Source organism: Pandoraea sp. PE-S2T-3 (assembly GCF_002179965.1).
Classification (GTDB): Bacteria; Pseudomonadota; Gammaproteobacteria; order Burkholderiales; family Burkholderiaceae; genus Pandoraea.
The window spans coordinates 170,734-401,419 of the sequence record NZ_NGUQ01000018.1 but is presented as its reverse complement, the minus strand read 5'-3'; the positions used below and the strand labels follow the sequence as shown (position 1 = coordinate 401,419).

At 63.1% G+C, this 230,686-nt stretch carries 194 protein-coding genes and 1 pseudogene (2 of these 195 running past the window's edge); 104 read left to right on the top strand and 91 right to left on the bottom strand.

The window, feature by feature from the left end; translation table 11 throughout:
• Both CDV46_RS17200 and CDV46_RS17195 read left to right on the top strand, forming a co-directional pair.
• Window positions 1-404, top strand: the end of a protein-coding gene (locus CDV46_RS17200) for a LysR substrate-binding domain-containing protein (RefSeq protein ID WP_087723834.1). It extends 505 nt beyond the left edge of the window; 404 of the gene's 909 nt are visible here — the last part of the coding sequence; its start codon lies beyond the left edge, outside the window; the stop codon is at window positions 402-404.
• Between the two features lie 74 nt (window positions 405-478).
• Window positions 479-940, top strand: coding sequence for a GNAT family N-acetyltransferase (locus tag CDV46_RS17195; protein ID WP_087689660.1), 462 nt, complete (start codon window positions 479-481; stop codon window positions 938-940).
• Between the two features lie 9 nt (window positions 941-949).
• Here CDV46_RS17195 and CDV46_RS17190 read toward each other — a convergent pair whose 3' ends face one another.
• Window positions 950-1,822, bottom strand: coding sequence for a LysR family transcriptional regulator (locus tag CDV46_RS17190; protein ID WP_087689658.1), 873 nt, complete (start codon window positions 1,820-1,822; stop codon window positions 950-952).
• Window positions 1,823-1,989: 167 nt separating this feature from the next.
• Between CDV46_RS17190 and CDV46_RS17185 the strand changes: the two genes are divergently transcribed.
• From CDV46_RS17185 to CDV46_RS17155, 7 genes are all read left to right on the top strand, one after another.
• Complete coding sequence (locus CDV46_RS17185; protein WP_087723824.1) at window positions 1,990-2,841, top strand: transporter substrate-binding domain-containing protein; 852 nt, start codon at window positions 1,990-1,992, stop codon at window positions 2,839-2,841.
• A gap of 11 nt (window positions 2,842-2,852) precedes the next feature.
• Window positions 2,853-3,533: an amino acid ABC transporter permease gene (locus CDV46_RS17180; RefSeq protein ID WP_087689655.1), complete on the top strand. Its 681-nt coding sequence runs from the start codon at window positions 2,853-2,855 to the stop codon at window positions 3,531-3,533.
• A complete protein-coding gene (locus tag CDV46_RS17175; protein ID WP_087723821.1) occupies window positions 3,523-4,185 on the top strand; it encodes an amino acid ABC transporter permease in 663 nt (220 codons plus the stop codon). The genes CDV46_RS17180 and CDV46_RS17175 overlap by 11 nt, the downstream gene beginning before the upstream one ends.
• 44 nt (window positions 4,186-4,229) lie before the next feature.
• On the top strand, window positions 4,230-5,213 hold the full coding sequence (locus CDV46_RS17170; protein WP_087723820.1) for an agmatinase: 984 nt from the start codon (window positions 4,230-4,232) through the stop codon (window positions 5,211-5,213).
• Window positions 5,210-5,968: an amino acid ABC transporter ATP-binding protein gene (locus CDV46_RS17165; RefSeq protein ID WP_087689649.1), complete on the top strand. Its 759-nt coding sequence runs from the start codon at window positions 5,210-5,212 to the stop codon at window positions 5,966-5,968. Before CDV46_RS17170 ends, CDV46_RS17165 begins: the two co-directional genes overlap by 4 nt.
• A 6-nt stretch (window positions 5,969-5,974) precedes the next feature.
• The gene (locus CDV46_RS17160; protein ID WP_087689647.1) at window positions 5,975-6,388 is read left to right on the top strand and encodes a RidA family protein; all 414 of its coding nucleotides are present in this window, start codon (window positions 5,975-5,977) and stop codon (window positions 6,386-6,388) included.
• Window positions 6,389-6,668: 280 nt separating this feature from the next.
• The gene (locus CDV46_RS17155) at window positions 6,669-7,823 is read left to right on the top strand and encodes a hypothetical protein (protein WP_087723817.1); all 1,155 of its coding nucleotides are present in this window, start codon (window positions 6,669-6,671) and stop codon (window positions 7,821-7,823) included.
• Window positions 7,824-7,827: 4 nt separating this feature from the next.
• Here the strand turns inward: CDV46_RS17155 and CDV46_RS17150 are convergent, their stop codons facing one another.
• From CDV46_RS17150 to CDV46_RS17140, 3 genes are read right to left on the bottom strand one after another with little or no spacing between them, the layout of a single operon-like run.
• Entirely contained in the window at window positions 7,828-8,169 is a 342-nt protein-coding gene (locus tag CDV46_RS17150; RefSeq protein WP_087723815.1) for an AtuA-related protein, read from the bottom strand.
• 1 nt (window position 8,170) lies between these two features.
• A complete protein-coding gene (locus tag CDV46_RS17145; RefSeq protein WP_087723813.1) occupies window positions 8,171-9,529 on the bottom strand; it encodes an acyclic terpene utilization AtuA family protein in 1,359 nt (452 codons plus the stop codon).
• A 25-nt stretch (window positions 9,530-9,554) separates the two neighbouring features.
• On the bottom strand, window positions 9,555-10,859 hold the full coding sequence (locus CDV46_RS17140; protein ID WP_087689639.1) for a CitMHS family transporter: 1,305 nt from the start codon (window positions 10,857-10,859) through the stop codon (window positions 9,555-9,557).
• Window positions 10,860-10,959: 100 nt separating this feature from the next.
• On the opposite strand from CDV46_RS17140, the gene CDV46_RS17135 reads away from it, so the two are divergent.
• A complete protein-coding gene (locus tag CDV46_RS17135) occupies window positions 10,960-11,853 on the top strand; it encodes a LysR family transcriptional regulator (RefSeq protein WP_087723811.1) in 894 nt (297 codons plus the stop codon).
• A 27-nt stretch (window positions 11,854-11,880) separates the two neighbouring features.
• On the opposite strand, the gene CDV46_RS17130 is transcribed toward CDV46_RS17135, so the two are convergent.
• Both CDV46_RS17130 and CDV46_RS17125 read right to left on the bottom strand, forming a co-directional pair.
• The gene (locus CDV46_RS17130) at window positions 11,881-12,471 is read right to left on the bottom strand and encodes a hypothetical protein (RefSeq protein ID WP_087723808.1); all 591 of its coding nucleotides are present in this window, start codon (window positions 12,469-12,471) and stop codon (window positions 11,881-11,883) included.
• 259 nt (window positions 12,472-12,730) lie between these two features.
• On the bottom strand, window positions 12,731-15,061 hold the full coding sequence (locus CDV46_RS17125) for a mechanosensitive ion channel family protein (protein WP_087724161.1): 2,331 nt from the start codon (window positions 15,059-15,061) through the stop codon (window positions 12,731-12,733).
• 160 nt (window positions 15,062-15,221) lie between these two features.
• Between CDV46_RS17125 and CDV46_RS17120 the strand changes: the two genes are divergently transcribed.
• Entirely contained in the window at window positions 15,222-15,530 is a 309-nt protein-coding gene (locus tag CDV46_RS17120) for a hypothetical protein (RefSeq protein ID WP_140413406.1), read from the top strand.
• A 170-nt stretch (window positions 15,531-15,700) separates the two neighbouring features.
• Here the strand turns inward: CDV46_RS17120 and CDV46_RS17115 are convergent, their stop codons facing one another.
• Together CDV46_RS17115 and CDV46_RS17110 are read right to left on the bottom strand one after the other, a co-directional pair.
• Window positions 15,701-16,192, bottom strand: coding sequence for a Spy/CpxP family protein refolding chaperone (locus tag CDV46_RS17115; RefSeq protein ID WP_249277624.1), 492 nt, complete (start codon window positions 16,190-16,192; stop codon window positions 15,701-15,703).
• 75 nt (window positions 16,193-16,267) lie between these two features.
• The gene (locus tag CDV46_RS17110) at window positions 16,268-17,257 is read right to left on the bottom strand and encodes a LysR substrate-binding domain-containing protein (RefSeq protein WP_087723804.1); all 990 of its coding nucleotides are present in this window, start codon (window positions 17,255-17,257) and stop codon (window positions 16,268-16,270) included.
• Between the two features lie 219 nt (window positions 17,258-17,476).
• Between CDV46_RS17110 and CDV46_RS17105 the strand changes: the two genes are divergently transcribed.
• Genes CDV46_RS17105 through CDV46_RS17095 form a run of 3 tightly spaced genes read left to right on the top strand, consistent with a single transcriptional unit; the run spans window position 17,477 to window position 20,905 of the window.
• Window positions 17,477-18,847 carry a 2-hydroxycarboxylate transporter family protein gene (locus CDV46_RS17105; protein ID WP_254916098.1) on the top strand — a complete coding sequence of 457 codons (1,371 nt, stop codon included), beginning with the start codon at window positions 17,477-17,479 and terminating at the stop codon, window positions 18,845-18,847.
• Between the two features lie 40 nt (window positions 18,848-18,887).
• Window positions 18,888-20,066 carry a CaiB/BaiF CoA transferase family protein gene (locus CDV46_RS17100; RefSeq protein ID WP_087689627.1) on the top strand — a complete coding sequence of 393 codons (1,179 nt, stop codon included), beginning with the start codon at window positions 18,888-18,890 and terminating at the stop codon, window positions 20,064-20,066.
• Between the two features lie 20 nt (window positions 20,067-20,086).
• A complete protein-coding gene (locus tag CDV46_RS17095; protein ID WP_176399099.1) occupies window positions 20,087-20,905 on the top strand; it encodes an HpcH/HpaI aldolase/citrate lyase family protein in 819 nt (272 codons plus the stop codon).
• 9 nt (window positions 20,906-20,914) lie between these two features.
• Here CDV46_RS17095 and CDV46_RS17090 read toward each other — a convergent pair whose 3' ends face one another.
• Together CDV46_RS17090 and CDV46_RS17085 are read right to left on the bottom strand one after the other, a co-directional pair.
• Window positions 20,915-21,502 carry a BPSL1445 family SYLF domain-containing lipoprotein gene (locus CDV46_RS17090; protein ID WP_087723802.1) on the bottom strand — a complete coding sequence of 196 codons (588 nt, stop codon included), beginning with the start codon at window positions 21,500-21,502 and terminating at the stop codon, window positions 20,915-20,917.
• A 195-nt stretch (window positions 21,503-21,697) separates the two neighbouring features.
• Window positions 21,698-23,428 carry a mechanosensitive ion channel family protein gene (locus CDV46_RS17085; protein WP_087723800.1) on the bottom strand — a complete coding sequence of 577 codons (1,731 nt, stop codon included), beginning with the start codon at window positions 23,426-23,428 and terminating at the stop codon, window positions 21,698-21,700.
• A 163-nt stretch (window positions 23,429-23,591) separates the two neighbouring features.
• Here CDV46_RS17085 and CDV46_RS17080 point away from each other — a divergent pair, with 163 nt between their 5' ends.
• Window positions 23,592-24,806 (top strand): hypothetical protein, encoded by a 1,215-nt coding sequence (locus tag CDV46_RS17080; RefSeq protein ID WP_087723798.1) that lies wholly within the window; start codon window positions 23,592-23,594, stop codon window positions 24,804-24,806.
• A 22-nt stretch (window positions 24,807-24,828) separates the two neighbouring features.
• Here the strand turns inward: CDV46_RS17080 and CDV46_RS17075 are convergent, their stop codons facing one another.
• Window positions 24,829-25,746, bottom strand: coding sequence for a hypothetical protein (locus CDV46_RS17075; RefSeq protein ID WP_087724155.1), 918 nt, complete (start codon window positions 25,744-25,746; stop codon window positions 24,829-24,831).
• A 285-nt stretch (window positions 25,747-26,031) separates the two neighbouring features.
• On the opposite strand from CDV46_RS17075, the gene CDV46_RS17070 reads away from it, so the two are divergent.
• Window positions 26,032-27,531: a sensor domain-containing diguanylate cyclase gene (locus CDV46_RS17070; protein WP_087723796.1), complete on the top strand. Its 1,500-nt coding sequence runs from the start codon at window positions 26,032-26,034 to the stop codon at window positions 27,529-27,531.
• On the top strand, window positions 27,516-28,928 hold the full coding sequence (locus tag CDV46_RS17065; RefSeq protein ID WP_087689620.1) for a DUF2252 domain-containing protein: 1,413 nt from the start codon (window positions 27,516-27,518) through the stop codon (window positions 28,926-28,928). Before CDV46_RS17070 ends, CDV46_RS17065 begins: the two co-directional genes overlap by 16 nt.
• Before the next feature lie 29 nt (window positions 28,929-28,957).
• On the opposite strand, the gene CDV46_RS17060 is transcribed toward CDV46_RS17065, so the two are convergent.
• Entirely contained in the window at window positions 28,958-29,329 is a 372-nt protein-coding gene (locus CDV46_RS17060; RefSeq protein ID WP_087689618.1) for a response regulator, read from the bottom strand.
• A gap of 257 nt (window positions 29,330-29,586) precedes the next feature.
• Between CDV46_RS17060 and CDV46_RS17055 the strand changes: the two genes are divergently transcribed.
• Both CDV46_RS17055 and CDV46_RS17050 read left to right on the top strand, forming a co-directional pair.
• Window positions 29,587-30,336 (top strand): DUF2092 domain-containing protein, encoded by a 750-nt coding sequence (locus CDV46_RS17055; RefSeq protein ID WP_249277622.1) that lies wholly within the window; start codon window positions 29,587-29,589, stop codon window positions 30,334-30,336.
• A gap of 4 nt (window positions 30,337-30,340) precedes the next feature.
• Window positions 30,341-30,859 (top strand): hypothetical protein, encoded by a 519-nt coding sequence (locus tag CDV46_RS17050; RefSeq protein ID WP_087689614.1) that lies wholly within the window; start codon window positions 30,341-30,343, stop codon window positions 30,857-30,859.
• Between the two features lie 27 nt (window positions 30,860-30,886).
• Here CDV46_RS17050 and CDV46_RS17045 read toward each other — a convergent pair whose 3' ends face one another.
• Both CDV46_RS17045 and CDV46_RS17040 read right to left on the bottom strand, forming a co-directional pair.
• Complete coding sequence (locus CDV46_RS17045; protein WP_087723794.1) at window positions 30,887-32,803, bottom strand: sensor histidine kinase; 1,917 nt, start codon at window positions 32,801-32,803, stop codon at window positions 30,887-30,889.
• The gene (locus CDV46_RS17040; RefSeq protein WP_087689610.1) at window positions 32,800-33,423 is read right to left on the bottom strand and encodes a response regulator transcription factor; all 624 of its coding nucleotides are present in this window, start codon (window positions 33,421-33,423) and stop codon (window positions 32,800-32,802) included. The genes CDV46_RS17045 and CDV46_RS17040 overlap by 4 nt, the downstream gene beginning before the upstream one ends.
• 468 nt (window positions 33,424-33,891) lie before the next feature.
• Here CDV46_RS17040 and CDV46_RS17035 point away from each other — a divergent pair, with 468 nt between their 5' ends.
• The 3 genes from CDV46_RS17035 (at window position 33,892) to CDV46_RS17025 (ending at window position 38,589) form a co-directional block, all read left to right on the top strand.
• Complete coding sequence (locus CDV46_RS17035) at window positions 33,892-35,877, top strand: alkyl/aryl-sulfatase (protein ID WP_087723792.1); 1,986 nt, start codon at window positions 33,892-33,894, stop codon at window positions 35,875-35,877.
• A gap of 266 nt (window positions 35,878-36,143) precedes the next feature.
• Window positions 36,144-37,481 carry an MFS transporter gene (locus tag CDV46_RS17030; protein WP_058377298.1) on the top strand — a complete coding sequence of 446 codons (1,338 nt, stop codon included), beginning with the start codon at window positions 36,144-36,146 and terminating at the stop codon, window positions 37,479-37,481.
• A 124-nt stretch (window positions 37,482-37,605) separates the two neighbouring features.
• Window positions 37,606-38,589, top strand: coding sequence for a M14 family metallopeptidase (locus CDV46_RS17025; RefSeq protein ID WP_058377299.1), 984 nt, complete (start codon window positions 37,606-37,608; stop codon window positions 38,587-38,589).
• Between the two features lie 115 nt (window positions 38,590-38,704).
• Here the strand turns inward: CDV46_RS17025 and CDV46_RS17020 are convergent, their stop codons facing one another.
• The 3 genes from CDV46_RS17020 to CDV46_RS17010 all read right to left on the bottom strand — a co-directional run bounded on the left by CDV46_RS17020 (window position 38,705) and on the right by CDV46_RS17010 (window position 41,775).
• Window positions 38,705-40,153, bottom strand: coding sequence for a GntP family permease (locus tag CDV46_RS17020; protein WP_087689604.1), 1,449 nt, complete (start codon window positions 40,151-40,153; stop codon window positions 38,705-38,707).
• A complete protein-coding gene (locus CDV46_RS17015; RefSeq protein WP_087723790.1) occupies window positions 40,154-41,224 on the bottom strand; it encodes a patatin-like phospholipase family protein in 1,071 nt (356 codons plus the stop codon).
• Window positions 41,225-41,394: 170 nt separating this feature from the next.
• Window positions 41,395-41,775 carry a winged helix-turn-helix transcriptional regulator gene (locus CDV46_RS17010; RefSeq protein WP_058377302.1) on the bottom strand — a complete coding sequence of 127 codons (381 nt, stop codon included), beginning with the start codon at window positions 41,773-41,775 and terminating at the stop codon, window positions 41,395-41,397.
• Window positions 41,776-41,944: 169 nt separating this feature from the next.
• Between CDV46_RS17010 and CDV46_RS17005 the strand changes: the two genes are divergently transcribed.
• Entirely contained in the window at window positions 41,945-42,946 is a 1,002-nt protein-coding gene (locus tag CDV46_RS17005) for an LLM class flavin-dependent oxidoreductase (RefSeq protein ID WP_058377303.1), read from the top strand.
• Window positions 42,947-43,045: 99 nt separating this feature from the next.
• Here the strand turns inward: CDV46_RS17005 and CDV46_RS17000 are convergent, their stop codons facing one another.
• Window positions 43,046-44,314: an NAD(P)/FAD-dependent oxidoreductase gene (locus tag CDV46_RS17000; RefSeq protein WP_087723788.1), complete on the bottom strand. Its 1,269-nt coding sequence runs from the start codon at window positions 44,312-44,314 to the stop codon at window positions 43,046-43,048.
• Between the two features lie 119 nt (window positions 44,315-44,433).
• Window positions 44,434-45,267 (bottom strand): aldo/keto reductase, encoded by an 834-nt coding sequence (locus CDV46_RS16995; RefSeq protein WP_087689598.1) that lies wholly within the window; start codon window positions 45,265-45,267, stop codon window positions 44,434-44,436.
• Between the two features lie 612 nt (window positions 45,268-45,879).
• Here CDV46_RS16995 and CDV46_RS16990 point away from each other — a divergent pair.
• Window positions 45,880-46,461 carry a cytochrome b gene (locus CDV46_RS16990; protein ID WP_087723786.1) on the top strand — a complete coding sequence of 194 codons (582 nt, stop codon included), beginning with the start codon at window positions 45,880-45,882 and terminating at the stop codon, window positions 46,459-46,461.
• Between the two features lie 43 nt (window positions 46,462-46,504).
• On the opposite strand, the gene CDV46_RS16985 is transcribed toward CDV46_RS16990, so the two are convergent.
• Window positions 46,505-48,598 carry a TonB-dependent receptor family protein gene (locus CDV46_RS16985; RefSeq protein ID WP_087723784.1) on the bottom strand — a complete coding sequence of 698 codons (2,094 nt, stop codon included), beginning with the start codon at window positions 48,596-48,598 and terminating at the stop codon, window positions 46,505-46,507.
• 73 nt (window positions 48,599-48,671) lie between these two features.
• On the opposite strand from CDV46_RS16985, the gene CDV46_RS27435 reads away from it, so the two are divergent.
• A complete protein-coding gene (locus CDV46_RS27435; RefSeq protein WP_254916097.1) occupies window positions 48,672-48,800 on the top strand; it encodes a hypothetical protein in 129 nt (42 codons plus the stop codon).
• Window positions 48,801-48,893: 93 nt separating this feature from the next.
• On the opposite strand, the gene CDV46_RS16980 is transcribed toward CDV46_RS27435, so the two are convergent.
• Window positions 48,894-49,391, bottom strand: a complete 498-nt coding sequence (locus CDV46_RS16980) for a DUF2946 family protein (RefSeq protein ID WP_087723782.1) — start codon at window positions 49,389-49,391, stop codon at window positions 48,894-48,896.
• A gap of 275 nt (window positions 49,392-49,666) precedes the next feature.
• A complete protein-coding gene (locus CDV46_RS16975; RefSeq protein ID WP_087723780.1) occupies window positions 49,667-50,380 on the bottom strand; it encodes an OmpW/AlkL family protein in 714 nt (237 codons plus the stop codon).
• A gap of 274 nt (window positions 50,381-50,654) precedes the next feature.
• Here CDV46_RS16975 and CDV46_RS16970 point away from each other — a divergent pair, with 274 nt between their 5' ends.
• Window positions 50,655-53,186: a penicillin-binding protein 1A gene (locus CDV46_RS16970; protein ID WP_441339341.1), complete on the top strand. Its 2,532-nt coding sequence runs from the start codon at window positions 50,655-50,657 to the stop codon at window positions 53,184-53,186.
• A 223-nt stretch (window positions 53,187-53,409) separates the two neighbouring features.
• Window positions 53,410-54,333, top strand: coding sequence for a LysR family transcriptional regulator (locus tag CDV46_RS16965; RefSeq protein WP_058377310.1), 924 nt, complete (start codon window positions 53,410-53,412; stop codon window positions 54,331-54,333).
• 13 nt (window positions 54,334-54,346) lie between these two features.
• Here the strand turns inward: CDV46_RS16965 and CDV46_RS16960 are convergent, their stop codons facing one another.
• Complete coding sequence (locus tag CDV46_RS16960) at window positions 54,347-55,330, bottom strand: quinone oxidoreductase family protein (protein WP_087723778.1); 984 nt, start codon at window positions 55,328-55,330, stop codon at window positions 54,347-54,349.
• Between the two features lie 101 nt (window positions 55,331-55,431).
• Here CDV46_RS16960 and CDV46_RS16955 point away from each other — a divergent pair, with 101 nt between their 5' ends.
• The 3 genes from CDV46_RS16955 (at window position 55,432) to CDV46_RS16945 (ending at window position 58,188) form a co-directional block, all read left to right on the top strand.
• Window positions 55,432-56,280, top strand: coding sequence for an AraC family transcriptional regulator (locus CDV46_RS16955; RefSeq protein ID WP_087723776.1), 849 nt, complete (start codon window positions 55,432-55,434; stop codon window positions 56,278-56,280).
• Window positions 56,277-56,783, top strand: coding sequence for a GNAT family N-acetyltransferase (locus CDV46_RS16950; protein WP_087723774.1), 507 nt, complete (start codon window positions 56,277-56,279; stop codon window positions 56,781-56,783). Before CDV46_RS16955 ends, CDV46_RS16950 begins: the two co-directional genes overlap by 4 nt.
• Before the next feature lie 199 nt (window positions 56,784-56,982).
• The gene (locus CDV46_RS16945) at window positions 56,983-58,188 is read left to right on the top strand and encodes an NAD-dependent formate dehydrogenase (RefSeq protein WP_058377313.1); all 1,206 of its coding nucleotides are present in this window, start codon (window positions 56,983-56,985) and stop codon (window positions 58,186-58,188) included.
• Window positions 58,189-58,354: 166 nt separating this feature from the next.
• Here CDV46_RS16945 and CDV46_RS16940 read toward each other — a convergent pair whose 3' ends face one another.
• Window positions 58,355-59,074 (bottom strand): glutathione binding-like protein, encoded by a 720-nt coding sequence (locus CDV46_RS16940; protein ID WP_087723772.1) that lies wholly within the window; start codon window positions 59,072-59,074, stop codon window positions 58,355-58,357.
• A gap of 327 nt (window positions 59,075-59,401) precedes the next feature.
• Here CDV46_RS16940 and CDV46_RS16935 point away from each other — a divergent pair, with 327 nt between their 5' ends.
• On the top strand, window positions 59,402-60,223 hold the full coding sequence (locus CDV46_RS16935) for an alpha/beta fold hydrolase (RefSeq protein ID WP_087723770.1): 822 nt from the start codon (window positions 59,402-59,404) through the stop codon (window positions 60,221-60,223).
• Window positions 60,224-60,327: 104 nt separating this feature from the next.
• Here CDV46_RS16935 and CDV46_RS16930 read toward each other — a convergent pair whose 3' ends face one another.
• The 3 genes from CDV46_RS16930 to hppD all read right to left on the bottom strand — a co-directional run bounded on the left by CDV46_RS16930 (window position 60,328) and on the right by hppD (window position 64,358).
• Entirely contained in the window at window positions 60,328-61,527 is a 1,200-nt protein-coding gene (locus CDV46_RS16930) for an amino acid aminotransferase (protein ID WP_087723768.1), read from the bottom strand.
• A gap of 184 nt (window positions 61,528-61,711) precedes the next feature.
• Window positions 61,712-63,097, bottom strand: a complete 1,386-nt coding sequence (locus tag CDV46_RS16925; RefSeq protein WP_087723766.1) for an amino acid permease — start codon at window positions 63,095-63,097, stop codon at window positions 61,712-61,714.
• A 187-nt stretch (window positions 63,098-63,284) separates the two neighbouring features.
• The gene (hppD, locus tag CDV46_RS16920; protein WP_058377317.1) at window positions 63,285-64,358 is read right to left on the bottom strand and encodes a 4-hydroxyphenylpyruvate dioxygenase; all 1,074 of its coding nucleotides are present in this window, start codon (window positions 64,356-64,358) and stop codon (window positions 63,285-63,287) included.
• A gap of 331 nt (window positions 64,359-64,689) precedes the next feature.
• Between hppD and CDV46_RS16915 the strand changes: the two genes are divergently transcribed.
• Entirely contained in the window at window positions 64,690-65,163 is a 474-nt protein-coding gene (locus CDV46_RS16915) for an Lrp/AsnC family transcriptional regulator (protein ID WP_058377318.1), read from the top strand.
• 16 nt (window positions 65,164-65,179) lie between these two features.
• Here the strand turns inward: CDV46_RS16915 and CDV46_RS16910 are convergent, their stop codons facing one another.
• Entirely contained in the window at window positions 65,180-66,388 is a 1,209-nt protein-coding gene (locus CDV46_RS16910) for an MFS transporter (protein ID WP_254916114.1), read from the bottom strand.
• Between the two features lie 525 nt (window positions 66,389-66,913).
• On the opposite strand from CDV46_RS16910, the gene leuA reads away from it, so the two are divergent.
• On the top strand, window positions 66,914-68,626 hold the full coding sequence (gene leuA / locus CDV46_RS16905) for a 2-isopropylmalate synthase (protein WP_087723762.1): 1,713 nt from the start codon (window positions 66,914-66,916) through the stop codon (window positions 68,624-68,626).
• 203 nt (window positions 68,627-68,829) lie between these two features.
• Here leuA and pcaF read toward each other — a convergent pair whose 3' ends face one another.
• From pcaF to CDV46_RS16890, 3 genes are all read right to left on the bottom strand, one after another.
• Window positions 68,830-70,032 (bottom strand): 3-oxoadipyl-CoA thiolase, encoded by a 1,203-nt coding sequence (pcaF, locus tag CDV46_RS16900; RefSeq protein WP_058377320.1) that lies wholly within the window; start codon window positions 70,030-70,032, stop codon window positions 68,830-68,832.
• A gap of 99 nt (window positions 70,033-70,131) precedes the next feature.
• A complete protein-coding gene (locus CDV46_RS16895) occupies window positions 70,132-70,782 on the bottom strand; it encodes a 3-oxoacid CoA-transferase subunit B (RefSeq protein WP_058377321.1) in 651 nt (216 codons plus the stop codon).
• A 24-nt stretch (window positions 70,783-70,806) separates the two neighbouring features.
• Entirely contained in the window at window positions 70,807-71,484 is a 678-nt protein-coding gene (locus CDV46_RS16890; RefSeq protein WP_058377322.1) for a 3-oxoacid CoA-transferase subunit A, read from the bottom strand.
• Window positions 71,485-71,874: 390 nt separating this feature from the next.
• On the opposite strand from CDV46_RS16890, the gene CDV46_RS16885 reads away from it, so the two are divergent.
• The gene (locus tag CDV46_RS16885) at window positions 71,875-72,675 is read left to right on the top strand and encodes an IclR family transcriptional regulator (RefSeq protein ID WP_087689566.1); all 801 of its coding nucleotides are present in this window, start codon (window positions 71,875-71,877) and stop codon (window positions 72,673-72,675) included.
• Window positions 72,676-72,747: 72 nt separating this feature from the next.
• Here CDV46_RS16885 and CDV46_RS16880 read toward each other — a convergent pair whose 3' ends face one another.
• From CDV46_RS16880 to CDV46_RS16870, 3 genes are all read right to left on the bottom strand, one after another.
• The gene (locus tag CDV46_RS16880) at window positions 72,748-72,960 is read right to left on the bottom strand and encodes a DUF2783 domain-containing protein (RefSeq protein ID WP_087723760.1); all 213 of its coding nucleotides are present in this window, start codon (window positions 72,958-72,960) and stop codon (window positions 72,748-72,750) included.
• Between the two features lie 57 nt (window positions 72,961-73,017).
• Window positions 73,018-74,775, bottom strand: a complete 1,758-nt coding sequence (locus CDV46_RS16875) for an FAD-dependent oxidoreductase (RefSeq protein WP_087723758.1) — start codon at window positions 74,773-74,775, stop codon at window positions 73,018-73,020.
• Window positions 74,776-74,872: 97 nt separating this feature from the next.
• Window positions 74,873-75,832, bottom strand: a complete 960-nt coding sequence (locus tag CDV46_RS16870) for an MBL fold metallo-hydrolase (protein ID WP_087723756.1) — start codon at window positions 75,830-75,832, stop codon at window positions 74,873-74,875.
• Between the two features lie 293 nt (window positions 75,833-76,125).
• Here CDV46_RS16870 and CDV46_RS16865 point away from each other — a divergent pair, with 293 nt between their 5' ends.
• The 8 genes from CDV46_RS16865 to CDV46_RS16830 all read left to right on the top strand — a co-directional run bounded on the left by CDV46_RS16865 (window position 76,126) and on the right by CDV46_RS16830 (window position 83,351).
• Complete coding sequence (locus tag CDV46_RS16865; RefSeq protein ID WP_369597115.1) at window positions 76,126-76,950, top strand: IclR family transcriptional regulator; 825 nt, start codon at window positions 76,126-76,128, stop codon at window positions 76,948-76,950.
• Window positions 76,947-77,771 (top strand): IclR family transcriptional regulator, encoded by an 825-nt coding sequence (locus CDV46_RS16860; protein ID WP_087723752.1) that lies wholly within the window; start codon window positions 76,947-76,949, stop codon window positions 77,769-77,771. Before CDV46_RS16865 ends, CDV46_RS16860 begins: the two co-directional genes overlap by 4 nt.
• A gap of 207 nt (window positions 77,772-77,978) precedes the next feature.
• Window positions 77,979-79,400 carry a histidine-type phosphatase gene (locus tag CDV46_RS16855; protein WP_140413403.1) on the top strand — a complete coding sequence of 474 codons (1,422 nt, stop codon included), beginning with the start codon at window positions 77,979-77,981 and terminating at the stop codon, window positions 79,398-79,400.
• A gap of 74 nt (window positions 79,401-79,474) precedes the next feature.
• Window positions 79,475-79,900 (top strand): T3SS (YopN, CesT) and YbjN peptide-binding chaperone 1, encoded by a 426-nt coding sequence (locus CDV46_RS16850; RefSeq protein WP_087723748.1) that lies wholly within the window; start codon window positions 79,475-79,477, stop codon window positions 79,898-79,900.
• Window positions 79,901-80,007: 107 nt separating this feature from the next.
• Window positions 80,008-80,757 carry an RNA polymerase sigma factor gene (locus CDV46_RS16845; RefSeq protein ID WP_087723746.1) on the top strand — a complete coding sequence of 250 codons (750 nt, stop codon included), beginning with the start codon at window positions 80,008-80,010 and terminating at the stop codon, window positions 80,755-80,757.
• Window positions 80,754-81,443 (top strand): hypothetical protein, encoded by a 690-nt coding sequence (locus CDV46_RS16840; protein WP_087723744.1) that lies wholly within the window; start codon window positions 80,754-80,756, stop codon window positions 81,441-81,443. Before CDV46_RS16845 ends, CDV46_RS16840 begins: the two co-directional genes overlap by 4 nt.
• Before the next feature lie 238 nt (window positions 81,444-81,681).
• Window positions 81,682-82,467, top strand: a complete 786-nt coding sequence (locus tag CDV46_RS16835) for a hypothetical protein (protein WP_087723742.1) — start codon at window positions 81,682-81,684, stop codon at window positions 82,465-82,467.
• A gap of 56 nt (window positions 82,468-82,523) precedes the next feature.
• Entirely contained in the window at window positions 82,524-83,351 is an 828-nt protein-coding gene (locus tag CDV46_RS16830) for a DUF4852 domain-containing protein (protein WP_087723740.1), read from the top strand.
• Here CDV46_RS16830 and CDV46_RS16825 read toward each other — a convergent pair whose 3' ends face one another.
• Complete coding sequence (locus CDV46_RS16825) at window positions 83,352-83,828, bottom strand: GNAT family N-acetyltransferase (RefSeq protein WP_087689544.1); 477 nt, start codon at window positions 83,826-83,828, stop codon at window positions 83,352-83,354.
• Between the two features lie 238 nt (window positions 83,829-84,066).
• On the opposite strand from CDV46_RS16825, the gene CDV46_RS16820 reads away from it, so the two are divergent.
• Both CDV46_RS16820 and CDV46_RS16815 read left to right on the top strand, forming a co-directional pair.
• Window positions 84,067-85,029 carry an alpha/beta hydrolase family protein gene (locus CDV46_RS16820; protein WP_140413402.1) on the top strand — a complete coding sequence of 321 codons (963 nt, stop codon included), beginning with the start codon at window positions 84,067-84,069 and terminating at the stop codon, window positions 85,027-85,029.
• 174 nt (window positions 85,030-85,203) lie between these two features.
• The gene (locus CDV46_RS16815) at window positions 85,204-85,566 is read left to right on the top strand and encodes a MarR family winged helix-turn-helix transcriptional regulator (protein ID WP_249277660.1); all 363 of its coding nucleotides are present in this window, start codon (window positions 85,204-85,206) and stop codon (window positions 85,564-85,566) included.
• Window positions 85,567-85,584: 18 nt separating this feature from the next.
• Here CDV46_RS16815 and CDV46_RS16810 read toward each other — a convergent pair whose 3' ends face one another.
• The 3 genes from CDV46_RS16810 to CDV46_RS16800 form a co-directional block, all read right to left on the bottom strand.
• Window positions 85,585-86,055 carry a hypothetical protein gene (locus tag CDV46_RS16810; RefSeq protein ID WP_087723738.1) on the bottom strand — a complete coding sequence of 157 codons (471 nt, stop codon included), beginning with the start codon at window positions 86,053-86,055 and terminating at the stop codon, window positions 85,585-85,587.
• A gap of 262 nt (window positions 86,056-86,317) precedes the next feature.
• Complete coding sequence (locus CDV46_RS16805) at window positions 86,318-87,697, bottom strand: MFS transporter (RefSeq protein ID WP_087689529.1); 1,380 nt, start codon at window positions 87,695-87,697, stop codon at window positions 86,318-86,320.
• Between the two features lie 369 nt (window positions 87,698-88,066).
• Window positions 88,067-89,611, bottom strand: a complete 1,545-nt coding sequence (locus tag CDV46_RS16800; protein ID WP_441339340.1) for a glucan biosynthesis protein G — start codon at window positions 89,609-89,611, stop codon at window positions 88,067-88,069.
• A gap of 282 nt (window positions 89,612-89,893) precedes the next feature.
• On the opposite strand from CDV46_RS16800, the gene bglX reads away from it, so the two are divergent.
• Window positions 89,894-92,215: a beta-glucosidase BglX gene (bglX, locus tag CDV46_RS16795; RefSeq protein ID WP_087724150.1), complete on the top strand. Its 2,322-nt coding sequence runs from the start codon at window positions 89,894-89,896 to the stop codon at window positions 92,213-92,215.
• 11 nt (window positions 92,216-92,226) lie between these two features.
• Here bglX and CDV46_RS16790 read toward each other — a convergent pair whose 3' ends face one another.
• Complete coding sequence (locus tag CDV46_RS16790; RefSeq protein WP_087723734.1) at window positions 92,227-93,195, bottom strand: LysR substrate-binding domain-containing protein; 969 nt, start codon at window positions 93,193-93,195, stop codon at window positions 92,227-92,229.
• A 112-nt stretch (window positions 93,196-93,307) separates the two neighbouring features.
• On the opposite strand from CDV46_RS16790, the gene CDV46_RS16785 reads away from it, so the two are divergent.
• Window positions 93,308-94,408 carry a tartrate dehydrogenase gene (locus CDV46_RS16785; protein WP_087689523.1) on the top strand — a complete coding sequence of 367 codons (1,101 nt, stop codon included), beginning with the start codon at window positions 93,308-93,310 and terminating at the stop codon, window positions 94,406-94,408.
• On the opposite strand, the gene CDV46_RS16780 is transcribed toward CDV46_RS16785, so the two are convergent.
• Entirely contained in the window at window positions 94,375-95,766 is a 1,392-nt protein-coding gene (locus CDV46_RS16780) for an LLM class flavin-dependent oxidoreductase (protein WP_087723732.1), read from the bottom strand. The two genes, CDV46_RS16785 and CDV46_RS16780, sit on opposite strands and share 34 nt — an antisense overlap.
• A 219-nt stretch (window positions 95,767-95,985) precedes the next feature.
• Between CDV46_RS16780 and CDV46_RS16775 the strand changes: the two genes are divergently transcribed.
• Entirely contained in the window at window positions 95,986-97,140 is a 1,155-nt protein-coding gene (locus CDV46_RS16775; RefSeq protein WP_087723730.1) for an ABC transporter substrate-binding protein, read from the top strand.
• 80 nt (window positions 97,141-97,220) lie between these two features.
• Window positions 97,221-98,240, top strand: a complete 1,020-nt coding sequence (locus tag CDV46_RS16770) for a GlxA family transcriptional regulator (RefSeq protein WP_249277619.1) — start codon at window positions 97,221-97,223, stop codon at window positions 98,238-98,240.
• Between the two features lie 9 nt (window positions 98,241-98,249).
• Here CDV46_RS16770 and CDV46_RS16765 read toward each other — a convergent pair whose 3' ends face one another.
• Both CDV46_RS16765 and CDV46_RS16760 read right to left on the bottom strand, forming a co-directional pair.
• Window positions 98,250-99,368, bottom strand: coding sequence for a DJ-1/PfpI family protein (locus CDV46_RS16765; protein ID WP_087723728.1), 1,119 nt, complete (start codon window positions 99,366-99,368; stop codon window positions 98,250-98,252).
• A 90-nt stretch (window positions 99,369-99,458) separates the two neighbouring features.
• Window positions 99,459-100,382, bottom strand: coding sequence for a LysR family transcriptional regulator (locus CDV46_RS16760; RefSeq protein WP_087689513.1), 924 nt, complete (start codon window positions 100,380-100,382; stop codon window positions 99,459-99,461).
• A 171-nt stretch (window positions 100,383-100,553) separates the two neighbouring features.
• Between CDV46_RS16760 and CDV46_RS16755 the strand changes: the two genes are divergently transcribed.
• The gene (locus CDV46_RS16755; RefSeq protein ID WP_087723726.1) at window positions 100,554-101,660 is read left to right on the top strand and encodes an NADH:flavin oxidoreductase/NADH oxidase; all 1,107 of its coding nucleotides are present in this window, start codon (window positions 100,554-100,556) and stop codon (window positions 101,658-101,660) included.
• A 77-nt stretch (window positions 101,661-101,737) separates the two neighbouring features.
• Here the strand turns inward: CDV46_RS16755 and CDV46_RS16750 are convergent, their stop codons facing one another.
• The 3 genes and pseudogenes from CDV46_RS16750 to CDV46_RS27715 form a co-directional block, all read right to left on the bottom strand.
• Window positions 101,738-103,165: a M20 family metallopeptidase gene (locus CDV46_RS16750; protein WP_058377343.1), complete on the bottom strand. Its 1,428-nt coding sequence runs from the start codon at window positions 103,163-103,165 to the stop codon at window positions 101,738-101,740.
• 33 nt (window positions 103,166-103,198) lie between these two features.
• Window positions 103,199-104,263 (bottom strand): porin, encoded by a 1,065-nt coding sequence (locus CDV46_RS16745; protein ID WP_140413401.1) that lies wholly within the window; start codon window positions 104,261-104,263, stop codon window positions 103,199-103,201.
• A 188-nt stretch (window positions 104,264-104,451) separates the two neighbouring features.
• Window positions 104,452-105,682, bottom strand: a pseudogene (locus tag CDV46_RS27715) (MFS transporter).
• Between the two features lie 343 nt (window positions 105,683-106,025).
• Between CDV46_RS27715 and CDV46_RS16735 the strand changes: the two are divergent.
• Window positions 106,026-106,955 carry a LysR family transcriptional regulator gene (locus tag CDV46_RS16735; RefSeq protein WP_087689507.1) on the top strand — a complete coding sequence of 310 codons (930 nt, stop codon included), beginning with the start codon at window positions 106,026-106,028 and terminating at the stop codon, window positions 106,953-106,955.
• A gap of 40 nt (window positions 106,956-106,995) precedes the next feature.
• Here CDV46_RS16735 and CDV46_RS16730 read toward each other — a convergent pair whose 3' ends face one another.
• The 4 genes from CDV46_RS16730 to CDV46_RS16715 form a co-directional block, all read right to left on the bottom strand.
• Complete coding sequence (locus CDV46_RS16730; protein WP_058380091.1) at window positions 106,996-108,246, bottom strand: sensor domain-containing phosphodiesterase; 1,251 nt, start codon at window positions 108,244-108,246, stop codon at window positions 106,996-106,998.
• Between the two features lie 225 nt (window positions 108,247-108,471).
• Window positions 108,472-109,767 (bottom strand): MFS transporter, encoded by a 1,296-nt coding sequence (locus CDV46_RS16725; protein WP_087723722.1) that lies wholly within the window; start codon window positions 109,765-109,767, stop codon window positions 108,472-108,474.
• A 141-nt stretch (window positions 109,768-109,908) separates the two neighbouring features.
• Window positions 109,909-111,237 carry an MFS transporter gene (locus tag CDV46_RS16720; RefSeq protein WP_058377348.1) on the bottom strand — a complete coding sequence of 443 codons (1,329 nt, stop codon included), beginning with the start codon at window positions 111,235-111,237 and terminating at the stop codon, window positions 109,909-109,911.
• A 52-nt stretch (window positions 111,238-111,289) separates the two neighbouring features.
• Window positions 111,290-112,963, bottom strand: coding sequence for a GMC family oxidoreductase (locus CDV46_RS16715; RefSeq protein WP_087723720.1), 1,674 nt, complete (start codon window positions 112,961-112,963; stop codon window positions 111,290-111,292).
• A 351-nt stretch (window positions 112,964-113,314) separates the two neighbouring features.
• Here CDV46_RS16715 and CDV46_RS16710 point away from each other — a divergent pair, with 351 nt between their 5' ends.
• Window positions 113,315-114,175 (top strand): IclR family transcriptional regulator, encoded by an 861-nt coding sequence (locus CDV46_RS16710; RefSeq protein WP_087689498.1) that lies wholly within the window; start codon window positions 113,315-113,317, stop codon window positions 114,173-114,175.
• A gap of 59 nt (window positions 114,176-114,234) precedes the next feature.
• Here CDV46_RS16710 and CDV46_RS16705 read toward each other — a convergent pair whose 3' ends face one another.
• Entirely contained in the window at window positions 114,235-115,023 is a 789-nt protein-coding gene (locus tag CDV46_RS16705; RefSeq protein WP_087690720.1) for an IclR family transcriptional regulator, read from the bottom strand.
• Between the two features lie 252 nt (window positions 115,024-115,275).
• Here CDV46_RS16705 and CDV46_RS16700 point away from each other — a divergent pair, with 252 nt between their 5' ends.
• Both CDV46_RS16700 and CDV46_RS16695 read left to right on the top strand, forming a co-directional pair.
• Window positions 115,276-116,253: an AAA family ATPase gene (locus CDV46_RS16700; RefSeq protein ID WP_217896751.1), complete on the top strand. Its 978-nt coding sequence runs from the start codon at window positions 115,276-115,278 to the stop codon at window positions 116,251-116,253.
• On the top strand, window positions 116,250-117,989 hold the full coding sequence (locus tag CDV46_RS16695) for a cobaltochelatase CobT-related protein (protein WP_087723717.1): 1,740 nt from the start codon (window positions 116,250-116,252) through the stop codon (window positions 117,987-117,989). The genes CDV46_RS16700 and CDV46_RS16695 overlap by 4 nt, the downstream gene beginning before the upstream one ends.
• Here CDV46_RS16695 and CDV46_RS16690 read toward each other — a convergent pair whose 3' ends face one another.
• The 5 genes from CDV46_RS16690 to CDV46_RS16670 all read right to left on the bottom strand — a co-directional run bounded on the left by CDV46_RS16690 (window position 117,990) and on the right by CDV46_RS16670 (window position 124,048).
• Complete coding sequence (locus tag CDV46_RS16690; RefSeq protein ID WP_087723714.1) at window positions 117,990-118,775, bottom strand: sulfite exporter TauE/SafE family protein; 786 nt, start codon at window positions 118,773-118,775, stop codon at window positions 117,990-117,992. It abuts the gene before it with no gap.
• 4 nt (window positions 118,776-118,779) lie between these two features.
• Window positions 118,780-119,817 carry a phosphate acetyltransferase gene (gene pta, locus CDV46_RS16685; protein ID WP_087689491.1) on the bottom strand — a complete coding sequence of 346 codons (1,038 nt, stop codon included), beginning with the start codon at window positions 119,815-119,817 and terminating at the stop codon, window positions 118,780-118,782.
• Window positions 119,818-119,955: 138 nt separating this feature from the next.
• Window positions 119,956-121,788: a sulfoacetaldehyde acetyltransferase gene (xsc, locus tag CDV46_RS16680; RefSeq protein ID WP_170936039.1), complete on the bottom strand. Its 1,833-nt coding sequence runs from the start codon at window positions 121,786-121,788 to the stop codon at window positions 119,956-119,958.
• Window positions 121,789-122,121: 333 nt separating this feature from the next.
• Window positions 122,122-122,511, bottom strand: a complete 390-nt coding sequence (locus CDV46_RS16675; protein ID WP_087689489.1) for a nuclear transport factor 2 family protein — start codon at window positions 122,509-122,511, stop codon at window positions 122,122-122,124.
• Window positions 122,512-122,587: 76 nt separating this feature from the next.
• Window positions 122,588-124,048, bottom strand: coding sequence for an NAD(P)/FAD-dependent oxidoreductase (locus tag CDV46_RS16670; protein ID WP_058377357.1), 1,461 nt, complete (start codon window positions 124,046-124,048; stop codon window positions 122,588-122,590).
• Between the two features lie 247 nt (window positions 124,049-124,295).
• On the opposite strand from CDV46_RS16670, the gene CDV46_RS16665 reads away from it, so the two are divergent.
• The 4 genes from CDV46_RS16665 to CDV46_RS16650 all read left to right on the top strand — a co-directional run bounded on the left by CDV46_RS16665 (window position 124,296) and on the right by CDV46_RS16650 (window position 128,649).
• Window positions 124,296-124,496, top strand: coding sequence for a DUF3311 domain-containing protein (locus CDV46_RS16665; protein WP_087689487.1), 201 nt, complete (start codon window positions 124,296-124,298; stop codon window positions 124,494-124,496).
• Between the two features lie 99 nt (window positions 124,497-124,595).
• Complete coding sequence (locus CDV46_RS16660) at window positions 124,596-126,014, top strand: sodium:solute symporter family protein (protein WP_058377359.1); 1,419 nt, start codon at window positions 124,596-124,598, stop codon at window positions 126,012-126,014.
• 2 nt (window positions 126,015-126,016) lie between these two features.
• A complete protein-coding gene (locus CDV46_RS16655; protein WP_087723713.1) occupies window positions 126,017-127,684 on the top strand; it encodes an amidohydrolase in 1,668 nt (555 codons plus the stop codon).
• A complete protein-coding gene (locus tag CDV46_RS16650; RefSeq protein ID WP_254916096.1) occupies window positions 127,684-128,649 on the top strand; it encodes a CobW family GTP-binding protein in 966 nt (321 codons plus the stop codon). Before CDV46_RS16655 ends, CDV46_RS16650 begins: the two co-directional genes overlap by 1 nt.
• 115 nt (window positions 128,650-128,764) lie before the next feature.
• On the opposite strand, the gene CDV46_RS16645 is transcribed toward CDV46_RS16650, so the two are convergent.
• The 4 genes from CDV46_RS16645 to tauA all read right to left on the bottom strand — a co-directional run bounded on the left by CDV46_RS16645 (window position 128,765) and on the right by tauA (window position 133,337).
• On the bottom strand, window positions 128,765-130,168 hold the full coding sequence (locus CDV46_RS16645) for an amino acid permease (protein ID WP_058377361.1): 1,404 nt from the start codon (window positions 130,166-130,168) through the stop codon (window positions 128,765-128,767).
• Window positions 130,169-130,432: 264 nt separating this feature from the next.
• Window positions 130,433-131,356 (bottom strand): ABC transporter permease subunit, encoded by a 924-nt coding sequence (locus tag CDV46_RS16640; RefSeq protein WP_087723709.1) that lies wholly within the window; start codon window positions 131,354-131,356, stop codon window positions 130,433-130,435.
• Between the two features lie 24 nt (window positions 131,357-131,380).
• Window positions 131,381-132,205: a taurine ABC transporter ATP-binding protein gene (locus CDV46_RS16635; RefSeq protein ID WP_087723707.1), complete on the bottom strand. Its 825-nt coding sequence runs from the start codon at window positions 132,203-132,205 to the stop codon at window positions 131,381-131,383.
• Window positions 132,206-132,278: 73 nt separating this feature from the next.
• Window positions 132,279-133,337 carry a taurine ABC transporter substrate-binding protein gene (tauA, locus tag CDV46_RS16630; protein ID WP_087689475.1) on the bottom strand — a complete coding sequence of 353 codons (1,059 nt, stop codon included), beginning with the start codon at window positions 133,335-133,337 and terminating at the stop codon, window positions 132,279-132,281.
• Window positions 133,338-133,636: 299 nt separating this feature from the next.
• Between tauA and pdxR the strand changes: the two genes are divergently transcribed.
• Window positions 133,637-135,223, top strand: a complete 1,587-nt coding sequence (gene pdxR, locus CDV46_RS16625; RefSeq protein ID WP_087723705.1) for a MocR-like pyridoxine biosynthesis transcription factor PdxR — start codon at window positions 133,637-133,639, stop codon at window positions 135,221-135,223.
• 15 nt (window positions 135,224-135,238) lie between these two features.
• On the opposite strand, the gene CDV46_RS16620 is transcribed toward pdxR, so the two are convergent.
• The 6 genes from CDV46_RS16620 to CDV46_RS16595 form a co-directional block, all read right to left on the bottom strand.
• The gene (locus CDV46_RS16620; protein ID WP_254916095.1) at window positions 135,239-136,648 is read right to left on the bottom strand and encodes a heavy metal sensor histidine kinase; all 1,410 of its coding nucleotides are present in this window, start codon (window positions 136,646-136,648) and stop codon (window positions 135,239-135,241) included.
• Window positions 136,649-136,659: 11 nt separating this feature from the next.
• Window positions 136,660-137,334, bottom strand: a complete 675-nt coding sequence (locus tag CDV46_RS16615) for a heavy metal response regulator transcription factor (RefSeq protein WP_087723704.1) — start codon at window positions 137,332-137,334, stop codon at window positions 136,660-136,662.
• Window positions 137,335-137,455: 121 nt separating this feature from the next.
• Complete coding sequence (locus tag CDV46_RS16610; protein WP_087723702.1) at window positions 137,456-138,247, bottom strand: alpha/beta hydrolase; 792 nt, start codon at window positions 138,245-138,247, stop codon at window positions 137,456-137,458.
• 167 nt (window positions 138,248-138,414) lie between these two features.
• Window positions 138,415-138,888: a hypothetical protein gene (locus CDV46_RS16605; RefSeq protein ID WP_087689465.1), complete on the bottom strand. Its 474-nt coding sequence runs from the start codon at window positions 138,886-138,888 to the stop codon at window positions 138,415-138,417.
• A 145-nt stretch (window positions 138,889-139,033) separates the two neighbouring features.
• Complete coding sequence (locus CDV46_RS16600) at window positions 139,034-139,663, bottom strand: glutathione S-transferase family protein (protein ID WP_087689463.1); 630 nt, start codon at window positions 139,661-139,663, stop codon at window positions 139,034-139,036.
• A 105-nt stretch (window positions 139,664-139,768) separates the two neighbouring features.
• A complete protein-coding gene (locus CDV46_RS16595; protein WP_087723700.1) occupies window positions 139,769-140,551 on the bottom strand; it encodes a 4'-phosphopantetheinyl transferase family protein in 783 nt (260 codons plus the stop codon).
• Between the two features lie 408 nt (window positions 140,552-140,959).
• On the opposite strand from CDV46_RS16595, the gene CDV46_RS16590 reads away from it, so the two are divergent.
• The gene (locus tag CDV46_RS16590) at window positions 140,960-141,958 is read left to right on the top strand and encodes an aldo/keto reductase (protein ID WP_087689450.1); all 999 of its coding nucleotides are present in this window, start codon (window positions 140,960-140,962) and stop codon (window positions 141,956-141,958) included.
• A gap of 175 nt (window positions 141,959-142,133) precedes the next feature.
• On the opposite strand, the gene CDV46_RS16585 is transcribed toward CDV46_RS16590, so the two are convergent.
• Complete coding sequence (locus CDV46_RS16585; protein WP_087689448.1) at window positions 142,134-143,216, bottom strand: sigma-54-dependent Fis family transcriptional regulator; 1,083 nt, start codon at window positions 143,214-143,216, stop codon at window positions 142,134-142,136.
• 205 nt (window positions 143,217-143,421) lie between these two features.
• Between CDV46_RS16585 and CDV46_RS16580 the strand changes: the two genes are divergently transcribed.
• Window positions 143,422-144,336, top strand: a complete 915-nt coding sequence (locus CDV46_RS16580) for a LysR family transcriptional regulator (RefSeq protein ID WP_087723698.1) — start codon at window positions 143,422-143,424, stop codon at window positions 144,334-144,336.
• Between the two features lie 60 nt (window positions 144,337-144,396).
• Here CDV46_RS16580 and CDV46_RS16575 read toward each other — a convergent pair whose 3' ends face one another.
• From CDV46_RS16575 to CDV46_RS16535, 9 genes are all read right to left on the bottom strand, one after another.
• Window positions 144,397-145,623 carry an aminotransferase-like domain-containing protein gene (locus CDV46_RS16575; protein WP_087723696.1) on the bottom strand — a complete coding sequence of 409 codons (1,227 nt, stop codon included), beginning with the start codon at window positions 145,621-145,623 and terminating at the stop codon, window positions 144,397-144,399.
• Window positions 145,624-145,713: 90 nt separating this feature from the next.
• Complete coding sequence (locus CDV46_RS16570) at window positions 145,714-146,205, bottom strand: SRPBCC family protein (protein ID WP_058377374.1); 492 nt, start codon at window positions 146,203-146,205, stop codon at window positions 145,714-145,716.
• Between the two features lie 54 nt (window positions 146,206-146,259).
• Window positions 146,260-149,844 carry an amino acid adenylation domain-containing protein gene (locus CDV46_RS16565; RefSeq protein ID WP_087723695.1) on the bottom strand — a complete coding sequence of 1,195 codons (3,585 nt, stop codon included), beginning with the start codon at window positions 149,842-149,844 and terminating at the stop codon, window positions 146,260-146,262.
• A 10-nt stretch (window positions 149,845-149,854) separates the two neighbouring features.
• Window positions 149,855-150,778, bottom strand: a complete 924-nt coding sequence (locus tag CDV46_RS16560; RefSeq protein WP_087689440.1) for a diiron oxygenase — start codon at window positions 150,776-150,778, stop codon at window positions 149,855-149,857.
• 102 nt (window positions 150,779-150,880) lie between these two features.
• Window positions 150,881-151,666, bottom strand: coding sequence for a DUF3050 domain-containing protein (locus CDV46_RS16555; RefSeq protein ID WP_087690714.1), 786 nt, complete (start codon window positions 151,664-151,666; stop codon window positions 150,881-150,883).
• 257 nt (window positions 151,667-151,923) lie between these two features.
• On the bottom strand, window positions 151,924-152,283 hold the full coding sequence (ndhC, locus tag CDV46_RS16550; protein ID WP_212677131.1) for an NADH-quinone oxidoreductase subunit A: 360 nt from the start codon (window positions 152,281-152,283) through the stop codon (window positions 151,924-151,926).
• 186 nt (window positions 152,284-152,469) lie between these two features.
• A complete protein-coding gene (locus tag CDV46_RS16545) occupies window positions 152,470-152,784 on the bottom strand; it encodes a DMT family transporter (protein WP_058377377.1) in 315 nt (104 codons plus the stop codon).
• Window positions 152,785-152,938: 154 nt separating this feature from the next.
• The gene (locus CDV46_RS16540) at window positions 152,939-154,171 is read right to left on the bottom strand and encodes a glycosyltransferase (RefSeq protein WP_087723693.1); all 1,233 of its coding nucleotides are present in this window, start codon (window positions 154,169-154,171) and stop codon (window positions 152,939-152,941) included.
• Window positions 154,168-155,088 (bottom strand): LysR family transcriptional regulator, encoded by a 921-nt coding sequence (locus CDV46_RS16535; protein ID WP_087689436.1) that lies wholly within the window; start codon window positions 155,086-155,088, stop codon window positions 154,168-154,170. The genes CDV46_RS16540 and CDV46_RS16535 overlap by 4 nt, the downstream gene beginning before the upstream one ends.
• A 92-nt stretch (window positions 155,089-155,180) precedes the next feature.
• Here CDV46_RS16535 and CDV46_RS16530 point away from each other — a divergent pair, with 92 nt between their 5' ends.
• Window positions 155,181-156,485: an MFS transporter gene (locus tag CDV46_RS16530; protein ID WP_087723691.1), complete on the top strand. Its 1,305-nt coding sequence runs from the start codon at window positions 155,181-155,183 to the stop codon at window positions 156,483-156,485.
• Here CDV46_RS16530 and CDV46_RS16525 read toward each other — a convergent pair.
• A complete protein-coding gene (locus CDV46_RS16525; protein ID WP_087723689.1) occupies window positions 156,441-157,370 on the bottom strand; it encodes a helix-turn-helix domain-containing protein in 930 nt (309 codons plus the stop codon). The genes CDV46_RS16530 and CDV46_RS16525 overlap by 45 nt on opposite strands.
• Before the next feature lie 191 nt (window positions 157,371-157,561).
• On the opposite strand from CDV46_RS16525, the gene CDV46_RS16520 reads away from it, so the two are divergent.
• Window positions 157,562-158,455, top strand: a complete 894-nt coding sequence (locus CDV46_RS16520; RefSeq protein ID WP_087723687.1) for an NmrA family NAD(P)-binding protein — start codon at window positions 157,562-157,564, stop codon at window positions 158,453-158,455.
• Window positions 158,456-158,689: 234 nt separating this feature from the next.
• Here the strand turns inward: CDV46_RS16520 and CDV46_RS16515 are convergent, their stop codons facing one another.
• The 3 genes from CDV46_RS16515 to CDV46_RS16505 are packed head-to-tail and all read right to left on the bottom strand — an operon-like array spanning window position 158,690 to window position 160,614.
• Window positions 158,690-159,667, bottom strand: coding sequence for an Ldh family oxidoreductase (locus CDV46_RS16515; protein ID WP_087689426.1), 978 nt, complete (start codon window positions 159,665-159,667; stop codon window positions 158,690-158,692).
• 39 nt (window positions 159,668-159,706) lie between these two features.
• Complete coding sequence (locus tag CDV46_RS16510; protein WP_087723685.1) at window positions 159,707-160,153, bottom strand: GNAT family N-acetyltransferase; 447 nt, start codon at window positions 160,151-160,153, stop codon at window positions 159,707-159,709.
• Window positions 160,150-160,614: a CreA family protein gene (locus CDV46_RS16505; RefSeq protein WP_087724143.1), complete on the bottom strand. Its 465-nt coding sequence runs from the start codon at window positions 160,612-160,614 to the stop codon at window positions 160,150-160,152. Before CDV46_RS16505 ends, CDV46_RS16510 begins: the two co-directional genes overlap by 4 nt.
• Window positions 160,615-160,916: 302 nt before the next feature.
• Here CDV46_RS16505 and CDV46_RS16500 point away from each other — a divergent pair, with 302 nt between their 5' ends.
• The 16 genes from CDV46_RS16500 to CDV46_RS16425 all read left to right on the top strand — a co-directional run bounded on the left by CDV46_RS16500 (window position 160,917) and on the right by CDV46_RS16425 (window position 189,351).
• Entirely contained in the window at window positions 160,917-161,777 is an 861-nt protein-coding gene (locus CDV46_RS16500; RefSeq protein WP_087689420.1) for a MurR/RpiR family transcriptional regulator, read from the top strand.
• 75 nt (window positions 161,778-161,852) lie between these two features.
• Window positions 161,853-163,115, top strand: coding sequence for a diaminopropionate ammonia-lyase (locus CDV46_RS16495; protein ID WP_087723683.1), 1,263 nt, complete (start codon window positions 161,853-161,855; stop codon window positions 163,113-163,115).
• Between the two features lie 14 nt (window positions 163,116-163,129).
• Window positions 163,130-164,404, top strand: coding sequence for a Zn-dependent hydrolase (locus CDV46_RS16490; protein ID WP_087724141.1), 1,275 nt, complete (start codon window positions 163,130-163,132; stop codon window positions 164,402-164,404).
• Window positions 164,405-164,528: 124 nt separating this feature from the next.
• Window positions 164,529-165,467 carry an N-carbamoyl-D-amino-acid hydrolase gene (locus CDV46_RS16485; protein ID WP_087723681.1) on the top strand — a complete coding sequence of 313 codons (939 nt, stop codon included), beginning with the start codon at window positions 164,529-164,531 and terminating at the stop codon, window positions 165,465-165,467.
• Between the two features lie 199 nt (window positions 165,468-165,666).
• Window positions 165,667-167,010, top strand: a complete 1,344-nt coding sequence (locus CDV46_RS16480) for an MFS transporter (protein WP_170936036.1) — start codon at window positions 165,667-165,669, stop codon at window positions 167,008-167,010.
• A gap of 37 nt (window positions 167,011-167,047) precedes the next feature.
• The gene (locus CDV46_RS16475; protein ID WP_087723679.1) at window positions 167,048-168,193 is read left to right on the top strand and encodes a YgeY family selenium metabolism-linked hydrolase; all 1,146 of its coding nucleotides are present in this window, start codon (window positions 167,048-167,050) and stop codon (window positions 168,191-168,193) included.
• Window positions 168,194-168,352: 159 nt separating this feature from the next.
• Window positions 168,353-169,249 (top strand): hypothetical protein, encoded by an 897-nt coding sequence (locus CDV46_RS16470; protein WP_140413400.1) that lies wholly within the window; start codon window positions 168,353-168,355, stop codon window positions 169,247-169,249.
• Between the two features lie 148 nt (window positions 169,250-169,397).
• Complete coding sequence (locus CDV46_RS16465; RefSeq protein ID WP_087723674.1) at window positions 169,398-170,288, top strand: LysR family transcriptional regulator; 891 nt, start codon at window positions 169,398-169,400, stop codon at window positions 170,286-170,288.
• Between the two features lie 136 nt (window positions 170,289-170,424).
• On the top strand, window positions 170,425-171,096 hold the full coding sequence (locus CDV46_RS16460) for an epoxyqueuosine reductase QueH (RefSeq protein WP_087723672.1): 672 nt from the start codon (window positions 170,425-170,427) through the stop codon (window positions 171,094-171,096).
• Between the two features lie 86 nt (window positions 171,097-171,182).
• Window positions 171,183-172,166, top strand: coding sequence for a DUF1852 domain-containing protein (locus CDV46_RS16455; RefSeq protein ID WP_087723670.1), 984 nt, complete (start codon window positions 171,183-171,185; stop codon window positions 172,164-172,166).
• A 27-nt stretch (window positions 172,167-172,193) separates the two neighbouring features.
• On the top strand, window positions 172,194-173,222 hold the full coding sequence (locus CDV46_RS16450) for a methionine synthase (protein WP_058377389.1): 1,029 nt from the start codon (window positions 172,194-172,196) through the stop codon (window positions 173,220-173,222).
• 136 nt (window positions 173,223-173,358) lie between these two features.
• Window positions 173,359-173,868, top strand: coding sequence for a flavin reductase family protein (locus CDV46_RS16445; protein ID WP_087723668.1), 510 nt, complete (start codon window positions 173,359-173,361; stop codon window positions 173,866-173,868).
• 181 nt (window positions 173,869-174,049) lie between these two features.
• Window positions 174,050-174,778: a TonB family protein gene (locus tag CDV46_RS16440; RefSeq protein ID WP_087723666.1), complete on the top strand. Its 729-nt coding sequence runs from the start codon at window positions 174,050-174,052 to the stop codon at window positions 174,776-174,778.
• Window positions 174,775-175,281, top strand: a complete 507-nt coding sequence (locus CDV46_RS16435; RefSeq protein WP_087689401.1) for an RNA polymerase sigma factor — start codon at window positions 174,775-174,777, stop codon at window positions 175,279-175,281. Before CDV46_RS16440 ends, CDV46_RS16435 begins: the two co-directional genes overlap by 4 nt.
• A gap of 127 nt (window positions 175,282-175,408) precedes the next feature.
• On the top strand, window positions 175,409-176,401 hold the full coding sequence (locus tag CDV46_RS16430; RefSeq protein WP_087723664.1) for a FecR family protein: 993 nt from the start codon (window positions 175,409-175,411) through the stop codon (window positions 176,399-176,401).
• Between the two features lie 227 nt (window positions 176,402-176,628).
• The gene (locus CDV46_RS16425) at window positions 176,629-189,351 is read left to right on the top strand and encodes a filamentous haemagglutinin family protein (RefSeq protein ID WP_087723662.1); all 12,723 of its coding nucleotides are present in this window, start codon (window positions 176,629-176,631) and stop codon (window positions 189,349-189,351) included.
• Between the two features lie 800 nt (window positions 189,352-190,151).
• On the opposite strand, the gene CDV46_RS16420 is transcribed toward CDV46_RS16425, so the two are convergent.
• From CDV46_RS16420 to CDV46_RS16390, 5 genes are all read right to left on the bottom strand, one after another.
• A complete protein-coding gene (locus CDV46_RS16420; protein ID WP_087723661.1) occupies window positions 190,152-190,550 on the bottom strand; it encodes an Imm39 family immunity protein in 399 nt (132 codons plus the stop codon).
• A 789-nt stretch (window positions 190,551-191,339) separates the two neighbouring features.
• A complete protein-coding gene (locus CDV46_RS16410; protein ID WP_087723659.1) occupies window positions 191,340-191,783 on the bottom strand; it encodes a hypothetical protein in 444 nt (147 codons plus the stop codon).
• Window positions 191,784-192,106: 323 nt separating this feature from the next.
• A complete protein-coding gene (locus tag CDV46_RS16405; RefSeq protein ID WP_254916091.1) occupies window positions 192,107-192,679 on the bottom strand; it encodes a CbrC family protein in 573 nt (190 codons plus the stop codon).
• A gap of 551 nt (window positions 192,680-193,230) precedes the next feature.
• Window positions 193,231-193,659 (bottom strand): SMI1/KNR4 family protein, encoded by a 429-nt coding sequence (locus CDV46_RS16395; RefSeq protein ID WP_174996949.1) that lies wholly within the window; start codon window positions 193,657-193,659, stop codon window positions 193,231-193,233.
• Window positions 193,660-193,785: 126 nt separating this feature from the next.
• A complete protein-coding gene (locus CDV46_RS16390; protein ID WP_087724136.1) occupies window positions 193,786-194,295 on the bottom strand; it encodes an AAA family ATPase in 510 nt (169 codons plus the stop codon).
• A 269-nt stretch (window positions 194,296-194,564) separates the two neighbouring features.
• On the opposite strand from CDV46_RS16390, the gene CDV46_RS16385 reads away from it, so the two are divergent.
• Window positions 194,565-196,160, top strand: coding sequence for an MDR family MFS transporter (locus CDV46_RS16385; RefSeq protein WP_087723652.1), 1,596 nt, complete (start codon window positions 194,565-194,567; stop codon window positions 196,158-196,160).
• 4 nt (window positions 196,161-196,164) lie between these two features.
• A complete protein-coding gene (locus CDV46_RS16380; RefSeq protein ID WP_087723650.1) occupies window positions 196,165-196,707 on the top strand; it encodes a MarR family winged helix-turn-helix transcriptional regulator in 543 nt (180 codons plus the stop codon).
• A 145-nt stretch (window positions 196,708-196,852) separates the two neighbouring features.
• On the opposite strand, the gene CDV46_RS16375 is transcribed toward CDV46_RS16380, so the two are convergent.
• Window positions 196,853-198,124: an amino acid deaminase gene (locus CDV46_RS16375; protein WP_087723648.1), complete on the bottom strand. Its 1,272-nt coding sequence runs from the start codon at window positions 198,122-198,124 to the stop codon at window positions 196,853-196,855.
• A 198-nt stretch (window positions 198,125-198,322) separates the two neighbouring features.
• Between CDV46_RS16375 and CDV46_RS16370 the strand changes: the two genes are divergently transcribed.
• From CDV46_RS16370 to CDV46_RS16350, 5 genes are all read left to right on the top strand, one after another.
• Window positions 198,323-199,204, top strand: coding sequence for a MurR/RpiR family transcriptional regulator (locus CDV46_RS16370; protein ID WP_087689381.1), 882 nt, complete (start codon window positions 198,323-198,325; stop codon window positions 199,202-199,204).
• 1 nt (window position 199,205) lies between these two features.
• Entirely contained in the window at window positions 199,206-200,699 is a 1,494-nt protein-coding gene (locus CDV46_RS16365) for an N-acyl-D-amino-acid deacylase family protein (protein WP_087723646.1), read from the top strand.
• Between the two features lie 41 nt (window positions 200,700-200,740).
• Window positions 200,741-201,127 (top strand): RidA family protein, encoded by a 387-nt coding sequence (locus CDV46_RS16360; RefSeq protein WP_044457733.1) that lies wholly within the window; start codon window positions 200,741-200,743, stop codon window positions 201,125-201,127.
• Between the two features lie 195 nt (window positions 201,128-201,322).
• Entirely contained in the window at window positions 201,323-201,814 is a 492-nt protein-coding gene (locus CDV46_RS16355; protein ID WP_140413399.1) for a hypothetical protein, read from the top strand.
• A gap of 4 nt (window positions 201,815-201,818) precedes the next feature.
• Window positions 201,819-202,331: a hypothetical protein gene (locus tag CDV46_RS16350; RefSeq protein ID WP_087689373.1), complete on the top strand. Its 513-nt coding sequence runs from the start codon at window positions 201,819-201,821 to the stop codon at window positions 202,329-202,331.
• A 42-nt stretch (window positions 202,332-202,373) separates the two neighbouring features.
• Here the strand turns inward: CDV46_RS16350 and queF are convergent, their stop codons facing one another.
• The 4 genes from queF to CDV46_RS16330 all read right to left on the bottom strand — a co-directional run bounded on the left by queF (window position 202,374) and on the right by CDV46_RS16330 (window position 206,433).
• Entirely contained in the window at window positions 202,374-203,201 is an 828-nt protein-coding gene (gene queF, locus CDV46_RS16345; RefSeq protein ID WP_087723642.1) for an NADPH-dependent 7-cyano-7-deazaguanine reductase QueF, read from the bottom strand.
• Complete coding sequence (locus tag CDV46_RS16340; protein WP_058377403.1) at window positions 203,188-204,111, bottom strand: 5'-nucleotidase; 924 nt, start codon at window positions 204,109-204,111, stop codon at window positions 203,188-203,190. The genes queF and CDV46_RS16340 overlap by 14 nt, the downstream gene beginning before the upstream one ends.
• 51 nt (window positions 204,112-204,162) lie before the next feature.
• On the bottom strand, window positions 204,163-205,692 hold the full coding sequence (gene ilvA, locus CDV46_RS16335; RefSeq protein WP_087723641.1) for a threonine ammonia-lyase, biosynthetic: 1,530 nt from the start codon (window positions 205,690-205,692) through the stop codon (window positions 204,163-204,165).
• A 120-nt stretch (window positions 205,693-205,812) separates the two neighbouring features.
• The gene (locus tag CDV46_RS16330) at window positions 205,813-206,433 is read right to left on the bottom strand and encodes a nucleotidyltransferase family protein (protein ID WP_087723639.1); all 621 of its coding nucleotides are present in this window, start codon (window positions 206,431-206,433) and stop codon (window positions 205,813-205,815) included.
• Window positions 206,434-206,553: 120 nt separating this feature from the next.
• Between CDV46_RS16330 and CDV46_RS16325 the strand changes: the two genes are divergently transcribed.
• Complete coding sequence (locus tag CDV46_RS16325; RefSeq protein WP_087723637.1) at window positions 206,554-207,183, top strand: YqaA family protein; 630 nt, start codon at window positions 206,554-206,556, stop codon at window positions 207,181-207,183.
• Window positions 207,184-207,236: 53 nt separating this feature from the next.
• On the opposite strand, the gene CDV46_RS16320 is transcribed toward CDV46_RS16325, so the two are convergent.
• A complete protein-coding gene (locus CDV46_RS16320) occupies window positions 207,237-209,351 on the bottom strand; it encodes a xanthine dehydrogenase family protein molybdopterin-binding subunit (RefSeq protein ID WP_254916112.1) in 2,115 nt (704 codons plus the stop codon).
• Between the two features lie 140 nt (window positions 209,352-209,491).
• Window positions 209,492-209,950 (bottom strand): (2Fe-2S)-binding protein, encoded by a 459-nt coding sequence (locus tag CDV46_RS16315; RefSeq protein WP_058377407.1) that lies wholly within the window; start codon window positions 209,948-209,950, stop codon window positions 209,492-209,494.
• Window positions 209,951-210,442: 492 nt separating this feature from the next.
• Here CDV46_RS16315 and CDV46_RS16310 point away from each other — a divergent pair, with 492 nt between their 5' ends.
• The 18 genes from CDV46_RS16310 to CDV46_RS16225 all read left to right on the top strand — a co-directional run.
• On the top strand, window positions 210,443-214,438 hold the full coding sequence (locus tag CDV46_RS16310; RefSeq protein ID WP_087690703.1) for a DUF3683 domain-containing protein: 3,996 nt from the start codon (window positions 210,443-210,445) through the stop codon (window positions 214,436-214,438).
• A gap of 52 nt (window positions 214,439-214,490) precedes the next feature.
• Window positions 214,491-216,179: a Na+/H+ antiporter gene (locus CDV46_RS16305; RefSeq protein ID WP_058377408.1), complete on the top strand. Its 1,689-nt coding sequence runs from the start codon at window positions 214,491-214,493 to the stop codon at window positions 216,177-216,179.
• A 27-nt stretch (window positions 216,180-216,206) separates the two neighbouring features.
• Window positions 216,207-216,650: an HIT family protein gene (locus CDV46_RS16300; RefSeq protein WP_058377409.1), complete on the top strand. Its 444-nt coding sequence runs from the start codon at window positions 216,207-216,209 to the stop codon at window positions 216,648-216,650.
• 82 nt (window positions 216,651-216,732) lie between these two features.
• Complete coding sequence (locus tag CDV46_RS16295; RefSeq protein ID WP_058377410.1) at window positions 216,733-217,149, top strand: gamma-butyrobetaine hydroxylase-like domain-containing protein; 417 nt, start codon at window positions 216,733-216,735, stop codon at window positions 217,147-217,149.
• Window positions 217,150-217,196: 47 nt separating this feature from the next.
• Entirely contained in the window at window positions 217,197-217,931 is a 735-nt protein-coding gene (ubiE, locus tag CDV46_RS16290) for a bifunctional demethylmenaquinone methyltransferase/2-methoxy-6-polyprenyl-1,4-benzoquinol methylase UbiE (RefSeq protein WP_058377411.1), read from the top strand.
• A gap of 243 nt (window positions 217,932-218,174) precedes the next feature.
• Window positions 218,175-219,161 carry a Tim44 domain-containing protein gene (locus CDV46_RS16285; RefSeq protein WP_087690701.1) on the top strand — a complete coding sequence of 329 codons (987 nt, stop codon included), beginning with the start codon at window positions 218,175-218,177 and terminating at the stop codon, window positions 219,159-219,161.
• Between the two features lie 167 nt (window positions 219,162-219,328).
• Window positions 219,329-219,940 carry a ubiquinone biosynthesis accessory factor UbiJ gene (locus tag CDV46_RS16280; RefSeq protein WP_087690699.1) on the top strand — a complete coding sequence of 204 codons (612 nt, stop codon included), beginning with the start codon at window positions 219,329-219,331 and terminating at the stop codon, window positions 219,938-219,940.
• A 3-nt stretch (window positions 219,941-219,943) separates the two neighbouring features.
• The gene (gene ubiB / locus CDV46_RS16275) at window positions 219,944-221,506 is read left to right on the top strand and encodes a ubiquinone biosynthesis regulatory protein kinase UbiB (protein WP_058377412.1); all 1,563 of its coding nucleotides are present in this window, start codon (window positions 219,944-219,946) and stop codon (window positions 221,504-221,506) included.
• Window positions 221,496-222,191, top strand: coding sequence for a methyltransferase domain-containing protein (locus CDV46_RS16270; RefSeq protein ID WP_087723635.1), 696 nt, complete (start codon window positions 221,496-221,498; stop codon window positions 222,189-222,191). The genes ubiB and CDV46_RS16270 overlap by 11 nt, the downstream gene beginning before the upstream one ends.
• A 387-nt stretch (window positions 222,192-222,578) precedes the next feature.
• A complete protein-coding gene (locus tag CDV46_RS16265) occupies window positions 222,579-224,024 on the top strand; it encodes a sodium:solute symporter family protein (RefSeq protein WP_087723633.1) in 1,446 nt (481 codons plus the stop codon).
• 213 nt (window positions 224,025-224,237) lie between these two features.
• Complete coding sequence (locus tag CDV46_RS16260) at window positions 224,238-224,618, top strand: FmdB family zinc ribbon protein (protein ID WP_087723631.1); 381 nt, start codon at window positions 224,238-224,240, stop codon at window positions 224,616-224,618.
• A 143-nt stretch (window positions 224,619-224,761) separates the two neighbouring features.
• A complete protein-coding gene (locus tag CDV46_RS16255; RefSeq protein ID WP_058377416.1) occupies window positions 224,762-225,406 on the top strand; it encodes a DUF502 domain-containing protein in 645 nt (214 codons plus the stop codon).
• A gap of 47 nt (window positions 225,407-225,453) precedes the next feature.
• The gene (gene aspS / locus CDV46_RS16250) at window positions 225,454-227,256 is read left to right on the top strand and encodes an aspartate--tRNA ligase (protein ID WP_058377417.1); all 1,803 of its coding nucleotides are present in this window, start codon (window positions 225,454-225,456) and stop codon (window positions 227,254-227,256) included.
• A 106-nt stretch (window positions 227,257-227,362) separates the two neighbouring features.
• Window positions 227,363-227,734: an NUDIX domain-containing protein gene (locus tag CDV46_RS16245; protein ID WP_087723629.1), complete on the top strand. Its 372-nt coding sequence runs from the start codon at window positions 227,363-227,365 to the stop codon at window positions 227,732-227,734.
• A 138-nt stretch (window positions 227,735-227,872) separates the two neighbouring features.
• Window positions 227,873-228,334 carry a dihydroneopterin triphosphate diphosphatase gene (nudB, locus tag CDV46_RS16240; protein ID WP_087723627.1) on the top strand — a complete coding sequence of 154 codons (462 nt, stop codon included), beginning with the start codon at window positions 227,873-227,875 and terminating at the stop codon, window positions 228,332-228,334.
• A 15-nt stretch (window positions 228,335-228,349) separates the two neighbouring features.
• Complete coding sequence (clsB, locus tag CDV46_RS16235) at window positions 228,350-229,507, top strand: cardiolipin synthase ClsB (protein ID WP_087723625.1); 1,158 nt, start codon at window positions 228,350-228,352, stop codon at window positions 229,505-229,507.
• A 174-nt stretch (window positions 229,508-229,681) separates the two neighbouring features.
• On the top strand, window positions 229,682-230,275 hold the full coding sequence (locus CDV46_RS16230; protein WP_058377421.1) for a TetR/AcrR family transcriptional regulator: 594 nt from the start codon (window positions 229,682-229,684) through the stop codon (window positions 230,273-230,275).
• A gap of 39 nt (window positions 230,276-230,314) precedes the next feature.
• Window positions 230,315-230,686, top strand: partial view of an acyl-CoA dehydrogenase C-terminal domain-containing protein gene (locus CDV46_RS16225; protein WP_087689341.1) — the 5' portion only. 1,416 nt of this gene lie beyond the right edge of the window; only the first 372 of its 1,788 coding nucleotides appear in the window; its start codon is at window positions 230,315-230,317; its stop codon lies off the right edge, out of view.

The window sequence follows — 230,686 nt, the reverse complement described above, 5'->3', positions numbered from 1 at the left end:
TGGCGTTGCCCGCCGGTCATGCACTGGCCGCGCCGCCCGGTGCCGTCGATGCCGATGCGTTGGAGAACGAGCGCTTCATCGTGCCCGAGCAACCGCTGGGCACCTACGAAGTGGCGCGACGGGGTGGCTTTACGCCCGTCGGCACGACGACCCCCGGCTCGCTGGTAGCGGTGCTCTCGCAAGTGGCGCTGGGCGAGGGCGTGGCGATCGTGCCGGACGTGCTGGTCGGTGCGACGGCGATTCCGGGCGTGGTCTTCAAGCCGTTGGCCGGACCGCCGATTCATTCTGAAATTTCTGCCGTTTTCCGCACCTTCGAGCCGTCGCTCGCGGTGTCGCGCCTGATTGCCCAAATCACCCGGACACCGGCTATTACGTCATACGCGCTGTTCGATCGGGCAGAGTGAGTGGCGATTGTCACATCGGGTCGGTATCGTCTCTGCTCTCGCTATTCGTGTTGCCGTTCACGTATTGATCCGTCATGCCTTCCGCGCCGCTCGTTCGTATTGCCACACCCGCCGATCGCGGTGCCCTTCAGACGCTCTATCGCCAATTGGTCGACGACGACAGGGTGAACGTCACGACGTCGCAAATCGAGGCGCTTGCACAAGACACGCGCACGCGGCTCTTCGTCGCTGACGTGGATGGCATGGTGCGCGGCACGGTGATCGTCACCGTCTGCCCGGACGCGATGTATGCCGATCAACCGTTTGCCGTCATCGAGAACATCGTGGTCGATACGCAGTGCCGTGGCAGTGGTGTCGGCCGTGCGCTGCTCTGTGAAGTCGAACGATTCTGTCTCGCGCAGCACTGCTCGAAGATGATGCTGCTCAGCTCCGTCGCCCGGGCCGAGGCGCACCGGTTCTTCGAGCGCTCAGGGTTTGCCGGTGATATCAAACGCGGGTTCGTGAAGTACCGCCGCCAATTCGCGCCGACGGTCTGACGCCTGCCGTCATTCGTCCGGATGAAAGCGGGCGAGCAGTTCCAGAAACAAGTCCAGCGCGCGTGTGTGCGGCCGTGAGGTTTCGGTGATGGCGCTGATCGTGTTCTCGTACTCCGGCCCCGAGGGCACCCGCACGAGCGCGTGCCGCTTCGAAAACAGTGACGCGTAATACTGCGGCAACAGCCCGACGTAATGCCCGGATAGCACCAGCATTGCGACGGCTTCCAGCCCCGACGCCGCCGGGCCGCGTGTGAGCCCCAGTGTGTTGAGTGCCTCGTGCACGAACGGCTGCGAGCGATAGACAAGCGGTAAGGTGCTCGCATCGCGCAAGCGATGGCGTGCCACGAATAGCTGATGGCGTTCGATAAAGAGCCGCTGGTAGTTGAAGCCGGCTTCGCGCCGGTACATCCCCCGAATGGCGATCTGCACCCGGCGCTCGCGCAAGGCGAGGTCGAGTTCGTTGAAGGTCATCACCGTGAGCTCGACCTTGACGTCCGGCGCCTGCGCCTTGAATTCGGCCAATGCCTCGGGGATATGGCACCCCACATCCGACACGATGTGCTCGACCATGCCAATCGACAACGTGCCCGACAGCACGCCACGCACCGCGTCGATCTCGGGGCGAATCCGCTCCAGCGACTTGAGCGCATCACGCGCCAGTTCCAGCGCCACCTTGCCCGCGTGGGTGAGCACGAACCCCGATGGGCCGCGCTCGCAAAGCCGCGCGCCCAGCGTCTCTTCCACGTCGCGGATGTGACGGCTGATCGACGCCTTCGACATATTCAACTGCTTTTCCGCCGCCGCGAAGCCGTTGGCCTGCGCCACGGCACAGAAGATGCGCAGGGAGCGCAAGTCCCGTTCGTTGAAGTCCCGTCCTGCCATGAATCGGTTCCTGGAAAGGTTACGTTTTTTGCAACCATACCAATAAAAAAATCATTTTTCATGATCTTTTTGCCCGCATACAGTGAATTGCAAGGCCCCTGACATGAGGTCGTCATGACCCGTACGGCCGGACAGATTCAACAACACCCCACAACGCGAGGCACGCTATGAAGACCTGGTCCAGAAGATCCTTTGTGAAGGCGACGCTTGCCTCGGGCGCGGTGTTCGCGCTGCCGACGCTGGCGTTTGCCGAGGGCGGCACGCTGGCCGACATCAAGAAGCGCGGCAAGCTCACCGTCGGCACGGAAGCGGCGTATGAGCCGTTCGAATATGTCGAAAACGGGCAGGTGGTCGGCTACGGTCACGACGTGCTCGAGTTGATGGCCGCCAAACTCGGCGTGAAGCTCGAACAGATGAATCTGCCGTTCCAAGGCTTGCTGCCGGGCCTGATGTCGCACAAGTTCGACTTCGTCGCGACGAGCGTGGGCATCACGCCCGAGCGCGCCAAGCGCTTTGCGTTCAGCCAGCCGGTGGGTGTCGTGCGCTCGGTGCTGATGGTGCGCGCCGACGACACGTCGATCAAACGCGACATGGACATCGGCGGCAAGACCGTGGGCACGCAGATGGGCTCATCGTCCCAGCCGGTCGCCGACGAGTTCGAGAAAGAACTGAAAGAAAAGACCGGCAAGGGCTACGCGGGGACCAAGCTGTTTCAGGCGTACCCGGATGTCTCGAATGCGCTGTCGAACAAGAACGTGGACGTCGCGCTGATGCCCTCGAACATCGCCGCCGTGCAGATGCGCAAGCAACCCAACGTGTTTCGCATCGCCGGTGAAATCGGTCAGCCCAAGTTGCTCGCATGGGTCGCCAACCCCAACGATCTCGAAATCCGCAAGTTCATCAACGACTCGCTCGACGAGTTCCGGGCGAGCGGCAAACTGGCCGTCTTGCAGAAGAAGTGGTTTGGCGCGCCGATGGAAACGCCGCGCGAAAACTATCTGCCTGCTGGCGCGATCTGACGGCCGCCGCCATGCTGGACTGGATCGATAAAAGCGGCGTCATCGCCCCGTTTCTCGAGGGTGTGGTCTCGGGCACGGCCGTGACCATCGGCGCGTCGGCGGTGGCGTTCGTGATCGGGATGGCGCTCGGCATCGTGCTGCTGATTGCGCGCATCGCGCCCTTCGCGCCCGTGCGCTCGTTCGTGGTGTTGTGGGTGAGTCTGATTCGTGGCACGCCAGCGCTGATTCACATGCTGATCGCGTACTACATGGTGCCGGCGATGCTCGATATCTCGATCTCGCCGATCACCGCAGGCATCGCCGCGCTGGCGTGCAACACGAGCGCCTACATCGTGGAGATTCTGCGCGGTGCGCTCGGCACGATCTCGCCGGGGCAGCGTGCCGCCGCGTATGCGCTGGGCATGCGCGCGCCGTACGTCTGGCGTCACGTGCTGCTGCCGCAGGTGATCTACCGGGCGATTCCGCCGCTCACGAGCGAGTTCACGATTCTGCTCAAGGCGTCGTCGCTGATGTCGATCATCGCCGTGCCCGAGCTGGCCACCGTGGCGCGCAACGCGACATTGCAAACCGATCTGCCGTTGCAAGTGTTCGCGGTCACCGCAGCGGTGTACTTCGTCATTCTGTTCTGCATCTCGGCAGCGTCGCGCATGTGCGAACGCCGGGTGTCGAGGATGCTGCCCCATGGTCATTGATTTCACCATCGTCAGAGACGCTGTCCCGGTCTTGCTGGAAGGGCTGCGCGTCAGCGCGCTGGTCAGCGTGATCGGCATTCCGATGGGCATTCTGATCGGCATCGTGGCCGCGTATGCCACGCAATCCCGCACGTTGCTCAAGCCCGTGGCGCTCGCCTACGTGGAACTGGTGCGCAACATTCCTTACCTGATTCTCGTCTACCTGTCGTTCTTCGGGCTGCCCAAGCTCGGCATCGGCGCATCGGCAATGACGGTCGCAGTGGGGTGCACGGCGTTCTACACCGGCGGTTATTTCTGCGAAATCCTGCGCGCCGCATTGCGCAGTGTGGCGCGTGGCCAGACCCATGCGGCGCTCTCTCTCGGCATGACGTACTGGCAGACGCAGCGCCACATCGTCGCGCCGCAGTTGTTCGGCTTTCTCGTGCCGCCGACGACCAGCCTCGTGATCATGATGTTCAAGGACTCGGCCATTTTCTCGGTGATGAGCCTGCCGGAGATGACCTACCAGAGCAATCTGCTCACCGCCAATACCTTTGCTTACGTCGAAGTGCTCGGCACCACGGCGTTGCTCTACTGGGTCAGCAGTGTGGTGCTGGCCAGCGTGGGGCGGCGTCTGGAGACCGTGATCGGACGACGCGCCCGCCACGTCTGACGGCACTGCGACCTCTCTCGAACGCCACCACCAAGGACAACACGATGACTACCTATACCGTTGCGCCGCGAATCGGCCACCCGACGTTGCTGTATTCGGAACTCGATCTCGACATCGACAACCTGAAGGCCGATATTGCCGTGCTCGGCATGCCGTACGGCGCGCCGTATGCAGCGTCGGACTTCAGCAACGACCAGACCAATGCGCCCTCCGCAATTCGTCAGGCGACGGATCGCGTGGCGCGCAAGCCCGATCACTACGACTTCGACATCGATGGCCCGTTGTTGCAGGGGCGCACCGACGTGCGGTTTGTCGATTGCGGCGACATCATTCCCGACCTGACGAAGCCGGGTGAGCACTATGCACGTGCCGAAGCGGCCGTTCGCAAGATCGCGGCGGGCGGTGCCATGCCCATCGTGCTCGGTGGCGACCACGGCATCACCACGCCGGTGCTGCGCGGGCTCGATCAGAAGGGGCCGATTACGCTCGTGCATATCGATGCGCATCTGGACTGGCGCGACGAAGTGAACGGCGTGCGTGAAGGGCTGTCGAGCCCGATTCGCCGTGCTTCGGAAATGGCGCACGTGGATCGCATCATTCAGATTGGCCTGCGCGCTCAGGGCAGCGGGCGCGAAGCCGAACTGGTGGCCGCACGCGCCTATGGTGCCGAGCTGGTCACGGCTTACGAGTTGCACGATATCGGGATGGATGCGGTGCTCGACCGGATTCCCGATGGCGGCAATTACTACCTGACGATCGATGCGGATGGACTGGACCCGTCGACGATGCCCGCCGTGGCAGGACCGGCACCGGGCGGTGTGACCTTCGTACAGGCGCGCAAGCTGATTCACGGGCTGGTGCGCAAGGGGCGCGTCGTGGGCATGGACATCGTGGAGATTCAGCCCGAGAAGGACGACGCGAATCTGATCTCGTGCGTGACGGCCGGCCGGTTGATTCTCAACCTGATCGGCGCTTCGATTCGTGCCGGGTATTTTGACAAGCCCGCCGACAAGCAGGCCGGCAAATGAACCCGCAAGCGAGTTCGGCCGAGCCGGTCATCGATATCCGGGGCATCGACAAGTGGTACGGCACGCACCACGTGTTGAAGGCGTGTTCGACGCAAGTGAACAAGGGCGAGATTGTCGTGGTCTGCGGGCCGTCGGGCTCGGGCAAGTCGACGTTGATCAAGACCGTCAATGCGCTGGAACCGATTCAAAAGGGCGACATCGTGGTCGATGGCGTGTCGCTCATGGCGAAGACGACACGCCTGCCGAACCTGCGCAGCAAGGTCGGCATGGTGTTTCAGCACTTCGAGTTGTTCCCGCATCTGGACCTGACGCGCAACCTCACGCTGGCCCAGCAGATCGTGCTGGGACGCGACGCCGATACCGCGCGCACCAAAGCGCGCGCGTTACTCGATCGTGTGGGGCTGTCGGCGCACGCGCACAAGTATCCGGGCCAGTTGTCGGGCGGTCAGCAACAGCGCGTGGCGATTGCGCGCGCGTTGTCGATGGACCCCAAGGCGATGCTGTTCGATGAACCGACTTCGGCGCTCGACCCCGAAATGGTCAACGAAGTGCTCGACGTGATGGTGGAGCTCGCCCGCGACGGCATGACGATGATGGTGGTCACGCACGAGATGGGCTTCGCCCGGCGCGTGGCCCATCGCGTGGTCTTCATGGAAGACGGCGCCATCGTCGAAGACTGCCCGACCGGCGCGTTCTTTCAGGACACCGCCAACCCGGCCGTCAAACGCTTCCTTTCGAAAATTCTGACGCACTGAACGCTCATGACGCACACCCGAATCCGCAAATTCAACACCCGCGAAACGTATCCGGAGCAGAAGCTCGACAACGATCTCTGTCAGGCGGTAGTCGCGGGCAACACCATTTATCTGCGCGGCCAGATCGGTCAGGATCTGGACACACGCGAGTCCGTCGGCATTGGTGACGTCACGGCGCAGACCGAGAAGGCGATGGCCAACGTGGCAATGCTGCTCGAAGAATGCGGCAGCAAGCTTGAGGACATCTGCAAAGTCACCGTCTACATCATCGACCCGCGCTATCGCGAGGCCGTCTATCTGGTGATGGGGCGGTGGCTCAAAGGCGTATTCCCCGTGTCGACCGGCATCGTGGTGCAGGCGCTGGCGCGCCCGGAATGGCTGGTCGAGATCGATGTGACGGCGGTGAAGCCGGGCGCATAAGCCTGTGGGCGGCGCGGTGGAGCAAACCATTCAAACAGTGGTTTGCCTCGCTGGTTTATCGGTAAGCCGGGGTATTGTCGCGGGGAGCCGGCTCTGGCGCGATGCACCGGGTGCGGGCAGATAACCACGAGGACACCGTCGAATGAAAAGGGCAACCGAGTCCGAGCGTGACGCACGCCATGGGATGGGACGGCCGGCCGACAGACCGGCGGGCGGTCGTGCCTCCTTTCAGTCTGATCTTCGCCCTGAGAGTCAATCCCAAGGCCGGATTCGGCAATTGATGGATCGCAGTGCGCGCGGTGAAGCTGGCCGGGCGTTGGCCAGTTTGATCGAGGGCAGCCCCCGTACGACCGCGCAGCGAAGCGTTGTCGGCGGTCCTCAGGCTGGCGCGGTGAGTCGTATGCCGGTGATTCAGCGCGTCATCAAGATTGGCGAGGACGAATTCACGAAGCCGGGGGGTAATACCACGAGGGAGTTGATCGAAGAGATCGACAGCGATGAGCGTTCCGAATTGTGGCGGCGCGGTTGGCGCTCACACATCAAGGACATGGCGGGCGAGGGCGGGGCGCCGTACGAATACGACGACCTCGATGAATTCATCACAACCCTCGCCAAGGAGTATGAAAAGGAAGATGACGACGGCGAGCTCTCGCGCCCTTCGTTTCCCAAGAAGGCCTATGAGCTTGCCAAGGGCACGGCGTCGGTACAAAGCGGCAAGGACAAAAGCGATATCAGTCTCAGCGATTTCGACCTCGCCATGCCGCATCGTATGCCGTTCTCCGACATTCGCTCCAGCGTGCTGCTGTTCGGGACCGGAAAGGAGACGGCATTGGATCTGGTCCGCTGGACGGACCGGCTCGTTGATGCGACCGAGCAGCGCAAGCGGCTCAATCTGAAAGGCGACGTCAAGGGCCTTTTGCCATCAGGTTACAAGCAGATGGTCGAAGAGCAAATCGAGGACTTCCGCGACGAACGGGATCGTGTCGTCAAGATATGGTCATCGTCCAAGTCGACGAAGGATGTCTCGTTGTTGCGCCCGTTCCTGTCAAAGGTGAACGCGTTGCACGGCAATATTCCGGATCTCGGCAGCCACTCGACCAACAATATACGCGTCAGTGACCGCCTTCATTCCCACTTTCTCGGCGGCGGTCCCATGACCCCGGGGACGAAGGCGGCCTACAGCATGTCACCACACCGCATCAGCAAGGGCATCGCCACGACGAGCGACGGCAGGTACATCGTAACCACCGACGATCATCGCGTTCCAGTGGGGCACGTGAAGACGCACCACGGGTTCTCTTCCACCAAGATACCGTCGAAAGACCTCCGCCCGCTGAAGCTGAACTTCGGCGACGATTCCGAGGACGATACCAGCGATACCTCCGACGACCAGCGAGATATCTCGGAAGATGACATGGACGAAGACGACTACTGAGGCCTCATGCCGGTGCTGCCGGTGCTGCCGGTACCGCTGGCACGTCCGGGATTTCAATATCCATCAGTGCCGAACTCAGCGACTTGCCGTGGGCGTCCAGCGCGAGTGAGCGCGTGACGCCTCCGCCCAGCGCGTTGCCCAACACGAAGTTGAAGGCGGCCAGACGGGGCAGCTCGTAGCGAACCACGTCGCCATGCACGACATCGCGCAGGAAGGCTTTCACGTAGGCAGGGGTGAGCGCGGCGCGCAAGTGCTCGTAGTGCTGCGCGTCGTAGCAGATGACGGAGACGTTCAGCGTATTGCCCTTGTCGCCGGTGCGCGAGTGCGCCAGTTCACGTAGTTTCATCTCAGGCCTCGACAAAGGAGAACGCCGGTGTCGCGTGTTCGCGCGGCAACAGCACCGATTGCACGGCGAGGACTTCGCGCGTCGACTTGGTCACGCCACCGCCCCCTGCCGGGCCATTCGTGTACAGCGTTTCCACTTCATTGCCGATGCGTACGGCCTGTTCTGCCGACGCCGTGCGTCCCGTCACGCGCACCCGCACTTCGTAGGGTTGCGCATGGTGTGAACCTGCTGTTTCGCCATGCAGGGCGTTCACGCCAATCAGGTCGAAGCGGAGTTCGCTCGTCTGCACGCCGGTCAACGTCAGTCGTTCACGAACGATATCGAGGGCGAGCCTCGCCCGTGCCACGGCACCGGGGCCGGCATACGAAATTTGGCCTTCGCCGATGAAACCATCGACATAGCCGACAGACACCTTCAGCGTTCCGGTGCGCGGCGTGCCTTGCCCGCCAGTGACTCGCACGCGGTCTGTGGCTTCTTCCCTCACGACGACTTCAGAGAAATCGGCAACGACGTCGGGTTGCAGATACCGGCGCGGATCGTGAATCTCGTACAGCAGTTGTTCCTTGCAAGTCGCGGGCGTCACATGGCCCCCCGATCCCGGCACCTTGGTGATGACCACGGAGCCGTCGGCCGACACCTCGCCAATCGGGAAACCGAGACGCGCCAGATTCGGCACGTCCTTGACGCCCGGATCGGCGAAGTAGCCGCCGGTCACTTGCCCAGCGCATTCCAGCAGATGGCCCACAACGGTCGCCTGACCCAGCGTGTGCCAGTCATCCATGCGCCAGCCGAACGCGTGAATCAGCGGGGCGGCAAAGAGCGACGGGTCGGCGACGCGGCCGGTCAGCACGATGTCGGCACCCGCGGCGAGCGCGTCGACGATACCCGCCGCGCCCAGATACGCGTTGGCCGACACGATGCGATCACGGTAGGCCGCGACGGGCTCACCGGACTCTTCAAAGTTCAGGTCGCTGCGCATGACCACGTCGAGCACGTCGTCGCCGGTGACGGCAGCGACCTTCACGTTATCGAGTCCGAGCGAGCGGGCGATTTGTGCCGTCTTTTGCGCAGCCGCCAACGGATTGGCTGCGCCCATGTTCGAGATGATCCGCACGCCGTTGCGCATTGCGGCGGGCAGCACTGCGCGCATGCGCGCTTCGAGCAGCGGGTCGTAACCTTGTTGCGGGTCCCGGCGCCGCGCCTGTTGCGCGATGGCAATCGTGCGTTCGGCGAGGCATTCGAAGACGAGATAGTCGAGGGCGCCATGTTCCGCGAGTTCGACGGCCGGTTCGATGCGGTCGCCGGAATATCCCGCGCCCGCGCCGATCCGGATGCGGCCAGTGTCTTGATGGGCTGTCATGCGAATAGCATCCGGTGATGACTGCTTAGATAGGGAAAACGCCGAGGACGACGGCCGCGATCGTCATGACGATCGACGCACCGAACAACAACGGGAACGTAAATTTCTGATGATCGGCGAGGTCGATGCCGCATAGGCCCACGACGAGGAAAGTGGCCGGCGTGAGCGGGCTGACCGGGAAACCGGTCGTCATCTGACCCAGCAAGGCGGCCTGACCGACGTGCACCGCCGGTACACCCAGTTGACCAGCCACTTCGGCAATCACCGGCAACACGCCGAAGTAGAACGAGTCGGGGTCGAACAGCATGCTCAGCGGCATCGACATCAGCCCGAGCGCCACTGGAATGTGTCCGGCCATCTCCGGCGGCACAAAGCCGACGGCGGCCTGCGCCATCGCCTTGAGCATGCCGCTGCCCTGCATCACACCGGTAAAGACGCCGGCAGCGAGCAACACGCCCGCCATCATCAGGGCGGCACGCGCATGGGCGTCGATGCGCTTGCGCTGCATGTCGACGTTCGGATAGTTCACCATCAGTGCGATACACAGGCCGACCATGAACATGATCGCCGGCGGAATCTTCTCGCCCATGACGACCATGGTGCCGAGCACGATCAGGGTGAGCACGATGTTGAACCAGAAGTTCTTGGGTCGGCGCAGTGCCTGTTCTTCCGGGGTGAGTTCGCGCTTGGGTACCGGCACCGAAGCACTGCCGCCAGTCAGACCCAGACGCTTCTCCTCGCGACGGCCCAGCCAGTACGCCATGCCGAACACGAACACCAGTCCGACCGCCTGCACGGGAATCAACGGATTGAACAGGCTCGACACGGGCAGATGCAGCGATGCCGACGCACGAATCATCGGCCCCGTCCAAGGCAGGAAGTTGATGCCTGCGGCCATCGACACGGCGGCGGCCAGCACGCGCCGGTCCATCCCGAGGCGATCGTAGAGCGGCAGCATCGCGGGGATGGTGACAAGGAAGCAGACCGCACCCGAACCGTCGAGGTGAATCAGCAGCGCCAGCAACGTCGTACCCACCACGATGCGGCTGGGGCGTGTACCCACGGCGCGCAGAATGCGGTCGATGATCGGGTCGAGCGTGCCCGCGTCGGTGATCGTGCCGAAATAAAGAATGGCGAAGACAAACATGCCCACGACCGGTGCCAGGCTCTTGAGCCCGTCGATCACGAACTTGCTGGTCTGAAAGCCGAACCCGCCGATGAGCGACGCGACGATCGGCACGATGATGAGTGCTACGAGCGGCGACATCCGCTTCGAGAGAATCGCGCCGAGCAGCACGACGATGGTCGCCAGCCCCAGTAATGGCAGCATGTGCTTGTCTCCAAATATTGTCTTTTAATGCGATGGAGCGTAAGTTCGGGGCTGTGATAAATCAATTGAAATGATTTGATTGCAGTCATTACAAACCATAATGGATCTGAACCTTCGGGACATTCGTGCTTTTATCGCGGTTGCACAGACCGGCAGCTTCACGCGGGCGGCCACACGGCTGCACTTGTCGCAACCGGCACTGACCGTGCAGATCCGTCGGCTGGAGGAGACGGTGGGTGTGCGGCTCTTCGATCGCAATAGTCGCAATGTGGCGCTCACGCCGACGGGACGCGATCTGTTGCCGCTATTGCAAAAGTCACTGCAAGACATGGAGCAGGTGCTGGTCGACGCGCGCTCGCTGGGCGATGGATCAACCGGTACGGTGCGCATCGCGTGCTTGCCCACGTTCGCGGCGAGCGTGTTGCCCGAGCTGATTCAGGAAGTGAAGGCCGTCGTGCCGCGCGCCGGGTTTCATGTGCGCGACGCGGTCGCCGGTGTGGTGAATACGCTGGTGCGTAATGAAGAAGTCGATATTGGCCTGACAGGCGGTGAGTTGAACGACCCCGCGTTTGAAGTGTTGCATGCGGGCGGCGATCGGCTGGTGGCCGTGTTGCCGCAACAGCATTCGCTGGCACGCCGCAGACGCATCACGTTGGCCGATCTTGCGGGCGAACCGCTTGTCCTGACATCGCAAGGCACGAGCGTGCGGGCGGTAGTCGACAGTGCTTTCGCCGACGCGGGTCACACGCCGGAGATTGCCTGCGAAGCGACTTACATGATGACGGCCGTCGCGATGGTGCGCGCCGGACTCGGTGTGACGATTCTGCCCGCGTCGGCACGTGAGGTGAGGGCCGAGCCTGAGTTGCGCGTGAAGACGATTGACGATCCCGCGTTCCTGCGTCCCATTGCTTTGATCAAGAAGCGTGGACGCACGCTGCCGCCAGTGGCGGATACCTTCGTCGCGATGATGATCGACCGGCTCTCGTCAAACTGAGCCGTGATGCTGACCGGTGCGACGCGTTCAGAAGCGTCGTCGCACGTAGATGGTGGCGCCGGTGTCGTGGGAGCGGAACAGGGCAACCCGTGCGCTCGCCGAGACGACCCAGTCGTCAGTGCGCACTTGCAAGCCGCGCTGGGGCGATGAGCCGAGCTTCGAGTCTTCGTTGTTCCACTGAACGATGGAGACTTGCGCAACCGATGACGGCAGCCCGCGAAGCGCGCTGGTCCCGGTGGATCCCGTCGCCTGCCCGGGAGGTTGTCCCGGCGATGCAGTGGCGTTCCCTGTGAGGTGGCGCACGTCGTAACCCGGCGGCACGACATACGCACTGTCGACAGTGTCGTCGATGCGCGCGACTGAGGGCGTGAAGGGGAAGAGTGCAGGACCCTCGTTCGAGGCAGTGGGCGCCGGTGGTTGTGGCGTCGTCTCGAAGCGGTGGAGGAAGTGGCGAGGCTCGGGAGCCAACGCAGCGGTCTCCGGCGGCATCGAGGCGATAGGGGCAATGTTTGCCACCATCATCCCTTCGGATGAGTCTGTGCCGGGTCCGCCAGCGAACGCGAATCCGCCGAGCGAAAAGAGCATTGCGCCGACAATCGTTTCGTTTAGGCACGTCATGGACATGCCTCCCCTGGAGCGGTTGAAACGTCACGTGAGGGCCCCTGCTTCCTGACTGATCGCCCTTGCGAGCGAGCGTCCGGATGTTTTGCTTCGTATCAGTGCTTATCTTGTGGACTGCACGTACAAATTGTAGTCAGCCAATCGCGCTTCGCCACCCCAATTTGTGCTGATGCGTCGGTGCTCGAACCGAACGCCGGGCCGGCAGGCCCGTGGTGCCTGCCTCCGGCGTGATGCGCGGGATTAGGAGTGCGGGAATTTACTGATGCGGCGCACCGTCCTCGAACGCCACCATGCTGCGCTGCGGGTTGGCGATACGGATGCCTTGCTCGCGGAAGCGCTCGGCAATGCGACGGTTGAATTCGCGTTGCACGCCCCAGCGCGTTGTGTCGGTGCACTGCATTTGTCCGCTGAGCGCGATGGCCGCGCCATCGACCTGATCGACACCCCAGTAGCTGAAGTCCGACTTGATGCCGTCGCGGTACGCGGGATCCTCTCGCAGTGCAGCACCAATTTCCTTGAGCGTGGCGACCGCACGGTCGATGTCTTCTCCGTAGGCAATGCTAACTTTCACCGCTGCGTTGCCCAGCCCGCGATTCGTATTGTTGACGGTGGTCACCGAACTGAACGGTACGGTGTACAGCGAACCGTCGCTCGCGCGCAACCGGACCGTGCGGATCGACAGGTATTCCACGGTGCCCGAGACGCCCGCGAGGGTGACCCAGTCGCCGACTTGCAATGCGTTCTCCATCAGCAGGAAGATGCCGGTGATGAAGTCCTGCACCAGCTTCTGCGAGCCGAAGCCGAGCGCGACGCCGAAGATGCTGGCACCGGCGAGCAGGGGGCCGATGTTCACACCGATTTCGCTCATGCCTGTGAGGATGACCACGAGCGCAATGCACGAGAAGAGCAACGCGCGCAGCATCGGCAACAACGTGCGCAGGCGGGCGGCGCGCATCACGTCGCCCTGGTGTGTCCATTGCTGAAGACGCCGCTCGATGGCGATGTTCGCGGCTTCCCACACGACGAGTGCGATGGCGGCGGCCACCGCGATGGTGATCAGGGCCGAGGCCAGACGATGGCCGATGGTGCTCGATTCAAAGGTCTGCCAGACCGGCACGCCCCACACCTGCAACAACAGCGCCACACTGATGATGCCGACGATGACCGAGATGACGCCCCGGACCAGCGGGTAATAACGGTAGGCGTGGCGGTGGACGAGCGTGCGGTCTTCGTCGCGCCGCTCGAACGCGCGGGAGAGTGCGCCGAACAGGACGATGGACAGCAGGCGCATGCCGATGATGACGGCAAGCGTGCGTCCGCCCAGCGTAATCAACACGCGATAGCCGTTGTGCACATCGAGCGCCCAGATGAACCAAAGCGCCATCACGACGAAGATCGATGCGGGTGCCCATGCGCTCGCCAGCGTGCCACCGACCATGGCGAGTGACGGATGCTTCGCGCAATAGGTTCGGATGCGTGTCGCGACGGGGCGCGCGCATTGAATGATGAGCACTGACACGAGCAGGTGGCCGATCAGGGCGACGGTCTTGAGCAACGCCACATGGCCCGCATCGCTGAGACCGAAGTTGGCGGCGATTTCCACCAAGGCCGTGCAGACACCGACAACCAACGCGATACGCATGATCCAGCGTTGGGCGAACGCGGCCCCGGTGTCGCCCATGTGCAGCAGCCGGAGTTGCGGCGCGTCGGGCTGGAAGAACAACCGGCTGACGAGCGTGATCAGCCGGCAGATCACATAGATATCGATGAGCGAACCGAGCGCTGCTTCCACCGGCGTACCGTCGACGACGAGCAACGACATCATCAGGCTGGCAACGCCCGCGAAGACGAGCAGGGGTAACAGGCGTAGCACCAGCGTGACGAACGCGCGCGGCATGCGCCCCAGCAGGTTCTTGTGTTGCTGCGCGTGGCCTTGGCCTCGTGACTCCGGGCTCTCGGTCGCAGATGATGTGTCCGATGGTGTCGCGGAATCGTGGCGTGCAGCGAGTTCGTTCAGCAAACGGCGTAACAGCCGCCTTGCGACCCATTCGATCGCGAACGCGGGCATCAGCACCGCGAGAATGATCAGCACCGCATGCAGCAGGTCGGCACGCGCGTCGGCATGACCCACGGTGTCGCGCCACCAGCCGTTGACGGAACCGACGTCGAGCAGCGAGTGCAGCGACTCACGCAAGCCGGCGCCGATTTGCGTCGCCCAGCGAGACCCTTGATGCACCAGCATCGACGCCAGTCCATTCGACTGCAAGGCGATTGGCGCAGCGGTGGCTGGTGCTGCCGCCGAAGACGATGCAGCGGCGGGGGCGCTCGCCACTGCGGGCGGTGCGCTCAAGGCGCCGACGGCGGCAATGGCCCGCAGCGTCGTTTCCACTCGCGCACGATCTTGCGGATTCTCCAGCACGGAGAGCGCCTGTTGGGCCTGTTGCGGGGTCAGCGCGGGTGCCGTGTTGGCCTGCGCTGCCGATGCTGGCTGGAGCGCCGCGGGCGCGCTTGCAGGTGTGACAGGCGTGGCCGCATGTGCAGCCGTGACGAAGAAAGTAAGCAGCCAGCCGAAAAAGACGTGTCGCATTGGTTTGACAGAACGGGGCACGCCGAAGCGCAAGCCCGTCATAGGGGGCGATGGGCACAACTTAACATGACCACGACTTCTGCCAAATAGTTCGACGCTTAGCGCACGGTGGCGTACAGACGCCGCCTGCCAAGCCGGTCAGTATCGACGACATCAACGGTTGTCGATCTCGGTGGCCGTCACGCTGGAGAGCACTATGGACAAATCAGGCAAACAACGCACCGGGCAGAAAAGGGACAAGCGAATGCTTGCGCCTCCCGGGCAAAAGAACAAGTTCCCCGAAAAGATGTGGTCGAATCAACATCCCCCGGAAATTACCCATTCGAAACTCGCCGGGAAGTCACCCGCGACGCCGCCCGTGCATGCCCACGACACACCGCCTCTGGACGCCGCTGGCGATCAGGCGGCACATGTCGACGACGGCAAGACGCGCTCACAGGATCATCACAAGCAAAACCGTAAGCACTGACAACGAACGGTTGCCTTTGCAGGTATCGTTCGGCGAGGTCGTCATGTCTTACGAAACGCTGTTGTTCATCACACTCATGCTGATTACCGTATCAGCGCAATTCATCTGACGTTCGCAGGCTCAAGCAGGTTGTCCACCCGCACGGGGAGTCATGCCCGTGCGTTGGCATGTCATTTCGCCGGCGATGCGTGATGTTCTGCGGATCTGAAGACGGCGTCCGCATTCGCCTTCTGCGCGTCGGTCATGCTGTTGTACAGCGCCTCGAACGGCGGCACTAGTTTGGTGACCCCGTCGGCATGCATCTGCGCGAGATCGCGGTACGACTTCATGTCGTCGAGCGCAGTCATCCGGTTCTGATTGTCCTTTCTCGATTGCGCCAGCGTCGTCATGGCGTCTGCGTTGGCACGCATGACGTCTGCAAACTCCTTCCACGGACCTTCCTGAGTGCGCGTGATATGCAACTTCGTGTGGAGATCGGCAATACGAGTTTCGATACGTGAGCGCGCGGCCATGTTCATGAGGTGCGGCTGTCCCGGTGTGCCCGCGCCCGCTTGCATCGGGGCCGCTTGTGCGAAGGGGGTAGCCATCGCGAGCGTGAGACACGTAGTCGTGGCAATCCAACGGGTGGTATTCGGTGAATCGGGGGATGACGGTTGTTCCATGACGGGGCTCCGTGTGACTTTACAGACCCACGATGCCCGCAATATCGCTGCCGGTCCGTTCGGTAACCGACGAAGTTACGCCGGTGCACGCAGGGTAATCCCTGTCCAATGACCGTCGGCTTGTAATTCCCGGATCAGGTCGGCAATGCATTGCCGCACGGCCAGCGTGGCTGAGCCTACCGGCAGCGAGTTCGACCAGCACACGCTGGCCGGTCGTACCATCTGCGGCGACACAATGCGCAGCGCCTTCGGCCTTAGCGCGGGGTCGCGTGGGGCGAGTGCCGACGCAGGCAAGATCGCACACGCGTCGCCGGCGCGCGCGATATCGATCAGCGTGGGCAGCGAATCGATGTCGGCAACGATGTTCAACTCGACGTTGGCCTGCGAGAAGCTGCGCTCGATGAGCAGACGCAAGCCGTTCGACGCGCTCGGGACTACCAGAGGCACATTCGCCAGCCGCGCCAGTTCACAGGTGCCGCTCGCGACATCGTTGCTATGTTCGCGGGCACCGGGGGCGGTGTCTGTGTCAGCGTCTGTCTCCGGGCAGACCAGATGTCCGCCCATCACATACAGTTCCTCGTCGAACAACGGCATGACCGAGATGCCGCGCGTTTCCGAATCGCGAAACAGCATCGCGAGATCCAGCCGGCCATTGGCGAGCAACTCGCTGATGTAGCCGCTCATGCTCTCGAAAATCTGCAAACGAATGCCGGGATATTGCGTGCGCACGCGTTGGAACAACGGCACCGCGAGAATCGCGGCAATCGTCGTCGGGAAGCCCACCGCCACCGGCCCCGCTTCGCTGCCGCCCCCCTCGCGAACCTCTTCGCGAATCTGCTCCATCTGCCGCAGAACGACGCGTGCATGGCGATACAGCGTCTTGCCCGCATCGGTCGGCACGACGCCTTGCGCGCTGCGAATCAGCAACTGCGTCTGCAATTCCTCTTCGAGCGTGCGCAACTGCTGACTCAGCGACGGTTGAGCGATCAGCAGCCGTTCGGCCGCCTTCGAGAGGCTGCCGCTATCGACGATGGCCACGAAGTTGCGCAGTTGCCGGACATCCATGAGCTTTGGGGGCAAGGAGTAGGGGGAGTGGGTCATAGCGTACCCCTATATGCGTTCCGATGAAATGGCGATCGAAGTCGAAATTCTTAGTTCGCGAGAACCATTTTGGCGTTTGGCCATAGGTTGAACCTATGCCCGTATCCGAATTCAGTATTTCCTCTCCGGCTTTTCGCGCGCCTATAGTGCGGCAGGAAAACGCATAAATCGGAGACAGAACAAATGCAGATGCGTGAACGCACCCCCCTTGGCACGGCCGAGCATGCGCCCTCGGACGGCCTTTCCCCGACCGGCACGGCTCATCGGTTTCGCGACGCCTGGTGGCGCCTCATGGATATGCGTATCGGCATCGTGCCGCTACCCGTGCATATCGTGCTGGCGCTCGCGCTGATCGCGACCGCCGCCACCGGCAAACTCTCGGCAGAGCTCTCGCCGATCATTGCATTGCTCGCCGTGTGCAGTTTCACGTGCATGGAAATCGGCCAACGCATCCCGATTTTCCGCAGCATCGGCGGCCCGGTGATTCTGGTCACGTTCCTGCCGTCGTATCTGGTTTTCACGCACGCGCTGCCGCCTGCCGTGGTCAAGCCGATCGTCGACTTCTGGAAGGCCGGCAACTTCCTGTATCTGTTCATTCCCGCGATCATCGTCGGCAGCATTCTGAGCATGGACCGCAAGGTGCTGATCGGCGGCTTCCTGCGCATCTTCGTGCCGCTGGTTGCCGGATCGTTGCTCGCAGGTGCGGTCGGGACGGCCGTGGGCACGTTGCTCGGCATGGGCGTGTTCCACACCGTGTTCTTCGTCGTGATTCCGGTCATGTCCGGTGGTCTGGGCGAGGGTGTCATTCCGCTCACGCTCGGCTACTCCGAAGTGCTGCACCAACCGGCGGGTGAGTTGCTCGCGCAAGCGTTGCCGGCCGTGATGCTCGGCAACGTGACGGCGATTGTGTTCTCCGGCGTGCTCAATGCGATCGGCAAGCGCTATCCGTCGCTGACGGGTAACGGCCAACTGATGCGCTCGGGGGACGACGACCTGCCGGAAACCGCCAAGTCCACCGCGCCAATCGACGCCACCGACATTGCCGCCGCCGGCATGATCGCCGTGTGTCTGTACTTCGTCGGCATGCTCGCGCAGAACACGCTGGGCCTCCCGGGGCCGGTGATGATGCTGGTGCTCGCGGTCGCAGCCAAAGTGTTCTTCGTGTTCTCGCCGCGTCTGGAGCGGGGCGCGGGCGTGGTCTACAAATTCTTCGCGACGGCAGTCACCTATCCGCTGCTGTTCGCCATCGGCGTGGTTATTACCCCGTGGCAGAAGATCATCGATTCGTTCAACGTGCCGACGCTCGTGACCATTGTCGCGACCGTGGCCACGCTGATGGTGACTGCGTTCGTGGTGGCGCGCCGCATGAACATGCACCCGATCGACGCCGCGATTGTCGTGGGCACGCACAGCGGCCTCGGCGGCACCGGCGACGTCGCGATTCTCACCGCCGCGAACCGCATGCGCCTGATGCCGTTTGCGCAGATTGCCACCCGTATCGGCGGCGCGATCACGATCACGCTGAGCCTGATCGTGCTCGCCAAGATCGTCTGACGCGCTACCTGTTTTTCACTTTCCTCCGGAGATCGTTGTCATGAGGCCACTCGACGGCATCAAGGTCATCGCGCTCGAACACGCCATAGCGGCGCCGTTCTGCACCCGTCAACTGGCCGACCTCGGCGCCCGCGTCATCAAGATCGAGCGCCCTGGCGTCGGCGACTTCGCCCGTGCTTATGACGCACGCGTCGAAGGCATGTCGTCGCACTTCGTGTGGACCAACCGCTCGAAAGAGAGTCTGTCGCTCGACCTCAAGCAGCCCGCCGCGCAGGACGTGTTGCACCGCCTGCTGGCCGACGCCGACGTGCTGGTGCAGAACCTTGCACCGGGCGCGGCGGACCGGCTCGGCCTGTCCTATGAGGCGCTGGCAGAGAAGTATCCGCAGATCATCGTGTGCGGCATTTCGGGCTACGGCCCGGATGGCCCGTATCGCGACAAAAAAGCTTACGACCTGCTGATCCAGAGCGAATCGGGCTTCCTGTCGGTGACGGGCTCGCCGGAGGCCTCGGCAAAAGCCGGTTGTTCGATCGCCGATATTGCGGCGGGGATGTACGCGTACACGAACATTCTGTCGGCGCTGCTGCAACGCCAGAAGACGGGACGCGGCTGCCGCATCGACGTATCGATGCTGGAGTGCATGGTCGAGTGGATGGGCTTTCCGCTGTATTACGCGATCGATGACCAGAACCCGCCGCCGCGTGCCGGTGCCGCGCACGCCACGATCTTCCCGTACGGGCCGTTCGCGGCCGGCGACGGCAAGACGGTGATGCTCGGATTGCAGAACGAGCGCGAGTGGAAGGTTTTCTGCGAGAAGGTGCTCGAAAAGCCCGAACTGACCGACGATGACCGTTTCCGCTCGAACCCGCTGCGGCTTGAGAATCGCGAGGTCTTGCGCGCCATCATCAATGACGTGTTCATGCAGTTGAGCGCGGCGCAGCTGGTCGCGCGCCTTGATGCGGTCGGCATTGCCAATGCCAACCTGAATTCGATGCACGACGTGTGGAATCACCCGCAACTGGCGGCACGCGGTCGCTGGACACAAGTGCAGACGCCGAACGGTCCGGTGACAGCACCGCTGCCGCCGGGTGTGCCGGCGTCGTTTGCGCCGCGCATGGACCCGATTCCCGCGCTGGGGCAACACACCGACGCGATTCTCGCCGAGCTGGGTCTCACGGCCGCGCAGATCGCCGAGATGCACGCCGGGCACGCGGTCTGACGCGCAAGGAGATACCGATCATGTCATTGCGTTCGTGGTTGTTTGTGCCGGGCAATCGTCCCGAGCGATTCGAAAAGGCGCTTGCTGCGGGCGCCGACGCCGTCATCGTCGATCTCGAGGACGCCGTGCCGCTTGCCGGCAAAATCACTGCCCGTGCGCAGGTGCATGAGTGGCTGGCGGGCGAGGCAGCCGCGGGGAACATCCCCATCTATGTGCGCATCAATGCGGTGACGACCGACTGGTTCGCCGACGACGTGCGCGCGCTCGCGGCGTTGCCGCGTGTGGCCGGTCTGGTGGTGCCGAAGGCGGAAGACGCCGCCACGTTGATCGCAGCAGCCACGGGTGCTCACGACGCGTTGCGCATCGTACCGTTGATCGAGAGCGCCCGCGCGTTTGGCGGGCTCGATGCCATCGCGGCGTCGCCCCGAGTCGAACGGCTGATGTTCGGCACAATCGACTTTCAACTCGATATCGGCATCGAAGGCGACGGCGACGAGTTGCTCTACTTCCGCTCGCAACTGACGCTGGCGTCGCGGCTGGCAGGCATTGGCGCTCCGGTGGACGGCGTGACCACGGTGTTTGATGACGCGGACGTGATCGAGCAGGAAGCTCGCCGCGCGAGACGTCTCGGCTTTCGCGGCAAGCTGTGCATTCATCCGAAACAGATTGCTGCCGTGCACGCCGCGTTTGCGTGGCGCGACGACGACATCGCATGGGCCCGGCGCGTGGTCGCGGCGGCCGAGGCGAGCGGCGGGGCGGCCGTCGCGCTCGACGGGAAGATGGTGGATGCGCCCGTACTGGCGAAGGCGCGGGAGATTTTGGTCAGCTTGCCGGGGTGAAGTGTCAGCTCACAGATCCAATCGGCTGATCTTGGTCCCGGAAAGCGAAATGTCACCCATCAGTCCGCTGTTGGTCATGACAAACGCTTCGACCGGGTGACTGGTCGTCGTCGTATCGATCTGACCATTGGCGCCCACTTTGACGATGGCCACAGAGGCGTCAGCACCGGCCGACCAGCCGTTCGAATTGACGAATTTGTCGAGCGCTTCCTGCGTCATGAACAGATAAACCATCGACTTCGATTGCATCCCCAACTGGGCGCCTACGGAAGCCGACGAGACGCTGTAATACCCGCTCGTGCGCGTGCCGACGCGCAGAACACCGTCACCGTGCTGTCCCCCCACGATCACACCGGCCTGAATGACGGAGGGAAACACCAGCACGCCTTGTGCCTTGCCCACCAGTTCGCGCGAACCGGAAACCGTCGAAAACAGTCGTGAAAGCGTGCCGTCGGCTGCGGCGTCGATGGACTGCTTGCGTGAATTGTTGGCTTCGGGTGTGGCTGGCGAGTTGCCTGTCGTCGAGCATCCCGAGAGGACTGCAACCAGCGCTGCTGCGACAACAGAAGCCCGGACAAATTGACGGCGAGTTTGCATGGTGATCTCCGATTTTTTTGATGCGCCCGCAGATTGAGCCGAGCCCCGCGCGCCAGTGCCCACGGAAACGGCGGAAGTGTCCCTGCCATTCATCTCAGGGGCACTTGTCTGAGAGTGTCAGATTTGTGACCGCGAGTTGCCATTGGTAGTTGGGGCAGCACCGATTGCCCGTCGGGGCAGCACAAGATTTCGACGTCAGGTCTCGTTTGCACCATGGGGACCGGCGCTCTCCTGTGCGGGGGAAGGCGCCCAACCTTCGCGCGCAATGACGACCGGCATCTCCGGTTGTTCTTCGAAATGGGGCGACATGATCTGCACGCCATATTCGTTGAACACATCGACGATCTGACTATGCAGTTCGCTCAACATGACGAGGCGCTGCGCAGGATTCACCGGCGCGACATGCAAGTCGTATTCGATATAGAAGTCCGAGAGCGAGCGTTGCAGAACGAATGGCGCCGGCGATTGGGCAACGCTTTTCGTTCGTGCCGCCGCCAGACTCAGCATTGCCTGCACCTGCCGCCATGGCGTGTCGTAGCCGATGGTCACCGATGTGACGACGAGTGCCGGCGCTTTGCCGTCGCGGCTCGAGAAGTTGTGCACGATGGCACCGACGACGACGGCGTTCGGAATGGTGACCTCTTCCCGGCGCACATTGGTCAGCTTGACCGACAAGGTATCCACGCTCACCACGACCCCGGCCGTGTCGCCGATCTGCACCATGTCGCCCGCCTGAAACGCGCGACTGTATGTCACGACGATGCCGCTCATCAATTGATTGACGATGCCCGCCGAACCGAGCGAAATCATGAGGCCCAGCAGCACACTCAAGCCTTTGAACACGTCGCTTTGCGCGCCCGGAAAATAAGGATAAGCAAACGTCAGTGCAAGCGCCCAGACCACGATGGCAACAATGCGGCGGGACGCGCCCGCGGTGTCGGGATGCAGACCCGGGATATTGAGATGACGTTGCTGAATCGCTGAAAAGACGTTGTTGATGAGATTGTGCAGCGCGCGCGTGAGAAGAAATATCACGGCAATGGCGATCAGTCCGGGAATCGCATTGACGATGCCCAGCGCGAACGTGTTCAACAAGTCCCAGAGAAAGCTGCTCAAGCGCTCGCCCATGGGTTCGGAGACGGGAAAGCGCTCCAACACATAGATGAGGTAGACATAGATCAGCGCGGCCACGAAGAAGAGAAAAAGCAGTTGCACGATCTGCCGCGCCAACTGGAACGCCGAACCGGTCCAGTCGAAAGTTTGCGACGTGCGTCGAAGCAAATGGGCCTCGACGGCATATTGGATGCGCGTCTGGAGCCGGGTTTGCAGCCGGCCGGCGATCCAGACCACGACGCCCAGCACGACCGTCGCGAGCAGGGAAAACAGGATGCCGCGAATGATGTTCGGCCAGTGCAATTGCGCCTGTCTGGCGGCTAACGCAGTATCAAGGCGCACCTGCGTCTCCTGAGCGATGACCTCGAACGGGCGGTCGTCGGCTTCGTCGACATCACCCGCCAGCAGCGCGAAAAGAATGCGGTCGCCGCGACGGAATACGACACCGTGGTTTTGCCCCATCGATGCCTGAACAGCTTGCGTGGGAAGACTCAGAACGCTCTCTGGCAACCCGTCCAGCACGGCGTAGGAGCGATCGGCCCGCTGCTGCGGTGTGGCGCCACTGAGCGACGCGCGAAATGTCGCGATGGGGCGATCCATGTAACGGAGGTCGGCGGCAGACGCGTCCGATGCTGCGGCAGGCCGTGACGCTTGCGCGTGGACCACTGGCGAAGCCAAGGCCATCGCCAGACAGATGGCCAACGACATCAGGAAGAACGTTGAGCGCGAGACAAGTTTCCGGCAGGACGAACGTATCGTCTTGTCGCGCGAGATGCCAGGGAGAGTCGCGGGTGCGACAGTGCGGGTCATCATGGACGCTCCTGAATTGTCACAGCGGACCTGAGGCGATTTTCGCGCGAACCGACGTGCCCCGGGGGGCAAAATGCTTGCCCTAAACCCCGATGGCGCGCTCGCGCATCCGGCGCAAGACTACGGGCCTGCACCACCTCACGGCACACCCGGCAAGGAGGTATTCATGGGGAATGGAATTCGGCCTGCCGACGCGCGATCGTCGCAGCCCGACCAAACGCCGGACGTGGATATGTCTCTCGTGCAGGGCGATCTGGGATTTCATCTGCAACGGCGTGTGCGGCTCATTCCCGCTGTCGGCATGGGGGCATGGCGCAGAGCGCTGATCTTCGCCGCCGTCACCTGGTTGCCGCTGGCCGTGTGGGCGGTACTCACAGGCCGCGCGTTGCAAGGCACCGGCGACGACACTCTCGCCGCGCATTTCGGCATTCATGTGCGGTGCCTCGTCGCCATTCCGTTGATGGTGGCTGCGGAAGGTGTGGCGCAGAAGCTGATGCCGCCGCTGCTCAAATACTTCATCGACAGCGGCGTCGTCACCGAGCAGACCGCCCCGGAATTTCGGCGGCAGTTGTCGCGTGTGGCGCAGCTGCGCGATCGCTCACTGCCTTGGGTCGTTATTTTCGCCGCGGCGATCGCTTGCTCGACGATCGGCGCGCTGTACGGTCGCGCGGAAGATCTGGCGTGGATGAATCAAGGCGAGCGGGTGCGTGACATCACCTTCGGCGGTTGGTGGTTCGTGCTGGTCATTCGTCCGCTGTTCACGGTGTTGCTGCTCGCGTGGCTATGGCGCGTATGCCTGCTGTTCGTGCTGCTGCTCAAGATCGGCAAACTGCCGCTGGCGTTGGTGCCGTCACACCCGGATCGCGTGGGCGGCCTCAGTTTCGTGGAGCACATGGCATTCATGTTCAGCCCGGTGGCGTTTGCCATTTCCGCTGTCGTCGCTTCGTCGTTCGCCCACGAGGTCGTGTATCACGGCGCGAGCGCGATGCAGATGAAGACGCTGCTGATCGCCAGCGCCGCGCTGATTTCGATCGTCTTTCTGATTCCGTTGCTGCCGCTGGGTATCCCGCTCGGCCGGCTCAAGCGCCGGGCGGCCTTCGAATACGGCAGTCTGGTGGCGCATCACGACCGGCTCGTGCATCAGCGCTGGATTTTGCATCGCGATGTCGGCCGCCCCGAAATACTCGATGCACCGGAATTGGGGCCCGTGGCCGACGTCCATGCCATCTACGACGCCGTGGTCCACATGCGCTCGATCCCGCTGAGCAAGTTGTCCGTCGTTGCGATCGTCGTACCGGCCGCGTTGCCGATGCTCTATGTCGCGGCGATGCAGTTGCCGTTGTCCGCCGTGTTGGGCAAGGTATTCAAGGCGTTGATTTGACGGACTTGAGCGTCGAGCGGCGTCAGAAACTCATGGCGAATCCGAACGAGACACCCTGCACGTTATGGCCAAATACGTAGCGGGCCATCAGCCGCGTGCGGGTCACGACGACCGGATACTTGCTACTGTCGAGTTCCAGTCCCACACCGAGCGACGTCAGATTGTTAAAACCCAGTACGCCGGCACTATCACCGAAGTATTGCGAGTAGGCGGCTTCCAGCACGTAGCGGACCGGGCGGTCGAGCGCGCGCAAACCCGTTGGCGCCCGCCAGCGCGACCACAAGCTCACCTGCTGCGCATTGGCGCTCCCCTGAACGCCCGCTGCCGAACTCCCGAAGCTGCGCAGGTGGATATTGGTCAGGCGCAATTCGACATCGATCTCGTACGCCTCGCGATAGTGCTCGAAATCGAGCATGAGCGAGCCGCCGAGTCCGTAGGCGTTCAACGCACCGCTGTCGAGAAACTGAGCATTGAGGTCCGTTGCACGATTGAGCAACGTTTCGCCGACCCGAAGATCGCTGACAACGCGCCCGAGACTGCTGTTGAAGATCGGGCGGAGCACCAGTTCGTCAGAGAGTCGGAAATCCCACCCCACGCCGATGGTCGTGCTCAAGGTGTTCCAGCGTACGGGGAGTGAGCGATGTTCCGTGCCGTCCGAGGCCACGAACGTGGGGTCGTACCGGCTATAGGCCAACGTACCTTCCAGATATAGCGGAAACGAGCGGCTGAGCGTGAAGCCGCCGCCCAACTGCGTCTGCCAGAACCCGGGGTTCCCGGTGGAGCCGTTGTTGATGGAGAGCGAACTCGTCGTCACGTCGGGCACGGTGGTGTAGCTCATGATGGCAAGCACGCTGTTCGCATGACTCTTCACATCGGTTCCGACGCGAAGCGGCGGCGATTGCGCGAGCACCGCAGACGTGGTCAATGTCAGGCCAGCCATCGCCGCCAGCGACGCAATGCGTCGGCGGCCGTTGGTCACCCGCGCGACGCATCCGTTGCTTTTCGTTCTCGTCAGTCCCGTCATTGACATCGCCGGTTTGCGCGGTGGAAATCGCGTTGCATTCGCCATCGTGCGTCATTGTCGCGTTCGCCTCGCGCTTGGGCCATCGGTGGGGAGGGCAATGGCATTGCCCCGATGGGCAGATGACTTGCCCTCAGTCCCGATAGCCCCGAGCTCCGATAGCGAAAAGAATGAGGGCGCGTCGATCACAGGGTTCGCAGGCACATGAATTCCCCCCACACGTCACCGGCTTCGTCACGAAGGTTTGGTCAACGGTTCGGACCGCTCGGCCTGACGCTCGTAGCGGTGGGGATCGCGGTGGTGATGGTTATCGGCGTACGTGCAACCTTGCTCTATGAGGGACGCGTGGCGGTGCGCGACGACGCGCGCAACGCGAACGCGCGCGTGGCACTTCTCGCCGCACGCGTGGTGGGCGGCGACATTTCGGCCTGCACGCAGGCGCTCGATGCGCTCGGCGTTGCGGGGCGCGCGGATCCCAGCGCGCAATTGGCCAACTGCCTCGGACGTTTCGGTCGTGTCGTGTCCACGGACCGGTCGACGGGTGTGCAGGCGTCGACTTACGCGCAAGCGGTCATCGTCAATGACGCCGGCGAGGCGGTATTCGAAGCGTTGCCATCGGCGACATGCTTCGATCGCACACGGGTGCAGCAGATCGTCGACGCTGAGCGGCGGGAAGAGGCCGGTGGGTTGACGGTGTCCATGTCTACACCGTTATGTCCCGGGGGCAGCGGCAAGGGGCTGCTGCTGACGCACGGCATTCGTCGTGCCGATGGCGGCTTTGCGGGCGCCAGTATCGTGACTGTCGACGCCGACTACTTCGCGCACCTGTTCGCCGGGCTCGCCCCCGGGAAGCAGGGCGTCGTCTCGCTCCTTCGTAGCGATGGCGCCGTGCTCAATGGCTGGGAGCCCGGGGATGCGAGAGATGACGGCGATGCACAGACGTCCTCAGGTGCCGACGGCGATTTCCTATACATTCGGCAGCCCCTTCCGGGGGTGCCGATGCAGATCGACATTCGCGCGCCCCGAAGCGAGATCTATGCCGAATGGAGAAAGCGGGCGTTCTGGGTCGCCGGTCTGACTGCCGGGCTGGGTGCCGCGTGCGTGGTGCTCAGCATTTTGCTGAGGCGTCAGGGCAAGCGCCGGAAGCAGGCCGAAGCCGCGCTGCAACAAATGGCCAGCACTGACCCGCTGACCGGACTCGCCAACCGGCGCACCCTCGATGAGGCCTATGACAGGGAATGGCGGCGCGCGGTACGCGAGCGAGCGCCTCTGTCGCTGCTGTTCATCGACGTGGATCACTTCAAGACGTTCAACGACCGGTACGGTCACCCGGCGGGCGACGACGCACTCGTGGCCGTCGCTCATGCGATCTCGGACTCGATCCGGCGTCCCGGCGATTTTGCCGGGCGGTACGGCGGCGAAGAGTTCATGGTGATCTTGCCGAAGACGGATGCCGGCGGCGCGCGCGACGTCGCCGAGCGTGTGAGAGCGACCGTGCGTGCCGCTGCGATTGCGCACGAAGGCAGCGAGCACGGACGCGTGACCATCAGCATCGGTATTGCAGGCACAGGGGCGATGCCGACGGGCACCCCGGATTTGCTCCTGCAAGCCGCGGACGAAGCGCTTTACTCGGCGAAGCGCGAGGGGCGCGATCGCGTATTCATCCACGCAAACTCTGGAGGTGACCCATGCCCGGCGATTTGACACTGGAACAAAGGAGAGCGGCAGGCAAACTCGCGCGTGAGCGTACGCCTCGCTCGAGGCAAGGCGAAATCGGCAACGTGGACCGCGATCCCGTCGCACTGCTGCGGCAGAACAGCGCCGGCCGTGTCGATGCACTGGTACCGCTGAGATACGGGCGCATGTCAGTCTCGCCCTTCACGTTCTATCGGGGCAGCGCAGTGCTGCAAGCGCACGATCTGGCCAGAACGCCGACCACGGGTTTCACGTTCCCCATCTGCGGTGATGCGCACCTCATGAACTTTGGCGGTTTCGCCACGCCGGAGCGGCAGCTCGTTTTCGATCTCAACGACTTTGACGAGGTGGCGCCGGGGCCCTGGGAGTGGGATCTCAAACGGCTTGCCGCCAGCTTTGCGATTGCCGGTGACCACATGGGCATCGATCGCGGCACGATCCGTGATGTCGTGACATCGGCCGTGCGTGAATATGGCGAGCGCATGCAGGAGTACGCGGGCTATAGCGCCCTCGATCTTTGGCACGAAATCGTGACGTTCGACCGCATGGCCGAAGCGGCCGTGACAGCGGAGGGGCGACGGCTGATTCGCAAAACGGCCGAGAAGGCCGCGGGGCGCTCGCACGAGGCGATGCTCGACAAGATGGCGGTGCAGCAGGACGGGCGATGGGTGATTCAGGACGCCCCCCCGGCATTGTTTCATCCGTCTGGGCCGAGCTCGCTGTTAGGCAGTTCGCACGCGTGGTCGGACACGCAAGCGTGGAAGGGAAAACTCGCACAGGCGTTCAATGAATATGTCGGCACGCTGCCGGTGGACCGGCGAGCGCTCATCGATCAGTTCCAGCTTCAGGACATCGCCTTCAAGGTCGTGGGTGTGGGCAGCGTCGGCACGTTCTGTCTGGTAATGCTGTTCGTCGACGCCCACGGCAAGCCGCTGTTCCTTCAGGTCAAGGAAGCCAAGGAATCGGTGATCTCCCGGTACTTCCCCGCAGGGAAGGTACATCACCAAGGCCTGCGCGTGGTGGCCGGGCAGCGACTGCTTCAGGCGGCGAGTGACGCCTTTCTCGGATGGACGAGCGGTCCGAACGGGAGACATTTCTACTTTCGGCAATTGCGCGATATGAAGGTCTCGGCCGAAGTCGAGCGGATGAACGACACGATCTTGCAGGGTTATGCCCGCATCTGCGGCTGGGCGCTCGCGCGAGCGCATGCAAAGTCGGGTGGGCTCGCCGTAGAGATTTCTTCATACATCGGCGACGCCAAGCGTTTGGCAGAATCCATGACGTCGTATGCGCTGGACTACGCCGGGCAAAACCAAAAAGACTACGACGCGTTCATGCGCGCCATCCGTTCGGGGAAGCTTGTCGCACGTAGCGACGAAGACATGGCCGCCGATTTTCGTATCTGAAGGGGATCCAAAGCGGCGGCGCGGGCGAATCACGACGAGATGTGTGCCGCCCGCTCGATGGCCGCGAGCAGATCGCTGCCGAGAAAGGGTTTGGTCAGGACTTCGGCGACACCGATACGCCGGATGTCGGCACGAGTTTTGGCGTTGTCGTATGCCGTGACGAATACGACAGGCGGACGCGGGGGCGGCAGCGTTGCAAAGAACGCAGGCCCGGACGTGCCCGGCAGTTGTACGTCGGAGATCACGCAATAGGCGCTGCCGACGCACTGGACCAACCCCACGTCGTCGGCTCCCGAGAACGACCGCGTGCGAAATCCGTAGAGTTTCAACAGGCGCTCGACGGCGCGACGCATGCCGGTGTCGTCCTCCAGAATCGCGATGAGTTTCCTTGGTGTGTTCATGAGGCGGTCGTGTCCCTATGGAGGCATTTTTCTTTGGAATGCAACGCAACCGCCATCGGGACTTGGGGCAACGCTAATACCCTGTCGGGCAATTTGGGGCAATCGCCTAGGCATGGCGGACCTTGCCCGCTACATTGACCTTAGGGCGGTTGCGGTCGAGTTTCGCGTGCGCGATCCACCGTGTCCGGCACTCTGAAGCCACGGATATCTCCTTGATTTGAGGCGCGACGATGAGACGACAGGCATTGGCAATTTTGATGTTGCTCACGACAGGCGCGGCACCCGCCGCATGGGCACAAGGCACACCCGCGAGTGCGGCTTCGGCGCAGGCCGATGCCGTCGACCCGGAGGCGGTGCAGGCACTTCACACGATGGGAAGCTACCTGCAATCGCTCAAGCGCTTTCGCGTGTCTACGGATCTGACGGGCGAGCGCGTGCTGGCCGATGGGCAGAAGCTTCAACATGGCGCGCAGGCCACGCTCGAAGTCGACAGGCCGGAGCATCTGCGCGCGATCATGAGAAGCGCGCGCAGCGAGCGCGAGATCATCTATGACGGCAAGACCGCCACGTTGTATGCCCCCGAGCAGAAGTACTACGCATCCGTGCCCTTCAAGGGAACGCTGGCCGATCTCATCAAGGAGCTGCGCTCGCGCTATGGCGTAGAGCTTCCGCTCGCTGATCTGTTCGCATGGGGAACGCCTGAAGCGCAGACCCGGAAATTCGATTCCGCCATGTTTGCGGGACAAGACTATGTCGGCAACGATCTTTGCGATCACTACGCTTATCGGCAAGCGGGTATCGACTGGCAGATATGGATCACGAGCGGGGACAAGCCGTTGCCGCGCAAGATCGTCGTGACTCGCACGGACGACGATGCTCGGCCGCAGTCGGTGTCTGTTCTGTCATGGAAACCCAGCGCTTCCATGACACCGTCGACGTTCCAATTCCGCCCGCCGCCCGGCGCGAAGCAGATCGAAGCGCTCAAGCTGCCGGCCAGCAAGGGGTGACAAGATGAAAAAAAATCTCTCCCCTTCTCTGACGGCGTGCGTTGCCGCGACGCTGTTGGCCTTTTCCACCCTCGCGATTTCGCCATCGATCGCGGCGGGCCGTGGTGGTCATGGCGGCGGTGGTGGTGGCGGGCATGCGCGCGGGCAGGGCGCCGGTGATCATCAAGCCGGGCAGCGCAACGCACAGCGTCCGAATGCAGGCAATCGTCAGGCCGATGCGCGAACGCGCAACGTGCGCAATACCAGCGTGAACAACGTGAATGTCGATCGAAATGTGAACGTGAACGTCGACAACCACGGTGGCTATCACGGCGGATGGGACGATGACTATCATCCGGTGGCGACTGCCGTAGCGGTCACCGCGGCCGTCGGCGTGACCGCTGCCGTGATCGGATCGGTGGTGCGATCAGTGCCGGCCAATTGTGTGCCCGTCAACTATCGCGGCATGATTTATCAGCAATGCGGCGGCACCTGGTATCAGCCGCAAGGCACGCAGTTCGTGGTGGTTGCCGCACCGTATTGAGCAGACGAGGGCGAGCGCACTGGCTGATCAGGCGCTCGTCGTCTCGATGTCGGTGCGATGCGCAGGATTGAGCATCTCGGAGGCGAGCGGGAGCCAGAGAACGAATTCGGTGCCGCCGCCGGTTCTGCGTCGTGCAGACACCCCCCCCCGGTGGGCTTCGGCGATGGAGCGCACGATCGAGAGGCCAAGCCCGGTGCCGCGCTCCTTGGTCGTGTAGAACGCTTCGAATAGCTGATCGGCATTGTCTTCCGGAATGCCGATGCCTCGATCCGAAACGACGAGTTCGAGACCCTCGCCGGCGGCACGTGTCGTGATCGACAGCTCGCGATCCTGCTGCTCGGCATTTTCCATCGCGTCCAACGCGTTGATTGCCAAGTTGAGCAGTACCTGCTGCAACTGCACTTGATCCGCGAACACTTGCGCCTCGTTCGTGCCGAACCGGGTGTGCACGACGATGCCGCGGCGACGCGCTTCCGGGCGTACTAGCGAAGTCGCGCGCTCGAGCACGGTGTCGAATGTGACCGGTGCGAACGTGATGGCCTGCTTTTGGAGCAACGCGCGCAAGCGCACGATCACGTCGTTGGCGCGCAGGGCATCGCGTCTGACGTCGGTCAGAATCTCACGCAGCTCGGTGTCACTGTTGCCGGAGGCCTGCATCATCAAATCCGCCGCTTCAACGTTGCTGAGAATGGCCCCCAACGGCTGCCCGACTTCATGCGCGATCGATGCACTGAGTTCGCCCACAGTCGCAATTCTCGATGCTCGCGTGAGATCGGCATGACGCGTCGCGGCTTTTCGTTCGGCGATGCGCCGCTCGCGTCGCTGCCCGAGCATGGCGACAATCGTAAAAGCCTGCGCGCCAATGACGAAAAGCGCCACCGCCATTTCTTTCCAGTACTCCCGATAGGGCGGATGTGGGACGTTGAGCCACTTGCAGTCCGGGCCGAGAGACCGTTCGGAGATGCCGAGACGGTGTAGCACTGCGATGTTGGCGATACATCGTGCAGGTAACGCCGGTGCTACTGCGCCGGTTCGGAGGGTCTTGTCCCCCATGAGCATGCGCGCGGCTATCTCGCCCGTCATGCGGCCGTTTTCTTCGAGGTCATACACCGCGCCGGCCGCCGCCCCTTGGGCGATATAGTTGGCGTACCACCCGTAGATGGGCACCGGGGCGTCCTCGGCGATTCGGTTGACCAGTTCGAAGGGAAAGTAACGCCTGCCGCCCTGGTCCCGGTACTGGGTTCCATACAGGACTGCGGTGGTGCGCTTATCCAGTTTGGCCAGCCGGCTGCGAAGCTCCGGCACCGACAATCCCTCCCATCGCTCGATCGACCTCCATTTCTCGCGGCGCTGTGCCGCCGTTTCGACGATTTCGTCGGAGAACCGCGCGTCCACCTCTGCGCTTCCCCCGATGACAACCAAATGGGAGGCTTCGGGCTGAAGCGACTCGGCGATGGTCAGTGTTTTTCCGATCTCGATGCGGTACGGCATCATCACGAACGTAGACGGGAATTCGCCCGTCCGTCTTAGCCACGCTTCCGGGACGCTGGTGACCAGCACAGGGGTTCCCGGCCAGATGGCCGCGTGATGGGTGCGGGCAAACTCGGCCGCGTAGTTGCCGATGGCAATCACAAGATCGATGTGCTCGCTGTCGTACTTCTTGCGCAGCAGGGCAACGAGCTCTGGCGTGAGCCGGTCGGCACCGAATCGAAGGCCGTCGAGCGTATCAAGGAAGGTTTCGCTGCCTAGCGGCAATTCGGCGTTCAAGACGGTGCGGATTGCCTGCGTCTGCATGAGCACCGCCGCTTGCAGGGGGTCACCGCCGGTGAGCAACACCACTTTTGGCGGCTCCGCGCCTGACGCCGTGGGCGTCACAAGACCGCACATGGTGAATATCACCAGTGATACGGTCCCTCGGATGGCGCGGCCGGCGATGCCGGTCACGACATTTGTACGGCCACGCCGGAGATTGGCTTCTCGGTGTGCCGGAGCAGCTCTGCCAGTGACGTGGCGCGGAATTTACGCATGATCTCCGCGCGGCACGTTTTGACGGTCCGCTCGCAGAGCCCCAGTTCTGCGGCGATCTGTTTGTTGCGCAGCCCCTTGGTGATGCCTTGCAGCACCACCTGTTCACGTCCGCTCAGCGTGGATTGGACGTCGTCCGTACAAGACGGTGTCGACTTACGCGGCACGAGGCTGATGGCGGTTTCCACCGCGCGCATCAGGGCATCGCGCTCAAACGGCTTGATAAGGAAATCCACGGCACCGGCCTTCATGGCTTCGACGGAGCGCGCCACGTCGCCGTAGCCGCTCATGAACACGACCGGCAGGTCCGACGCCTGACGCCGGAGCGCGCGTTGCAGGTCGAGGCCGTTGGGGCCACCCAACTCAAGATCGAGGAGAACGCAACCAGGGCGATCGTCCGGTTCACTCACGAGGAATTCTCCCGCGGACGCATATTCCTTTGTGTCATAACCCGACACACACAACAGACGTGTCAGTGCCGACCGCATGGAGGCGTCGTCATCGACAACATGCACAACCGATTCACGACTGGCATTCATGGTATCTCCGCTTGGCTCGCGCGCTGAAAGAAATCTCCCCCGGGAGTTGAAAGAATGTTCGCCGGTGTGTAGGAATAATTCCGACGTGGGTAATTTAAATTATTGTGTTTTGAATAATAAATAACGATTCAATTTTTTTGGGGTGATCCAGAGGCGCCATATCTAGAATTTCAAGATAGTTCAATTGATAGCATCTCTGAATAAATTCGTAAAGAGAGTTCGGCATGGGGCGGTGTGGTGGCGTGGCTTTTGGCGTGAAGTGACAGGTGCTTGGTGATTCGCGATTTCACTACTTGTGATTCTCGTCGAGTGAAAATTTTGCAGATGAATTAATTTCTGATTGCCCAAAAGGGACATGATTTTTGCCCCATGCACCTATGTTTTAGCCGCAGGCAAATGTTGAGAATGACTTCCGTGGTTATTTGGCCGGATGTCATAACGCTCACCCAATGTCTTTGCGGAGGACTCATGAAACGCCAGTTCGTGGTTGCCGTGATGGCGCTTGTTGCCGCGACCCTTGCCGGGACCGTGGCGCATGCGCAGTCGTCGCCACCGCAGCCTGCCGATGCAACGGCGGCCACGCGCGACGCGAATCAGAAGTTGCTGAACTTCCTGCCCTTCGCGAACAAGCAGGACTTCGAGGACATTCAGCGAGGATTCATTGCTGAACTCCCGAATCCTGTCGTCAAGGGCGCCGCAGGCAACACGGTGATCGATCTCTCTCAGTACGACTTCCTGAAGAAGAACATGGCGGGCGAGGCGCCCCCGACGGTCAACCCGAGTTTGTGGCGGCAATCGCAGTTGCTGTCGGCGCAAGGCTTGTTCAAGGTGGTCGACGGTATCTATCAGGTGCGCAACGTCGATCTGGCCAACATCACGTTCGTGCGTGGCAAGACCGGCTGGATCGTGATCGATCCACTGACGTCCGTCGAGACGGCCAAAGCGTCACTCGATCTCGTCAACAGCAAGGTGGAGAAGCTCCCGGTCACCGGCGTGATCTTCACGCATAGTCACGTCGATCACTTCGGCGGTGTGCGCGGTGTGGTTGACGAAAAGGACGTGCGCTCGGGCAAGGTGCCGCTGGTGGCGCCCGAGGGCTTCATGGAAGAAGCGGTCAGCGAAAACGTGTTCGCCGGCACCGTCATGAGTCGACGGGCGTCGTATATGTACGGCAATTTGCTGCCGAAGGATCCGAAGGGTAACGTCGGCGGTGGCCTCGGTCTCACGACGGCAGCCGGCACGATTACGCTGTTCGAGCCGAGCAAGCTCATCAAGAAAACGGGCGAGACGCTGAACATCGACGGCGTCGACATCGTCTTCCAGATGGCGCCGGGTACTGAGGCACCTGCGGAAATGCTGTTCTACTTCCCGCAGTTCAAGGCGATCGACTTGGCCGAGGACGCGACGCACACGCTGCACAACATTCTCACGTTGCGTGGTGCGAAGGTCCGGAGCGCGCAGAAGTGGTCCCATTACCTTGACGAGACGATTCGCCTCTGGGGCAACGACGCTGTCGTGTCCTTCAGCAGCCACCACTGGCCGCAATGGGGTAACGATCGTGTGGTGCAGCATCTTGAGAAGCAACGCGACCTCTATCGTTACATCAACGATCAGACGCTTCGCATGGCCAATCAGGGCATGACGATGCACGAGATCGCGGACAAGTTCCAGTTGCCCGATTCGCTGGCCAAAGAATTCTATAGCCGCGGCTATTACGGCAATCTGAAGCACAACGTGCGCGCGACGTATCAGCTCTACCTTGGGTGGTGGGATGGTAATCCCGCGAATTTCGACCCGTATGCGCCGACCGATGAAGCGAAGCGGTACGTGGACCTGATCGGTGCGGACAAGATGCTCAAGGGTGCCAAGGCGGCGTTCGACAAGGGTGACTATCGCTGGGCTGCCGAACTGACGAACAAGGTGGTCTTCGCGCAGCCCACGAATCAGGCCGCCCGCAATCTCGAAGCCGCTGCGCTGGAGCAGTTGGGGTATCAGGCGGAATCGGGGCCGGCGCGCAACTTCTACCTGAGCGGCGCACAGGAACTTCGAGGCGGTGTGCATAAAGTGGCCACGCCGAATACGTCCTCGCCCGACATCATTCGTGGCATGACGACTGAGATGTTCCTGGACTTCCTCGCCATTCACTTGAACGGACCCAAGGCAGCGGACAAGGCGTATGCGTTCAACGTGACTTTCCCGGACACCAAGGAAAAGTACGCGCTGACGGTCAAGAACGGCGTGATGAACTACAGCAAGGACACCGTGTTGCAGAAGGCCGATGCCAACATCTCGCTGAATCGCACGACGCTGGACGACATTGCGCTGGGCAAGCTGAAGCTGGGGAATCTCGCCGAAAGCGGGCAGGTGCAGTTCGACGGCGACCGGGCGAAGTTCAAGGAGATGCTCGGTCTGTACGACAAGTTCGACTTCTGGTTCACGATCGCTGAACCGTGATCAACCCGGTGTAAGGCTGGTAGTGAGTCTCCTGAGCCCGTATGCGATGTGCGTACGGGCTTTTTTTCAATTCCGTGACAAAGTTCATTGATTCGCATCATGGGGGAGGCCCCGCCACCCAATCAGCACGTTTGCGTGCCGAAACGGCACGAAGACCGTTTTTATGCCGCCTACACTCCGCTTCCTGAGACTGGCTCGGTGTCCGCGTGCGACGCGCGCACGGCACCTACACTATCCCCAACGCCAGCGGATCCAGAGGAGCAGGCATGACCAGCAATTCCCGCGCCGCCACCCCGGCGCCCCACAACCCGTGGCGCGAAATCTGCGCCGCGAGTATCGGCAACGCACTCGAGTTCTATGACCTGCTGATCTATGGCTACTTCGCCATCGTGATCGGTCAGTTGTTCTTCCCCTCACACGACGCCACGACCTCGCTGCTGCTCTCCGTGGGCACGTTCGGTATCTCGTTCGTCACGCGTCCGCTCGGCTCGATCGTGCTCGGCAGCTACGCCGACCGCGCCGGCCGCAAAGCCTCGCTCACCGTGTCGATCGGCCTGATGATGCTCGGCACCGCCATGATCGCGTTTGCGCCGACGTATGCGCAGATCGGTATCGCCTCGCCGTTGATCATCATCGTCGCCCGCATGCTGCAAGGCTTCTCGACGGGCGGTGAATTCGGTGCCGCCACCGCCTTCATGGTCGAACACGCCGACGCCAAGCGTCGCGGTTTCTTCGCCAGCTGGCAGATGTCGACGCAAGGTCTGGCCACGGTGCTCGCCGCCGGTGTCTCCGCACTGCTCAGCATGCTGCTCACCGCCGATCAACTGAGTGCCTGGGGCTGGCGTGTCGCCTTCGCCGTGGGTCTGCTCATCGGCCCGGTCGGTCTGTACATTCGCCGCAATATCGACGAGACGGCCGACTTCAAGAAGCTGAGCCAACAGCAACGCGAGAAGTCGCCGCTGCGTGAAGTGTTCGGCCGTGACCGCGCCAATATGCTGCTCGGCGCCGGTGTGGTGGCCGCTGCGACGGCGTTCAACTACGTCCACAAGCTCTACATGCCGACGTATGCCGTCAAGCAACTGCACATTCCGGCGACGTCGTCGTTTGTCGGTGCGGTAGTGACGGGCCTGATGCTGATGCTCGCCGCACCCGTGGTCGGCCATCTGTCGGACCGCTTCGGCCGTATCCGCGTGATGCTGATCGCGCTGATTCTCGTGGGTGTGACGACTTACCCGCTGTTCGTGCTGCTTAACCTGTATCCGACGTTCCAGACGTTGCTCATGGTGCAGGCGCTGGTGGGCTTGCTCATCGCGGTCAGCCTCGCGCCGCTGCCGGCCCTGCTGGCGGATATTTTCCCGACGAGCACGCGCGGCACCGGTCTGGCCCTGTCGTACAACTTCTCGGTGACGTTGTTCGGCGGTTTTGCCCCGCTGATCGTCACGTGGTTGATCGACGCCACCCACAGCAAGCTCGCGCCGAGCTTCTATGTGATGGCCACCGCTGTGCTCAGTATCAGCGCCGTGATCGCGCTGGGCCGCCGCGTGCGTGCCGGCAAGATTGCCGGTATTCCGCACCGCGCCTCGCGTGCGTCGAAGGCTGCCTGAGTTGGTTGCACTGAGTTTGTCGTACTGAGTTTCTTGTACTGATTTTTGCCGCAACGACGACGCCTGCCGCCTCCCCTGTGGCAGCGTCGTCGGTCTTTTTCGGCATCCCCTGTGGAGTCTTTTCATGACCACGCTCGAAGCGATCCGCGCCGCCCTGCCGGCGTACCCCATCGAAGTCTCGTTCCCCGACATTACCCGCTGGCGCGAAGGCAACACCGGCATCGACTATCTGCATACGTTCGATAGCGGCAAGCCCGGCAAGCACGTGATGATTCTCGCGCTCACGCACGGCAACGAAGTGAGCGGCGCCATTGCCGTCGATACGTTGCTCGCATCGGGCTTGCGTCCGGTCACGGGCCGCCTGTCGCTGGGCTTCGGCAATATCGACGCCTACGAACAGTTCAGCGCAGAGAACGCCGACGCGACGCGTTTTCTCGATGAAGACATGAACCGTGTCTGGACGCCCTCGGCACTCGACGGTGAGCGTCAGAGCCGCGAACTCACGCGTGCCCGCGCCATGCGTCCGTTTATCGACACGGTCGATCTGCTGCTCGACATCCACTCGATGCACGAAGCCTCGGCACCGCTGATGATGACCGGCCCGCTGGAGAAGGCGATTGCGCTGGCAGCAGAGCTGGGCACGCCGGAGCACGTGATCATCGACAAGGGCCACGCCAACGGCACGCGCATGCGTGACTACGGCGGCTTTGGCGACACGGCCAGCCCGAAGAACGCGCTGCTCATCGAGACGGGCCAGCACTTCGCCAAGAGCGCGCGCGATGTGGCGCTGGATTCGGCAGTGCGTTTCCTGCTGCACGCGGGTGTGGTGGCGGAAGCCGACGTTGCCGAATTTCTCACGCAGACCAAGCCGGCCAAGCAGAAGTTTGTCGAGATCACGCAGCCGGTCGTGGCACGTTCGATGGACTTCCGTTTTTCGCAGCCGTTCACGGGGCTGGAAGTGATCGAGAAGGCCGGGACGGAAATCGCCCGCGATGGCGACGAGGTCATCGTCACGCCTTACGACAACTGCGTGATCGTGCAGCCGTCGATGCGCCACCTTGGCGTGAACGTCACGATGATGCGACTCGGCCGCTTGCTGGATCGCTGAGCGAACACGACGTGTGATGCACCGCCGATTGTCTGACGATCGGATGTGACGAGGGGCCGGCAAATTTGCCGGCCCCTTTGTCGTTTGACGGCGGACGAAGTGACAGCAGAACCCGTCAGAACGACCCGGCCAGTGAGCCGACGACGATCACGGCGACCAACGCGATCAGCGCGCTCACGATGCTGGTCATGACGATGTCGAGATAGCTGTCGCGGTGCGTGCTGCCGCATACGGCCAGCAGCGTGACCACGGCACCGTTGTGCGGCAGGCTGTCGAGCGTGCCCGATGCCATGACTGCCACGCGGTGCATCAGCGCTGGATCGATGCCGTGCTGTGCGGCAAGGCTCACATACGCGGGGCCGAGGGCGTCGAGGGCAATCGTCAAACCACCGGAGGCCGAGCCCGTGATGGCCGCCAGCAGATTGGCCGAAAGCGCGAGTGAGACGAGCGGGCCGCCGTCGATCGACAACACCCAGTCGCGCACGAGTTCGAAGCCGGGCATCGCGGCGATTACGCCACCATAGCCGACGAGGCTTGCCGTACACATGATCGGCAGCACCGACGCGTTGGCGCCCGCGTCCATGGTTTTGCGAAGTGCGGGAAGGCGTCGCCACTGCAACGCGATCAACACGAGAATTGCACTCGCGAGTGCGACGCAAACACCCCAGACCCCCGCGACGCTCTGTAGCGTAATGCCGCCCCAGCGGGGTTCGGCGAGATAGCTCGCATCGAGGCGCGGGAACACCAGCACGTTCATCACGAAGTTGCCGGCGATTACGACGACGAGGGGCAATGCGGCAGTGAGGATGCCCGGCAGCGCTTCGTTGCGATGTCCCTGTTCGATTTCTGCCGGGTCGAACTCACGGGCAACGCTAGCACGCTCGCGCACGACAGTAGGGTCGGCACGCTTGTCCCACACTTCGTTATCGGCATAGCCATGGCCTGCACGGCGAGCCTGTGCCTCGCGCCATGTCAGCCACCACAGACCGACGGCCAGCATGATGGCGGACGCCATCAGTCCCAGCCCCGGCGCGGCAAATGGGGTGGTGCCGAAGAAGGGCATCGGGATCGCATTCTGGATGGCGGGCGTGCCCGGCATGGCCGACATCGTGAACGTGGAGGTGCCCAGCGCAATCGCGGCAGGCATCAGACGTACGGGGATGTTTGCCTCACGAAATAGCGCATGTGCCATCGGTGCCAGCACGAAGAACGCTACGAACAGGCTCACGCCGCCGTAGGTCACCAGCGCGCCGCCCAGCACAACGGCCAGCATGGCACGACGTGCACCGAGCTTGTCGGTGAGAAAGGCAGCGATGGCGCGTACCGCGCCGCTGTCTTCCATCAGCTTGCCGAAGAGCGCGCCCAGCAGGAACAGCGGGAAGAACTGCGCGACGAAGCGTGCCGCGTTCTGCATGAACGTCTGGGTCCAGTGCGCGAGCACGGGTTCGCCCGAGAGCGCCGCAGCGAGCATGGCGGCGGCGGGGGCCAGCAGCAACACGCTCCAACCGCGATAGGCCAGCCAGACCAGCAGCAACAGACCAATGAGAATGCCGGCAAGCTCCATTCAGATTGACTCCATGAGCGCGTCCAGATCCAGCGACGAGCGTTCGCCCAGATCCGTGCCGTGTTGTTGGAGGAAGGTCTCGGCACAACGGCGTCCCTCGTCGCGCAGCATCACCAGAAAGTCCCACTCGGCGGAGAGTTTCGACGAGTAGCCGAGCGAGGTCATCATGTCGCTCGCAATGCGATGCATGCGCATTTGCGCCCAGCGGCGGCCCTCTGCCGTACCGGCATCGACCACTTGGCGCAGCACCGCGATCATGCGCAGTTCCTTGAGCAACGTGGCGTTGAATGAGACTTCGTTCACCCGGTTGAGAATCTCGCGCGCGGAGCGTGGGACTTCTGCGCGCTCGACCGGGTTGACCTGCACGAGAATCGTGTCGCGCGAGACGGTTTCGCGAACGAGCGGGGTGATCGTCGGATTGCCCGCGTAGCCACCGTCCCAATAGGCTTCACCGTCGATTTCGATGGCGCGGTAGAGCATCGGCAGACACGCGGTGGCGAGCAGCACATCCGACGTGATTTCGGCATTGCGAAAGACACGTCCTCGCCCGGTGCGCACGTTGGTGGCGGTGATGAACAGCTGGATCGGGCAAGTGGCGATGGCGTCGAAATCGATGTGGTCGGCTAGCAGGCTGCGCAGCGGGTTGTATTCCAGCGGCGCGAGATCGTAGGGCGACACCACACGTGCGGCGAGATCGAAGAGGACGAAGAACGGGGAGTTGTCGAGCGACCAGCGCCCGAGCACGACGTCGAGCGGTGTGCGGCGCAGTGGACTGAAGCGGCCGGCGTGCGAAACGTCTCGCCAGAATTGCTCAAGGGCGCCGCGTGCGGCATCGGGGCCGCCGCGTGCGAAACCGGTCGCGAGTACGGCGGCATTCATCGCGCCGGCGGATGTGCCGGAGATGCCTTCAATACGCAGCGATGCCGTGTGGGTGGTTGCTTCGAGCAAACGGTCGAGCACACCCCAGGTGAACGCACCGTGGGCGCCCCCGCCTTGCAGCGCGAGGTCAATGGGAAGTGGTGAGGTGGTACTTGGGTGACGCGGGGTACTGTCTCGTGGAGCGCGCGGCATGATCCCTCGGCGATGCGGCGCCGCGCTGACGGGCGCTGGCCGCGTGGGTCGGAACGAGAGTACGGTTGCAGACGCTACGTTGTTTGCGGTGCAACAAAGCCACTGTCTCAGATAACCGTGAAATCGGCAACCTTACGGGTGGACACGTTGGGAAGGTTGGACGCGGGCGGTTAAGCCTCGTCGATCTGAGGCGGTTTGCCGCGGCGCAGGCTGAGTTGGGCCAGCACGTCGGCGTGCTGATTGCCCCAGCGGTAGAGCATTTCGATGGGTTCGATGAACAACTCGCCCAGCGGCGTGAGCGAGTATTCGACCTTCGGCGGCACGACGGCATAGACCTCGCGATGGATCAGCCCGTCACGCTCAAGCTCGCGCAAGGTCTGCGTGAGCATCTTCTTCGAGATACCCGGCAGGCGGCGCTGCAACTCGCCGGTGCGCGTCGTGCCGCACTGCAACGCGTACAGGACCATGCTCGTCCACTTGACGCTGAACAGCTCCAGCACGCGGCGCGGCACGCAGGTTTCTTCAAAAACGAAGGGTTCGGACTTGCCCATGGTAACCAAATGGTGACTATTCAACTGAAAGGTGCCTACTGGGGATTTCGGCCCTTCGTCACTATACTTTGAGCCGATAGTGCGTGTCACCCATTGCAAAGCGCCGGGCCTATGGCTGGAAGGCTGGCCGCTTGCGCTTATCCGACACGTCACGTGAATGGAGACCCTCATGAGCAGTTTGTCGAAAACGGCCCTTTCGATCCTCGATCTGGTGCCGGTGCGCGCCGGTGGCACGGTGGCCGAAGCCCTCAAGCAATCCGCCGAACTGGCACAGCATGTCGAGCGGCTGGGATTCAACCGGTTCTGGCTGGCCGAGCATCACAACATGGACGGCATCGCCAGCTCGGCGACCGCATTGCTGATCGGCCATGTCGCGGGCAAGACGTCGCGCATTCGCGTGGGCTCGGGCGGCATCATGCTGCCGAACCACCCGCCGATGGTCGTCGCAGAGAATTTCGGCACGCTTGCGGCCCTGTACCCCGGACGTATCGATCTCGGACTGGGACGTGCGCCCGGTGCCGATCAGGCCACCATGCGCGCGTTGCGTCGCGACCGCTTGTCCAATGGCGACGATTTCCCGGAACAGGTGGCCGAGCTGCGTGCATTGCTCGCGCCCGCACAACCGGGGCAGCGGCTCGTGGCGACCCCCGGTGCCGGCAGCGATATTCCCGTGTGGCTGCTGGGCTCGTCATTGTTCTCGGCGCAACTCGCGGCGCATCTGGGGCTGCCGTATGCGTTTGCCTCGCACTTTGCGCCGCGCTTCCTCTTTGACGCGCTGCGCCTGTATCGCGAGTTGTTCCGTCCGTCTGCGGTGCTCGACAAGCCTTACGTGATGATCGGGGCACCGGTGATAGCGGCCCCGACGGATGAGGAGGCGGCGTTCCTTGCGACGTCTTCGCAGCAGAAGATTCTGGCGCTCATGCGAGGGCAGAGCCTGAAGCTGCAACCGCCGGTCAACGATATGGATCAACGTTGGGACCCCGCCGAGCAGCACTCGGTCGAGGCATTCCTCGGCGTGTCGGTGGTGGGTGGCCCCGAGCGAGTGAAGGCCGGGCTCTCGGAGCTTGTCGAGCGCACGCAGGCCGACGAACTCATGCTCGTGACCGATATCTACGATCCGGCGTTGCGCCTGCGGTCGTGCGACATCGTGGCGTCGGTCTGGAAGGATTGATGACGGGAGAGGTGCGATGCGGACGATGGCGTCAGCGTTACGCGTGACGTCGCCTGTGCGCGCAACGAGGATCGGCCGCCGCCGATCCTCGCGAATCGATCAGCGGAAGCGCCCGATCGAGAACGGCGAGAGGTCCAGCAACGGACGCTCGCCGGCCACCAGCGCAGCGACGGCGCGTCCGGTCGACGCGGCGGCCGTCAGACCGACGTGGCCGTGGCCGAACGCGTAGAAGGCGTTCGGTACTTTCGATGCGGCACCCAGCACCGGCAATGAGTCCGGCGTGCTGGGCCGGAAACCTTGCCACCGCGCACCGTCGACCGATTGCGTCGACTTTTCGCCAGCCACAGCCTCCGGAAACATCTTGTGCAACTGGCGCAGTAGCAAGTCGGCGCGACGCCAGTTCGCCGGCGCTTGCAGGCCAGCCAGTTCGACCGTGCCGGCACCGCGCAGGCGGCCATTCATCGGCGTGGCAAACAGTTTTCCCTCTGCCCACATCACCGGACGCGACGGCATTTCTACCGGCGCCGGTATCTCCACGTGATAGCCGCGCTCGGTGTCGAACACGATGCCGTCGCCCAACTGCCGGACGAAGGGCGCGGACCAAGCACCCGCTGCCACAACCACCGCGCGTGCTTGTTCGCGGCCCGCTTCGGTGTGAACGGCAACGACTTGTGAACCGTTGGTCTCGATGGCCTTGGCCGCCGAGTCGACGATGCGTCCGCCGCGTGCGACGACTTGCGCCGTCAGACGGGCGAGCAACGCCCCCGGGTCCGACGTGTGGCCCGTCTCGCTGATGTAGCGGGCCCCTACGAAGTCATTCGATAACGTGGGTTCGAACTCGCGTAATGCAGCGGCGTTCAGTGACTCGATTTGTACGCCATTTTCGCGGCGCAACGCCATGCCACCCTCGTCGCCTTGCATGCCGCTTTCACTGGAGTAAGCGATGAGATACCCGCGTCGCGTGACGAGATCGTTCGCGTTGGCGTCGTCGAGCAAGGGCTGATAGGCGTCGAGCGCTGGACCGAGCAGCGCACGCAATGCGCGCGCTTGCGCTGCCACCCGGGCGGGTTGGCTGGCCGCCACGAATCGCATCAACCAGGGGACCATGCGCGGCAAGTACGACCAGCGCAGCACCAGCGGGCCATCCGGTTGCAGCAACCAGCCGGGCACCTGCCAGAGCACACCGGGCATGGCGATGGGGACGACGGAGGAACCGTTGATGCAGCCCGCATTGCCGAGCGACGCTGCCTGACGTGCCGATTGTCGATCGACAATCACGACGGGGAGGCCCGCTCGCTGGAGATAGGCGGCGGTGCACACGCCGACCAGGCCGCCGCCGATGACGACAACCGGACGCGAATCATTCATGAAGCAGTCCTGCGAAAGCACGAAAGCGGCTAGTGTACTGCGTCGGATACGCGTGTCCGACGGCCGTCAAAAATAGCGCCCGGCGCACACCTGCGTGGCCGGACGCCGAGGTCGATCCTTCAGATCATCTCCAGTGCCCGCTTGCGCGATGGCGCTTCGAAATGATGGTTGAGCGCCGAGAGTTCTTCGGGACTCAGTACGAGATCGTGGGCAGCGCGATTCGCGCCGACGTGGGCTTCGGAACTCGCCTTGGGAATGGCGATGACCCCCGGTCGATGCAACACCCACGCCAACGCGACCTGAAGCGGTGCCACGTTGTGCGCGCGCGCAATGTCACCGAGTATGCCGCTGGTCGGCAGGCGTCCCTGTTCGATGGGGGAGTACGCCATCACCGGCAACTCGCGCTCGGCAAGCCACGGAATCAGGTCGTATTCCGGCACGCGCCGCGACAGGTTGTACAGCACCTGATTCGTCACGCACTCGTCGCCGCCCGGCGTATCGAACAACTCCTCCATGTCGTCGGTGTCGAAATTGCTGACGCCCCAATGCCGAATCTTGCCGGCGTCGCGCAACGCTTCGAAACCTTCGATCGTTTCTTCGAGGGGCACGGTACCGCGCCAGTGCAGCAGGTAGAGATCGAGGCGATCCGTGCCCAGCCGTTCGAGACTGCGCTCACAGGCCGCGATTACGCCGCGTCGCGAACCATTGTGCGGATAGACCTTGCTCACGAGAAAGACCTGATCGCGCAGGCCGTCGAGTGCCTCGCCGACCAGACGCTCGGTGGCACCTTCGCCATACATCTCGGCGGTGTCGACCAGCGTCATGCCAAGCGAGACGCCGTGACGCAGTGCCGCAATCTCTTCGCGGCGGCGCTCCGGTTTCTCTCCCATCATCCAGGTGCCCTGTCCCAGCACGGGCACTGCCTCTCCGTTCTGAAAAGTGACCGTTCGCATGTCGTGTCCTCCATGGTTTTGATGGCCATTATCGACCCGGATGTCGAGGCATGACCAGCGCAATGAGGGGTTCTCGCAACACTTTGCGGCGCCGTCCGAGTGTTTTGCTCGGATAACTCCGAAACACGATACGGAAAACACCGCTATTCCCTTCGGTCGCGATTTCTCTCGGATAGTTCACAGACTTTTGGCTGCGTCGTCGGGATACGCTTGCCTCACCGATGTGCACGGCAAATGTTGCTACGCAGCGAGACGGCTCGGGAGTGGCTTTGGCTGTGTGCGTCGGACCTGAGGTGGGGGCCGGTGAAGGGGCCTGTGATCGGGCAGACGGCAAAAAAGAAAGCCCCGCAAGCGGGGCTTAAGGCCGGCCGAGTGGAAGCCGGCCAAGGAGGGTTATTCGGTGCGATGGCACGGCGGGTGCCTTGCGTGCTCGCCAGCAGGGGTAATGCGGTTGCCGACTCGCGAGGCGTATTTTCAGCATGGATGACCCAATGGTGAGGAGGAGGATTCTTAATCTTTAGGAGAAACTTGAAGTAACAATTGAGACCTTTTCGCGTCACAGGTGCGAAGTGATAATGTTTTTGCCGTCGTCAGAAAAGGAGTCCCCCGAATATGGACAAGGCGATCAAGTCCGATCTGTCCCGCCAATCCGTCGCAGCGCTCGCGCCGTTTGACCGCTATACGCCGCCCGCCATCTTTTTTCACTGGGCGATTGCCTTGCTGATCGTGGTGGCGTACGCCGCCGTGATTGCCAAGGGCTATCTGCCGCGCGGCAGTGCGCCCCGGGCGCTGTCGATGGTGATTCACGAATGGGCGGGGATGACGGCGCTGGTGCTGGCCGTGCCGCGCTTGCTGTGGCGTCTGGTGAAGGGCGCGCCGCCCGCGCTACCCGATCAGGGTTGGCTGGTGCGCACGGGGTCGGCCGTTGTGCATCTTGCGCTCTACCTGTTCATCTTCGCGCAGCCGATTCTGGGATACCTGACGCTCAACGCAGGCGGACATGTGCTGACGATTCCGGGGCTGGATATCGCACTGCCGCAATTCATCGACAAAGACGTGGCGACGCGCCGCTCGATCAAGGAGATTCACGAGACGATCGGCACGGCGTTCTACTGGGTGATCGGCCTGCATGCGCTGGCCGCGTTGTGGCATCACTACTTCCGCCGGGACAACACCCTGCGGCGCATGCTCTGACTCAGCGCGCGCCGCAGGTGCCAGGCGTCAGAACATCAGCGCATCAGAAGGTGAAGCGAACGCCGGCGAAGACGCTGCGCCCATCCCCCGGGTAGAACACGGCAGTGTTGGCCGTGCGCGCGTCGGTCACGGTACTGAAGTCGGACACGTAGCGCTTGTCGGTCAGATTGCGGGCATCGACGTAGAACGTGACGCCGCGTTGCACGAGGTACGACGCCTGCAAGCCGATCAGCGTGTAGCCCGGCACCCGCATCGTATTCGCGTAATCGACCCACGCACCGGTCGGCACCCAGTCGAGTGACGCAGCAATCTGGAATCGATTGGTCAGCGCGTAGCCCAACGTCGTGCGCAACACGTTGGTCGGCACCCCGGCGATGTGATTGTTGCCGTACTGCGGATCGTTGCGGAAGCGGAAGTCGCTGTAGTTCCAGATCTGCGACAGCGTGATGCGATCGCCGGTTGCGACGACGTCCTTGAACAGATCGAACGATGCGCCGACTTCCAGCCCTTGCAGCACCGTCTTGTTCGCGTTGAACGTCGAGGCGGGAATGTCGGGTGACGTCGTGTATTGCAGCAGTTGATCGCGCACCAGCGAGCGGTAGGCCGTGACGTCCCACGCGACGCCGCCGAGCTTGCCGCGCGTACCGGCTTCAACTGTCCACGCATGCTGCGCCGCCAGCGGCACGAAGTGTGAGGTCGCGCCGAAGGTCTGCGACAGGTCCGTGAAGTCGGGCACGTCGGCGCTGCGCGTGATGTCGATGAACGCCTGCACATCCTTGCGCGGTTCCCACAGCAGACCGATCTTCGGATTCACGCCCGAGTACGCGGCGCTCGTCGAACGGTAGTTGGGATCGCCGGGCAGGCCGCCGTAGTCGACATATTGACGCACATCGCGATACGCCTTGGCGCCGATCATCAGGCCGACCGTCGGCAGGAAGAACAGGCGGTTTTCGAAGTACGCCTCGTAGTTGTACGCGCTTTGCCGTGAGTTGAGCGTTTGTGCGCCGCGATTGCCGTTCACGTTGACGTACTGATCGGCCTGCGTGTTGCCGCCGAAGAAGCGGGCGCCGACGATCAGGTCGTTGCGCATGCCGGCAAGCGTGAGGTTGGCGGTATAGCGCGGTGCGATGCCGTACGTCCAGCCGTCCTGATCCAGCGCCTGAAAGATCGGGTGGTACAGGCTCTTGTGAATCACCCACGAGGCGATGTCCAACTGGCCGACGTCGAGACGGATGGTCGTCAGGTTGCCGATCCGCTCGGTGCGCGTGTTGCGGGCCTGATCGCCCGAGACGGCCGATGCCGCTGCCTTGGTCGGGTTGTTCAGTGCGTCGAACAACGAGAGCGTGCCGGGCAGCTTCTGATCGACGATATAGGCGCCGAAGAAGAAGCGCGTTTCAACGCGCGGCGAGAACTTGTAGCCAATGTTGGCGTTGAACTGGGCATACGTGCCCTTGTCATGATCGCGATACCCGTCGGCACGGTTGACGGTAATGGTCGCGAGCGCATCGAGCGGCCCGAAGATGCGCGACATCTGGCCGCTGGCGCGCACATTGCCGAAGCTGCCGCCATCGATGCGGAACTGGTTCGGTGCCTCGGCGGTGTAGGCGGTGGGCGTGACGAAGTTCAGTGCGCCGCCCAGTGTGGTGGCACCGTAGGCGAGGCCGTTGCCGCCCTTGTAGATTTCAGTCGAGCGCAGGCCCAGCGGGTCGATCTGGTAGTAGTCGCCGCTGCCGTCGGCGAGATTCGTGGGGATGCCGTCTTGCAGGATGTCGAGACCGCGCACGTGGTAGCCGCGCGCGATGCCCGAGCCGCGAATCGACAGGCGCAGTTCCTGCCCGTAACGGCTTTGCACGTAGACGCCGGGGGTGTCTTTGAGCACGTCGCGCAGGTTGAATGCGTAGGTGTTCTGGTACGCGTCGGCGTCGACGAAGGCGACTGAGCCCGCCGTCTGGAACAGGTTGGCCTTCTGCTCTTCAACGCTGGGGGACGTCAACGATTCAGCGGGCGCATTGACCGTGGTGGTCGGCAGCGTGGCGACCGGCGCGCCGGATGTCTGGGCGAGTGCGTTGCCGCCGAGCGAAGCGAGGGCGAGCGCGATGGCCGTTTGCAACGGCTTCTGTGTGATGGGACGTAGCATGAGTGTCTCTCTGGCGACGGGTAAGCCGTCGCTCAATGATCAAGATTGCCGCGTGCAATGGCGCAGGTAATGCATGTCGCGCACGAATGCCGGCGGCTCGCGCAAGCAGCGCAGCGCGAGCGACGACGATCCTGCGCACCTTCACGTAACGAGCGAAAAGGGCGCGACGGATCGAGCGTCGTTGCCGGGGCATGACGTGTGACGACAGCAGTACGTCGACAGCAATACGGCGGAAGCAGTCCGTCGAAAATCACCACCAGCCGGCAGCTCGCCAGTTAGCAGGAATACGACGTGATCAGAGGGTCAGAGAGGGTGGCGCACGCGCCAGAGCTGCGGAGAAACGGGCGCGCGGATAGAACGGCACCAGCACGCGGGGGGCGTCGGTGGTGCCTGTCGGCGCGGCAGTGGGGAGGGTGATGAAATCGGTGGTGACGAGCGTCTGGTGCGACCAGAGCGAGCAGTAGCCGCACTTTTCCCAGTGTTCGGCAGACGCCAGCGAGTGATCCGGGCCGTCATGCGCACTGTGAAGTTGGGTCGCGTCGCCCGTCGCGGGCGGTGCCTGGGCGTCGTCGTGGCCGGAATGGCCATCGTGCACCGCAGCGCGCTGTGCGTCGGCGCGCGGGGTGCTGTTTGTCCCAAGCGCAGCCTGCGTGCCCTGTACCGTGCAGTAGACCGCGAAAGGGTCTTTCTGCATGGCCGCACGCCATTGCGCAATCGCCGGCATGAGCGCTGCCAGCAGGATCGCCAGTAAGGCGATCCCGATTGCGACGCGATGCTGGCGGAGCTTACGCATGTCTGGGCCGAAGTTACGTAGTTACGTAAAGTGTACGTTCAGGGAACCAGGCATTGTAGGGGCTGTCGTCGCGGCACGTAAATGTTTTGCGTTCTCATGTAGGGAGGACGCGACAATTTGACGCATCGCATTCCTCGGGCCGACAGCGCGGGAAGTTGCAGGGTAATACCGGCCAAAAAAGAGGTGCCGCCTGCCCCCCGGCAGAAGCGGCACCTTACACCGGAATCGGTCCTGCTATCCGTGCATCGTTCGTCCCTTGTTCGTCCGGCAGCGCGTCAGAACTTCACGCCGACACCCACGCCGACGATGAGCGGATCGATGTGCAGCGTGCCGAGATCGGTGCCGGCCAGCGACGTATCGGTCTTCATCCAGATCTTCTTGATGTCGATGTTGAAGAACATGTTCTTCGTCATCTGAATGTCCACACCCGCTTGCAGGGCCGGACCGACGCTATGGTTCTTGATCGAGATCGGCGTGCCGCCCGCGTTCAGGCTGCTGTTCCAGAAGCGCGTGTAGTTGATGCCGGCGCCGACATACGGGCGCACCTTGCCCGCGTGGTTGAAGTGGTATTGCAACAGCAGCGTCGGCGGCAGCACGTTCACGCCGCCCAGATGGCCGAGGTTCGACGTGAGTTGGTGGCGCGACATGCCGAGAATCAGTTCGACCCCGACGTTGTCGAGAATCATGTACGTGAAGTCGAGCTCCGGCACGATGGCGTTGTTCACCGTGACGCCCAGCGTGGGCAGCACGCTGCCGCTCGCATGCGAATCCGGCAGGATGCCGATGGCGCGAACACGCGCGAGGATGTCGCCGGCGTAGATGCCTTGCGAGCTGTCCTTGATGAAACCGAACGTCTTCGGCTGTACGGCACTCGTGGTGTTGTTGGTGCTGGTGGTGTCGGTAGCCTGTGCTGTAGCGCTTGCGCTGAAGAACGCGGCACCGGCAACCACTGCGGCGGCGATGGCCGTGGTGCCGAGGGAGTGCTTCATGATGATTTCCAAAGTCGTGAGTGAGCACGACCGATGGTAGAAGCGCCTCTCTGCGGGGAACTTGATGCGCATCAAGCGCGCGAAAACCCTTCATGGCAGTGCGACAAACTGTCGCGCATTCGTGTGCGCTCAGTCGCGCGGGCGCAACATCGCCGTCACCGAGAGCACCGCGCGTGTCTCCCTTTGCCTCGTGAGCGAGCACGCCGCTCGAACCCGCCAACGCCGGCCGTCCTCCCCGTTTTGGTAGGATGCGGACTTTGCCACGCGTCCCCCCATCGTGAAGCGCCTGATTTCGTCGCTGCTGCATGCCATCGCCCAAGCGGGCCGGCATGGTCTTCGTCTGCTGCAACCGCTGCTGCAACGCCTGCAACCGTTCGCTGCCCGCGCTTGGCACCACCTGCGCCACCCCACGCGCCGTGGCGTGCTGATCGCCATTGCGGCAGTCCCGGCGCTGTTCATCGCCTACACGCTGATCCTGATTCCGTTCACGCCTGGTATCCGCGACATTCGCCGCGCCAAGGTCGACCAGCCCGCGCAGGTGTTGTCTGCCGACGGCAAGCTGCTCGCCGAGTTCCGGCCGTCCAATCGGGAATGGGTCGCGCTCAAGGATGTATCGCCCAACGTGATCAAGGCGCTGGTCTCGACCGAAGACCATCGCTTCTACGAACACCACGGTATCGATCTGAAGCGTACGGCGTCGGCGGCGTTGCATACGTTCTCGGGCGACCGGCAGGGCGGCTCCACCATCACGCAGCAGCTCGCCCGTAATCTGTATCCGGATGCGATCGGCCGCGCGCCCACGCTGACACGCAAGCTCAAGGAAGCCATCACCGCGCTCAAGATCGAGGCGCTGTACACCAAGCCGGAGATTCTCGAGACGTATCTGAATACCGTGCCGTTCCTGTACAACGCGTACGGCATCGAGATGGCGGCGCGCACGTATTTCGACAAGTCGGCCGACCAACTGGATGTGGTCGAAGCGGCCACGCTCGTCGGCATGCTCAAGGGCAACAGCTATTACAACCCGGTGATCAATCCCGAGCGCGCGCTGCAACGTCGCAACACCGTGCTCGCGCAAATGGTGAAGTACGGCGATCTCGATGCGTCGAAACTGGCGGCATTGCAGAAGCGCCCGCTGCGCATCAACTTCGAGCGTCAGACGGAAGAGCCGGGCCCGGCACCGCACTTCGCGCAGCAGTTGCGCAAGTGGCTGATCGGCTGGGCAGATCGCAACGACTACAACATCTATTCCGACGGGCTGGTGGTGCACACCACCATCGACTCGCGGCTTCAGACGATGGCCACGCAGGCGCTGACGCGTCAGGCCAACCAGTTGCAGGGCATCGCGGATGCGAACTGGTCGGCACGCGGCGGCTGGCGTGACAGTACGGCGCTGGTGCAGTCGTTCGTGCGCGAGACCGCCGAATATCGCAACGCGGTGGCCGGAGGTGAAGCGCCCGAAGCCGCCATGAAGCGCCTGCTCGCCGACAAGACCTTCATGCAGAACCTGCGCGCGACCAAGACGCGCGTGCAGGCAGGCTTCCTCGCCATCGACCCGCGCTCGGGCTCGATTCGCGCATGGGTGGGCAGCCGCGACTTCACGATCGATCCTTTCGACCACGTGCAGCAAGCACGTCGTCAACCGGGCTCGACCTTCAAGCCTTTTGTGTACGGTGCGGCGTTCATCAAGGGCGCGAAGCCGGAAGACACCATCGTGGATCAGACGGTGGAAATTCCGCTGGCCGGTGGCGAAATCTGGCGGCCGAGCGACGATACGGCACCGACGAACAAGCCGATGGCATTGCGCGATGCACTCGCGCAATCGCGCAACACCGTGACGGCGCAATTGATGCAGGAAGTCGGGCCGTCGCGCGTGGTCGGGCTGGCCCGTGCAATGGGCGTGCGTGAAAGCAAGCTCGATCCGGTGCCGTCGCTGGCGCTGGGCACGAGCCCGGTGTCGCTCAAGGAGATGGTGGTCTCCTACGGCACGATTGCCGACGGCGGCGAGTATCGCGAACCGACCATGGTCACCGAGATCACCAACAGCGAGGGCGACGTGCTGGCCACGTTCTCCCCGGCGCGTCCCGAACGCGCGCTCTCCGAAGCTGACGACTACACGCTGCTCGACACCATGCGCGGCGTGATCAATCGCGGCACCGGCAACGCCATCCGCACGCGCTTCGGCATTCGCGCGGATGTCGCGGGCAAGACCGGCACGACGCAAGACAACGCCGACGGCTGGTTCATCCTCATGCAGCCGCAATTGGTGGCCGGGGCGTGGGTGGGCTTCAATGACAGCCGCATCACGTTGCGCAGCGACTACTGGGGGCAGGGCGCGCACAGTGCGCTGCCGATCGTGGGCGATGTGGTCTCGCGTGCGCTGCGCGCGAAGCTCATCGATCCGAACGCCCGCTTCGAAGCGCCGGACAATCATCACTGGTACAGCGACTGGTGGACGCGTGCGAGTGACTGGGTGACGGCGTTGTTCGCGAAGAAAACTGCGCCGGAGCCTAAGCCGAAAGCACCGGTGAAGCGTCAGACTGCGCCTGCCCCGGCGCCGTCCCCATCGGCACCCGGCGCGGCCAGCACGGCGCTCGACAGCGGCCCGCTGCCGGTGCCCGTGGCCTCGGCGGTGCTGGCACAGCCGGACGCCGCGTCGGCCGCCATCGCACCGCGCAGCACGACGATCCCCGGTGTACCGGGCGAGTGGGACGGCCCGGGCGCGACCTCGGGCGTTGCGCCGCCGATGTCGGTTCCGGTCATCCCGCAAACGCCGTCCGGCTCTGCACCCGCCTCGGCGCAGTAAGAGGTTCAGTACAGGGCTCAGTAGTGCGCTCAGCAGTGCGCTCAATACGGGGCCCAGTAATGGACTCGACCAGGCCACCGGGCTTGCCGCCCGGCCGGCCGAAATTGCCATAACAGTTATGCCAGATTCTCATGACTGCCGCGTCATGGCATGCGCTATATTCATGACGATATAGCGGGGATGAAGCGAACCTCCCCGGCCACATCGGGGGAGGACGTCAGCCATGTTTATCCGGCAGTTGAGTTATCTCGTCGCGCTTTCGCAGGCGCAGCATTTCCGTCGCGCGGCCGAGTTGTGCAACGTGTCGCAGCCCACGTTGTCGGGCGCGATCCGCAGCATCGAAGAGGAGTTCGGCCTGCCCATCGTGCGGCGTGGCCGCCGCTTCGAAGGTTTCACACCCGAGGGCGAGCGTGTGCTGGCTTGGGCGCGTCAGGTGCTGGCCGACTGTGAAGGGTTGCGGCAAGAGGCCAGTGCGAGCCGTCGCGAGGTGGCCGGTTGCCTGCGTATCGGTGCCATTCCCACGGCGTTGCCGCTTGTGCCGCTGCTCACCGATGCGTGCTTGCGGGAATTTCCCGGCATGCGCCATGAGGTCTACACGCTGTCGGCGACGCAGGCGCTGCGCCAGCTCGCCGAGCTCGATCTCGATGTCGGACTCAGTTATCTCGACGATCCGCGACTGCGCGAGTTCGAAACCATCCCGTTGTTTCGCGAGCGCTACGTGCTGATCGCGCGCGATGAGACGGCGCTGGCAGGCCGTACGACCCTCTCATGGCATGAAGCCGCGAAGCTGCCGCTTTGTCTGCTCACCAGCAATATGCAGTGCCGTCAGGGCATCGATGCGGCGCTGGCGCGCGCCGGGACATCGGCGTCGCCGCGTGTCGAAACAGATTCGCTGATGGCGCTCTATGCCCATGTACGTTGCGCCGGGTTGTACAGCATCGTGCCGCACAGTGTGTTGTGTCTGGCGGAGATGCGCGACGAGTTGCACGCGGTGCCATTGCAGCCTGCGCTGCATCGCGAGATCGGTTTGATTCTGCGTGAGCGTCAGCCGCGTCCGCCGCTGCTGGATGCGGCCATTACCGCGTTCCGCTCGGTGGATCTGCAATCGCGGCTCGATGCGTTGTTGCCTGCGCCGGCGCTTGTGTAGGAATACCGCAACGTCAGCCTGCCGACGCGTCGAGTGTGAAGACCGTGCGCACGGGGCTATCGACCTGCGCCCAATGCTGACCCAGTTCGGCCAACGGAATCGCCGCCGTGGGAATGCGCAATCCGGCGGGCAATGCCGCATGCAGCACTTCTTTCACGGCGTGCAGCAGCCGTGGCAACGGCACGCTGCCGATACCACTGCCCATCAACGTGATCGCGCTCGCGCGCAGCACGGCACCCGGCAACACCACGTCGCTGCCACCGACCGACCCGATCTGAACGAAGCGGACCGGCTGCCCTTCCGGCGAGTGTTTAGCGGCGGCGATCAACAACGCCCGCGCGCTGGCACCCCACAAGTAATCGAGCACGACATCCACGCCTTGCGCGAAGTGCGGTGCAAACGCATGACTCAAGCCATCGTCGTCTTTCGCATCGTCGTCCTGTACCAGTGAAACCGCGACATCGGCACCGGCTTGTTTGAGCGCAGCCAACGCGACCGGATTGCGTCCCGTCGCGATGATCTTTCCCGCACCGAGATACTTGGCGATGCGCACCGCCAACTGCCCCGACGCGCCTGTCGCGCCGTTGATCAGCACCGTCTCGCCCGCGACGAACTTCGCCCGCTCGGTGAGCGCGGCCCACGACGACATGCCGGGAATGGCGATGGCCGCTGCGGTGACGTCGTCCAGATCGTCCGGCAGCGCAATGCACTGCGACGCGCGGGCGAGGATGCGTTCCGCCATGGCACCGTATGGCGCAGGTGGCCCGAAGAAGTACACCCGCTGGCCGTTTTCGAGACGCCCCGTGCCATCGACGCCAGCCACGAACGGATAGCCGCCCGACGACGAGTAATGCGCCCCGGCGGCGCGCGAGCGCGTGACCCGGCTCAATGCGGCGGCGCTGACGTCGATCAGATGATGGTGGGGCAACGGCTGCGGTGCGCCGAAATCCGCGTAGACGGGCGGGTGGCCGATTTCTTTGACGACAGCGGCTTTCATGGCAGTTCCTTCACAGTGACGATAGGGATAACGGCCTCAGTCTAGGCGTGCGGATGCGACCCGACTCCGGTATAAATGTCATTCGATACGGAGTTTCGGCCATGCCTGCGTCTATACCCGCCCCTAAGCCCGCCCCTAAGCCCGCCCCCATCCCCATCGTTCGCCCGGGTCTGCTGACTTCACCCGCCGCGCCATTTCTGGCGGCCGGGGAATTGACGCAGCCGGAAGCGCGCGAGAAGTCGCCGCATCGTCACGCGCACGGGCAACTGATGGGCGCGCTGACCGGTCTGGTCTCGGTGGGGCTCGATAAACACCAGTGGGTCGTCCCTGCGATCCATGCGATCTGGATTCCGCCACACTACGTGCACTCGGTGCGCTCTTACGGTCCGTTCTCGGGATGGAGTGTTTTCATTCAGGAGGCGCGCTGTAGTGAATTACCGCCAGCGCCGCGTGCCATCCGCACGTCTGCGCTGCTGCGTGAAGCGGTACGGCGTGCGGCGACATGGTCCGGCACGCCAGCGAGCGATGGGCTCGACGCTGCGCAGACCCGTATCGCCGAAGTGATCGTCGACGAGGTGAAAGCGGCACCACCGGCTTCGCTCGGACTGCCGTTGCCGGAAGACCCGCGACTTGTGCGTATCACCGATGCGCTGGCGGCCGACTTGTCGGATGCCCGGCGGCTGGAGGAATGGGCGGCGTGGGCGGGCGTAGCGCCGCGCACGCTGAGCCGGCATTTCATGACGCAGACGGGCATGACGTTCGCGCAGTGGCGCCAGCAGGCGCGTTTGCTGCGCGCGCTCGAACAACTCGCGGCAGGCGTGTCCGTCACGACCATCGCCCTCGATCTCGGCTACGAGAATGTCAGCGCATTCATCGACATGTTCCGCCGCGCGATGGGAACGACGCCGGGGCGATATGCGAGCGACGAGCGTCTACAATCCAGCCCATGACACTTCATATTCGCAATGAAACGCCCGCCGACGTGACGGCTATCGAAGCGCTGACCACCGCGGCGTTTCTCAACGCACCGCATACCGATCACACCGAGCAGTTCATCGTCAATGCGCTGCGTCGCGCGCAGCAACTGTCGGTCTCGCTGGTCGCGCAGGACGACGGCGTCATCGTGGGGCACGTGGCCGTGTCGCCGGTGACGATCTCCGACGGCAGCGCGCGCTGGTACGGTCTGGGGCCGATTTCAGTGGCACCTGACCGGCAAGGTCAAGGCGTCGGCAGCCAGCTAATGCACGCGGCACTCGACGCATTGCGGCAACGCGGCGCGGCCGGTTGCGTCGTGCTTGGCGACCCGCTGTACTACGGGCGCTTCGGCTTTGCTGCCAACCCCGGCGTGATCTTGCCGGGCGTACCGCCCGAGTATTTCCAGACGGTGTCGTTCGACGGTTCGACGCCATCGGGCACCGTGCACTATCACGACGCGTTCAACGCCACATCGTGACCCCGTGACGGCCGCAAGATAGCCGCGCTCGCCAGTTCCCGCGATTTCCCCTGAGTTTGATAGGCCGGACCGATCAACCGATCGGTCGGAACGATTTTCCATCGATGCGTCCTGCACCGATCATTGGCCTCAATGCAGCGACGGCACCCTACGTTGGTTACGTCGCCTAAGCAGACAACAACCTCAGGAGCGAGACATCATGGCCAAGATTGTGTGTGTACTGTACGACGATCCCGTCACCGGATATCCCAAGACCTACGCCCGCGACGATCTGCCGAAGATCGAGTGCTACCCGGACGGTCAGACCCTGCCGACGCCCAAGGGTATCGACTTCCAGCCGGGCGCTTTGCTCGGCAGCGTGTCGGGTGAACTGGGCCTGCGCAAGTATCTCGAATCGAACGGTCACCAACTGGTGGTGACGTCGAGCAAAGACGGCGACAACAGCGTGCTCGACCGTGAACTGGCCGATGCGGAAATCGTGATTTCGCAGCCGTTCTGGCCCGCCTACATGACCGCCGAGCGCATCAAGCGCGCCAAGAAACTCAAGATGATCGTGACGGCCGGCATCGGCTCGGACCACACCGATCTGCAAGCCGCGATGGAACACGGCATCACGGTCGCGGAAGTGACCTACTGCAACAGCAACAGCGTTGCCGAGCACGTGCTGATGACCACGCTAGCACTCGTGCGCAACTATCTCCCGTCGTATCAGTGGGTGCTCAAGGGCGGCTGGAACATCGCCGATTGCGTCGAGCGTTCATACGATCTGGAAGGCATGCACGTCGGGACGGTGGCCGCTGGCCGTATCGGTCTGCGCGTGCTGCGCCTGATGAAGCCGTTCGGCACGCATCTGCACTATCTCGATCGTCACCGTTTGCCGGAATCGGTCGAGAAAGAACTGAACCTCACGCACCACACGAGTCTGGAAAGTCTCGCGAAGGCGTGCGACGTCGTGACGCTGAACTGCCCGCTGCACCCGGAAACGGAACACATGATCAACGCCGACAGCCTGAAGCACTTCAAGCGCGGTGCTTACCTGATCAACACCGCACGCGGCAAGCTGTGCGACCGCGATGCGGTGGCAGCCGCGCTGGAAAGCGGTCAACTCGCCGGCTACGGTGGCGACGTGTGGTTCCCGCAACCGGCCCCGGCCGATCACCCGTGGCGCCATATGCCGCACCACGGCATGACGCCGCACATCTCGGGCACGAGCCTGTCGGCACAAACGCGCTACGCCGCGGGGACGCGTGAAATTCTGGAGTGCTATTTCGAGAACCGTCCGATTCGCAACGAGTACCTGATCGTGCAGGGCGGCAAGCTTGCCGGTGTCGGTGCGCACTCGTACAGCGCAGGCAACGCCACAGGCGGCTCGGAAGAAGCGGCTCGCTTCAAGAAGTCGGCGTAATCCTTCATCGCTTCCTGTAGTTCCTGCTGTTCCGCAGTTCCGCTGTTCCGCAGTACCCGCCGGGTCGTCGGTCGACGTCCGGCGGTGGCAGTATCTCCTCGAGCTCAGTCTCGTTCCAAGGCCGGCCATCTTCGCGATGCACCGGCCTTTTTTTTCCTGCGCTGGTTCAGGCGGGGCGCTTCGGAATATCGAGTCCGCGCACCACGGCCGGACGCGCAACGAAGGCGTCGAGCACGCGCTTCACGTTCTTGAACTGCGCAAATTCAACCAGATCGCCAGCCTCGTAGAAGCCGACCAGATTGCGAATCCACGGGAACGTGGCGATATCGGCAATCGTGTACTCGTCGCCGAGAATCCACGTGCGATTGGCCAGATGCGCGTCGAGCACGGCGAGCAAACGCTTGGCTTCGTTCACATAACGGTCGCGCGGGCGCTTGTCTTCGAAGTCCTTGCCCGCGAACTTATGGAAGAAACCCACCTGCCCGAACATCGGGCCGATGCCGCCCATCTGGAACATCAGCCATTGCAGCGTTTCGTAACGCGCGGCCGGGTCGGCGGGCAGCAGCTTGCCGGTCTTCTCGGCCAGATACCAGAGGATCGCACCCGACTCGAACAGCGGCAGCGGCTTGCCGTCGGGGCCGTTCGGATCGAGGATCGCGGGAATCTTGTTGTTCGGGTTCAGCGAGAGAAACTCGGGCGTGAGCTGATCGTCGGTCTGGAAGCTGACCAGATGCACCTCGTAGGGCAAGCCGATCTCTTCGAGCATGATCGAGACCTTCACGCCATTGGGCGTGGGCAGCGAATACAGTTGCAGACGCTCGGGGTGTGCGGCGGGCCACTTGCGGGTGATCGGAAACTGGGACAAATCGGCGGACTGGTCGGTCATGGGATCGAGGCGTTCGAAGGCGGCTGAATGGGCGGCGGATGTCACCGCAGGACAGCCAATATAACGCCAAGTGAAAAGGCTTGCAGACGGCGGCGCGGGCGCACGGGATGTGACAGATGTACGGCAGTTCGGTGAAGCACGCGCATTCGGCCGACAAGAAATTTCAGCTTGAATGTGCGGCGGATGGCGACTTAAATGGAAAGCCTTCACTTTCGAGAAATCTCGCCCCGCAGGTGGATGGGGTCTGACCGGCGAACGGCACGCACGTCGTCGTCTCTTTGTTGTTCTCTCTGTCGTTCTTCAAAGCATTCGCGCAAGGACCGAACCATGAGCACATTCAAGACGAAAGATGGCACCACGATCTACTACAAGGACTGGGGCAAGGGCCGCCCGGTCGTTTTCTCACACGGCTGGCCGCTTTGTGCCGACGCCTGGGATGCGCAGATGCTGTTCCTCGTGCAGCACGGCTATCGCGTCATCGCCCATGATCGCCGCGGCCACGGGCGCTCGGATCAGCCCGGCACCGGCAACGATATGGATACCTACGCCGACGATCTGGCGGCGCTGGTCGATTCGCTAGATCTGAAGGAAGCGACGTTCGTCGGCCATTCGACGGGCGGTGGCGAAGTGGCGCACTATCTCGGCCGTCATGGCACGCGCCGTGCCGCGCAGGCGGTGCTCATCGGCGCGGTGCCGCCTATCATGGTCAAGTCCGACAAGAATCCGAACGGGCTGCCGATCGGTGTGTTCGACGAGATTCGCGCGAATGTGGCCGCCAATCGCTCGCAGTTCTATCAGGATCTGGCCGTGCCGTTCTACGGTTACAACCGGCCGAACGCCAAGAAGTCGCAGGGCGTCATCGACGCGTTCTGGCTACAGGGCATGTGGGGCTCGCATCTGGGCCAATACCTGTGCGTGAAGGAATTCTCGGAAGTGGATTACACCGACGATCTGAAGATGATCGACGTACCCGCACTCATCCTGCACGGCGACGACGATCAGATCGTGCCGATCGACGATGCGGGCAAGCTGAGTGCGAAAATCATCAAGGACGCCACGCTGAAGATCTACCCGGGCGGCGCGCACGGCATGTGCACGGTGGAAGCCGAGAAGGTCAACGCGGACCTGCTGGAATTTCTGCGGAAGTAGCCGACGCCCGGCGATTTGCGCTGGCGTGAAACGACAAAGGGACGGCAGTTGCCGTCCCTTTGTGTTTGTCGCAGTCGTTTGTAGCGGTAAAGCGCGACGCGTGATTACGCGTTGTTCAGCACCTTGGCGATGCTCTCGGCCACGACGCCGACGTTCTTCTCGTTCAGACCGGCAACACACATACGGCCCGAGCGAATCAGATACACGCCGTGTTCGTCGCGCAGCACGTCGACTTGCGCCGCCGACAGGCCCGTGTACGTGAACATGCCGCGTTGTTCCAGATAACGCGAGAGCATGTTGTCCGGCACGTGACCGCGCAGACCCTCATGGATCGCGCCGCGCATGCGCGTGATGCGCTGGCACATCTGCGTGAGTTCGTCTTCCCACGACTTGCGCAGTTCCGGCGTGCTCAGCACCTTGGCGACGATCTTCGCGCCATGCGTCGGCGGGTTGCTGTAGTTCGAACGCACGGCGCTCGTCAGCTGACCCAGCACGCGCTCGGCCGCTTCGCCCGATTCGCAGATCACCGACAGGCCGCCGCAACGCTCGCCGTACAGCGAGAAGTTCTTCGAGAACGAATTGGCCACGAAGGCCGGCACGCCTTGACGGGCCAGTTCGCGAATCACGAACGCATCGGCGTCCAGACCCGAGCCGAAGCCCTGATAGGCCATGTCGACGAAGGGCAGCAGTTCGCGCTTCTTGAGCACCTCGATTACCTGCACCCACTGCGCGTCGTTCAGATCGACACCGGTCGGGTTGTGGCAACAAGCGTGCAGCAGCACGACGCTGCGTGCCGGCAGCTTGTCGATGGCGTCGACCATCGCTTCGAATTGCAGGCCGCCCGTAGCTTCGTCGTAATACGGGTACGTATTCACGGTGAAACCGGCGCGCTCGAAGATGAAGCGGTGGTTATCCCACGTGGGGTCGCTCACCCAGACCTGTGCACCCGGGAAGTAACGCTTGATGAAGTCGGCACCGACTTTCAGCGCGCCCGAGCCTCCGAGCGTCTGCACCGTGGCGATGCGGCCTTCGGTGCGGGCAGGCGAGTCCTCGCCGAACACGAGGGCCTGCACGGCGTCGCGATAGTTGGCGAAGCCTGCCATCGGCAGATATGGCTTCGGACCCACCTCGGCCAGCAGCAGGGCTTCGGCCTGACGCACCGCTTGCATGACCGGCAGACGGCCATCGTCGTCGTAATAGATGCCGATGCTCAGGTTGACCTTGTCGGTACGCGGATCCTTCGCAAAATTCTCGTTGAGCGAGAGGATCGGGTCACCGGGATAGGCATCGATATGTTCGAACATGGCAGGTCCTGGAATAACGGAGATAACGAGAGAGATTCGGTAAGACGGGAAACTGGCCGGCGCGCGAGCGCAAACGTCGATGATACCGCTAGTGCGGTGCCCCCGTGTGTGTCCGGGCCCCGGGACATGCCCCGCGCGGCGTGCGCGCGGGGTGGGCTTTCGTTTGCGTGGGTGACGCTTCGCGTCAGCGGGCCGCCGTGGCGGGCACGCCAGCGGCCGCACGCTTCTGGCGCAGGCGGTAGCCGAGCGTCAGCACGACCAGCCAGACCGGGATCAGATAGACCGAGATGCGCAGGTCGGGGATCAGGTACATCACGACCAGAATGCCGGCGAGGAAGACGAGGCACAGATAGTTCGTGAACGGGTACCACAGGCTCTTGAAGACCGTGGTTTCACCGGCACGCGCCTTGGCCCGGCGGAACACCAGATGGATCACGCTGATCATGGCCCAGTTGATGATGAGGGCCGAGACGACCAGACCCATCAGCAGTTCGAACGCCTTGCCGGGCATGAAGTAGTTGATCACCACGCACAGCGCGGTCGCTGCGGCCGACACACCGAGCGCGGCGAGCGGAATGCCACGGGCGTTGACCTTGAGCAGCGCGCGCGGCGCGTTGCCCTGACCGGCCAGACCGTAGAGCATGCGGCTGTTGCAATACACGCCGCTGTTATAGACGGACAGGGCGGCGGTCAGCACCACGGCGTTGAGCACGTTGGCGACGAAGTTGCTGTTCAGTTCATGGAAGATCAGCACGAACGGGCTGCCGCCGGAGACGACCTTCTCCCACGGATACAGCGAGAGCAGCACGCCGAGGGCGCCGACGTAGAAAATCAGAATGCGGTAGATCACCTGATTGGTCGCACGCGGAATGGTGTGCGACGGATCGTCGGCCTCGGCCGCAGTGATGCCCACCAGTTCGAGCCCGCCGAACGAGAACATGATCACGGCCATCGCCATGACAAGGCCGGACACGCCGTTCGGGAAGAACCCGCCGTGCTGCCAGAGGTTGGCCACGCTGGCGTCGGGGCCGGCATTGCCCGAGAAGAGCAGATAGCCGCCAAACCCGATCATGCCGACGATGGCGGCGACCTTGATGATGGCGAACCAGAACTCCATCTCGCCGTATGACTTCACGCTCGACAGGTTGATGGCGTTGATGATCCCGAAGCACACGAGTGCCGAGACCCACGTGGGGATCGCCGGCCACCAGTACTGCACGTAAATGCCGACGGCCGAGAGTTCGGCCATCGACACGAGGATGTACAGCACCCAGTAGTTCCAGCCCGAGACGAAGCCCGCGAACTGGCCGCAATACTTGTTGGCGAAGTAACTGAACGAGCCGGCGACGGGCTCGTCGACGACCATTTCACCGAGCTGCCGCATGATGAAGAACGCGACGATACCGGCAACGGCGTAGCCAAGCAGTACGGACGGTCCAGCGGTTTTGATGGTTTGGGCGATGCCGAGAAAGAGGCCGGTGCCGATCGCGCCACCGAGGGCGATCAATTGAATGTGACGATTCTTCAGGCCGCGGTGGAGCGAGCCTTCTTGTGCTGCATTGGCGGACATGTCTGTTCCTTACCCTACCTTCGATGCCATGCGGCGCGCCTCTCTGTCTCCGTTCGGTAGGAACGGACCGGAAGCGTTGAGCCGCCACGGCGCGGTGCTTATGACACCGTCGCCGTGTTCTTGGTGGTCACCCCCCGAGAGGTGACCGTCATCCCGGCGCACGGGGCGCCGGTTGTCTCCCCTGGACTCAGACCTTGAGCGTGCCGCGCGCGATCTGGTCGCGTTCGAGCGATTCGAACAGCGCCTTGAAGTTGCCTTCGCCGAAGCCGTCGTCGCCCCGGCGCTGAATGAACTCGAAGAACACCGGACCCAGCAGGGTCTTCGAGAAGATCTGGAGCAGCAGACGCGGCTTGCCGCCTTCGGTCGTGCCGTCGAGCAGAATGCCGCGCGACTTCAGCTCACCGACCGGCTGGCCGTGACCCGGCAGACGCGTTTCGAGCGCCTGATAGTAGAAGTCGTTCGGTGCCGTCATGAGCGGTACGCCGGCCATTTGCAGATTGTCGATGACCTGAATCAGGTCGTCGGTCAGGAATGCAATGTGCTGAATGCCTTCACCGTTGAAGGCCATCAGGAATTCCTCGATCTGGCCGCTGCCCTTGGCGGATTCTTCGTTCAGGGGAATGCGGATTTTACCATCGGGTGCGGTCATCGCCTTCGACGCCAGACCGGTGTACTCGCCCGAGATATCGAAGTAACGAATTTCGCGGAAGTTGAACAGCTTCTCGTAGAAGTTGGCCCAGAAGGACATACGGCCGCGATAGACGTTGTGCGTCAGGTGGTCGATCAGGCGCAGGCCGTGGCCGACCGGATGACGATCGACGCCTTCGATGAATTCGAAGTCGATGTCATAGATCGACTTGCCTTCTTCGAAGCGGTCGATCAGGTACAGCGGCGCGCCGCCGATGCCCTTGATGGCCGGCAGACGCAGTTCCATCGGGCCGGTGGCGATCTCGACCGGCTGGGCGCCGAGTTCCAGCGCGCGGGCGTAGGCCTGATGCGAATCTTTCACGCGGAAGGCCATGCCGCAGGCGCTCGGGCCATGCTCGGCGGCGAAGTAGGCCGCCGGGCTGTTCGGCTCGCGGTTGACGATGAAGTTAACCTCGCCCTGACGATAAAGCACCACGTCTTTCGAACGATGGCGGGCCACGAGCGTGAAGCCCATCTGCTCGAAGATCGGCTCAAGCAGGTTCGGGGTGGGCGACGCGAATTCCACGAATTCGAAGCCCATCAATTGCATCGGGTTGTCAAACAGGTCGGCCATGATCGTCTCGGCTTTGTGAGGTGGATGTTTCGTTGGACGCGTGCCCGGCCCGGTGGTTGTGCGCCTGGCTTCGGAAGACGGATTTCTCGAACCGGTCCCGCTTCACAATTTACGCAATAAAATTGTGAATCGCTGACCGCCCGGTCGGGATTTTGTACCCTGCCGTTTTAATTCCCGAAACCTGCGTAGTGCCAGCCATCGTGCGTGCACTGCATCGATTTGAGGGGCCCAGTGTAAGTGCGTCAACGCAAAATAGGATTTCGTAAAAGGCACAGGGAAACCCTATGTTATGCATTAATATTTCTAAATTTACGGGTTTAAGGAGAGGAAAGTGCATAACATCGAGATCGATCGGATCGACGTCCGGCTGCTGGCGATTTTGCAGTCGCACGGACGGATTTCGAATCTGGAATTGGCCGAGGCCATCAAGCTGTCGCCGGCGCAGACATTGCGCCGCCATCGCCGCCTCGAAGAGTTGGGGGTGATCAAGGGATACGACACGCGGCTCGATGCGCAACGGCTCGGTTTCAGCGTCGTGGCGTTTGTCCACGTGACGATGGAGCGCGGGCATATTCGTGACCTGTCGAACTTCAAGGGACTGGTCGCGGAGCTGGCGCAGATACAGGAGTGCTTTTCCGTGACCGGCGATATCGACTACGTGCTCAAGGTAGTGGCGCGTGACCTGAAGGGGTTGTCCGAATTTCTGCTCGATACGCTGATGCGGATTCCGGGCGTGAGCGCCGTCAAATCGAGCGTCTGTCTCGATGAAATCAAGTGTACGTCGGCGGTGCCGCTGGCGTCCTGAGCGACCCCTGACCTCGCTATCGCCGCGCCCGCACGGCGAATGCCGCGAGTGCCACGGCCACCGCGACGAGCGCGCATCCGGCCCACGGCGTGAGCATCAGCGCGTTCGCATCGACGAGTGCACCGCCTGCGCCCGCCCCGAGCGCTACGCCGACGTGCATGGCTGCCACGTTCACGCCCACATTGGCGTCGGCTTGCTGTGGCGCGCTGCGAATCAGGAAGTTCTGCACCACGGGCGAAATCGACCACGACAAACAGCCCCAGACCATCATCGCAACGACGAAGATCGCTACGTGCCACGCGCTATCGATACCGGTGACACCCATGCCACCGCTCCCGGCGCCCAGCATCGCGGCCAGCGGCACACAAGCCATCGCGGCGAGAAACAGCAGCGGACACCCGAGCAGCGCTCGCGAGGCACCTGCCCGGTCCGATCCCAATCCACCAAGCCATGCGCCGGCCACCCCCGCCACGCCGAAAGCGACGAACAGCAGGCTCAAACCATCGGGTGAAGGCGCGAGGGTCTTCTGGAGATACGGCGCGAGATACGCGAACAGCATGAAGTGCCCGCCAAGCATGGCGATCGACACGCCTTGCGCGGCAAGCAAGCGAGGCTGCGCCAGTGCTTTCACATACGCTCGCAGCGTCAGCGCGGTGGCGGGCTGCGTGAGCGGCAACACGCGCCAGAGCACGAACATGAGCGGCGCACTGACCAGACCGATGACGGCGAACACGGCGCGCCATCCTGCCCAGTGTTCGAGCGTCATGCCGAGCGGAACGCCGAGTACCAGCGAGCCGCTGATGCCCATGAAGATGATCCCCACGGCGCGCCCGTGAAACTCGGGCGGCGTGATTTCGGTGGCCAGCCGCGAGCAGAGCAGCACGATGGTGGCGCAACTGGCCGCCATGGCCATGCGCGCCACGAACAGCGCGGCGTACCCCGGGGCGGCTGCGGCGGCGAGGTTGCTGAGCGTGAAGGCCAGCAGCGCGACGATCAGCGCGGGGCGCCGGGCATGCCGGGAGAGCCACGCGGCCATCGTGAAGGCCCACAGCGCGAAGACTGCCGAAAAGACGGTGGTGAGTTGGCCCGCCGAGGCCATCGAGACCCCGAGCCCGTGCGAGATCGCGGGCAGGATGCCGATGCAGATGTTTTCGTCGATCCCGACGAGAAAGACGGTGAGCGCGAGCAGCCAGACCTTGGCGGCGCTATGCGGCGTTGCCGCGATGGGCGCGAGTGACGATGTTGGTGACGTCGATGACGTCGATGAAGTCGATGACGTTGATGAAGCGGGGGAGGCCAATGAAGACTCCGATGTCATGACACGCACCGTGCGTCACCGGGATTGGCGCGACGGTTGAGCGTATCGATCCGTCGGGTTTCGAGGCTAGGCTTCGGTTATCCCATCGCCGGAACATTATCGGAATCGACGCAACGCGGCAACCGGGGGCCGGTCTGTGTGACGGCTGGGGATTATCGCAAGGCGACACACGATAGTTGACAGCCCGGGAATATCTGTGATCTTATGCAGCACATGATCACCGCGCAATTCTCCCTCTCGCTACGACTACTAGCCCGCTCCACCGGGCTTGGTCCGTTGCTGCGCGCGTGCATCGTCTGAATTTCCTCTGAAGCACCGCTGATTTTCCCCAGTTACGCCGATCTGAGCCCCGGTTCATCCAACCGGAGGTCGTAGCTTTTTTGCGCTCAAGCGTCGTCCGGTTGCCACTTTTTCCGACAATCGAGACACGCCATGTTGAACAACCCCGCTACCAAGTACCGCGCCTTCAGTCCGGTCAACATTCCGGACCGACAGTGGCCGAGCCGCACCATCACGCGTGCACCGATCTGGATGAGCACCGACCTGCGCGACGGCAATCAGGCCTTGTTCGAGCCGATGGACGCGCAGCGCAAGATGCGCATGTTCAAGATGCTGGTCGCGATCGGTTTCAAGGAAATCGAAGTCGCGTTCCCGTCCGCCTCCGAAACCGATTTCAACTTCGTGCGTGAATTGATCGAAGGCGGTCACATCCCCGACGACGTCACCATCGAAGTGCTCACGCAGGCACGTGACGATCTCATCGAGCGCACCTTCGCCGCCCTCAAGGGCGCACCGCGCGCCATCGTTCACCTGTACAACGCCACGGCTCCGGAATTCCGCCGCATCGTCTTCAACCTCGACCAGCCGGGCGTGAAAGCGCTGGCCGTCGCAGCCGCCAAGACCATCAAGCGTTGCGCCGACGCCGCCCCCGATACCCGCTGGACCCTGCAATACAGCCCCGAAACGTTCACGGGCACCGAACTCGATTTCGCCAAAGAAGTTTGTGACGCGGTCTTCGATGTCTGGCAGCCGACGCCGGACCACAAGTGCATCGTCAACCTGCCCGCCACCGTTGAAATCGGCACGCCGAACTACTACGCCGATCAGATCGAGTGGATGCACCGCAACCTCAAGCATCGCGATTCGCTGATTCTCTCGGTGCACCCGCACAACGACCGTGGCACGGCAGTGGCCGCCGCCGAGCTGGCCGTGATGGCCGGTGCCGATCGTATCGAAGGGTGCCTGTTCGGTAACGGCGAGCGCACCGGTAACGTCGATCTCGTCACGCTCGCGTTGAATCTCTACACGCAAGGCGTGGACCCGGGCCTCGACTTCTCGAACATCAACGAAGTCGCCCGCACGTCGGAAGAATGCACGCAATTGCCGGTGCATCCGCGCCACCCGTACGTGGGCGATCTCGTGTTCACCGCGTTCTCGGGCTCGCATCAGGACGCCATCAAGAAGGGCTTCGCCGCACAGAAGCCGGACACCTTCTGGGAAGTGCCGTACATGCCGATCGATCCGAGCGATCTGGGCCGCACTTACGACTCGATCATTCGTGTGAACAGCCAGTCGGGCAAGGGTGGCATTGCCTTCCTGCTCGAACAGTCGTACGGGGTGCAAATGCCGCGCCGCCTGCAAGTTGATTTCAGCTCGGCCGTGCAGCGCTACACCGACGAGACCGGCGCCGAAGTCACGGCAGCGCAGATCTGGCAACTGTTCCAGAAAGAATATGTGGAAGCGGCCGAACCGGTGGCTTATGTCGGCCACACGCTCTCGGAGCGCGACGGCCGTCAGCAGATCGCTGTGACCATCGACATCCACGGTCAACGCACGACGGTGTCGGGTGCCGGTAACGGTCCGCTCGATGCGCTGATGAACGCGATGCGCACGCCGGTGCGTGTGCAGCACTACGAAGAGCGCGCGCTGACGCAAGGTGCCGATGCACGTGCTATCGCGATTGCCGAAATGGCGGGCGAAACGATTGTCGGTAGCGCGTTCGGCGTGGGTATCGATGCGAATCTCACGACGGCCTCGATCCGTGCGGTCATCAGCGGTATCAACCGCGCTTATGACCGCAGCGAAGCCGATGCGAAGGCCACGTTCTTCGACGCCGTGATGCGCGATGTCGCCAAGGCCGTCTGAGGCTTTTTCAAACAGAAAACTCAGGCAGGAACTGAGGAGACACGTAGTCCAGCAGGGAATTTGAGGCAGACGTGTACCGCTGAGCGCTGATCGTGCGAGCGGGACACCGGTGCGGCGCGACGACACTTACCCAGTGTCGTGCGACCGCCCCGGCCACAGAAATCAAGCGGTGTGACAGGGTGGGGGGAGTAAGCCCTGCCCGGTCAGATCGCTTCGATGGCGATAGCGATGCCTTGGCCGACCCCAATGCACATCGTACACAGCGCAAAGCGGCCACCGGAACGCTTTAGCTGATACATCGCCGTCGTCACCAGACGTGCGCCGCTCATGCCGAGCGGATGGCCCAGCGCGATCGCGCCGCCGTTCGGATTGACGCGCAGGTCGTCGTCAGCGACACCCAGCTGACGCAGCACGGCCAGGCCCTGGCTCGCAAACGCTTCGTTGAGTTCGATCACATCGAACTGATCGAGCGACATGCCGAGCCGCGCCAACAGTTTGATTGTTGCGGGCGCCGGACCGATGCCCATGATGCGCGGTGCTACCCCTGCCGTCGCCATGCCCAGAATCCTGGCGCGCGGCGTCAGGCCAAAGCGCGCCGCGCTCGCCTCGTCTGCTAACAGCAGCGCGCAGGCGCCGTCGTTGACGCCAGAAGCGTTACCGGCGGTCACGGTCCCATCAGGGCGTACCACGCCCTTGAGTCTGGCAAGCGCTTCCATGCTGGTGGCACGCGGATGTTCGTCGCGGTCCACCACAATGGCTTCGCCCTTCTTCTGGGCGATCGACACCGGCGTAATTTCTTCCGCCAGCGTGCCGTTAGCCTGCGCACGCGCCGCTTTCTCTTGCGAGCGCACCGCGAAGCGATCCTGATCTTCGCGGCTGATGCCGAATTCCGTCGCCACGTTCTCGCCCGTCTCGGGCATCGAATCCACGCCGTATTGCGCCTTCATTAGCGGATTGACGAAACGCCAGCCGATGGTCGTGTCGTAAATCTCTGCCTGACGTGAAAACGCACTGGCGGCTTTGCCCATCACGAACGGCGCACGGCTCATGCTTTCCACGCCACCGGCGATCATCAGACCGGCTTCGCCTGCCTTGATGGCGCGCGCGGCGGTGCCGATGGCATCCATGCCCGAGCCGCACAAACGGTTGACGGTGCCACCCGGCACGTCTTGCGGCAGCCCGGCGAGCAGCGCCGACATGCGGGCCACGTTGCGGTTGTCTTCGCCGGCCTGATTCGCGCAGCCGTAGATCACATCGTCAACCAGCGTCCAGTCGACGTTGCCGTTGCGCGCCATCAGCGCCTTGATCGGAATCGCGCCGAGATCGTCGGCACGCACCGACGACAGTGCGCCGCCGTAACGGCCGATAGGGGTGCGGATCGCGTCGCAGATAAAGACTTCACTCATTTGTCTACCTCACCGAATGGGGGATTTCGAATTCACTCAATGCATGCCGAACAATGCAAATCGCCGGGAATCTCCCGGCGATCGTGTGCAATGCAGATATCAGGCGACGGCCGGCGAGGGCAGTAGCGTCACGCCGCTCAGACGTTGCAACTCGTCGAACGTCAGCCCTTCGACCATATCGCGCACGCGCAGCCCTTCGGGCGTCACGTCGATGACCGCGAGGTCCGTGTAGATGCGCGTCACGCAGCCCACACCCGTCAGCGGGTAGGTGCACGCGTCGACGATCTTGCTTTCGCCTTGCTTGGTCTGATGTTCCATCATCACGAACACCTGCTTGGCGCCGGTCGCGAGATCCATCGCGCCACCCACCGCGGGGATGGCGTCGGGCGCGCCCGTGTGCCAGTTGGCGAGGTCGCCGGTCTTCGAGACCTGGAACGCACCCAGCACGCAGAAGTCGAGGTGGCCGCCGCGCATCATCGCGAACGAGTCGGCGTGATGGAAATACGCGCCGCCCGGTTTGAGCGTGACGGGCTGCTTGCCGGCGTTGATGAGGTCTTCATCCTCTTCGCCCTTGGCGGGGGCCGGGCCCATCCCGATCACGCCGTTCTCGCTTTGCAGAATGATTTCTTTCTCGGCCGGCAGGTGATTGGCCACTGCCGTGGGCAGGCCGATACCGAGGTTCACATAGGCGCCGTCGGGAATATCCTGGGCGACGCGGGCGGCCATCTGGTCGCGGGTCAGTCGGTTCATGTCGTAGCTCCGGAATAGGGGACGTCAGGCGCTCGCGGTGCCGGGCACCGCGACGATACGTTGAACGAAGATGCCGGGCGTGACCACGGCTTCCGGATCGAGCTCGCCCAGTTCCACGACTTCGCTGACCTGAACGATGGCGCATTTCGCAGCGGTCGCCATGATGGGGCCGAAGTTGCGGGCGGTCTTGCGATACACCAGATTGCCCCAGCGGTCGCCCTTGAGCGCCTTGATCAACGCGAAATCGGCGTGGATCGGCGATTCGAGCACGTACGGCTTGCCGTCGATCACGCGGGTTTCCTTGCCTTCGGCGAGCAGCGTGCCGTAGCCGGTCGGCGTGAAGAAACCGCCGATGCCTGCACCGGCAGCGCGAATGCGTTCGGCCAGATTGCCTTGTGGCACCAGTTCCAGTTCGATCTTGCCGGCGCGATAGAGCGCGTCGAACACCTGCGAATCGGTCTGACGCGGGAACGAGCAGATGATCTTGCGCACGCGCCCGGCCTTGAGCAGCGCGGCGAGGCCCGTCTCACCATTGCCGGCGTTGTTGTTGACGATGGTCAGATCGCGCGCGCCTTGTTCGATCAGGGCGTCGATGAGCGCCGAGGGCATACCGGCGTTGCCAAAGCCGCCAATCATGATCGTGGCGCCGTCATGGACGTCGGCGACCGCGCTGGCGAGCGATTCGTAAATCTTGTTGATCACACGTGCCTCCTGGGCAGTTCCGTCGAACGAACCTGCGGTCTCGGGCTGACTAGCCAGAGCCTGCGCGCCGTCCGGTGCGGTTGTCTCGCGGCGATGACGTCTTGTCCGGCGGCATCGTCTGGTTCACAATGTTCTTATAGCGAACAAATATTCGCTATAAGAACAGCGTAAGCTTTCCGATGTCGGGCGTCAAGACAGGGAAGGCGCGAGACGCATTCGGTGAGACTGTGTGTCCCGCACGGTGGAACCGCTCGCGCAAATCCATTACGCTTGCCGTCTGCGCGATCGTGGTGCATCGCCGGGACGCCCGGTGGCCCGCGCAATCACGCTTGATAAGAAGTCACCCGACAAACCACCCTGCAACCCGCCAGACCTGCCGATAGCTACCCAATGACACCTGTGCCGAACGACTCCCGCGATCCGACCGAGAAGAAGCCGGGCGACTCTTATGTGCAGTCGTTTGCGCGCGGGCTTGCGGTAGTCAAGGCGTTCAATGCGGCGCGGCCGGCCCAGACGCTGTCTGAAGTGGCGCAGGCGTCCGGCCTGACCCGCGCGGGCGCCCGGCGCATTCTGCTGACGCTCGAAGCGCTCGGTTACGTGCGCAGCGAGGGGCGGTTATTCCGCCTGACGCCGCGTATTCTCGATCTGGGTTTCTCGTATCTGACGTCGATGCCGCTGTGGAATCTGGCCGAGCCGTTTATGGAAGCGCTGGTTCAGCAGGTGCAGGAGAGCAGTTCGGCATCCGTGCTCGACGGCGACGACATCGTCTATGTGCTGCGCGTGCCCGTGCGCAAGGTGATGTCGATCAACCTGTCGATCGGCAGCCGCTTGCCGGCGTGGTGTACGTCGATGGGGCGCGTGATGTTGTCCGCACTGCCCGACGACGAACTCGACGCTGCGCTGCGCCGCGCCGATATTCGTCAGCACACGCGCCGCACGCTGACGGACGTGGACGCGCTGCGCGAACGCATCCTGCAAGTGCGGGCGCAAGGCTGGGCCGTGGTCGATCAGGAACTGGAAGAGGGCTTGATCTCGATTGCTGCGCCGATTCGCAACCGGGCCGGGCAGGTCATCGCCGCGATGAATGTGAGCGGTCAAGCGAACCGGACGTCGGCGGCGGAGATGGAGACGAAGTTTCTGGCGCCGCTGCAACAAGCCGCGCAGAAGATTTCGCAGATGGTGGTCGTGTAAATCAATCACCACAGAAAAACTACCGGGGCGTCGCCATGCGAGCGCCCCGTTTTTATTGGTGCTGCGTACCGATCAAGCGCGGGCGGCGGCGCCCAATGCCCCGGCGCGCGCCAACTGCATGGCAGAGAGCAGCGTCTCGTGATCGCCGATCTGATTGGCGAGCAGCAGAATCAGTTGGGCGTTGGCGGCCTGACTCTGTGCGTCGTCGAAATCGCGATGCATATCGATAAGCGCTTCGTAGAAGTCGTCGGGGCGCGTCAGGCGCGGTTTTGTATCGAGTGCCATGGGTGTCTCCTCCCGGCTGAATTCATGTGTGTTGTTGAGAATAGTGTCAGCGCCGGCTCACGCCGCGCACGGCATCGTCGCCTGCGCTGACGACACGCGTCCGAGCGCCCGGTCTCGCGCTTGCGCAATGGCAGCGGCATCGAGGGTGCGCCAGCGTGCACAGACGTGCTGATCCGGTCGGACCAGATAGACCGTGCCGGGTGTGGCGTCGTAACGCTGCGCGGCGAGTCCTTGGGCATCGTGCCAAACGTTCTCGTCACCTTGCGCTTGCGAGGCGTCGTTCGTGACGAACACCGGCATGACGGGCACGCGGTCATTCGCCATCGCTTGCAACGCCGCCAGTGCCGCCGCATCCAGCGAGGCGGGCGAGCCGAACACCAGCGCGACAAAGCGCCCGCCGAGACGCGGCAATAGCCAGCCGTCCTGCGCGTTGTGCGAGAGCGGCGCGTCGAGGCAGGTTGCCCCCGGCACCATGCGCCCGACAAACGTGTCGCGATCGGCAGTGTTCAGCGTGGAGTCGTGCAACACCGCAGGCACCGACAAGCGGCCGCTGTTCACCAGTTGACGGGCGAACGCATGATCGCGTGCCAGCGTCAGCACAGCATCGCGAAACACGCGCGACACTGGGCTTTTGGGCGTGATGAAGTCTGTTGCGCGCGTCGAGTTAAGAATGTTCTCGTCCGCGGCGAATTCGCGCTCACGGGCATAGGTATCGAGCAACGTATCGGGCGCACGGTCATCCAGCACCATGGCCAGTTTCCACGCGAGATTTTCCGCATCCTGCACGCCGCTGTTCGCACCGCGTGCCCCGAACGGCGACACGCCGTGCGCCGAGTCACCCGCGAAGAGCACATTGCCGTGGCGGAAGCTGTCCATGCGCAGGCACGAGAACGTGTAGACGCTCACCCACTCCAGCGTGAATTTGGCATCGGGGCCAAGCAGGGCCTGCACGCGCGGAATCACGCGCTCGGGCGTCTTCTCCGCTTCGGGATCGGCGTCCCAGCCCAGTTGGAAATCGATGCGCCAGACGTCGTCCGGCTGACGGTGCAGCAACACCGACTGATTCGGATGGAAGGGCGGGTCGAACCAGAACCAGCGCTCTGCCGGGAAGTTCGCCGTCATCTTCACGTCGGCAATCAGAAAGCGATCCTTGAACGTGCGGCCGTGGCTGTCCACACCGATCAGCTTGCGCACCGGGCTGCGTGAACCGTCGGCCGCGACAACGTAGCGCGCCGTCGTTTGATACGCGCCATCGGGCGTGTCGACCGTGAGGGTCACGCTCGCATCGGCGGCGCCGGGTGTACCGTGCTGCACGAGTCCCGAGACCTTGTTCTTCCAGCGGATTTCGATGTTCGGCAGCTCGCTGGCGCGCTCGAACAGATAGCCTTCGACGTAGTACTGCTGCAAGTTGATGAACGCGGGACGATGGTGTCCGGCGTCTGGCAGCAGATCGAAGTTGTAGACCTCCTGATCACGCAGAAACACGCGGCCGACATTCCAGCAAACGCCTTTTTGCACCATGCGATCGCCGCAGCCGAGCCGGTCGAAGATGTCGAGCGTGCGCTTGGCGAAGCAGATGGCGCGCGAGCCGGTGGAGAGCGTGCAGTCGTCGTCGAGCACGATCACGTGCACACCCTGATGGGCGAGATCGATGGCGGTCGCGAGCCCGACCGGGCCGGCACCAACGACGATGACCGGGTGCGGTGCGGCGGTTCGGCCGGTGTCATTCGTGCCATTCGCGCCATTCGTAGCTGCCGACTGTTCGGCACAAGGCTGGTACGTGAACGTGAGGCGCTGGTAATCGATGCTGCTCATGCAATGTCTCCGTCGCCGGTGCCTCATCCGCGCGCCATGTCAGCGTCGCGCGGGCGGGCACCGTTTCTACTTTTGATTTGCTACCGGGTCAGTGGGCTCAGTCTTGCAGTGCGGCCCACATTTCCTTGTCGCGCTGCGCCGTCCAAATGCGCGGGTGCGTGATGCCGCTGGCCTCATCGAAGGCGCGCGTCACATCGAACGGCAGGCAGTGTTCGTAGATGAAAACGTGACCGAACTTCGGGTCCATCTGGCTGCGCGTGAGTGCCATCGCGCCCTTCAGATCGAGCTTCTGTTCGACGGCTTTCTTGCCGGCTTCGAACAGCGTCGTCACGAAGTCCTTCGTGTAGGCGAGGCCCTTGGCGACGTCGGCGGGCGTGGTGAGTGCCGGGCCACGGCCCGGGACGAGCTTCTCGGCACCGAGTGCCGCCAGCGCGTCGAGCGTGGCGGGCCACTCGGCGAGTTGTGCGTCGCCGGTGTAGCAGGCGGCGTCGTACTCGACCAGATCGCCCGAGAACAGCACCTTGTCCGACGGCAGCCACACGACCGTGTCGCCCTTCGTATGGCCCGAGCCCAGATGCGCAATCTTCACTTCGAGCTTGCCGAGGAACAGCGTCATTTCCTTCTCGAACACGAGCGTCGGCCACGTCAGGCCCGGCACCGTCTCGACACCGGCGAACAGACGCGGGAAGCGTTCGATCTCCGACTTCATGTCGGCTTCGCCGCGCTCTTGAATCATCTCAAACGTGCCGCGGCTCGCGATGATCTGCTGCGCGCCTTCTTCGAAGTAAGCCGACGCGCCCAGCACGCGCACGGCGTGATAGTGCGAGAGCACCACGTACTTGATCGGCTTGTCGGTGACCGTGCGGATCTTGGCGATCAGGTCTTGCGCCATGGCCGGCGTGGCCGTCGTGTCGACGATCATCACGCCGTCGTCGCCGATGATGACGCCCGAGTTCGGGTCGCCTTCTGCCGTGTAGGCCCAGGCGTGTTCCGACAGTTGGGTGAAGGTGACCTTTTTCGCTTCCAGGTCGGCTTGCGAGGCAAATGCTTTAGCCATGCTGTCTCTCTCTCGTGTCTTGTCTGTGGGGATGAACCGACGACGGGTGGCAGCTCGCACGTCATGAAAGCATGCTCTGTCGGCCGATCGGCGTCAGGGTGCAGCCATCTTACGAAATGGGCTGAATTTTTGTCAATGACAAATATAGTTGTTATTTGCTAATGTTGCGACAAGCGCGCCGCAGGTGATTCGAAACATCCGGGAGAACCCTGAGATGCCCATTTCCGGGCATGCTGCGGCGACTTGTTTAGAATCTAGGCCACTTTTTCTCCGGGAGTCCGCTCCCCCTCTGCATGAACCGAATTCCAAAGGGCGACATGGCGCGTGCCTCCGACAGCCTCGACGACGATGGCGCCCAGCCCGCACGTGTCTCGCGCGGCGTGCAAAGCGTGGACGTTGCCGCCCGCGTGTTGCAGGCACTTGCACAGGCGCGGCGGCCGCTGGCACCGGGCGATCTGGCGGCGCTGGCCGGTCTGCCGCCCGCGCAGGCGCACCCTTATCTGGTGAGTCTCACGCGGCTTGGGTTACTCAAGCGCGATCCGATGTCAGGCAGCTATGCGCCGGGGCCGATGCTGTTGCGGCTGGCGTTGCTCCATCTTGAGAACGATCCCGCGTATCGCGCCGCCGTCCCGCGCGTGGTGGCGCTCGCGCGTGAAACCGGCTTCTGTGTGGCGATCTCTACCCCGGCACCGCAAGGCCCGCTCGTCGTGCACTTCGAGCGCGCGGCCTTCCCGCTGCATGTGAACTTGCACGTGGGGTCGGTCATGTCGCTCACGACGACGTCTACCGGCCGCGCGTTCTGCGCGTTCACGCCGTTAGCCGACTGGCCGCTCGCGTGGCATGAGCAAATGCCGGGCAACGCCGATGAGCAACACCACTTTGCCGAACTCCTCGACGAGACGCGCGCGCACGGCATGGCACGCAGCGTGAACACGCCGAGCCCGTCGGTCAGCAGCCTGTGCGTGCCCGTGTTCGATGCCAGCGGCCGCTTGCGGCTCGCACTCACCGCCATCGGTCCGACGGCGGCACTCGATGTCGATTGGCAGGGGGCTGCCGCGACGGCATTGCGCGAGACGGCCAACGCCATCGCAAGACAAGTCAACGAGGAACTGGCATGAGCGAGCCGACGAAGCCACAACGCGGCATTCAGGCACTGGAGAGCACCGGTGCGTTGCTTGAGGCGTTGGTCGCGGCGGCGCGTCCGTTGCCCCTCAACGGTCTGGCGCGCGATGCGGGCATGGCCCCGGCCAAGGCGCATCCGCATCTGGTGAGCCTTCAGCGCGCCGGGTTGCTCAGCCGCGACGCGAGCGGCAACTTCGAAGCCGGCGCGCTCAGTCTCGAACTGGGTCTGATGGCCTTGCAACGTCTCTCGCCAACGGGCGAAGCCGAGCCCGAGATTCTGGCGTTGGCACAAGCCACGGGTCTTTCGGCGGCGATGGCCGTGCTGGGTCCCGTGGGGCCGACCGTCGTCCGGCTGGAAGAGGCGATGCGCCCGCAACACGTGAGCCTGCGCATCGGCACCGTGCTGTCGCTCGTGAACACGGCCATCGGGCGCACGTTTGCCGCGTTTCTACCGCCGGCGGTGCTCGACGGCATGCTGGCGCAAGAGAGTGTGCGCATGGCCGGTCTGGGGGCGGACGGCCGTGCTGCCAAGCCACCGAAGGACTACGACGGCCGGCTGGCGGACATTCGCACGCATCGCCTCGATACCGCGTTGAGCAATCCGGTGCCCGGTATCGATACGGTCGCGGTGCCCGTGTTCGATCACACCGGCGAAGTCACGCTGGTGCTGGCGCTGATGGGATCGTCCGGCAGCTTCGACACCACGCCCGAGGGCGAACCGGCCAGTGCACTGATAGCCGCAGCGCATCGGCTGTCGTGGCGCTTTGGCGCCGTCGGCCGCTCATTGGACGACGGCTCGCCCGATTCGGCGGTGTAGCCCACGAGCCGTCGCAAGGCGTCGCACGGGTGTCGTCGTGCGTCGCAATGCGGTAACACATCGGGGCCGCGAATTCGCGGGGGCGGCATCAAAATTCATGGGCCGTCGCGTGGGCACGACGGGGCAATTGCGGCATTGCGCGATGTCATGGCGGCAAGGTTAAGATGGGCGCCAACGCCATCCATGTCATTCCGACACACTGCCGCCATGACTCGCATGCCCGTCGAATCCCGTGGGAAAGCCGCTGCGCTCGCCCGGACGCTGCCTCTGACGCTGATGATCGCGGCATTGCTGAGTGCCTGCGCGTCACCGCCACAACAGCAGCCGGGCCCCGCCCGTCCGACCGAGTCGGCGGCTCAGGTCGACGGCATGCCCGCCGACTGGACGCTGGTCTCGACCGTGATCGTGAGCCGTCATGGGGTTCGGTCTCCGACGCATGCGCATCCGCCGCTCGACAAGCTGAGCCCCGACGCGTGGCCCGGCTGGGTGGTCCCCGCCGGTTATCTGACGGCGCGTGGCGGCTCGCTCGCCGAGCGCATGGGCCGCTACTACGGCGACTGGCTGCGCGCGCGCCGTGTCTTGCCTGAGAACACCTGCCCCGCACCGGGTACCGTCTACGGCTGGGCCGATATCGACCAACGCACGCGTGAGACCGGCAGCGCCTTGATGCAGGGCATCGCGCCGGGTTGCGACATGCGCACGGCCCATCAAGCCGATCTCACCACGTACGACGCCGTGTTCCATCCGGTGGCCGCCGGTGACTGCCCGCTGGACCCGGGCGCGGCGCGCGGTGCGATTGAAGCGCGTCTCGCGCCGGATGGTGTTGCGGGCCTCAACAAACGTTATGCCGCCACGATTGCCCGCATGGGCGAAGTCCTTGGCTATTCGCGCAGCCCAGCGTGCGGTGCACAGGGCAACTGCAAGCTTGAAGACGTGCCGACGCGCCTGCGTGTCGAGGGCGACGGAAGCGGCGTGACGCTGCGTGGCGCGCTCGGCAGCGCGGCCACCGCGTCGGAGGTCTTCTTGCTGCAATACGGCGAGGGCTTCCCCGACAACGACGTAGCCTGGGGACGCATTCGTGACGAGAGCGACTGGGCACGCCTGCTCGAAGCGCACAACGCCCAGCGCGATCTGCTCGACCGCACGCCCTATCTCGCAGCGACCAACGGCACGCCGCTGCTCGCGGTCGTGCTCGACGCACTGACCCGCTCGGCCGCCGAAGCGGGCGCACCGCCGCCCGCGCCCGTGCGCGGCCCGGTGTTGCCGGTCGGCAACCGGGTGTATGTGCTCACTGGCCACGACACCAACGTGGCGAATCTGGCCGGCATGCTCAAGTTCGACTGGCAGCTTCCCGATCAGCCTGACAACACCCCGCCCGACGGCGCGCTGGTGTTCTCGCTCTGGCGCAACCCGGCAGGCGAGCCGTTCGTGCGGGTCGAATTCATCTATCAATCAATGCAGCAGTTGCGTCAGCTCACCGCGCTCTCGCTCGATGAGCCGGCCAAGCGCGTCACGCTGCCGTTGGCCGATTGTGCCGACGGCCCGGACGGCCGTGCATGTCGCTGGCCGGCCTTTGCACAGCGGGCGAAGTCAGCGCTGACACCGGCGTGCCTTGAGGCGGTGAGGTAGTCCGCCCAAAAAAGCGACCGGTTTCAGCGTGTCACTCCGAATGGGGTAGTGTCGGCTAACCCTTGGAGTCCGCTATGCAAGACCACATCCAGACCCTGCTCACCTACCTTCAGGGCGAAGGCTATTCGGCGCATCTCGACGATGACGGCGATATCGCGTTCAAGCGCGAAGGCCTGCAATACGTGCTGTGTTTCGACCAGAGCGATCCGGGCTACGGCAAGCTCCTGCTGCCTAACGTCTACCAGATCGAATCGCAGGAATCACTCTCTCGCGCGTTGATTGCGATGGACGAGATCAACCGTCAGATGAAGGTGGTGAAGATCTATACCGTGCGCGATCAGGTCTGGCTCACGGTTGAGTTGTGGTTCGCCGACCAAACTTGCTGGTGTCCGCTGCTGGGGCGGTCGATGCGGGCACTCAGCCACGCGCTGATGAAGTTTGCCGAGGCGATCAACACGCACGCGCCAGCGACAACATCTGCCCGGCGGCTGAACGCCTGACGCAGGCCTCGCCGTGGCCTCGGGCAAGCGCAAGGAAACGTAAAATTCGTGCGGCGCCACGGCGGCCAAACTCACGTAGAATTCGCGGCTGGACTACGTGAGCCCGCATGAAACGCGACGATATCGAAAACGAAGAACTCACGCGCTTGTTGCGCAAGTTCGGCCAACCGGGGGACGGCAGCGCTGCCGTCAAGCTGGCCCATCGCGAGTTTTACAATCGCATGGCCGGTGCGCTCGCCCGGCAGGCGCTTCAGGCGACCGGTTTCAACGACGACCTCGCCCGCCAGACCGTTCAGGAGGCGTGGTGCAAGATCGTGACGGGCGCGCAGGACTACGATCCGTCGCGCGCCTCCGTCAAGACCTGGGTCAACATGATCACCCGGTACTGCGCGCTCGATGTGCTGCGCGTGCACTACAAACATTCCCGCTTTACCCACGATGACGCCGAGGATGCCAAGCCATCCGGCGACCCGGCAGACACGCGCAACTTCGGTCAGATCGCAGGCGATGCGCCGATGGAAGACCCCGACGACATCGCGTGCGAGTGGCCGAGTGCCGCCGACGGCATCTACGGCAATCAGATCGAGAGCGCGGTGCGAAAGTGTCTCGATGCGCTGCCCGCCGGCTCGAATCCCAACTATCGTTTGGCCATGGAACTGGCGCTCGACGAGGACCTCTCGTACGCGGACATGACCGTGGAGATGCAACGCACGTTGCCCCCCGGCGTGCTGATCAACAGCGAGCAGGTGCGCGGCTGGGTCAAGAAAGCGCGCGAGCGCATGCGCGGGTGTGTGTCGCGCAAACTGGGCTTGGGCAAGACAAGCACTTCAGGCAATGCAAAGGAGACGGGCGAGTGAATCACGACGAACTGGAACGTTTCCGCTCACTGGCGTTTCTCTACGCCTGCGACAAGCTCGACGCGGGCGAACGGGCGTGGATGGACGCGCAACTCGCCGCGCATCCCGATTGGCAATCGATCGTGCGCGAGGAGCGCGAGTTCGCCGGCGCCACGCGTGAAGCCATTGAAACGAGTTACGCCGAGCGTGCGCCGCTGGTGGCGTTCGACGATCTGCCCGATGCGCAAACGATTGCCGCGCGTGCGAAGCCATCGAACGGCACCGCCAAAAGCCAGCGCAAACCGGCCTCGCTGATCGATCGTCTGCGCGGTTGGTGGCGTGCGCCGGTGGGCCGGGGCTGGGCGTTTGCTTCGGTGGCGGCGCTGGCATTGCTCACGGGGCTGCAAACCGTGCGTCTCGCCGGGTTGGAGAAACTGGCCGTGCCGACCGAAGGCACGAGCACCCTGCGGGGGGGCGCATCACCGGCGCCGGGCGTGCCGCTGTTGCAGGTGATTTTTGTCGAGACGACGACCGTCGCGCAGGTTCGCAAGACGCTTGGCGATCTTCAACTCGACATCGTGCGCGGGCCGGACGACGACGGCATGCTCTGGCTGGCCGTGCCTGCGGGCGACCCCAAGAAGGCACTGGCCGATCTCAAGGCGACCGGGCTCATCGTTTATGGCGATGTCGCGAGCGACGGCAAATAGCATTCACTGCTGAGGCATCGGCGTGTCGACGACGGGGACTTCGGTCCCCGCTTTTTATGGCCACGGCCAGCACAAAAAAATCTGAAAAAAGTCTCCCGGTTTTTCGACCGGGCTCCGAATAGGGGAGTAACTGCTGCGACGCACGCCACCTGTCAGGGAGGTGCCAGCCGAACAGCGGATCAACGAACGCCGAAACGGTGAACCCGTGAAATGGCAACCCTATTGCGGAGAAAGCGACATGAAGCAACGTGGAAAGATTTTGCGCGACACGAGCGCGGGCCCCGGTCTCGTGATGATCGGTTCGCGTCAGCATCCGTTCGACCTGGAAGGCGTGTGGCAATCGTCGCAGGCCCCGGCGGTGAACATGACCGTCGAGGCGTTGCTCGACGACACCGGCCGCGTGATCACGTTGAGCGTTGTCGCTGAGAGCCAACTGGCGCGCGAAGCGGCCGACGAGGCGATGGCGGCGGTCAAGCAGAAGGGCAACGCGCTCGTCGCCCGCTTCGGTCCGCGCACGCTGGGGGCGATGGCCTTGCTTGCCATTGGCTGGTTCATGCTCAACGTGGTGTCGGTGCAGGTCTCGGCGGACTACCGCGTCGGTATCTCGTTCTGGAAGTTGCTGGGCCTGATCAACTCGCCGGGCGGCGTCATCAACGCGATGGGCGGCAACGGGGGCAGCGCGGGGATCTACGGGGTGGTGGCGGTGCTGGCGATCGTCGCGCCGCTGGCGCCTTACTTCGTCAAAGACCGCCGTGCGCATCTGGCGAACCTCTTGCCGCTGGTCTTCATGGCCGCGATCGGCATTGCCATCTATCTGAACATCAGCGACGGCCTGTCGCAGGCCAAGACGGCAGCGTCGTACTTCGGTGGACGCGATGCCGGACGCATGGCCTCGGACTTCGCGTCGCAGATGGTGCGTGAAGCCCTCAAGGCGATTTCGCTCGGCTTGGGTGCCTACCTGTCGCTGATCGTCAGCGTGTATCTCGCCGGGACCGGCTTGCGCGGTTTCCTCGCTGGGCGCTAAGCGAGCGCCCCGATCGCAGCGATACCTCCACGACAACCCATCAGGATTTAACCACCATGACTACGCTCAACCACTCGACCAAGATCGCTGAATCCATCAGCCCCGCCAAGCCCGTCAAGCGTTTGCTGATCGCCGCACTCATCGCCTCCTGCGCGATGGGGCTGGCGGCCTGTGGTGACAAAGGTGACAAAGTTGACAAGGGCGCCAACGCGCCGACGGACAAGGCCGCTGCGGCCCCTGCCAATCTCAACGACGTCAAGTCGCCGCAGGCTGCCCAGCAGTTGCAAAAACAGATGGTGCAGGACAGTCTGCCGAAGGCCGACCCCGCCACGCCCGATGCGAGCTACGCCGAACTGAACAGCGGCAATCAGTTGATGTTCTCGTATCTGGCGCTGGCAGATCTGCCCGTTGATTACGATCAGGTGGCCCGGCGCATGTCGCGGGACTACGCGAATTCGAATGACGAGTTCCGCAAGCACGATCTGCTCGACGCGCTCAAGCCGAAGATCGACGCCTCGGTGTCGCAAGCCAAGACGCAGCGTTACTTCCGCATGACGATCAACAACGGCATCCGCCAGTACGCGTTCGACAAGAAAGCGTTCCCGCTGGATAGCTCGCTCTCCGAGGCCGGGTCATACCGCTACTTCCTCGACAACGGCGACTACCGTCTGAGCTTCAGCAACGGGGAGCGCTTTCACGATCTGAGCGTGCAGGACGAGAACGCAGCGCGCAAGATCGAGTCGATGCGTGCACGCGGCGAAGCGCCGAATCTGGTGGTCTATGCGTTCGCACAGTCCGCCGATATCGCGAACAAGGCGGTGAGCGCGCAGATCGTCAAGGTGACGCTGGTCGACCGCCAGGGCAACGTGCTGGCGTCGCAGTAATTACTCGGGGAGATCGAGTTTCATGCCCTCGTGAGTGGCGTGAAAGCCAAGACTTTCGTAAAAACGCCGTGCATCGTCACGGCGTTTGTCCGTGGTGAGTTGCACGAGCGTGCAGCCGGCCGCGCGCGCTCGTGCAATCACTTGCTCGAAGAACCAGCGGCCGACACCTTGGCCACGACAGGCGCTCGATACGCGCACCCCTTCCAACAGCGCGCGTGTACGTCCGCGCCGCGATAGCCCGGGAATCACCGTGAACTGCATCACGGCCAGTAGCTGCCCCTCACGCTCGACCACCAGATATTCATTGCCGCCCTGTGAGGTCATCGCGTCGAACGCGCGCTCGTAGATCGGCAGGTCTTGCGGGTCGGTGCTCTCGCGGGACGTCCCGAGCACGTCGTCGGCCAGCAGCGCGACGATCGCGGGCAAGTCGGCACGTGTTGCGCTGCGCACCTGTGCGGTGGCGAGGAAATCGGTCATGGCAGTGATCCAGACAAGAGGGGATAGGGGCGGTCGTCAGCTTACTCCTCGACGGTGCACGGCTTGGTGCAAGGCCCTGATCACGTCGTGGCTTTCTTCTAATTTACTTCGTGAGCGAAACAAAATATGACATATACTTCGCATGCGAAATAAATTGAAAGGTCACCGTTTGCATCAGAGGCGCGCCCCCCAATCCCCCCCAATCCCCCCGAAGCATGACGCGCCGAGGAGTGAAGCCATGTCATCCCTTGCCTTGGAAATACAAGCCGTCGACGGGTATCCGCTTGGCGCACATGCGTGGTATCCGCAGACGTTGCCAGCGCGCGGTGTGGTGCTCGTGCATCCGGCGACGGCGGTCCCCGAGCGGCTGTACTTCGCCTTCGCGCAGTACGTGGCGCAACGGGGTTTGATCGCCATTACCTATAGCTATCGGGGCATCGACGGCTCGCGGCCATCACGCTTGCGCGGTTTCGAGACGCGCATGCGCGACTGGGCCGATCTCGATGTGGAAGGCGTCACTCGCTGGGCCCATCAGCAATACCCATCGCTGCCGCTTTATGCCGTGGGTCATAGTTTTGGCGGGCACGCCATCGGACTGTGCGAAAGCACGAATCTGCTGCGGGCTGCGGTACAAATTGCCTCGCATGCCGGGTCGATGCGCGTCGTGACCAACCTTCGCGAACGCCGGCGCATCACGTTGCTGCTGCATTGGATCGGCCCATTGCTGACGCGCGCGATGGGTTATATGCCGGGCAGCCGGCTGGGTCTCGGTGAAGACCTGCCTGCGGGGGTATTCCTCGAATGGAGCGATTGGACGCGACTGGAGAACTACTTCTTCGACGATCCGACGCTGCATGCCGAAGCGCGTTTTGCACGCGTGCGCACGCCGATTCTGTCGATGGGGTTCGATGACGATCTCTGGGCGACGCCCGCCGGCATCGAAGCGCTGGTCTCTCGATTGCGTAACACCACCGTGGTGCGCCGCACCATCGAAGCTATTTGTTCGGATACCGGAACGATCGGCCATATGGGATACTTTCGCCAGCGTGCCGGCGCGTTCCTGTGGCCCGAGACTATCGATTGGCTGTTGTCGACAGGCGAGGCAGACGAGGTAGTGGAAGCAGGACAAGCGGGGCAGGGCGTGATGGCGCGAGCGAGTGCGCCGGCGCCACTCTCATCGGTCTCCACTCACCTTGCCTGAATGCCCAAAGCGAAACCTCCGGTCACTCCACCTCCCCCGGCTGCCAAGACGTCTCATCGCGCCCCCAACAAGTCTGCCAAGTCCAGCGAGGCCACTGAGGCCACCGAGGCCATTGATCGACGGTTGCTGTTCCTGCTCAACGTCGGACAACGTCACGTGCAACGGTGGATCGACATGCGCGCGGACGACAGCGCTGGCGTGAGCGCGGCGCAGGCGGGCGTGCTCTTCTATCTGTTGCACCACGACGACGCGCTGGTTGGCGAAGTGGGGACGGCATTGCATCTGTCGCCCTCGTCGATGACGGGGCTAGCCAACCGCATGGTGAACGCCGGCTTGCTGGCACGCCACGCCGACGCCGTCGACGGCCGCGCCACACGCCTGAGCGTGACGGCGGCCGGTCGCAAAGCGATTACCCGTGCCCGCGAGGTGCTGGCCGAACTCAACGCGCGTTTGCACGCCGACTTCAGCGAAGCCGAACTCACTGTCGTTGCGCGCTGGCTGGGCAATCTGCAAACACAATTCCCGACCGACGAATAACGTCTGCCGCGCGCTCGCTTAGTGAATGGCGAGTGCGTTCGACTGGACGTTGGCGACGCCTGCGGCTACGTTCACGCCGATGTTGCCCGAGGCGCCCATCAATGCGCGCTCACCCAGCGAAGCATTCGTCGCGGCGTTGACCGTGGCGGCGTTGCGAATGTCCTGATGCGAGTTGATCAGCACATTGGACGCGCTGGCGAGCACCAGTTGATTCGATTGCGTGTTGAGCGCACCCGCGGCGACGTTCACGCCGAAGTTGCCATGGGCGTCACGCAAGGCGTCGGCCCCGAGCGTGGCCACTGCGGCGCCGGAAAACACGGCGTCGCTGGTAATGCTCTGGCGGTTGGAAATCTGCACGACGTTGGTCGCAACGGCACCGGTCGTATCGGCAGGCGGGGCCGCGAGGGCCGGGGCGCTGACGAATGGCACGGCGGCCAGCGCGATAGTGCTGAATACAACAGAGGCTAAGGCAGATGCGGAGCGCAACATGTCGTTTTTCCCCAGACCATCCGACGGGACGGATATCTGGTTATCGGCACCTGAGGTGCTCGGGTTGAATGATCTTCCACATGTCGCGCATCCGCCTCGGGCTATTGTTGTTTTGCCCCTGCACCAGGGTGTGGCACGTCACCGGAAAACGACCGGCATTCCCGTGCCAGTCGCGGCGCGATTCTCGCATGGCAACGCGCGTGCGCGCTGCCATGCAAAGCTGTGAAGCACCATTGAGTCCCGGCACCCTTGACGCGCGTGATTACGCAGGTTCCCCCGCGCCATTCGCCAATCCCCGCACATCGCTGCGCGCCGTCGCCGCCGCTTGCTGCTGCACCGTTGCCGATTTGCTGTGGTCGATGAGCAACACCGCAATGACAGCCACCACGGCGGGAATGGCGATCGCCATAAAGTTTTGCTGCAACGGCAGCGACATGCTCACCAGCACCCCGATCACGATCGGCGCCAGAATCGCACCGCTGCGACCGACGCCCGAGGCCCAGCCGATACCTGTGCCGCGCGCCGCCATCGGGTAGAACTGCCCCGCATAGGCGTACGTCACGATCTGCGTGCCGATGGTCGAAGCACCCGCCAGACCGACGAGAACGAACAATACCGGCGTCGGCACCTTCACCCCCAACAGCGTGATCGAAACCGCTGCCAGCGCGTACATGCCGACGAGCACGTACTTGATGTTGAAGCGGTCGGCGAGCCAGCCGCCGCCAATCGCACCGAGCATGGCGCCGAAGTTCAGCACGAGCACGAACGTGAGGGCCGAGCCGAGGCTATAGCCGGCGCTGGCCATCAGTTTGGTCAGCCACGAGCTGAGCGCATAGACCATGAACAGGCACATGAAGAACGCGACCCACAGCATGGCCGTGCTGAACCCCCGGCCGTCCTGAAACAGGCGCGAGAGCGGGGCAGCAGACTTGCGATCGCTCCCCGGCAAGGCGAACTGGTCACCCGCTTGTGCAACATAGGCGGGCGACAGTCTGGCGAGCACTTGCTTGAGCGCATCGTGGCGGCCGGTGCGGATCAGGAAGGGCATCGATTCCGGCAGCGCGCGCATCGCGAACGGCACCAGCAGCGCAGGCACCCCGGCGGCGAAGAACACCGACTGCCAGCCGTACGATTCGATGAGCCCCTTGCCGAGCAGTGCGGCGAGCATGCCGCCGACCGAGTAGCCCGAGAACATCAGCGTGACGAGCGTGCCGCGCAGCTTGCGCGGCGAGTACTCGGTCATCTGGGCCACGACGATCGGCATCACGCCGCCGATGCCGACACCGGCGAGAAAGCGCGTGATCGAGAAGCTGATCGGTTCGTGTGTGAGGCCCGCCGCAGCGGTAAAGAGCGAGAACATCAGCACGCAGATGGCAATGGCCTTACGCCGCCCGATGCTGTCCGCGACCATGCCCATCACGATGGCGCCGAACATCATGCCGAACAGCGCGGAACTGACCATGAAGCCGGCGCTGGTCGCGTCCACGCCCATCGATTTCATGATCGACGGCAGGGCGATGCCCGCGACGGCCAGGTCGTAGCCGTCAAAGATGATGATGAGGGCGCACCAGATCAGGATGCGGCCGTGATAGCCGTTGAAGCGGGCTTCGTCGGCAAGATGATGAACGTCGATGTGTCGCATGCGGGTGTCTCCGTAACAAATCGCCCTCCGTCGAAGTGCGGAGAGTCTTTCAGGATTTTTTTGACCGACGCAAGCGGCACGAGGCCGGGCTTCACGGGCGTCCTGCTTGCCACAAGCGGTAGGCCGCCAATGACATGCCGATGAAGCAAACCACCTTTCCGGAGGCCGGAAGGTGGCTATTTGTGCAATATTGTGCATGCAGTAAACGCGAAAAACGCCAACGCTGCAAGCCATATATTGCCGTTTAAGGGTTTTACATGACGGAACATTGCACTTAAGTGCATGTTTAATCGGGGGTGCCACGAGGGCAGGAGAGGGGTGGCGACCGGCCCGAAGGCCGGTCGCGGCAGAGCACGTCAGGCTTTCTGCTTACTGCTTGGCCACCGAGAACGGCGGCAACTGGTAGCTCCACGTCTCGCTCACGGCCTTACCGCCGGAGACGAGCGCGGCACGCAGCTCGGTGACCTTGGCCGGGTCCTTGACCATCACGCGCAGATTCAGGCGCATGCCACGCGTCACCGGGTTCGGTTGCAGCGTCTGCTCGATGATCGTGGCGTTGTCGCTCACGCTCACCTGCGGCGTGACAGCGCCTGCGGGCAGCGACGCGAGGGGGCCGCCGTCGAAGTCCACCACGAGGCCCGTGCTGCCGTCGAAATGACGAATCAGGTTGGCCTGCGTGATTTCACCGGCCGTGCGCAGCGTCTGCTTCACCCACGCGACATTGCGATCGATGATGCCGCGCTCGTTCATCGTCCAGTGGATCGTGTAATCGGCTTGCAGCGGCTGGCCCTTGGGCGGCAACTGATCGGGCGTCCAGAACGCGACAATGTTGTCGTTGGTCTCGTCGGCGGTCGGAATCTCGACCAGTTCGACGTGCCCCTTGCCCCAGTCGCCCTGCGGCTCGATCCACGCACTCGGGCGCAAGTCGTAACGATCCTTCAGGTCTTCGTACTGCGAGAAGTCGCGGCCGCGCTGCAACAGGCCGAAGCCACGCGGGTTGGTGACCTGAAACTGGCTGATGGCGAGATGGCGCGGGTTGTTGAGCGGGCGCCAGATCCATTCGCCGTTACCGGCATGAATCGCCAGACCGTTCGAATCGTGCAAAGCCGGACGGAAGTTGTACGGATCGCGCTGCTGGTTCGGGCCGAACAGGAACATGCTCGTGAGCGGCGCAACGCCCAGCTTGGTCACCGGCCCGCGCATGAACACGCGCGCCTGCACCTTCAGCACCGAGTCTTCGCCCGGCGAGAGTTCGAAGCGATACGCCCCGGTGGCGCGCTTCGAATCGAGCAGCGCGTAGAACACCAGACGCTTCTCGTCACCGGTCGGGCGCACGATCCAGAACTCGCGAAACGCGGGGAATTCCTCCGCGATGGGCAAGCCGGTATCAATGGCGAGTCCGCGCGCGGAGAGCCCGTAGACCTGTCCCTTGCCGATCACGCGGAAATAGCTCGCGCCGAGCACGCTCATGATCTCGTCGAGCTTGCCGGGTTCGTTGATCGGGTAAAGCACGCGAAAGCCTGCATAGCCCAGGTTATGCGTGGCGCTGCGGTCGAGCTTCAGATCGCCGAAGTCGAAACGGCTGCTGTCGTACTTGATCTCGCTGACCTTATCGGTGCCATTGCTTCCGACGATCTCGTTGATCTTCACCGGCGAGCTGAACTGCATGCCCTGGTGATAGAAGCCCAGACGAAACGGCGTGGATTGATCTTTCCACTCGAAGTTTTCGCGCTTGGGCTGGATCTTGATGTAGTCGCCGAACTGCATTTGCGCGAACGCGGGCGTGAGGTTGCTCGTGGGCGCGACGTAGGGGGTATCGGCCAGCGTTTTGGCGCGCGCGGTGACGTCATCGAGCGAGAACGCCTGCGCGTGTGCTGCACCCAGCAGGGCAACCACAGCCGAGAGCGCGGGCACGAAGGTGCGCGCGCGTTGGCGCCAGGACACAGCGAAGGGGGACAAAAGCACGCAATTCTCCGGAAAAATTGAGCAGAATCACGCCAAATCGCCCGCATTAATGAGCGAAACGCGAATGGCGGCGCACCACATTGTGGCAAAGTATCGGACTTCGTGTCGCGCACGCGGTTCAAATCAATATGGCAGTGCGCGGCTTCTGACGACAAGACGGGCGATGTTACCGCGCGGTTCAGCGCTGCGGGGCGGCCCCGTCGAGCTTCATTGGGACGCTATCAGATGAAAATGTTCACCGCGCTGGCGCTCGCGGCCGGCTTCGTGATGACATCGGCGGTTGCCGCACCTGCCACCCAACAAGATACGCCCGCAGTAGCGCTCGCCATGCCCTCGGCAGCGGCCAAGCAGGCGTTCATCGATGACTTGATCGCTCGCATGACGCTTGACGAGAAGATCGGTCAGTTGCGCCTGATCAGCATCGGCGGTGACATGCCGCAAGCCAAGTTCATCGAGGAGATTGCGGCCGGTCGCGTGGGCGGCACGTTCAACTCGGTCACGCGTTCGGAAAACCGTCCGTTGCAGGATGCCGCAGTCAAACAAAGCCGCCTGAAGATTCCCATCTTCTTTGCCTACGACATCGTGCACGGGCATCGCACGGTGTTCCCGATCAGTCTGGGGCTGGCGTCCAGCTGGGACATGTCCGTCGTCAAACAGGCCGCACGCGTGGCCGCTGTCGAAGCGAGTGCCGACGGTGTCGACGCGACGTTTGCCCCGATGGTCGACATCTCGCGCGACCCGCGCTGGGGCCGCACGTCCGAAGGTTTTGGCGAAGACCCGTATCTGGTTTCGCAGAGTGCGCGCGCCAGCGTGCAGGGTTTTCAAGGCACCTCCCCGGCCAACCCCGACAGCCTCATGGCGTTCGTGAAGCACTTTGCGCTGTACGGTGCGGTGGAAGGCGGACGTGACTACAACGTCGTCGACATGAGCCTGATGCGCATGTATCAGGACTATCTGCCGCCGTATCGCGCCGGTCTCGATGCGGGCGCGGGCGGCGTGATGATCGCGCTCAACTCGATCAACGGCACCCCGGCGTCGTCGAACAAATGGCTGCTGCGTGATCTGCTGCGCGGTGAGTGGGGTTTCAAGGGCGTGACCGTGAGCGATCACGGTGCCATTGACGAGTTGTTGCGTCATGGTGTGGCCAAGGACGGCCGCGAAGCCGCCAAGCTCGCTATCGAAGCCGGTGTCGACATGAGCATGGCCGACACGCAGTACCTCAAGAACCTGCCCGATCTCGTGAAGTCGGGCGACGTGCCGATGCGCGACATCGACAGCGCTGTGCGCGAAGTGCTCGGCGCGAAGTACGACATGGGGCTCTTCGCCGATCCGTACCGTCGTATCGGCGACGCGGCGCACGATCCGAAGGATGTGAATGCGCCGGTTCGCCTGCACCGTGAAGCGGCCCGCGATGCAGCGCGCAAGTCCATCGTGTTGCTCGAAAATCAGCACGGCACGCTGCCGCTGCGCAAGGCGGGCAAGGTCGCCGTCATCGGGCCGCTGGCCGATGCGAAGATCGACATCATGGGCAGTTGGTCGGCGGCGGGCAAGGCCGATCAGGCCGTCACGCTGCTTCAGGGCGTGCGCGACGCGCTGGGTACGAACGCGCAAGTGACCTATGCACGCGGCGCGAACATCACCGACGACAAGCGTGTGGTCGAGTACCTCAACTTCCTCGATTGGGACAACCCGGAGGTCGTGCAGGACAAGCGCACGCCGAAGCAGATGATCGACGAAGCCGTGAAGGTGGCACGCGGAGCGGACACGCTGATCGTGGCCGTGGGCGAGTCGCGCGGCATGTCGCACGAGGCATCGAGTCGCACGAGCCTGTCTCTGCCGGGCAGCCAGCTGGCGCTGTTGCAGGCGCTCAAGGCAACCGGCAAGCCGCTGGTCGTGGTGCTGATGAACGGCCGTCCGCTTGATCTGAACTGGCCGAAGGCAAACGCCGACGCCATGCTTGAGACCTGGTACAGCGGCACCGAAGGCGGTCATGCCATTGCCGACGTGCTGTTCGGCGATTACAACCCGTCGGCCAAGCTGCCGATCTCGTTCCCGCGCTCGATCGGGCAGATCCCGACGTACTACAACCAGTTGCGCATTGGCCGTCCGTTCACCCCGGGCAAGCCGGCCAACTACACGTCGCAATACTTCGAAGAAGACTCCGGCCCGCTGTATGCCTTCGGCTACGGTCTGAGCTACACCACGTTCGATGTGTCCGACGTGAAGCTCTCGGCCAAGACGCTCGCGGCGGGCGGCAAGCTCGACGCCAGCGTCACCGTGCGCAATACGGGCAAGCGTGAGGGCGAGACCGTCGTGCAGTTGTATTTGCAGGATGTGGCGGCGTCGATCGTGCGTCCGGTCAAGGAACTGAAGGGCTTCCAGAAGGTGGCGTTGAAGCCGGGCGAATCGCGCACGGTGCACTTCGACATCGACGAGAGCCTGCTCAAGTTCTACAACGCGAAGCTGCAATACGTCGCCGAGCCGGGGGACTTCAACGTGCAGATCGGCCTCGATTCGCAGAACGTGAAGCAGGCGGGCTTCGTCCTTCAATAAACCGCAAGCGGTTAATCACCCGTCGCTCGCACTTCCGGCGACGACATCAGACGGGCCTGTGGCTGGAACTCCTCGGCGAGGAATTCCACACAGGCCCGAACTTTTGCCGACGACGCCACGCGCGACGGATACACCGCCCACACGTTGGCGGGCTGCATCACGTCGGGCAGCACCTGCATCAGCGCGCCACGTTCGATGAGCGCGCTCACATCCCACATCGAGCGCAGCAGAATACCTTGCCCGTCGAGCGCCCATTGCACCGCCACCTCGCCGTGATTGGTCGATAGCGGCCCGGTCACTTTGAGCGACACCGCCTCGCCACGCTGCTGCAAGCGCCACATGCCGAACGGGTGATCGCGTTCCTTGATGACGATGCAGGCGTGGCCGGTGAGGTCGCTCAATTGCCGGGGCGTGCCGTGTTGTTCCAGATACGCGGGCGACGCGCACAGCACGCGATGGTTGTCCGCGAGCTTGCGGGCGATCAGGTGCGGGGCAATCTCGTCGCCGATGCGCACGTCGAGGTCGTAGCCTTCGGCGGCCACGTCGACAATCCGGTCGAACAGATCGAGGCGCACATTCAGTTGCGGATGCCGGGCGCGCAGCCGCGACATGGCGGGCGCGACCACGTGGCGGCCGAAGCCGAAGCTGCTCGACACCCGCAGCGTGCCGCGCGGCACCTGACGTGTGCTCGAGACGTCTTCGATCAGGTGATTCACATCATCCAGAATCTTTTCGGCCCACGCATAGACACGCTCTCCGGCATCGGTGATGGCGACGCGCCGGGTAGAGCGGTGCAGCAGCCGGGTGCCCAGATCGGCTTCCAGCATGCCGACGCGCTTGCTCACATAGGCGGGCGAGACACCCAGCGCCTCGGCGGCAGCGGAAAAGCTCGCTCGGCGCGCGACCTGACAGAACACGCGCAGGTCGTCGAGATTGGGATGACTCGGATGATTAGGATGGGGGCTGACGGGTTTATTCACAATTCGTGGATAGTGGATTAACCGATTGGGGGATTCTATCCGGACCGGAATGGAATAATCTAGCGGCATTCGTCCTAGGCCCGGACGTTGCCAACTATTAGGAGAGACACCCATGACCGACAAGTCCCAACGCCCCCTGCGCATTGCCGTGATTCCCGGCGACGGTATCGGCAAGGAAGTGATGCCCGAAGGCCTGCGCGTGCTCGACGCTGCGGCCAAGCGCTTCGGTATTGCGCTGGAGTACCAGCACATTGAATGGGCGAGCTGCGACTACTACGTCGAACATGGCCAGATGATGCCGGACGACTGGAAGCAGCAACTCGAAGGGGCAGACGCCATTCTGTTCGGCGCCGTGGGCTGGCCGGAGACCGTGCCCGACCATATTTCGCTGTGGGGTTCGCTGCTGAAATTCCGTCGCGAGTTCGATCAGTACATCAACCTGCGCCCGGCGCGCCTGTTCGACGGCGTACCGTCGCCGCTGGCCGGACGCAAGGCAGGCGACATCGATTTCATGATCGTGCGCGAGAACACCGAGGGCGAGTATTCGTCGATCGGCGGTGTGATGTTCGAGGGCACCGAGCGTGAGTTCGTGGTGCAGGAGTCGGTGTTCACGCGCCACGGCACCGAGCGCGTGCTCAAGTTTGCCTTCGATCTGGCGCAGCAACGCCAGCGCAAGCACGTGACGGTTGCGACCAAGAGCAACGGCATTTCGATCTCGATGCCGTGGTGGGACAAGCGTGCAGCGGAAGCCGCCGGGCAGTATCCGGACGTGACGTGGGACAAGCAGCACATCGACATTCTGTGCGCGCGCTTCGTGCTCAACCCCGATCGCTTCGACGTGGTGGTGGCGTCCAACCTGTTCGGCGACATCCTGTCGGATCTGGGCCCGGCATGCACGGGCACCATCGGGATCGCGCCGTCGGGCAATCTGAACCCGGAAGGCAAATTCCCGTCGCTGTTCGAGCCGGTGCATGGCTCGGCACCGGACATCGCGGGCAAGAACATCGCCAACCCGATCGGCATGATCTGGACGGCGGCGATGATGCTCGACTTCCTCGGCAAGGGCGAAGGCCGCGCCCGTGAAGCACACGACGCGATCCTCGCCGCCGTGACGCAGGTCATCAAGGATGGCCCGCGCACCGGCGATATGGGCGGCAAAGCCAATACGACCGAGGTCGGTCAGGCGATTGCGGCGGTCGTCTCCGCAGGCTGATCCGTCGCCGACTGCGCGTCACGTGGGGCAAAGTGCCGGTTCGGGACGGCCGGCACACCGAGATTCTCGCGGAACGTACGGCCTTCGTAATGCGTGCGGAACAGGCCGCGCCGCTGAAGCTCGGGCACCACGAGATCGACGAACGATGTGATGCCAGCCGGCGCGCTCGGAAACATGATATTGAAGCCGTCGGCCGCGCCCGTCTCGAACCAGTGCTGGAAGTCGTCGGCAATGGTCTCGGGCGTGCCGACGAGTACACGATGGCCCCCTGCCGTGAAGCGGGTGTACAACTGGCGCACGGTCGGCTGTTCACGCCGGATCCAGTCGACCAGCAGCTTCTGGCGGCTCTTGTGGGAGTTGGTCTCCGGCACGTGCTCGGGCAGTGGCACTTTGGCATCGAACGGCAGGCTGCCGAGATCGATGCCAAGGCTCGCGTAGCTGGCGAGGGCATGTAAGGCGACGGCCGGGTCGCGGTGTTCCAGCAGCGCGTCGTAAATCTCTTCGGCTTCGGCCTGCGTGCGCCCGACGATGGGCGCGACACCCGGCAGAATGAAAATATGCTCGGGGCGGCGTCCGTACTTGAGCGCCCGTGTTTTCACATCGGTATAGAAGGCGCGCGCGTCATCGATGTCCTGCGCAGCGGTGTAAAGCAATTCGCCCGCGCGTGCGGCCAGCTCGCGTCCTGCTTCGCTGGAACCCGCTTGTGCAATCACCGGCCAGCCTTGCACCGGGCGCGGCGCACTCAACGGCCCCCGCACACGGAAGTGCTTGCCGCGATGATCCAGTTTGCGCACACGTGCCGGGTCGGCCCATTGGCCGGTCGCCTTGTTGCGCGGAAAGGCATCGTCGGCATGGCTGTCCCATAGCCCCGTCACGACATCGTAGAACTCGTTGGCACGTTCATAACGCAGCGCATGATCGACATGATCGTCACGATTGAAGTTTTCCCCGCCGCCCGTCGACGTCACCAGATTCCATCCGGCGCGCCCGCCCGAGAGATGGTCGAGCGAGGCAAACGCGCGAGCCACGTTGTACGGCTCGCTGTAGGTCGTGCTTACCGAGGCGACGAGACCGATGTGTTGGGTCGCACCCGCCAGACCGGCGAGCAGGACGACCGGGTCCCAGCGCGGCGCCCCCGGGCTGTGCGCAAGCGAGACCGGATCGGTCGACATAAAGAGGTTGTCGAAGAAGAACAGCGCGTCGAAGCAGCCACGCTCCAGTTCTTGCGCGTAGTGCCGGTAGCGCGCGAATTGCAGGTGTGCGTCGGTGTCGGTATCGGGATGGCGCCAGCTGTCGCCTTGCACGCCGGAACCCGACATGTAGGCGCCCAGCCGGAGCTTGCGGGCAGGTTGACTCATGACGATTGGCGTCTCGCGCTCGGGGCTTTGGAAACGACCAAGATACTGAGCGCGGCGCGACGGCACAAACAACGAAATCCGATAAGCAAACCCGCATAAGCAAACGCGTTGCGTGCGCACTAATCATCGCAAGAATGGATGGTTGGGTGGCCCGCGCCATCTGCATAGACTGGCCGGTCCGTCCACTCTCATCGCTGCGCTCGCGCGTGGTGCCATGTCATGACGTACTCGCCTTCTCACCTCGCTTACACCGCCCACATCGCGCCTGTCGTCCCGTCCCTTGAGCGTCAAACGCCTGCGCCGGCTATCGCCGCACCGCTGCCGTCCCGTGCCGCGCTGATACGCGCGACGCTTGCGCAGTCGGCACGCAGCGATCTGGCGACGACGTTACGCAACCGGTGGCCCGCATGGCGTTCGCGCCTGCGCCGTGCGCTGGTGATCGGGCTGAGTGTCGCCGCGATTCTGCCGTTCACTGCTGTAGAGGCGCAGGAGAAGCCGGTGCTCGTCGTGGGCGATCAGGCTTTCAATGCGCAGAGCTTGTTCGAAGCTTCGGGTGTGCTTCGCGATGCACCGTACACAGTCGCATGGAAGCAGTTTCCGGCGGGCACGCCCGTGATCGAAGCCGTCAATGCAGGCGCGCTCGACATCGGCTTGCAAGGCGACGGCCCGGTGTTGTTCCTCGCCGCGCAGGGCGCGCCGATCAAGGTCATCGGTATCTATCGCGACAGCCCCGACAGCGTCGTGCTGCTCGCGGGGCCGCACACGCAGATCAAGACCGTGGAGGATCTCAAGGGCAAGACGGTGGCCATCACGCGCGGCGGCTGGTCGCAGCAACTGGTGCAGGCGGCGCTCACGTCGGCCGGGTTGCCGCTCGACGCCGTGAAGTATTCGTATCTGGCGTCGGTCGATTCGGCGGCGGCATTGCAGGCAGGCAAGGTGGATGCCACCGCCACATGGGAGCCGTACGTGTCGCGTTTGCGGCAAGCGGGGGCTCGCACGGTGGTGACGGCGCGTGGGCTGATCGCTGCACAGAGTTATCTGTCGACTACGGAGAAGGTCATCGAGACGAAGCGCGAGTTGCTGGGTGACTTCGTGCAGCGTTATCAACGGGCACGCGACTGGTCGCTCGCCGATTCGCGTCACATCGATCGCTATGCCGACGTGTGGGCGGCCAAGTCGCGCATCGATCCCAAGCTTGCGCATCAGTGGTTCAGCACGTCGCGCGTTCGCTACGAGCCGCTCACTGAAGCGTCAATCGCCGAGGCGCAGAAGAGTGTCGACGATTTCGTGAAGACCGGCACGCTTGCCAAGGGCTTCGACGTGCGGGGGCTGTTCGATCCGTCGTTCAACAAGTTCACGCAGGCGGCACGCTAAGGCCCGCATCGTTCTCGTGCGCTCGTTACAATGCTCGCCTGCGTGCGGGCATTGTCGCTCGCGTTTGCATGGGGAAATGCGTGACAGCCAAGGCTCGTTCCAACCACACCGCCGCTGATACCTCCGGTCTTTGCCGCCACGTCGTCATCATTGCCTTTGAAGGCGTGGAAGCCATTGACGTCGCCGGGCCGGCCAGCGCCTTCGCCAAGGCATCGCTCGCGGTGCCGGGGGCCTATCGCATCTCCATCGCCTCGCCACACGGCGGCAATGTGCACACCAGTGCCGGGTTGTCGCTTGCCGACACGCTCGCGCTGTCGACGCTTGGCGGCACCCTCCGTCCCGATGACCCGATCGACACGATCATCGTCGCCGGTGGCGAAGAGGCCGCGCTACGTCGTGCCATTCTTGACGATGGTGCTGCTGAATGGATGGCGCAGGCCGCGCAACAGGCGCGTCGCGTGGCGAGCGTGTGCACGGGGGCATTCGTGCTGATGGCGGCGGGGCTGCTCGACGCGCGGCAATCGACGACGCACTGGCGCGCTTGCGATCGTCTCGAATCTATGTGCACCGGCACGCAGGTGCAGCGCGACCGCGTGTTCGTGCGCGACGGCAATGTCTGGACATCAGGCGGCGTCACTACCGGGATCGATATGGCGTTGGGCATGATCGAAGCCGATCTCGGTCGCACGGTGGCGATGGATATTGCCCGCGACCTCGCGCTGTTTGTCGTACGCGGGGGAGCCGAGTCGCAAGTCAGCCGGTCGTTGACGCTGCAAAGCGGTGCGTCATCGCCGGTGCGCGATGTGATCGCGTGGATTGAAAGCCACCTCGACGGCGATTTGTCCGTCGATGCGCTTGCCGCTGTCGCCCGCATGAGTCCACGTAATTTCTCGCGGGCATTTTCAAGAGAGGCAGGCACCTCGCCCGCGCGATACGTCACACGTTCGCGCGTGGACTTCGCCGCGTCGCTATTGCGTCAGACGACGTGGACGCAGGAGCGTGTGGCGCAACGCAGTGGTTTCCAAAGCGTCGATGCGCTGCAACGTGCGTTTCGCGCGACGTTCGGCACGTCGATGGCCGACTATCGCCGCGAGGCATAACGGGGGCGGCTAGCGCGACGGCGGAACATACTCCATCGCGAGTTCCACGATATCGCGCTCGGCAGCACCGTAGCGTTGCTCAATGTCATGGAGTGATTGCCCGAACTGGGTCATCGCGTTGCGGTTCGGCGGCAACGCCAACGGGCGTGCAGCACTGGGGCGTAGCGCCGTCGTCACGAGGGTCAGGCCGCTGGCGAGCCGCACGCGGTCGGCGCTGTGCGTCGAGGCGGGGGTTGCCATGACGGTTGTGCGCCAAGTGCGCGACCACGCATCCGCGGTCAGCGCGAGCGCGATATCGTCGACCCCGTCAGCGACGGGAATGGCTAGCGTTTCATGTCGCCACACACTCACGGCGTTGCTTGCCACCGTCCACAAACGTCGGGCGTTCAATTGAAAACCCGCGCTCACATGCTGGGCCGACCAGTCGGTTGCGCCAAGCGATCGTGCCACGTCGAGCGCGCGGTCGCGGCCAGCGATTCCCTCTACGAGCGCAAGCGCAAGCGGCACGGATGCACTGACGCCAGTTGTCGTGACGATGCCGTTGTCGTGCAGATATCGCACGTCGGGCACATAGCGAGCCGAAGGGTTGGCGTCACGCAGGTCGCTGCGGTCGTACCAGTGGCCGGTGAACCGACGCCCTTTCAATAGCCCCGCCTGATTCAATACACGCGCGCCGGAGCAGATGCCCACGATCATCGCGCCGTGTGCCGCCTGCTGTTGCAGCCAACGGAGAACGCGCGGGTCGTTGTCGATATGCATGGCGGGCACGATCACGATATCGGCCCCTCCGGGATGCCGGGCGTCGAAGTCAGCGAAGGTGGTGTCGGGCACGACACGCAATGCAGGCATCAACGTGATATCGCCATCATCGACGGCCACCGCCTGCACGTTCTTGATTCCCGCACGTTTGAGTACGCCGTAGGGGACGAGGAAATCGGTGGTTTCCGTGCCCTCGTTCAGCGCGATGACGGCAATGACCGGATCGCGTGGCCGTTTCGACAAAGCGTCTTGAAGATCGCGCTGTGCGATGACAGCGGCATCCCGGTCGCCCGTGTCCGTGGCGGCAGGGGCAGTGTGCGAGAGCACGAGCGCGAGCAGGGAGCAGAAGATTACGCGAAGGCAGGGCATCGACGTTTCACGCGAAAGAAAGACGCCTAGCGTAGCGACGCGTCGATCTTCCCCGCAATGACATCGATGCCGCAGATTCTGCCAACCCGGCTAAGCGCTCGCCCGCTTTGCGGCGGTCAATGCGCCGAACGCACGCGGACGGGGTGCGTCCACCCGTTCACGCAACAACGCCACGGCACGTTGCGCGCGCGCCGATAACGCCCACTCTGCACGATGAATCAGCCATAACGTATCGACCACGGGCGGCCCGCAATCGACCACACGAATGGCGTCCTGCGAGGCGAACGCCTGCCGTGCGTACTGCGGAATCACGGTGAAGCCCAGCCCGCGCGCGACATATTCCAGAATCAGGCTGATCTGGTTCGTACACCCATGGCTCGGCAAGCTGCGCACGCCCGGATTGCCCGGAAAGCGGCGGCTGAGCAAACGCGTCGACATCGCTTCGCCGTCGGGGTGGTCGATATAGCCGATGCGCTTGAGATCTTCCCACTTGTGGACGTCGTCACCGGCAGGCACAACGAGTTCCAACGGTTCCTGCGTGAAGGGCGTGGCGGCAAGGCGCGGATCGTCAGGGCGCAGCGTGACGAGGCCCAGTTCGAAGTGGTTTTGCAGCACGCCTTCGAGCACTTCCCGGTCGGGCGCGAAGCGATGCCGTACCGCCATCGAGGGGGTGGCCTGCTGCATGTCGAGCAGGATCGGGCACAGATACAACCCGATGCTGCCCGGTGTGATGAGCGTGATTTCGCCGCAGTCGGCATTGGCGTCGTCGAGCCGCGAACGCAGGTGCCGGCTGGCGCATTCGACTTCCGCGCAGTAGGCGAGCATCGCGTGTCCCGCAGGGGTGAGCTCGATCGCGCGCGGACGCCGCACCAGCAGCGGTCCGAATTCGTCTTCGAGATGCTTCACGTGCTGGCTGACGGCGGCCTGTGTGAGGCCCAGCCGGTCGGCGGCGCGAGTGAAATTGCCCAGCTCCGCAAGTGTCGCGAAGGACTTGAGCCATTGAGGGTTGACCATAATGAAATGTTATCAACTTGATAATCGGCAGATGGTTTTCATTATAGCGACGACGGGCTACCATTGCTTGCGTCGGCTAACCCCGCCGAGGTGCAGGCCCCGGGATGCGATTCCTGAGTTGTCGATTCCCCGCTGGCCGCGCCGCTTTCCCCTCACACCGCAGAGCACACCATGTCCGCCTTGTTTTCCCCGTTTGAATTGAAAAGCGTCAAGCTGCGCAACCGCGTAGCGATTCCCCCGATGTGTCAGTACAGCGCCGTCGACGGCGTGACCAACGACTGGCACCTCGCCCACTACGCCGGACTCGCCCGTGGCGGCGCCGGGCTCGTGATCATCGAGGCCACGGCCGTGTCGCCGGAAGGCCGCATCAGCCCGGGATGTACTGGCCTGTGGAACGACGAACAAGCGCAAGGCATGGCGCGCATCGCGTCGGCCATCAAGGCCCACGGTGCCGTGCCCGGCATCCAGATTGCCCACGCAGGCCGCAAGGCCAGCGCCAACCGCCCGTGGGAAGGCGACGATCACATTCTCGAAGACGACCCGCGTGGCTGGCCGACGATTTCGCCGTCCGCCGTGGCGTTCGGCGGCCATCTCGGCAAAGTGCCTAAAGCGATGACGCTGGACGACATCGCCCGCGTGAAGGCCGATTTCGTCGCAGCCGCACGTCGTGCACTGGCCGCCGGTTTCGAATGGCTGGAATTGCATTTCGCCCACGGTTATCTCGCACAAAGCTTCTTCTCGCTGCACGCCAATCATCGCGAAGATGCCTACGGCGGCGATCTCGCCGGCCGTAGCCGCTTCCTGCTCGAGACGCTCGCGGCCGTGCGCGAAGTGTGGCCCGATCACCTGCCGCTGACCGCTCGTTTCGGCGTTCTCGAATACGATGGCCGCGACGAAGAGACGCTGGCCGAGTCGATTACCCTGACGCGTCAGATGCGTGAGGGCGGTCTCGATCTGCTCAATGTGAGCGTCGGTTTCTCGACCCCGGCGGCAAAGATTCCTTGGGGTTCGGCATTCCTCGCGCCGATTGCCGAGCGTGTGAAGCAGGAAGCCGGTATTGCCGTGGCGTCGTCGTGGGGCATTGACGATCCGCACGCGGCCGAGCGCGTGGTGGCCAGTGGTCAGATGGATCTGGTGATGATCGGGCGCGCGCTGCTCGCCAACCCGCACTGGCCGTATTACGCCGCGCGCGAACTCGATGTATCGCGTCCGTCGTGGGTGCTGCCCGCACCGTACGCGCACTGGCTCGAACGCTATCAGGTACAACGCGCGGCCTAAGCGTCTCGCTTCGCAAGCATGAAAAAACCCCCGCACGTCAAACGACGCGCGGGGGTTTTTCGTTGAGCGTGTCGCGATCAGTCGCGCGCGAACGGCAGTTTCACCTCTGCCGGAATCGGGCAGACGTACGGGCGGCCTTGGCGGCGCTCGTGCAATTCGGCTTTGGCCTTGGCGAGCGTCTCCGGCGAGCGGAACAGATCGAGTGCCGACGCGGCGAGCGTTTTCGCCGCGAGCAACATGCCCTTGTGCGCCAGCGTGCTCTTGCCCTGCGCCACCAGTTGCCACGAGTGGAACGGCGTGCCGAAGGCATAGCAGGTCGTGAAGCACTGCGCCGTCGGCGTGATCCAGCTCACGTCGCCCACATCGGTCGAACCGTGCAGTGTCGGCTCATTGCCCGCTTGAAACAATGCCACGTGATCGAACAACGGCTTCGGATTTCGCCATGCCTGACCGAGCGTACGCGTGGCGCCTTCAATGTCTTCCGGTGACAGCGAACTGTCTTGCACACTGCGTGCATAGGCGAGTTCGTCTTCGTCGTATTGCGGCGCGCCGAACGTCTCCAGATTGCGATAGACGATGTCGTTGAGCACGCTGTTCTGCACGAGGTTGGAACATGCCTTGTCGAATACGACGTCGACCGTGCAGCCGGTCATCAAGGCGGCACCGTTGGCGATGTTCTTCACGCGCTCGAACAGCTCCGATGCCTGATCGTTGCGCGGTGCGCGCACAAGGTACAGCACCTCGGCGTTGGCCTGCACCACGTTCGGCGACGTGCCGCCCGTGTTTGTCACTGCGTAATGCACGCGCGCGTCGGGCAGCATGTGTTCGCGCATGTAGTTCACGCCGACGTTCATCAACTCCACGGCGTCGAGTGCGCTGCGGCCCAGATGCGGCGACGCGGCGGCGTGCGACGCCTTGCCGTGAAAGCGGAAGTACGCTTGCACGTTTGCCAGCGAGCGCCCGTTGAACACGCCGTTATGCACGGCCGGGTGCCAAGACAACGCCGCGTCGAGATCGTCGAACAACCCGGCGCGTGCCATGAACGTCTTGCCCGAACCGCCTTCTTCCGCGGGGCATCCGTAGAAGCGCACGGTGCCCGGTTGTCCGGTCGCGTCCAGATGCGCTTTGACGGCGGCAGCGGCCAGGTGGGCAGCGGTGCCCAACAGATGGTGGCCGCAGCCGTGCCCATTGCCGTTGCCGATTTCTGCCGACGGTTGGCATTGCAGCGCACCGGCTTCCTGACTCAGCCCGGAGAGCGCATCGTATTCACCGAGAATGCCGATAATCGGGCCGCCGTCGCCGGCTTCGGCGATGAAGGCCGTGGGAATGCCGGCGACGCCACGCGTCACGTGAAAACCGGCGGCTTCGAGCACTTCGATGTGCAATTCGCTCGATGCGAATTCTTCGTAGCGCAGTTCCGCGAGGTTCCAGATCTTGTCGGCGAGTTCGGTGAATTGCGGGGTGTGCTGCTCGATGTAGTCGAGCGGGGAAGCGATGTCAGACATGGAGTGCTCCTGATGGATTAAGCCAGCGCGCGCTCAGAACTTCTGACGCATGCCGAGGGCGAAGACGACGGGATTGATACCGGGGGTGCTGAGCGGATCGGCACCGAACGAGAGTGACGATTGCCCGTAATTGCGAAAGCCGCCCACGCGGGCATAGAGGCCGGTGAGCTTCGAGAACTGGTAGTCGTAGCCGAGCAACGCGCCGACGGCGTGATCGACTTTTCCCGCCACGTTGCGATAGATGACGCCCGCGCGCACCACGTGGGGGCCGCGCTGCCAGACCATGCCCAGCGAGTAGACCTGTGCCGTGAAGGTGCCGGGGCCATTCGGACGCGTGAGTACATAGCTCGCCGAGCCCATCGTTTCGCCGAACTGATACGTGGCGCTGAGCATGTAGGCGTCGGTGCGCGGGCCATTGAGCGGCGCACCCGGCGTCGTGCTGGTGCTCGTGTTGGCCCATACGGCGTTGTACGAGCCGGAGAGCATCAGCGGGCCGCGCCCGTAATTCACCACCGTGCCGATGTTGCTGGCGTTCGGGCTGGAACCCGCGACGTTGCGCGACGCGTAGAGCACCGTCGCGTTGAGGCCTGCGATGTCGGGCGTCTCGTAGCTGATGGCGTTGTCCACGCGGGCCTGAATCGACGCCGCGCCCGGACCGAGATCGGAGACGACGAGCGCACTCGTGGCGTACGGCGAGAGTTGTCCGACCGACACGAACGGATCGATGCCTTCCGGGCCGATGGCCGGATATTGCTTGCCGAATTTGACCGTGCCCCACTCGACGGACGACAACGAGACGTTGGCTTCGCGGTTGTAGAAGGCGCTGCTGCTTTGCTGTTTTCCGCTCATCAGATCGAAGCCGCTTTCCAGCCGGAACGCGGCGCGCATGCCGCCGCCAAGGTCTTCCGATCCGGTGATGCCCCAGCGCGATGTGGATGCGCCGCCCGAGAGCAATTGCAGGTTCTCTTGTCCGCTGTTGCGCGAATACATGAGAAAGCTGTCGACGGCGCCGTAAATCTGCACGGCGGCACTGGCGGGCGTTGCTGCGGCGATGCCTGCACCGGCGAGGGCCAGCGCGAGCGAATATCGTTTTTTCATGTCTCTCTGAATCTTGTAGTTGGTCTGTCTTGCCAGATGCGCGACCCGACCGCGGCGGCCGATGCACGAAATCGCGAGCGTGCAGAGCCCCGGGCCGCGCGCCGGAGCGGCGGCCTGTCGGTACAACGTCGAGTGCGAGAAGTACGGGAAGTGCGGGAAGCGAGAAGCCGGGCGAGCCCGTGAGGCGGCTAGGCCTTGTGTGCCGTAGTCGAAGTGGCTGTCGCCACGGCATCGGCCGGGCGTTCAGGGAAGCACCACAGCGCGATCTGGCTCACCACGCCGCAGGCGAGCAGATACCACGCGGGCGACATGGCGTCGCCGGTACGGTGCAGCAGCCATGTCACGTTGAACTGCGCGAAGCCGCCGAAGATCGTCACACCGAAGCTGTAGATCATCGCGAGCGCCGTGGCGCGCACGCGGCGCGGAAACGCTTCCATGATCAGCAGGAAGTACGAGCCGGTACCGAGCGATGCAATGCCCATGACGACCGTCACGATGCCGATCATGAGCGGCACGGAAGGCGCCGTCGTCAGCCACTTGAACGCCGGATACACGCACAGCAGCGTGATCAGCGAAGTGACGATCACCACCGGCTTGCGACGCGCCACGCGATCGGTGATCCAAAGGCCCGACACGAGCGACGACACCATGATGATGGCGCCCGAGGCACATCCCGCGAGGAACGATGTGGCCACCGGCAGGTGCAGCGTGCGCACGCCGTAAGCGGGCATGAAGAACACGATGATGTAGAGCATGGTCGTGCCGCCGACGAGCAGCAACGTGCCGAGCAGCACGCGCCCCAGGTAGTGGCGCACGATCTCGCCCACAGCGCTTTGCTCGCGCTCGGGGGCTTCGAACGTCTCGTCGAGATTACGACGGATATACATGCCGACCGGACCGACCATCAGGCCGAGGATGAACGGCACGCGCCAGCCCCAGCTCTCCAGCGATGCGGGGGGGAGGCAGCGACGAGAGCAATGCTCCCGAGAGCGCACCAAGCAGCGCAGCAGCACCCTGACTGACCATCTGCCAGCACACCATGAAGCCACGTCGCGACGCCGGACCCGATTCCATCAGGAACGTCGTCGACGCGCCGATTTCGCCCCCGGCGGAAAGTCCCTGCAACAGGCGGCCGAACACGATCAGCACGGGCGCGATCACGCCGATGCTGGCGTAACTCGGCGTGAGCGCGATCAGCGCCGTGCCGACCATCATCAGTGCGATGGTGAGCGAGAGCGCGGCGCGACGGCCCGCACGGTCGGCATAGTTGCCGATGAGAATGCCGCCGAGCGGGCGCATGACGAAGCCCACACCGAACGTTGCCATCGCGAGCAACAGCGGGCCGGTGCCGGAGCCCACAGGGAAGAAGTTCTTGCCGATGATGCCCGCAAAGAAGCTGAACACCGTGAAGTCGAACATCTCCAGACCGTTGCCGACCGACGTGGCGACGATGGTGCGGCGGCGTGATGCACGGTCAGCGCGGGTAGCACGGTCAGCACGGGTCGTGGCATCGCTCGTCGCGGGCGGCGACGAACTCACCGCATGTCCCGATGGCGGGGGCGAACTGGCAAGCGCGCCATTGAGGGGCGGGGCGGCGTTAGGCGTCATACGGGTTGTCTCCATGCATTGGGGGTGTCGTTCTGTCCATGCGCACGCATGCGACGATTCGGGCCGATAGTAATCAAGCCGTAATAATCCCGATACGCATAAATTCTTATCCTGATAACATCCATTTATCAGTGATAACCCTTGGTATGTAGCGATGAAACTCCACCAATTGCGCGCCCTCGTGGCCGTTGCCAACACGGGCAGCATTCACGAAGCGGCCCGCACGCTGCACGTCACGCAACCGGCCGTCACGCGTGCGTTACGTGATCTCGAAACCGAAGTGGGGTTGATGTTGATCGTGCGCAGTTCGACCGGGGTGTCGCTCACGCATGAGGGGCGCGCGCTGCTTCAGCGGGCCGAGTTGATCGTCAATGAGATGACGCGCACGGAGGCGGAGATGACCCGCCTGCGCGATACCCGGCAGGGACGGGTTGCCATCGGCGTGACGCCGCTCTCGGCAATCACCGTGTTGCCCAAGGCGTACAACCGATTTCGTCAGACGATGCCCGACGTGACGCTCGAATTCTCGGAGTTCAGTGCGTCGCAACTGGTGGAGCAGTTGAAGAGCGGCGCGCTGGATTTTGCGCTGGGCTCTGGCGTGGATGCGCGTGAATTTGCGACCGTGCGCGCGGTGCATCTGGCGACGTTTCCGATGTGGTTTTCGGTGGCGCGGCGGGGGCAACTGGCGAATGCCACCTCGCTTGCCGACTTGCAGGATGCCGAATGGCTGCACACGGCACCTTCAAGCGAATTTCAGGCATTCCTCACGGAGCTGTTTGCCCGGCAGGGGCTCGCGCCGCCACGCCGTATTACGCGCTGCGCGTCGCAGACGCTCTTCTACAGCCTGGCCGTCAACAGCAACGTTGTGACGTCATGGACGCACCTTGCGCTGCGCACCGAAGGCGCGGCCGAAGAGCTCAAGACGCTTGATCTGCTGGAGCAGCCGCCCGCCCGCAAGCTCTTCCTGCTGTTCCGCGACAGCGCGATTCTCACCGCACCCGCCGAATACTTCGTGCGGTGTATCGAAGATGCGGTGAAGGCCGAGCAGGGCACGCGAGGGGCGCGCAAGGGGACGGCGTCGTAGGACAAGACCTCGACGCCCAGCGCACCGCCTTACCGCATGATCACCAGTTGATGTCGACGCAGAGCACTTGCAGGCCCTGCTTCGCCGGGGTGGCGATGGAGGCGGTCACGCAAAGGTGCGCCTCGTTGATCGACAGATACGGCGGCGTGAAATGCACTTCGCCGGGTTCGCGCATCGCCTGAATGAAGTACGGGCGCCGCGCCCAGTTCGCGCCTTGCGAGTGCAGCAGTGGGCGAAAGCGCTTCGCGCGTTGCGACGAATGGTTGATCGGCAGTACGTTGTCGCCGATCTGACGGCCTGCCGCGTCGAGCAGAAAGCAGCGCGCCGCGTCGGGCAGCGCCAGCAGATCGTGCGACGCCTCGATGATGTCCATGCCCTGTGCGATACGCGCGGCGGCCGCTTCGATACCCGCCACATACGGCGCTAGACGCGCGTGTTCGGCACGCTCGCGTTCCACCAACTGCGTGCGTAGCGCGGCCGACAGCGCATCCATGCGCTCGGCAGCGACCTTCGAGGGGACCGGATCGACATCCGGCGCAGCGAAATACTGACCCTGCACGAAGTCGACGTTGCACTCCAGCGCAATCAACGCTTCGCGGTCGGTCGTCAGCCCGCCCATCATCACCAGTTGTCCCGATTCGTGCAGCAGCGACACCAGCCCGGGGAGCACCCGTGCCAGATGCGACTGCTCGGTGGCTTGCGCGAGAATGCCGCGATCGAGCACCACGATGTCGGGGCGCAGATCCCACACCCGGTCGATATTCGAATGCTTGGCGCCGAAGCCGCCCAGTGCGATCACGAAGCCTGCCTTACGCAGGCTGCCGACGATGGCGCCGAAGCGCGGCGTGTCGCCGCCCGCCTGCTCGGGCACTTCGAGCACCACGCGTTGCGGCGAGAGCCCGATGGCCTTGAGCGTCGCGATGAGCGCGTCGCCGTAGACCGTGTCCATCAGCGCGGCCGGATGCAGGTTCAGGAAGAGCCAGGCGTCACGGCTGTCGAATTCATGGAAGTTGCCCAGATGCAGCGATTCGGCGAGGCGGCCGAGTTCGAGCATGTCGCCATGACGGGCCGCGAGCGTGAAGACCTCATGCGACGGCACGTGACGGCCTTGCGCGTCATGCGCACGCAGCGACGCGTGATAACCGATGGCGCGGCGGTGCGACACCGAGAAGACCGGCTGGAAGACGCTGCAAATGGTGAAGTCGCCGTAAATGACGATACGGCGGCCGTCGTCCGCCGCCGTGAGGCGGGGCGGCAACAAACCGGGGGCGTCGAGGTCGATCATGCTCATGGTGTGGACAGGCACGGGGGCGGCAATGTTGTTTACAGAATAGGTGAGCAAGAACCGTGCTCAAAGGCGCAGGGGCGGCGCCGGCGCTATTGTCCGTGATTTTCGGGCGCCAATGGGCCGCATCACACGGGTATCGCACCAGTGTGTGGCGGGTTCGCACCATGTTGGGGCGGGAAGCGAAAGCCTCGGCCTTCCCGCCAGCCCCATCAAAGCCGCGCCTTTTGCTCAGGGCTGAAGCACTTGCGCCCGCCGCGCCACCCGCGCGAGCAGCAGCGCGCAGATCACATTGAACAGATGGAGTCCGCCGGGGCCGACCAGCGTCATGACGAGCGACGCGATCATCGGTCCGAGAATGCCGCCGACGGAAAACAGGATCAGCAACGTGGCGCTGACCACCACGCGTTGCTCGGGCGCCGTGCGATCGTTCACATGAGAGACGATCAGGCCGTACTGCGTGAAATTGGCGGCGGAGAACAAAAACATCAGCAGGAACACGAGCCAGTGCGCCTGAATGAAGATCAGGGGCGCGCAGAACGCGGCGGAGGCGAGCGCCAGCCGGCGCGACAGTGTGCGCCGGTCCATGCGGTCGGAGAGCCGGCCGATGGGCCATTGCATGAGCAGGGCACCGAACAGTGCCACGCCCATCAGCGTGGACAGGCTGCCGATCGACAGGCCGATGCGCGTCAGATAGATCGGCACGATGGCGTAGAACGCGCTGTACAGAAAGCCCGCGAGAATACAGCCCGGAATAGCGATCGGCGTCGCGCGGGCCATCTCGGTGATGCCGTCGAACAGGCTCATGGCCGGCTGCTTGACGAGGCGCTCATCGGCCACACGCGTGGGCCAGCCCTGCATCAGCGTGATGGGCAGAATGGAGGCCACAAACAGACCCGCGACCAGCAACAGTTGCCCTTCGCTACCGGCTTCGCCGACGTTGAGCAGAAATTGTCCGGCGCCCACGGCCAGATAGTTGATCGTGAGGTACGAGCCGAACACGCGCCCGCGCATGGTGTTGGGTACCGACCCGTTGAGCCAGCTCTCCACCGTGGTGTACACGCCCATGAGCGCGAGCCCGGTGCCGAGGCGGAACAGGCAGAGCATGAGCGTGGTTTCGCTCACGGCGAAGCCCATGACGAACAGCGCGGCCAATGCGGTGAAGGCGACGAACGCGCGATGCTGGCCGATGCGCTCGATGAGCGAGCGGTTGTAGAACGCGCCGAGCAGAAAGCCGCCGTAGTAGCACGACTGGATCACGCCGACAGTAAACGTCGACGCGCCGTAGTGCAGTGCATGGAAGGGAATCGATGTGGCGAACAGCCCGTTGCCGACGACCAGCACGCCGTAGGCGAGCAGAATGCCCATGAGCGCCGGATAGACGCTGATGGGCAGCGGCACGGCATCAGCCGGAGCCGGACCGGGCGCAGGCGACGGCGCACCGAGCAGGGCACCTTCGGAGAGGGGGCCCCGGCGATCGGGTTCGTCTTCAGGCAAAGAGGTGTCGAGCGACGGATCTCGCTGCATCGTGTCTCGTGGGCAGGTGAGCGATACCCTGAATCATCGCACGAGATCACCCGCGTCGACCCTGCCCGGCATCAAACATCATGCGCAAAGCGTGCCCCGTGAAGGGCACGCTTTGTCGTTGCGGCGACTACGTGGTGCGTCTCAATGCTCGGCAATACCCGCGCCGTGCCACACATGCTGGCGTCGCTTCTTGCTGGCAATCCACGCGGCCGACAGCGCACTGATCAGCCCCGCACACAGCACGTAGATACAGATCAGCCACGGCTCGCCGCCGTTCTTCTGCAACAGATAGGTGGCGATGATCGGGCTCAGGCCGCTCGCGAAGATTCCAGAGAACTGATAGACGAACGAGATGCCGGTGTAGCGCACCCGCGCGTCGAACAGTTCCGAGAACAGCGCAGCTTCGGGGCCGTACACCGAGGCGTAGATGACGCCCAGCGGAATCACGATGGCGAGCCACACGAGAAACACATTGCCGCCGCTAGACTTCATCAGCCAGAACCCGGCAAACGACGACAGACCCGTGAGCAGCGAGCCCCAGAAGTAGATACGCGTGCGGCCGACGCGGTCCGAGAGTTTGCCGAAGAACGGAATCGTAAAGATCATCACGAACGCGGCGGCCATCACCCCCATGAGCGCTTCGGTCTGCGAGAGCTTTAGCGTCTGCGTCAGATAGGCAATCGAGAACACGCCGAAAATGTTGAAGAACACCCCGTCGATGAAGCGCGCGCCCATGCCGGCGAGTACGTTGCCCGGGCTCTTGGTCAGCACTTCGGCAATCGGAATCTTGATCTCGGCACCGGCCTTCTTGATCTTCGAGAACTCGGGCGTCTCCATCACGTTCAGGCGGATGTACATGCCGATGGCGACCAGCCCGACCGACAGGAAGAACGCCACACGCCAGCCCCATGCGAGAAACTGCGCGTTGGTGAGCGTGTACGACAGCAACGCCACCACACCCGACGCAAGGCACAGCCCGAGCGCCAGCCCGACCTGCGGAATGCTCGCGTAATAGCCGCGCTTCTCTTTGGGCGCGTATTCGAACGCCATGAGCACTGCGCCGCCCCATTCGCCACCGAGCCCGATGCCTTGCAGCACGCGCAGAAAAAGCAGCAGACACGGCGCCCATAGTCCGATCTGCGCGAACGTCGGCACCAGCCCGATGAGCATGGTTGCCACGCCCATGATCGAGAGCGTCATCACGAGCATGCTCTTGCGTCCGAGCTTGTCGCCGAAGTGGCCGAAGATCACGCCGCCGAGCGGCCGGCTCAGAAAGCCCACCGCGAACGTGCCGTAGGCGAGCATGGTCGAGACCAGCGGGTCGCCGCTCGGGAAATACAGTTTGTTGAAGACGATGCCGGCGACGACGCCGTACAGGAAAAAGTCATACCACTCGATGGTGGCGCCGATCAGGCTGGCGACGACGACACGGCGCATCTGCCGGGCGTCGGTCTGAGTCGATGCATTCATGGTTGTCTCCGAATCTTTTAATGATGTGTGCCGTCTTTACTGCCAACGCTGCCTAGACTGCGACCGCCGTCGATGCCTGTGCTGCTGTTCTGGTCTCTGTGTCGCGATGAATCTCCGTCATGCCCGACCCTCGCCGGCCGTCTTCGAGAATCATGTCCGCCGCCTTCTCGGCGATCATGATCGTCGGTGCATTCGTGTTGCCCGAGACCAGCTCGGGCATGATCGAGGCGTCCACCACGCGCAGCCCGGCGAGCCCGTGCACACGCAGCCGGTCGTCCACCACGGCCATAGGGTCGTGGCCCATCTTGCAGGTGCCTGCGGGGTGATAGATCGACTGGCTGTAGCGGCGCGCAGCTTGCAGCAATTCGTCATCGCTCTGGAACTGCGCGCCCGGCACGAATTCGCTGATGATGTGCGGTGCCAGCGATGGTGCAGCGGCAATGCGGCGCGCCACCTTGATGCCGTCGATGACGACCTGATGGTCGCGCGCGTCGGACAGATAGTTGGCGTGAATCGCCGGGTATTGCAGCGGATCGTTCGAAGCGATCTCCACGCTGCCCCGGCTGAACGGACGCAACTGACAGACCGACGACGTGAATGCCGAGAACCGATGCGCGCCTTGGCCCGGCTTGTCTGCCGAGAGCGGTTGCATATGGAACTGGATGTCGGGGCGCTCGACCTCAGGGCGTGAGCGCGTGAAGATCGTCACCTGACTGGCCGCCAGCGTCAGCGGACCGGTGCGTGCGAACGCGTATTGCAGGCCGATGAGGGCCTTGCGTAGCGGGTTGTTCACCTCGTCGTTCAGCGTGCGCTCGCGCGTTTTGAAGACGAGGCGAACTTGCAGGTGATCCTGCAAATTCTGGCCCACGCCCGGCAACGCGTGCCGCAGCGCGACGCCCGCTTTCGCCAGTACCGTGGTCGGGCCCACGCCCGAGTTCTGCAACAACTGCGGCGAGCCGATGGCCCCGGCGGCGAGAATCACCTCAACGCGTGCCCGGGCTTTCTTGCGTTGACCATCCTGCAAATATTCGACGCCGACGGCACGCTTACCGTCGAACAGCACGCGACACGTCTGTGCCCGGGTCTCGACAATCAGATTGCGACGCTCGCGCGCCGGCTTCAGAAACCCTTTTGCCGTACTCCAGCGGAAGCCCCGAAATGCCGTTTGCTGGAAGTAACCCACGCCTTCCTGTGTCGCGCCGTTGTAATCCGCGTTGAACGGAATGCCGATGTCTTGCGCAGCGGCGATGAAGTGATCGGCGATGGGGCGGCGCAGCCGCAGGTCAGACACCTTGAGCGGGCCGCCGGCACCGTGATACTCGCTTGCGCCATGTTCCTGATCTTCCGACTTCTTGAAGTAGGGCAGCACGTCGGCATAGCGCCATCCGCGATTGCCGAGCGAGGCCCAGCGGTCGTAATCCTGACGCTGACCGCGCACATAGAGCAGCCCGTTAAGTGAGCTGGAACCGCCGAGCACTTTGCCGCGCGGCCAGTCGATCTGACGATTCGCGACGTTCTCGTCAGCCTCGGTGCGATAGCACCAGTCGAGTTCCGGGTTATGCATCGTCTTGAAGTAGCCGACCGGAATGTGAATCCACGGATTGCTATCCGGTCCGCCCGCTTCGAGCAGCAACACCTTGTTCGCGGGGTCGGCACTCAGCCGGTTCGCGAGCACGCAGCCTGCCGAGCCTGCGCCGACGATCAGATAGTCCACCTCATGTTCCATGCCACCTGTCTCCTGCCTGAGTTCGCATCCGTGCACTGCGCCCGGATGAAACGATTCGTTTCGGATTGTTTCGATTCAATGTCGGCGAGCGTCTGATAAATGCCAAGTGAAAAGACGCGCGGAACGGGAAACTGAAACGGAATTCGACGATGGCGTCTCAGAACAATGCAATTGCTGCGGCGCATCTGCGGGGTTTCACTAGGAGAGGAGGGCGGCGCTGAAGCGAGCGATGTCGCGTCCCTAATCGCTGTCGAATGTCACTCGGACAGGGGTAATCCCGGGGCTGATGATCATCAAATAATTGGTATATTTTGTTTCTTTTATTTTGATGGTCGGGTGCGAGGAGGCGCGATGCGCGAGACAGGCACGCTGGACGAACTGGACATTCGCGCGAGCGAAGAGGCGCGTAACCTGCGGGCACTGGCCATCATCGAGCGCCTGGCGATCGCCGGGCAGCCCTATACGCTGTCGCAACTGGCGACGCGTCTGTCGATCCCCAAAGCCACGCTCATGCGGCTCATCGAAGCGCTGGAGTTGTGCGGCTACGTGGCGCATGTGCCCGATTCGCGCGGCTCGGAGCGCGGGTTGTCGCTGGGGCCGCGGGCGGCGCGTCTGGCGCTGGTCACACTGGCGAACAACAACTTCACGCGTGCCGCGCGCTCGCTGCTGCGCGGGCTGGTCGATCGCGTCGGCGAAACCGTCAACCTCACGGCGCTCGACGGCGACGAGGTGCTCTATATCGAGCGTGTCGAAACCAACGAGCCGCTGCGTATGCAGATGCATCCGGGCATGCGGGTGCCGTTGCATTGCACGGCGAGCGGCAAGCTGTTTCTGTCGCAGATGCCGGCGGCCGAGCGGCGTGCCGTGCTCGCGCGCCTGACGCTCAAGCGGATGACGCCGCGCACGATCACGGACGTGAGCCTGCTTGACGCCGAACTCGACCGGCTGGCGGCACGCGGCATCGGTATCGACAATGAAGAGTTCGTGCGCGGCATGGTGGCCGTGGGGGTGCCGGTGCGCGCCCCTGACGACGGTCATGTGCGTGCCGTGCTGGCGGTGCATGGCCCGACGGCGCGTGTGACGCTGGAGGAGTTGCTGGGGTTGGTGCCGACGCTGCGCGAGACGGCGACGGCGTTGGTGCCGCTACTCGACTGGCAGCGGACGAGCAAGCTAGATGCGCTGGCGAAAAAGGGCGAAGCGGAGAAGGTTTGAGACGCTGAACAAGGCGCAGGGAACGCGAGCTTCGCGCCCCCAATGTCCCATCGCCGCTATCAGAACGTACTGGCGAGTTCCTTGGCCGCTTCCTGCAAGCGCGGCACGAATTCCATCGCTTTCGAGAGCGACGTGCGCGACACGGGCGCATGCACGGCCACGGCGGCGATGCACTGCCCATCTTCCTTGAGCACCGGCGCGGCGACGCAGGCGATCCCCAGCACGAACTCTTCGTTATCGACGGCAATGCCCTTGTGGGCGATGCGGTCGAGTTCGCTCTCGAGCAATTCGGGATCGGTCAGCGTGTTGGGCGTGAAGCGTTGCAGCTTCATCGCACGCAGCAGTGCGGCACGCTGTTCGCGCGGCATCATCGCGAGCAGCAACTTGCCGCTGGCGCTGCTATGCGCAGGCACATGTGAGCCGGGCTTGAGATCGAGGCGCAGCGGCCATGGCGCTTCCATACGGTCGAGATACAGCACTTCCGTCTCGTGGAGCATCGTGAGGTTGCACGTCTCGCCAAGGTCGGCGACCAAGCGGCCGAGAATCGCGTGACGCATGCGTCGCGCGCCCGCCTGCATCATCACGCCGAGACTCAGTTGCGCGAGACGCGGGCCGATCACATAGGCGTTTTTCTGGCCGGGCTCGCGAATCACGAGGCCGCCCGCTTCGAGCGAGCCGAGCATGCGGTGCAACGATGCCTTGGGCATCTGGATGTCGTGCGCCATGTCGGCGAGCGAGACCGGGGCGTCGGCGGTCACCAGATATTCCAGTAAGGCGAACGCCCGCAGGGTCGGGGTGTCGGCCTTGCTGTCTGCCGAGGAGTCGCTCTTGGTCGCTGCGTCGTTCATATGCGCCGTTCCGGAAAATGGATCAGCGGTATTGTACCCAAACGGGTTGTCGAACGGCATTGGCAGGGTCCGATGCGTTTCAGTTCGCTCGAATGTAGACGACGCTATCTCGAGCGTCAATCGTTAATTATATTTTTCGGAACAATTTGTTTCTAAAAATAGTTAACGCTATGATGCCGAAAATGACGGTCAGACGGCGCGGTACAGGAGACGGACGTGATGCAAATCCAGAGTGAAACCCCAAGTCAGCGCATGGTTGCGCAACCCGATCACCTGATCGACGCGCGCAGCGTGTTCGGTATCGATGTCGATCTGAAGGTGCCTGCGTATCGCGAGCGCGACGACCACGTGCCTGAGATCGATACGGCCTATCGCTTCAACGCGGACGTGACGCTGGCCATTCTGGCGGGCTTCATGAACAACCGGCGCGTGATGGTGCAGGGCATGCACGGCACGGGCAAGTCGACGCACATCGAGCAAGTGGCCGCCCGCCTGAACTGGCCTTGCGTGCGTGTGAATCTCGACGGTCATATCAGCCGCCTCGATCTCGTCGGCAAAGACGCCATCGTCGTGCGCGACGGCCATCAGGTCACCGAGTTTCAGGAAGGCATCGTGCCGTGGGCGTTGCAACGGCCGGTAGCGCTGATCTTCGACGAGTACGACGCGGGCCGCCCCGACGTGATGTTCGTGATCCAGCGCATTCTCGAGCGCGACGGCAAGTTCACGCTGCTCGATCAGAACCGCGTGATTCATCCGCATCCGGGGTTCCGCATGTTTGCGACGACGAACACCGTGGGCCTTGGCAATCTGAACGGCCTTTATCACGGCACGCAGGTGCTCAACCATGCGCAAATCGACCGCTGGAACGTGGTTGCCACGCTCAACTATCTGTCGCGCGAAGACGAGGCCGGTATCGTGCTGGCGCGGGTGCCGGAACTCGGCACCGATGCCGGGCGCACGCTGATCGACTCGATGGTCAGCGTGGCCGAACTCACCCGCAAGGGCTTCGCCACTGGTGATCTCTCTACGCTCATGTCGCCACGCACGGTCATCAACTGGGCCGAGAACGTGGGCATCTTCCGTGACGAAGGGCTGGCGTTCCGCCTGACCTTTCTTAACAAGTGCGACGAGGCGGAACGGCCCATCGTCGCCGAGTACTACCAACGCGCGTTCGGTCGCGAACTGACGCTCGACGACGGCACGCGCTCGCTGCTGGCCGATGCGTCATGACGATCTCGGATCGCGAAGCCGCCCGGCGCGCCGCACGCGGCGAAGCGCTGTGCGCGGCGACCGTGCGAGCGCTCACCGGCGACGCCGCGTTGCACTACAGCGGCGCGCGGCTGTGCCGGAACATGCGGCCGTTGCCGTTGCATGCCCCGCACCTGCAAACGTTGCCGACGCCGCACGATCCGTTCCGTTCGCTGCGCGGGGCCGCCGATGGCGCCGCATTGCGGTTGCGTCACAGCGATGCCGCGTTGCATCGCAGCCTGCTCCCCGACGCGCCGCTCGAGCGCCTGCTGTTCGAACTGCTCGAACAATTGCGCTGCGAAACCTTTGTGCCGCCGGGCATGCCGGGCATCGCCAGCAACCTGCGCGAGCGCTTCGAGGCGTGGTCGCGCGCGATGCACGAAACCGGCGTCGCCGACAGTCATGTGGGGCTGTTGCTCTACACCGTCGCGCAGATGAGTTGGTCGCGGCTGACCGGCTACCCGGTGATCGACGAGACGGAAGGTCTGATCGAAGCCACGCGCATGGCGATTGCGCCTGTCATCGGCGGCGCGTTGGCGGGCATGCGCCGCACGCGTGCCGATCAGGCCGCGTTTGCCGTGCACGCGCGCGAACTGGCCGCCGAGATCGCCGCCATGATCCGCTCGGCGAGCGGCGAGCGCGACGATGCCGAACCCAAGGAAGATGAAGACCAGAAGGGCGTGCGCAACGCGTTCTCGCTGTTTCTCGATTTCGACGAACGCGAAGACGACGGCATTACGCTGGCGCATTCCGGCGACAGCCGCGTACTGAAGGCGTCGGAGCAGGGCTATCGTGTCTTTACGAACCGCTACGATCGCGAGGTTTATGCGGGCGCGCTGGTGCGCCGTACCTTGCTCGCGGAATTCCGCGAACGGCTCGACGAGCGCATCGTCGCGCAGGCCATCAACGTGCCGCGCCTCGCGCGTGCGCTCAAAGCTGCGCTGGCCGTCGCGCAGCGTGACGGCTGGTCGTTCGGTGAAGAGCAAGGGCGCATCGATGGCCGACGTCTGGCGCAACTGGTCAGCTCACCGGCGGAGCGCCGAATTTTCCGGCTGGAGAAACACACGCTCGTCGCCGAGTCGATGGTGAGTTTTCTGATCGATTGCTCGGGCTCGATGAAGACGCAGATCGAATCGGTCGGCATGATCGTAGACGTCCTCTCCCGCGCGCTCGATGCGGCCGGCGTGACCAACGAGATCCTCGGCTTTACCACCGGCGCATGGAATGGCGGGCGCGCGCGCACCGATTGGCTCGCGCGCGGCAAGCCGCCGTTTCCGGGGCGCCTGAACGAAGTGTCGCATCTGATTTTCAAAGATGCTGTGACGAGTTGGCGGCGTGCGCGCACCGACATTGCCTCGCTCTTCAAGGCCGATTTGTTTCGGGAAGGTGTCGATGGCGAGGCGGTCCAATGGGCCTGCGAGCGGCTGCGCTCGCGCGTGGCGAACCGGCGCTTGTTGATCGTGATTTCCGATGGCAGCCCGATGGACGCCGCCACCAATCAGGTCAACGACGAGCACTACCTCGATCACCATCTGCGCGAAGTCGTGGCGCAACAGCAAGCGCGCGGTGACGTGGAAGTGCTGGGGCTGGGTGTCGGTCTCGATCTGAGCCCGTACTACCGCAATGCGCTGGCGCTCGATCTCACGTCGCTCCCCGACATGACGATGTTCTCGAAGCTGGTGGAGTGGATCGGCAGCGGTGGCCGCCGGGGCCACTGATCAGATCATTTCGCGCAGGGCGCTGATCATCAGATGGGCGCCCAGCAGCATCAGCGTCGTGAAGGCGATACGCCGCGTCACGACACCTGAGAGTGGCGGAGGATGCCGGCGGGCCAGCAGCGTCGCCAGTGCGACCACAGGAAGTGCCATCGCCGCCTGCCACCAGACTGGTGCGGGCAACTGCCCCGCGAACGCGCTGTAGACCGTGCGGATCGATGCGGTCACGGCAAACAACAGAATCAGCGCACAGCGGATCTGCACCAGCGTCAGCGGTTGCCGATAGAAATAGAAGATCAGCGGCGGCCCGGAAATGCCGAACATCCCACTCAGCAAGCCGCCGAAGATCCCACTCAGGAAGAAGCCCTTGTCGCCCGAGCGCTCAGGCTTGGGGGCTGGCCGCAAGGCCGCACCGATGCCGCCATAAAGCACGACGGCACCCAACAGCAGGTGCAGCACATTCGATGCCATCCCGTTGAGATAGTCGAACAGCAGCACGCCCACGACGACCGACGGGATGATGCCGAGCGTGGCGGCGCCCACGGCCCGCCAGTCGATGTGATGCCATGTACCGGGCAGCGCCAGCGCGCTGTTGACGAGCGTGACCAGACTCACGAGGATGGCTACGCTGGCGACCGGGGCCAGGCCGAAGCCGCTGGCGCCACCCAGCACGATCATGCCCAGACCGAAGCCGGTCACGGTTTGAAAGTACGTGGCAAAGCCGAGCAACAACAGCAACGGCAACAGCGGCAGTAGTGACGGGAGCGCCAGAAGCGACGGAAGTGTCATGCCGTCATGCGACGGCGGGCGCTGCGGTACCGGCGAGCCGGGCCAGTGCGGCCTGTGCCTGCACGCAGGTGACACCGATGACGTAATAGATGTCGTCGGCGCTACAGCCGCGCGAAAGATCGTTGGCGGGGCGGTTGAGCCCTTGCAGCAGCGGCCCGATGGCTTTGGCACCACCAATCCGTTCGGCGAGCTTGTAGCCGATGTTGCCGGCATCGAGACTCGGGAAGATCAGCGTATTCGCGTGGCCTTCCACTTGCGAGTGAGCGACCTTGCGTTGAGCAATCTCGGCAACGATGGCCGCGTCGAGTTGCACGTCGCCATCGATCGCGAGCTGCGGACGAGCCGCTTTCACCAGACGCGTCGCTTCCACCACTTTGTCGACTGCCGCATGCCGGGCGCTGCCGCTGGTGGAGAACGACAACATCGCCACGCGCGGGGACTCCATCAGCAGCGCCTGTGCGCTGTCGGCTGCGGCCATGGCAATTTGCGCCAGTTGCGCGGCATCGGGGTCGACCACGAGCGCGCAGTCGGAAAAGATCAGGCCGCCCTTCATCGTATGGAACGGCTCGCAGAGCATCATCAGGAAGAAGCTCGACACGAGTTGAAACGACGGCTGTACGCCGACCAGTTGAATGGCCATGCGAACCACGTCGGCCGTGGTGTTGACCGCGCCGGCCACGGAGCCGCCGGCATGACCGAGACGCAGCATCATGTTGGCGAAGCCCAGCGGCGCGCGCATCTCGGCGGCGGCTTGCTCGCGCGTGATGCCCTTCTTCTCGCGCATGGAGAACCACGTCTGCGCGAACTCGTCAGCCAGCGGCGAGGTAGCCGGATCGATCACTTCCATCCCGGCCAGATCGACGCCGGCCGCATCTGCCGCGCGCAGCGTCTTGTTGATATCGCCGACGAGCACGATGCGGGCGATGCCCTCGCGCGTGGCGCGTCCGGCCGCTTCAAGCACGCGGGGGTCTTCCGATTCACACAGCACGATGCGCTGGGGGGCGCTGCGGGCTGTGTCGAGAATGCGGTGCATGGCTTTCATGATGTCAAAGCCCAGAAGCTCGCCGTCATGACGACATGGCGAGCGGAATAAAAAAAGCGCTCCCGGCACCCACAGAGCCGGGAGCGCTATCACCCTGCATACAGTTCAAAACACCAGCGCAAAACTACGGCACTACGATCAGACGTAGTCCTTGTACTTGTCGAGCGTGCGCACCGGCTTCGAGAGGGCATCGCGACGGAACGGATCGCCCAATTCGCGGGTACACATGATTTCGATGATGGTCGTCTTGCCGTGATTCATCTGCATGTCGATGGCCTTCTTGAGCGCCGGGCCCACGTCTTCCAGACGATCGACCACGATGCCTTCCGCGCCCATCGCCTTGGCGATACCGGCAAAGCTCGGGCTGTCGAGTTCGCCTGCGACGAAGCGGCGGTTGTAGAAGTCGACCTGATTCTTCTTCTCCGCGCCCCACTGACGGTTGTGGAACACCACCGCCGTGACCGGAATGTTGTGGCGCACGCACGTCAACGTTTCCATCAGGCTCATGCCCCATGCGCCATCACCGGCGTACGACACGGCCGGGCGATGCGGTGCGGCAACCTTTGCGCCGATGATCGTCGGGAACGCGTAACCGCAGTTGCCCCAGCTCATGGCAGCGAAGAAGCTGCGCGGCTTGTTAAAGCGCAGGTAGCTGTTCGCGACCGAGTTGATGTTGCCGATGTCGGTCGAGACCATCACGTCTTCCGGCATGGCCTTCTCGAGTTCGCGCAGCACCTGACGCGGATGCAGATAGTGGCCGCCGTTGAACGTGCGTTCCTTCGCCTGCTCTTCGATCATGTCGAGGCTGTACGGATCGCGCTCGTGGGTCCACTCGTCGAGTTCTTTCTCCCACGCCGCCTTTTCCGTCGCGATCTGGTCGGCACGCGAGCCACGCGTGGCATCGCACGCGAGCGTGCGTTCGGCCAGACGCTGCGACAGCGCGACAGCGGCGGCCTTGGCATCGCCGCAGATGCCGACGGAGATCTTCTTCACGAGACCGAGCATCTTGTGATCGGCATCGATCTGGATGATCTTGGCGTTCTTCGGCCAGTAGTCGAGGCCGTGTTGCGGCAGCGTGCCGAACGGTCCGAGTCGCGAGCCCAGTGCCACGACGACGTCGGCCTGTGCGAGCAGCTTCATCGCGGCCTTCGAGCCCTGATAGCCGAGCGGGCCGCACCACAGCGGATGGTTGGCCGGGAACGAGTCGTTGTGCAGATAGCTGTTGACGACCGGTGCGCCCAGACGCTCGGCGAGCGCCTTGCATTCTTCGATGGCGTCGGCCATGACCACGCCGCCGCCCGAGATGATGACCGGGAACTTGGCTTGCGCCAGCAGTTCGGCCGCTTCGTTCAGACGCTCGTCGCCGCCTGCGCCACGATCGAGGCGTTGCGGACGCGGAATCTCGGCCTTGATCTGGCCGTAGAAATAGTCACGCGGGATGTTGAGTTGCGTCGGGCCCATTTCGGCCATGGCGCGGTCGAAGCAGCGGCCCGTGAATTCGGCCATTCGGGCCGGATGCGTCACGTGACCCTGATACTTCGTGAACTCCTGGAACATCGGCAGTTGCTTCGCTTCCTGAAAGCCGCCGAGACCGATACCCATCGTGCCGGCTTCCGGCGTGACGATCACGACCGGGCTGTGCGCCCAGTAAGCGGCGGCAATCGCCGTCACGCAGTTGCTGATGCCGGGGCCGTTCTGGCCGATCACGACACCATGACGGCCCGACACGCGAGCGTAGCCGTCGGCCATGTGGCCAGCGCCCTGTTCGTGCACGACCGGAATCAGACGAATGCCTGCGGGCGCGAAGATGTCCATCGCATCCATGAAGGCCGAGCCCATGATGCCGAACATCTCGCTCACGCCGTTGGCGACCATCGTTTCGACAAACGCCTCAGACGGCGTCATGGTTTGCGGGCCCGCGTCGGTGGCCGTGAGTTGCTGGGTGGCCGTAGCCGGGTCTTTGGCGTTCATGGTGTCTCCAGTGAAAAATAAACGGAACAAATAATTCCGATTTCATTGCGTAAATGGAAATCTAGGCGATTCGTTCGCCTTGGTCAATCTGTATTTTTATTTATTGGTATGTTTTGTATTGAAAAATGTAACGCTTGATTTGGTGCAAAGACGGCGAATGGGACGAGACGCCGTCGGCAAAAAGAAAAAATGCCCCGGCAGGCGGGGCAAAGAACCCGGCGTCTGGTCCTTCAGCCACCCGCATGCAACAGGTGGCCGGCAGAGTGAACTGCCGCGCGCGAAGGGGGGGCGACGCCGGGTGGCTGACAGGTGTCATGGTCTTGCCGACATCGTTCAGAACGCCGGACGATCCTTGCGGAAGGCGTTCTTCACTTCGATCTTGCCGTCGCGCAGGGTGAACACGTCGACCATGCGCGCTTCCACACGGGTGCCGTCGGCCTTGGTGCCGCGAAAGGTCGATTCGGAGACGCCGCGATTGCCGTTCACGAAGTGGTCGCCTTCGGTCCACGAGGCATCCGGGAAGTTTTCCCACGCCGATTGGAAGGCGGCGCGCACAGCCTCGCGGCCCTCGAAGGTGCGACCCATCATGTCGGGGCCCGCCACGGCGTGAAACACACACGCGTCGGTCATGCACGCCATGAGGGCGTCGATGTCGTGCCGGTTCCAGGCGTCGTTGAACGAGGCCAGCAACTGGAGGTCGGCGGAGGCGTTAGATGTCGTCATTGTTCAGTCCAAAAACAAGTGAGGCAGGTGAATCGGGTGAATCGGGTGAGGCCAATAAGGCAGAGCGCGCAGCGAATCAACGCGCTTCGTCCTGCGCGTGGTACCGCTGATAGAGAAAGCGCTGGCCGATACGGCGGAACGGTGCGAAGCCTTGCCATTGCACCGTACCGAACACGTTGGGGTATTGCAGTGCCGAGTCGTAGATCGGCAGACTCCACGACGGATCGCGCTCACCGGCAATGCGTTGGGCGAGACGGCGTCCGGCATGGGCCGAGAACGACACGCCGTTGCCGCCGTAGCCCACGGCATAGAACAGACTCTGGCGCGGGTCGGGTTGGGTGACGCGCGGCATCATGTCGTGGCTGACGTCGACCCAGCCCCACCACGAGTAGTCCACGCGAATACCGCGCAACGCCGGGAATTTGCGATGCAGCCCCTCGACGAGCACAGCCATGTGTTTCGGATTTTGCGCATCGGCGCCGGTGATCGAACTGCGGCTGCCGATCTGCAAACGGTTGTCGGGCAGCAACCGGTAGTAATAGCGAAGCGTGCGCGTATCGGTGATGACTTCGTGCGTGCGGAAGTTGGTGGCCGCGAGTTCTTCCGGCGTGAGCACGCGCGTGACGAGCGAGTTCGACAGAATCGGCATGATCTTCGCGCGCAACGCCTTGGTCACGTCGTTGCGGGTGTAGCCGCCGGTGGCGAAGGCGACTGCCTTGGCGCGCACGACACCGCGCGGCGTGCGCACATGATGCACGCCGTTGATGGTTTCGACACTGAGCACGGGCGTTGACGGATGGACACGCGCGCCGAGCGCCCGCGCCATGCGCAGATAGCCGAACGCGAGCTTGAGCGGATGCACGCCGATGCCGTCCGGCTCGTGCAGCGCGCCGCAATTCTCCTGATCGTCGACGTATTGCTCGCGCACGTCGTCACGCGAGAGGATGCGCGTGTCGTAACCGAACACGTCGCGCATGACCTTCGCTTCGTTGCGCAGGAAGTCCATCTTGCGCTCGCGGTGCGCGATGTAGAGGTGGCCGCCCGGCTGTGGATCGCACGCGGGTACTTCGGCAACCAGCGATTTGAAGGTGTCGAAGCCTTCGCGAATTTCGGCGTCGAGCTTCAGTGCGGTTTCTTTGCCCCAGCGCTCGATCCACTGCGAACGATAGAGACGTCCGCTGGCGTTCTGGCCTTGTCCGCCGTTGCGGCTGGTGCAGCCCCAGCAGGTACGGTTGGCTTCGAGCACGGTCGCGCGGATGCCGTGTTCGCGAGCGAGGAATAGCGCTGTCGCAAGGCCGGTGAAACCCGCCCCCACGATGACCACGTCGACGTCGGCATCGCCGGGCAGCGGGCCGTCGTCTTCGGGCGGATCGCCGGCGGTGGCGACCCAGTAGGTCGGTGCGTAATCCATCCCGAGTCCCGGATTTGCCGAGACTAACGGATCGTAAAGCGGATCGTATGGCGCAGCTTCGGAGCGACGATCCAGCGCGAAGGAATCAATCGTACCCACGGTAGGCTCCTGAGGAAATGAGCCCATACTGCCAAGAACAATTTCCGCGCATTAGTACCACCGGCGCTTTGTGATGGTGCCAGCGAAAAGCACCGTCGGCACAACCGCGACGCGTCGTCGGTGGTCCACCAAAATCACATGACTGGCACCACACATTCCTGCGATGTGGCTCTAAACGTCGTGATTTTTGGCTGTAGATACTGGGCCAGACAACTAGGTGGCCAGCCGTGCTGGTACACCTGCCGAACAACGTGTCGCGTGCCGGAGACAGGACATGCTCAGATTGCTCATTGGACTTGGTTTGCCGTACCTCGGCGTCGTCGGGCTCTTACCGTGGGCGGCGTCCGTCGACCGGTATGTGCTCGGCGTGCCGTTCATCTACGGCTGGATCTTCTTGTGGTTCGTGCTGACCTCGGGCTGTCTCTATCTGTGCTGGATGTTGTTCGACCGACATCAGGTCGAAGACCCCGCTTAAGCCCCGCGTTCTGCATTCGTCCGCTTACGCCCACTTTCGTCTGCGCCCTCGCGCGCTAGCCGTTCCCCCTTCGTTACGCGCCTTTCGGAGATTACCTCGATGGCCACCCTCATTTTTGCCGGCTTCATTCTGTTGTCGGTCTATCTCGCATTGCGAGCGCGCGGCGGCCGTGGGCCGCAGAGCATGCACGACTTCTTCGTCGCATCGCGCCAGTTCGGCGCATGGCTCGTGTTCTTTCTCGCGGCCGGCGAGATCTACAGCATCGGCACGATGGTCGGGTTTCCGGGCGGCATCTACGCCAAGGGGCCGACGTATGGCGTCTGGTTTCTTGGCTACATCCTGCTGGCGTATCCGATCGGCTACTTTCTCGGGCCGAAAATCTGGGACGCCGGCAAGCGCTATAACGCGATCACGCTGCCCGATCTGTTCAAGGGGCACTTCAACAGCCGTTTTCTCGAGTTGGTGGTGGCGGTGACCGCCATCGTGTTCCTGCTGCCTTGGGGCCAGTTGCAGTTCACCGGACTGGTCGCTGCACTCAAGAGCTTGGGCTGGAACTTCCAGCCGCTCTGGTTGATTTCGTTCTCGGCGCTGCTCGCGTTCATCTACATTGCGATCGCCGGGGTGCGTGCATCGGCTTACATCGCGGTGCTCAAAGACATCCTGATGGTGGCGGCCATCGTGATCACCGGCGTGGCCGTGGCGTGGGAGGCGGGCGTAACACCTGTGTTTCAAGCGGCCAGCCAGCACGTGAGCAATGCGATGAGCACGCAGCAACTGACGTTTGCGATGACGACGATCGTGTTTCAGTCGCTCGGCATGTATGTGATGCCATTTGGCGTGCAGAACTTCTTTACGGCGAAGAGCGCCAGTACGATCCGCCGCACGCAGGTCGCCATGCCGCTCTACATGCTGATGTATCCGTTTCTGGTGCTGGCGTCGTATTACGCCATCAGTCAGAACATCACGCTGAGCTCGCCTAACGAGGCGTTCTTCGCGGCCGTGACACAACTGCTGCCGTCGTGGCTCGTCGGGCTGGTGGCCGCGGGTGCCGCGCTCTCCGGGCTGCTGGTGCTGGCGGGCATCTGTCTCGCGTTGGGGCCGATCGTCACACGCAACATCCTGTCCGGCATGCCAGAGCATCGGCAGAAGGCCAGTTCCAAGGTCGTGATCGTGCTGTATCTGCTGGGCTCCATCGTGCTGACGCTGCTCACGCCCAACCTCATGCTTACGCTGATCAATATGGCGTACTACGGCGTGACGCAGTTTCTGCCCGGTGTGATCGCCGTGGTGTTCCGCCTGCGCGTGCGTGCCTCGGCGGTGGCGGCCGGCGTGCTGGCAGGACAAGGGCTCGCGCTCGTGCTTTACTTCAAGAACCCGGACCTCGGCGGCGTGAACCTCGGACTGATCTGCCTGATCGTCAACGTGGTGGTGATGGCCGTGTTGCACCTGATGCTCGGCGGCAGCCGTGAGCGCTCGATGGGCCCCGCCGTGGGCACGCTTTCCACCTACAAGAAGTAGAAATGACAGACAGAGACAACAAGGCGGTATCAAGGAGCGACGTGCGTGTTTTTGCCGCGCGCAAGATTCTGACGATGAACCCGGCGCAACCGGTCGCGACGCACGTGGCCGTGTGCGACGGCAAGATTCTCGCGGTCGGTGGTCTGGACGACATGCGCCGCTGGACCGACGCCGCCCCCGACGACACGTTGCGCGACAAGGTGCTGATGCCCGGTCTGGTCGAGGGGCATTGCCACCTGATGGAAGGCGCAATGTGGGACGCCGTGTATGTGGGCTATTACGACCGGCGCGGCCCCGACGGCTACTTGTGGGAAGGCCTGAAGACGCCCGCCGCCGTCATCGACCGGTTGCGCGAAGCCGAGCGCAAGCTGACCGACAGTCACAAGCCGTTGCTCGCATGGGGCTACGATCCGATCTTCTTCGAAGACACGCCGCTCGTGGCGCGCGACCTCGATACGATCTCGATTACACGCCCCATCGCGATTCTGCACGCCAGCGTGCATCTGATGAATGTGAACACGGCGATGCTGGAACTTGCAGGCATCGATGGCGACACCGATGTCGAAGGTGTCGTGATGGGCACCGATGGCGAACCGACGGGCGAGTTGCAGGAGTTCGCCGCAATGTTCCCCGTGTACCGCGTGATCGGCGAAGGGTTGTCGATTGCTGCCAGCGAGAGCCCGCGCGCGATCTGGAATTTCGGACGCGTGGCACAGCTTGCCGGGGTGACCACGGCGACCGATCTCGTCAACGACCTGACCGAGACCGGTAACGCCAACCTGCATGAGATCACGGCCGATCCCGCTTATCCGATTCGCATCGTGCCCGCGTTCGCGCCGCAACGCTGTCCGGAAGGCGGGCCGCAACGCGTTCTGAATGCGCGCGAAGGCAACACCGACAAGCTGCATTACGGTCCGGTGAAGTTCATCGTCGACGGCTCGATTCAGGGCTTTACGGCGCGCGTGCGTTGGCCGGGGTACTTCAACGGCAAGCCGAACGGCCTCTGGCTGATTCCGCCGTCGCAACTGGTCGACACGTTCATGCCGTTCCATGCGGCAGGTCTGCAACTGCATATCCACACGAACGGCGACGAAGCGACCGACGTGGTGCTCGACGCCATCGAAACGCTGCTGGCGCGCCACCCGCGTGTGGATCATCGTCACACGCTGCAACATTGCCAGATGGCCGATGTTGCGCAACTCACGCGTGCGCAACGGCTGGGCATGTGCGTGAACTTCTTCGCCAATCACGTGTATTACTGGGGCGACGCGCACTACCAGCAGACGATGGGGCCAGATCGTGCGAACCGCATGGATGCCGCCGAGATCGCGCGCCAACTCGGGCTGCCGTTTGCGCTGCATTCGGACGCGCCGATCACGCAGCTAAACCCACTGTTCACCGCGTGGTGTGCGGCCAAGCGCGATACGTCGTCGGGCCGCATTCTCGGCGAATCACTGCGCTTGCCCGTGGCCGACGCGTTGCGCGCCGTCACGTTGGGCGCCGCCTTCTCGCTCGGCATGGATCATCTGATCGGCAGTATCGAAGTCGGCAAGTACGCGGACTTCGCGGTGCTCGACGCCGATCCGTACGAGGTGCCGCTCGACGACCTGCGGCAAATGCCGGTCTGGGGCACGGTGCTGGGCGGCGAGGTGTTCCGCTCGCCAGCGTGATGGATACCGTTATGACGCCGGGGAGCGGAACACCTCGCCCGCCGATTCCGATGGTCGTGCTGGGCGGTTATCTCGGCGCCGGTAAGACGACGCTGATCAATGCCCTGCTGCGCAACGCGGACGGCTTGCGCGTGACTGTGCTCGTCAACGACTTCGGTTCGATCAACGTCGATGCCGCGCTCATTCGCGAGCGTGGCGACGATGTGATCGGACTGGAGAACGGTTGCGTGTGCTGCACCATCGGCGGCCGACTGGTGGAAACGCTGTTGGCGCTTGGCGAGCGCGCCGAACGCCCTGACTTGCTGGTGATCGAAGCGAGTGGCGTCTCCGACCCGGTGCGCATTGCGCAGGTCGGCATGCTCGACCGGGCATTCCGACTGCACGGCATTGTGGTCGCCGTGGATGTCGACGGCATCGACGACGTGCTCGACGATCGTTACGTCGGCGATATTGCACGGCGGCAGATTGAAGCGGCAAGCACTTTGGTACTCACCAAGGCCGATCTCGTTGGCGAAGACAAGCTGCGCGCCGTGCGCAACCGGCTGTCCTCGCTGGGCGCGACTCAGGTGGTCGTGACGGCAGAAGACGGTGTCGTGCCGACGGCGATCCTGTTTCCCGATGACGAAATCGCGTTGTCGGGTGACTTCCCGGCGCGGCCGCTGCGTGCGGCATCGCGCGCATTGCCAGCCGGGCTGCGCAGTTTCAACGTGGAAACCTCCGCAGTGTTCGAACGCACCCGCCTGAAGGCTGCGCTGGCGATGTATCCGGGCCAGTTATGGCGCGCCAAGGGCTTCGTCTCGCTGCAACCGGGCCAGATGAGCGAACTGCATGTTGTGGGGCGTCGCTCGATGCTTACCCGCCGCCCGGATCTTCCCTCGCAAACGTCGGTGATCGTGCTCATCGGCATCTTCTCCGACGACGAACAGCGTCTGCTCTCTCAAGCACTGCATTCGGCCTGCCACTGACGCTGGCAACCCCTCTCGGCGTTCGCACTTCATGCGCCGGATCTTCCCTTTCAAAACGACACCGGCCGCAGAAGTCTGCGGCCGGTGTCGTGTTCGATCACGTTATCGCGATGGATCAGATTTCGTAACCGGGGTCCGGCGAGCGCAGCTTGCGCCAGATCGAACGCACCGTGAACGCCACTAGCAGCACCGTCAGGCTGACAATGCCGAGCGCGAGCGGCGTGCGTTGATCGGGGATGAACGCCATCGCGCCCACGATCGACAGCATGCCGATGATCGCCACCCAAGTGAGGTACGGGAAGCACCACATGCGCACCTTGAGCTTGCCCGGGGCTTCCCGTTCAAGACGCTTGCGCAGACGCAACTGCGAGAACGCGATCAGCACGTAGACGAAGATGGCCACCGTGCCGTAGGAGTTCACGAGGAACGCGAACACGGTATCCGGCGACACATACGACATCACCACGGCAGCGTAGCCGAACAGCGTGCCCACGAGAATCGCGCGAACCGGCACGCCCCGTGAATTCAGCTTGGCCAGCGAGCGCGGCGCGTCGCCGCGACGCGTCAGCGCAAACAGCATGCGCGACGACGCGTACAGGCCCGAGTTCAACGCCGAGAGCACGGCGGTGAGTACTACGGCGTTCATGATGTGGGCCGCTGCCGGAATGCGCATCGCTTCGAGCGCGCTGACATACGGCGTGGCCATGCCCGCTGAGTTCCAAGGCACGAGCATCACGACGAGCAGGATCGAGCCGATGTAGAAGAACAGCACGCGCCCGATCACAGAGTTCGTCGCACGGGCGACAGCCTGTTGCGGCTCGGCCGCTTCTGCCGCAGCGATCGTGACGATCTCGGCGCCGAAGTAGAAGCCTGTCGCCGCGACCGCCCCGGCCATGACCGGACCGATGCCATTCGGCATGAAGCCGCCGTGCGAGAGCAGATTGCCGGTGCTGGCGACCGCGCCCGGCCACATGCCGAACACGAACAAGCCGCCGAGGAACAGAAACACGACGATGGCGGCCACCTTGATCGAGGCGAACCAGAATTCGAACTCGCCGTACGAAGCCACTGACACGAGGTTGGTCAGCGTGAGCACGACGAGCAGCACGAGGCTGATGGCCCACGCGGGAATATCCGGCAGCCAGAACTGAATCAGATTGGCGCCCGCCACCGCTTCGACGGCCACCACGATCACCCAGAAGTACCAGTACATCCAGCCGGTCAGAAACCCGGCCAGCTCGCCGCCCACAGGTTTGTCGTCCCACGCGAGGCGGGCGTACTCGTAGAACGAACCGACGGCGGGCAACGCGCACGCCATCTCGCCCAGCATGCGCATCACCAGCACGACCAGCGCGCCGGTGATCAGAAACGACAGCACCGCTGCCGGACCGGCCGCATGCACGACCACACCGCTGCCGACGAACAGACCCGCACCGATCACGCCACCGAGCGCAATCATGCTCATGTGGCGCTGCTTCAGGCTTGAATGCAGCTTGGCACCATTGTCATGACCGGCCATGGCGACCTCCCATGCAGGGTACGAGGACGCCACTGTTGTCCGCGATGAAGGCAAACACGTTGTCGGGGGAATACAGGGAATGCAGGGAAGACGGGGAGAGCTCGGGGGAATGGAAATTACGGGGGGACGCGGCGAAATGCCGCTCGCGGGCAAGGTGCCCGCGTTGCAATGTCTCGACTGCCACACAACCTCCTGAATACACGTTGGGCGTCAGGTGCGGCCGGGGGAGCCGCCCTGCGCCTTATTTAATGACCGCTGAACCGCTTACACCTTGCCTTTCCAGGGCACGAGCACACGCTCGAGATAACGCATGATCAGATCGAAGCCGAAGGCGAAGAAACCGATCACGATGATCCCCATGATCACGATGTCCGACGCGAGAAACTCTGCGGCGTTGAGCACCATGAAGCCGAGGCCGCTGGATGCCGCCACCATTTCGGCAGCCACCAGCGTGGTCCAGCCCACGCCGATGCCGATGCGCATGCCGGTAAAGATCTCCGGCAACGCAGACTTCACGATCACGTGCATGACGATCTGGCGCGGCGAGGCGCCCATCGAATACGCCGCGTGAATCTGTTCCATCGAGACCGATCGCACGCCCGCACGCGCAGCAATCGCGAGCGGGGCAAAGATCGCCAGATAGATGAGGAACACTTTGGAAAACTCGCCGATGCCGAACCAGATGATCACGAGCGGCAAATAGGCCAGCGGCGGCAGCGGCCGATAGAACTCGATGGGCGGATCGAACACGCCACGCCCGATGCGCGACACGCCCATCAGGATGCCCACCGGAATCGCCGTGATACACGCCAGCGCGAACGCGCCGAACACGCGATACAGGCTCGCGAGCGTGTGCTGCCAGAGCGTAGAGCCGGCGAAACCTTCGGTGGACACCTGAATGAATTTCTCGACGATGGCACGCGGACCCGGCAGAAACAGCGGCTTGATCATGCCCGACGAGGTAATGGCAACCCACACCAGCAACAGCGCCACGACGGTGACGACGCTGATCAGCAGGCTGGGTCCTTGCCCCGGCGCGCCGAACGATTCGCCAGCTTTGACGGGGCGCGGCGCAAACAGCCGGGCGATGGGGCCGCGCTGGCGCCGTGCGCGCGGGCTTGGCGTGACGGCTGCGGTGGGTGAGACCGGCGCGTGTGCCGGGCTGGTAGCAACGGGTTTGGTCATCATGATGGCAACGGCTCCGGCGCTGGGTCAGGCAGCGACCGCACTGGCACTGGACGCTGAGGTCTGGCCGGCACGTTCGTCGCCATAAATGATGCTGAGGACGGTCTCGCGCATCTCGATGAAATCCGGGCTCGACTTGATCGCGCGCGCATTGCGGCATTCGAGATAGCGCTGGTTGAAGTCGAGTTCGTAGGTGTGCGTGATGCGCCCGGGGCGGGGCGACATGACGATCAGGCGGCTGGCGAGGAACAGCGCTTCTTCCACGCTGTGCGTGATGAAGAAAATCATCTTGCCGGTCTCGCGCCACACATCGAGCAGCAGTTCCTGAATGGTCTCGCGCGTGAGGGCATCGAGCGCAGCCATCGGCTCGTCCATGAGCAGCATCGACGGATTGCACGTGAGTGCGCGCGCAATGCCCACGCGCTGCTGCATGCCGCCGGAGAGCTGGTAAATCATGTGGTTGTGGAAGTCCTGCAAGCCCACGAGCGCCAGATTGCGCGCTGCCCGGGCGCGTCGCTCCTGTTTGGGCACGCCTTGCAGCTTCAGGCCGAACTCGGTGTTCTCCATGACGTTGAGCCACGGCAGCAGCGCATGTTTCTGGAACACCACGCCCCGGTCGGCACCCGGGCCTTCGATGGGGGCGTCGCCGAGCAGCAGTTCGCCGGACGTCGGCGCAATAAAGCCTGCCATCAGGCTGAGCAGCGTGGTCTTGCCGCAGCCCGACGCGCCGAGGGCCACCACGAAGTCGCGCGGCGCGATGGTCAGATTGACGTGGGCGAGCGCCTGCACTTGCTCGCCAGCGCGCCGGCCGGGGTAGACGACGCTGACGTCGTTGACGATGAGTTGTTCCATGAAGCCCTTCTCCTGTCGATCCATCGATCGGGGAGGGGCTGCCGCGCGCTGGGCGCGGCGGCCCCGGCACGGCTTACTTCAGGTTGAGCGCGGCGTCGACGTAACGCGACGTGACGTACGTCGTGTAATCAGGCTTGACCTCGTTGATCTTCTGCTGGCTCTTGAGGAATTCGGCCGTGTCTTTGAGCGCCTTGGCGGCGCGGCTGCTCTTGCCGCCGCCCAGCCATTCGGCCGACGCCTGTTGCTGCGCCGACGGGTAGGCATAGAGCGAGAGCGCACCCGGCACGTCTTCCGGCTTGCCGCCAATCGTCTTCACGATGGCTTTGACCTGCGGCGACGTGGCCGTCCAAGCCGCCTGATTCTGGCGGTAGGACGCGTCTGCGGCGGCAATCACCTTCACGAACTTCGCCATGAAGTCGGCGTTGGCTTCGCCCCACTTGCGGTCGACGGCAATGCCGTCAAAGGTCGGCTTGCCTTGCTTCGACAACTCGCCCGAGGTGATGAGCACATGGCCGGTCTGCTTGATCTGCGCGAGCGCCGGATCCCACACATAGGCGGCATCGATGTCGCCACGCTCCCACGCCGCCACGATCTGGTTCGGCTGCATGTTGAGCACTTGGACTTCCGTCGGCTTGATGCCCCATTGCTGCAAGGCAAACATCGTGTGGTAGTGCGTGGTCGAGACGAACGGCACGCCGATCTTCTTGCCCTTGAGGTCGGCCGGCGTCTTGATGTTCGACGCATTGCGCACGACCATCGCCTCGGCCTGATTGATGTCGTCGAGGATCCAGAACAGTTGCAGGTCCAGCCCCTGCGAGACGGCCGCCGCCATCGGGCTGGAGCCGAGCACGCCGATCTTGATGTCACCTGACGCCAGAGCGGTCGCGACCTTCGCGCCCGATTCGAACTGTCGCCAGTGAATCTTGTAACCCGTGGCCTTCTCGAACTCGCCGCTGGCCATCGCCACCAGCCACGGATCGACGATCTGCTGGTAAGCGATCGTGACCTCCTTTTCCTGCGCTTGCGCAGTGGCCGGTGCCGCCAGCCCGAGTGCCAATACCCCAGGCAGCGCTGCTGCCGCCAACGCCGTGGCGGCGAAGACGCGTCGCAGCCGGTTCGGAAGTCCATTCATGGTTCACCTCTAATCGATAGGTTGTCGGTGGAACACTTTCGGGTTGACGCAGTAAGGGTTACGAATCCGCGTCAGGTGAGTGCATCATTGCCGCGCGTATTTTTGTTCGTTAGAGCCAGTTGGCCGCATTTGATGATGCCAACTGGCTCCGTTTGGTCGAAATCGGCCGCTAACCCGCATGAATGCTTGAATCTGACGCAATGGAGCCAAACTGCGGATAAACCCGAATTCGGAATTAACGTCACCGTCCCATGAGTAATAATTGACGCTCTGGAAGTATCAATAAGAAAGGGGACGCGATGTCGAGCCGGATTTCTGCGGCAATGTGGAACCAGTTGTTTCTGGTGTCGGCGCGCGCCGGCATGAGTTTGCAAAGTCAGATCCGCCAGATGCTGGTGTCGGCGATTCTTGACGAGCGGCTCATGCGGGGCGCTGCGGTGCCGTCGTCGCGCGAGTTGGCCGAGGGGCTGGGTGTGGCGCGCAACACCGTGGTGCTGGCGTATCAGCAGTTGGTCGACGAGGGCTATCTGATCGCGCGGGAGCGGCGCGGCTACTTCGTCAATGGCGACATCCTCGCGCCACGCGTCGGCACGCAAAGTGCCGAGTCACGCGAGGCGGCGAATGCAGGCGCGCGCGGTGTAGCCGCCAATGCAGGGGACACACCTGCGGGCGCTGCCGCTGGCACCATCGCGCCGCTCGACCCGCTGACACCCGACTGGGAGGGGCGGTATGTGGTTCGCCCATCGGGGCAGCGCAACATCGTCAAGCCCATCGACTGGCAGCAGTACCAGTACCCGTTTATTTACGGGCAGTTCGATCCCACGATGTTCCCGACGGCGGACTGGCGCGAGTGCTGCCAGAAGGCGCTCACCATCATGGAGATCCGCGACTGGGCGCCCGACATGATCGCGCGCGACGACGAAACGCTGATTCAGCAGATTCGCACGCGTGTGTTGCCGCGCCGCGGCGTGTGGGCCGATGCCGACGAGATCGTGCTGACCAATGGCGCGCAGCAGGCGCTGTACCTGCTGGCCGACCTGCTGGTCGGCGCGCGCACGACGGTCGGCATCGAAGACCCCGGTTATCCCGATGCGCGCAATATCTTCGCGATACGCACGCCGAAGCTGATCGGCTTGCCGGTCGACGAGTTCGGGGTGCCGGTCGATGACAACCTGTCGCAGTGCGACTACGTCTATGTCACGCCCTCGCATCAGTGTCCGACCACGACGACGATGCCGCTCGCCCATCGTGAGGCACTGCTGCGGCGTGCGGAAACCGAAGACTTCGTGCTGATCGAAGACGACTACGAGAGCGAGAACAGCTATTCGGATATTCCGATTCCGGCGCTGAAGAGTCTGGATCGCAGCGACCGCGTGATCTACATCGGCAGCTTGTCGAAGTCGTTCGCGCCGGGACTGCGGCTGGGCTATATCGTGGCACCGGCGGCGCTCGTGGCCGAGTTGCGCGCGCTGCGGCGCCTGATGATTCGCCACCCGTCGGCGTTCATTCAGCGCTCGTTTTCGATGTTCCTCGCGCTGGGGCATCACGACGCGTTGCTGCGGCGTCTGGCCGATACTTACGCCAAGCGGGCCGAGGTGCTGACCGCCGCCTTGAGCGCGCACATGCCGGAGGCCACGTTCGTGCGCGTGAAGGGCGGCGCGTCCTGCTGGGTGCGTGGTCCCGAGGGATTGAATGCGAATCTGCTCGCGCTGCGTGCCAAGGCGCGCGGCATTCTGATCGAGCCGGGCGACGTGTTCTTCATGGGCGATGCGCCGCCGCGCAATATGTTCCGGCTCGGCTTCTCGTCGATCCGTTCGGAACACATCGAAGCGGGCGTGATCGCGCTCGCACAGGTGATGCGAGAAACGATGGCCGAGTCGGTGTGATGCAGGAGGCCGCGTTTATGCGTCAGGAAAGGTCAGCGTAAATCGTGTCACACCCGCTTCGCTGTGCACGGCCCACGTGCCGCCGTGAAGCTGCATGATGCTGCGCACGATCGACAACCCGAGACCATTCGAGCCGGACGGTTGGTGGCGCGCAGCGTCGGTGCGGTAGAACCGGTCGAACAGCCGCTCGCGGTGTGCGGCGTCGATGGTCGGGCCGAAGCTCTCGACGTGCAATGCCGTTGCGCCATCGTGCGGATCGGCGCCGATACGGACGACGGTATCTGCATCGGCATATCGAATGGCATTGACGATCAGGTTGGCGAGCGCGCGGCGCAGCAATTGGGCGTCGGCGAGCACATGCGCGTCGCCTTGCCATTCCAGACGGATGCCACGTTCGTCTGCCAGACCTTCGAAGTATTCGACCAGACGCGGCAGTTCTTCCGAGAGTGCGACGGACTGCCGGTCGATGGCATGGTCGGCGTGTTCGGCGCGTGCCAGAAACAGCATGTTGTCGATCATCTTCGACAAGCGCTGCAACTCTTCAAAATTCGAGCCGAGCAGTTGCTGGTAATAGGCGGGCTCGCGCGTCTGGCGCAGCCCCACTTCGGTCTGACCGAGCAGGTTGGCAATCGGCGTGCGCAGGTCGTGCGCCATGTCGGCAGAGACCTGTTTCAACTGCGTGAAACCACGCTCCAGCCGGTCGAGCATGGCGTTGAAAGCATCCACCAGCGGATCGAGTTCGGGCGGCGCATTGTGCCGCTCGATGCGCGTGGACAGGGTGCCCACGCCAATGGCAGCGGTTTGCGCAGCAAGGCGTCGCAACGGCCGCAGACCATAGCGGGCGAGCGCAAACGCGAGCATCGCGGCGAGCACGGCGCCAGCGAGTGCGAAGAGCACGATCTGGCGGCGATAGTCGTGCAGCATTTCTGTGCGCTCTGTCATCAACCGGCCGGAGACGATCTGCAAGTCGCGCTGCCCCGTGACACCGTGCGCAGCCGCAGCGACGTAGATGAACGGCGTGCCATCGGGCATCGTCGTGTGGCGTACGGCCGCCAGTGTGAGCGGCGCGTCGGCCGCGACCGGTTGCATCGCGGGCACGGGCGAGTGCCCCGGATTGACGTTGATGAGCGGCGCTTCCCCCGGATAGCCGACCACCAGTAATGACTCGGTGTTGCCGAGCATATTGGCGAACAGGTGCGGCTTGTCACGAATGAGATCGTGTGCGTCCACATCCTGCATCAGCGTGCGCAGTTGATCCACGCGGGTGACGAGGGCGCCGTCGTCGCGCACGCTCAACTGCGCTTCGAGCTTCCAGTTGAGCATGAAGCCGACACCCGCCGTCGCGATGAAGGCAAGCAGCGCGAATGACAACGCGAGCCGGGTGGAGAGGGTGAGGCGCTTGGCGTTTTGCATCAGGGCTGGCATCGAAGGTTGCCTCACGCCTCGCTTTCGCAGCGATAGCCCACACCGTGAACCGTATGAATGAGCCGGGTCGAAAACGGATCGTCGATCTTCTGGCGAAGGCGGCGTACGGCCACGTCGACCACATTGGTATCGCTGTCGAAATTCATGTCCCATACGCGCGACGCGATCAGGGTGCGAGACAGTACTTCGCCCTGATGTTCGGCAAAGAACCGCATCAATGCGAATTCCTTGGGCGTGAGGGTGATGCGTGTGCCGCCGCGCTCGACCCGGCGGCGCGAGACGTCGATGCGCAGATCGCCGACGACAAGTGCGTCGTCACCCGCCTGCGGTTGCCCGCGCCGCAGGATGATGCGGATGCGGGCGAGTAATTCGGCGAACGAGAAGGGCTTGACGAGGTAATCGTCGGCACCGAGATCCAGCCCCTTGAGACGGTCTTCGAGCGTGCCGCGCGCACTCAGGAACAGCACCGGCGTGCGCGAGCGCTCGCCGAGTTTTCGCATGACCGTCCAGCCGTCCATCGCGGGCATCATCACGTCGAGCAGGATCAGGTCGTAAGCGGTCTCGGTGGCGAGATGCAAGCCGTCGATGCCGTCGGTCGCGACATCCACGACGTAGCCCGCTTCGGTCAGTCCGTTACGCAGGTAGTCACCCGTCTTGGCTTCGTCTTCGATGACAAGAATTCGCATGATGTTGCGGCGTAAGTAGTGGCGTGGAGGCGCGCGGTGATGTCAGCGCGCCGCTGGCCACAGCATAGCCGTTTTGGCGATGTATGGCCTGCGGCGCTCAGGTGTGCAGAAGTGTGAAAGCTCACTCGCCGGCGTGTTCTGCGGCCTGTTCGATGAGCGCGGCGACTTCCTTCGGGTGCGACTCGTAGACCGAATGGCTGGCACCGTCGATTTCTACCGTGTGCGCATGCGCGCGGGCGGCATACATGCGTTCCAGATCCGGATTGATGATGCGGTCGGCCTTGGCGACCATGTACCAGCTCGGCTTGGTCTTCCATGCCGGGTCGGGAATGTTCGCGGTGAAAACGGACGCCGACGTCGGCATCTGCGCATGGGCTTCGAATTCGGCCTGCGCGCGCGGCAGGTCGGCGGCAAAGTCCGCCGGATAGTCGGCCGGGTTCAGGTACAGGTAGTTGTCGGCCGTCTTGACGACTGCTTTGGTGGCATTCGGATACTTCTTGCCGTTGCTGGCTTCAGTCTCGCCGGTATCGAGGGCGTGCGCGGCGATGTAGACCAGCGCCTTGACGTGGGCGTCGTTGCCCGCTTCGGTGATGATCGCGCCGCCGTAGCTGTGGCCCACGAGCACGGCCGGGCCGTCGAGGGTGTCGAGTACGCGCTTGGTGGCAGTCACGTCTTCTGCAAACGAGGTGAGCGGCTCTTGCACCAGCGTGACGTGGTAACCGTCTTTGACGAGGATGTCGTAGACGGGACGCCAGCCTGCGCCGCCGACGAACGCGCCATGCACCAGCACGATGTTCTTGATGGGGGTTGCGGTGGGGGCTGCGGGGGCGGCGAAAGCGGGGACGGCAGCGCCTGTGAGCAAGGCGAGGGCAGCGGCAGACTGCGCAACGAGAGAACGGACGGCGTACGGCATGGGGTTGGCTCCTGAAGAGTGGCATGGGCTCGATCGGATGTCCGATCACGCGATGCCAGTCTAGGGAGCCGCCTCCCACACCGGGCTTGCACAGGGATTACAAAGAAATGACAGCCGTGTGGGCCGCCAACAGCGCGCTCTGCCGGGAGCGGGCGAAAAACGAAGCGTCAGGCGTGGGTATTCACGCCGAACGTCTCGCCCTGATGTTTGAGCAGGAGGTCGAGTGCGACCTGCAAGCGCTTGGCATTCCCGGGTTCGTTGCGCGACAGGGCGGCGGCAATCCCTTGACGGGCCCGGTTGGTGAAGTCGATCTGCTCGGTATCGCTGCCGGCCGGGACTTCGATACCCGTGTCGACGGAAATCTTCATCGTCATGGCCATCAGCGGCGAGCTGTCGTCGAGCGACATCTGCCCGCTTTGAATCTGAGTGTTGACCCAGTCGCGCATCTGTTGCCGGGTCATGCTCGTGAAGTCAGTCGGCTTGGCCTCGGCGGCTTTCTGCGAAGGCGTGCTGCTGATGTGTGTCGGCGATTGCGTCGTGGCAGCGAGTGCCGCGGCAAAGGAGGCGTCGGTGCGCTTGGCGGCCGCGGGAGATTGCGTGCCGTTGGCGCCCAGATAACTCAGGCCACTGTCGATTCTCATGGTCGTTCCTTTCAGCAATCCTAATGATCCGGTGCAGAACTGCGATGGTTCTGTCTGCTGAAACGAAATCTACAACAAGTGGCGCGTCTGTGCCAGTTTCCCGGCCCCTCAAAGTTCATAGCCTTCCGGCCCCTTTCATTGCCTTTCAGGGCGTGCCGTTTCGTCCGTACAGGCGAAATCCTTCCCGTTGTGAGAGCCGGTCGTAGTAGGCCGTCACGGCGTCGAGCGGCGGATGCTCGATGGGTGTGCTGAACCAGCGGTGCACCGACAAGCCGATGGGGACGTCTGCGAGCGTGAACGTCTCGCCACAGACGAAGGCTTGAGTGGCTTGTAGTTGCTGGTCGAGTACGGACATGAGGTCGCACCAGCGCTGCACGTTGGCGTCCAGCGTGGCCGGGTTGTCGTAGCCCGGCGCGCGGCGCACCAGCGACATGAACGGATAGCGCCATGCGGGATTCAGATCGGCCGCCTGCCAGTCGATCCACTGATCGACGCGGGCGCGCTGACGCGGTGCCGCCGGGTACAGCGCGCTGCTGCCGCGCGTGGCCGCCAGATAGCGCAGGATGCTGTTCGACTCCCACATCACGAAGCCGCTGTCGTCGATCACCGGCACCATCCGGTTCGGGTTCAGGGCGATGAATCCCGGGTCGGCGAGCGACAGCGCGCCCGTGGCATCGCCCCAAGGTTCGTTGACGAATGGCGCGTCGAGTTCGTGGCAGAGCCAGTGCACCTTGCGCACGTTGATGGACCCCGGTCGGCCGAGTACGCGAATCATGAGAACCACCTTGGATGGGTGACAGGTGAATCGATTCTAGCGGGGTTCCGTTGTTGTGCGACAGGTACAGTTGCCACGCCCTGTGACGGGAACAGTCGACCCGCGCTACGCCTCGATTGCCTCGATCTGCTCGATGGTGACCGCACCGGTACAGGTCACCGTGCCGCTGATGCGCATGGCAGGGTCCAGCCAGTCGGTCATTGACCAGATGCCGTGCGCGACCCGGCGCTGCCACGCGCGCAGCGGGGCTTCGCTCATCGGCAGTCCGGAAAGGTCGACGCTGCTAAGACCGGAGAGCGTCGTGACGCCTACTTTCACCAGACTTTCTTTGCGTGTCCACAACCGCAGCCACGCCAAGACACGGGGTGACGGCGCATGGTGCGTGAGCGCCACGCTCGCGAAGGCGGCGAGGCGGTCGCGTTCACTGCCGGTGATCCCCATGTCTTCCGGCAGATCGCCAAGATCCAGATCGACCGACAACGCCTGATCCCAGTGTTCGACATCGATGCCGACCGGCTCGATGGCACACGCGGCGGCGACGGCACCTCGCGTATGACTCAGGCTGACATGCAGTCCGGGATGCGCGGGCAGGTGTGGACGCCCGTGTGCACCGCCGCATTGCTCGCAGCGCTGCACCAGCGCATAGGTGCGCGCAAGATCGGCCGCCGCACTGGTGACACCGGTCACACGGGCGGCAGCGACGCGCGCAAGAATGTGCGCCGCAACATAATCCTGCCGATCGGCCGGTCGGGAAAAGGCGCGTGCGCGACATTGCTCGTCGGCGGTCAGATGCGTCAGCCAGCCCGAGAAGCGGGCCATGATGCTGCGCGTTTCGCCATACAGGGCGAGCCCCGTGCTCGCCTGACTTGCCGTATTGATTTCGGTCATTGTAATGAGTCACCCGTGCATGACGGGCATGGACGAAATAACGGACTCCAAGCAATTCGGATGCCATGTGGCCGTGCAGACACGGAAAGGACTCTGGAATCACCACCTGAAACGGGGGTAGGCGCCGTGTACTGTCTCACCGGCATGGACACCTGTCGCGTGGTGCGACAGATGTCGCACGCGTATGTGTGATTGCTACAGGACTTCCAACGCGCGTTCGAAAACGATGCATCGACGGCAAAACCAGCCGCCATGCGGTATTCGCGCTACGCGTGGTGTGACGAGACGCGCAGTGGTTCGAAACTTGCATTGTGAGCGTGTGCACTGGCGCGTTTGTGTCGGGGCAATCAGGGCAAGAGATCAGATCAATCGAAACCACACTGCACGACATCGCACAGGAGCAATACGATGCTGCCAAAACGACGGCTGGGGACGCAGGGATTGGAGGTGCCCGCCTTGGGCCTCGGGTGCATGGGCATGAGTTATGCCTATGGCCCCGCTGACGACGCCGAATCGGTTCGTGTCATAGAACGGGCGCTGGAGCTTGGCTGCAATTTCTTCGACACGGCCGAAGTCTATGGGCCTTTTGTCAACGAACAGTTGCTCGGGCGCGTGCTCAAAGGCCAGCGTGAAAAGGCCATCATCGCGACAAAGTTCGGATTCCGTTTCGATAACGGTGCCGTGACCGGCGCGGACAGCCGTCCCGAGCACATCCGCACCGTTGTCGATGGCTGTCTCGCGCGTTTGGGCACTGACTATATCGACTTGCTCTATCAACACCGCGTCGATCCGAACGTGCCGATCGAAGACGTAGCGGGCGCCGTTGGCGACCTCGTCAGTGCGGGGAAAGTGCGCTACTTCGGCTTGTCTGAAGCGAGCGAGCGCACGATTCGCCGCGCCCACGCGGTGCATCCGGTCAGCGCGCTGCAAAGCGAGTATTCGTTATTTCATCGCGATCTCGAAGCCGAAATTCTGCCTTGCCTGCGAGAGCTGGGCATCGGGCTCGTGCCGTTTGGCCCGTTAGGGCGAGGCTTTCTGACCGGCACGGCACGCCGCGCGGAAGATTTCCCCGAAGGCGATTCGCGCCGCACCTCCGATCCGCGTCTGCAAGGGGAGAATTTCGCGGCCAACATGCGATTGGCGCAAACGCTGGCGGCCTACGCCGTGCAGGCCGGCGTGACGCCCGCGCAGCTCGCGCTGGCATGGGTGCTCTCGCGCGGCAACGATATCGTGCCGATTCCCGGTACGCGCAGCATCGCCCGGCTGGAAGAAAACCTGGGGGCGGCGACGGCGCGCATCGATGCGGGAATCCTGCGCGCACTCGATGCGCAGATGCCGGCGGGCGCAACGACGGGGCCGCGCTACAAGGACTCCGCCATGATGGCGTTGCTGGCAGACCGGGCCTGACGCGGCGAACTCGCATTCACGCGTTCACACGATCACACGTTCGGGTGGAAGGAACGGGAGCAGGCGGGCCGTCACCCGTCTGCTGCATTGCGGGAAATGTCTGGAGCTTTACGTCCAAACATCGGACGTGCCGCTTGCCATGTCAGAGACGGACCGTAGGGTGAATGGCGAAGCATCAGCGATGCGAGCCCAGCAGGGCGTCGCTGCCCATGTCGCGAACGTGGGGGATGTGCAGCTCGCGAAGCTTCCGGTAGAGCGACGTGCGGCAGATGCCGAGTTCGCGCGAGGCGGCAGAAATATTCCATCGACGCTCGGAAAGCACGCGAATGATGATCTCGCGTTCGCCGTTGGCGATGGGCGAAAGCGACGCCAGTGGTGTGGGTTGAATGAGCCCCGGCATCGCGGCGGCCACCGGGGCGGCGCTGGCGGCGTGACGGCTGGCGCTTTGCAGCAGATTGGCCGGCAGATCGCGCACGCGGATGGTGTCGTCGCTCTTGACCGCACAGGCGTATTGCACGGCGGTGCGCATCTGGCGCAGGTTGCCCGGCCATGAATACGACAGCAGCAGCTCGCGCGCCTCGCGCTCGAGCGAATCGAGATTGGCGGTGCCGCGTGATTCGGTGGCAATCATTGCGCCGAGCAGCCAGTCGCGGTCATGCCGTACGCGTAGCGGTGGCAGATGCACGATGCCGACCGCAATGCGGTAGTAAAGATCTTCACGAAATAGTCCGGCCTGTACGCGCGACTCGAGATTCTGGTGCGTTGCGCAAACGAGTTGCAGGTCGACGGCGATGGGTCTGGCCGAACCGATGGGCGTGACTTCGCGCTCGGAGAGCACACGCAGCAATCGCGTTTGTTGCGCTGCGGGCATATCGCCGATTTCGTCGAGAAACAGCGTGCCGCCGTCGGCCTGCACGACTTTGCCTTTCATGCCTGAGTTCAAGGCACCGGAGAAGGCACCGCGCTGATAACCGAAGAGTTCGCTTTCGATGAGGTTCTCGGGGATGGAGCCGCAGTTCACCGACACCATGGCGGCGTGGCGGCGCAGGCTGTAGTCGTGCAGTGCACGGGCGAGATATTCCTTGCCGGTGCCAGTTTCACCCAGCACCAGAATCGGCAGTTGACGATCGATGAGAAGGCGGGCACGGGCCAACGTGGCCAGCATGGTCGGGTCGGCACCACAAAGCTGATCGAGCGACGGACGTGGTGAAGACTGAAAGTGTGCGTTTGAACTGTCCAGCGGATCGTGGGCGGTCATAGCGTCTCTCATTAACTTTATAGGAAGTGGCATGTGCCGCGTTTGGCGGCACCGGATCGCAAAATGGCGACTGCCGTGGGGGGTGCTCCATAAAGCAAGAGCAAGCATAGTTCGATTCGCCGGAGGCCTCCAATACCATATGATGTGATGACTGATACCGGTTCGCTATGAATAGAAACCGATGTTCTTTTTAGGGGCAGGCTCCATGGAACTGAGGCAACTCCGCTATTTCGTAGTACTGGCTGAAACGCTGCATTTCGGTCGTGCAGCGAGTCTTTTGCATATCTCGCAACCCCCGCTTTCCCGACAGATCGCCATGCTCGAAGAAGAGCTCGGCGTCGTGTTGTTCCAGCGAACGCAGCGCAGCGTGCAGCTCACCGCTGCCGGTCAGCGCTTCTATGGCGACGCGCGCTCGGTGCTCGCCACACTCGATCGCGCACGCTCGCATGCGCGCGCCGCAGAACTCGGTGACGCCGGCACGCTATCGGCCGGCTTCATGTTTGCGGTCGCGTGCAGTGTCTTGCCGATCCTGACGCGCGCCTATGCAGCGGCCTTCCCGCGTATTGAAGTCAAACTCAGAGAGACGATTCCGACCACGCTGGCGGAAGATCTGCGCAGCGGCAAGCTCGACGTGGGCATCATGTATTCGTCGGATGCGACCGACGAGCTGTGCACGGAAACCATCTTTCGCGAGCCGCTGGTGGCCGCGCTGCCAGCGGGACATCGGCTGGAGTCTCGTTCGGCAATCTCCGTTGCCGAATTAAAGGACGATTCGTTCATCATTTCGCCGCGCGACGCGTCGCCCTATATCTACAACACCATTACCGAACACTGCCGGCAGGCCGGTTTCATGCCGCAGGTGCGTCTCGAGACGAACTTTCAGCAGACCATCGTCAATCTGGTCGGACAACGGCTGGGGGTGGCGCTGGTGCACAACTCGATGCGCAGCACACACGCGGATAACGTGAAATTCATCCCGTTGCTGCGTGCGCCGTTCATCGACGTTGCGCTGGTGTGGAGTGCAGCGACGACCAACCCGTGCGTCGCGCGATTCCGGCAAATCGCGCAACACCTGGGACTGACCGAACAAACGGACGCCACGCTTCAGGCGTGTGCATGAGGCGGTGCACCGGGCGCGACGGCCAATGCACCGTGTTGAAGGTGAGGGAGCGGGTGAGGGTCAGGGCACGGCGACGCAGACCGCCGTTTCTCGCAGGCGTGCCTTGATGGCATCGGCCAGACGCGCAATACCGGTTTCGATCTCCGTGGGCGTCGCAGTCGCGAACGTCAGCCGCAACGTATTCGCTTGCGGTGAGATGGCGTGAAACGATGCACCGGGGATGAACGCGACGCCAAGTTTGAGGGCGTCTTCGAACAGGTGCGCGCTGTCGATTTGTTCGGGCAGCGTGACCCACAGGAACATGCCGCCAGCGGGACGCGTCCATGAAACACCGTCGGGCATGAACTGCGCGAGGCATTTGAGCATCAGCGCGCATTGCGCGCGGTAGCGCAGGCGTATGGCCGTGAGGTGAGCGTCGTAATCGCCGTCGGTGAGCAGCGCGTGGGCAAGCCGTTGCGTGAGGCCGGTGGTGTGCAGGTCGCTTGCCTGTTTGGCCTGCAACAGCTTGACCATCAGTTCCTCCGGCGCGACGAGATAACCGACGCGCAATCCCGGCGCAATCACTTTCGAGAACGAGCCAAGGTGAACGACGCTCTCCGGCGCCATCGAGAGTAGCGACGGCGGCGTGTGGCCGCTGTACACGAGTTCGCCATAGGGATCGTCTTCGACCAGCAGCAAGCCGGTGTCGTGGGCGCGCGCGACGAGCGCGATGCGTCGCTCAAGGGCCAGCGTGCGCCCGGTCGGATTTTGAAAATTGGGTTGCGTGTAGAGCAGGCGGGCGGTGCGCATCGACGCGTCGCTGAGCCGGTCGGGCAACAGGCCTGCGGCATCGGTCGGCACCTCTTCGAAGGCCGGTTCGTACTGCGCGAGCGCTTGTACGGCGCCGAGGTACGTCGGCGTTTCGACCAGCACGCGGCTGCCCGGGTCGATGAGCACGCGGGCTACGAGATCGAGCGCTTGCTGGGAGCCGGTGGTGACGAGAATCTGCGACGCGTTGATGCGTGTGCCACCCGTCGACAGACGCTCGGCGATGGCCTCGCGCAACGGCGTGTAGCCTTCCGATGGGCCGTATTGCAGTGCCCCGGTCGCGTCGTGGCGCAAGATGTCGTCGGCCGCAGCGCGCAAGCGTTCGACCGGCAAGGCATAGGGGGAGGGCAAGCCACCGGCGAACGAGATGATGTCGGGACGTTCGGCGACCTTGAGCAATTCTCGCAACGACGACGGCTTCATGCGTTGCGCGCGCATCGCAAGTTGCCAGCGCCCGGCGGGCGGGATATGTCTGTCCATGAGGCGGTCCGTGACGAAGCAGGTAAGAAATCCTCCGCAGCGAGCGCCGCGGAGGATCGAAGGGCAGCCAACGTCTCGCAGGCGTCCCGGTCAGCCGTTGAACATCGTGCGCAGGTTGTCCATCGCCATTTTCAGGAACGCGACGGCAAAGGCGTCGAACGCCGGTTGGTCTTTCGGGTTGCCGGATTTGGCTTCGCCGACGATGCGGTAGGTGGCCGTACAGCCGTTGTCGCCGCGCGGCACGACTTCCATCGACGCCCACATGTTGCCGATGTCGAACGTGGTGTAAATGAGCGTCCAGCTCATCGTCATGCCGGCATCGTCGCGCGTGTTCAGTTGCTCCACGACGAGGTCGCCGCCGGTGAAGTGCTTGTGGCGCAGCGAGCGCGGGCCGGTGGCGGTGCCGGTCATCTGGATGTACTCCAGACCGGTGACGAAGCGGTTGTAGCCGTCGAAGCGGCCAACCACGTCCCACACCTTGCGTGCAGGGGCGTCGAGATCCGCGACGCCGGCATGCACGGTGGTGCTCAGGTTGTGAATCAGCGTGTCGGGTTGCAGCTCGGTGCGGACTTTTTGCAACATGATGTGCTCCTTGATGTGAGAAGGGACTGCACGAGAATCATTGAATCCACGAGGTCAGGCGGCCGGCTCGGTGTCCAGCTCTCGTTGTGTGTACGGCTCGTCGACGGTGGCCGGCAGCGGCAGAAAACCGCTTTCGATCAGGTAGTTGAAGTGCGCCGCCAGCAACTGGGGGTCTTTGCGCGGGTAAGCGACGCCCAGACGTCCCAGCGTTTCGGCGGTGCGCTGGTGCGCAATGCGCGCCATGTCGCCGATGTCTTCCTGACTGTCGTCGAGATAGAACGCCACGACATCGAACAGCGCGTTCGTTTCATCGATCGACGTGAGGCGGTTGCGCCAGTCGGCGGGCTCTTCCAACGCCAGTGAGTAGCCGCAGGGTGCCAATGCGCCGAGATAGTCTTCCCACGTCAGCGGTTGCGGGTTTTGCAGGTGGAACACGCGCAATTCGCGCTGCGGGTCAGTCGTGCAACGCACCGCAGCGTGCGCGAGGAAGTCGACCGGTGTGAAGTCGAAATCGGTGTCGCCGGCCGGTGCTGCGCCCAGTTGCAGCGACCCCTTCACGAGCAGCAGGATGCGGTTGCGCGTGGGCTGGCACAGACCGGAACTCGCCACGCCCGTGATGTTGCCCGGGCGCAGGATGGTTGCGTCCACGCCGCGCTCGGCGGCCTCCCAGACCAGATGCTCCGCGACCCATTTCGTCACGTTGTAGCCGTTGTTCACGAACGCCGGGGCATTGCGCGCGGGGCCGGCTTCGAGCACGTGGCCCTTGTCGTCCATCGCACTCGCTGCCGACAGCGTCGAGACGAAGTGCATCGACTTGTTGCGGTACTCGCAGGCGAGCCGCAGCAGTTCGAGCGTCGCGCCGACATTCGCGTCGTACAGATACGGGTAGTCGTAGACGTGGTTGACGTGCGCACCGTTGTGATAAATCGCATCGATGTCGCGTGCGAGTGCGTGCCACGTATCGGGGGTGAGTCCAAGATGCGGCTTGGCCAGATCGCCGAGCACGACCTTCAGGCGCGGGTGCCCGATCAGTGCGCCGAGACCGTTGGCGTGCAGCGCTTGTGCGAGACGGCCTTCACCGTCCTTCTGACTGGGCGCGCGCACCATGCAGTGCACGACGGCGGACGTTTGCGCGATCAACTCCGCTGCGATAAACGTGCCGAGGAAACCGTTGGCGCCAGTCAGCAGAATCGCCTTGGCACCGTCGGGCGTCGGACGCAGTCCATCGACCGGTCGAATTTCCTCAGGCAGTGCCATGTCGTCGAAGACGCGCTGCGGAATGCGTTCGCCCTTCTTCAGATCGTCGCTGGTCAGCAGCGAGGCCAACGCGCCCACGGTCGGGCGCTCCATGAAGCGCGCGAGCGGTGCATTGCCGCCAAACTCCTTCTTCACGGCCAGCATCAGGCGGGAGACCAGCAACGAATGGCCGCCGAGATTGAAGAACGAATCGTCGCGGCCAATCTCGAACGGTTCGAGATCAAGCAGCCGTGCCCAGAGGGCGCGCAACTGCGTTTCCGTTTCGGTGAGCGGTTCGTCTTCCGTCGCAGTCACGACGCGCTGCGCCGGCATGCGCGAGAGCGCGCCCCGGTCGATCTTGCCGTTGTTGGTGGCGGGCAGGGCGTCGAGCACCACGATCTCAAACGGCACCATGTAGTCGGGCAGCCGCGCGGCGAGTTGTTCGCGCACCGCGTCGCCGGTCGCCTGCGCCGACCCGGGGCGCGCGACGAAGCCACGAATGCGTTTGCGGTCGTCGACGACACACGCGCACTGGCCGTAGAGGCCGGTGGCCAGCACAGCCCCTTCGATCTCGCCCATTTCCACGCGGAAGCCGCGAATCTTCACCTGTGCATCGCGACGGCCCACGAAGTGCAGCACGCCGCTGTCGTCCCACTGCACGATGTCGCCCGTGCGATACAGCGTCTCGTCGCTGGCGGCGGGCCAGACACCGTCGGCATCTGCAAACGGATTCGGCACGAAGCTGTTTTGCGTCAGATCCGGCCGGTGCAGGTAGCCGTCGGCAACGCCGGCACCCGCCACACACAGTTCGCCCGGCTGGCCGGTCAGCGCGGGTTCGCCCGCTTCGTCGAGCACGTAGCAGCGCACGTTGGCAATCGGGCGGCCGATCATGCGATTGCTGTCTCCGGCCTTCAGACGCGCGATGGTGACGAGCACCGTGCACTCGGCCGGGCCGAAGATGTTGTGGAATTCGCGCCCTTGGCTCCAGCGCGCGATGGTTTCCGGGAAGCAGACGTCGCCGCCGGTCAGCAGATGCCGCAGCGCAGGCCATTCGGCGTCCGGCATCACGGCGAGCAGGGCGGGCGGCAGGAACGCATGCGTCAGCGCTTCGTCGGCGATGAGCGCGCTCAGGTCATCCAGTGCGTGGCGCTGTTCTTCCGTCGGGATCACAAGCGTTGCGCCCGCGAGGAACGTCGGGAAGATGTCGAGCAGGGAGACGTCGAAGGCCACCGTGCAAAACTGCAACACGCGCGAGCTGGCGTCCATGCCGATGTAGTCGCGATACCAATGGCAGAAGTGCACGATGTTGCGATGCGTGAGCATGACGCCCTTGGGCGTGCCCGTCGATCCGGACGTGAAGATCGTGATGGCGCAACGCTGCGTGCGATCGGCTTGACGCTCTACCGGCCACGAGGTGTTGGCGATATCGATGTTCTCTGCGTCGAGCGCCGTGATGCGCAGCACCTTGACGTCGAGACCCGCCAGCACGCTCTCGTCGAAGTCTTCATCGGTGAGCAGGCAGACGGCGCGGCTTTGTTCCAGAATCTGGCGCACGCGGTCGGGCGGGAACGACGGGTCGAGCGGCGCGTACGCGGCGCCCGCGCCGATGGCACCGAGAATGGCCGTGTACAGCAGGCGCGACTTCCGGAGGCGCACGGCAATGACACGCGGGGCATCGTCGTCGGCTGACGCTGCCGGCATCAATGCAGCGAGTTGCGACGCAAGCTTCATCGACGCACCCACGAAGGTGCGGTAGTCGACGTCGCCGTCGGCATCGCGCAGGGCAATCGCGGACGGCGTGGCAACGGCCCGGCGCGACACCATTTCGGGCAGCGACGGTTCGAGTACGACGTCGCGCGCGGTTTCGTTCGTCAGATGCCAGCCGGACAACTGATGCAAGTCGAGGGCGACGCCGCCAGGCTTCTTCTTTGCCGGTTTGAGGTCGTCGAGCGAAAGCGCATCGCGGCCGAGGCGGCTCACCGTATCCACGAGCAGGGTTTCGGCTTCGATATCGATCTGGGCGGCCAGATCGGCACCGCACACGGGTTCGCCAAACTGGCAGACGCTGGTCACGACGTCGGCGATTCCCTTCGGGCCTGCCCATTGCCACGCGAGATCGGCGCGCGTGGGCGGGAACGCCGGGGCGCGCGCAGTGAACGTGAGGCTATGTTGTGCCTCGCAGCCGATTTGCGGATCGGCCGCGCCGCAGTCGATGCGCCATTCGATACCGGTGAGTACCGTGCCAGAGGCGGGCACGGCGGCACCCAACTGCTCGGCGATATCGCGCAAGGGTCCGGTGTCGGCGCAGGCCGGGCTCACATCGTGACCCATGTCGTGGAGTGCCTGAAACACACGTGCGCCCAGACGGTTGTTACCGACGACGGCGAAAGAAATCGCTCTCATGGCCCGGTCCTCAGAGGTATTGCGCAACAGCGGCGCGGGTGGGTTCGTGATCGAGCAGGCCGGCCATCTTCAGAAACTTGCGGATGTTGACGATCATCGGGTGCTGATTCGTGATGGGGTAGGCGCCGACCATGTCGTTGGCGATCTGTTCGCGCGTGGCGGCCGGCAGCGCAAGCGTGCTGATCAGACGGCGATCGAACTCCAGTTGCAGCTCGTTCGTGAGGTATTCCGTGAGGAAGAACGGCAGGCCACGGCCGAGTTCGATGCGTGCCGTCTCGTCGATCGACTGCCAGTAGAGCTTGACCAGATTGATCCAGAACACCGAATGGCGGCCCTCGTCGGCGAGGTGATCGGCCATCACGCCCTTGACCGAGCGCTTGAGCGTGTTGTCGCGCGAGAAGGCGGCGACTTCGGCCGTCACGGTGTTCTCGGAGATGGCCACGCCCAGCAGTTCCATGCCGGCGGCGTATTGCTCGGGCACGTATTCCATCGCGCGGGGAATGGCGCGCGAGAGTTCGATTTCGCGGTTCTGCTCGATGGGGGCGATGCCGGTGTTGCGCTCCACCTGATCGAGATAGTCCATCGCCACATAGGCGTGGTAGTTCTCGTCGATGACGACCGACATCGCGTCGCTGCGGCACGCAAACGGAAATTCGAACGGAAAGCGCAACTTGGCGATGGCGAGTGCCGTTTTGTTGACGATTTCCGTCTCGAAGATGATGACGTCGTTGATGTACTTGTAGAAGCTTTGCAGCAGGATGTACTCCTGCACGTCGCGCCCGGCATCGATCACCGCCGGATGCGCGTAGAGCGGCTGACGCTCGACCGGGTAGTAGCTCAGCTCGTCGTCTTCGACGATACGGCGCGGGCGCGAGCGGATCGTGGCGCGTTGCTCCCATTGGTCAGCGTGGCTGACGTAACTCTGCAATGACATGGCGTTGCCTCGGATCGTGGGGACTGGCGAAAAGCTGGGCGGACCGGGGGGCGTCCGCCCGGGGGCTGCGGGTGAGAGCGACGACCCGCCAGAACTCGGCACTCAGGCGGCGACCGCTTCCTTTTGCAGCGCCACGATGTGTTCGTGCAGGCCGTCCCACAGGCGCAGGCGCTCGTCGATGGCGCGCAGTCCGGCTTCGAGGGCTTCGATCATCAGACGCTCTTCGCCCTGCGCGGCTTCGACGATCATGGCGCGCGCGGCCGGGCCGTGTTCGCCCGAGTCGACTTCGATATGGCGATCGAGGTAGTAGGTGAGCAACGGCACGCTCTTCGCGTCGATCTTCCAGCCGTCGAGCAGCGTGCGGAACATGTCGGGAATCACGTTTTCGCGGCCGTAGAAGAAGTTGCCGAGCACCTGGTGCGTGGCGCCTTCGTAGCAGGTGGCGAAAGTCGAGTTGACGAAGCGCACGACCGGCGCCGGGGCACCCACGGTCACGAGCGATGCGCTCACGCTGTTGCCCTTTTTCACCAGATCGATCAGTTGGGCGATCTGGCGCGTATCGGCGCCCACGTCGCGCATGGCGGCGAGGTAGAGATCGAAGTGGCTCATCGGGCCCTGCGGGGTGTCGTCACACTCTTCGCCCAGCACGATTTCGTTGATCAGGCGTGCTGCGTGGATGTTGCGCGGAGCAACCCACGGCAGCGTGATCGTGGTGAGGTCGGCCTGGAGACGCTTGACCAGCGACATGAAATCCCAGACCGCGAAGACGTGCCACTCCATGAAGACCTGCAAACCTTGTATCGATTCGATGGAGTGAAACACGGGGTGGTGTGCGAGCGTCGCGTGATGTTCCTTGATCTGCCGTTCGAGGTATTCGATCTTGTCCACGGTAAGCATCCTTGAGGTAATGAAGATGAGTTCAACCTGCGCGAGGGGAGCGCTGCGCGACGTTCTCGTCGTCGCGTTCAAGGATTAGCAAGTTCGATACCAATCCCTCGAAACGTAAGTATCTCGGGCATCGAGATAAATTCCGCCGAGTTTGGAAGGGGTGTTCGCGCATGACACCTGTTCAGCTTATGAACAGGTGTGCACGCGAGTGTCGATGCTGACGGGGGTGTCGGAAGTGAACGGGGGGCTATTTGGACTTATTCCCACTCCAGCGCTTTCTTGCCCCATTCGTACGCGAAGCCCAACGCCAGAATGAACAGGAAGAACATCATCGCGATGAAGCCGGGCCAGCCGACTTCGCGCATGGAGACCGCCCACGGGATGGTGAAGGCGAGTTCGATATCGAAGACGATGAAGAAAATCGCGACGCGATAGAAACGCACGTCGAACTGTTTGCGCGCGTCCCCGAACGCATTGAATCCGCATTCGTACGCCGAGTTCTTTTCGGCATCCGGCCGGTGCGGGCGGATGGGCTTGGCAACGAACAGCAACGCCGTGCCCATGAGCAGGGCGACGAGCAGAAACAGCAAGGCAGGGAAGTACTCGGAGAGGTCCACCGGGCCTCCTAAAGGGAAGGGTTCAGGGAAGGGGCGTACTTGGCGACGCAATGACGACTGAGTGACGGTTGAATGCCGGTTGTCGCTGAAGGGCAATCGGCGGAGGGGGGCATCGGATGTCACTCGTGATACGGACACGCGCGCCCCCGCAAGGGTTCCGTCAATGCAGGCTTTTGGGGTGCGGCGTTATGACGCGAGCTTCATCAGCACGAGCCCGCTCACGATGAGCACGGCGGCGAGAAGTCGCATGGCACTGGCGGCCTCACCGAGCACGAGAACGCCCACGGTAAATGCGCCGATGGCACCGATACCGGTCCAGATGGTGTAAGCCGTGCCAAGGGGAAGCGTCTTCATGGAGACCGACAGCAAACCGAAGCTGGCGGCCATGGTGACGAAGGTGATGACAGAGGGGACCCACTTCGTGAAGCCCGCAGACTGCTTCATCGTAAAGGCCCAAACGATCTCGAGAAGACCTGCGAACAGCAAATATATCCAAGCCATATGGCTCTCCTATTTCGGTAGAGCCGGGCCGTCCCGGATTGTTTTGCCAGCAGGCTGAGGTCGTCCTCAACGTGAAACTATAACGCAAATGGCTACTAAAGTGCGTGGACTGAGTGCCAGAAATGGGCGGATGGCGTGTGGTGAGCCGTCAGTATCACGCCGTCATCAGCCGCTCGATGGCGTTGATCGCGTTGCGCAAACCGGCTTCCGAGCGCATCTGTTCGCCCAGTGCCTGCGCACGTGACTTTGTCGTTGCGCGCTCAGCGAATTCGAGGCGCTTGGCCAGCGATGCGGCCCGTAGTGACCGCCCGCTCAAGGCTTCATCCGCCACGCCTGCACGCCGCAACCGATCGGCCCAGAACCACTGGTCACCAGCGAATGGCACGACCACCGAGGGCACACCGGCACCTGTCGCCGAATGTGACGTTCCGGCGCCGCCATGGTGGATGACGAGCGATGTTTTCGGGAACAGCCAGTCGTGTGGCGTGTCGCCAAGCACGTGAAAATTAGATGGCAGTCCAGAGGTATTCGCACCGCTCCAGCCCGGGTAGAACAGCGCTCTGCGACCGGCCACGGCGGTGACCGTTTCTGCGAGCAGTTTTTCGGTGTCGAACCCCGTCATGCTGCCGAAGCCGACATAGATCGGCGCTTCGCCTGCCGCAAGGAAATCGGTCAGTGCCTGCGGGGCCACCCATTCGGCGGAGGGCGACACCCATTGCCCGCAGATTTGTGCGTTTTCCGGCCAGTCAGTGGGACGTGGGACGAGGCTGGGCGAGATGCCGTACAGCATCGGGTGCTGCGTCCACAACGCCTGCCTCGGCGGCAGTCCGCACACGGCAGCGCGAGCGGCATTGGTCTGCTTTCGGAAGGCCCGCCAGAGCATCTGATTCACGAAGCTCTGACTGGCTCGGTTCAGGAACGACGGGACCCATTTCGGCGGGAAGAAGGGCGAGGCGAATGCCGCCGTGGGCGAGATCGGAATGAGGCCAGTGCCGATGGCCTTGATGCCGAGATGCTCCGCTGCGGAGAGTCCGACAAACGCGGCCAGTCCCGACACGATGACGGCGTCACAGCCTTCGCCTTCCCGGACGATGGTTTCCAGCCATGCCTGCGCGTGCGTATTGGCGATGTGGGCCAGTGCGCTCGCCATGCTGGAGAAGCCGCGCTGGGTAGCCACCACGTTGGCAATCGCAAGCTCAGGCCGGAGCGTGCCTTTGATGTCACCGGCCAGCGCAACGGTAGGCACTCCCAGCTTGGCCGGGAAGTCGAGCGTGGCGTGGTCGGCGAGCAGGCGGGCCTCGTGACCGGCGTCCATCAACGCCCGGCACAGCATGGCCAGCGGGCGCGTGTCACCTTCCGTTCCGTACGTTGCGACGACGAATCTCATGATTTTTTGACTCTCTGGATGGCGTCTTTTTCCAACTCGGCGATCAGCGCATCCTGTATCAGCGCGACGGGGCGGACGAGGCGGGTCGGCAACGTGCCATGTACCAGCCACACGTTCAGTCCACTTTTGAATTCCGGTACATCGATGACTTCGAGCGTGTCGGCATAGGGGCTGCGTGCGAGTACTTCCGGCGCGGCGAGGCCGACGCCGAGACCACGCGCGACCAGCGACAACTGCAATTCGGAACCGAAGGCTTCGACCGCCACATTGAAGGGCAACCCCGCAGTCGACATCGCACGGCTGAGCGCCGAGCGCATGCCGCAGCCATCCTGATTGAGCACCCATGGATGCCCTGCCAATTCGGCGAGCGTCGCGGATTTATCGGCAAGACCGAATGCGCGGGGCGCGACCACGACCGTAGGTTTGTGCGCGAGCAGCGTCGTCGTCAGGCCTTCCGGCATCACCGCACGCTCGGGCAGCAGCACGATAGCCGCGTCCAGCTTGCCGCGCTCGACGCTCTGCAACAGGCCCGGCGACCAGCCCGCCGTCACGCGAAGTGTCAGCTTTGGGAAGGCACTGCGCAGCCGATCGATCGGTTGCTCCAGCGCCAGTTCGGACAGAAACGGCGGTACGCCGATATTGAACTCACCGGTCGGCTCGCGATCGGTGGACGCCACGGCCATCAGGTCGTCGACGGCACGCAATACGGTGCGCGCCAGCCGATAGACCTCTTCGCCTGCGGCGGTGGGCTTGAGCGGTTTGCTCTGACGGTCGAGCAGTTCGATGCCGAGCATCTTTTCGAGGTTTTGGACGCGACGCGTCAAACCCGGCTGCGTCAGAAAGAGCTTCTCCGACGCCCGCACCATCGATTCGCTTTCGACCACCGCGACGAAGGCCTGCAAGTCATGTGTGTTCAAAACAAACTCGCATAATCAATATAAACATAATTCAATTGTGGCATAACGTTGGCGTTCCTACAATCGGCGGACCGACTCACAGGAATCGCCAAATGACTCAGCCCCCCTCCGTCTGTACACGCGACTTCGCTACGGCATCGCCGCTACCGTCAACCGTGTCGCCACCGCCCTCGGCCGCCCCCTCGGGTGTCGGACTTAGCCGCCAAATGACGCTTTTCTTCGCGGCAGCGGTCGGCATCATCATCCTGAATTTGTCCGCCGCGCAGCCGCTGACAGGCCCGGTGAGCCATGCGCTGAATTTACCGGCAGGGTTGTCGGGCTTGATCGCGATGTTGCCGCAGCTTGGCTATGCGGCAGGGCTGCTGTTGCTCGTGCCGCTCTGCGATTTGCTTGAGAATCGCCGCCTGATCGTGGTGACGCTGACGTGCTGCGCGGCGTTTCTGGCGCTGTCTGCACTGGCCCATTCGGGGTGGGTGTTTCTGGCGTCGGTGTTTCTCGCGGGTGCGACGTCGAGCGTGATACAGATGCTGGTGCCGATGGCGGCATCGATGGCGCCCGAGCAGCGGCGCGGTCAGGCCATTGGCAACGTGATGAGCGGGTTGATGCTCGGGATTTTGTTGTCGCGTCCACTGGCGAGTCTGATTACGGGCACGTTCGGGTGGCGTGTGTTCTTCGGTATCGAGGCGGCCGCCGACGCGTTGCTCGCGGTCGTGCTGTACCTCCGGTTGCCGAATCACGCGCCGCACACCGGCGCGAGCTATCCGGCATTGCTCCGCTCGCTTTGGACGCTATTGCGGACTGAACCTGTATTGCAACGTCGCTCCTTGCAGGCGGCGCTCGCGCTGGGGGCGTTCAGCGCGTTCTGGACGGCCATCGCATTGCGACTCGCGCAGCCCCCGTTCTCCCTCGGCATGCAGGGTATCGCCGTGTTCGCACTGGCGGGGGCCTCGGGGGCGATTGTGACGCCGCTTGCCGGGTATCTCGGCGACCGTGGCGCAGGGCATGCGACGCAGATCGTTTCGCACATCGTGATGATTGCCGCCGTACTCATGCTCGGCGCCGCGGGCGCAGGATGGGGCGGTTTCTCGCCGGTGGCACATCCCGTGCTGGCGTTGGCGATGCTGGTCGCCGGGGCGGCAGCGCTCGACGCGGGCGTGATCACCGACCAGACGTTGGGACGCCGCGCGGTCAACCTGCTTAACCCTGCGGCGCGTGGGCGGTTGAACGCGCTCTTCGTCGGCATCTTCTTTGTCGGCGGCGCGATCGGTGCGGCACTCTCTGGGGCCGCGTGGGCATGGGCCGGATGGAGCGGCGTGTGCATCGTTGCGCTCGTGTTTGCCGTCGCGCTGTTGCTAGTCGGCTGGCTGGATCGCGCTTCGCAAGGACGACGTGCGTGAGGTGGCGGCGCTCGCTGCGATATCGCGCGGCGTAGCGCCAAGCTCCCGCTTCATCCACGTCGCCATATGGCTCTGATGAGAGAAGCCGGCTTCGAGCGCGATTTGACTCACGCTCAGCCGGCCTTCAATCAGCAGCGCCTTAGCCCGTTCGAGGCGGCGTTGCACGACATAGCGGTGGACGGGCACGCCCATCGTTTCGCGAAACAGCACTTTGAAATGCGGCACGCTCAGGTCGACGAGTGCGCCCAGTTCTGTCAATGAAAGGCGCTCGTCGAGATGCGCTTCGACATAGTCGATGACGCGCGAGGCGGCGCGAGCGGAGAGTGTGCGCGTTTTGCGATCTTGCTGACGGTCGGCCACCCCAGCCCCCGCCAGACGCACGAGCATCGCCGTGCACAGGCTTTCGGCGTAGAGCGGATCGGAGGCGTCTTTGGCTTCGAGTTCGGCGCGCATCGCCCACGCCATCTGCTGAAAGCGTGTGTCGCGCCACTGGAACTGCGGCCGAATCTGCGCCTCGGAAGCCGTGAGGCCGAGCTGGTCGTAAGTGTTCCGCACAAAATCGTCGGCGAACCAGACGGTGAGGATCGTGCAGTCGTTGTCGTCGGACCATTCGCCCGGCATGCCGGCGGGAATCACGTCGGTGTCGCCGTGGGACTGAATGCGCGCCGTGGGCGGGCCTTCGCATCGACACACTGCCTTGACGGGGCGCCCAACGTGCACGCCGACACGGTGATGCGCGATGCCGGGAATGCGGTGCGCGCCTGCCGCGACGCCGAACAGGTCCGCACCAAACCCCGACCACCCGAGCGACGCGCTCGACAGCAGGCTTTTTCGCTGGCCGGAGTGCGGCGCCAACACAGTGTGAGTTGCACGAGTTGCAGTCATTGCATGCCTTCCATGGGACGACGTGATGTCGCATTCTCCTGCAATTTCAGGCGGCGTGCTGGTGGCGACATGACGCACGTCGATGGAGGGCTCACGTTGTCATCCGAATGTGTTCGGAAACATCCGTCTGTGCGAGTTTTCTGGCTTGAGGCTTCGTAGACTCAAGATCCATGAATGAGGAGCGAGGCACTATGTACGTGATCTTTGGCGCATCAGGAAACGTCGGCCGTTCGACAGTGGCGGCGCTGTTGAACGCCGGACAGGCGGCCCACGCCGTGCGTGCTGTCGTGAGAGATCCGGCGCAACGCGAGGCATTCAAACGCATGGGGTGCGAGGTGGTGGCCGCCGACCTCGATGACGAAGCGTCGTTGCATCGCGCGCTTGAGGGCGCGCTTGCGGTGCAACTGCTGTGTCCGGTGGCGCACGGTGAGGCGGACCCTGAAGCCGCGATGCGCAACACGATTCGCACGACGGCGCGCACATTGCGCGAGTACCCGCATCTGCATGTACTCGCGCTGTCGGACTATGGCGCAGAACTCGATGCGGACTCGGGGATCACGATGCTGTTTCGCGAGCTTGAGACGGCGTATCGGGAAGTGGCGCCTCGTCTCACGTTGCTGCGCTCGGCAGAGCACATGCATAACTGGGCGCGCACGTTGCTCGTTGCGTTGTCCGCCGGGCGCCTGCCGAGCTTTCATCATCCTGTCGACCGGCCGTTTCCGACCGTTGCTGCGAAGGATGTCGGCGTTGTCGCCGCGCAGCTTTTGCTCGATGGCCATGATGGCCATGACGCTCGTGTCGTCAGTGTCGAGGGGCCGCGTCGTTACCACGCCGAGGACGTCGCGCGAACACTGAGCGAACTCAGCGGGCGCGACGTCGCGGCCTTCGCGTTGCCGCGCAGCGAGTGGGCGAATGTGTTGGCACGCGCAGGGCTGAACACGAACCTCGCGAATCTCGTGATGAATACGTTCGACGCGCAGAACGCCGGAAGAATCGATGTTGAAGCCGGTAGCGAGCGACGCTTCGGCACGACCGAGTTGCGCGATGTGTTGGCGGCGTTGATGTCGGCTTTCAACGCGCGTTAGCCTCGTCGCGTCCTTTAAGGGATATCAAATGCAATATTGCCCAATGACATGCGCCACGCGCCTGTACGTGGTGAAGTCCCGCGCTGAAGGCCGACGCCGGACCTCGGTGCCGACCGCTTACCGACTTCTCGAAGGCATTGCCAAAGGACTGCGATGGCAGGGGCTTGAGGAATTGCTGTGTGCGATTCCCGATAGCAATGACGACTTCGGCATTTTTTAGATCGCCTGACGATCCTATGCCCTAGCGGCTCGGCCGAAGCGTTCGATATCGGCAAGCACCGAAGGCGAGATGGTGACGTGATCCGGCGGTGCGCTACGCCCTGCAAGATAGATGCCCTTGGCGGACAGGCGTTCGGCGTGCGCAGCCAGCCGCGCGGGCAAGTCGGGCGCGAGCGCGGCCGGATCGATAGCGACGATGAACAACCCGGCTCCCGGTGATGCGTCGCCCTGTTGGAACGACGGGGCATCCAGCGACCAGTTCGCGCCGGTCAGCCCTGCGGACAGCACTTCCACGATCAACGCGATGTTGGCACCGCGGGCACCGCCAAACGCCAGCAGCATGCCGGTCAACGCGTCGTGCGCATCCGTCGTCGGCGCACCGGTGGCGTCCAATGCCCAGCCTTCGGGGATGGCCTCGCCGCGTGCGGCGGCTTCGCGGACGTTGACGAACGCCGTGGCACTCGAGGCCTGATCGACGACGAGCGGGCGTCCACCGTCGATCGGTGCGGCAAATGACAACGGGTTGGTGCCGAATACCGGCTGGCGGCTTTGCTCGGTGGTCACCATCGCAGGGCCGTTGGACGTTGCCAGACAGACGAGTCCCGCCTCGGCCAGTCGCCGCGTGTAATAGCTCAATTCGCCCACGGTATAGCTGTTGGCTTGCAGGAACAGCGCGACACCGTATTGCTTTGCGTTCTCCACGAGTCGGGGAAACGCCAGATCGAACCCGAGTTGGGCAATGCCGGTCTTCGCGTCGACACGCAGGGTGGTCGGCATTGGTGCGCTGATGTCGGGTTGCGCGGCACTGGCGATACGGCCGGTAGCAAAGCCTTCGAGATAGTCCGGCAGATGGGCGAAACCTACCGACGCGTGGCCCGCGAGTTCAGCGGCAACCGTGGCATTGGCAAGTGATGTGGCGGTCGGGGCGCTCGCGCCCGCCGCCATGGCGGCGCGTCGTGCGAGTGCTTTGGCTTCGTCGATCCCGAGTTGCATGTACGCTCCCGTGATGGTGAGTCATGACCTGTCGCAAGACTATGCCAGACGCACGTACTCGATGTCCCATTCCGATTCTTCCGTTTTTACAAAGCCATGCCGCTGGTAAAAGCGGTTGGAATCACTGCCGCGCAACGCCTCCACACGAATCGGCATGCGCTGCGCGTCGGCACGATTGAACAGGTCTTGCAGAACGCGCGCGCCGATGCCCTTGCCCTGATGTTCCGGAAGCACGTAAAGGTGATTCAGTCGCCAGTGGTCTGCCTCTGGGCGCACGAGTACGAAGCCAACGCGGACGCCGTCGATCTCGATGAACTTGCACAGCGCCGGATCGAATGAGGCGAGAAAGCGGTCTCTGGCGCGCTCGGGATCGAAGCGTCCGATGCGCTCCAGACTTTCACGCATTGCGGCAATCCGCATGTCGACCAGAAGGTCGGCGTCGGCGGGGGTGGTAGCGGTGAAGGTCAGGGTCGAAGGCTGGCTCATTTTGTCGGAATGACCGTCGCGCGATCCACGGGCACGGCCGTGACGGCGTTTTGCGGCGAACCGTCGATCAGTTTGTCGGAGTAGGTCAGATAGACCAGCGTGTTGCGCGCCTTGTCGACCATGCGCACGATCCGCAGCTTCTTGAACAGCGGCGAGAGGCTTTCCGAGAAAACTTCCTCTTCCTTCGGTAACGGCCCGGTAAACGTGATCGGCCCGACCGGCCGGCACGCGATCGAGGCCTCGGCCTTGTCTTCCGCGAGCCCGACCATGCCCTTCACGCCACCCGTCTTCGCCCGCGACACGTAGCACGTGACGCCGCGCACCTTCGGGTCGTCGTATGCATCGACCACGATCTTGTGATCCGGTCCCACCCACTTGAACGCCGTGCTCACGTCGCCAATCTTCTCGGCGTGTGCCCAACTCGCGGCCACTGTCAGCGCCAGCGCGATTGCTGTCTTCATGTTCATGTCCATGCCCGTGCCAGTTAAGCGTCGCCTGCGGCCGGGACCATTGCCGACCATACGCTGCGACAGGCGGATTCTACTCGTCCCGGATCGCGCGATTGCGACACCCTCGCGCAGGGCGTCCCTAAAAATCTATTTTTTTCGTTTGACACTTTGTTTTCGTATACATAGTTTACTGAAACAACGGTTCCAAAAAAACATTGTCACTGAAACACGCGACGCAACCGGCGCGTTGTGGCAACTTCCCGGAACCCTCAAACCTCCGCCCACCGGTAACGGACGGGCGACTGGACATCACCATGAACGGCACGCTGCAAGACCGCATCCTGCAACTGCAAGACGATTTCACGCCGAGCGAGAAGCGCTTGGCCGACGTAACGCTGGCGCATCTGTCCCAGCTCGCGGCCTATTCCGCAACCGAGTTGGCCGACATGGCGCAGGTCTCGAAGGCATCGGCGGCCCGGTTTTTCCGGCGGCTCGGCTACGAAACGTTCAACGACCTTCGCACCCGCATGCGCGACGACGCCGACCACGGCTCGCCGCTCTACGCGCTGGCGGGCATTGCGGCACCGGCGCCTTCGACCAACGCACCTGAGGGGGCGCTGGGCAGCCATCTCGCCGCCGACCTGCAAAACCTTGCGCACACCTTCGAGCGCATCGACGCGGGCGATATCGACCGCGCGGTCGAGATTGCTGCGGGTGCCCGTCGTGTCGCGATTGCCGGCTTCCGCAACGGTCGGGTGCTGGCGCAGTACATGTGGGCCCTGCTGACGCAGGTGCGCGACGGCGTTCTGCTGGTGCCGGGCGCAGGCCTGAATCTGGCGGAAGACCTCGCCGACCTGAGCGCCGACGACGTGCTGATCGTGATGGACTTCCGTCGCCGCGTGACGTTGTTGCGCCCGATGGTCGAGCATGCCAACCGCGTCGGCGCACGGGTGGTGATCCTGACCGACCCGACGGCCACCGAACTGCCAGCGCGCAGCGATGTCGTGCTGCGCTGCGTGAACCGCACCGCCGGCATGTTCGACTCGTACATCGCTGCCATGAGCCTGATCAATCACCTGTGCACCCGCCTCGGCATTGCACTGGGCGACGCCGCGCGTGAGCGGCTTGCCCGTATCGAACGCCTGCACGACGACTACGGTGATTTGCATCGCTGACCGGCGTGCGGTGAGCGCTTGATCCCTAGCGATCCGGCGATCTCAAGCATCTATCCAAAGACTGAGGAGACACGTATGACGCCCCCCCTTCCCAATCTGCGCTTGCAGCGCTTCGTGAACCCGGCGGAACAGCCCGGTGCACCGTACGGCGATGCCCGCCGCGAGATTCTCGGCGGTGACGCGTTCGCCACGGCATCGCGAGAAATCACGCGCTGGCCCGGCTATGCCACCACCCCGTTGGTGTCGTTGAGTGGTCTGGCCCGCGCTGCTGGCGTAGCGCAGATTCGCTACAAGGACGAGGCCGGGCGTTTCGGTCTGGGCAGCTTCAAGGCACTAGGCGGCGCTTATGCCGTGAGCCGGCTGCTGATTCGCGAGATCGAAGCGCGCACGGGCGAGACGGGTGTCACGGTGGCAGACCTCTTGTCAGGGCGTTTCGCCGAGCTGACGCGCACGTTGTGCGTGACCTGCGCGACGGACGGCAACCACGGCCGGTCGGTGGCATGGGGCGCCCAGCGCTTCGGTTGCGAATGCGTCATCTACGTGCACGCCACGGTGAGTCAGGGCCGCGTCGACGCGATTGCGCATTACGGCGCGCAAGTGGTGCGCACGGCCGGTAACTATGACGATGCCGTACGTCAGGCCGCGGAAGATGCCGCGCGTTTTGGCCGCTTCGTGGTTTCGGATACGTCGTACCCCGGTTACATGGATGTCCCGAAGGACGTGATGCAAGGCTACGCCGTCATGGCCGACGAAGCGCTGCGTCAGTTCCGCGATGCGACCGGCCAACTGCCCACGCACGTGTTTCTGCAAGGCGGTGTCGGTGGACTCGCGGCGGCGGTGCTGGCGCATTTCTGGGAGACGCTCGAACTCACCGGCGAAGCGCGTCCGCGTTTCGTCGTGGTCGAGCCGGACAAGGCGGCATGCCTGTTCGAAAGCGCGCGTGCGGGCCAACCGGTGGCGGTTCACGGCGATCTCGATACCGTGATGGCCGGTCTTGCGTGCGGGGAGGTTTCGCTGCTGGCATGGGAGATCCTCGCGCCGGGAGCACAAGCATTCCTCACCATCGACGACGAGTCAGCACTCGAGACGATGCGCATTCTCGCGGACGGCCGCTTCGGCGATGCCCCGATGGTCGCGGGTGAGTCGGCGGTGGCTGGCCTCGCGGGCTGTCTTGGTGCTGCCGCAGACGCCGAGACGCGTGCCGCCTTGGGACTCGACGCAACGAGCCGCGTGCTGGTGTTCGGCAGCGAAGGGGCAACCGATCCTGTGCTGTTCGAGAAAATCGTCGGCAAGCCCGCCGAAGCCGTGGCCGCAGGCATCGCGCAACAAGCTGCGTGACGCCGGACCGCACCATGAGCACGTTATTCACAGCAACGCCCACCGACGTGATCGACAACCTGCACACCGGTCTGCGCATCTCTCTGCCGCGCTTGCTCTCGCGCATTACCGCATTGGCGGAGGTCGGCGCGATTGACGGCGGCGGATGTTGCCGTCTCGCACTGACCGACGCCGACGGAGAAGGCCGCAACCTGGTTGCCGGCTGGATGCGGGAGTTGGGTCTGACAGTGACGGTCGACGCCATCGGCAACGTGGTCGGTGTGCGCGCCGGTCTTGAGGATGGGCCGCCGGTCATGACTGGCTCGCACATCGATACGGTGCGCACCGGCGGGCGATACGACGGCAACCTCGGCGTGCTTGCGGGGCTGGAAGTCATCGCCGCGCTTAACGACGCCGAGGTTGTGACGCGACGTCCGCTGGCGGTCGCGTTCTTCACGAACGAAGAGGGCGCGCGCTTCTCGCCCGACATGATGGGCAGCCTCGTCTACGCCGGTGGCATGGCGCTCGACGACGCACTCGATACCGTGGGTATCGACGGCACGTCCGTGCGCGAGAACCTGACGCGCATCGGTTACGACGGCCCGCAACCTGTCGGACAACCGGATGTACACGCCTTCGTCGAGCTTCATGTCGAACAAGGTCCGGTGTTGGAGCACGAGGGCATCACCATCGGTGCTGTGACGGGCGTGCAGGGCATTCACTGGACCGAGTTCACCGTTGAGGGTGTCTCGAACCACGCGGGCACAACACCAATGCACATGCGTCACGACGCCGGTTACGTCGCATTCGAGATAGCGCGGTTCGCGCGTGAAGTGGCGCGCGAGATCGGTGGCGGACAACTCGCCACGGTGGGCCACGTCACGCTCTCGCCGAACCTCGTCAACGTGATCCCAAACCGGGCGGTCTTCACGCTCGACCTGCGCAACACCGACGCCAATGCGCTGGAAGAGGCCGTGCGCCGTGTGTTCGAGAAGGCGGATGCGCTGGCTGACGCAGAGGGCGTGTGCATCACGCGGCGTTCGTTGGCTGATTTCGCGCCGGTGCAATTCGACGAGCGCATCGTTGCGCGGGTCGAATCGCTCGCCAAGGCGCGTGGCCACTCCGTGCGTCGACTGCCCAGCGGTGCCGGGCACGACGCGCAGATGCTTGCGCGGGTGTGTCCGGCCGGCATGATTTTTGTGCCCAGCGTGAAGGGGCTGTCGCACAACGTGGCCGAATTTACCCACGACGCCGACATCGATGCCGGGGCCAACATGCTGCTCGCGTTGATGTGCGAGTTGGCCGCGTGATCGGCATGCCGATTGTGATTCAGATTCAGATTGAAGTAGCGCGCGATATGCCGCGCATGACAGCGAAGATGCCCCGGGCCATTGTGCTCGCGGGTGTTCGAGGATTCATCAAGGAGATAACGTAATGTCCCGTATCGTCAACGTCGCCGCCGCGCAGCTGGGGCCGATCCAGCGCGCCGATTCCCGTGCCGACGTGATGGAGCGTCTGCTCGCTCACCTGCACAACGCCCATGCGATGGGCTGCAATCTTGTCGTCTTCCCGGAGCTGGCACTCACCACGTTTTTCCCGCGCTGGTATATGGAAGACCCGGTCGAGATCGACGCCTTCTACGAGCGCGAGATGCCCGGTCCGCAGACGCAGGCATTGTTCGATACCGCCAAGCGTCTCGGTATCGGTTTCTATCTGGGTTACGCCGAGATCGCGCTTGACGACGCTGGCCGGCCGCATCGTTTCAACACGTCGATTCTTGTCGGGGCCGACGGCAACATCATCGGCAAGTACCGCAAGGTCCACCTGCCGGGCCATGCCGAACACGAGCCGTGGCGGGCGTTCCAGCATCTTGAGAAGTACTACTTCGAGCCGGGTGAGACGTTCGACGTATGGCGTGGCTTCGGCGGTGTCATGGGCATGGCGCTGTGCAATGACCGTCGTTGGTCGGAGACGTATCGCGTGATGGGCCTGCAAGGCGTCGAGATGATTCTGCTCGGCTACAACACGCCGGTGCATAACCCGCCCGCGCCCGAGCATGACGATCTTTCGATGTTCCATAACCAGCTCGTGATGCAGGCCGGTGCGTACCAGAACGGCACGTGGGTGGTCGGTGTCGCAAAGGCGGGCAAGGAAGAGGGCTGCGAGATGATCGGCGGCACCTGCATCATTGCGCCGTCGGGCGAAGTGGTGGCGGCGTGCTCGACTAAGGGCGACGAACTCGCCATTGCGCGCTGCGATCTGGACCTCTGCAACTCGTACAAGAACACCACATTCAACTTTGCCAAGCACCGTCGTCCGGAGGCCTATCGCATGATCGTCGAACGTCGCGGCGCGGTTGCACCGCAAGGGTAATGCGCACGTTGTAGCAACGTCTCACCCGAGGCGCGCGTCAGGCAACGCGTGGCCTCTTCCGAATGTTCAACCCCCGTATCAGGCATGCAGGCCGACAGGCCCGCAGGGGAACGTGTTGCCCGAAGCTTATGCCGAAGTCTTCGGGCACATCACGCCTGGCCAACAGTACGTAACGTTATCTTTCGCGCTGGAGCCTATGATGAAAAACGCACCTCCCCCTGCCAATCTCGCGGGCATTTCCGCGAGCCATGCCGACCCTCGTGCCATGAGCGACGCCTCTGATAATGCACTGTACCGCCGTGTCGCGTGGCGCCTCGTGCCGTTCCTGATGCTCTGCTATGTGGCCGCATTTCTCGATCGCGTGAACGTCGGCTTTGCCAAGCTTCAGATGCTCGACGACCTCGGCTTTTCCGAAACGGTGTACGGCCTCGGCGCGGGCATTTTCTTCATCGGCTATTTCCTGTTCGAAGTCCCCAGCAACGTGTTGATGCATCGCATCGGCGCGAGAAAAACGCTGGCTCGCATCATGGTGCTGTGGGGATTCATTTCGGCCGCGATGGCGTTTGCACAGACGCCGACGCAGTTCTACGTGCTGCGCTTCTTGCTGGGTGCCGCCGAGGCGGGCTTTTACCCCGGCATCATCCTGTATCTGACGTACTGGTTTCCGTCGGCACGACGCGGTCAGATCGTAGCGATCTTCATGACGGCCGTACCGTTCGCCGGCATTCTCGGTGGCCCGCTGTCGGGCTGGATCATGCAGACGTTCCACATGGGGCACGGCATGGCCGGGTGGCAGTGGATGTTCATCATCGAGGCGGTGCCCTCGTTGATTCTCGGCATCGCCGTGCTGGCCTATCTCGATGACCGCATTGTCGACGCGCGCTGGCTGAGCGACGCGGAGAAGTCACGCCTTGCGCACAACGTGGCCGCCGAGACGCGTGAGAAGGTCGAGCACGTATCGCTGTGGAAGTTGCTGCAAGACCGTCGCGTGCTGCATATGGCGTTGATCTGCTATTGCACGGTGTCGAGTCTGTCGGGCCTCGCTTTCTGGGTGCCTTCGGTCATCAAGTCGACCGGTGTGACGTCGCTGCTGGAGATTGGCTTGCTGACGGCGATTCCGAATGCTTGCGCGGTGGTGTCGATGATTCTGGTGTGCCGTCATTCCGACAAGACGCGTGAGCGCCGCTGGCACATGGTGATTCCGTTCATCGTGGGTGGCATCGGGCTGATTCTGTCGACGCTGTTCGGTCACAACCCGACGGTGGCGGTTGCGATGTTGTCGGTCGCTGCGGCAGGTTGCATGGTCTGCTCGCCGTTGTTCTGGAGCTTGCCCACGGCGTTTCTGGAAGGCCGGAGTGCCGCCGCGGGCATCGCGGGCATCAATGCGTTCGCCGGCTTGGCCGCGTTCGTGAGCCCGTATGCGATCGGTTGGATCAAGGACAGCACGGGCTCGACCGACTGGGGCATGTACTTCCTCGCGAGCTTTGCGTTTATCGGCGCCATCCTCGTATTGCGCGTGCCGGCGAAGCTGGTCAATCGTTGATTCTTCTGTCACCCCCTCTTATTTCGGACCCGGACTCATGACGATCGACGTCATTGCTTTGACACAGGAAATGGTGCGCACGCCCAGTCTCTCGGGAGACGAAGGCAACATGGCGGCGCTGGTGGAGCGGCGCATGCGCGAGCTCGGCTTTACCGACGTGCGTCGTGACGATAACGGCTCGGTGCTCGGGATTGTCGGCCCCGAAGATACCGATCTCGCGTTGCTCCTCGACGGTCACATGGACGTTGTGCCTGTCGTCGGCGAGTGGACGACCGAGCCGTTTGGCGGTGAGATCCGGGACGGCCGACTGTATGGGCGCGGTAGTACGGACATGAAAGGTGGCATTGCCGCCGCACTGTGCGGTGTTGCGGAAGCGGCGCGCACTGGACGCCTGACGCGGCGCGTGGCGGTGTCTGCAAGCGTGATGGAGGAGGTGGTGGAGGGGTTTGCGCTGGCCTCCGTGCTTGATCTCTGCTCACCGGCGGCCGTGGTCATTTGCGAGCCGTCGAAGCTTCAGATCAAGTCTGGGCAGAAGGGGCGGATGGAGATTCTGCTGACGTTCGAGGGCACGCCCGCACATGCGGCGTCGCCCGAATGCGGCGTCAATCCACTGCATGCGGCAGCGCAGGCGTTGATCGTGCTGCAAAACCTTGAATTGCCGACGCACGCATCGCTGGGGGATGCGTTGCTGGTACCGACCGATATCGTGTCGACGCCGTACCCTTCGATCTCGATGATCCCGACCGCGACGACGATTCGCTTTGATCGTCGCACGTTGCCGGGGGAGACGTCGCAAGATGTTTTGTCAGCAATCGAAGCAAGGTTGCGCGCGGCAGGGCTGGATCGGTTCACGCTCGCGGTGACGGGTGACAAGGTGCGCACGTTCACTGGGTGTTGTGCGCGGCCGTTCCGGTGGCTACCGGCTTGGCAGATCGCCGACGATCATGCGCTCGTGTCGAGTGCCGCGCAGGCAGTGCAGGCAGCAGGGCGCACGCCGAGTCTGGGCACGTGGCGCTTTTGCACCAACGGCTCGGAATCGGCAGGACGGCGCGGCATTCCAACCATTGGGCTGGGCCCTGGTAACGAGGAGGATGCTCACACGATTGACGAATCCATCGCGCTCGATCAACTGGAAGGGGCGCGCGATATTTATCGTGAATTGGTGTTGGGGATGGCGGGGTGATGCCGTAGCCCGTTCAGGTAGATGCATGAGGGGCGTCGTTTGCGGACGACGTCCTGAGCCAACATCAGAAATCGCTCAAATCTCGTAGTCGACGCACTATGGGGCTCTAGATTCACGCGATCAAGTGCTATTCTCCGTCGCTTCCGTTCAAGAGGGGCAATGAATGAGTCGCGATATTCGATGAGGAATACTAAAGAAAACGCATCGAAATCGAAGATCATTCGACCTCTTGCTCGTGACGGATTCACTGTGCCCGTCATCGCATGCGGCACCATCCTGGTAGCGTTGACATCGCTCATTCGGGCATTCATTTTCTGGTTTGCTTACGATCACGATGTAACAGAGATCATTCGAACGACACTGGGGCGTGCGTTGTGCTTGGAAGTTGTTGTGATCCTTGCAAACTTGGGGTTGTTGGTCGCAAGCATCGGACTACTATGGCGAAAGCCGTGGGCGCTTCCGGTGTTTATCTGGACGATCGTGTTGTGGACGCTGGTGGTTTCATGGCTGATCTACTTGATCGTCGTATTCGTGAATCTGCCCGTGTACATCGTGGCGATTCTTCTGCTGCACAACAGCATTGATTCGGACGCCAACGCCATCCCTGCACCCCACGAACGTCTGACCTTGCGCCGCATCGTTTCTGTGAGTTGTCTGACGCTATCGTGCGCGCTGCACCTCTGGGCCTTGCTCGCCGCATCAGACCCGGGCTTCTGGGGCTGGTACGTTTTCCCCATGGCGCATCCATCGCATTTGTTTGTACCGGCCATGATGCTGTTCATTGTTGGCGTTGGACTCGCTCCTAAATCACGCAGGTTACGGAGCGCGAACATACCTTTGATGGTGTTCTGCATGGCATTCGGGATGATTCTCGTCGCGAGTACGGTGTTGAACACTTCCCTGCATATGTATTTGCCAGAAGCCGTGGTGCGTGGGGACATGCCATATCGCGTGATGTGTTTCCACTTTGCGCTGATCGCCATCGTTGCGCTTCTATTGAGTTGCTTTTCGAGTCTCGGGCGCTCAGACGCGTCGGAAAGCGCTCACGTCGCTTGAAACACAGGCGTCACTCTGGTGTCGCGGTATCGACTCAGCGAATGGTGGCCTCGATGCCCCCCAAGCCGCCAATCGGCAGATCACGAGCCCGTTAATGATGAATTAGAATGTCGCAATCTCAATAAAATATGAAATTTGCTCATTCATCATGCTTGATCGTATTCATTTGTCCATCGTGCAAGAGGTGGAGAAGCAGGGGTCGCTGACCGCTGCTGCGGGCGTGCTGCATGTGACGCAGTCGGCGTTAAGCCACAGCATGAAAAAGTTGGAGCAGCAGTTGGGCACCGACATCTGGCTGCGCGAAGGCCGTGGTCTGCGCCTGACGCAGGCCGGCCAATATCTGCTGGCGGTGGCCAACCGGGTGCTGCCGCAGTTGAGTCTGGCCGAGGAGCGCTTGCGGCAGTTCGCCCAAGGTGAGCGAGGCGCCTTGCGCATCGGCATGGAATGTCACCCTTGCTACCAGTGGCTGCTGAAAGTTGTGTCGCCCTATTTGGCCGCGTGGCCGGATGTGGATGTCGACGTCAAACAAAAATTCCAGTTCGGTGGTATCGGCGCACTGTTCGGTTACGAGATCGACCTGTTGGTCACGCCCGATCCGCTGGACAAACCCGGCCTCGTCTTCGAGCCGGTGTTCGATTACGAGCAAGTCTTGGTTGTTGCGGGCAACCACAAGCTCGCCAACGAGGAATACATCAAGCCCAAGCAACTGACCAATGAGGTGCTGGTGACCTACCCGGTGCCGGTCGACCGTCTGGATATCTACAGCATGTTCCTTACGCCCGCCGGCATCACGCCCAAGCGGCATAAGCCGATCGAGACCACCGACATCATGCTTCAGATGGTGGCCAGCGGCCGTGGCGTGGCTGCGCTGCCACGCTGGCTGGTGCTGGAATACGCGGACACGATGGATGTGGTGCCCGTCCGGCTGGGCAAGAACGGCATCGCCAAACACATCTATCTGGGCGCGCGCGAGGCGGATATGGAGATCGATTACCTGCGTGCCTTCATCGAGCAAGCGAAGCATCCTGTCGTGACCTGATACCGCGCGGCAGCGGCCTCCATGAGCGAAGCTCATAAGAACATGAGAACTTATCCATTTTCATGATCCCCGGTCGGACACCATAATTCGAGCCTCCTAGTCCAGCGAACGCGGGCGTATTTCAGCGAGGTTTCTTGTGGCGTCCGCGATCGAACGCAAGCCATTGGCATTACCCGGCGGGCACCAGAAAGTGCTGTTGCACTCGTGCTGCGCGCCTTGCTCGGGTGAAGTGATGGAAGCGATGCAGGCCTCCGGCATCGACTTCACGATCTTCTTCTACAACCCGAACATCCATCCACTCAAGGAATACGAACTTCGCAAGAACGAGAACATCCGTTTTGCGGAAACGTTCGGCATTCCCTTTGTCGACGCTGACTACGACCGCGATAACTGGTTCGAACGTGCCAAAGGCATGGAGAACGAACCGGAGCGCGGCGTGCGCTGCACGATGTGCTTTGACATGCGCTTCGAGCGCACCGCGCTATATGCCCATGAGCATGGCTTTCCGGTCATCACCAGTTCGCTGGGGATCTCGCGCTGGAAGAACATGCAGCAGATCAACGATTGCGGCGTGCGGGCGGCGTCGCACTATCCCGACATCCTGTACTGGGAATACAACTGGCGCAAAGGCGGCGGCTCGGCTCGCATGATCGAGATCAGCAAGCGCGAGAACTTCTACCAGCAGGAGTACTGCGGCTGCGTCTATTCGCTGCGCGATACGAACCGTCACCGCGTCGAGAGCGGGCGCGAACGTATCCAGTTTGGCGTGAAGTTCTACGGAGACGACGACTCCGCCATTGAGTCCTGAACTCGCCGTTCAGCATCCATTGGGAAGCGCTGAAGACGCACGAAGCCAGCGCAGGCTATCTCTCGGAAATTAGGGTATTAATCGCAATGAGTAACGATTTCACATTTGCCATCAAGAGCATTTGCTTCGACGAGGACTATCACCCTTCGGACAATACGCGCATCACGACCAACTTTGCCAACCTCGCCAGAGGCAGCAGCCGGCGGGAGAATCTGCGTAACACGTTCAGGATGATCGACAATCGTTTCAATGCCCTGGCGCATTGGGATAACCCTAAAGGTGATCGCTATACCGTCAATCTCGAGATCATTTCCGTCGAGATGAGTATCGATGGCGAAATCAACGGGACGTCGCTCCCGCTGATCGAGATACTGAAGACGAATATCGTCGATCGAAAGACTGGCGAGCGTATCGAGGGAATCGCAGGGAATAACTTCTCGTCCTACGTGCGGGACTACGACTTCAGTGTGCGGCTGCTGGAACACAACAAGCGTCAGCCGAAGTTCAGTGCGCCGGAGGACTTTGGCGATCTGCACGGGAAGTTGTTCAAGTACTTTGTGAATTCGAGTGCTTACAAAGGCAATTTCAACAAGCCGCCCGTTATCTGTCTGAGCGTGTCGAGCAGCAGAACCTATCGCCGGACCGCTAACCAGCATCCTGTCTTGGGTATTGAATACCTCCAGGACGAATACTCCCTGACCGACGAATACTTCAAGAAGATGGGGCTGAAGGTTCGCTACTTCATGCCGCCGGGCAGCGTCGCGCCTTTGGCTTTCTATTTCTCTGGCGATCTGCTTGCTGATTACAGCAGTCTTGAGCTTATCGGCACCATCAGCACGATGGATACCTTCCAGAAGATTTACCGGCCCGAGATTTACAACGCCAATTCCGCGGCAGGGGAATCCTATCAGCCGAGTCTGAAGCACGAGGACTTTTCGCTGACGCGAATTGTGTACGACCGAGAAGAACGTAGCCGTCTGGCTGTCGAGCAGGGAAGGTTTGTTGAAGAGAATTTCATCAAGCCATACCAGACGGTTCTTGAACAGTGGTCCGCTAACTACGCTATTTGATTCATCAATAACGCAAGATCATCCACCATGAAAAAACTGTTACCGACGTCGACTGCCGGCAGCTTGCCGAAACCTTCCTGGCTTGCGCAACCCGAGAAACTTTGGTCGCCGTGGAAGTTGCAGGATGAGGAATTGGTCGAAGGCAAGCGAGATGCGCTGCGCTTGTCTTTGCAAGAGCAACAACACGCGGGCATCGATATCGTCAGTGACGGTGAGCAAACGCGTCAGCATTTTGTGACGACGTTTATCGAACACCTCAGCGGCGTCGATTTCGAAAACCGTCAGACCGTCAGAATTCGTGATCGCTATGACGCGAGCGTGCCGACGGTTGTTGGGGCTGTGGCTCGCCAAAAGCCGGTATTTGTCGAGGATGCCAAGTTCTTGCGTCAGCAAACCAAGCAACCCATCAAATGGGCGCTGCCGGGGCCGATGACGATGATCGACACGCTTTACGACGATCACTACAAGAGCCGCGAAAAGCTGGCTTGGGAATTCGCCAAGATTCTGAATCAGGAAGCCAAGGAACTGGAAGCTGCCGGCGTCGATATCATTCAATTCGACGAGCCTGCCTTCAATGTCTTCTTCGATGAGGTGAATGAGTGGGGCGTTGCCACGCTGGAGCGCGCAATCGAAGGGCTCAAGTGCGAAACTGCCGTCCACATTTGCTATGGCTACGGCATCAAGGCCAATACGGATTGGAAAAAGACGCTGGGGTCGGAGTGGCGCCAGTACGAAGAAGCTTTCCCCAAGCTGCAAAAATCCAACATCGATATCGTCTCGCTGGAATGCCACAACTCGCATGTTCCCATCGACCTCATTGAACTCATTCGGGGCAAGAAGGTGATGGTCGGAGCTATCGACGTGGCAAGCGATACCATCGAAACGCCGGAGGAAGTCGCCGCTACGTTGCGAAAGGCGCTTCAGTTCGTCGATGCCGACAAGCTCTATCCGTGCACCAACTGCGGCATGGCACCGCTGTCCCGTAACGTCGCACGAGGCAAGCTGAGTGCACTGAGCGCAGGCGCAGAAATCGTCCGTCGAGAACTCTCGAACTGATTGTCAGCGGCTTCCGATCTGAAGCCGGAGCGCGAGCCAGCCCGCAAGGCGTTGTCTCTGATCGAACCTGATCGAGAGGCACCGCCAGCGAGTTGGTTTGCGTTGATCGAGCATCACCCAGTATTTAGTCAGCACCATGTCTCTTTCCAGCACTGCTATCGAGCCATTGCGCTTTCGTGAAGCGCTCGGGCACTACGCATCCGGCATCACGGTGGTTACTTCGCACGTCGATGGCGAGCCGATTGGCTTCACCTGCCAGTCGTTTTATAGCGTATCGGTGAGCCCGCCGCTGGTGTCGTTCAGCGTGATGGCCAGTTCGGCCAGCTATCCCAAGATTCGGCAGGCAGGACGGTTCGCGGTCAATATCCTGTCGGGCGAGCAAGTCGCAATTTCCAATCAATTCGCCCGCCGAGGCACCGACAAGTGGCTCGGCGTCGACTGGCAGGAATCGCCGCTAGGCAATCCGGTCATCGCCGGCAGCCTCCACTGGCTGGATTGCAAAATCTACGCCGAGCACGCCGCCGGTGACCACCTGATCGTGATCGGTGAAGTGAAAGCGCTAGACCAACAAGCGGCTGCCGCTACGCAGCCGTTGCTGTATTTCAAAGGGCAGTACTGCAACATCGCCACACACAGCGCAGTTTGAACTGACTCGGCCGACCCGCTCGGCGACAGAATTCAAAAATTCGGCTATCTGACGATCAGGACTGCGACGTGATGTATCAATTGTCATGGAAATTTCACGTTCGACCGGTAGCCTGATCCGTACTTGCCATGGGGTCGAGGCGACTCGACTTCATGGAATACGGACGATCGCGCGATAGAAGATGACAGGCATCCCGGCATCGCTCAGTGGGCTTGCGCTGGCAGGATGCGCGTTCGGTCTGGGCTTTCCGGCCGTCACGAGCGCAGCGCAGGCGAGTTCCCCAACGGCAGCGATGCCTGTGCAGACCGGCGAACCGCACTTCGACTTCGATATCCCTGCCCAGCCCTTGAACGACGCGTTACAGCGCTATGGTGCCGTCGCGCGTCAGCCTGCGCTCTATCGCAGTGAAATTGTGACGGGACAAATCTCCACGGCCGTTCGCGGCCGGTATTCGCCCGAGGCCGCCCTGCACCTGTTGCTGGAAGGCACGGGCCTGAGCGCCGAAAGATTCGACATGGGGCAAAGCAGCGCGTTCATCCTCAAGGCGGCAAGCGATTCGGTCGCTGCGCCGGTCGCCAATGGGCTGGGCGATCGCACCGGCTATCCCGGTCTCGTGCAGACACGTGTCTGGCAGGCGCTCTGCGCGAACCCGTTGACCGCCCCCGGGCGCTATCGTGCCGTGCTGCGTTTTCAACTGGATGCGGCCGGCCACGTCGAGCGGCCACGCCTCATCGGATCGACCGGCGACACTCGCCGGGACACCGCTGTGCTGGAAACGCTGCGCGACATCCGCATGGACGCCGCACCCCCGAACGACATGCCGCAGCCGGTCACCCTGCTGCTGCTCCCGCGTGACGCCGAGTTTGGCCTGCCGTGCGACGCCGCCGCAGGGGGCAGGGCCGGCTCATGAGCGACGATACGCCGCCGATGGTGCTGGTGGACTACCTCACCAAGCACTACACCACGCTCAAGTCCCGCATGACGCGATTGCTCGGCAACGGGGATCTCGCCGGCGATGCCTTGCAGGACACATGGCTACGCATGCACAGCCGTGAAGACGCCGAGCAGATTCAAAGTCCGGCAGGCTATCTGCTGCGCATCGCCCTCAATATCGCGGTCGACATCCAGCGGCGTCAGGGGCGTTCGCTGTCGTTCGACGAGGTCGCGGAACTCATGGACATGGCCGATCCCGCCCCCGGGCCGGAGCAAGTGGTCGAGGCGCGCTCCCGAATGACGGCGATGCGTCAGATCATCGACCGCATGCCCCGGCGGCGGCGTCAGGTCGTGCTGATGGTCCATTGGGACGGCCTGGAGCAAAAGGAAGTGGCCCGGCGGCTCGGCGTTTCGCTGCGCACGGTCGAGTCCGATCTGAAGCGGGCACACGATCATCTGATCGCCCGGAAAGACCGATGATGAAAATATTCTGCGGTTATGTGGGGGGCGCGTTCGTCCTTACCTATGACCCGAAACCTTCCACCCCCCGCCGTTCGCCTGCGAAAGCCCTGTCCGTCATGGATGGCAAGGGCGTGAGGGGAATCGCATGAGCGCACGTGATGACCGCCGTCCGCCCACGCCCGACGAGCTTGAGCGTCAGGCGTGGACGTGGCTGCGCCGCCTCGGCTCAGGCGATGTGACGTCGTGGGACGCCGACGCTTTCAAACGCTGGCTGCACACCAGCCCGGCCCACCAGAGCGCCTTCAGCGCGGCAAAGCGGGAGTGGGCGTTGATCAGGCCCGCCGCGCGCGAGGTACTGCACGGAAATCCCGAAGCGTCCCGGCAGCACGCTCGTGCATTACAGGGGCCGAGCGTTGGCCGCCGGGCGTTTCTCGGCGCGGCGGTGAGTGCCGCTGCCGTGACCGGCTTCGCCGTGTTCCATCCCCCCGCAGGTCTCTGGCCCGCCCCCTCGACGTGGGGCGCGGACTTTCGTACGGCGACCGGCGAGCAGCGCTCGATTCAGGTCGCATCGACCGTCAGCGTCACGCTCAACACGGATACCAGCATTCGCCGGGAAACGACGGGTAACGCGACCGTCGGCATTCGCCTGTTGTCGGGGGAGGCTGCGGTGGACGTTGCCGCGAGCCCCACGCCCTTTGTTGTAGTTGCGGGTGCCGGGCGCAGTCAGGCGAGTGCAGGGCGCTTCGAAGTGCGCCGGCTCACCAGCGGCGTGTGCGTCACGTGCGTCGACGGTACGGTGAGCGTCGAGCATCCGGCGGGGCGCCACGTGTTACGCGCGGGTGACCAGACGGTGTATGACGACGCTTCCGTGGGGCGCGTGAAGCGTGTCGCAGTCGCGGACGTGTCGGCGTGGCGAAAAGGCATGCTGGTCTTCCGCCAGACCCCCTTGAATGACGTCATCGAGGAGATCAACCGATATCGTCGCGGGCGGGTGGTACTGATGAATGCATCGCTGGCGAATCAGCCGGTCAGCGGTAGTTTCGATATCACGCTGCTTGACGTCGCCGTGGCGCAGTTGCAGCGGACCTTCGATCTGAACGCACGTAGTTTGCCGGGCGGGTTGGTTGTCCTTTCCTGACCGTTTCCACGAGACATGCACGCCGCGTGGGTGTCGTGTTGCGAACAATAAAAATAATCAAAAAATAATCTGCGGGTAGATGGGCGCTTCGTTCGTCCTTGGGCATAGGGCTGCGACGCAGGCCGGGCGGTACGCCGTAGCCGCCGCGCGCGACCCGATGAACAGGACTGTCCGGCACGGGGCGGGCAGTTGAACGGGTATGACACCCTCTATCGGCAGGATCTGAGATGAACACACGCGGGCACAAGGGCGCATCACAAAAATTACGGCATCCTAATAAAATTCATCGGTTGTTCCGTGTCTCGCCGATGACGCGCGCCGTGGCGATAGCCCTTGCGACGGGCGGCCTGTTCGTCGACGCCCACGCCCAGCAGGCGTTCAGCGCTGGATGGTTCGCTGCCCGGGGCGCCGCGCAGAGCACGGCCACGCAGACGGGCCGGTTGCCCAATGGCATGCCGGTGTCGTCACTGAATACGCCCTCGGAGCAGCAGCGTCTCGCAAACATTCAATTGCAGCGCTCCATCGATAATCTGGGTATCACGGCGCAGGCCCTTGCTGCGCAACAATCGATGCAAGCGGCAGCGCGTCAGGCCGCGCAGAACGATGCTTCCGTGCCGGATGGACTGATCACGGGTGGCCTCAAAGTCGATACCAACAGCCTGACGCAAGGCTGGATCAACGCGAACGCGCCGACGCAGACGACATCCGACGGCAAGACCACGGTCGCCGTTCGCCAGACCGCCGACAAGGCCATTCTGAACTGGGAGACGTTCAACGTCGGCAAGAACACGACCGTTGCGTTCGATCAACAGCGCGATTGGGCCGTGCTCAACCGGGTGAACGATCCGCAGGCGCGTCCGAGTGTCATTCAGGGCCAGATCAAGGCGGACGGCACCGTACTGATCGCGAACCGCAACGGGATCTTGTTCACGGGCACGAGTCAGGTCGATACGCGTAACCTCGTGGCTGCCGCCGCCAGTATCACGAACGATCAGTTCAAGAACAACGGTATTTACGGCACTGGCACGAACACGCCCACCTTCACGGGGGCCGCAGGCAAGGTGCAGGTGCAGGCGGGCGCACAGATCGGCACGCGCGCACCGAACGCGTCGACGGACGGGGGCGGTTACGTGCTGCTGCTCGGGCAGGAAGTCCACAACGCGGGCAGTATTGCCACACCCCGAGGGCAGACCGCCATGGCGGCCGGCGACAGCTTCATCATCCGGCGGGGTGTCGGCACCGACAGCGATCCCACGTTGACGACGCGTGGCAACATGGTCACGCCGCAGTTCGATGCGAATAGCGCGTCGGGGCTGGTTCGCAATACCGGGCTGATCGTGGCGCGGGAGGGCGACGTATCGCTCGTTGGGCGTGACGTACAGCAAAACGCCGTTGCCATCGCCACGACGACGGTGAACACGCGCGGTGCGCTGCATTTCGTGGCCCTCGGCGCAGACGGCAAGGTAGCCCTTGGCCCCGGCGCAACGAGCGCCATCGTCATCGAAGGCAATGGCAGCGCGTTGAACAGCCAGCGCAGTTCCCTGCTCGGACCGCCCGTCGACAGCGCGTACGACATCAACCCGGTGAATGACCGTCGCGATCAGTCGCGCGTTGAAATCACGAGTTCCGGGACCGTCGACTTTCTGCCGGATTCGTTGACGCTTGCGACTGGCGGGCAGATTGTCGTCAACGCCGCGACACGCAGTCTCGTGCGCGACCGTGCGCAACTCGATGTTTCGGGTGCCGTCGGCGTCAATCTGTCGATGGAGAGCAACAACGTCAAGGTCAACGTGCAGGGCAACGAGCAACGCGACGCGCCGGGCAATCGCGACAACCTGCTGCTCAACAGCAATGACGTGTGGATCGACCGGCGCAAAGTCGTGTTTGTCCCGAAGGGCACGAACGGCTACGACAGCGACCGGTGGTACACCGGTGGCGGCTTGCTGGAGGTCGGCGGCTATCTCGGCACACAAGGTCATACGGTCGGCGAGTGGATGGCGCAGGGCGGCTCGCTGACCTTCAGCGGCAAAGACGTCGTCACACAAGCCGGCTCGAAGATCAACCTGTCGGGCGGCACGTTCAATGTGCAGACGGGCACCCTGAACCAGACGTGGCTCAAGGGCGCTGACGGACGTCTCTACGAGGTATCGTCGGCCCCCGGCGACTTGCTATACACGGGCGTATACAAGGGTTTCGAGGACACTCACGCGCGGTGGGGCGACAAGGCGACGCAGTATTACGCCACGCCGTTCATCGGATCGACCACGCGGCTGGAAAATGGTTACACGGTTGGCCGCGATGCCGGCCGTCTCGTGATTTCGACCCAAGGTGCCGTGCTCGAAGGCGGCATCGTGGGCGATGTGTTTCAGGGCGCGCGCCAGACGCAAGCGCCGGCACCGGACCTCGATTCGTACAACCAGTCGCAGAACGCTGCCGCCCGTCGCGGTCAACTGATCGTCGGCCAAATCCAGCCGATGTATGACAAGACGAGCGGGCTGCTGTACGACAACCTGAGCGCGGTGATGCGTCAGGTCGACCTGCGTGAGGCGCAGGCGAAGATTGCGGCGGGGCTGGATCTCACGACGGCACTGCCTGCCGATCGTCAGGGCGGGCTGGTACTCGACACGTCGTTGCTCAACGGCTTTTCCCTCGGTGCGATCCGTGTGGCAGCCAAGGACAAGATCGAGGTGGGCAGCGCGCTTCAGGTGGCCTCGGGCGGCACGCTCACGCTGTTCGGCAACGATATTGCCGTGAATGCCGATGTGACGGCGCATGGCGGGCGTATCCAGATTGGCAGCCTGCTGAATCAGATGGGCCAGAACGGCCTCGCCGATACGGTCGCCAATGCGGCATCGTCCATCGGGAACGTAGCCATTGCCGAGGGGGTGAAACTCGACGCGAGCGGCTTGTGGCGCAACTTGTTGACGTCCCCCGATGGCGTCGATGGTCTGCCGTATCGCGACGGTGGCAGTGTCTCCATTCGCGGTAGCGGCAATCTGGCGCTCGCGCGTGGCAGCCTCGTCGACGTGTCCTCCGGTTTGGTGGTCATGAGCGACGGGAAGTTGCAGGGCGGACGCGGCGGCGACGTGACGTTGGCGGCCGTGGGCAACGGTGCAACGCTAGCCCTTGATTCGAACGCTGCGATTCGTGCCTATGGCTTTAGCGGCGGCGGCACGCTGGACGTTCAGTCGCGCAAGATCGTCATCGGCGACACATCGGCCGCGCCGGAACCCGGCACGTTGGCGTGGGAGGGCGGATTCTTCAATAAAGGATTCTCCAGCTACCGCGTCACGGGGGCATCGGGCGTGGCGGTCAACGACGGCGCGTACATCGACGTCACCATGCCGGTCTATCGTCGCGCCGATGAAACCCGCGATCTGACGACCGGCGACCTGCGTGACATGTTCACCGTCTGGACGCCGCCGTTGTATCAGGCCGATGCCGCCAAGGCGAAACTGACCCAGCGCAAGGGCGCGAGTCTGATGCTCCAGACGGGTAACTACCTGTCCACGGCAGCGGACATGGCGGCATCGCAATTGACGATCGGCAAGGGGGCCGTCGTCAGTGTCGATCCGGGCCAATCGATCACGCTGAACAGCGCCGGTCAGATGACCATCGATGGCACCCTCAACGCCTGGGGCGGCAATATCACGCTGGGCGACATGAAGGAAAACGGGCTGGTCGCCGAGATCGTGAATGCGATCGGGCACGGCCGCTCGATCTGGATCGGCGAGAACGCGGTGCTTGACGTCGCAGCCCGCGCGGCCACGGCGCTCGACGCGCGCGGCAATCCCTACGGCTTCGTGCGCAACGGCGGCAACATCGTCATCGGTGGCGATATCAATCACGTCAACGGCACCGCGACGGGCTCGGACCTGTTCATCGTCGTGCGTGATGGCGCATTGCTCGATGCGTCGGGTGCGCAGGCAACCCTCAATGTCGACGCGCAAGGGAACCGACTCGTCGCATCGAATGGCGGCAGCATCTCGCTGGCATCCGACAGCGGTCTTTATCTGGACGGCGCTTTCAAGGCCGCATCGGGGGGCGGCAATGCGGCCGGCGGCACCCTGTCGGTGGCGCAAATCACCGCGATGTATCGGAAGAACGACGCCACTCAACGTGTCTTGAAAACACGCGAGCTGATTCTTGAACAGACGCAGAGCGCCAGCCCGTTGCGCACGATCCAGACGCCCGCGCAGGCGGCTGCGGCATTGACGTACGGCTATGGCCGTTTGTCCGTTGCCCAGATCAACGCGGGCGGCTTCGACAATCTCTCTTTGTTCGCATCGACAGCCGTTGCCGGTGACGTGTCGCTCAAGGTCAACCAGAATCTTCAGTTCTACGGGGGGATCACCACGGTGGCGGGTTCCACCGGTTCGCCGAACGTGCATCTTGAATCCTCGTACCTTCGTCTGGCCATGCAACGTCCGGGCGGCCGGGACGGCTATGTCACCCCCGGCACAACGACGCCACAGGTCCGTCCGGTCATCGCCAAAATGGATGCGCTCGCCAATCTGATCGACGTGCGCGGGAATACGATGTTCAATGCCGATCTCATCGAATTGACCAGTCGTGGAGACCTGCGCTTCATGGCGACGGTCGACGGATGGGACGGGCAAGCCCCTGCCACGTCACTGGTCGGCCCCGGCGACATTACGCTGCGCGCGGCACAGCTGTACCCGGATACGAACGCAGGGGCTGCCGTTATCGCGGGAAGCATTGCGAGCGGGTACGACCCGAAACGCACGCTGACCATTGCACGCACGACCGATACCATCCCCGATGTCCCTTTCTCGGTGTTCGGCACCCTTTCGCTGCTGGCAGCGAATATCGAACAGGGCGGGATCGTTCGCGCGCCGCTTGGACGCCTTCGGATAGGCGCAACCGGCTTCAAAGATGAGGTCACGCTGAACGTTCACCTGCTCCCCGGGAGCGTGAGTTCCGTGAGCGGTGCCGGGCTTGTCATGCCGTACGGCGGCACGACCGATGGGCAAAGCTGGCAGTACAACGGCAAAGACGTCACGCCAGACGGTGTGGGCGGGTCTGACTTCCGCGGCAACCTCGTGCGGGGTATGGTGCTGGGCGGGAAGTCGATCACTGTCGATAGCGGCGCAGTGCTGGACCTTTCCGGTGGCGGGGAACTGACGGGGGCAGGCTTCGTCTCCGGGCGAGGAGGGTCCACGGACGCTCGCTTTTATCCGCTGGTGCAAGTGGGGCCGAACGGCGGACTGACGTTGCCGGACCTGAAGACCAATCCGGTTTACGCGATTGTTCCCGGCACACAAAGTGGCTACGCGCCGTCGTCGGGCGGCGGTGCCGCCGATCCGGCCATCGGCCGTCAGATCACCATTGGCGCGGGGGTGCCCGGACTTCCGGCAGGCACTTACACGCTGATGCCCTCGACGTATGCGCTGCTGCCGGGCGCATTCCGGGTGGAGATCAACGCACGCGCGGGACAGGGCGCAGGCGGGGCGGCGCTGGCAATGCGTAATGGATCGTGGTCGGCGTCCGGCACGCTGTCGGTCGCAGGCACCGGTACGCACGACAGCCTCGCCAGCCAGATCATTCTCACGCCTGCAAAGGTCCTGCGGACCTATTCTCAGTACAACGAAACCGGATTCACCGCATTTTCGCTGGCGGATGCCGCTCGTCGAGGGATTCCACGTCCCGGATTACCGGCCGACGCGAAGACGCTTCAACTGACGTTGCAGCAAGGGGCGGGGGCGGATGCCTTCCGGTTCGACGGCATCGGTCGCTTTGCACCCGCAGCGGGGGGCTACGGGGGGACGGTATCCGTTGTCGTGCCTAACGTGGGTCAAAAGCAGGCGATCGAAATTGTCGCTGCGCAGGCCACCGCCGGGTTTGCTGGCGTCACGCTGCGGGCAGACAGCCTGAACAATATCGGCGCAGCCCGCATGGTCATCGGGGGCATGACAACGACGACCTACGGGCAAGGCGGCAACTATGTGACGTTCGGTGAAAATACGCCGCTGGAGATCTACCTGCGCAGCGGCACCACGCTTTCGGCACCGGAAGTTTTCCTGGTGGCATCGGAATCCTCCGACCCGACGGCACCCGGCGGCCTGATCCGGGTGGAGCAGGGCGCGAGTATCAATACGCTCGGCCGTGGCAAGGTCGCTTACGACGCCGCCGACGGCTTCGTCTATAAATCGGACCGCTATGTGCTTGCCGCGTCCAACGGGCTGCTCAACATCTTGCCGTCGACCAGTAGCGCGCGTGGCGCACTGGAGATCGGTGTGTGTCCCACCGGCGAATGTGTCGGCACGACAACGCTCTATTCAGAAGGCACGCTGGCCGCGTCGACCACCGGGACATTCACCATTGACGACGCGGTGCGCTACGGCACGCGCAATCTGACGCTGGCCGTGGGCGCGATCAACATCGGGTCCACGCAGGCGCTCGCAGCGGCGCAGGCAAACGGCACCGCTGCGGCGGGGCTGGCGATGAACCAGCGCGTGCTGGATCGTTTGCTGCACGGTGACACGTCGACAGGCGCCCCCGCGCTGGAAACGCTCACGCTGAGCGCCGCAAACAGCATCAATTTCTATGGCGACTCGGTACTCGATACCTATGACAAGGCCACCGGCAAGTCGTCGCTGAGCCGTCTGGTGCTGACGACCCCGGCCATGTATGGGCAAGGCGACAGCGCAAGCGTCGCGACAATTCGCACGGCGAATCTCGTCTGGGGCGGCACGTCGAACACGCCCGGCACGGTGATTGCCGGCGGCGCAGGCACGGGGGCCGGGACGCTGAATCTGGAGACGGATCGCTTCGAATTCGGCTTCAGCCCGTTCGCTCAGCCGAGCAGTGTGACCTCGTACGAGCGGCTGGCGCTGGGCTTCGCGAACGTCAACATCAAGGCTAGCGAGCGCATCACGTCGAACCACCGGGGCAGCCTGTCGGTGTACCAGTCGCAAGGCGCTTACGACACCTACAACGGGTTCCAATATCAAGGCGGCAACCTGAACCTGACGACGCCCTTGATGACGGGGGCCGCGGGTTCGTCCAGCCGAATCACGGCGGGCGGTGCGATTTCCGTCGCGGCGCCGGCGGGCGCAACGCCCGTCGACCGCTCCCGCGATATCGATGCCCTTGGCGCGGATCTGACACTGCACGGCGACACCTTGCGTGTGGCCACCGCCGTGGTGTTACCGAGCGGCAAGCTCACGCTGATTGCCGACAAGGACCTGACGCTGGCCGACAGCGCGCAGATCGATCTGGCAGGACGCAAGCGAAGCTTCTTCGACGTCGACAAATACACGTGGGGCGGCGACGTCGTGCTGGAAAGCCGTGGCGGCAACATTTTCCAGTCAGCGGCGTCGACGATCGACATCTCCGCCGTCAACAGCAGCGCAGGCACGCTCAAGGCGGTGGCCCTCGATGCGGCGGCGGGGCAGGTGGACTTGCAAGGCAGGATTCTGGGCAAGAGCAGCGGCTATTACGACGCGAGCGGCACGCTCGTGCCGTTCAAGTCCGCCCGGATGGAAGTCCGTGCGCAATCGCTGGGTGCGGGTTCTCTGGATACCCAGTTCGCGGCACTCAACACGCGTCTAAACGAGGCAGGCGTATTGGGTGGTCGCAGCTTCCAGCTCAAACGCGGCGATCTGACGATCGGTAACGAGGTCAAGGCGGGCGAAGTCAACGTGTCTGTCGACAATGGCCGCCTGACGGTGGCAGGAAGAATCGATGCGAGCGGAGACGCTGTCGGCACCATCCGTCTGGCCGCAAAAAATGGGCTGACGTTGACCGACGGTGCCGTCCTTGACGCGCACGGCACGCTGTTGCGTGTGGACAGCTACGGCAAGATCATCGACAGCCCGAACCGGGCCATCGTCGAACTGAGCTCGGGTGACGGCACGCTGACGATGGCGGGCGGTGCGCAGATCGATCTGCGTCACGGCACCGGGGCGGCGTCGGGTACGGGGCCGGGGCAGAACGATGGGGTGTCGCGCGGCACCCTGACGCTGAATGCACCGCGCGTGGGCAGTCAGGGCCGTGTCGACGATGCCGACGCCCCCACGTATGGCGACATCGCCATCGATGCGCGTGGCGGCGTGACGATTCGCGGCGCGAAGTCGATTGCCCTGAATGGCATGCAGCGTTACACCGATGCGCCTTATGCAACCGTCAAGGACGCTAACGGCAATGTGGTGCTGGACGTCAATGGCAAACCGGCGCTGGAACTGGCGGCGGGTGGCCGCCCGTATCAGGTGATCGATCAGGCCTACCTCGACGCCAAACACGCCGACAGCACGCAATTCATCGACCATGCGCTGGCCAACGGCAATCTGCTGAACGCGAAGATGGCGGGGTTGAACAACGCCAACTACCTCAACGTCTTGCATTTGCGTCCCGGCGTTGAAGTCGTCAGCAAGACCGCCGACGGCGACATGGTCGTTCGTGGCGACGTGGATTTGTCCGGCTACCGCTATGCGAGCCTGAATCCGCTGTCGGCGAAGACCGGTGTCTATGGCTCTGGCGAGGTGGGCATGCTGACCGTGCGCGCCGGCGGCAATCTCGACATTTTCGGCAGCATCAACGACGGCTTCTCGCCGCCGCCGGTCACCAAGGACGACTCGGGCTGGATGCTGTTGAAGGGGATCAACTTCGGCGGCGACGACATTGTGGTGCCGGGCGTGGGTGTGACGCTGGCCGACGGCACGGCCTTCCCCGTCGGTTCTATTCTCAATTACGACGTGCCGATCAGAGGCTTCGTTATCCCGGCAGGGGTGCGCGTGCCGGTATCGGTCACGCTCGCCGAGCCGTTGGTGTTGCCCGCCGGGACGGTGCTCGCAGCCGCCATACGCGACAGCGCCGGCAACGTGCTTTACGCGGCGGGCACCGTGCTGAAGACGACGGTCACCATCGCCGCGAACGCGCGTCTCGACGCAGGGTCGGTGTTCACCTCTGGCGTGAGCGTCAGCGCGATGACCTGGCCGAAAGGCATACCGTTGCCCGGTATGCCGGACCCGGGAGAGGGGACCCTGACGCGAAACTTCGTATCGCTTAACGGCGCCAAAGCGCTTGCTGCCGGTGCGATCATTCCGTCGGGAACCGACGTCAAACTGCCGGGGGATGCCGACTCGGTGGCGTTGCGCCCGGAGATTGGCGGACGTCAGGGCAAGGTGTGGGCGCTCGCGCAAATGCTGCCGGAGGGGTCGCAGTCATGGTCGATGCGACTGGTGGCGGGGGCCGACACCGACGCCGCCGACAGCCGCATTGTGCAAGCGCGCCCGCCGCATGGCGATCTGCGACTGGCGGACAGTCACTACGGCATGTATGGCCGGGGTATTCCGCCCAAGGGGGTCGGATACTGGACGCAAGCCGCCGCAGACCTCGGCATCGACGGCATTGTGGCGGGGGAGAAGATCGAAGATGATTTTCTCAAGAGCATTGGCGTCGACATGACGGCCGAAGAGTTTTGTAAGAACGATTCGGAAAACTGTCAGGTGAAGGTGAGCTACACCTGGACCCAACAAGGTGCGGACGAATTTGCCGACCCGAGCGTTCGCGCGGGTGACGTGGTGGATACCGTGGGCTTGAATTGGCCAACCTTGTGCGAGGACAACCCGACATGGTGTACGACCCCGGGCATGACCTATGCCTACTCTCCGACGAACCAACGCTTTAGCGTTTTGCGCACGGGCACGGGCGATCTGGAACTGCTCAGCGGCGGCAATATGCGCATGGACTCGCTGTTCGGCGTCTATACCGCAGGCACGTCGTCGAGCGCCACGCATCCGGGGGACCCGTTCAATCAGCCGCGCGGGAAAAATTCGTTGGGCAAGGTGCTCAGCGAAGTGGCAGGCAACAATGAGCCGTTCGTGAACGGCGGCGAGGAGAGCTTGTATCGCGCGTGGTATCCCGATCAGGGCGGCAATCTGTTGCTGCGCGTCGGGGGGAACCTGACGGGATCGTTGCTGCAACCGAGCGGGGCGAGCTCCACGCGACCGCTGCCGGAGGATGCTGGCTATGACAGCGCCAATGTCGGCACGTGGCTCTGGCGTCAGGGCAGTGCCGATGTCGATATCGGTGCACCGGCGCAGCCTACGGCATGGTGGATCAACTTCGGTAGTTTTGTCAGTGGGTTGGGGAACGGTGTCACGCGTCTGGTCGGCTTTACCGGCTTCGGAACGCTGGGCGGCGGCAATCTCACGGCGCAGGTCGACGGCGACGCAGGTCAGTTGGCAAGGCTCGTGGGCAGCCGGTATGACATCAACGTGAACGCGCGTCCGCAGGGGCTTGCGCTGGCCGTCGGGGGCACCGGGCGCGTCGCGCCGGATGGCAGCATCTCCTTGACCGGCGGCGGCGATCTCGACGTGCGTGTGAGCGGCGCGATCAATCCGATCGGTGTGAGCGCCCTCAATCACGCAAACGGCGTGGTCACCAATCTGCGAGGTCATACGGAGATCAAGGCCGCGGCGATCGGCGCGATCGATCTGACCTACGGGAGCACGTCCACCCAACATACGCCGAATGAAACGCGCGCCTTCGATGCTTTCCGGTCGACGCGAGGCATTGCGCGGGGCGGGTTCACACTCGTGCCGGGGGACGCCACCTTTAGCCTGTACTCGTTGGCGGATCAGGTCACGCAGGACGTCGCGGACCCGGGCCGCTTGCCGTTGGAGTTTTATTCGCCCTACGTGAGCAAATCCGCCATCAATGGTTATGGCTGGAGCTGGTTCACCTTGTGGACGAATCGCACCGCCATCGATATGGTGTCCGCCGGGGGAAATCTCACACCCTTGACGAGCATGGTCGGCACCGTCACCGACGAGGGGATCGTGTACCCATCGATTCTGCGGGCGGTTGCGCCGAGTGGCAGCCTGTACTACGGCCAGGCGGTTCGTTTCTACCAAGCTGACAGCAGCGTCTCCCCCATGCCCCTGCTGCTTGCGCCGTCGGCGTCGGGCGGTGAGTTGCAATTTCTCGCAGCCGATTCGATTTTCGCAGGGGTGTTCACGGTCAGCCCGTCGAGCGCGCCGACGAGCACGATGCCGACACCGCAACGGCCTGCGTATCTCGCATGGATGTACCCCATTGGGGGGTCATACGCGTCGACGGCGGACGCCCGCAACTATGCGGGGGACGGTAATCGCGCGAACGGCTCGACGTTCCCGATGTTTGTCTTCGGTGCAAACTCTGCGGCAGGGTTGCCGAATACGGGCGCGTCAACGTCGCTCTTTTACGCGGTGGAGGGTGATCTCGTCGGCGTGAACACCGGACGTGTCCTGAAATTCACCGGCAAAGGAAACTTCTTCGAAAAAGACCCGAGACTCGGCCGCACATGGTACGAAGGCGGGCCGGTCGCCATGCGGGCAGGGCGCGACATCGTAAGAAGCGGGAGTCTGGTGCTCGAGGACGGTGCGGGAATCGGGAATGCCGAGTTCGGCTACACCGGCACGGGCAACTTGTTCGTGCACAGCAATGCGTCCGATGTTTCGGTTGTGTCCGCCGGTCGCGACATTCTGTACAGCACGTTCAACGTGGCCGGCCCCGGCACCTTGGATATCAGTGCCGGTCGCAATATTCTGATGGAGGATCGTGCGGGGGTTACGAGTCTGGGGCCGGTGGTGTCGAGCGACACGCGCCCCGGGGCGGGCATCGCCATGCAGGCGGGCGTGGGGGCGAAGGGACTGGATTACCGCCAGTTCGTCAAACCCTATCTGGACGCGACGAATCTGGCGCGTACCGGCGTACCGCTGGCCGATCAGGCGGGCAAGGTCGTCAAGACGTACGAAACCGAACTCGTGACATGGCTTGGCGAACGTTACGGATTCTCGGGAACGGCAGAAGAAGCGCGTGCCTTCTATTTCGCGTTGCCGGTGGCGCAGCAGCGTGTCTTTGCCCGCAACGTCTATTTTGCGGAGTTGAAGGCCGGCGGTCGCGAGTACAACGATCCGGCGAGCCCGCGCTACGGTAGCTTCCTGCGCAGCCGCAATGCGATTGCCGCACTTGCACCCGAGATCGATGCCGATGGCAACCCGGTGACGTACGCCGGCGATATCGTGATGTTCCGGGGGCTGCGCACCACGTATGACGAACTCAACCGGCGGTATGAATATGCGCCGCGCAGTGGTTTCGTCCGAACCAATTTCGGCGGCGATATTCAGATGCTGACGCCGGGTGGCCGAATGGTGGTTGGCATTGAAGGTGCGGCACCGCCTGCGCAATCGGGGGTGTTGACGCAAGGGGGCGGCAACATCGAGATGTTCTCGCACGGCAGCATTTTGCTGGGGCAGAGCCGCATCATGACGACGTTTGGCGGCGACATTCTGGGATGGTCGTCGGAAGGCGACATCAACGCCGGTCGGGGCTCGAAGTCCACCGTGGTGTACACGCCGCCCAAGCGCGAATACGACCAATGGGGCAACGTCAAGCTATCGCCGCAGGTGCCGAGTACCGGTGCCGGGATCGCCACGCTCAATCCGATTCCCGAAGTGAAGGCAGGCGACGTCGATCTGCTGGCACCGTTGGGGACGATCGATGCCGGCGAGGCGGGTATTCGTGTGTCGGGCAGTCTGAACCTGGTGGCGCTGCAAGTGGTAAATGCCGCAAACATTCAGGTGCAGGGCAAGTCGGCGGGATTGCCGGTTGTCGCTGGCGTGAACGTTGCCGCGCTGACCAATGCCAGCGCGAGCGCATCGCAGGCGGCCGCTGCGGCACAGGACGCCGTGCAGCGTGAGCGTAATGCCGCACGTCAGTCACAGCCGTCGATCTTCACGGTGCGCACGTTGGGGCAGGGCAGTGAACCGGCGCCCGGGGAGACGGGCAGAGCGGCACCGTTGCGCTCGTCGCTGTCATCCACGACTACCGGCTACAACGCGTCCAACCCGGTGCAGATCGTGGGGCTGGGGGAGAAGGTCGATCAGGCACTGTGGTCACGTCTTAGCGATGCGGAACGTCTGGCGTTGCGGCAGGACCGGTAAGTCTCGAGGTTGATTCGTCAGGGGGTGAAGCCCATCGGTCTGAACGGGAGTTCGGTCGGTGGGCTGTTTTATTTGGGGGGGGCTGTGGTCCGAGAAATGCTCGGGGCAGATGCGGCTGAATAGGGACTCCTTGGGTAGTTAAACAGCGGCGGGTATGAAATCGATCGGGAACTAGGCGGGTGGCAGCGTCAGCATAGGATGCAGCGGTGCAACTGGATTCGTTTGCATCCTGTTAATACCTCCGATAACGAATGGAGGCATTCGAACCGGAGTAGACGATCGAATTGTCTGAGCGTGGCCATTCACGATAGGCGCGTTCAGTCTGCTTGTGTGTGTATTTCGGTGATGATCAGATGGCCCACGAGTCGACTTAGCTCGAGTACGTCGACCCGTTGTCCGACTCTCACGCGTTCGGAAAAGCTTGCCCAACTGGGAAAGGTGATGCCGACTCTTAAGCTTTCACCTGGGTAGTGAATTTCACTATCGGCGTACGAGTGAAACCCACTGAAGAGATAATCGGCGAACGGGAATTTGTGATGCGGTGCGTACCCGTTGCGCACTCCTCGCGCCTTCGGTTCAGGTACGTCTTTTTCAATATGGAATATTGCTACTACGTTCTGCATTGAGCTAGCGTGCGCGTTTCGGCCGTGTATGCATCGACCGGTTGAATCCGCCACCCGTAGTGGACATACGCGCGAAGAACGTGAATGTCTAATTTTAGCTGATCGAGGACTGCCGCTAACCTTCAATCACGGCTGGCATTGATCGTCCCAATGATAGCAAGGCAGGCGTCGCTATTTTCATGTGGGCGGCGACTCGGCTCGCATAGCATCGAGGAACGCATATGGCAAATCAAAATTTGCCGCTAGATCGCATAGAACCTCGATCAGTAGCTTGCGAAATGCATTCTGCAACTCAGCTGCGTCCATCGCACTCAAGCACCCTACGTTAACCTGAACAGCTATTGGTATTACTCCGTTTTCTCTGTTGACTTTCCCGATCTCAGTACGCATGTCATCTTTATCTGCATATCTGATAATCAAGCTTACAGTCGTGAACGGAGCATTGATCAGAAAACCGTTACGCTTCATCGCGGCATCAATCTCATCGCGCACCGCCAGCACTATCTGGCCTTCACCTCGGAAACGGTGTTTGACGAGTGACACCGCGCCAACGAGCAAAGCTTTCTCTGTCCGCATGTGGCAATGTCTCCGAATGTTGGTTCCGTATTCTGGCAGAAATTACGTGTGACCTTTGCTCGGCAGCATGTGGAGCCTGATCAGCGCGGTCGTTTCGGGCGCTCTTGGTCGTTTGCAGCCATTCAGGAACGGCCGTTTTCGACCCACAACGGTCACCCAGACCTCTCATAAGTGCGCATTCATGCGGGCGCGATCACGTCGGCGAATTCGCCCACCTTCCTTCAAGTGGGTTGCCGCATCACTTAAGATGCGCACGAAACAACGGGAGCAACTCACGATAGACTTCCAAGTATCTGTCCGAATCAGTATGTCGAGATGCGCGCGCAGCGAAGAACAATTCGTTCCGCAGCTCGTCCATTGTCTCTCGGGACTTCTGTTTTGCGGCCACCGAGGATTTCTCCAACGTCCCGTAGTGCTCATATCCGTTAAACGACATTGCAAAGGCAAAGACAGCCTTTGCGTTTTCGGGATCGGGTAAATCTGATTCACTCACTAGCGTCTGCATATTGAGAACTCGAAATCGGGATCGTAGACAAGATATATTGTTGTCAACATTTGTGGGTTTGTCGACCGACCGTTTCTGGCCGACTTCAGCCTTTCAAAAAAGGCCCTTCGAACTGCATCAAAAATGGAGTGGGCGTGCCGGGGACCAGAATCCTATAACCAATTGGATCAACAACATCCCGCCAATCGGTGCACGTTTGGTGCACAGATGCGAGAGTTTTCAGCGAGGGAAATTGGTCTTCTCGGATGGCCGATTCCGACCCGAAGCGGACATTTGGCTCACGACTAGATTTTCGCTTTGAGCGGGAGTAGTTTCGATCTCATTCCGTCCCACCTCCCTCTAGCGAATGCCGTCAACGCTTTTTGTGACTCGTCCCCGTCGTGAAAGCCTGTCAAAGTAATCCCTATATTCAGTAGCACGACAAATCCGAGGGACTCATAGGCCGCTCCGTCTTTCTCGATGAGCATTTCGAACGACGTTGAATCGTTTGGCGAGAAGAGGGGAATTCCCTCGACGGATACAACACCGTGGTTCGGAACTATTCCTACCTCTACTACGCCAGCTTCGTCTAAAGCGATGACTACGCGAGCCGCCGGATAGTCGAATACCAACTCGCCGCGACGGTTCTTCGAAGTGCGATTGGGAGTGCCCATCGCCAAAATCAGTTGCCCCGCGGACATGCCGAATCGAACACTTCCAACTGAGAGGTATGGCGTGATGAGGGTCATGGTGTCTCCGGCCAATTTTTTAGGAAATCGACGAGGTTCAGTCCATCGGGTAGCGAGGATCAACCCTTGCCATTGCCGCACATTCTAAACGGGACGCGTTGTCATCGCGGCCGTCGCGGTATGTTCACGGTCGGCGCTTTCGCAATCTCGCGCTGCCGGATGTAGTCGCGACGTCGGAACCTGAGAGACCGCTTCTGGCCGATTTCGGCCGGTCGCGACGAACCGCTTGCGCCCCCAACGACCGGTCAATTTACCGAACAACGGACACTCACACGTATCGACCGCCAAGAAGCATCTAAAGTGTTTATACACTTTGATGAGTCTCAGTCGCAGTCTTGGTACCCCCCCAACATCCCACAAATCGTGCAACGAAAAACGTACGCCGTTGGCGAGCCATCCTTGCTTAGCGCTGCGAAGAAATCATTCCATTCAGGTCCATCTGGCAGCCCGGTAGATTCTTGAATTGCTGCAATGGCTCGCGGGCCATGTGCCATCAACTCTTTCTGACCCGCATGTCCAATAAACTGAGCAGCATCGCCGCAGTGGGTCCACCACTTCTCCTGCTGCCAACCCGAGAAACCCGGCGAGCGAAAGGCGACTTCCTCCACGACCGCCTCGGGTACTTCGTCCCATGTTCCGCAACCGCCGACGCTGTGCTCATCGGTGAAGGCGGCGTCTAATTTCTTATGTGCCGAGCCATCAAAAATGCACCAGGGACAGATGCATTCCTCATAATCCTCTATCGCGTAAACCGGGCCAGTATAAATATATCCGCGGGCTTGGCCGCAGCAGACGCACTCGACATCAGATTCGATAACGCTGCCTGTTGCCAAGGGATCTGGGTGGTACTTGAAAGTTGGAAAAGTCATTTTTTCCACGAGGTAAAAAATAGCCACTTTGCGGCTATCTGGCCGGTGACGCTGGCGGGATTGACCTGTTGCGGACTATCAATAAGGCCCGCGGTTGCCCCTTCTTCAACCCCAGGTTATGGCGCGGTTGAGGGCGGACTCAAGGTCCACAAGTGGCATTTTTGTAGTAGGACTCATCGTCGCAAGTTGCTTGGCACAGTCGATATCGACACTCAGTTGTTCTGGTCGATGATTTCCCGGAAACTTCCTGACGGTCACCGTTGAAGCCAATCCTCGCGACCGATGCCATACACGTGATCACATTCGTCGTATGCCTCATCGATTGACAGAAACAAATGATCCGAAGTCGGAAATGGCGCGTCTAGAGAGTCATATCGCATCAGTAGAAAGATTCCGTCATCGAGTTCTTCAATCTCGATCTTTACGGTCGTGCCTTCGTTTTCGCCTTGGCCATCAAGGGATTTTCGAGTTCGCGCCCAAATCAGCATAGGTGGCTCGTGTTCGTCGAACGTAGTATTCCTATGCGCGCCGATAGTCGTCCGGCAGCAGGAACGCGACGCATATGACAACGTTTCGCGTTACTCGTGCCAATTCGTGACGAATGATTCAAAACTGCTCGAGACGAAATGAATTTTTCCCGTCGCTTGATCCAGAAATTCAACGGTGGGCGGTATCGTTTCATAGTTCAAGAGGATCATCCCGCCCATTGGATCTCTAGCAATTGGCACAAACTGTGATGGTAGGTTCATTGCCTGAGGCCGCAGATACCACAAGACTGTGAATAGATCTGGTGTGGTTGAGATTTCAAAAAAATCGCTAATACAGGTTGCGAAATCTGCAACGCGAAACTCTGAAATCTCCGGGCTCGCGCCATTACAGAATCGTGCCAAATCTACGTAGGCGGGCGGGAGCGGATATCCCAACCGTTGCTCCAGTGCGGCGATTGCATCTTCGCTCGCACTTTCCCCTTGCGCGATGCCGTAACTCGTCCAGTCGATGTTTGCCATCGAAACGTCCTCCCACTTGATTGCTGTAGTGTTCATCACTTCCCAGAGGAGCCGCCCTTGGCGATCGCGGTCAAAAGCGATCGGCTGCTCATGCCCGTACTTTTTCGAACGCTAAGGCATTCGGATTTATGGATCCGGCATCGACAGCCGACGATCGATAGTTTCGACGGCACGTTCAATCGAAGCGTTGGCTGTGTCGATGACAAGATGTTCTGATTCCCATGCATCGTATTGACGCTCGAGCACGTCCTTCCAGGTTGGCAGCTTGTGGCCAAGGATGTCTGCCTGTCGTTCCTCGACCCTCAAACGGTGCGCCGTTTTATCTGAACAGATCAACTCAATCTCGAAGATGCTCACGCCTGCTTCAAGCGCCACACGTCTCCAAGCGTTACGCGTCACATGCAGCGAATTGACTGAGTCCGCAACGACGGTCAACCCAAGGCGCAAATTATCTTTCGCAACTGCATATCCGGCCAGATAGCCGGCAGGTCCGATATCCGCCCCGTTGCTCCCGGCCGCCATAAAAGCCTGTTCCAACGTATCGATCCGCAAATATACTGCCGCGAGCTTGCGAGCAAGTGCTTGCGCTACCGTTGTCTTTCCGGTGCCCGGTAGCCCTCCGAACGCAATCAACATTTTCGACGCTCCCTGCATTGGAATATTGGCTGATTGTCGCGGATTGCAGCCGCGACCTCCAGTGGCCGGTGTTGGCCGAAAATGGTCGTCGCCCTTAGGTCGCTGAAACTTTTTCCAATCTATACGGCCCGCGCCCAGCGGCGTAGCGTGCGAGACATCCCGACCCCGCTACGCCGTTAGCGTTTTATTTCCGATGAACACCGCCTCAGCGCCCTCCGCAACTAACGTGATAGAATCGTTGACTGATCAAACATTGATCCGTCCAAAAAATGTCTTCTAATCCGTCCACCCCGCATTCGGCGGGGCAGGTGTTGCCTTTTCGGCAGTCCATCGTGGCCATGCTGGGTCTGTGTTTCTGTACGATGCTGGTCGCGCTCGACCAGACCGTCGTCGGGACCGCGCTGCCGACCATCGTCGCTGAACTCAAGGGGTTCGAGTACTACGCGTGGGTTGCCACGTCGTATCTGCTCACCTCCGTCATCACCGTGCCGATCTTCGGCCGGCTCGGCGACTACTACGGGCGAAAGCCGTTTGTGATCGCCGCCATCGTCGTCTTCACCGGCGCTTCCGTCCTGTGTGGTGCGGCAAACAGCATGCCGTTCCTCGTCATCGCGCGTGCGCTGCAAGGCATCGGCGGCGGCATGCTCGTCGGTACCGCCTTCGCCTGCATTCCCGAACTGTTCCCCGATCCACACGTGCGCCTGCGCTGGCAAGTCATGCTCAGCTCGGCGTTCGGTATTGCCAATGCCATCGGCCCCTCGCTCGGTGGCTTTCTCACCGAAGCCTATGGCTGGCGCTCGGTGTTCTACGTGAACCTGCCCGTCGGCTTGCTCGGCCTATGGTTTGTCGCTCGCCACCTGCCCCATATGCGCGCCGACGAACACGGCAAGGCCAGTCTCGACTGGCTCGGCGCACTGCTGATCGCCGCCGCACTCGGCAGCCTGCAAATGCTGGTCGAATGGTTGCCGGCAGACGGTCTCTCGCGCGGTGTGGTGTTTCTCTTCGTCGCGTTCGTCGTGACGTCGCTCGCGCTCTACTGGTGGGAGCAACGCACGTCGCATCCGATTATTCCGTTCGAAATGTTCCGTAACCCGAGTCTGGCGGCGCTCTTTGTGCTGGCGGTTTTTGGCGGCTTTTCGATGTTCGGTGTGCTGTTCTACGCGCCGTTGATGTTGCAAGGTGGCTTTGGTCTGTCGCCGCGCGAAACCGGTTTGCTGATCACGCCCATGGTGGTGTGTATCACCGTCGGCAGTATTGCCAATGGTCGACTGATCACGCGTCTGCGTAATCCGAATGTCATGCTCTATGGCGGCTTTTTATTGCTCGCGATTGCTTGTGCAGGCGTGATCACCACGCATCGCGGCACGCCGCATGGCCTCATCGCTTTCTACATGCTGCTCGCCGGTCTTGGCCTCGGCTTTGTGTTGCCGAACCTCACGGTGTTCGCGCAGGAAGTGGCGGGACGTGCGCACCTTGGCATTGCCACCGCACTCATGCAGTCGCTGCGCATGATTGGCGGCATGCTCGGCACGGCAATCGTCGGTACGCTCGTGGGGCATAGCTACACCGCGCGCGTGAAGGAATCGCTCGTCGCTACCGGCGGCCAGCAATGGACGACGCAGCTCACCGATCCGCAGATTCTCGTCAACGCGCAAGCGCAGAGCGATTTTCTGGCAACGGTGGCTCATATGGGACAGAACGGTGCACTGCTTATCGAAGCGTCGCGCACGGCGCTCGTCGGCGCCATTCACAACGGACAGATGCTGTCGCTCGCCGCGGCACTTGCCGGGCTGTGGTTTGTTCGCCGTGTGCCGCTCATTCGTCTTTCGCGCGGCGCCAAGCCGACGCCGCCTGCCGGAGAGTAATGGGATGCCGACACCACTGAAACGCAACGTCATTCAGCAACTGAGTCTGACGTATCGCGCTATGATGACCGCGTTCGACGCCAAGGTCGGGCATCCGTTGCCGCGCTGGCGAATCATTTTTGCGCTGGCCGAGCGCGGTACCTGTTCGCAGAAGTTTCTCGCCGAACACTGCCGCCTCGATCCCGCGCAGCTCACGCGCCAACTGCAATCGATGGAAGCGCTCGGTTGGCTCACTCGCGTGACCGATCCCGATGACAACCGGCTCACCAACGTCACGCTCACTGATGATGGCAAGCGCGTGCACGATGAAGCCACGCCGCGCCGTCAGGCGTTCTTCGACGATGCCCTCGACGGTATGACCGCCGCCGACATCGCCGCGCTGGAAAGCGCACTGGTTCATCTCGAAGCACGCTTCAAATCAGTATCGTCGCGTGCGCGCGGCGGTGAAGACGCAGGTAAGGCTGTCACCGAGAAGGGCAATGACGCGACGCCGGAGGTATCGACGCCACCGCGCAAGCGTGCGGCGAAAAAGTCGATCGTCACGTAGTCAGTTCGCCAGTCAACTGACAGTCATCCCGACTGGCGGTCAGCCATTCGGTCAGCCCGTCAGCCACATGTGACGATGGCCCCGCCTCAATGCAAGAAGCCGCCCTCGGGCGGCTTCTTTGCTTTTACCAGTGCATGTCCGTCGATCAGAAGAACGTCTGCACGACCTCAACCACGTTGTAATCACCATCGACGACCGGCAGGTGACGCCACTTGTCGAACGTGAGGCACGGGTGCGAGATGTCGAACGCGATCATGTCGCCCACTTGAATATCGTCACCGGGGGCGATGCGCAGATAGGCGTGTTGATCCATCATGCCCGTGATTTCCCAATGCTCAGGCGTCGCGACCGGTGCCTTGTCCTTGCCCGGACGGAAGCGCTGTGCCGGTTCCGGCATGCCCGCATCGAACGCCGCGTCGCGCTTGCCCAGCGCAATGATGGCGCGCTCGGCTTCCGGAATCGATTGCACGTAAGCCCACAGTTGCAACGCCGGTTGCAGTTGCGAACGCATTTGCTTCGCAATCGGATTACGCGTGGCGATCTGCGCCTGCGCGGCTTTGTAGATGCCCACGTCGTGCGTGAGATAGCAGCCGGGACGCAGCACCACGTCGAGCGGCGCGCCCACGTCCTTGTTGGCGAACTCTTCCGCCACGATGTCGTACCACGCCGAGCCCGCCCCCGAGAGCACCGCCGGCGTGCGCTCGATGCGACCCGCCGCGATCAGCTCGCGCGTGATGCTGACCGCACGTTGCAGGAACGCGCGAATGTCGGCTTCCGTGGTGAGTACGCCCTCGTAGACTTCGACACCTGCAAGCTTCACGGCGTCCTTGTACTCGGTAAGCGCATCGAGCACCGCCTGCTGTTGTGCGCTATCACGCACACCGGTACGTCCACCCGTCACGCCCAACTCGATCAGCACCTGAATCTGCTGCTTGCGGGCGCGGAAGAACCCACCCAGATGTGCGACCGCTGCGGCGGAATCCACCAGACAGAAAAACTCGAAATTCGGATCGGCGAGCAGGTCGGCAATCATCATCATGTTGCGCTTGCCGACCAACTGGTTGGCCATCAACACGCGGCGCACGCCATGGTGATACGCCGCATTGGTTTGCTGCGCCGTGGCCAGCGTAATGCCCCACGCGCCACCGTCCAACTGACGGCGGAACAGCTTCGGCGCCATCGTCGTCTTGCCGTGCGGCGCGAGCTTCACCCCGTATTCGTGAACGAAACGCTGCATCCACGTGAGGTTGTGGCGAATCTTGTCCTCGTAGAGCACCGCCGTCGGCAGGCTCAGGTCTTCGTTCAGCAAATTCCAGCCCAGCCCCGTCGTGGCCGACGGCGCCAAGGCGGCATCCAATGCGCCGAGCCCCTTGTTGAGGGTATCGATCATGCCATGTTGATAGTTTGTATCAGTCATTGAGAATTCTCCACGAAGAGCCCGCGGGCCATGCCTCGCCATTAGCCGAATGGCTCCTATAATAGCGTTGAATTACCAGCGTTTGACAATTTTGTTATAAAGTACCAAAAATTCGTCGAAATCTGAAACCCGCGCCCATCGGGCCCCACACCGATCCAATTTGCGACCTAATTTGCGACCCAATCCGCGACCCAATACATGACTGAGCCCTTCGATATCGTGACGCGCGTGGCAGAACGCAGCGACGCCCTGAGCCAAGCCGAGCGCAAGGTCGCGCAGGTGGTGCTCGAGGACGTGGCGGGCGCCGCTGCGTCGTCGATCAACGTGCTCGCAGACCGCGCCGGCGTGAGCGAGGCGAGCGTCACGCGTTTTGCGAAGGCGATGGGCTGCCGCGACGTGCGCGACCTCAAACTTCGTCTGGCGCAGGCGGCGGTGGTCGGGCAGCGCTTCTTTGGCGCGAACGCCGCCAACGGACAGGACGGCTCGGGCGAGACGATCGATCGCATCGCGGACGATATTCAGACAACGCTACAGGTGCACCGCGCGCTCATCAAGCCGGACACTGTGCGGCGCGCTGCCGAACGCCTCGCGTCCGCCCGCATGGTCTACGCGTTCGGGATGGGCGGCGGCTCGTCGCTCATGGCCGACGAAGCCCGTTACCGTCTCGTGCGGCTCGGGCGTCCGATTGCCAGCTATCAGGACGCCGTGCTGGCGCGCATGGTCGCGGGCACGCTGAATCGCGAAGATGTGGTGCTGGCGTTTTCCGTCAGCGGTCACACGCCGGAGTTGCTGTCGGCCTGCGAGGTCGCCCGCGAATACGGCGCGCAGTTGATCGCGATCACGGCCACCGGCTCGCCGCTGGCGGCGCTCGCTGACGAAGTGCTGCCGATTCGTGCGCTGGAAACCGATTTCATTTTCAAACCGTCGTCGTCGCGGTACGCCATGTTGCTGGCCATGGATGTGCTCGCTACCGAACTGGCGCTGCTGGCCAAGCCGCAGAGTCAGGCGCTGCTGCGGCGGATCAAGTACGTGCTCGACACGCATCGGGGTGGCGGCGACCGCCAGCCTCTGGGAGATTGATATGACTGATACCCCCGCAACCGCACAAACCGTGGACACGCTGATTACCAACGTGCGCGTGGCCGATGGCTCGGGCGCCGCGATGTCCGAGGCGCGCTTCGACGTGGCATTGCGCGATGGCCGCATTCACGCGATTGCGCCGACGGGCACGCTGACGGCGTGGCAAGTGGCACAACGCATCGACGGGGCCGGTCAGGTGCTGAGCCCCGGCTTTATCGACGTGCACACCCACGACGACACCAACGTCGTGCGCGCCCCGGAAATGACGCCCAAGCTGTCACAAGGCGTGACGACGGTGGTCGTCGGCAATTGCGGCATCAGCGCGTCGCCGGTGTCGCTCAAGGGCGATCCGCCCGATCCGATGAATCTGCTCGGCGAGGCCGAAGCGTTCCAATACCCGACGTTCGCCGCCTACGTCGAAGCGCTCGAAAAGGCGCAGCCTGCCATCAACGTGGCAGCGCTCATCGGTCATACGGCGCTGCGCAGCAATCACATGGATCGGCTCGATCGCGCGGCCACCGAGGCGGAAATCGACGGCATGCGCGCACAACTGCGCGAGGCGCTCGATCATGGCGCGCTGGGTCTCTCGACCGGTCTCGCTTACGCCAATGCCAACGCAGCGCCGACGGAAGAAGTGCTCGCGCTCGCCGAGCCGCTGGCGCAAGCCGGTGGTCTGTACGCGACGCATCTGCGCACGGAATTCGCAGAAATTTTGGAAGCGCTCGATGAAGCGTTTCGCATCGGACGCCATGCGCGCGTGCCGGTCGTCATCTCGCATCTGAAGTGCGCCGGTGTCGATAACTGGGGCCGCAGCGCAGAGATTCTCGACGCTGTGGACAAGGCACAACGCTACCAGCCGGTCGGCTGCGATTGCTATCCGTACACGGCCAGTTCGAGCACGCTCGATCTGAAACAGGTGACCGACGACTTCGACATTCTCGTGACGTGGTCGCAACCGCATCCGGCGCAAGGCGGCAAGTTGCTGGCGACGATTGCTGCCGAATGGGGCGTCGATCTGATGGAAGCGGCCAAGCGGCTGCAACCGGCCGGTGCCGTCTATCACTGCATGGAAGAAGACGATGTGCGCCGGATTTTGCGTCACCCCGCCACCGTCGTCGGCTCGGACGGCTTGCCGAACGACCCGCTGCCGCACCCGCGCTTGTGGGGCGCATTCCCGCGCGTGCTCGGCCGTTATAGCCGCGAGCAGCAACTGTTCCCGCTGGCCGAGGCAGTGCACAAGATGACCGGTCTGTCGGCCGAGCGGTTCGGGCTCACGGAGCGTGGCTTCGTGCGTGAAGGTTACTGGGCCGATCTGGTCTTGTTCGATCCGGAAACCGTGGGCGACGCGGCGACGTTTACCGACCCGATGCAGCCCGCATTCGGTATCGCGGCAGTGTGGGTCAACGGCGTGTTGTCGTGGCAGGACCGCGCCCCGACGTCGGCGGCTCGCTCGGGCCGCTTCGTGCGGCGCGGCACGCCGCAACCGGTTTTGTAAATGCAGTTCAGGCAGTTTTGTCGAAAGGAGCGATGATGAGCATCAAACGATATGGCGTAGAAGGCGGGCAGGGCACTGGCGGCCAACGCATGCCCTTTGCACGAGCTACCGAAGCCGACGGCTTCTTGTTCGTCTCGGGACAGACCCCGATGAAAGACGGCGAAGTGATCGACGGCGGCATCGTCGCGCAGTCGCATCAGGCGATTCAGAACATGATCGCGATCCTCACGGAAGCCGGTTACGGCACGGAGCACGTGATGCGCATCGGCGTGTGGCTCGACGACCCGCGTGACTTTGCCTCGTTCAACAAGGTGTTCAAGGAATACTTCGGCGATCATCCGCCGGCACGCGCCTGCGTGGTGTCGAGCATGGTCATCGACTGCAAGGTCGAAGTGGATTGCGTGGCCTACAAGAAGCCCGCCGCCTGACGAGAAGTCTCAGTACGCGACAAACGGCCGACCGATGTGTCGGCCGTTTGTTTTTCCGCCGCCGAATTCCGCAGGGGGTATAGGCAAGGGCGGACACGTCGGTGACGGTTCCGCAAAGTCTGCGGTTCGGCTTCGATGGCGATGCCGGACTCGCGCCTGCACGATGGCGTCTCTCATTTAACGAGGAGGCGACTTGTGAGGACAGAATCGATTTCGATGGGGACGGTGCCGCGTGTCGCAGTTTTGCAATTGCGCAGCGACGCAGGCAGCGGCGGTGATGAATTGTTCAACATCGAGGGACTGACGCCGCCCGATGACATGCGCTCGTGCGGTCGGGCATCGCGGCGCTCGATCAGCGAGCGCAGTCATTCGGCTTACGTGAATGGTTGGGTCGCCGTCGCGCTCACCGCACTCGGTACGACGGGGGCGGCGGCTGCCGCCTATCTCGCGTTTTACGACAGCGCATTCGATACCGACCCGCCGCCTACCGCTGCCGACAAGCACATCCGTTACGCCGTGGGCGGGACGATGGGCGCGTTGTCGCTGGTGTTGGTGGCCTCAGGACTGCGGCACGCCTGCCGATGCGTGACGGCGTGTCGCGGCGAGCCATCGCTGCCGCTCCCATCGGGGCGACACGCCAGTCCGATAACCCGTGATACGGAGGTGGGGTCGAGTGGACACATCTAATCGAATGGTTCGCCCCGGGCCGACTTCAAGGAGCATCGCGAGCCAGATCGAAATCGCGCTGGAAACGATCCGCGAGGGCGATTCGTCGGTGTCTGCGGTGCCTGAGATGGCACTGCCACAGCCGGGGGAATGGGATGCCGCGCAATGCGACGCCGTGTACCGATGCGGTTACGGCGCGTTTGAGCGTGGCGATTTTATTCACGCGATCGAGTGCTTCGCACCGCTGCTGTCGGCGTGTCCGCTGGAACCCGACTATGCCGTCGCGCTCGGGCTGGCGCTTTGCCGCGCCGATGAAGCCGAGGCGGCGTTGCCGCTGCTCATCGCCGCCGCCATGATGGACGAGACAGCGCCCGGGCCGATGTATCGCGTCGGGGAATGCCTGCTCAGGCTGCATTGCTGGGGGCCAGCCGTGCGCGCATTGAAAGAGACGCTCTTGCGTTGCGACGGACAGCCGAGACATGCACCGGTGGCCAGCACCGCGCAAAAGCATCTTTCGGCGCTCGGGTTCAGGTGTTGATCCCGGCCGGGCGCCGAACAATGCGAATGTTGCGAGCGTGCGTTACTGACGCGCAGTGCGCGCGTTGTCCGGCATTGGCTGCGTGAAGTTGGTGCGGAACGGGTTGATGTCGAGCCCGCCGCGCCGCGTGTAACGCGCGTACACCGCCAACTGGGTCGGCTTGCACTGACGCATGATGTCCATGAAGATGCCTTCCACGCATTGCTCGTGAAAGCCGGTGTGCCGGCGATACGAGATCACGTACTTCAACAGGCCTTCCTGATCGATCGGCGGGCCGTTGTAGCGAATCTGCAAGCTGCCCCAGTCGGGCTGTCCGGTCACCGGGCAGTTCGACTTGAGCAGATACGAGACCAGCGTTTCTTCCACATGCGGCTCGCCCTGCGCCGCTTTGAGCAGGCTGGCATCCGGCGAGTAGATATCGGTCTCGACGTCCAGTCGATCGACGAGCAGGCCGTCGAGTTCGTCCAGTTGAAGTTTGCCGAAGCCGCTCGGCTCGACCAGCTTCACCTGTACCGAGGCGCCCGCCGCTTCCGACAGATCCTGTTGAATCAACGCGCGCGCGGCGTCGGCATTCGCCAGTTTGGTCTGCGCAAACGATCCCAGATAGAGCTTGAACGACTTCGACTCGATGATGTTCGGCGAGTCGGCCGGCACGATGGCCGTGAGCAGCGCGATGTGCGGCTTGCCCTTGTCGCCCAGCCACGAGAGCTCGTAGCCGTTCCAGATGTCGGCGCCGAAGAACGGCAGGGCGTCCGGCACGCCGATGGCGGCACGCGCCGGAGCGCGGGCAATCGGGAACAGCAGGGACGGGTCGTATTGCTCGGTGTAACCAACTTCTTTACCGAGCGGAGATTGGTCAGGCGTTGTCATGGTTTGCTATGCCACTGATGACGTGGCCGGTCGGGGTGACCCGCGCGGCCGACTCGCAATGGCGTGTCTGATCGTCGAAAAAGAAATCGGGCTCGAACTCGCGCAGGAATGCGCCTTTGTCCAGCCCGCCCAAAAACATGGCCTCGTCGATGTTGATCTTCCAGTCCATCAACGTGCGGATGGCGCGTTCGTGCGCGGGCGCCGAGCGTGCCGTCACGAGGGCCGTGCGGATTTTCACCGGCACTTCCTGTCCCGCCAGCACTTGCAAACGGTGCAGCGCGAGCAGCAGCGGTTTGAACGGACCCGGCGGCAGCGGCGTGGCGGCGCGCTCGGTTTCGTGCTGTTGAAACGCATCGAGGCCGTTGCGCTGGAAGATCTGCTCGGCCTCGTCGGAGAAGAGCACCGCGTCGCCATCGAACGCGATGCGGATTTCGTCGGGATGCAGCTCCGCCTCTTTGGCCGAATCGGGGTACACGCGCGCGGCAGGAAAGCCCGCCATCAGTGCGCTGCGCACATCGTTTTCGTTGACTGAGAGGAAGAGATGCGCCCCGAGCGCGTTGAGATAGCCGAACGGTTCGCGTCCGCGCGTGAATACACCGCGCTCAATCTTCAACCCCTCTTGTTTGGCCGAGCGGAAGACGCGCAGACCGCTCACGGGATCGTTGCGCGAGAGCACCACGACTTCTACGCGATGCTCATCGCCCCGGTTGAACGCGAGCAGTTTCTGCACCAGCGGGAAGGCCACGCCGATACGCGCAGGCACGTCGAGCCGGTCGAGCTGGTACTGCATGTACGACTGATCGTCACCGCTCGCCACGCCGGTCTCATAGACGCGGTTCTCCTCCTCGAAGTCGAACAGCGCGCGCGAGGAGATCGCAACGACGAGCTTGTTTTCGAGTGTGATCGGCATGGCGGCGGACGGTTTCCTATGCGGTTTCGGATGAATAGATGATGCGACGGCTTACCCGAGGAACAGCTTGTACACGGGGTTGTTGCTTTCGTCCCAGTAAGGATAGCCGAGCGTGGCGAGGAAGTCGCCGAACGCCGCCTTGTCCTCATCCGGCACCTGCATGCCCACGAGAATGTTGCTGTAGTCCGCGCCCTGATTCCGGTAGTGGAACAGGCTGATATTCCAGTTCGGGCTCATCGCCGAGAGGAATTTCATCAACGCGCCCGGACGCTCCGGGAATTCGAAGCGGAACAGCACTTCGTGGCTCGCCAGCGCGGAACGCCCGCCCACCATGTAGCGGATGTGCTGCTTGGAGAGTTCGTCGTTCGACAGGTCGAGCGTCGGGAAACCATGGCGCTCGAAACCGGCCTTGATGCGCGCGCCTTCATCGCGGTTGTGCATCTGGATACCCACGAAGATGTGGGCGCTGGACGCTTCACTAATTCGGTAGTTGAACTCGGTCACATTGCGGCTGCCCACCACTTCGGTAAAGCGCTTGAAGCTGCCGCGCGCCTCCGGAATGGTCACGGCAAACACGGCTTCGCGGGCTTCACCGACTTCGGCGCGCTCGGCCACGAAGCGCAGGCGGTCGAAGTTCATGTTCGCGCCCGAGGTGATCGCCACGAGCGTCTCGCCCTTGAGCTTCTCGCGCTCGGCATACAGCTTGGCACCGGCCACTGACAGCGCGCCCGACGGTTCGAGCACGCTGCGGGTGTCCTGAAACACATCCTTGATGGCGGCGCAGAGCTGGTCGGTGTCGACGCGTACGACTTCGTCGAGATACTTCTGGCACAGACGGAAGGTTTCCGCGCCGACGTACTTCACGGCGGTGCCGTCGGCGAAGAGACCCACATCGTTGAGCAGCACGCGCTCACCGGCGTGGATCGACTGCGCCATCGCGTCGGAATCGACCGATTGCACGCCGATCACCTTGATGTCCGGGCGCACGGCTTTGACATACGCGGCCACGCCAGCGGCCAGTCCGCCACCGCCAATCGGCACGAAGATGGCATGCAGCGGGCCTTGATGCTGGCGCAGGATTTCCATGCCGATGGTGCCTTGGCCGGCGATCACTTCGGGGTCGTCGAACGGCGGCACGAAGGTCAGGCCGCGCTCTTCCTGCAAGGTCATGGCGTGTGCGTAGGCGTCGCTGTACGAGTCGCCGGCGAGCACGACTTCGACGTTGCGCCCGCCGTGGGTGCGCACGGCATCGATCTTCACTTGCGGCGTGGTCACGGGCATGACGATCACGGCCTTGCAGCCAAGGCGTGCGGCGGAGTACGCCACGCCCTGTGCGTGATTGCCGGCCGAGGCGGTCAGCACACCGCGTTCACGTTCGGCTTCACTGAGGCTCGCCATCTTGTTGTACGCGCCTCGAATCTTGAAGGAGAACACCGATTGGTTGTCTTCGCGCTTCAGGTAAATTCGATTGTGCAGCCGCATGGAGAGCGTGCGTGCCAATTCGAGTTCGCTTTCCTTGGCGACGTCGTAGACTTTTGCGGTGAGGATCTTCTTCAGATATTCGGGAGCTGCGTCGGACATGATTTAAGGCTTCTTCAGGTTAGGCACATCAGGAACAAAAGGACAATGATAGACCAGCACGTCCGCCGGGGCGGTCGCGCAAGGTCTCTCGGGAAAAAACGGGAAAGGGGAGTGCGCGCCCTAGCGAAGGTCGTCTGGGGTGTCGATGTCGCGCACGATTCCGGCGTCGTCGACATCGACGATCGTAATGTGCTCGCTAATCAACAACTCGCGCGCGCCGGTATCGCCATCGAGGGCGATCAGGCGGGAGGTGTAAGCGGAACCGAAGGCGACCGGATGGCCGCGCTGTCCCTGATAACTCGGCGCGACGATGGCTTCGGGCGAAGTGAGCCCGTCGGCAATGGCGCGAATGGTATGGGGATTGAGGTACGGCATGTCGGCCAGCGCAACGAGCCAGCCGTCGAGATGTTCGAGCCCGGGGGGCGGCGCTTCGTCCACGCAGGACTGAATGCCGGCAGCGAGCGTCGCACCCATGCCGCGCTTGGTGGCGTGGCTCATGACGACTTCACAACCCGCCTGCAACAGCACGTTCTCCAACTCAGCCGAATCCGGTCGCACCACCGCGATCACGCGCGGCAATACCGCCAGCAGCGCGTGGGCGCTGGCGAGGGCAACGGGTCGGTTCAGGGGATCGCCGGGCGGCGGCGCGAGCAGCTTGTTCCGGCGCCCGGCCGCATCGAAGCGGGTACCGAGTCCGCCTGCCAGTAGAATGGCCACGGGCGGCGTCGAAGGTCGGGTCATGGGCATGCATTATGCGCCAGACTTTTTGTTTACGCCAAACGCGTGTACCGTCCTGTAGCTCGCGAGACACCGACCGGCCGGTCGGTTTTTTTGACTTCCCCTTATTTCCGCCGGAGTTGCATGGAGTCGTTCATTCCCTGGCTGCTGGGCGCACTCGCGCTGCCCGGTGTCGGCCTGCCAGCCGTCTTCCTCATCGCATTTTTGTCGGCGACGCTGCTGCCGATGGGCTCGGAGCCCGCGCTGTTCGGCTACGTGGCCCTCAATCCGCATATGTTCTGGCCCGCGATCGTGGTCGCGAGCGTCGGCAATACCGCCGGGGGCATGGTCGATTGGTGGATGGGGTTCGCCGCGCGGCGCGGCTATGTACGGCTGAAAGCGCGCAAGCGAGCGCATGCGCGGGCGGCGGCGCTTGCTGGCAGTGCAGCGGTGGTGACGGCGGTTGGGGACGCGGGGGAGGGCAGTGGTGGTGGCGGCAAGCGTGCCGAGACCAAAGCGCCGATGAACGATCGGTATCGGCGCTGGATGCGCCGTTTCGGTCCGCCGTTGCTGCTGGTCTCGTGGCTGCCGGTAATCGGTGACCCGCTCTGTACGCTCGCGGGCTGGCTACGCCTGCCGTGGCGCACGTGTCTCGTGTACATCGCCATCGGCAAGACGCTGCGCTACCTCTTCATTACCTACCTGATGCTCAAGGTGCCCGAGTCGTTCTGGCAAGGCATCTTCGCGCCGTTCAAACATTTGCTGATCGGTTGAAGACGGGAGGGAGCCGGCGCTTCAATGCGCCAGCCCCCGCCGAGACGCGCTCGTTATGCCGTCGTCAGATCGAACGGCAACGCGCGCAGACGCTTGCCGGTCAGCGCGAAGACAGCATTGGCATACGCCGGGGCAAGCGGCGGCAACCCCGGTTCGCCCATGCCCGTCGGCGCATCGCCAGAACTCACGATATGCACGCTGATTGCCGGCATGTCGGTCAGGCGCGCCACCGTGTACTGGTGGAAATTGCTCTGCTCGACTTCACCGTCTTTCAGCGTGATCGCGGCACCCGTCAACGTCGTGCCCAAGCCCATGAGGGCTGCGCCTTCCACCTGCGCCGCGACCGTCAGCGGGTTGACCGCGAAGTTGCAATGCACCGCCGCCGTCGCGCTCACCAGACGCGGCGACCCGTTCTTCACCTCGGCCACCACGACATACGCGACGACCGAATCGAACGACTCGTGCACGGCCACGCCCCACGCCTGACCCGCGGGCAGCTTCGTCTTGCCGTAGCCCGAACGCTCCACAGCCAACGCCAGTGCGGCGCGGTGACGCGGATGCTTGTCGCCAATCAACGCGTAGCGATAGTCGACCGGGTCTTGCCCCGCGTTCTTCGCCAATTCGTCGATCAACGTCTCCATCACGAACGCCGTGTGCGTGTTGCCGACCGAGCGCCACCACAGCACCGGCACGTTGGCCTTCGGGCTATGCAGGGACAGACGCAGCGGCACCGCGTACGGCGTGCCCGCGACACCCTCGACACTCGTGCTGTCGACGCCGTTCTTCACCATCATCTTTTCGAACGGCGTGCCTTGCAGAATCGACTGCCCAACGATGGTGTGATTCCACGCCAGCACGTTGCCCTTCGCATCCAGACCGATTTCCGCGCGGTGCACGTACATCGGGCGGTAGTAGCCGCCATGGATATCGTCTTCGCGGCTCCAGATCACTTTGACCGGTTCGCGGTGACCGGCGGTTCGCCACGCCTTGGCGACCTGCGCCGCTTCGACGCCGTAGTCGGAGGTCGGCACGGCGCGCCGGCCGAAACCGCCGCCCGCCATCAAGGTGTGCAGCTTGACCTGCTCGGGCTTGAGGCCGAGCGTGGCCGCGATGGCCGCCTGATCGACGGTCTGGAATTGCGTGCCGGTCCAGACTTCTGCGCCCTTGTCGCTGAGCTGCACGGTGCAGTTCAGCGGCTCCATTGGGGCATGGGCAAGGTACGGGAAGCTGTATTCGGCGACGAGTGTCTTCGGTGCGCCCTTGAGTTTCGAGACGTCGGTGTCGATCGCCACGACGCCCGGGGTCTTCGCCAGTTCCTTGAACTTGGCAAGCTGCGCCGTTGTGTCGACATGCTCGACGCCGCTGGTGTCCCACGTCGCATTCAGGGCGTCGCGGCCGGTCTTGGCCTGCCAGTAGCCGTCAGCGATGACCGCCACTGCGGTGCCGCCTCGATCGTCGGGAATCTCCAGCACGTCGCGCACGCCTTTGACAGCGCGTGCGGCTTTCGCATCGAACGTCTTCACCTTCGCGCCGAAAACCGGCGGGCGTGCCACGAGGGCGACCTTGAGGTTCGGCAACTTGAAATCCATGCCGTACATCGGCGTGCCGGTTGATTTGGCGCGCGCATCGAGCCGCCCGGTCGGTTTGCCGAGCAAGCGGAAGGCCGACGGATCCTTGAGCTTGACGTCGGTCGGCACCGGCAAGGCTTGCGCCTTGGCGGCCAGACTGCCGAAGGTGGCGCGCTGGCCGTTGGGGCCGAGGACGACGCCGTTTTCGGTGCGCAATTGCGCAGCCGGTACTTTCCACTGCTGCGCGGCGGCGGCAATCAGCATGGCGCGCGCCGACGCACCAATGCGCCGGTATTGCAGCCACGAGTGTGCGACCGAGCCGGAGCCGCCCGTCATCTGGATGCCGAACAACGGGTCTTTATAGACGTCAGCCGCCGGGGCCAGCTCGCTGCGCACCTTCGACCAGTCGCAATCGAGCTCTTCGGCGACGAGCATGGGCAAGGCGGTTTGCACGCCCTGACCGAAGTCGAGGCGGTTGACCTGAATGGTGACGGTGTCGTCCGGCGCGATGCGCACGAACGCGGACGGCACGACGGGCATGGCGGCCGGGCCTTCGGCATGGGCCACCCGGACCGCGCCGGGCCACGACATTTCAAGCATCAGGCCGCCCGCCGCAACGGCGGAGGTCTTCAGAAACGCACGACGGGACACACCGGTGTAGTCGCCTACCGTGGCACCGGGGCGTAAGTCAAAACGAAGCCCGTGGAAACGAAGTTCGCGCATGGTGATGTCTCCTCGCGTCAGGCCAGCGACGCCGCAGCGTCCTTGATGGCGGCGCGAATGCGCGCATACGTGCCGCAGCGGCAGATGTTGCCGGCCATGGCGGCGTCGATCTGGTCGTCGTTGGGCTGCTTGTTCTCGCGCAGAAGTGCCGCGGCGGACATGATCTGGCCGCTCTGGCAGTAGCCGCACTGGGGCACGTCGTGCTTGACCCATGCGTCTTGCACGGCTTTGCCGACGGGATCGGTGCCGACGGCTTCGATGGTCGTGACCTTTTTACCGGCTACGGCCGAGATGGGGGTGATGCAGCTGCGAATCGGGGCGCCGTCGAGATGCACGGTGCAGGCGCCGCATAGCGCCATGCCGCAACCGAACTTGGTGCCGGTCATCGAGAGCGCATCGCGCAGGGTCCATAACAGGGGAGTGGCAGGGTCGACATCGACCTGCACGGGACGGCCGTTCAGTTGAAACGAGACCATGAGACACCTCTTGGCGGGTGAATGATTGGGGGATCGCGCCAACATACTCCTGTTCGGAGAAATTTTCAGCCCACGAATGCTGGTAAGTCGTTGTATTCAAACGGATATAGCGGTCCGTTTTAGCGGATTTCGTGTTTTCGGCGTCCCGCGGGCCCTTAGCTGCGAATTGGTTGGGGAGCCGACGTGTTGCGGTGCAATGAAGTACAATTCGGCCTACATTCCCCTACCAACACTTTCCAAAGCCGGAAGAAAGATCTGGGCATGCGCATCAACTGCCTCACCCCTCAGTGCTACTGCTCGATGACTGGACACGATTCGTCATCGGCGTCTATGCACGGCAGTCGGCGATCTCGCTGATCGTCCTTGCCGGCCCCGCACACACCTGTCGCCAGCGGCCGGCAATTTCTAGCGCATACCCAATTTGACTTTCGGCGCGTCCCGCGAGACGAACGCCGACGGCGGATGCACCGCCGCATTGACGAGCCCGACAAGATGAACGCACCCTTGCCTGCCTTCGAGCCGCACGACGCAAAGCATGCCGTAGCCGCACAGCCCCCTCGACTGCGCGAAATCCCCTACAACTACACTTCGTTCTCGGATCGCGAGATCGTCATTCGCCTGCTGGGCGCCGACGCGTGGAATATCCTCGACGAACTCCGCGCGGAGCGCCGTACCGGCCGCTCGGCCCGGATGCTCTATGAAGTGCTCGGCGATATCTGGGTGGTACGCCGCAACCCGTACCTTCAGGACGACCTGCTCGACAACCCGAAGCGCCGCAAGCTGCTGATCGACGCCCTCAACCACCGTCTGAACGAAATCGACAAGCGTCGCCGTGCCGACGTGGCCGAACACGCCGACGCCACGGGGCGCGAGCGCGCCGCGCGCGTTGAGCAACTGGAAGTGGCCGCGCGCCGCGCCGTTGCCGATTTCGCGGGTGAGTTCGAGAAGATGGCGGAACTGCGCCGCCGCGCGAAGAAGGTGCTGGGCCGCACGACGGCACACGACAACATCAAGTTCGACGGCCTGTCGCGTGTGTCGCACGTGACGGACGCCACCGACTGGCGCGTGGAATATCCGTTCGTGGTGCTCACGCCCGATACGGAAGCCGAAATGGCCTCGCTGGTGAAGGGCTGCTTCGAGCTTGGTCTGACGGTGATTCCGCGCGGGGGTGGCACGGGCTACACGGGCGGGGCGATTCCGCTCACGCCGTTCTCGGCCGTCATCAATACCGAAAAGCTGGAACAACTCGACGAAGTCGAATACTCGGCACTGCCGGGTGTCGACAAGCCGGTGCCGACGATTTTCTCGGGCGCCGGTGTGGTCACGCGCCGTGTGGCGGACGCCGCCGAGCGCGCCGGGCTGGTCTTCGCCGTCGATCCGACGTCGATCGACGCATCGTGCATCGGCGGCAACGTCGCCATGAACGCCGGCGGCAAGAAGGCCGTGCTGTGGGGCACCGCGCTCGATAACCTCGCGTGGTGGCGCATGGTCGACCCGCAGGGCAACTGGCTCGAAGTCACGCGCCTCGACCACAACCTCGGCAAGATTCACGATATTCCGGTCGCGCGCTTCGAACTGAAATGGTTCGACGGCAATCACGCGCCGGGCGCGGTGCTGCTCAAGACTGAATCGCTGGATATCGAAGGCAAGCGCTTCCGCAAGGAAGGTCTCGGCAAGGACGTGACGGACAAGTTCCTCGCCGGCCTGCCGGGTATTCAGAAGGAAGGCTGCGACGGCCTGATCACGAGCGCGCGCTGGATTCTCCACAAGATGCCTGCGCACACGCGCACGGTGTGTCTGGAGTTCTTCGGTCAGGCGAAGGAAGCGATTCCGAGCATCGTCGAAATCAAGGACTACATGTTTGCGCAGACGGCTGCGGGCGGCGCGATTCTCGCCGGTCTGGAGCATCTGGACGAACGCTATCTGCGCGCCGTGGGCTATGCCACGAAGTCGAAGCGCAACGCTTTCCCGAAGATGGTGCTGATCGGCGATATCGTCGGCGACGACGACACCGCCGTGGCGCAGGCTACCTCGGAAGTGATTCGCATGGCCAACGGCAAGAGCGGCGAAGGTTTTGTCGCCGTGTCGGCCGAAGCCCGCAAGAAGTTCTGGCTCGACCGTTCGCGCACCGCTGCCATCGCGCGCCACACCAACGCCTTCAAGATCAATGAAGACGTGGTGATTCCGCTGCCGCGCATGGGCGAGTACACGGACCACATCGAGCGCATCAACATCGAGTTGTCGCTCAAGAACAAGCTGCAACTGATCGACGCCCTCGAGAAGTTCTTCGAAGCCGGCAACCTGCCGCTGGGCAAGACCGACGACGCGAATGAAATTCCGTCGGCCGAGCTGCTCGAAGACCGCGTGCAGACCGCCCTCACGCTGCTGCGCGACGTGCGCGCGCGCTGGGTGTTCCTGCGCGACAACTTCGAGTTGTCGCTGAACGACGCGATTCCGCTGCTCAACCGCCACGGCATTCGCGACATGAATGTGGCGCTGAACGACCGGCTGAACAAGCATCCGGAAACGCGCTTGATCGACTTACTGCAAGACCGCACGGTGCGCGTGTCGTGGAAGCAGGAAGTGCGCGCCGAACTGCGCCAGATCTTCACGGGCGGCGAGTTCAAGCAGATCCTCGACGAAGCGCAGGCAATCCATAAGCGCGTGCTGCATGGGCGTGTGTTCGTCGCGCTGCACATGCACGCGGGCGACGGCAACGTGCACACGAACATCCCGGTCAACTCGGATAACTACGAGATGCTTCAGGATGCGCACAAGGCCGTGGCGCGCATCATGCAAATTGCCCGTTCGCTCGATGGCGTGATCTCGGGCGAGCACGGCATCGGCATCACGAAGCTCGAATTCCTGACGGAAGAAGAGATCGGCGAATTCCGCGCTTACAAGCTGCGCGTCGATCCGGAAGGGCGCTTCAACAAGGGCAAGCTGCTCGACATGCCCGACCTGCCGGCCGATTTGCGCAATGCCTATACGCCCAGCTTCGGGCTGATGGGCTTTGAATCGCTGATCATGCAGCAGTCGGATATCGGCGCGATTGCCGACAGCGTGAAGGACTGCCTGCGCTGCGGCAAGTGCAAACCGGTGTGCGCGACGCACGTGCCGCGCGCGAACCTGCTGTACAGCCCGCGCAACAAGATTCTCGCCACGTCGCTGCTGATCGAAGCTTTCCTGTACGAAGAGCAGACCCGCCGGGGTGTGTCGATCAAGCACTGGGACGAGTTCAACGATGTGGCCGATCACTGCACGGTCTGCCACAAGTGCGCGACGCCATGCCCGGTGAAGATCGACTTCGGCGACGTGACGATGAACATGCGCAACCTGCTGCGCAAGATGGGCAAGAAGAAATTCAACCCGGGCGCGGCAGCAGGCATGTTCTTCCTGAACGCGACGAACCCGGAGACGATCAATATCACCCGTAAGGTGATGATCGATTGGGGCTACAAGGCGCAACGCTTCGGTGCGGACATCTTCAAGAAACTCGCGAAGAAGCAGATGGCACATCCGCCGGCCACGGTCGGCAAGCCGCCGCTGCGCGAAGAGGTGATCCACTTCGTGAACAAGAAGATGCCGGGCAACCTGCCGAAGAAGACGGCGCGCGCGTTGCTCGATATCGAAGACAACAAGGTGGTGCCGATCATCCGCGACCCGAAGGGGACGTCGGTCGATTCGGAAGCGGTGTTCTACTTCCCGGGCTGCGGCTCGGAGCGCCTGTTCTCGCAAGTCGGGCTCGCCACGCAGGCCATGCTCTGGCACGTGGGCGTGCAAACGGTGCTGCCGCCGGGGTATCTGTGCTGCGGTTACCCGCAGCGTGGCTCGGGGCAGGGCGAGAAGGCCGAGAAGATCGTGACGGATAACCGCGTGCTGTTCCACCGGGTGGCCAACACGCTGAACTATCTCGATATCAAGACCGTGGTGGTGTCGTGCGGCACTTGCTACGATCAGCTCGCCGGCTATGAATTCGAGAAGATTTTCCCGGGCTGCCGCATCGTCGACATCCACGAATATCTGCTCGAGAAGGGCGTGAAGCTGGAAGGCGTGAACGGTACGCGCTACATGTATCACGACCCGTGCCACACGCCGATCAAGACGATGGACCCGGTCAAGCTCGTGAACCAGTTGATGGGCAGCGAGCACGACGGCTACAAGATCGAGAAGAACGATCGTTGCTGCGGCGAATCGGGTACGCTGGCGGTCACGCGCCCGGATATCTCGACGCAGATCCGCTTCCGCAAGGAAGAAGAAATGCGCAAGGGCGCGGCCAAGCTGCGCGCCGATGGCAAGGTGGAAGAGGTGAAGATCCTCACCAGCTGCCCGTCGTGCCTGCAAGGCCTGTCGCGCTACAACGAGGATGCCGACATCACTGCCGACTACATCGTCGTGGAAATCGCCAAGCACGTGCTCGGCGACCAGTGGATGGCGGACTACGTGAAGGATGCGAACAACGGCGGTATCGAGCGCGTTCTCGTCTGATGGCATTTTCGTGGACGCGGCCGATGCCTGACCGACGGACCATGGAGGTGGCATGGAAGTAGTTTTTACTGCGCTCATCCTGCTGTTCGTGGTGGCGCTCACTGGTGTGCTGGGCAGTTTCGTGCGGTTTCTCCCGATTCCGCTGGTCCAGATCGCGGTGGGCGCTGCGCTCGCTTATCCGGGCGCGGGCGTCCACATCGATCTCGACCCCGAGATTTTCTTCCTGCTGTTTATCCCGCCGTTGCTCTTTGCCGACGGCTGGCGCATGCCCAAGCGCGAGTTCTGGCACCTGAGGGTGCCGATCATCGCGATGGCGCTGGGCCTCGTGATCTTCACGGTGCTCGGCGTGGGCTACTTCATTCATTGGATGATTCCGTCGATTCCGCTGGCCGTGGCTTTTGCCCTCGGCGGCGTGCTTTCGCCCACGGACGCGGTGGCGGTATCTGCGCTCACCGGGCGCATGCGTATGCCGACGCGGCTCATGCACGTGCTCGAAGGCGAAGCGATGATGAACGACGCGTCGGGTCTGGTCGTGTTCAAGTTCGCCCTCGTGGCGGCGACCACCGGCATCTTCTCCATCGGCAACGCCACGTTTTCGTTCTTCGTCATTGCACTGGGCGGTCTGCTCGCCGGCTGGGCCGTGACGTGGCTCTTCACGCAGTTTCACCGCCGCGTGATGGACGCCTCGACCGAAGAACCTGCGACGGTCGTGCTGTTGCTGCTGCTCATGCCTTTCGCCGCCTATCTGCTGGCGGAACACTTCGGCTTTTCGGGCATTCTCGCGGCCGTGGCTGCCGGTATGACGGTGAGTTCGACCGATCTGCTCAATACCCGCACGGTCACCCGCATTCTTGGCAACGGCGTCTGGTCGATGCTGGAATTCGTCTTCAACGGTGCCGTGTTCGTACTGCTCGGGCTGCAACTGCCTGATATCGTGCGCGCGGCGCTGGGGCCGAACGAGCACCTGTGGGGCACGCTCACGAAGCTGGGCGAACTGATGTTCTACGTCGGCGCGATTTCGGCGGTGCTGATCGTGCTGCGGTTCTGCTGGGTGTGGGTGGCGTGGCGCGTGATGTATTTCATGGGCATGCGGCGCGGCGAAATTACCCTCAAGCCGGGCATCCGTTTCACGGGGGTGACGGCGCTCTCGGGCGTGCGCGGCGCGGTGACGCTGGCCGGTGCGCTCTCGGTGCCGTTGGCGTTGCCCGGCGGTGCGCCGTTTCCCGGGCGGGATCTGCTGATCTTTCTGGCTGCCGGTGTGATTTTGCTATCGCTGGTGGGCGGGAGTCTCGGCCTGCCGATTCTGCTGCGCGGCGTGCGCTGGCCGGCCGAAGACCCGCGCAATCGTGAAATGGGCGAGGCCCGTGTGGCGGCCTCCGAGGCAGCGATTCGCGCCGTCGAGTCGTTGCAGAAAGTGATTGCGAAGTCAGGTGACGAACTCGATACCGCCGTGTGCGCCGAAGCGGCGGCCCGCGTGATGGGGCGCTACCGTCGCACGCTCAATGCATCAACGGCGACCGATGAGACGCGCGAGCGGGCGGTGCGGGAGGTGGAAGTCGAGCGCCGGCTGCGCGCGGCGGCGCTTCAGGCGGAGCGCGTGGAGTTGTCGCGGCTGCGCATCACGCATCGCATCAATGACGAGACGCTGCGCGAAATGCTGAGCGAAATCGATTTCGCCGAACTCGCGCTCGGGTCGGTGGACCCGGCGACAGGCAAGCGCACGAAACGCAGAAAGCACTGACGGGTGCGGGGATCAAGGGAGAACATCATGGATTGTCCGTTTTGCGCAGGTGACGGCGGCGACGTCGTGTGGCGCGACCCGGTGCTGCGGGTGGTGCTGGCGAACGAAGCCGGTTATCCGGGCTTCGCGCGCGTGGTGTGGGGTGCGCACGTGGCCGAGATGAGCGACTTGCCCGAGGCGGCGCGCGAACACGTCATGCGGGCGGTGTTTGCGGTCGAGACGGCGCAGCGCACGGTGATGTCGCCGCACAAGGTCAATGTGGCGAGTCTGGGCAACATGGTGCCGCACGTGCACTGGCATGTGATTCCCCGGTATCAGGACGATATCCACTTCCCGGGCTCGGTCTGGAGCGCGCCGCAGCGCGAGGTGGCGCCGGCGGTGCTCGCCGAGCGGGCTGCGTGGCTGCCGGCGTTGCGCGAAGCGATCGTGGCAGAATTGAGCCGCATGCCGGTTTGGCCGGCGTCCGCCTGAGCGCGTGGCCGCCAATCCCCTGAGCAGCTATACTTCCGGCCGGTGTGCGCGGCACATCGACTGAATTTCTGGAGTGACACACATGGCAGGGCTGGAGAAAGACACGCCGATTCCTGTTTCCCTCACGCTGCATCGCGTCTCGCGTGTGCTCGAGCTGGGATATGAAGACGGCAAACACTACCGGCTGCCGTTCGAACTTCTGCGCGTACTCTCGCCGTCGGCGGAAGTGCGCGGCCACGGCCCGGGGCAGGAAACGCTCCAGACCGGCAAGCGCGAGGTCGAACTGAACGGCCTTGAGCCGATCGGCAACTACGCGGTGCGCCCCGTCTTCTCGGACGGCCACGACACCGGCATCTATTCCTGGGACTTCCTCTACGAGCTGTGCGTGCGTCAGGACGCGCTGTGGCAGGAGTATCTCGACAAGCTGGCAGCCGCAGGCGTCGATCGCGACACGCCGATGCCGTCGCCCGCCAGCGGCCACGGCTGCCACCACCACTGATGCACCGGCGGCGCTGCGTGCGCCGCTTTCATGAATTGGAGATTGCGATGGGTGAACAGACCCACTTCGGTTACGAGACCGTCGACGAGAAGGAAAAGGCCGGCAAAGTCGCCGAAGTGTTCCATTCGGTAGCGAGCAAGTACGACGTCATGAACGATCTGATGTCGGGCGGCCTGCACCGCATCTGGAAAGCGTTCACTATTGGCCGCGCCGCCGTGCGCCCCGGTTTCAAGGTGCTCGACATTGCCGGCGGCACGGGCGATCTGTCGAAGGCGTTTGCCCGTCAGGCCGGTCCGACCGGCGAAGTCTGGCTCACGGACATCAACGAATCGATGCTGCGCGTGGGCCGCGATCGCCTGCTGGACGCCGGTATTGTTACGCCTGCGCTGCTGTGCGACGCCGAGAAGCTGCCGTTCCCGTCGAACTATTTCGATGTGGTGACCGTAGCGTTCGGACTGCGCAACATGACGCACAAGGACGCCGCACTGGCGGAAATGCGCCGCGTGATCAAGCCGGGCGGCAAGGTCATGGTGCTGGAGTTCTCGAAGGTGTGGCAGCCGCTCGAGAAGGCGTACGACACGTATTCCTTCAAAGTACTGCCGTGGCTCGGCTCGCGCATCGCGGGCGACGCGGAGAGCTACCGCTATCTGGCCGAGTCGATTCGCATGCACCCGGATCAGGAGACGCTGAAGTCGATGATGGAAGACGTCGGTCTGGAGCGGGTGGAGTACCACAACCTCACCGCCGGCGTAGTCGCGCTGCACATCGGCCGCAAGTTCTGATGCACTGAGCGGATGCGCCGAGAATAAGCACTCACTTACTTGATGCGGCGCAGCGCCCCGGTTGGTGGAAAAATTCCACACCGGGGCGTTTCTCTAAGTACAGGCTAATTTTGCTGTGGCAGAATCAGCCGTCGCGTTATCCCGTTTCAGTACGTAAAAAAGATGCTGAACCAATCCGATAAACGCCTGTCAGTAAACAGCACCTTATAACTCCACGGAGAGACCAGAGCGATGTTCCAGTTCATGAAAAACAAGCTGTTGTTGGGCGTAGTGGCCGGCGTTTTGGCGGTCGGCATGACGATCGCAGACGCTGACGCCAAGCGCGTTGGCGGCGGCCGGAGCGTCGGCAAGCAGTCCAACACCGTGACGCAGCGTCAGGCGACGCCGCAACAACCGGCCCAAAGCCCGAACGCCGCACCGAACCAAGCCGCACCGGCCGCTGCCGGCGCAGGCGCCGCAGGGGCCGCCGCCGCTGCCAAGCCGGCCAACCGCTGGCTTGGCCCGATCGCCGGTCTGGCCGCCGGTCTGGGTATCGCAGCCCTGTTGTCGCACTTCGGCATGGGTGGCGCGTTCGCCAGCATGATGGCCAACGTCATCATCATCGCGTTGATCGCCTTTGCTGTCCTGTGGGTCATCCGTCGCTTCCGCGGCAACAAGTCGCAGTCGCAGACCCCGGCCTACGCCGGTGCCAATGCGGGCAACGACGCGTCGAACAACACCCTGCGCCAGTCGTGGGATAGCCAGCAACCGGCTCAACAACCGTCAGCTTCGACTTCGTCGACGCAACCGGCGCTGTCCGCCGTCCCGGCCGCTGCCGGTGTTGCGGGTGCCGCAGCCGCTGCGGCAGGCCCGTTCGGCGTGCCGGCAGGCTTCGATGTCGAAGGCTTCCTGCGCAGCTCGAAGGTGTACTTCAACCGTCTGCAAGCCGCCTGGGACAAGGGCGATCAAGCCGACATCAACGAGTTCACCACGCCGCAGATGTTCGCGGAAATCAAGATGGACCTCGAAGAGCGCGGCAAGTCGACCAACCGTACCGACGTGGTTCAACTCGACGCCGAACTGCTCGGCATCGAGCAAACGACGAGCGAGTACATGGCCAGCGTGCGTTTCTCGGGTCTGATCCGTGAGACGGAAGGCGCTGCCGCCGAGCCGTTCAACGAAGTCTGGAACCTGACCAAGCCGGTGACCGGCAATGCGGGTTGGGTACTGGCCGGGATTCAACAGCTCTAAGCAGGCGCTGGGCCAGCATTAAGCTCCCGCCGTTTTTGCCGTAACCTGCCTTACAATAAGAGCCCGCGTTTGAAGCGCGGGCTCTTTTGTTTTTGCCGCCCGGCGATGTATGCCGGGCGACGTCTTTCGGTGCGACCGGTGTTCTGCGCCGGTCGGCCGCCAAGCTCATGACCGTAGCCGCCAAAGCCTTTGCCGCCACCGTGAATCACTTGCTCGCCCGCGAACCGTGGGCGCGCGAACGCCTGCGCCAACACATCGGCGCCTCCGCCCGGCTGGCGATGTCTCCGTTCGACCTGCGTTTGCAGGTGGGCGACGACGGCTATCTCGCCGCCTTCGAGGCCGACACCCCTTGCGACGTCAGCATCGCCGTGCCCCCGTCGGCACTGGCCGACTTTGCGGGCGGTGGTCAGGCCGCTGTCATGCGCCACGTCAAGATCGAGGGCGACGCCGAATTCGCCAATACGGTGTCCTATCTTGCCCAGCACCTGCGCTGGGAGGCCGCCGAAGACCTGAGCCGCGTGATCGGTGATGCCGCCGCCCATCGGGTGACGGAAACCGGCAAGGCTGCCGTGGCCGGCGCACGCCGCACGGGTGCGACGCTGGCGCGCTCGCTGACCGATTACCTCGTGGAAGAAAACCCATTGCTTGTGGCGCGTCCACGGCTGGACACCATGCGCGACGAGATCGGCACGCTGCGCGACGATCTGGCGCGACTCGAAAAGCGACTCGAGAAACTTGAGCGCCAGCCCGGCGTGCCGCGTTCCACCGGAGGCCGCTGACCGATGCGACTTCTGCGCCTCATCAAGATTCTGTTCGTCTGCTATCGCTACGGCCTCGACGAGCTGGTGCTCTCCAGCATTCCCCATCCCTTCGCACGCACGTTCATGCGCGTGCTGTCGTTCGGCCGCAGCGGGCTGAAGGCACCGCGCGGCGAGCGTCTGCGTCTGGCGCTGGAAGCGCTTGGACCGATTTTCGTGAAATTCGGACAGGTGCTCTCGACGCGCCGTGACCTGATGCCGCCCGACATCGCGCAGGAACTGGCGCGCTTGCAGGATCAGGTGCCCCCGTTCGATCCGGAGCTGGCCCGTGCGGCGATCGAGAAATCGCTGGGCCGCCCGCTGGAAGAAGTGTTCGTGGAGTTCGAGCGCTCGCCGGTAGCCAGCGCATCGATTGCTCAGGTTCACTTCGCGCGTATTCGCGAAGGCCAGCATGCGGGCAAGGAAGTTGCCGTCAAGGTGCTGCGCCCGAACATGCTCGGCGTGATCGACAGCGATCTCGCTCTCCTGCGCGATCTGGCGGGTTGGGTTGAACGGCTCTGGCCGGACGGCAAGCGCCTGAAGCCGCGCGAAGTGGTGGCCGAGTTCGACAAGTATCTGCACGACGAGCTCGACCTGATGCGCGAGGCCGCGAACGCGGCGCAGTTGCGTCGCAATTTCATCGATTCGGGCATGTTGATGGTGCCCGAGATGTATTGGGAATTCAGCACCAGCACGGTGCTCGTGATGGAGCGCATGCGCGGTGTGCCGATCAGCCAGATCGATGTGCTGCGCGAGGCAGGCGTCGATCTGAAGAAACTGGCGCGCGAAGGCGTCGAGATCTTCTTCACACAGTTTCTGCGCGACGGGTTCTTCCACGCGGACATGCACCCGGGCAATATTCTCGTGAGTCTCGATCCGGCCACGTTCGGGCGTTATATCGCGCTGGACTGCGGCATCGTCGGCGCGCTGTCCGAGTTCGACAAGAACTATCTGGCGCAGAACTTCCTCGCGTTTTTCCGTCGCGACTATCACCGGGTGGCGTCGCTGCATCTGGAGTCGGGGTGGGTGCCGTCCGACACGCGCGTCGAGGAACTGGAGGGGGCGATTCGCGCTGTCTGCGAGCCGTACTTCGACCGCCCGCTGAAGGAAATCTCGCTGGGGCTCGTGCTGATGCGCCTGTTCCAGACGTCGCGCCGCTTCAACGTGGAAATTCAGCCGCAACTCGTGTTGCTGCAAAAGACGCTGCTCAATATCGAAGGGCTGGGGCGTCAGCTCGATCCGGATCTCGATCTGTGGAAGACGGCCAAGCCGTTCCTGGAGCGCTGGATGGCCGAGCAGATCGGCCCGCGTGGCTGGCTGGAACGGCTGAAGTCCGAAGCGCCGCAGTGGAGCAAGACCCTGCCGCAACTGCCGCGATTGATTCATCAGGCGCTCGCTGCCCATGCCCGTCCGCAGGACGACACGGTGCTGCTCGCGCTGCTTCAGGAGCAACGCCGCACCAACCGCCTGCTGACCGGCGCGTTCTGTCTGGTGGGCGGTGTCGTCATCGGGGTGCTTGCGGCGTTCATGTGGATCTATGGCGGATAAATCTCAGCAGCATCAAGGCGGGCAGGGCGGAGAGGGCGCGTCGAGTCCTGCGAACGTTGCCCCCGGTGCGCCGGCCTCAGTTGCACCCGCATTCGCGCACCGTGATTCGTCGCGTGCCGAGTTCTGGAATGAACGCTTCGAGAAGGCGTTCATGCCTTGGGACGCTGCCGGCGTGCCGCGCGCGCTACGCGAGTTTGTCGCCAGCGAGGCCGCGCCTCAGGCGACGCTGATTCCCGGCTGCGGGGCCGCCTACGAAGCCGCATGGCTCGATGGTCAGGGCTGGCCGGTGCGTGCTATCGATTTTTCGCCGGTCGCAGTCGAGCAGGCCAAGGCGCTGCTGGGCTCGCGCGCTGAACTGGTCGATGAGGCTGACTTCTTCGCCTATACGCCGCCGTTCACGATCGACGTGATTTACGAGCGCGCGTTTCTCTGCGCATTGCCGCGCACGCTCTGGCAGGACTACGCCCGCCGGGTGGCGCAATTGCTGCCGAGCGGCGCCCGTCTGGCAGGTTTCTTCTTCCTGCGCGAAACCCCCAAGGGACCGCCGTTCGGCATTGCGCCCGAGGCGCTCGACGCCCTGTTGGCGCAGGATTTCGTCTGCGAAGTCGATCATCCCGTCGATGCGGCAGATTCGGTGCCGGTGTTCGCCGGGGCTGAACACTGGATGGTCTGGCGGCGGCGCTGAGCCGCTGAGGCGCCCGCCCAGCGTGTGCCGCGATGGCACGGTGCCACTGGCGCGAGACGCTCAGGAGCACGCAAGACTGAGGCCTGCGCCCACTGTTTCCCGAAATCTGCAACGTCCGGCACCGGGATTTGTGATTTTTTCCCCGCGCGTGTCCCGCGCCGCTATAATCGGCCCAAATTTTTTCGCCAGGTGGCAAAAACGGGCGCCCCCGAGCGCTGAACAGCATCAGCCCCGTCATGCTCGACCTGAATTTCTGTTGCCCGGAAGGCTGCGGCCCGCGGCACGGTTTCGTTAGTTCGCGTATGCGGCCGCCGGCGGCCGGATCACGCCCCGCACACTGACGCTGCCGCCGCTACCGTCGCCCTGGGGCTTGGCTGGGGCCGCGTTATGCTGATCTGGTTTGTCATTTTGTATTGGGTCATTTCGGTGGCCATCGGGCTGCTGGCCGCCCTCAAGGTCCGCAATACCAAAGATTTCACCGTTGCCGGGCGCCGCCTGCCGTATGGCATGGTCATCGCCGTGGTGTTTGCCACGTGGTTCGGTTCGGAAGCCGTGCTCGGCATCCCGGCCACGTTCATCGGCGACGGCCTGCGCGGCATTGTGGCCGACCCGTTCGGCTCGTCGATGTGTCTGGTGCTCGTCGGCGTGTTCTTCGCCCGCAAGCTGTATCGCATGAACCTCATGACGATCGGCGATTTCTACAAGCTCAAATACAACCGCACCGTCGAAGTCGTGACGAGTATCGCCATCGTGATCTCGTACCTCGGCTGGGTGGGTGCGCAGATCAAGGCACTGGGCCTCGTGTTCCATACGGTCTCGGGCGGCGCGATGTCAGAGCCCACGGGCATGATCATCGGCGCGGTGTCAGTGCTCGCATACACGCTGCTCGGCGGCATGATTTCGGTCGCCGTCACCGACTTCATCCAGATGATCATCATCGTGGTCGGTCTGGTTTACATCGCCGTGGAAGTCTCGGGCATGGTGCCGGGCGGCGCGACGGCCGTGATCGCCCATGCGGCCGATGCCGGCAAGTTCGTGTTCCTGCCCGCGATGAATCCCGCCGACGTGCTGGCGTTTATCGCGGCGGGCGTGACCATGATGTTCGGCTCGATACCGCAGCAGGACGTGTTCCAGCGCGTGATGTCGTCCAAGACGGAGAACATCGCGGTCGCAGGCTCCATCACCGGTGGCGTGCTGTACTTCTTCTTTACGTTCATCCCGATTTTCCTCGCCTACTCCGCGTTGCTGATCGCCCCGTCGATGGTGCAGAAGTACATCGGCACCGATCCGCAACAGATCCTGCCGCAGTTGGTGCTCACCAGCGTGCCGATCGTGGCGCAGGTGATGTTCTTCGGGGCGCTGCTGTCCGCCATCAAGAGCTGCGCGTCGGCCACGCTGCTGGCCCCGTCGGTGACGTTTGCCGAGAACATCATTCGCCCGATGCTGCGCGGCCCGATCGACGACAAGCACCTGCTGCGCCTGATGCGCATCGTGGTGCTGTGCTTCACCGCGCTGGTGCTGGTGTATGCGCTGAATTCGAAGGCGTCGATCTTCCAGATGGTCGAGAGTGCCTATAAGGTCACGCTGGTGTGCTGTTTCGTGCCGCTGGCATTCGGCCTGTACTGGAAGCGGTCGAGCTCGCTGGGCGGCACGCTTGCCGTGTTCAGCGGTCTGGCCGTCTGGATCGGCTGCGAAGTCCTGGCGCCCGAGGCACTCGTGCCGCCGCAACTGGCTGGCCTGCTGGCCTCGATTACGGGCATGGTCGTGGGTTCGCTGCTGCAACCGGCCTCCGAGCGCGGTCAGCCGCCGAGCCAAGAGGTGTCGACGATCTGAGCCATCTGCGCCGCGAGCGTGGCGACTGTGTGAGCGCTCGCTTTTACGCGAGATGCCGTTCCACGTCGCTGTGGGGCAGAAACGTCAAATACGGTGACGCGAGACCTTGATCTTGCGTCACCGCATGCCCATATATCTCCGGACAAATCCCGAAAGCCTTGTGAAGCGGTTATAATTCAAGGCTTTGCGCGCCTTTTCCCGTCGGAAAGAATCATGCCTATCTACGCCTATCGTTGCGAAACATGCGGTTTCGCGAAAGATGTGCTGCAAAAAATGAGCGATGCCCCGCTCTCCCAGTGCCCGGAATGCGGCAAGGAAACGTTTCGCAAGCAGGTGACTGCGGCGGGCTTCCAGCTCAAGGGTTCGGGATGGTATGTCACGGACTTCCGGGGCGGTTCGGGCGGCGCAAGTGCACCGGCTTCCGGCGCGGCGGCGTCGACGGCAGCGGCCTCGTCGGGCGATAGCGCTTCGGCATCGTCGGCATCGTCGGGCGGCTCGGACGCATCGGCAGGTTCGTCGGCTTCGTCCGCTTCGGACGGCGCGTCGTCGAGCGCCCCGGCGGCCAGTTGCGGTGGCGGCTGCGCTTGTCATTAAGTGTTGGCAGCATGACCCGTATTGCCCGAATTACCTGTATTGCCTGAATTGCAAGATTAAGCAGAACGACGCGTCCGGCCCGGCGGCCTGGCGCGTGATTGACCCCGCTGACCCAGTAGCCGCCGACATTCGCGAGTCCTGCCATGAGCGTCAAAAAACCCGCGTTGAAGACGATTTTCCTCACCGGCCTGCTGGTGCTGGTGCCGCTCGCCATCACGTTGTGGGTGCTGGGCCTGATCATCGGCACGATGGATCAGACCTTGCTGCTGCTGCCTGATGACTGGCAGCCGTCGCACCTGATCGGCATGCGCGTGCCGGGCTTTGGCGTGGTGGTCACCCTTGCGTTCGTGTTCGTCGTCGGCCTTCTGGCGCATAATTTCATTGGCCAGAAGCTGGTCGGCTGGTGGGAAGCCGTGCTCACGCGCATTCCCGTGGTCGGACCGCTGTACGGCAGCGTCAAGCAGGTGTCCGATACATTGCTCTCGAGCAATGGCAACGCGTTTCGCAAGGCGTTGCTCGTGCGTTATCCGCACGCGGATTCCTGGACCATCGCCTTCCTGACCGGCGCGCCGGGCGGCGACGTGGTCAATCACTTGCAGGGCGAGTATGTGAGCGTTTATGTCCCGACGACGCCGAACCCCACGTCAGGTTTCTTCCTGATGATGCGGGCGAGCGACGTGGTCGAGCTCGACATGACGGTCGATGCCGCCCTCAAGTACATCGTATCGATGGGCGTGGTGGCGCCCGCCCACAACCCGCGCCAGCAGCGTCCCGGCCCGCTCCTGTGAGCCACCGGTGACTCCCGGCGTCATTTTTTGAAAATCGGAACAGCAAAATGTCCATGCGTACCTCCTACTGCGGTCTGGTGACCGAGCAACAACTGGGCCAAACGGTCAAGCTTTGTGGCTGGGTCAATCGCCGCCGTGATCACGGCGGGGTCATCTTCATCGACCTGCGCGATCGCGAAGGTCTGGTGCAGGTCGTGTGCGATCCGGACCGCGCAGAGATGTTCAAGGCCGCCGAAGGCCTGCGCAACGAGTTCTGCGTGCAAATTACCGGTCTGGTACGCGCCCGTCCGGCAGGCACGGAAAACGCCAACCTGACGAGCGGCAAGATCGAAGTGCTGTGCCACGAGCTGCAAGTGCTCAACCCGTCGGTCACGCCCCCGTTCCCGCTCGACGACGAAAACCTGTCGGAAACGACGCGCCTCACGCACCGCGTGCTGGACCTGCGCCGCCCGCAGATGCAATACAACCTGCGCCTGCGTTACAAGGTGGCGATGGAAGTGCGCAAGTATCTGGACGCGCAAGGCTTCATCGACATCGAAACCCCGATGCTCACCAAGAGCACCCCGGAAGGCGCGCGCGACTATCTGGTGCCGTCGCGTGTGAACCCGGGCATGTTCTTCGCGCTGCCGCAGTCGCCGCAGCTCTTCAAGCAGTTGCTGATGGTGGCCGGCTTCGACCGCTACTACCAGATCACCAAGTGCTTCCGCGACGAAGACCTGCGCGCTGACCGTCAGCCGGAATTCACGCAGATCGACTGCGAAACCTCGTTCCTGTCGGAGCAAGAGATTCGCGACCTGTTCGAGAACATGATTCGTCACGTGTTCAAGGAAGCGATCAACGTCGAGTTCGACGCCAAGGTGCCGGTCATGCAGTACTCGGAAGCGATGCGCCGCTTCGGTTCGGACAAGCCGGACCTGCGCGTGAAGCTCGAATTCACCGAGTTGACCGACGTGATGGGCGACGTGGACTTCAAGGTGTTCTCGGTGCCTGCCACGACCGAAGGCGGCCGTGTGGTGGCCCTGCGCGTGCCGGGTGGTTCGGAAATTTCGCGTAGCGAGATCGACGCTTACACCGACTTCGTGAAGATTTACGGTGCGAAGGGTCTGGCCTGGATCAAGGTCAACGAAGTGGCCAAGGGTCGCGACGGCCTGCAAAGCCCGATCGTGAAGAACCTGCACGACGCAGCCATCGCCTCGATTCTCGAGCGCACCGGCGCGCAAGACGGCGACATCATCTTCTTCGGTGCCGACAAGGAAAAGGTCGTCAACGACGGTATCGGCGCGCTGCGTCTGAAGATCGGTCACTCGGAATTCGGCAAGAGCCACGGCCTGTTCGAAGCTGGCTGGCGCCCGCTGTGGGTCGTCGACTTCCCGATGTTCGAATACGACGAAGAAGACGCCCGCTGGGTGGCCTGCCATCACCCGTTCACGAGCCCGAAGGACGAGCACATCGACTATCTCGAGACCGACCCGGGCAAGTGCCTGGCGAAGGCCTACGACATGGTGCTCAACGGCTGGGAAATCGGTGGCGGTTCGGTCCGTATCTTCCAAGAGGAAGTGCAGAGCAAGGTGTTCCGTGCGCTCAAGCTGGGCGAGGAAGAAGCCCGTGCGAAGTTCGGCTTCCTGCTCGACGCGCTGCAATACGGCGCGCCGCCGCATGGCGGTATCGCCTTCGGTCTGGACCGCGTCATCACGATGATGGCCGGTGCCGATTCGATTCGCGACGTGATCGCCTTCCCGAAGACGCAACGCGCACAGGATCTGCTCACGCAAGCCCCGTCGCCGGTCGACGAGCGCCAGCTGCGCGACCTGCACATCCGCCTGCGTCAGTCGGAAGCGCCGAAGGCCTAACGCATCTCGCGGGCGTGCCGCTCGTGATGAAACGTTCGAACCCCCTCTGCCGCAAGGCGAGGGGGTTTTTGTTTATGCGCTGGGAATACCGAGGGAGGGCAAGTCGATGATAGTGAGTGCGAAGGCGATCATTCGCCGCAACGACACGGTGCTGTTCGCGCGCAATCCGCGCAACGAGTGGGAGCTGCCGGGTGGCCAGCCCGAACCCGGTGAATCGCTGGAAGACGCAGTGCGCCGCGAAGTGCTGGAAGAATGCGGCTGGCAGATCGCGCAGGTGACCTACCACGGCAGTGCGTCGTTCGAAGTGATTCCCGGACGGCATGTGATGCTGGTCTTCTACGTTTGCGAGCGGGATGCGGGCGATCTCACGCCATTGGTCACGAGTGACGAGCATACGATGTTCGGCTGGATCGACGTCGACGGGCCGCGCCCCGACGATCTGCCGCAGTGCTACTGGGACGCGGTCACGCGCGCATAAGCATTGACTCGCTTCGCTGTCCGATTGCCTGCGATCTTTGCCCATCCTGCGAGCCGAACGCCGAATTGCCGTCATTGCCCATTACAATGACTCACCAGCGCGACGCACCGGCGCAGCTTTCCCTCGCTCACCCCCTGCATGAAGCCCTTCAAGATTCCTGAATCCGTGCTCGTCGTCATCTACACGCCGGCGCTCGATGTGTTGTTGATCGAGCGGGCCGATGCCGACAATTTCTGGCAGTCGGTAACCGGCAGCAAAGATCGCCTCGACGAGCCGCTGATCGAGACGGCCACGCGTGAAGTGTTTGAGGAAACGGGTATTCGCGTGGGGGACGGCGGCCTGCCCGCCAGCGCGCTGACCGACTGGCAGCACCAGATTCAATACAACATCTACCCGCGTTGGGCGCATCGCTATGCCCCGGACGTCACGCGCAATACCGAACACTGGTTCGGCCTGTGTGTCCCGGCGAACACCCCGGTGACGCTGGCCCCGCGTGAGCATGTCGCTTACGAATGGTTGCCTTGGGAAGCCGCCGCAGCGCGCTGTTTTTCGCCATCGAACGGCGACGCGATCCGGCAGTTACCCACGCGCGTGCGCTGACGCCCCGGCGCGCCGATGAGCAAGTACCTGCCGTTTTCCCACGATAACGACCTGACGCTGCTCTACCTCGGCGAGGCGTACTTCACGGCGCTGATCGCCGCCATCGACGCCGCCCGGCGCGAAGTGGTGATCGAGACCTACATCTTCGAAGCCGACGGCGCCGGACAGAACATTTCCGCCGCGCTGCAACGCGCCGCCCAGCGTGGCGTCTCCGTACGCGTGATCACCGATGGCATCGGCACCAGCCGTCGCCTGCCACTGGTCGAGGATTGGCGGGAGTGCGGTGTCATGCATCGCGTCTACAACCCGCATCTGTTCGGAAAATTCGGTTTTTCACGCACGCATCGCAAGCTCGCCGTCGTCGACCATGAGGTCGCGTTTGTCGGCGGCATCAACGTCATCGACGACTACAACGCGGGCGGCGGCGTGCGCATGAGCGACCCGCGCTGGGATTTCGCGGTGCAATGCCGTGGCCCGATCGTCGCGGAAATTGCCATCGCGTTTCATATCCAGTGGCTGCGTCTCGCGCCGGGCTATCTCGGCACACCCTTCCGGCACCGTCGCCGCGGCCAGCGCGGGCGCTTGCATTCGTCGGTCGCCGGGCAGGCCGCATTCGTCGCACGCGACAACCTGCACAATCGCCGCTCGGTGGAGAAGGCCTACCTGATGGCATTGGGACGGGCCCGCCACGAGGTCTGGCTCGCCAACCCGTACTTCGTGCCGGGACGCCGTCTGCGCCGCGCGCTGACGCAGGCCGCACGCCGTGGCGTGGCCGTGCATCTGCTCATCGGGCGCAAGGAATTCCGTCTGCTCGATATGGCGGTGCCGTGGCTTTACGCCAAGATGCTCGACGCGGGCGTGCGCATCGGCGAATACGACATGCGCCAGTTGCACGGCAAGGTCGCGGTGATCGACGACGTCTGGGCCACGGTCGGCTCGTCCAATCTCGACGCCCTGTCTCTCTTTCTCAATCACGAAGCCAACGTCGTCGTACTCGACGACCCGGTTGTCATCGAACTGCGTGACCATATCCGCAAAGCGTTCGCCGAAGCGCGCCTGATCGACGCCGCCCAATACGGCGGCCGCTCGTTATGGCGGCGGTTTCGCCAGTGGGCGGCCTACCGGCTGTACCGGCTGGCGATGAAAGCCATCACCCGCGGCAAGTACGACTGACACCCGCCAGACGGCCGGTTGGCCGGGGTTTTCACGCCCGCCGCCACGTGTTTCGATTAGGTATTCCGATCTAATAAATTCCTTGTTCGCCCATGGGCGTCCCCCAATAATAGGACGGCCGTTCGATTTTATGGTTAGCATCGGAGAACGGATAACCAAAGCGATGCCATACACATGCGAAAGGGTGAACAGACACGCAACGCGATCCTCAATGCCGCGCTAGAACTGGCGGGGCGTGACGGACTCGAAGGCCTGACGATCGGCTTACTGGCTGATCGCATGCAGATGAGCAAGAGCGGGGTTTTCGCGCATTTCGGTTCGCGTGAAGACTTGCAGATCGAAGTGCTGCGCGAATATCACCGGCGCTTCGAAGAAGAAGTGTTTGCCCCCAGCATGGATGTGCCGCGCGGCTTGCCGCGACTGCGCGCTCTGGTCGATCGCTGGATGGACAAACGGATTCGCGAAGTCACGACGGGCTGCATCTATATCAGCGGTGCCGTCGAGTACGACGATCGCGCGGCCAGTCCGGTGCGCGAAGCCTTGGTGAAGAGTGTGCGGTTGTGGCGATCGGCCCTGCTGCGCGCGATCACGCAAGCGAAGGAGGAGGGGCATCTGCGCTCGGACACCGATCCGCGCCTGATGCTCTTTGAAATGTACAGCCTGACGCTCGGCCTGCATCACGACGCGCGCTTCCTGCGGGAACCGGGTGCCGTAGAGATGACCCGGGTGGCACTGGAAAAACTGATTTCGTCTTATCAGCGCGGGTGAGGCGCGAGCCGTCCGCGATTCGTTTCGGAGGAGAAGGTCATGGGACAGTACAACGCGCCGCTGCGCGACATGCAATTCGTCATGCACGAACTGCTGGGCGTGGAAAACGAATTGAAAGCATTGCCGAAGCATGCGGACGTCGATGCCGACACCATCAATCAGGTGCTCGAAGAAGCCGGCAAGTTCTGTAGCGAAGTGGTCTTCCCGCTGAATCAAGTGGGCGATCGCGAAGGCTGCAAATACGAAGGCGATGGCGTGGTCACCACGCCGACGGGCTTCAAAGAGGCTTATCAGAAATACGTCGAAGCCGGTTGGGCCTCGCTGGGCTGCGATCCGGAATTCGGCGGTCAGGGCCTGCCGCAAGTCATCAACAACGCGCTGTACGAGATGCTGAACTCGGCCAATCAGGCG

Excerpts from the sequence above, each read along its gene's own strand:
- CDV46_RS16645 (WP_058377361.1), bottom strand. The coding sequence starts at position 130,168 with ATGGCCGGTCATGACAATGGTGCCAAGCTGCATTCAAGCCTGAAGCAG.
- CDV46_RS27435 (WP_254916097.1), top strand. The coding sequence starts at position 48,672 with ATGTCGCGCACGAATGCCGGCGGCTCGCGCAAGCAGCGCAGCGCGAGC.
- CDV46_RS16880 (WP_087723760.1), bottom strand. The coding sequence starts at position 72,960 with ATGGCACTCGATACAAAACCGCGCCTGACGCGCCCCGACGACTTCTAC.
- ubiE (WP_058377411.1), top strand. The coding sequence starts at position 217,197 with ATGGGTGAACAGACCCACTTCGGTTACGAGACCGTCGACGAGAAGGAA.
- CDV46_RS16590 (WP_087689450.1), top strand. The coding sequence starts at position 140,960 with ATGCTGCCAAAACGACGGCTGGGGACGCAGGGATTGGAGGTGCCCGCC.
- CDV46_RS16390 (WP_087724136.1), bottom strand. The coding sequence starts at position 194,295 with ATGTTGATTGCGTTCGGAGGGCTACCGGGCACCGGAAAGACAACGGTA.
- CDV46_RS16620 (WP_254916095.1), bottom strand. The coding sequence starts at position 136,648 with ATGCCAGCCCTGATGCAAAACGCCAAGCGCCTCACCCTCTCCACCCGG.
- CDV46_RS17165 (WP_087689649.1), top strand. The coding sequence starts at position 5,210 with ATGAACCCGCAAGCGAGTTCGGCCGAGCCGGTCATCGATATCCGGGGC.
- CDV46_RS16925 (WP_087723766.1), bottom strand. The coding sequence starts at position 63,097 with ATGTCCGCCAATGCAGCACAAGAAGGCTCGCTCCACCGCGGCCTGAAG.
- CDV46_RS16270 (WP_087723635.1), top strand. The coding sequence starts at position 221,496 with ATGGCGGATAAATCTCAGCAGCATCAAGGCGGGCAGGGCGGAGAGGGC.
- CDV46_RS17020 (WP_087689604.1), bottom strand. The coding sequence starts at position 40,153 with ATGGAGCTTGCCGGCATTCTCATTGGTCTGTTGCTGCTGGTCTGGCTG.
- CDV46_RS16655 (WP_087723713.1), top strand. The coding sequence starts at position 126,017 with ATGACAGACAGAGACAACAAGGCGGTATCAAGGAGCGACGTGCGTGTT.
- xsc (WP_170936039.1), bottom strand. The coding sequence starts at position 121,788 with ATGAACGCCAAAGACCCGGCTACGGCCACCCAGCAACTCACGGCCACC.
- CDV46_RS16955 (WP_087723776.1), top strand. The coding sequence starts at position 55,432 with ATGCCTGCGTCTATACCCGCCCCTAAGCCCGCCCCTAAGCCCGCCCCC.
- CDV46_RS17085 (WP_087723800.1), bottom strand. The coding sequence starts at position 23,428 with ATGATGACCCGCACTGTCGCACCCGCGACTCTCCCTGGCATCTCGCGC.
- CDV46_RS17180 (WP_087689655.1), top strand. The coding sequence starts at position 2,853 with ATGCTGGACTGGATCGATAAAAGCGGCGTCATCGCCCCGTTTCTCGAG.
- clsB (WP_087723625.1), top strand. The coding sequence starts at position 228,350 with ATGAGCAAGTACCTGCCGTTTTCCCACGATAACGACCTGACGCTGCTC.
- CDV46_RS16600 (WP_087689463.1), bottom strand. The coding sequence starts at position 139,663 with ATGATTCGCGTACTCGGCCGACCGGGGTCCATCAACGTGCGCAAGGTG.
- CDV46_RS16710 (WP_087689498.1), top strand. The coding sequence starts at position 113,315 with ATGCGCGAGACAGGCACGCTGGACGAACTGGACATTCGCGCGAGCGAA.
- CDV46_RS16310 (WP_087690703.1), top strand. The coding sequence starts at position 210,443 with ATGAACGCACCCTTGCCTGCCTTCGAGCCGCACGACGCAAAGCATGCC.
- CDV46_RS16660 (WP_058377359.1), top strand. The coding sequence starts at position 124,596 with ATGGCCACCCTCATTTTTGCCGGCTTCATTCTGTTGTCGGTCTATCTC.
- CDV46_RS16330 (WP_087723639.1), bottom strand. The coding sequence starts at position 206,433 with ATGACCCGACCTTCGACGCCGCCCGTGGCCATTCTACTGGCAGGCGGA.
- CDV46_RS17100 (WP_087689627.1), top strand. The coding sequence starts at position 18,888 with ATGAGGCCACTCGACGGCATCAAGGTCATCGCGCTCGAACACGCCATA.
- CDV46_RS16380 (WP_087723650.1), top strand. The coding sequence starts at position 196,165 with ATGCCGACACCACTGAAACGCAACGTCATTCAGCAACTGAGTCTGACG.
- CDV46_RS17055 (WP_249277622.1), top strand. The coding sequence starts at position 29,587 with ATGTTGCTCACGACAGGCGCGGCACCCGCCGCATGGGCACAAGGCACA.
- CDV46_RS17065 (WP_087689620.1), top strand. The coding sequence starts at position 27,516 with ATGCCCGGCGATTTGACACTGGAACAAAGGAGAGCGGCAGGCAAACTC.
- CDV46_RS16875 (WP_087723758.1), bottom strand. The coding sequence starts at position 74,775 with ATGAGCAGCATCGATTACCAGCGCCTCACGTTCACGTACCAGCCTTGT.
- CDV46_RS16815 (WP_249277660.1), top strand. The coding sequence starts at position 85,204 with ATGCGCGCGGACGACAGCGCTGGCGTGAGCGCGGCGCAGGCGGGCGTG.
- CDV46_RS16425 (WP_087723662.1), top strand. The coding sequence starts at position 176,629 with ATGAACACACGCGGGCACAAGGGCGCATCACAAAAATTACGGCATCCT.
- CDV46_RS16325 (WP_087723637.1), top strand. The coding sequence starts at position 206,554 with ATGGAGTCGTTCATTCCCTGGCTGCTGGGCGCACTCGCGCTGCCCGGT.
- CDV46_RS16700 (WP_217896751.1), top strand. The coding sequence starts at position 115,276 with ATGGTTGCGCAACCCGATCACCTGATCGACGCGCGCAGCGTGTTCGGT.
- CDV46_RS16990 (WP_087723786.1), top strand. The coding sequence starts at position 45,880 with ATGGACAAGGCGATCAAGTCCGATCTGTCCCGCCAATCCGTCGCAGCG.
- CDV46_RS16695 (WP_087723717.1), top strand. The coding sequence starts at position 116,250 with ATGACGATCTCGGATCGCGAAGCCGCCCGGCGCGCCGCACGCGGCGAA.
- CDV46_RS17035 (WP_087723792.1), top strand. The coding sequence starts at position 33,892 with ATGAAACGCCAGTTCGTGGTTGCCGTGATGGCGCTTGTTGCCGCGACC.
- CDV46_RS16780 (WP_087723732.1), bottom strand. The coding sequence starts at position 95,766 with ATGAGTCAACCTGCCCGCAAGCTCCGGCTGGGCGCCTACATGTCGGGT.
- CDV46_RS16665 (WP_087689487.1), top strand. The coding sequence starts at position 124,296 with ATGCTCAGATTGCTCATTGGACTTGGTTTGCCGTACCTCGGCGTCGTC.
- CDV46_RS16545 (WP_058377377.1), bottom strand. The coding sequence starts at position 152,784 with ATGGCTTGGATATATTTGCTGTTCGCAGGTCTTCTCGAGATCGTTTGG.
- CDV46_RS16410 (WP_087723659.1), bottom strand. The coding sequence starts at position 191,783 with ATGACCCTCATCACGCCATACCTCTCAGTTGGAAGTGTTCGATTCGGC.
- CDV46_RS16440 (WP_087723666.1), top strand. The coding sequence starts at position 174,050 with ATGACAGGCATCCCGGCATCGCTCAGTGGGCTTGCGCTGGCAGGATGC.
- CDV46_RS16420 (WP_087723661.1), bottom strand. The coding sequence starts at position 190,550 with ATGCGGACAGAGAAAGCTTTGCTCGTTGGCGCGGTGTCACTCGTCAAA.
- CDV46_RS16825 (WP_087689544.1), bottom strand. The coding sequence starts at position 83,828 with ATGACCGATTTCCTCGCCACCGCACAGGTGCGCAGCGCAACACGTGCC.
- CDV46_RS16705 (WP_087690720.1), bottom strand. The coding sequence starts at position 115,023 with ATGAACGACGCAGCGACCAAGAGCGACTCCTCGGCAGACAGCAAGGCC.
- CDV46_RS16450 (WP_058377389.1), top strand. The coding sequence starts at position 172,194 with ATGAAAAAACTGTTACCGACGTCGACTGCCGGCAGCTTGCCGAAACCT.
- CDV46_RS17150 (WP_087723815.1), bottom strand. The coding sequence starts at position 8,169 with ATGAAACTACGTGAACTGGCGCACTCGCGCACCGGCGACAAGGGCAAT.
- CDV46_RS16530 (WP_087723691.1), top strand. The coding sequence starts at position 155,181 with ATGACTCAGCCCCCCTCCGTCTGTACACGCGACTTCGCTACGGCATCG.
- CDV46_RS16615 (WP_087723704.1), bottom strand. The coding sequence starts at position 137,334 with ATGCGAATTCTTGTCATCGAAGACGAAGCCAAGACGGGTGACTACCTG.
- CDV46_RS16855 (WP_140413403.1), top strand. The coding sequence starts at position 77,979 with ATGACTCGCATGCCCGTCGAATCCCGTGGGAAAGCCGCTGCGCTCGCC.
- CDV46_RS17025 (WP_058377299.1), top strand. The coding sequence starts at position 37,606 with ATGACCACGCTCGAAGCGATCCGCGCCGCCCTGCCGGCGTACCCCATC.
- CDV46_RS16605 (WP_087689465.1), bottom strand. The coding sequence starts at position 138,888 with ATGAGAATCGACAGTGGCCTGAGTTATCTGGGCGCCAACGGCACGCAA.
- CDV46_RS17190 (WP_087689658.1), bottom strand. The coding sequence starts at position 1,822 with ATGGCAGGACGGGACTTCAACGAACGGGACTTGCGCTCCCTGCGCATC.
- CDV46_RS16735 (WP_087689507.1), top strand. The coding sequence starts at position 106,026 with ATGAAACTCCACCAATTGCGCGCCCTCGTGGCCGTTGCCAACACGGGC.
- CDV46_RS17000 (WP_087723788.1), bottom strand. The coding sequence starts at position 44,314 with ATGAATGATTCGCGTCCGGTTGTCGTCATCGGCGGCGGCCTGGTCGGC.
- CDV46_RS16725 (WP_087723722.1), bottom strand. The coding sequence starts at position 109,767 with ATGCAGCGAGATCCGTCGCTCGACACCTCTTTGCCTGAAGACGAACCC.
- CDV46_RS16285 (WP_087690701.1), top strand. The coding sequence starts at position 218,175 with ATGAAAAACAAGCTGTTGTTGGGCGTAGTGGCCGGCGTTTTGGCGGTC.
- CDV46_RS17090 (WP_087723802.1), bottom strand. The coding sequence starts at position 21,502 with ATGCAAACTCGCCGTCAATTTGTCCGGGCTTCTGTTGTCGCAGCAGCG.
- CDV46_RS16865 (WP_369597115.1), top strand. The coding sequence starts at position 76,126 with ATGAACCGAATTCCAAAGGGCGACATGGCGCGTGCCTCCGACAGCCTC.
- CDV46_RS17010 (WP_058377302.1), bottom strand. The coding sequence starts at position 41,775 with ATGGGCAAGTCCGAACCCTTCGTTTTTGAAGAAACCTGCGTGCCGCGC.
- CDV46_RS16560 (WP_087689440.1), bottom strand. The coding sequence starts at position 150,778 with ATGTCATTGCAGAGTTACGTCAGCCACGCTGACCAATGGGAGCAACGC.
- CDV46_RS16805 (WP_087689529.1), bottom strand. The coding sequence starts at position 87,697 with ATGCGACACATCGACGTTCATCATCTTGCCGACGAAGCCCGCTTCAAC.
- CDV46_RS16960 (WP_087723778.1), bottom strand. The coding sequence starts at position 55,330 with ATGAAAGCCGCTGTCGTCAAAGAAATCGGCCACCCGCCCGTCTACGCG.
- CDV46_RS16505 (WP_087724143.1), bottom strand. The coding sequence starts at position 160,614 with ATGAAGACAGCAATCGCGCTGGCGCTGACAGTGGCCGCGAGTTGGGCA.
- CDV46_RS16305 (WP_058377408.1), top strand. The coding sequence starts at position 214,491 with ATGGAAGTAGTTTTTACTGCGCTCATCCTGCTGTTCGTGGTGGCGCTC.
- CDV46_RS16385 (WP_087723652.1), top strand. The coding sequence starts at position 194,565 with ATGTCTTCTAATCCGTCCACCCCGCATTCGGCGGGGCAGGTGTTGCCT.
- CDV46_RS16515 (WP_087689426.1), bottom strand. The coding sequence starts at position 159,667 with ATGCAACTCGGGATCGACGAAGCCAAAGCACTCGCACGACGCGCCGCC.
- CDV46_RS16895 (WP_058377321.1), bottom strand. The coding sequence starts at position 70,782 with ATGAACCGACTGACCCGCGACCAGATGGCCGCCCGCGTCGCCCAGGAT.
- CDV46_RS16540 (WP_087723693.1), bottom strand. The coding sequence starts at position 154,171 with ATGAGATTCGTCGTCGCAACGTACGGAACGGAAGGTGACACGCGCCCG.
- CDV46_RS17070 (WP_087723796.1), top strand. The coding sequence starts at position 26,032 with ATGAATTCCCCCCACACGTCACCGGCTTCGTCACGAAGGTTTGGTCAA.
- CDV46_RS16260 (WP_087723631.1), top strand. The coding sequence starts at position 224,238 with ATGCCTATCTACGCCTATCGTTGCGAAACATGCGGTTTCGCGAAAGAT.
- pdxR (WP_087723705.1), top strand. The coding sequence starts at position 133,637 with ATGTCGAGCCGGATTTCTGCGGCAATGTGGAACCAGTTGTTTCTGGTG.
- CDV46_RS16315 (WP_058377407.1), bottom strand. The coding sequence starts at position 209,950 with ATGGTCTCGTTTCAACTGAACGGCCGTCCCGTGCAGGTCGATGTCGAC.
- CDV46_RS16640 (WP_087723709.1), bottom strand. The coding sequence starts at position 131,356 with ATGATGACCAAACCCGTTGCTACCAGCCCGGCACACGCGCCGGTCTCA.
- CDV46_RS17030 (WP_058377298.1), top strand. The coding sequence starts at position 36,144 with ATGACCAGCAATTCCCGCGCCGCCACCCCGGCGCCCCACAACCCGTGG.
- pta (WP_087689491.1), bottom strand. The coding sequence starts at position 119,817 with ATGAAAGCCATGCACCGCATTCTCGACACAGCCCGCAGCGCCCCCCAG.
- CDV46_RS16750 (WP_058377343.1), bottom strand. The coding sequence starts at position 103,165 with ATGTCTGACATCGCTTCCCCGCTCGACTACATCGAGCAGCACACCCCG.
- CDV46_RS16595 (WP_087723700.1), bottom strand. The coding sequence starts at position 140,551 with ATGACCGAAATCAATACGGCAAGTCAGGCGAGCACGGGGCTCGCCCTG.
- CDV46_RS17075 (WP_087724155.1), bottom strand. The coding sequence starts at position 25,746 with ATGGCTGGCCTGACATTGACCACGTCTGCGGTGCTCGCGCAATCGCCG.
- CDV46_RS17060 (WP_087689618.1), bottom strand. The coding sequence starts at position 29,329 with ATGAACACACCAAGGAAACTCATCGCGATTCTGGAGGACGACACCGGC.
- CDV46_RS16650 (WP_254916096.1), top strand. The coding sequence starts at position 127,684 with ATGGATACCGTTATGACGCCGGGGAGCGGAACACCTCGCCCGCCGATT.
- CDV46_RS16525 (WP_087723689.1), bottom strand. The coding sequence starts at position 157,370 with ATGACTGCAACTCGTGCAACTCACACTGTGTTGGCGCCGCACTCCGGC.
- CDV46_RS17080 (WP_087723798.1), top strand. The coding sequence starts at position 23,592 with ATGGGGAATGGAATTCGGCCTGCCGACGCGCGATCGTCGCAGCCCGAC.
- CDV46_RS16280 (WP_087690699.1), top strand. The coding sequence starts at position 219,329 with ATGACCGTAGCCGCCAAAGCCTTTGCCGCCACCGTGAATCACTTGCTC.
- CDV46_RS16370 (WP_087689381.1), top strand. The coding sequence starts at position 198,323 with ATGACTGAGCCCTTCGATATCGTGACGCGCGTGGCAGAACGCAGCGAC.
- CDV46_RS16810 (WP_087723738.1), bottom strand. The coding sequence starts at position 86,055 with ATGTTGCGCTCCGCATCTGCCTTAGCCTCTGTTGTATTCAGCACTATC.
- CDV46_RS17160 (WP_087689647.1), top strand. The coding sequence starts at position 5,975 with ATGACGCACACCCGAATCCGCAAATTCAACACCCGCGAAACGTATCCG.
- bglX (WP_087724150.1), top strand. The coding sequence starts at position 89,894 with ATGTTCACCGCGCTGGCGCTCGCGGCCGGCTTCGTGATGACATCGGCG.
- CDV46_RS16320 (WP_254916112.1), bottom strand. The coding sequence starts at position 209,351 with ATGCTTGAAATGTCGTGGCCCGGCGCGGTCCGGGTGGCCCATGCCGAA.
- CDV46_RS16455 (WP_087723670.1), top strand. The coding sequence starts at position 171,183 with ATGAGTAACGATTTCACATTTGCCATCAAGAGCATTTGCTTCGACGAG.
- CDV46_RS17175 (WP_087723821.1), top strand. The coding sequence starts at position 3,523 with ATGGTCATTGATTTCACCATCGTCAGAGACGCTGTCCCGGTCTTGCTG.
- CDV46_RS16995 (WP_087689598.1), bottom strand. The coding sequence starts at position 45,267 with ATGCGAACGGTCACTTTTCAGAACGGAGAGGCAGTGCCCGTGCTGGGA.
- CDV46_RS17095 (WP_176399099.1), top strand. The coding sequence starts at position 20,087 with ATGTCATTGCGTTCGTGGTTGTTTGTGCCGGGCAATCGTCCCGAGCGA.
- tauA (WP_087689475.1), bottom strand. The coding sequence starts at position 133,337 with ATGAATGGACTTCCGAACCGGCTGCGACGCGTCTTCGCCGCCACGGCG.
- pcaF (WP_058377320.1), bottom strand. The coding sequence starts at position 70,032 with ATGAGTGAAGTCTTTATCTGCGACGCGATCCGCACCCCTATCGGCCGT.
- CDV46_RS16930 (WP_087723768.1), bottom strand. The coding sequence starts at position 61,527 with ATGTTCGAACATATCGATGCCTATCCCGGTGACCCGATCCTCTCGCTC.
- CDV46_RS16715 (WP_087723720.1), bottom strand. The coding sequence starts at position 112,963 with ATGGAACATGAGGTGGACTATCTGATCGTCGGCGCAGGCTCGGCAGGC.
- CDV46_RS16520 (WP_087723687.1), top strand. The coding sequence starts at position 157,562 with ATGTACGTGATCTTTGGCGCATCAGGAAACGTCGGCCGTTCGACAGTG.
- CDV46_RS16340 (WP_058377403.1), bottom strand. The coding sequence starts at position 204,111 with ATGCCGATCACACTCGAAAACAAGCTCGTCGTTGCGATCTCCTCGCGC.
- CDV46_RS16965 (WP_058377310.1), top strand. The coding sequence starts at position 53,410 with ATGTTTATCCGGCAGTTGAGTTATCTCGTCGCGCTTTCGCAGGCGCAG.
- CDV46_RS17105 (WP_254916098.1), top strand. The coding sequence starts at position 17,477 with ATGCAGATGCGTGAACGCACCCCCCTTGGCACGGCCGAGCATGCGCCC.
- CDV46_RS17050 (WP_087689614.1), top strand. The coding sequence starts at position 30,341 with ATGAAAAAAAATCTCTCCCCTTCTCTGACGGCGTGCGTTGCCGCGACG.
- CDV46_RS16940 (WP_087723772.1), bottom strand. The coding sequence starts at position 59,074 with ATGACCGACCAGTCCGCCGATTTGTCCCAGTTTCCGATCACCCGCAAG.
- CDV46_RS16255 (WP_058377416.1), top strand. The coding sequence starts at position 224,762 with ATGAGCGTCAAAAAACCCGCGTTGAAGACGATTTTCCTCACCGGCCTG.
- CDV46_RS16745 (WP_140413401.1), bottom strand. The coding sequence starts at position 104,263 with ATGAAAAAACGATATTCGCTCGCGCTGGCCCTCGCCGGTGCAGGCATC.
- CDV46_RS16830 (WP_087723740.1), top strand. The coding sequence starts at position 82,524 with ATGACTACGCTCAACCACTCGACCAAGATCGCTGAATCCATCAGCCCC.
- CDV46_RS17145 (WP_087723813.1), bottom strand. The coding sequence starts at position 9,529 with ATGACAGCCCATCAAGACACTGGCCGCATCCGGATCGGCGCGGGCGCG.
- CDV46_RS16870 (WP_087723756.1), bottom strand. The coding sequence starts at position 75,832 with ATGGCTAAAGCATTTGCCTCGCAAGCCGACCTGGAAGCGAAAAAGGTC.
- CDV46_RS16445 (WP_087723668.1), top strand. The coding sequence starts at position 173,359 with ATGTCTCTTTCCAGCACTGCTATCGAGCCATTGCGCTTTCGTGAAGCG.
- CDV46_RS16585 (WP_087689448.1), bottom strand. The coding sequence starts at position 143,216 with ATGACCGCCCACGATCCGCTGGACAGTTCAAACGCACACTTTCAGTCT.
- CDV46_RS16375 (WP_087723648.1), bottom strand. The coding sequence starts at position 198,124 with ATGACTGATACAAACTATCAACATGGCATGATCGATACCCTCAACAAG.
- CDV46_RS16485 (WP_087723681.1), top strand. The coding sequence starts at position 164,529 with ATGTCCCGTATCGTCAACGTCGCCGCCGCGCAGCTGGGGCCGATCCAG.
- CDV46_RS16580 (WP_087723698.1), top strand. The coding sequence starts at position 143,422 with ATGGAACTGAGGCAACTCCGCTATTTCGTAGTACTGGCTGAAACGCTG.
- CDV46_RS16430 (WP_087723664.1), top strand. The coding sequence starts at position 175,409 with ATGAGCGCACGTGATGACCGCCGTCCGCCCACGCCCGACGAGCTTGAG.
- CDV46_RS16350 (WP_087689373.1), top strand. The coding sequence starts at position 201,819 with ATGGTTCGCCCCGGGCCGACTTCAAGGAGCATCGCGAGCCAGATCGAA.
- CDV46_RS16610 (WP_087723702.1), bottom strand. The coding sequence starts at position 138,247 with ATGCCGTACGCCGTCCGTTCTCTCGTTGCGCAGTCTGCCGCTGCCCTC.
- CDV46_RS16670 (WP_058377357.1), bottom strand. The coding sequence starts at position 124,048 with ATGGGCTCATTTCCTCAGGAGCCTACCGTGGGTACGATTGATTCCTTC.
- CDV46_RS17110 (WP_087723804.1), bottom strand. The coding sequence starts at position 17,257 with ATGGATGTCCGGCAACTGCGCAACTTCGTGGCCATCGTCGATAGCGGC.
- CDV46_RS16495 (WP_087723683.1), top strand. The coding sequence starts at position 161,853 with ATGACGCCCCCCCTTCCCAATCTGCGCTTGCAGCGCTTCGTGAACCCG.
- CDV46_RS16565 (WP_087723695.1), bottom strand. The coding sequence starts at position 149,844 with ATGAGAGCGATTTCTTTCGCCGTCGTCGGTAACAACCGTCTGGGCGCA.
- CDV46_RS16570 (WP_058377374.1), bottom strand. The coding sequence starts at position 146,205 with ATGTTGCAAAAAGTCCGCACCGAGCTGCAACCCGACACGCTGATTCAC.
- CDV46_RS16985 (WP_087723784.1), bottom strand. The coding sequence starts at position 48,598 with ATGCTACGTCCCATCACACAGAAGCCGTTGCAAACGGCCATCGCGCTC.
- CDV46_RS16475 (WP_087723679.1), top strand. The coding sequence starts at position 167,048 with ATGACGATCGACGTCATTGCTTTGACACAGGAAATGGTGCGCACGCCC.
- CDV46_RS17015 (WP_087723790.1), bottom strand. The coding sequence starts at position 41,224 with ATGCCGCGCGCTCCACGAGACAGTACCCCGCGTCACCCAAGTACCACC.
- aspS (WP_058377417.1), top strand. The coding sequence starts at position 225,454 with ATGTCCATGCGTACCTCCTACTGCGGTCTGGTGACCGAGCAACAACTG.
- CDV46_RS17140 (WP_087689639.1), bottom strand. The coding sequence starts at position 10,859 with ATGCTGCCATTACTGGGGCTGGCGACCATCGTCGTGCTGCTCGGCGCG.
- CDV46_RS16395 (WP_174996949.1), bottom strand. The coding sequence starts at position 193,659 with ATGGCAAACATCGACTGGACGAGTTACGGCATCGCGCAAGGGGAAAGT.
- CDV46_RS16845 (WP_087723746.1), top strand. The coding sequence starts at position 80,008 with ATGAAACGCGACGATATCGAAAACGAAGAACTCACGCGCTTGTTGCGC.
- ilvA (WP_087723641.1), bottom strand. The coding sequence starts at position 205,692 with ATGTCCGACGCAGCTCCCGAATATCTGAAGAAGATCCTCACCGCAAAA.
- queF (WP_087723642.1), bottom strand. The coding sequence starts at position 203,201 with ATGACAACGCCTGACCAATCTCCGCTCGGTAAAGAAGTTGGTTACACC.
- CDV46_RS16300 (WP_058377409.1), top strand. The coding sequence starts at position 216,207 with ATGGATTGTCCGTTTTGCGCAGGTGACGGCGGCGACGTCGTGTGGCGC.
- CDV46_RS17040 (WP_087689610.1), bottom strand. The coding sequence starts at position 33,423 with ATGAATGCCAGTCGTGAATCGGTTGTGCATGTTGTCGATGACGACGCC.
- CDV46_RS16465 (WP_087723674.1), top strand. The coding sequence starts at position 169,398 with ATGCTTGATCGTATTCATTTGTCCATCGTGCAAGAGGTGGAGAAGCAG.
- CDV46_RS16510 (WP_087723685.1), bottom strand. The coding sequence starts at position 160,153 with ATGAGCCAGCCTTCGACCCTGACCTTCACCGCTACCACCCCCGCCGAC.
- CDV46_RS16945 (WP_058377313.1), top strand. The coding sequence starts at position 56,983 with ATGGCCAAGATTGTGTGTGTACTGTACGACGATCCCGTCACCGGATAT.
- CDV46_RS16635 (WP_087723707.1), bottom strand. The coding sequence starts at position 132,205 with ATGGAACAACTCATCGTCAACGACGTCAGCGTCGTCTACCCCGGCCGG.
- CDV46_RS16470 (WP_140413400.1), top strand. The coding sequence starts at position 168,353 with ATGAATGAGTCGCGATATTCGATGAGGAATACTAAAGAAAACGCATCG.
- CDV46_RS16295 (WP_058377410.1), top strand. The coding sequence starts at position 216,733 with ATGGCAGGGCTGGAGAAAGACACGCCGATTCCTGTTTCCCTCACGCTG.
- CDV46_RS16975 (WP_087723780.1), bottom strand. The coding sequence starts at position 50,380 with ATGAAGCACTCCCTCGGCACCACGGCCATCGCCGCCGCAGTGGTTGCC.
- CDV46_RS16690 (WP_087723714.1), bottom strand. The coding sequence starts at position 118,775 with ATGACACTTCCGTCGCTTCTGGCGCTCCCGTCACTACTGCCGCTGTTG.
- CDV46_RS16500 (WP_087689420.1), top strand. The coding sequence starts at position 160,917 with ATGAACGGCACGCTGCAAGACCGCATCCTGCAACTGCAAGACGATTTC.
- CDV46_RS17155 (WP_087723817.1), top strand. The coding sequence starts at position 6,669 with ATGGATCGCAGTGCGCGCGGTGAAGCTGGCCGGGCGTTGGCCAGTTTG.
- CDV46_RS17130 (WP_087723808.1), bottom strand. The coding sequence starts at position 12,471 with ATGACGTGCCTAAACGAAACGATTGTCGGCGCAATGCTCTTTTCGCTC.
- CDV46_RS17115 (WP_249277624.1), bottom strand. The coding sequence starts at position 16,192 with ATGGAACAACCGTCATCCCCCGATTCACCGAATACCACCCGTTGGATT.
- leuA (WP_087723762.1), top strand. The coding sequence starts at position 66,914 with ATGTTGAACAACCCCGCTACCAAGTACCGCGCCTTCAGTCCGGTCAAC.
- CDV46_RS16885 (WP_087689566.1), top strand. The coding sequence starts at position 71,875 with ATGACACCTGTGCCGAACGACTCCCGCGATCCGACCGAGAAGAAGCCG.
- hppD (WP_058377317.1), bottom strand. The coding sequence starts at position 64,358 with ATGGCCGACCTGTTTGACAACCCGATGCAATTGATGGGCTTCGAATTC.
- CDV46_RS16490 (WP_087724141.1), top strand. The coding sequence starts at position 163,130 with ATGAGCACGTTATTCACAGCAACGCCCACCGACGTGATCGACAACCTG.
- CDV46_RS16755 (WP_087723726.1), top strand. The coding sequence starts at position 100,554 with ATGTCCGCCTTGTTTTCCCCGTTTGAATTGAAAAGCGTCAAGCTGCGC.
- CDV46_RS16860 (WP_087723752.1), top strand. The coding sequence starts at position 76,947 with ATGAGCGAGCCGACGAAGCCACAACGCGGCATTCAGGCACTGGAGAGC.
- CDV46_RS16760 (WP_087689513.1), bottom strand. The coding sequence starts at position 100,382 with ATGGTCAACCCTCAATGGCTCAAGTCCTTCGCGACACTTGCGGAGCTG.
- CDV46_RS16435 (WP_087689401.1), top strand. The coding sequence starts at position 174,775 with ATGAGCGACGATACGCCGCCGATGGTGCTGGTGGACTACCTCACCAAG.
- CDV46_RS16265 (WP_087723633.1), top strand. The coding sequence starts at position 222,579 with ATGCTGATCTGGTTTGTCATTTTGTATTGGGTCATTTCGGTGGCCATC.
- CDV46_RS16950 (WP_087723774.1), top strand. The coding sequence starts at position 56,277 with ATGACACTTCATATTCGCAATGAAACGCCCGCCGACGTGACGGCTATC.
- CDV46_RS16980 (WP_087723782.1), bottom strand. The coding sequence starts at position 49,391 with ATGCGTAAGCTCCGCCAGCATCGCGTCGCAATCGGGATCGCCTTACTG.
- CDV46_RS16730 (WP_058380091.1), bottom strand. The coding sequence starts at position 108,246 with ATGAGCATGATCGACCTCGACGCCCCCGGTTTGTTGCCGCCCCGCCTC.
- nudB (WP_087723627.1), top strand. The coding sequence starts at position 227,873 with ATGAAGCCCTTCAAGATTCCTGAATCCGTGCTCGTCGTCATCTACACG.
- CDV46_RS16775 (WP_087723730.1), top strand. The coding sequence starts at position 95,986 with ATGACGTACTCGCCTTCTCACCTCGCTTACACCGCCCACATCGCGCCT.
- CDV46_RS16575 (WP_087723696.1), bottom strand. The coding sequence starts at position 145,623 with ATGGACAGACATATCCCGCCCGCCGGGCGCTGGCAACTTGCGATGCGC.
- CDV46_RS17005 (WP_058377303.1), top strand. The coding sequence starts at position 41,945 with ATGAGCAGTTTGTCGAAAACGGCCCTTTCGATCCTCGATCTGGTGCCG.
- CDV46_RS17125 (WP_087724161.1), bottom strand. The coding sequence starts at position 15,061 with ATGCGACACGTCTTTTTCGGCTGGCTGCTTACTTTCTTCGTCACGGCT.
- CDV46_RS16820 (WP_140413402.1), top strand. The coding sequence starts at position 84,067 with ATGTCATCCCTTGCCTTGGAAATACAAGCCGTCGACGGGTATCCGCTT.
- CDV46_RS17195 (WP_087689660.1), top strand. The coding sequence starts at position 479 with ATGCCTTCCGCGCCGCTCGTTCGTATTGCCACACCCGCCGATCGCGGT.
- CDV46_RS16675 (WP_087689489.1), bottom strand. The coding sequence starts at position 122,511 with ATGACGACATCTAACGCCTCCGCCGACCTCCAGTTGCTGGCCTCGTTC.
- CDV46_RS16850 (WP_087723748.1), top strand. The coding sequence starts at position 79,475 with ATGCAAGACCACATCCAGACCCTGCTCACCTACCTTCAGGGCGAAGGC.
- ubiB (WP_058377412.1), top strand. The coding sequence starts at position 219,944 with ATGCGACTTCTGCGCCTCATCAAGATTCTGTTCGTCTGCTATCGCTAC.
- CDV46_RS16785 (WP_087689523.1), top strand. The coding sequence starts at position 93,308 with ATGACCGACAAGTCCCAACGCCCCCTGCGCATTGCCGTGATTCCCGGC.
- CDV46_RS16480 (WP_170936036.1), top strand. The coding sequence starts at position 165,667 with ATGAAAAACGCACCTCCCCCTGCCAATCTCGCGGGCATTTCCGCGAGC.
- CDV46_RS16765 (WP_087723728.1), bottom strand. The coding sequence starts at position 99,368 with ATGCCCTGCCTTCGCGTAATCTTCTGCTCCCTGCTCGCGCTCGTGCTC.
- CDV46_RS17170 (WP_087723820.1), top strand. The coding sequence starts at position 4,230 with ATGACTACCTATACCGTTGCGCCGCGAATCGGCCACCCGACGTTGCTG.
- CDV46_RS17185 (WP_087723824.1), top strand. The coding sequence starts at position 1,990 with ATGAAGACCTGGTCCAGAAGATCCTTTGTGAAGGCGACGCTTGCCTCG.
- CDV46_RS16935 (WP_087723770.1), top strand. The coding sequence starts at position 59,402 with ATGAGCACATTCAAGACGAAAGATGGCACCACGATCTACTACAAGGAC.
- CDV46_RS16230 (WP_058377421.1), top strand. The coding sequence starts at position 229,682 with ATGCGAAAGGGTGAACAGACACGCAACGCGATCCTCAATGCCGCGCTA.
- CDV46_RS16835 (WP_087723742.1), top strand. The coding sequence starts at position 81,682 with ATGAAGCAACGTGGAAAGATTTTGCGCGACACGAGCGCGGGCCCCGGT.
- CDV46_RS16245 (WP_087723629.1), top strand. The coding sequence starts at position 227,363 with ATGATAGTGAGTGCGAAGGCGATCATTCGCCGCAACGACACGGTGCTG.
- CDV46_RS16365 (WP_087723646.1), top strand. The coding sequence starts at position 199,206 with ATGACTGATACCCCCGCAACCGCACAAACCGTGGACACGCTGATTACC.
- CDV46_RS17135 (WP_087723811.1), top strand. The coding sequence starts at position 10,960 with ATGGATCTGAACCTTCGGGACATTCGTGCTTTTATCGCGGTTGCACAG.
- CDV46_RS16720 (WP_058377348.1), bottom strand. The coding sequence starts at position 111,237 with ATGAATGCATCGACTCAGACCGACGCCCGGCAGATGCGCCGTGTCGTC.